General features: G+C 62.5%; 212 protein-coding genes, 1 tRNA gene and 5 pseudogenes (1 of these 218 only partly in view). 99 read left to right on the top strand and 119 right to left on the bottom strand.

All coding sequences use genetic code 11. From position 1 onward, the window contains the following. The 4 genes from DSC91_RS01090 to DSC91_RS01075 all read right to left on the bottom strand — a co-directional run. On the bottom strand, positions 1–301 hold the 5' end (the start) of the coding sequence (locus tag DSC91_RS01090) for an alpha/beta fold hydrolase (protein ID WP_115776431.1). 743 nt of this gene lie to the left of the window's left edge; only the first 301 of its 1044 coding nucleotides appear in the window; it begins with the start codon at positions 299–301; its stop codon lies beyond the left edge, outside the window. A 244-nt stretch (positions 302–545) separates the two neighbouring features. Next, positions 546–1862 (bottom strand): ATP-binding protein, encoded by a 1317-nt coding sequence (locus DSC91_RS01085; protein ID WP_115776430.1) that lies wholly within the window; start codon positions 1860–1862, stop codon positions 546–548. Next, positions 1859–2599: a response regulator gene (locus DSC91_RS01080; RefSeq protein WP_115776429.1), complete on the bottom strand. Its 741-nt coding sequence runs from the start codon at positions 2597–2599 to the stop codon at positions 1859–1861. The genes DSC91_RS01085 and DSC91_RS01080 overlap by 4 nt, the downstream gene beginning before the upstream one ends. 126 nt (positions 2600–2725) lie before the next feature. After that, positions 2726–3097 carry a GFA family protein gene (locus tag DSC91_RS01075; protein WP_115776428.1) on the bottom strand — a complete coding sequence of 124 codons (372 nt, stop codon included), beginning with the start codon at positions 3095–3097 and terminating at the stop codon, positions 2726–2728. Positions 3098–3426: 329 nt separating this feature from the next. On the opposite strand from DSC91_RS01075, the gene DSC91_RS01070 reads away from it, so the two are divergent. Together DSC91_RS01070 and DSC91_RS01065 are read left to right on the top strand one after the other, a co-directional pair. Beyond that, the gene (locus DSC91_RS01070; protein ID WP_115776427.1) at positions 3427–4008 is read left to right on the top strand and encodes a thioredoxin family protein; all 582 of its coding nucleotides are present in this window, start codon (positions 3427–3429) and stop codon (positions 4006–4008) included. A gap of 133 nt (positions 4009–4141) precedes the next feature. Continuing rightward, the gene (locus DSC91_RS01065; RefSeq protein WP_229758308.1) at positions 4142–4456 is read left to right on the top strand and encodes a DUF4148 domain-containing protein; all 315 of its coding nucleotides are present in this window, start codon (positions 4142–4144) and stop codon (positions 4454–4456) included. 308 nt (positions 4457–4764) lie between these two features. Here DSC91_RS01065 and DSC91_RS01055 read toward each other — a convergent pair whose 3' ends face one another. The 3 genes from DSC91_RS01055 to DSC91_RS01045 form a co-directional block, all read right to left on the bottom strand. Further along, positions 4765–5226, bottom strand: a complete 462-nt coding sequence (locus DSC91_RS01055) for a MarR family winged helix-turn-helix transcriptional regulator (protein ID WP_115779632.1) — start codon at positions 5224–5226, stop codon at positions 4765–4767. Between the two features lie 146 nt (positions 5227–5372). Further along, positions 5373–5645, bottom strand: coding sequence for a hypothetical protein (locus DSC91_RS01050; protein ID WP_115776426.1), 273 nt, complete (start codon positions 5643–5645; stop codon positions 5373–5375). Between the two features lie 52 nt (positions 5646–5697). Beyond that, a complete protein-coding gene (locus DSC91_RS01045) occupies positions 5698–6144 on the bottom strand; it encodes an Ohr family peroxiredoxin (RefSeq protein WP_115776425.1) in 447 nt (148 codons plus the stop codon). A 229-nt stretch (positions 6145–6373) separates the two neighbouring features. Between DSC91_RS01045 and DSC91_RS01040 the strand changes: the two genes are divergently transcribed. From DSC91_RS01040 to cuyB, 3 genes are all read left to right on the top strand, one after another. After that, entirely contained in the window at positions 6374–7288 is a 915-nt protein-coding gene (locus DSC91_RS01040; protein ID WP_115776424.1) for a LysR substrate-binding domain-containing protein, read from the top strand. A 181-nt stretch (positions 7289–7469) separates the two neighbouring features. Beyond that, positions 7470–8759, top strand: a complete 1290-nt coding sequence (locus tag DSC91_RS01035; protein WP_115776423.1) for a dicarboxylate/amino acid:cation symporter — start codon at positions 7470–7472, stop codon at positions 8757–8759. Beyond that, positions 8756–10276 carry a cysteate racemase gene (gene cuyB, locus DSC91_RS01030; RefSeq protein WP_115776422.1) on the top strand — a complete coding sequence of 507 codons (1521 nt, stop codon included), beginning with the start codon at positions 8756–8758 and terminating at the stop codon, positions 10274–10276. Before DSC91_RS01035 ends, cuyB begins: the two co-directional genes overlap by 4 nt. On the opposite strand, the gene DSC91_RS01025 is transcribed toward cuyB, so the two are convergent. The 15 genes from DSC91_RS01025 to nac form a co-directional block, all read right to left on the bottom strand. Further along, the gene (locus DSC91_RS01025; protein WP_115779631.1) at positions 10243–10998 is read right to left on the bottom strand and encodes a glucose 1-dehydrogenase; all 756 of its coding nucleotides are present in this window, start codon (positions 10996–10998) and stop codon (positions 10243–10245) included. The genes cuyB and DSC91_RS01025 overlap by 34 nt on opposite strands. Before the next feature lie 19 nt (positions 10999–11017). After that, entirely contained in the window at positions 11018–11557 is a 540-nt protein-coding gene (locus DSC91_RS01020) for a gluconokinase (protein WP_229758309.1), read from the bottom strand. Positions 11558–11697: 140 nt separating this feature from the next. After that, on the bottom strand, positions 11698–12546 hold the full coding sequence (locus tag DSC91_RS01015) for a transporter substrate-binding domain-containing protein (RefSeq protein ID WP_115776420.1): 849 nt from the start codon (positions 12544–12546) through the stop codon (positions 11698–11700). Positions 12547–12649: 103 nt separating this feature from the next. Continuing rightward, positions 12650–13378, bottom strand: a complete 729-nt coding sequence (locus tag DSC91_RS01010; RefSeq protein ID WP_115776419.1) for an amino acid ABC transporter ATP-binding protein — start codon at positions 13376–13378, stop codon at positions 12650–12652. Between the two features lie 27 nt (positions 13379–13405). Continuing rightward, the gene (locus tag DSC91_RS01005; RefSeq protein WP_115776418.1) at positions 13406–14155 is read right to left on the bottom strand and encodes an amino acid ABC transporter permease; all 750 of its coding nucleotides are present in this window, start codon (positions 14153–14155) and stop codon (positions 13406–13408) included. Between the two features lies 1 nt (position 14156). Next, entirely contained in the window at positions 14157–14858 is a 702-nt protein-coding gene (locus DSC91_RS01000; protein WP_115776417.1) for an amino acid ABC transporter permease, read from the bottom strand. A 360-nt stretch (positions 14859–15218) separates the two neighbouring features. Beyond that, complete coding sequence (locus tag DSC91_RS00995; protein WP_115776416.1) at positions 15219–16229, bottom strand: 2-hydroxyacid dehydrogenase; 1011 nt, start codon at positions 16227–16229, stop codon at positions 15219–15221. Between the two features lie 287 nt (positions 16230–16516). Further along, positions 16517–17275, bottom strand: coding sequence for an SDR family oxidoreductase (locus tag DSC91_RS00990; protein ID WP_115776415.1), 759 nt, complete (start codon positions 17273–17275; stop codon positions 16517–16519). Positions 17276–17475: 200 nt separating this feature from the next. After that, entirely contained in the window at positions 17476–18243 is a 768-nt protein-coding gene (locus tag DSC91_RS00985) for a LamB/YcsF family protein (protein WP_115776414.1), read from the bottom strand. Between the two features lie 85 nt (positions 18244–18328). Beyond that, on the bottom strand, positions 18329–18811 hold the full coding sequence (locus DSC91_RS00980) for an acetyl-CoA carboxylase biotin carboxyl carrier protein (protein WP_115776413.1): 483 nt from the start codon (positions 18809–18811) through the stop codon (positions 18329–18331). 5 nt (positions 18812–18816) lie between these two features. Next, complete coding sequence (locus DSC91_RS00975) at positions 18817–19824, bottom strand: 5-oxoprolinase subunit C family protein (protein ID WP_115776412.1); 1008 nt, start codon at positions 19822–19824, stop codon at positions 18817–18819. Then, a complete protein-coding gene (gene pxpB, locus DSC91_RS00970) occupies positions 19821–20492 on the bottom strand; it encodes a 5-oxoprolinase subunit PxpB (RefSeq protein WP_229758324.1) in 672 nt (223 codons plus the stop codon). Before pxpB ends, DSC91_RS00975 begins: the two co-directional genes overlap by 4 nt. A gap of 83 nt (positions 20493–20575) precedes the next feature. Then, positions 20576–21928, bottom strand: coding sequence for an acetyl-CoA carboxylase biotin carboxylase subunit (gene accC / locus DSC91_RS00965; RefSeq protein WP_115776410.1), 1353 nt, complete (start codon positions 21926–21928; stop codon positions 20576–20578). Positions 21929–21934: 6 nt separating this feature from the next. Continuing rightward, a complete protein-coding gene (locus DSC91_RS00960; protein WP_115776409.1) occupies positions 21935–22450 on the bottom strand; it encodes an acetyl-CoA carboxylase biotin carboxyl carrier protein in 516 nt (171 codons plus the stop codon). Positions 22451–22674: 224 nt separating this feature from the next. Continuing rightward, a complete protein-coding gene (gene nac / locus DSC91_RS00955; protein WP_115776408.1) occupies positions 22675–23601 on the bottom strand; it encodes a nitrogen assimilation transcriptional regulator NAC in 927 nt (308 codons plus the stop codon). A 274-nt stretch (positions 23602–23875) separates the two neighbouring features. Between nac and DSC91_RS00950 the strand changes: the two genes are divergently transcribed. The 6 genes from DSC91_RS00950 to DSC91_RS00925 all read left to right on the top strand — a co-directional run bounded on the left by DSC91_RS00950 (position 23876) and on the right by DSC91_RS00925 (position 30562). After that, complete coding sequence (locus tag DSC91_RS00950) at positions 23876–25084, top strand: aspartate transaminase (protein ID WP_115776407.1); 1209 nt, start codon at positions 23876–23878, stop codon at positions 25082–25084. Positions 25085–25206: 122 nt separating this feature from the next. Continuing rightward, positions 25207–26319, top strand: a complete 1113-nt coding sequence (locus tag DSC91_RS00945; RefSeq protein WP_229758310.1) for a porin — start codon at positions 25207–25209, stop codon at positions 26317–26319. 175 nt (positions 26320–26494) lie between these two features. Next, on the top strand, positions 26495–27637 hold the full coding sequence (locus DSC91_RS00940; RefSeq protein ID WP_115776405.1) for a Re/Si-specific NAD(P)(+) transhydrogenase subunit alpha: 1143 nt from the start codon (positions 26495–26497) through the stop codon (positions 27635–27637). A gap of 9 nt (positions 27638–27646) precedes the next feature. Further along, positions 27647–27979: an NAD(P) transhydrogenase subunit alpha part 2 gene (locus DSC91_RS00935; RefSeq protein ID WP_115776404.1), complete on the top strand. Its 333-nt coding sequence runs from the start codon at positions 27647–27649 to the stop codon at positions 27977–27979. Further along, positions 27976–29415, top strand: a complete 1440-nt coding sequence (locus tag DSC91_RS00930; protein WP_115776403.1) for an NAD(P)(+) transhydrogenase (Re/Si-specific) subunit beta — start codon at positions 27976–27978, stop codon at positions 29413–29415. The genes DSC91_RS00935 and DSC91_RS00930 overlap by 4 nt, the downstream gene beginning before the upstream one ends. Before the next feature lie 112 nt (positions 29416–29527). Next, positions 29528–30562, top strand: a complete 1035-nt coding sequence (locus DSC91_RS00925) for an L-idonate 5-dehydrogenase (RefSeq protein WP_115776402.1) — start codon at positions 29528–29530, stop codon at positions 30560–30562. A gap of 154 nt (positions 30563–30716) precedes the next feature. On the opposite strand, the gene DSC91_RS00920 is transcribed toward DSC91_RS00925, so the two are convergent. Further along, positions 30717–31385, bottom strand: a complete 669-nt coding sequence (locus DSC91_RS00920; protein WP_115776401.1) for an RraA family protein — start codon at positions 31383–31385, stop codon at positions 30717–30719. 323 nt (positions 31386–31708) lie between these two features. Here DSC91_RS00920 and DSC91_RS00915 point away from each other — a divergent pair, with 323 nt between their 5' ends. Beyond that, positions 31709–32092, top strand: coding sequence for a hypothetical protein (locus DSC91_RS00915; protein ID WP_115779630.1), 384 nt, complete (start codon positions 31709–31711; stop codon positions 32090–32092). Positions 32093–32216: 124 nt separating this feature from the next. Here the strand turns inward: DSC91_RS00915 and DSC91_RS00910 are convergent, their stop codons facing one another. Further along, complete coding sequence (locus DSC91_RS00910; protein WP_115776400.1) at positions 32217–33152, bottom strand: LysR family transcriptional regulator; 936 nt, start codon at positions 33150–33152, stop codon at positions 32217–32219. 116 nt (positions 33153–33268) lie between these two features. On the opposite strand from DSC91_RS00910, the gene DSC91_RS00905 reads away from it, so the two are divergent. Both DSC91_RS00905 and DSC91_RS00900 read left to right on the top strand, forming a co-directional pair. Continuing rightward, on the top strand, positions 33269–34126 hold the full coding sequence (locus DSC91_RS00905) for an oxidoreductase (RefSeq protein WP_115776399.1): 858 nt from the start codon (positions 33269–33271) through the stop codon (positions 34124–34126). A 244-nt stretch (positions 34127–34370) separates the two neighbouring features. Continuing rightward, complete coding sequence (locus DSC91_RS00900; RefSeq protein WP_115776398.1) at positions 34371–36059, top strand: hypothetical protein; 1689 nt, start codon at positions 34371–34373, stop codon at positions 36057–36059. A 97-nt stretch (positions 36060–36156) separates the two neighbouring features. On the opposite strand, the gene DSC91_RS00895 is transcribed toward DSC91_RS00900, so the two are convergent. Beyond that, a complete protein-coding gene (locus tag DSC91_RS00895) occupies positions 36157–37179 on the bottom strand; it encodes an aldo/keto reductase (RefSeq protein WP_115776397.1) in 1023 nt (340 codons plus the stop codon). A 112-nt stretch (positions 37180–37291) separates the two neighbouring features. On the opposite strand from DSC91_RS00895, the gene DSC91_RS00890 reads away from it, so the two are divergent. After that, positions 37292–38203 (top strand): LysR family transcriptional regulator, encoded by a 912-nt coding sequence (locus DSC91_RS00890; protein WP_115776396.1) that lies wholly within the window; start codon positions 37292–37294, stop codon positions 38201–38203. A gap of 90 nt (positions 38204–38293) precedes the next feature. On the opposite strand, the gene DSC91_RS00885 is transcribed toward DSC91_RS00890, so the two are convergent. After that, positions 38294–38626, bottom strand: coding sequence for a DUF2322 family protein (locus DSC91_RS00885; RefSeq protein ID WP_115776395.1), 333 nt, complete (start codon positions 38624–38626; stop codon positions 38294–38296). 219 nt (positions 38627–38845) lie between these two features. On the opposite strand from DSC91_RS00885, the gene DSC91_RS00880 reads away from it, so the two are divergent. Further along, positions 38846–39307 (top strand): TerB family tellurite resistance protein, encoded by a 462-nt coding sequence (locus DSC91_RS00880; RefSeq protein WP_115776394.1) that lies wholly within the window; start codon positions 38846–38848, stop codon positions 39305–39307. On the opposite strand, the gene DSC91_RS00875 is transcribed toward DSC91_RS00880, so the two are convergent. Further along, positions 39280–40161, bottom strand: a complete 882-nt coding sequence (locus tag DSC91_RS00875; protein WP_115776393.1) for a LysR family transcriptional regulator — start codon at positions 40159–40161, stop codon at positions 39280–39282. The genes DSC91_RS00880 and DSC91_RS00875 overlap by 28 nt on opposite strands. A gap of 120 nt (positions 40162–40281) precedes the next feature. Between DSC91_RS00875 and DSC91_RS00870 the strand changes: the two genes are divergently transcribed. Then, on the top strand, positions 40282–41034 hold the full coding sequence (locus DSC91_RS00870) for a TerC family protein (RefSeq protein WP_115779629.1): 753 nt from the start codon (positions 40282–40284) through the stop codon (positions 41032–41034). A gap of 139 nt (positions 41035–41173) precedes the next feature. Next, positions 41174–41497, top strand: a complete 324-nt coding sequence (locus DSC91_RS00865) for a TFIIB-type zinc ribbon-containing protein (protein ID WP_115776392.1) — start codon at positions 41174–41176, stop codon at positions 41495–41497. Positions 41498–41587: 90 nt separating this feature from the next. Here DSC91_RS00865 and DSC91_RS00860 read toward each other — a convergent pair whose 3' ends face one another. Beyond that, positions 41588–42442 carry a DUF2182 domain-containing protein gene (locus DSC91_RS00860; protein WP_115776391.1) on the bottom strand — a complete coding sequence of 285 codons (855 nt, stop codon included), beginning with the start codon at positions 42440–42442 and terminating at the stop codon, positions 41588–41590. A gap of 8 nt (positions 42443–42450) precedes the next feature. Next, positions 42451–43221: a DUF899 domain-containing protein gene (locus DSC91_RS00855; RefSeq protein ID WP_115776390.1), complete on the bottom strand. Its 771-nt coding sequence runs from the start codon at positions 43219–43221 to the stop codon at positions 42451–42453. A 130-nt stretch (positions 43222–43351) separates the two neighbouring features. On the opposite strand from DSC91_RS00855, the gene DSC91_RS00850 reads away from it, so the two are divergent. Beyond that, on the top strand, positions 43352–44569 hold the full coding sequence (locus tag DSC91_RS00850; RefSeq protein ID WP_115776389.1) for a helix-turn-helix domain-containing protein: 1218 nt from the start codon (positions 43352–43354) through the stop codon (positions 44567–44569). Positions 44570–44582: 13 nt separating this feature from the next. Beyond that, positions 44583–45251, top strand: coding sequence for a Vgb family protein (locus DSC91_RS00845; protein ID WP_115776388.1), 669 nt, complete (start codon positions 44583–44585; stop codon positions 45249–45251). 97 nt (positions 45252–45348) lie between these two features. Here DSC91_RS00845 and DSC91_RS00840 read toward each other — a convergent pair whose 3' ends face one another. Continuing rightward, the gene (locus DSC91_RS00840) at positions 45349–46248 is read right to left on the bottom strand and encodes a LysR family transcriptional regulator (RefSeq protein WP_115776387.1); all 900 of its coding nucleotides are present in this window, start codon (positions 46246–46248) and stop codon (positions 45349–45351) included. A 118-nt stretch (positions 46249–46366) separates the two neighbouring features. Here DSC91_RS00840 and DSC91_RS00835 point away from each other — a divergent pair, with 118 nt between their 5' ends. From DSC91_RS00835 to glnQ, 4 genes are all read left to right on the top strand, one after another. Continuing rightward, the gene (locus DSC91_RS00835) at positions 46367–47350 is read left to right on the top strand and encodes an aldo/keto reductase (RefSeq protein WP_115776386.1); all 984 of its coding nucleotides are present in this window, start codon (positions 46367–46369) and stop codon (positions 47348–47350) included. Positions 47351–47625: 275 nt separating this feature from the next. Then, positions 47626–48378, top strand: coding sequence for a glutamine ABC transporter substrate-binding protein GlnH (gene glnH, locus DSC91_RS00830; protein WP_115776385.1), 753 nt, complete (start codon positions 47626–47628; stop codon positions 48376–48378). A 64-nt stretch (positions 48379–48442) separates the two neighbouring features. Beyond that, entirely contained in the window at positions 48443–49099 is a 657-nt protein-coding gene (glnP, locus tag DSC91_RS00825) for a glutamine ABC transporter permease GlnP (protein ID WP_115776384.1), read from the top strand. Continuing rightward, on the top strand, positions 49096–49824 hold the full coding sequence (glnQ, locus tag DSC91_RS00820) for a glutamine ABC transporter ATP-binding protein GlnQ (RefSeq protein ID WP_162831305.1): 729 nt from the start codon (positions 49096–49098) through the stop codon (positions 49822–49824). Before glnP ends, glnQ begins: the two co-directional genes overlap by 4 nt. A gap of 5 nt (positions 49825–49829) precedes the next feature. Here the strand turns inward: glnQ and DSC91_RS00815 are convergent, their stop codons facing one another. Beyond that, a complete protein-coding gene (locus tag DSC91_RS00815) occupies positions 49830–50219 on the bottom strand; it encodes a hypothetical protein (protein WP_115776383.1) in 390 nt (129 codons plus the stop codon). A 633-nt stretch (positions 50220–50852) separates the two neighbouring features. Here DSC91_RS00815 and oxlT point away from each other — a divergent pair. The 4 genes from oxlT (at position 50853) to DSC91_RS00795 (ending at position 55807) form a co-directional block, all read left to right on the top strand. Beyond that, positions 50853–52184 (top strand): oxalate/formate MFS antiporter, encoded by a 1332-nt coding sequence (gene oxlT, locus DSC91_RS00810; protein WP_115776382.1) that lies wholly within the window; start codon positions 50853–50855, stop codon positions 52182–52184. Positions 52185–52248: 64 nt separating this feature from the next. After that, positions 52249–53991, top strand: a complete 1743-nt coding sequence (gene oxc, locus DSC91_RS00805) for an oxalyl-CoA decarboxylase (RefSeq protein WP_115776381.1) — start codon at positions 52249–52251, stop codon at positions 53989–53991. 25 nt (positions 53992–54016) lie between these two features. Further along, positions 54017–55267: a formyl-CoA transferase gene (frc, locus tag DSC91_RS00800; protein WP_115776380.1), complete on the top strand. Its 1251-nt coding sequence runs from the start codon at positions 54017–54019 to the stop codon at positions 55265–55267. Between the two features lie 108 nt (positions 55268–55375). Next, on the top strand, positions 55376–55807 hold the full coding sequence (locus DSC91_RS00795) for a PAS domain-containing protein (protein ID WP_115776379.1): 432 nt from the start codon (positions 55376–55378) through the stop codon (positions 55805–55807). Positions 55808–55810: 3 nt separating this feature from the next. Here the strand turns inward: DSC91_RS00795 and DSC91_RS00790 are convergent, their stop codons facing one another. Continuing rightward, positions 55811–56425, bottom strand: coding sequence for a TetR/AcrR family transcriptional regulator (locus DSC91_RS00790; protein WP_115776378.1), 615 nt, complete (start codon positions 56423–56425; stop codon positions 55811–55813). Positions 56426–56508: 83 nt separating this feature from the next. Here DSC91_RS00790 and DSC91_RS00785 point away from each other — a divergent pair, with 83 nt between their 5' ends. Next, entirely contained in the window at positions 56509–57642 is a 1134-nt protein-coding gene (locus DSC91_RS00785; RefSeq protein WP_115776377.1) for an MBL fold metallo-hydrolase, read from the top strand. A gap of 39 nt (positions 57643–57681) precedes the next feature. Here DSC91_RS00785 and metE read toward each other — a convergent pair whose 3' ends face one another. Beyond that, the gene (gene metE, locus DSC91_RS00780) at positions 57682–59961 is read right to left on the bottom strand and encodes a 5-methyltetrahydropteroyltriglutamate--homocysteine S-methyltransferase (RefSeq protein WP_115776376.1); all 2280 of its coding nucleotides are present in this window, start codon (positions 59959–59961) and stop codon (positions 57682–57684) included. A gap of 106 nt (positions 59962–60067) precedes the next feature. Between metE and DSC91_RS00775 the strand changes: the two genes are divergently transcribed. Continuing rightward, positions 60068–60982, top strand: coding sequence for a LysR family transcriptional regulator (locus tag DSC91_RS00775; RefSeq protein WP_115776375.1), 915 nt, complete (start codon positions 60068–60070; stop codon positions 60980–60982). A 99-nt stretch (positions 60983–61081) separates the two neighbouring features. Here DSC91_RS00775 and bfr read toward each other — a convergent pair whose 3' ends face one another. From bfr to gcvA (DSC91_RS00760), 3 genes are all read right to left on the bottom strand, one after another. Then, positions 61082–61558 carry a bacterioferritin gene (gene bfr, locus DSC91_RS00770; protein WP_115776374.1) on the bottom strand — a complete coding sequence of 159 codons (477 nt, stop codon included), beginning with the start codon at positions 61556–61558 and terminating at the stop codon, positions 61082–61084. A 249-nt stretch (positions 61559–61807) separates the two neighbouring features. After that, entirely contained in the window at positions 61808–63004 is a 1197-nt protein-coding gene (locus DSC91_RS00765; protein WP_115776373.1) for an aminotransferase class V-fold PLP-dependent enzyme, read from the bottom strand. A 192-nt stretch (positions 63005–63196) separates the two neighbouring features. After that, positions 63197–64117: a transcriptional regulator GcvA gene (gene gcvA / locus DSC91_RS00760; RefSeq protein WP_115776372.1), complete on the bottom strand. Its 921-nt coding sequence runs from the start codon at positions 64115–64117 to the stop codon at positions 63197–63199. Here gcvA (DSC91_RS00760) and DSC91_RS37290 point away from each other — a divergent pair. The 4 genes from DSC91_RS37290 to DSC91_RS00745 all read left to right on the top strand — a co-directional run bounded on the left by DSC91_RS37290 (position 64099) and on the right by DSC91_RS00745 (position 67408). Continuing rightward, complete coding sequence (locus tag DSC91_RS37290) at positions 64099–64299, top strand: hypothetical protein (RefSeq protein WP_162831283.1); 201 nt, start codon at positions 64099–64101, stop codon at positions 64297–64299. The genes gcvA (DSC91_RS00760) and DSC91_RS37290 overlap by 19 nt on opposite strands. A gap of 98 nt (positions 64300–64397) precedes the next feature. Continuing rightward, positions 64398–65120, top strand: a complete 723-nt coding sequence (locus DSC91_RS00755; RefSeq protein WP_115776371.1) for a response regulator — start codon at positions 64398–64400, stop codon at positions 65118–65120. A gap of 285 nt (positions 65121–65405) precedes the next feature. Continuing rightward, positions 65406–66713 carry a TAXI family TRAP transporter solute-binding subunit gene (locus DSC91_RS00750; protein ID WP_229758311.1) on the top strand — a complete coding sequence of 436 codons (1308 nt, stop codon included), beginning with the start codon at positions 65406–65408 and terminating at the stop codon, positions 66711–66713. 182 nt (positions 66714–66895) lie between these two features. Continuing rightward, complete coding sequence (locus DSC91_RS00745) at positions 66896–67408, top strand: DUF3455 domain-containing protein (protein ID WP_115776369.1); 513 nt, start codon at positions 66896–66898, stop codon at positions 67406–67408. 24 nt (positions 67409–67432) lie between these two features. Here DSC91_RS00745 and DSC91_RS00740 read toward each other — a convergent pair whose 3' ends face one another. The 8 genes from DSC91_RS00740 to DSC91_RS00705 all read right to left on the bottom strand — a co-directional run bounded on the left by DSC91_RS00740 (position 67433) and on the right by DSC91_RS00705 (position 77467). Further along, complete coding sequence (locus DSC91_RS00740) at positions 67433–68020, bottom strand: hypothetical protein (protein WP_115776368.1); 588 nt, start codon at positions 68018–68020, stop codon at positions 67433–67435. Between the two features lie 488 nt (positions 68021–68508). Then, a complete protein-coding gene (locus DSC91_RS00735; protein ID WP_115776367.1) occupies positions 68509–69474 on the bottom strand; it encodes a D-2-hydroxyacid dehydrogenase in 966 nt (321 codons plus the stop codon). A gap of 18 nt (positions 69475–69492) precedes the next feature. Next, positions 69493–71562 (bottom strand): transketolase, encoded by a 2070-nt coding sequence (tkt, locus tag DSC91_RS00730; RefSeq protein WP_115776366.1) that lies wholly within the window; start codon positions 71560–71562, stop codon positions 69493–69495. Positions 71563–71683: 121 nt separating this feature from the next. Beyond that, positions 71684–73543, bottom strand: a complete 1860-nt coding sequence (locus DSC91_RS00725; RefSeq protein ID WP_115776365.1) for a TRAP transporter large permease — start codon at positions 73541–73543, stop codon at positions 71684–71686. Positions 73544–73547: 4 nt separating this feature from the next. Beyond that, positions 73548–74591, bottom strand: coding sequence for a TRAP transporter substrate-binding protein (locus DSC91_RS00720; RefSeq protein ID WP_115776364.1), 1044 nt, complete (start codon positions 74589–74591; stop codon positions 73548–73550). 156 nt (positions 74592–74747) lie between these two features. Then, complete coding sequence (locus DSC91_RS00715; protein WP_115776363.1) at positions 74748–75512, bottom strand: SDR family NAD(P)-dependent oxidoreductase; 765 nt, start codon at positions 75510–75512, stop codon at positions 74748–74750. Between the two features lie 114 nt (positions 75513–75626). Then, positions 75627–76625 (bottom strand): transketolase family protein, encoded by a 999-nt coding sequence (locus DSC91_RS00710; RefSeq protein ID WP_115776362.1) that lies wholly within the window; start codon positions 76623–76625, stop codon positions 75627–75629. Next, entirely contained in the window at positions 76622–77467 is an 846-nt protein-coding gene (locus DSC91_RS00705; protein WP_115776361.1) for a transketolase, read from the bottom strand. The genes DSC91_RS00710 and DSC91_RS00705 overlap by 4 nt, the downstream gene beginning before the upstream one ends. Positions 77468–77661: 194 nt before the next feature. Between DSC91_RS00705 and gcvA (DSC91_RS00700) the strand changes: the two genes are divergently transcribed. Further along, positions 77662–78552, top strand: coding sequence for a transcriptional regulator GcvA (gene gcvA, locus DSC91_RS00700; RefSeq protein WP_115779627.1), 891 nt, complete (start codon positions 77662–77664; stop codon positions 78550–78552). Positions 78553–78673: 121 nt separating this feature from the next. On the opposite strand, the gene DSC91_RS00695 is transcribed toward gcvA (DSC91_RS00700), so the two are convergent. Continuing rightward, positions 78674–78985, bottom strand: a complete 312-nt coding sequence (locus tag DSC91_RS00695; RefSeq protein ID WP_115776360.1) for a hypothetical protein — start codon at positions 78983–78985, stop codon at positions 78674–78676. Between the two features lie 116 nt (positions 78986–79101). Then, positions 79102–80793, bottom strand: coding sequence for a purple acid phosphatase family protein (locus DSC91_RS00690; RefSeq protein ID WP_115776359.1), 1692 nt, complete (start codon positions 80791–80793; stop codon positions 79102–79104). A 425-nt stretch (positions 80794–81218) separates the two neighbouring features. Between DSC91_RS00690 and DSC91_RS00685 the strand changes: the two genes are divergently transcribed. From DSC91_RS00685 to DSC91_RS00665, 5 genes are all read left to right on the top strand, one after another. After that, on the top strand, positions 81219–81980 hold the full coding sequence (locus tag DSC91_RS00685; RefSeq protein ID WP_115776358.1) for a DUF3348 domain-containing protein: 762 nt from the start codon (positions 81219–81221) through the stop codon (positions 81978–81980). Between the two features lie 10 nt (positions 81981–81990). Further along, the gene (locus tag DSC91_RS00680; RefSeq protein ID WP_115776357.1) at positions 81991–84345 is read left to right on the top strand and encodes a DUF802 domain-containing protein; all 2355 of its coding nucleotides are present in this window, start codon (positions 81991–81993) and stop codon (positions 84343–84345) included. Then, a complete protein-coding gene (locus tag DSC91_RS00675) occupies positions 84342–84989 on the top strand; it encodes an OmpA family protein (protein ID WP_115776356.1) in 648 nt (215 codons plus the stop codon). The genes DSC91_RS00680 and DSC91_RS00675 overlap by 4 nt, the downstream gene beginning before the upstream one ends. A gap of 1 nt (position 84990) precedes the next feature. Next, positions 84991–85689, top strand: a complete 699-nt coding sequence (locus DSC91_RS00670; RefSeq protein ID WP_229758312.1) for a DUF2894 domain-containing protein — start codon at positions 84991–84993, stop codon at positions 85687–85689. A 150-nt stretch (positions 85690–85839) separates the two neighbouring features. Further along, on the top strand, positions 85840–86115 hold the full coding sequence (locus DSC91_RS00665; RefSeq protein ID WP_115776355.1) for a transposase: 276 nt from the start codon (positions 85840–85842) through the stop codon (positions 86113–86115). 56 nt (positions 86116–86171) lie between these two features. On the opposite strand, the gene DSC91_RS00660 is transcribed toward DSC91_RS00665, so the two are convergent. The 3 genes and pseudogenes from DSC91_RS00660 to DSC91_RS00650 all read right to left on the bottom strand — a co-directional run bounded on the left by DSC91_RS00660 (position 86172) and on the right by DSC91_RS00650 (position 87232). Continuing rightward, entirely contained in the window at positions 86172–86396 is a 225-nt protein-coding gene (locus DSC91_RS00660; RefSeq protein ID WP_115776354.1) for a hypothetical protein, read from the bottom strand. Positions 86397–86512: 116 nt separating this feature from the next. Continuing rightward, a pseudogene (locus DSC91_RS00655) lies at positions 86513–86755 on the bottom strand (alkaline phosphatase family protein); the annotation flags it as partial. A gap of 45 nt (positions 86756–86800) precedes the next feature. Then, positions 86801–87232, bottom strand: coding sequence for a hypothetical protein (locus DSC91_RS00650; RefSeq protein ID WP_115776353.1), 432 nt, complete (start codon positions 87230–87232; stop codon positions 86801–86803). A 322-nt stretch (positions 87233–87554) separates the two neighbouring features. Between DSC91_RS00650 and DSC91_RS00645 the strand changes: the two genes are divergently transcribed. Next, entirely contained in the window at positions 87555–88799 is a 1245-nt protein-coding gene (locus tag DSC91_RS00645) for an acyl-CoA dehydrogenase family protein (RefSeq protein WP_115776352.1), read from the top strand. A gap of 105 nt (positions 88800–88904) precedes the next feature. Here the strand turns inward: DSC91_RS00645 and DSC91_RS00640 are convergent, their stop codons facing one another. The 3 genes from DSC91_RS00640 to DSC91_RS00630 form a co-directional block, all read right to left on the bottom strand. After that, positions 88905–90020: a sigma-54 interaction domain-containing protein gene (locus tag DSC91_RS00640; protein WP_373291923.1), complete on the bottom strand. Its 1116-nt coding sequence runs from the start codon at positions 90018–90020 to the stop codon at positions 88905–88907. After that, a complete protein-coding gene (locus DSC91_RS00635; protein ID WP_208645726.1) occupies positions 90017–91246 on the bottom strand; it encodes an acyl-CoA dehydrogenase family protein in 1230 nt (409 codons plus the stop codon). Before DSC91_RS00635 ends, DSC91_RS00640 begins: the two co-directional genes overlap by 4 nt. Before the next feature lie 112 nt (positions 91247–91358). Then, positions 91359–91580 carry a hypothetical protein gene (locus DSC91_RS00630; RefSeq protein ID WP_115776350.1) on the bottom strand — a complete coding sequence of 74 codons (222 nt, stop codon included), beginning with the start codon at positions 91578–91580 and terminating at the stop codon, positions 91359–91361. Positions 91581–91787: 207 nt separating this feature from the next. On the opposite strand from DSC91_RS00630, the gene msuE reads away from it, so the two are divergent. From msuE to DSC91_RS00590, 8 genes are all read left to right on the top strand, one after another. Further along, positions 91788–92369, top strand: a complete 582-nt coding sequence (gene msuE / locus DSC91_RS00625) for an FMN reductase (protein WP_115776349.1) — start codon at positions 91788–91790, stop codon at positions 92367–92369. A gap of 28 nt (positions 92370–92397) precedes the next feature. Next, positions 92398–93501, top strand: coding sequence for a dimethylsulfone monooxygenase SfnG (gene sfnG, locus DSC91_RS00620; RefSeq protein WP_115776348.1), 1104 nt, complete (start codon positions 92398–92400; stop codon positions 93499–93501). Further along, complete coding sequence (locus DSC91_RS00615; protein ID WP_115776347.1) at positions 93501–94649, top strand: AMP-binding protein; 1149 nt, start codon at positions 93501–93503, stop codon at positions 94647–94649. The genes sfnG and DSC91_RS00615 overlap by 1 nt, the downstream gene beginning before the upstream one ends. An 18-nt stretch (positions 94650–94667) precedes the next feature. Continuing rightward, positions 94668–95447 (top strand): ABC transporter ATP-binding protein, encoded by a 780-nt coding sequence (locus tag DSC91_RS00610; RefSeq protein WP_115776346.1) that lies wholly within the window; start codon positions 94668–94670, stop codon positions 95445–95447. A gap of 13 nt (positions 95448–95460) precedes the next feature. After that, on the top strand, positions 95461–96342 hold the full coding sequence (locus DSC91_RS00605; protein ID WP_115776345.1) for a branched-chain amino acid ABC transporter permease: 882 nt from the start codon (positions 95461–95463) through the stop codon (positions 96340–96342). Between the two features lie 68 nt (positions 96343–96410). Beyond that, positions 96411–97418, top strand: coding sequence for a branched-chain amino acid ABC transporter permease (locus DSC91_RS00600; RefSeq protein WP_167470502.1), 1008 nt, complete (start codon positions 96411–96413; stop codon positions 97416–97418). A 62-nt stretch (positions 97419–97480) separates the two neighbouring features. Continuing rightward, positions 97481–98839, top strand: coding sequence for an ABC transporter substrate-binding protein (locus DSC91_RS00595; RefSeq protein WP_115776343.1), 1359 nt, complete (start codon positions 97481–97483; stop codon positions 98837–98839). Between the two features lie 2 nt (positions 98840–98841). Continuing rightward, positions 98842–99636: an ABC transporter ATP-binding protein gene (locus DSC91_RS00590; protein ID WP_115776342.1), complete on the top strand. Its 795-nt coding sequence runs from the start codon at positions 98842–98844 to the stop codon at positions 99634–99636. A gap of 66 nt (positions 99637–99702) precedes the next feature. Here DSC91_RS00590 and DSC91_RS00585 read toward each other — a convergent pair whose 3' ends face one another. The 11 genes from DSC91_RS00585 to DSC91_RS00535 form a co-directional block, all read right to left on the bottom strand. Beyond that, entirely contained in the window at positions 99703–101637 is a 1935-nt protein-coding gene (locus DSC91_RS00585; RefSeq protein WP_115776341.1) for a putative bifunctional diguanylate cyclase/phosphodiesterase, read from the bottom strand. A 204-nt stretch (positions 101638–101841) separates the two neighbouring features. Further along, positions 101842–102909 (bottom strand): alanine racemase, encoded by a 1068-nt coding sequence (alr, locus tag DSC91_RS00580; protein WP_115776340.1) that lies wholly within the window; start codon positions 102907–102909, stop codon positions 101842–101844. 311 nt (positions 102910–103220) lie between these two features. After that, positions 103221–104252 (bottom strand): 4-hydroxyphenylpyruvate dioxygenase family protein, encoded by a 1032-nt coding sequence (locus DSC91_RS00575; protein ID WP_115776339.1) that lies wholly within the window; start codon positions 104250–104252, stop codon positions 103221–103223. Positions 104253–104404: 152 nt separating this feature from the next. Then, positions 104405–104818 (bottom strand): RidA family protein, encoded by a 414-nt coding sequence (locus tag DSC91_RS00570; RefSeq protein WP_115776338.1) that lies wholly within the window; start codon positions 104816–104818, stop codon positions 104405–104407. Between the two features lie 101 nt (positions 104819–104919). Then, positions 104920–105594: a Crp/Fnr family transcriptional regulator gene (locus tag DSC91_RS00565; protein ID WP_162831304.1), complete on the bottom strand. Its 675-nt coding sequence runs from the start codon at positions 105592–105594 to the stop codon at positions 104920–104922. A 97-nt stretch (positions 105595–105691) separates the two neighbouring features. After that, the gene (locus DSC91_RS00560) at positions 105692–106312 is read right to left on the bottom strand and encodes a nucleoside/nucleotide kinase family protein (protein WP_115779624.1); all 621 of its coding nucleotides are present in this window, start codon (positions 106310–106312) and stop codon (positions 105692–105694) included. A 136-nt stretch (positions 106313–106448) separates the two neighbouring features. After that, positions 106449–107324 (bottom strand): sugar phosphate isomerase/epimerase family protein, encoded by an 876-nt coding sequence (locus DSC91_RS00555; protein ID WP_115776336.1) that lies wholly within the window; start codon positions 107322–107324, stop codon positions 106449–106451. Next, on the bottom strand, positions 107321–108352 hold the full coding sequence (locus DSC91_RS00550; RefSeq protein WP_115776335.1) for an ABC transporter permease: 1032 nt from the start codon (positions 108350–108352) through the stop codon (positions 107321–107323). The genes DSC91_RS00555 and DSC91_RS00550 overlap by 4 nt, the downstream gene beginning before the upstream one ends. Then, the gene (locus tag DSC91_RS00545; protein WP_115776334.1) at positions 108349–109362 is read right to left on the bottom strand and encodes an ABC transporter permease; all 1014 of its coding nucleotides are present in this window, start codon (positions 109360–109362) and stop codon (positions 108349–108351) included. Before DSC91_RS00545 ends, DSC91_RS00550 begins: the two co-directional genes overlap by 4 nt. Further along, positions 109355–110923 (bottom strand): sugar ABC transporter ATP-binding protein, encoded by a 1569-nt coding sequence (locus DSC91_RS00540; RefSeq protein WP_229758314.1) that lies wholly within the window; start codon positions 110921–110923, stop codon positions 109355–109357. Before DSC91_RS00540 ends, DSC91_RS00545 begins: the two co-directional genes overlap by 8 nt. A 115-nt stretch (positions 110924–111038) precedes the next feature. Next, entirely contained in the window at positions 111039–112031 is a 993-nt protein-coding gene (locus DSC91_RS00535; RefSeq protein ID WP_208645725.1) for a substrate-binding domain-containing protein, read from the bottom strand. Positions 112032–112145: 114 nt separating this feature from the next. On the opposite strand from DSC91_RS00535, the gene DSC91_RS00530 reads away from it, so the two are divergent. Continuing rightward, the gene (locus DSC91_RS00530; RefSeq protein WP_229758315.1) at positions 112146–113315 is read left to right on the top strand and encodes a LacI family DNA-binding transcriptional regulator; all 1170 of its coding nucleotides are present in this window, start codon (positions 112146–112148) and stop codon (positions 113313–113315) included. Between the two features lie 138 nt (positions 113316–113453). On the opposite strand, the gene DSC91_RS00525 is transcribed toward DSC91_RS00530, so the two are convergent. The 8 genes and pseudogenes from DSC91_RS00525 to DSC91_RS00490 form a co-directional block, all read right to left on the bottom strand. Next, on the bottom strand, positions 113454–115253 hold the full coding sequence (locus DSC91_RS00525; RefSeq protein WP_115776332.1) for a methyl-accepting chemotaxis protein: 1800 nt from the start codon (positions 115251–115253) through the stop codon (positions 113454–113456). Between the two features lie 431 nt (positions 115254–115684). Continuing rightward, on the bottom strand, positions 115685–116209 hold the full coding sequence (locus tag DSC91_RS38115; RefSeq protein WP_229758316.1) for a hypothetical protein: 525 nt from the start codon (positions 116207–116209) through the stop codon (positions 115685–115687). Between the two features lie 81 nt (positions 116210–116290). Next, positions 116291–116779, bottom strand: a pseudogene (locus DSC91_RS38620) (TniQ family protein); the annotation flags it as partial. Between the two features lie 89 nt (positions 116780–116868). Continuing rightward, positions 116869–118230, bottom strand: coding sequence for a hypothetical protein (locus DSC91_RS00510; protein WP_115776329.1), 1362 nt, complete (start codon positions 118228–118230; stop codon positions 116869–116871). Continuing rightward, positions 118227–120287, bottom strand: a complete 2061-nt coding sequence (locus DSC91_RS00505) for a hypothetical protein (protein WP_115776328.1) — start codon at positions 120285–120287, stop codon at positions 118227–118229. The genes DSC91_RS00510 and DSC91_RS00505 overlap by 4 nt, the downstream gene beginning before the upstream one ends. A 3-nt stretch (positions 120288–120290) precedes the next feature. Beyond that, positions 120291–120959: a PDDEXK family nuclease gene (locus DSC91_RS00500; protein ID WP_115776327.1), complete on the bottom strand. Its 669-nt coding sequence runs from the start codon at positions 120957–120959 to the stop codon at positions 120291–120293. 995 nt (positions 120960–121954) lie between these two features. After that, the gene (locus DSC91_RS00495; RefSeq protein WP_115776326.1) at positions 121955–123286 is read right to left on the bottom strand and encodes a hypothetical protein; all 1332 of its coding nucleotides are present in this window, start codon (positions 123284–123286) and stop codon (positions 121955–121957) included. Between the two features lie 268 nt (positions 123287–123554). Further along, positions 123555–124007 (bottom strand): helix-turn-helix domain-containing protein, encoded by a 453-nt coding sequence (locus DSC91_RS00490; protein ID WP_115776325.1) that lies wholly within the window; start codon positions 124005–124007, stop codon positions 123555–123557. Positions 124008–124176: 169 nt separating this feature from the next. Between DSC91_RS00490 and DSC91_RS00485 the strand changes: the two genes are divergently transcribed. The 3 genes and pseudogenes from DSC91_RS00485 to DSC91_RS00475 all read left to right on the top strand — a co-directional run. After that, positions 124177–124608, top strand: coding sequence for a hypothetical protein (locus DSC91_RS00485; protein WP_115776324.1), 432 nt, complete (start codon positions 124177–124179; stop codon positions 124606–124608). Between the two features lie 635 nt (positions 124609–125243). Next, entirely contained in the window at positions 125244–125507 is a 264-nt protein-coding gene (locus tag DSC91_RS37285; RefSeq protein ID WP_162831303.1) for a hypothetical protein, read from the top strand. 145 nt (positions 125508–125652) lie between these two features. Further along, positions 125653–125916 (top strand): annotated as a pseudogene (locus DSC91_RS00475) (IS66 family transposase); the annotation flags it as partial. Between the two features lie 49 nt (positions 125917–125965). Here DSC91_RS00475 and DSC91_RS00470 read toward each other — a convergent pair. The 6 genes from DSC91_RS00470 to DSC91_RS00445 form a co-directional block, all read right to left on the bottom strand. Further along, a complete protein-coding gene (locus DSC91_RS00470; RefSeq protein ID WP_175172026.1) occupies positions 125966–126958 on the bottom strand; it encodes a hypothetical protein in 993 nt (330 codons plus the stop codon). Between the two features lie 275 nt (positions 126959–127233). Further along, a complete protein-coding gene (locus DSC91_RS00465; protein WP_115776322.1) occupies positions 127234–127671 on the bottom strand; it encodes a hypothetical protein in 438 nt (145 codons plus the stop codon). Further along, positions 127652–128044, bottom strand: coding sequence for a helix-turn-helix domain-containing protein (locus DSC91_RS00460; protein WP_115776321.1), 393 nt, complete (start codon positions 128042–128044; stop codon positions 127652–127654). Before DSC91_RS00460 ends, DSC91_RS00465 begins: the two co-directional genes overlap by 20 nt. 88 nt (positions 128045–128132) lie before the next feature. Continuing rightward, positions 128133–128381, bottom strand: coding sequence for a hypothetical protein (locus tag DSC91_RS00455; RefSeq protein WP_162831302.1), 249 nt, complete (start codon positions 128379–128381; stop codon positions 128133–128135). 64 nt (positions 128382–128445) lie between these two features. After that, entirely contained in the window at positions 128446–128973 is a 528-nt protein-coding gene (locus tag DSC91_RS00450) for an HAD domain-containing protein (protein ID WP_115776319.1), read from the bottom strand. A 63-nt stretch (positions 128974–129036) separates the two neighbouring features. Further along, entirely contained in the window at positions 129037–129351 is a 315-nt protein-coding gene (locus DSC91_RS00445) for a hypothetical protein (protein WP_229758318.1), read from the bottom strand. 550 nt (positions 129352–129901) lie between these two features. Between DSC91_RS00445 and DSC91_RS38615 the strand changes: the two genes are divergently transcribed. Then, positions 129902–130267 (top strand): helix-turn-helix domain-containing protein, encoded by a 366-nt coding sequence (locus DSC91_RS38615; protein ID WP_115776318.1) that lies wholly within the window; start codon positions 129902–129904, stop codon positions 130265–130267. Positions 130268–130665: 398 nt separating this feature from the next. Here DSC91_RS38615 and DSC91_RS00435 read toward each other — a convergent pair whose 3' ends face one another. Beyond that, positions 130666–131790, bottom strand: a complete 1125-nt coding sequence (locus DSC91_RS00435; protein WP_115776317.1) for a branched-chain amino acid ABC transporter substrate-binding protein — start codon at positions 131788–131790, stop codon at positions 130666–130668. 267 nt (positions 131791–132057) lie between these two features. Between DSC91_RS00435 and DSC91_RS00430 the strand changes: the two genes are divergently transcribed. From DSC91_RS00430 to DSC91_RS38465, 5 genes are all read left to right on the top strand, one after another. Further along, positions 132058–133149, top strand: a complete 1092-nt coding sequence (locus DSC91_RS00430) for a GlxA family transcriptional regulator (protein ID WP_115776316.1) — start codon at positions 132058–132060, stop codon at positions 133147–133149. 192 nt (positions 133150–133341) lie between these two features. Next, positions 133342–134589 carry a D-amino acid dehydrogenase gene (locus DSC91_RS00425; protein WP_115776315.1) on the top strand — a complete coding sequence of 416 codons (1248 nt, stop codon included), beginning with the start codon at positions 133342–133344 and terminating at the stop codon, positions 134587–134589. Positions 134590–134648: 59 nt separating this feature from the next. Beyond that, positions 134649–135641 carry an asparaginase gene (locus DSC91_RS00420; RefSeq protein ID WP_115776314.1) on the top strand — a complete coding sequence of 331 codons (993 nt, stop codon included), beginning with the start codon at positions 134649–134651 and terminating at the stop codon, positions 135639–135641. A 48-nt stretch (positions 135642–135689) separates the two neighbouring features. Further along, positions 135690–136241, top strand: a complete 552-nt coding sequence (locus DSC91_RS38470; RefSeq protein ID WP_254597365.1) for a hypothetical protein — start codon at positions 135690–135692, stop codon at positions 136239–136241. 20 nt (positions 136242–136261) lie between these two features. Continuing rightward, on the top strand, positions 136262–136603 hold the full coding sequence (locus DSC91_RS38465; RefSeq protein ID WP_254597364.1) for a hypothetical protein: 342 nt from the start codon (positions 136262–136264) through the stop codon (positions 136601–136603). 132 nt (positions 136604–136735) lie between these two features. Here DSC91_RS38465 and DSC91_RS37280 read toward each other — a convergent pair whose 3' ends face one another. Then, on the bottom strand, positions 136736–136975 hold the full coding sequence (locus DSC91_RS37280) for a hypothetical protein (RefSeq protein WP_162831301.1): 240 nt from the start codon (positions 136973–136975) through the stop codon (positions 136736–136738). Between the two features lie 116 nt (positions 136976–137091). On the opposite strand from DSC91_RS37280, the gene DSC91_RS00410 reads away from it, so the two are divergent. Then, a complete protein-coding gene (locus DSC91_RS00410; RefSeq protein ID WP_115776313.1) occupies positions 137092–137313 on the top strand; it encodes a hypothetical protein in 222 nt (73 codons plus the stop codon). A 414-nt stretch (positions 137314–137727) separates the two neighbouring features. Here DSC91_RS00410 and DSC91_RS00405 read toward each other — a convergent pair whose 3' ends face one another. The 4 genes from DSC91_RS00405 to DSC91_RS38455 all read right to left on the bottom strand — a co-directional run bounded on the left by DSC91_RS00405 (position 137728) and on the right by DSC91_RS38455 (position 141567). After that, positions 137728–137997 (bottom strand): DUF1488 family protein, encoded by a 270-nt coding sequence (locus tag DSC91_RS00405; RefSeq protein ID WP_115776312.1) that lies wholly within the window; start codon positions 137995–137997, stop codon positions 137728–137730. Positions 137998–138465: 468 nt separating this feature from the next. Then, entirely contained in the window at positions 138466–139821 is a 1356-nt protein-coding gene (locus DSC91_RS00400; protein WP_115776311.1) for a transcriptional regulator, read from the bottom strand. Positions 139822–140391: 570 nt separating this feature from the next. Beyond that, positions 140392–141093: an IS3 family transposase gene (locus DSC91_RS38460; RefSeq protein ID WP_268238880.1), complete on the bottom strand. Its 702-nt coding sequence runs from the start codon at positions 141091–141093 to the stop codon at positions 140392–140394. Positions 141094–141264: 171 nt separating this feature from the next. Then, positions 141265–141567, bottom strand: coding sequence for a transposase (locus DSC91_RS38455; RefSeq protein WP_268238881.1), 303 nt, complete (start codon positions 141565–141567; stop codon positions 141265–141267). Between the two features lie 21 nt (positions 141568–141588). Between DSC91_RS38455 and DSC91_RS00390 the strand changes: the two are divergent. Next, a pseudogene (locus tag DSC91_RS00390) lies at positions 141589–141894 on the top strand (tyrosine-type recombinase/integrase); the annotation flags it as partial. A gap of 139 nt (positions 141895–142033) precedes the next feature. Here DSC91_RS00390 and DSC91_RS00385 read toward each other — a convergent pair. Continuing rightward, complete coding sequence (locus DSC91_RS00385) at positions 142034–142783, bottom strand: response regulator transcription factor (protein ID WP_115776310.1); 750 nt, start codon at positions 142781–142783, stop codon at positions 142034–142036. Positions 142784–142959: 176 nt separating this feature from the next. Next, the gene (locus DSC91_RS00380) at positions 142960–144915 is read right to left on the bottom strand and encodes a type III effector protein (protein ID WP_162831300.1); all 1956 of its coding nucleotides are present in this window, start codon (positions 144913–144915) and stop codon (positions 142960–142962) included. Positions 144916–145059: 144 nt separating this feature from the next. Here DSC91_RS00380 and DSC91_RS37275 point away from each other — a divergent pair, with 144 nt between their 5' ends. Together DSC91_RS37275 and DSC91_RS37270 are read left to right on the top strand one after the other, a co-directional pair. Then, positions 145060–145407 (top strand): hypothetical protein, encoded by a 348-nt coding sequence (locus DSC91_RS37275; RefSeq protein ID WP_162831299.1) that lies wholly within the window; start codon positions 145060–145062, stop codon positions 145405–145407. Positions 145408–145652: 245 nt separating this feature from the next. After that, positions 145653–147011, top strand: a complete 1359-nt coding sequence (locus tag DSC91_RS37270) for an RNA polymerase sigma factor (protein ID WP_162831298.1) — start codon at positions 145653–145655, stop codon at positions 147009–147011. 55 nt (positions 147012–147066) lie between these two features. Here the strand turns inward: DSC91_RS37270 and DSC91_RS00365 are convergent, their stop codons facing one another. The 4 genes from DSC91_RS00365 to DSC91_RS00350 form a co-directional block, all read right to left on the bottom strand. Then, complete coding sequence (locus tag DSC91_RS00365; protein ID WP_115776307.1) at positions 147067–148176, bottom strand: hypothetical protein; 1110 nt, start codon at positions 148174–148176, stop codon at positions 147067–147069. 565 nt (positions 148177–148741) lie between these two features. Then, on the bottom strand, positions 148742–149413 hold the full coding sequence (locus DSC91_RS00360) for a zf-HC2 domain-containing protein (protein WP_115776306.1): 672 nt from the start codon (positions 149411–149413) through the stop codon (positions 148742–148744). Next, positions 149410–150003, bottom strand: coding sequence for a sigma-70 family RNA polymerase sigma factor (locus tag DSC91_RS00355; RefSeq protein WP_115107671.1), 594 nt, complete (start codon positions 150001–150003; stop codon positions 149410–149412). Before DSC91_RS00355 ends, DSC91_RS00360 begins: the two co-directional genes overlap by 4 nt. A 106-nt stretch (positions 150004–150109) precedes the next feature. After that, a complete protein-coding gene (locus DSC91_RS00350; RefSeq protein WP_115776305.1) occupies positions 150110–150739 on the bottom strand; it encodes a hypothetical protein in 630 nt (209 codons plus the stop codon). A 198-nt stretch (positions 150740–150937) separates the two neighbouring features. Here DSC91_RS00350 and DSC91_RS00345 point away from each other — a divergent pair, with 198 nt between their 5' ends. Continuing rightward, positions 150938–151891, top strand: a complete 954-nt coding sequence (locus DSC91_RS00345) for an SAM-dependent methyltransferase (protein ID WP_115776304.1) — start codon at positions 150938–150940, stop codon at positions 151889–151891. 81 nt (positions 151892–151972) lie between these two features. On the opposite strand, the gene DSC91_RS00340 is transcribed toward DSC91_RS00345, so the two are convergent. After that, a complete protein-coding gene (locus DSC91_RS00340; RefSeq protein ID WP_162831297.1) occupies positions 151973–153583 on the bottom strand; it encodes an ankyrin repeat domain-containing protein in 1611 nt (536 codons plus the stop codon). 759 nt (positions 153584–154342) lie between these two features. Between DSC91_RS00340 and DSC91_RS00335 the strand changes: the two genes are divergently transcribed. Beyond that, the gene (locus DSC91_RS00335; protein ID WP_162831296.1) at positions 154343–156598 is read left to right on the top strand and encodes a coiled-coil domain-containing protein; all 2256 of its coding nucleotides are present in this window, start codon (positions 154343–154345) and stop codon (positions 156596–156598) included. 277 nt (positions 156599–156875) lie between these two features. Here DSC91_RS00335 and DSC91_RS00330 read toward each other — a convergent pair whose 3' ends face one another. The 3 genes from DSC91_RS00330 to mqo all read right to left on the bottom strand — a co-directional run bounded on the left by DSC91_RS00330 (position 156876) and on the right by mqo (position 159670). Continuing rightward, positions 156876–157301, bottom strand: coding sequence for an amino acid-binding ACT domain-containing protein (locus tag DSC91_RS00330; protein WP_115776301.1), 426 nt, complete (start codon positions 157299–157301; stop codon positions 156876–156878). A 10-nt stretch (positions 157302–157311) separates the two neighbouring features. Next, positions 157312–157605: a cupin domain-containing protein gene (locus tag DSC91_RS38110; protein ID WP_229758320.1), complete on the bottom strand. Its 294-nt coding sequence runs from the start codon at positions 157603–157605 to the stop codon at positions 157312–157314. A 421-nt stretch (positions 157606–158026) separates the two neighbouring features. Continuing rightward, on the bottom strand, positions 158027–159670 hold the full coding sequence (gene mqo, locus DSC91_RS00320; RefSeq protein ID WP_115776300.1) for a malate dehydrogenase (quinone): 1644 nt from the start codon (positions 159668–159670) through the stop codon (positions 158027–158029). Between the two features lie 550 nt (positions 159671–160220). On the opposite strand from mqo, the gene DSC91_RS00310 reads away from it, so the two are divergent. Then, on the top strand, positions 160221–160625 hold the full coding sequence (locus DSC91_RS00310; protein WP_128576460.1) for a hypothetical protein: 405 nt from the start codon (positions 160221–160223) through the stop codon (positions 160623–160625). A gap of 117 nt (positions 160626–160742) precedes the next feature. Here the strand turns inward: DSC91_RS00310 and DSC91_RS00305 are convergent, their stop codons facing one another. Further along, entirely contained in the window at positions 160743–161678 is a 936-nt protein-coding gene (locus tag DSC91_RS00305; protein WP_115776297.1) for an SET domain-containing protein, read from the bottom strand. A 267-nt stretch (positions 161679–161945) separates the two neighbouring features. Here DSC91_RS00305 and DSC91_RS00295 point away from each other — a divergent pair, with 267 nt between their 5' ends. Then, positions 161946–163292, top strand: coding sequence for a hypothetical protein (locus tag DSC91_RS00295; protein ID WP_162831295.1), 1347 nt, complete (start codon positions 161946–161948; stop codon positions 163290–163292). 112 nt (positions 163293–163404) lie between these two features. On the opposite strand, the gene DSC91_RS00290 is transcribed toward DSC91_RS00295, so the two are convergent. Next, entirely contained in the window at positions 163405–165132 is a 1728-nt protein-coding gene (locus tag DSC91_RS00290; protein WP_115776294.1) for an amidohydrolase family protein, read from the bottom strand. A gap of 172 nt (positions 165133–165304) precedes the next feature. Then, positions 165305–168706, bottom strand: coding sequence for a hypothetical protein (locus DSC91_RS00285; protein WP_115776293.1), 3402 nt, complete (start codon positions 168704–168706; stop codon positions 165305–165307). A 273-nt stretch (positions 168707–168979) separates the two neighbouring features. Here DSC91_RS00285 and DSC91_RS00280 point away from each other — a divergent pair, with 273 nt between their 5' ends. The 3 genes from DSC91_RS00280 (at position 168980) to DSC91_RS00270 (ending at position 174413) form a co-directional block, all read left to right on the top strand. After that, a complete protein-coding gene (locus tag DSC91_RS00280; RefSeq protein ID WP_162831294.1) occupies positions 168980–172219 on the top strand; it encodes a hypothetical protein in 3240 nt (1079 codons plus the stop codon). Between the two features lie 294 nt (positions 172220–172513). Next, complete coding sequence (locus tag DSC91_RS00275; protein ID WP_115776291.1) at positions 172514–173272, top strand: hypothetical protein; 759 nt, start codon at positions 172514–172516, stop codon at positions 173270–173272. A 91-nt stretch (positions 173273–173363) separates the two neighbouring features. Beyond that, positions 173364–174413: a hypothetical protein gene (locus DSC91_RS00270; RefSeq protein WP_054036851.1), complete on the top strand. Its 1050-nt coding sequence runs from the start codon at positions 173364–173366 to the stop codon at positions 174411–174413. Positions 174414–174767: 354 nt separating this feature from the next. Here DSC91_RS00270 and sctC read toward each other — a convergent pair whose 3' ends face one another. The 10 genes from sctC to DSC91_RS00220 all read right to left on the bottom strand — a co-directional run bounded on the left by sctC (position 174768) and on the right by DSC91_RS00220 (position 184314). Continuing rightward, positions 174768–176852, bottom strand: a complete 2085-nt coding sequence (gene sctC, locus DSC91_RS00265) for a type III secretion system outer membrane ring subunit SctC (protein WP_115776290.1) — start codon at positions 176850–176852, stop codon at positions 174768–174770. 11 nt (positions 176853–176863) lie between these two features. Then, positions 176864–178312, bottom strand: coding sequence for a helix-turn-helix transcriptional regulator (locus tag DSC91_RS00260; protein WP_054036852.1), 1449 nt, complete (start codon positions 178310–178312; stop codon positions 176864–176866). Positions 178313–178463: 151 nt separating this feature from the next. Then, a complete protein-coding gene (gene sctT, locus DSC91_RS00255) occupies positions 178464–179294 on the bottom strand; it encodes a type III secretion system export apparatus subunit SctT (protein WP_054036854.1) in 831 nt (276 codons plus the stop codon). Between the two features lie 3 nt (positions 179295–179297). Then, positions 179298–179789 (bottom strand): hypothetical protein, encoded by a 492-nt coding sequence (locus DSC91_RS00250; RefSeq protein ID WP_115776289.1) that lies wholly within the window; start codon positions 179787–179789, stop codon positions 179298–179300. Beyond that, positions 179786–181108 carry a FliI/YscN family ATPase gene (locus DSC91_RS00245; protein ID WP_115776288.1) on the bottom strand — a complete coding sequence of 441 codons (1323 nt, stop codon included), beginning with the start codon at positions 181106–181108 and terminating at the stop codon, positions 179786–179788. The genes DSC91_RS00250 and DSC91_RS00245 overlap by 4 nt, the downstream gene beginning before the upstream one ends. Continuing rightward, positions 181105–181911, bottom strand: coding sequence for a type III secretion system stator protein SctL (gene sctL / locus DSC91_RS00240; protein ID WP_115776287.1), 807 nt, complete (start codon positions 181909–181911; stop codon positions 181105–181107). Before sctL ends, DSC91_RS00245 begins: the two co-directional genes overlap by 4 nt. Next, positions 181896–182603 (bottom strand): type III secretion protein HrpB4, encoded by a 708-nt coding sequence (locus DSC91_RS00235; protein ID WP_115776286.1) that lies wholly within the window; start codon positions 182601–182603, stop codon positions 181896–181898. The genes sctL and DSC91_RS00235 overlap by 16 nt, the downstream gene beginning before the upstream one ends. Further along, the gene (gene sctJ, locus DSC91_RS00230; RefSeq protein ID WP_200565769.1) at positions 182600–183370 is read right to left on the bottom strand and encodes a type III secretion system inner membrane ring lipoprotein SctJ; all 771 of its coding nucleotides are present in this window, start codon (positions 183368–183370) and stop codon (positions 182600–182602) included. Before sctJ ends, DSC91_RS00235 begins: the two co-directional genes overlap by 4 nt. Before the next feature lie 28 nt (positions 183371–183398). Next, entirely contained in the window at positions 183399–183830 is a 432-nt protein-coding gene (locus DSC91_RS00225; protein WP_054036868.1) for a hypothetical protein, read from the bottom strand. Positions 183831–183846: 16 nt separating this feature from the next. Beyond that, a complete protein-coding gene (locus tag DSC91_RS00220; RefSeq protein ID WP_115776285.1) occupies positions 183847–184314 on the bottom strand; it encodes an HrpB1 family type III secretion system apparatus protein in 468 nt (155 codons plus the stop codon). A 305-nt stretch (positions 184315–184619) separates the two neighbouring features. Between DSC91_RS00220 and sctU the strand changes: the two genes are divergently transcribed. The 12 genes from sctU to DSC91_RS00165 all read left to right on the top strand — a co-directional run bounded on the left by sctU (position 184620) and on the right by DSC91_RS00165 (position 193791). Further along, positions 184620–185687 (top strand): type III secretion system export apparatus subunit SctU, encoded by a 1068-nt coding sequence (gene sctU / locus DSC91_RS00215; RefSeq protein ID WP_115776284.1) that lies wholly within the window; start codon positions 184620–184622, stop codon positions 185685–185687. An 18-nt stretch (positions 185688–185705) separates the two neighbouring features. Then, complete coding sequence (locus DSC91_RS00210) at positions 185706–187631, top strand: FHIPEP family type III secretion protein (protein WP_208645724.1); 1926 nt, start codon at positions 185706–185708, stop codon at positions 187629–187631. Between the two features lie 14 nt (positions 187632–187645). Continuing rightward, positions 187646–188464, top strand: coding sequence for a type III secretion system protein SctP (gene sctP / locus DSC91_RS00205; RefSeq protein ID WP_115776282.1), 819 nt, complete (start codon positions 187646–187648; stop codon positions 188462–188464). Between the two features lie 13 nt (positions 188465–188477). After that, the gene (sctQ, locus tag DSC91_RS00200; protein WP_115776281.1) at positions 188478–189557 is read left to right on the top strand and encodes a type III secretion system cytoplasmic ring protein SctQ; all 1080 of its coding nucleotides are present in this window, start codon (positions 188478–188480) and stop codon (positions 189555–189557) included. Then, complete coding sequence (gene sctR / locus DSC91_RS00195) at positions 189541–190188, top strand: type III secretion system export apparatus subunit SctR (RefSeq protein ID WP_054036883.1); 648 nt, start codon at positions 189541–189543, stop codon at positions 190186–190188. Before sctQ ends, sctR begins: the two co-directional genes overlap by 17 nt. A 4-nt stretch (positions 190189–190192) precedes the next feature. Next, entirely contained in the window at positions 190193–190453 is a 261-nt protein-coding gene (gene sctS, locus DSC91_RS00190) for a type III secretion system export apparatus subunit SctS (RefSeq protein WP_073431576.1), read from the top strand. Then, positions 190450–191346 carry a hypothetical protein gene (locus tag DSC91_RS00185; protein ID WP_115776280.1) on the top strand — a complete coding sequence of 299 codons (897 nt, stop codon included), beginning with the start codon at positions 190450–190452 and terminating at the stop codon, positions 191344–191346. The genes sctS and DSC91_RS00185 overlap by 4 nt, the downstream gene beginning before the upstream one ends. A gap of 44 nt (positions 191347–191390) precedes the next feature. Further along, positions 191391–192398, top strand: a complete 1008-nt coding sequence (hrpD5, locus tag DSC91_RS00180) for an HrpD5 family protein (protein WP_162831293.1) — start codon at positions 191391–191393, stop codon at positions 192396–192398. Positions 192399–192409: 11 nt separating this feature from the next. Beyond that, positions 192410–192646 carry a hypothetical protein gene (locus tag DSC91_RS00175; protein ID WP_128576472.1) on the top strand — a complete coding sequence of 79 codons (237 nt, stop codon included), beginning with the start codon at positions 192410–192412 and terminating at the stop codon, positions 192644–192646. Positions 192647–192793: 147 nt separating this feature from the next. Continuing rightward, positions 192794–192949 (top strand): hypothetical protein, encoded by a 156-nt coding sequence (locus DSC91_RS37790; protein WP_165848098.1) that lies wholly within the window; start codon positions 192794–192796, stop codon positions 192947–192949. A gap of 137 nt (positions 192950–193086) precedes the next feature. Next, entirely contained in the window at positions 193087–193542 is a 456-nt protein-coding gene (locus DSC91_RS00170; RefSeq protein ID WP_115776278.1) for a CesT family type III secretion system chaperone, read from the top strand. 24 nt (positions 193543–193566) lie between these two features. Then, entirely contained in the window at positions 193567–193791 is a 225-nt protein-coding gene (locus DSC91_RS00165) for a hypothetical protein (RefSeq protein WP_115776277.1), read from the top strand. Positions 193792–193889: 98 nt separating this feature from the next. Here the strand turns inward: DSC91_RS00165 and DSC91_RS00160 are convergent, their stop codons facing one another. Then, positions 193890–194762, bottom strand: a complete 873-nt coding sequence (locus DSC91_RS00160; protein WP_162831292.1) for a response regulator transcription factor — start codon at positions 194760–194762, stop codon at positions 193890–193892. 476 nt (positions 194763–195238) lie between these two features. Further along, a complete protein-coding gene (locus DSC91_RS00155) occupies positions 195239–195553 on the bottom strand; it encodes a hypothetical protein (protein WP_115776275.1) in 315 nt (104 codons plus the stop codon). A 375-nt stretch (positions 195554–195928) separates the two neighbouring features. Between DSC91_RS00155 and DSC91_RS00150 the strand changes: the two genes are divergently transcribed. Both DSC91_RS00150 and DSC91_RS00145 read left to right on the top strand, forming a co-directional pair. Then, the gene (locus DSC91_RS00150; RefSeq protein ID WP_115776274.1) at positions 195929–196423 is read left to right on the top strand and encodes a lytic transglycosylase domain-containing protein; all 495 of its coding nucleotides are present in this window, start codon (positions 195929–195931) and stop codon (positions 196421–196423) included. Between the two features lie 254 nt (positions 196424–196677). Further along, positions 196678–197505 (top strand): spermine/spermidine synthase domain-containing protein, encoded by an 828-nt coding sequence (locus DSC91_RS00145; protein WP_115776273.1) that lies wholly within the window; start codon positions 196678–196680, stop codon positions 197503–197505. On the opposite strand, the gene DSC91_RS00140 is transcribed toward DSC91_RS00145, so the two are convergent. Beyond that, on the bottom strand, positions 197502–198230 hold the full coding sequence (locus DSC91_RS00140) for a response regulator transcription factor (RefSeq protein ID WP_162831291.1): 729 nt from the start codon (positions 198228–198230) through the stop codon (positions 197502–197504). The two genes, DSC91_RS00145 and DSC91_RS00140, sit on opposite strands and share 4 nt — an antisense overlap. Before the next feature lie 581 nt (positions 198231–198811). On the opposite strand from DSC91_RS00140, the gene DSC91_RS00135 reads away from it, so the two are divergent. After that, a complete protein-coding gene (locus DSC91_RS00135; protein WP_162831290.1) occupies positions 198812–199531 on the top strand; it encodes a TorF family putative porin in 720 nt (239 codons plus the stop codon). 66 nt (positions 199532–199597) lie between these two features. Next, positions 199598–200992 (top strand): S8 family peptidase, encoded by a 1395-nt coding sequence (locus DSC91_RS00130; RefSeq protein WP_208645723.1) that lies wholly within the window; start codon positions 199598–199600, stop codon positions 200990–200992. Positions 200993–201385: 393 nt separating this feature from the next. Here the strand turns inward: DSC91_RS00130 and DSC91_RS00120 are convergent, their stop codons facing one another. Continuing rightward, positions 201386–202318, bottom strand: coding sequence for a LysR family transcriptional regulator (locus tag DSC91_RS00120; RefSeq protein WP_115776269.1), 933 nt, complete (start codon positions 202316–202318; stop codon positions 201386–201388). A gap of 359 nt (positions 202319–202677) precedes the next feature. Here DSC91_RS00120 and DSC91_RS00115 point away from each other — a divergent pair, with 359 nt between their 5' ends. The 5 genes and pseudogenes from DSC91_RS00115 to DSC91_RS00095 form a co-directional block, all read left to right on the top strand. Then, positions 202678–203448 (top strand): putative hydro-lyase, encoded by a 771-nt coding sequence (locus tag DSC91_RS00115; protein ID WP_054036910.1) that lies wholly within the window; start codon positions 202678–202680, stop codon positions 203446–203448. A 32-nt stretch (positions 203449–203480) separates the two neighbouring features. Then, the gene (locus tag DSC91_RS00110; RefSeq protein WP_115776268.1) at positions 203481–204788 is read left to right on the top strand and encodes an MFS transporter; all 1308 of its coding nucleotides are present in this window, start codon (positions 203481–203483) and stop codon (positions 204786–204788) included. 31 nt (positions 204789–204819) lie between these two features. Further along, the gene (locus DSC91_RS00105; RefSeq protein ID WP_115776267.1) at positions 204820–208467 is read left to right on the top strand and encodes a hydantoinase B/oxoprolinase family protein; all 3648 of its coding nucleotides are present in this window, start codon (positions 204820–204822) and stop codon (positions 208465–208467) included. 551 nt (positions 208468–209018) lie between these two features. Continuing rightward, positions 209019–210605: a methyl-accepting chemotaxis protein gene (locus tag DSC91_RS00100; protein WP_115776266.1), complete on the top strand. Its 1587-nt coding sequence runs from the start codon at positions 209019–209021 to the stop codon at positions 210603–210605. Positions 210606–211012: 407 nt separating this feature from the next. After that, a pseudogene (locus tag DSC91_RS00095) lies at positions 211013–211432 on the top strand (sensor histidine kinase); the annotation flags it as partial. An 89-nt stretch (positions 211433–211521) separates the two neighbouring features. Here the strand turns inward: DSC91_RS00095 and DSC91_RS38100 are convergent. The 7 genes from DSC91_RS38100 to DSC91_RS00060 form a co-directional block, all read right to left on the bottom strand. Further along, positions 211522–211962: a hypothetical protein gene (locus tag DSC91_RS38100; RefSeq protein ID WP_229758415.1), complete on the bottom strand. Its 441-nt coding sequence runs from the start codon at positions 211960–211962 to the stop codon at positions 211522–211524. A 59-nt stretch (positions 211963–212021) separates the two neighbouring features. Then, positions 212022–213713, bottom strand: a complete 1692-nt coding sequence (locus DSC91_RS00085) for a phage integrase family protein (protein WP_162831289.1) — start codon at positions 213711–213713, stop codon at positions 212022–212024. Positions 213714–213974: 261 nt separating this feature from the next. Further along, positions 213975–214047 (bottom strand) — tRNA-Lys (locus DSC91_RS00080). A gap of 49 nt (positions 214048–214096) precedes the next feature. Then, positions 214097–214660, bottom strand: coding sequence for an Hsp20/alpha crystallin family protein (locus tag DSC91_RS00075; protein ID WP_064269506.1), 564 nt, complete (start codon positions 214658–214660; stop codon positions 214097–214099). Between the two features lie 50 nt (positions 214661–214710). Beyond that, a complete protein-coding gene (locus DSC91_RS00070; protein WP_208645762.1) occupies positions 214711–215046 on the bottom strand; it encodes a DUF6566 family protein in 336 nt (111 codons plus the stop codon). Between the two features lie 26 nt (positions 215047–215072). After that, positions 215073–215480 (bottom strand): Hsp20/alpha crystallin family protein, encoded by a 408-nt coding sequence (locus DSC91_RS00065; protein ID WP_115776263.1) that lies wholly within the window; start codon positions 215478–215480, stop codon positions 215073–215075. A 15-nt stretch (positions 215481–215495) separates the two neighbouring features. Next, the gene (locus tag DSC91_RS00060; RefSeq protein WP_115776261.1) at positions 215496–215936 is read right to left on the bottom strand and encodes an Hsp20/alpha crystallin family protein; all 441 of its coding nucleotides are present in this window, start codon (positions 215934–215936) and stop codon (positions 215496–215498) included. A gap of 249 nt (positions 215937–216185) precedes the next feature. On the opposite strand from DSC91_RS00060, the gene DSC91_RS00055 reads away from it, so the two are divergent. The 8 genes from DSC91_RS00055 to DSC91_RS00015 all read left to right on the top strand — a co-directional run bounded on the left by DSC91_RS00055 (position 216186) and on the right by DSC91_RS00015 (position 223996). Next, the gene (locus DSC91_RS00055) at positions 216186–216569 is read left to right on the top strand and encodes a hypothetical protein (protein ID WP_115776259.1); all 384 of its coding nucleotides are present in this window, start codon (positions 216186–216188) and stop codon (positions 216567–216569) included. 96 nt (positions 216570–216665) lie between these two features. Continuing rightward, positions 216666–217043 (top strand): hypothetical protein, encoded by a 378-nt coding sequence (locus DSC91_RS00050; protein ID WP_115776257.1) that lies wholly within the window; start codon positions 216666–216668, stop codon positions 217041–217043. A 399-nt stretch (positions 217044–217442) separates the two neighbouring features. Then, positions 217443–218588, top strand: a complete 1146-nt coding sequence (locus DSC91_RS00045; RefSeq protein ID WP_115776255.1) for an RNA polymerase subunit sigma-28 — start codon at positions 217443–217445, stop codon at positions 218586–218588. Positions 218589–218918: 330 nt separating this feature from the next. After that, the gene (locus tag DSC91_RS00035) at positions 218919–219221 is read left to right on the top strand and encodes a co-chaperone GroES (RefSeq protein ID WP_115776252.1); all 303 of its coding nucleotides are present in this window, start codon (positions 218919–218921) and stop codon (positions 219219–219221) included. Positions 219222–219287: 66 nt separating this feature from the next. Next, positions 219288–220910, top strand: coding sequence for a chaperonin GroEL (groL, locus tag DSC91_RS00030; RefSeq protein WP_115776250.1), 1623 nt, complete (start codon positions 219288–219290; stop codon positions 220908–220910). Between the two features lie 81 nt (positions 220911–220991). Next, a complete protein-coding gene (gene dnaK / locus DSC91_RS00025; protein ID WP_115776248.1) occupies positions 220992–222926 on the top strand; it encodes a molecular chaperone DnaK in 1935 nt (644 codons plus the stop codon). 123 nt (positions 222927–223049) lie between these two features. Next, positions 223050–223313 carry a hypothetical protein gene (locus DSC91_RS00020; protein WP_115779615.1) on the top strand — a complete coding sequence of 88 codons (264 nt, stop codon included), beginning with the start codon at positions 223050–223052 and terminating at the stop codon, positions 223311–223313. Between the two features lie 158 nt (positions 223314–223471). Beyond that, positions 223472–223996, top strand: a complete 525-nt coding sequence (locus tag DSC91_RS00015) for a hypothetical protein (protein ID WP_115779614.1) — start codon at positions 223472–223474, stop codon at positions 223994–223996. A gap of 298 nt (positions 223997–224294) precedes the next feature. Here the strand turns inward: DSC91_RS00015 and tnpC are convergent, their stop codons facing one another. Further along, the gene (gene tnpC / locus DSC91_RS00010; RefSeq protein WP_115776247.1) at positions 224295–224660 is read right to left on the bottom strand and encodes a Tn3 family transposase post-transcriptional regulator TnpC; all 366 of its coding nucleotides are present in this window, start codon (positions 224658–224660) and stop codon (positions 224295–224297) included. Continuing rightward, a complete protein-coding gene (locus tag DSC91_RS00005) occupies positions 224657–227653 on the bottom strand; it encodes a Tn3 family transposase (RefSeq protein ID WP_115776245.1) in 2997 nt (998 codons plus the stop codon). The genes tnpC and DSC91_RS00005 overlap by 4 nt, the downstream gene beginning before the upstream one ends. Between the last annotated feature and the right edge of the window lie 26 nt (positions 227654–227679).

Below are 227679 nucleotides of genomic sequence, written 5' to 3'. Positions count from 1 at the left end.
CGGCGGCCGCAAGCAACGGCATGACTTCAGCAAAGCTATAGATATCGTAGGGCCAGCCGTGCAGCAGGATCACGACCGGTCCATTCCGCGGACCCGCTTCCACATAACCCATGCTGAGCGTGCCGATGTTGACCTGGCGAATTGTGTCGAACGAAGCAATACGTGTTGCCGTTTTCGTGCTGGATGGCGTGCCGTTCGATTGTGCCCTGGCGAGCCCGCTCAAACCCAACTCCATCAAGCTGATACCAGCAACAGTCGTCCCAAGCAGACGACGACGTCGAGTATTGATCTGATCCGGCATTGCTGATTCTCCTCGAAGATGAGCGACACAAGCGCGAGGCATGTCCCGCTTGCGAAGCCAGACGATCTGGCTTGGAAACATTAAAGCCCGTGGACGTATCTGGCGTGTGTCCGCTCAAAGCGCGAGTGAAACGTTATGTATTTACCGACGGTGCAGATACATTGGGATACAAAGACGCAGGGCGCGAATCGATGCTCATCGAGAAAAAATGCGGCATGGAACGCCACCCGCGAACGATCGGAATCTAGCTGACGCCTTTCAACACAAGCGTGGCTTCAAGGCCGCCTTCGGGCCGGTTATGCAACGAGAGCGTCGCGTCCATCGCCAAGGCGAGTTGCCGTGCAATCGCGAGGCCCAACCCGGTGCCGCCGGTTCCACGATTGCGCGATCCTTCCAGCCGATAGAACGGTTCGAACACCGCTTCCAGCGACTCAGCCGGAATACCCGGCCCGCGATCGAGCACGGAGACCCTCACGTGCCCGCTCTGCGCGGCGACTCTGATCTCGGCCGCCCCGCCGAACTTCAGCGCGTTATCGACGAGATTGCCCACGATCCGGCGCAACGCCTGAGGACGCGTCACCAGTGCCGCGCCGATTCGACCGTGCAGCGAGACGTCCTTGCCGGCATCGGCGTAGTCGAACACGAGGCTATCGAACAGCGCATCCGGATCGATACGCAAGGGCGCCTCGCTGGCGCCGTGCATGGTGCGCGCGTACGTGACGCCTTCCTTGACCATCGTTTCCATTTCCTGCAGGTCCTGCTGCAGCTTGGCACCCTGCGGGCTGTCGTCCATCACGTCGACGCGCAGGCGCATGCGGGTAATCGGCGTTTGCAGGTCGTGCGAAATCGCCGCGAGGATCTGCAGGCGCTCGGTCATGTATAGCCTGATGCGGTCCTGCATGGCGTTGAACGCCCGCGCCGCACGCGCCACTTCGTCCGGTCCGTCTTCGGGCAGGCGCTCCGGCTTCAGGTCGGGGCCAAGAGTATCGGCCGCTCGCGCCAACTGGCTCAGCGGGCGCGTCGCCAGCCGCACCGCCAGCCAGCAGCATGCGGCCAGCACCACCAGTTGCAACACCAGCAGCCACGACAACCACGGCGAGAGCGGCGCGCCCGGCATGGGGCGGTAGTCGATCGTCAGCGGTGTGCCGTCGCTCAATTGAAGATGGACCTGCAGGCGGTCCGGGTCGCCAGGAACGGCGTTGGCCGTGAGCGCATAGCGCTTGCCAATGCCGTCTGCGATAGATTGAGCCACCCTCGCCGAGAGCTCCGCATCCGGCGGTGCGCCGGCGACCCCAGGCCCGAGATTGAAGGTATACGTGCGCCTCGCCAGCCTTGGCAGCCATTCGGCCCGTTCGTTGGCGGGCAAATGATCGAGCAGCGCGACTGAACTGGTGACCTCGCGTTCGATGTAACCCATCATCACGTTCGTCATGGTCTGGTCGCGCTCCGTCATGGTGAGCCAGACCGACAGCGTTTGCACCAGCGCAAGGCTGACAAAGAGAATCAGGGCAAGCCGTGCGAACAAGGTGCGCGGCCAACGCAGCAATGTATTCAGCTTCATGGACTGCCTTCGATCATGGTCACCGCCGCCGAAAACACATAACCCTCGCTGCGCAGCGTCTTGATGTAACGGGGCTCGCGCGCTGTGTCCTGCAGGCGCTGCCGCAAACGGCTGACCAGCAGATCGATCGAGCGGTCGAATGCATCGGCCTGGCGGCCCTGGGTGAGATTGAGCAACTGATCGCGCGTGAGCACGCGCTGCGGATGATCGAGGAACACGCGCAGCAAGCGGTATTCCGCGCCGCTTAAGGCCACCATGGTGCCCTCGGCGTCGAGCAGATGGCGCCCGGTGGTGTCGAGCCGCCAGTCGCCGAAAGCGATCATCGGTGCAGTTTCCGTCACCTGCATGCCGGGCGGCAGCATCCGCGCGCGACGCAACACGGAGCGGATGCGCGCCAGCAGCTCGCGCACCGCAAACGGTTTGGAGAGGTAGTCGTCCGCGCCCATTTCCAGCCCGACGATGCGATCCGTTTCCTCGCTGCGGGCGGTCAGCATCAAGACCGGCACCGCGCGAAACTTGCCCGCCCGCAATTCCCGGCACAGCACCAGACCGTCTTCGCCGGGCATCATCAGATCGAGCACGATCAGATCGGGCGCGCCCTGTTCGAGGACGGTGCGCATCTGCCGGCCGTTGGCGGCCAGCGAAACGCGCATGCCGTTCTTCTCGAGATAGGTGGCGAGCAATTCACGAATGCCACGATCGTCGTCGACGATCAGGACGTGGTCGGTGTTTTCCATCAAGGGATCAATCCTTTCGACGATTGACGCGCACCCGGTTCACGTTGATCAGCGAACAGTGCACGGGATGCGCCAGTTCCGCCGCCAATCCGCCCGCCAGGAACGCGAGAATCGTCATGAGCCGCCTCATGCATCCTCCACGACGGACAGGCTGGCGCCATTGGCCACGCCGGCCTCCAGCGTATACGGATCGACACCCTCCAGGCAACCGATGTTCACCCGCCACAACTGCGGGTTCATGCGCGTCTGGTGGAACGGATAAATGCCGCAATGCTTGCAGAAATAGTGCTTCGCCGTGCGCGTATTGAACTGATAGAGCATCAGCGCTTCCTCGCCCTGCAGAATCTTCAGTTCGCCCGCGGCGAACGGCGGCGTCATCAGCGCACCCCTGCGCCGGCACAGGCTGCAATTGCAGCGTGCAGCAGGCAGGACATCGGTGCGAACTTCAAATTTAACAGTCCCGCAATGACAGGATCCATGCAGCAGTTCGGTACTCATGAGGCTCTCCGCGTTAGCAATGGCTGCTTTATAGCCCAGTACGCGCGACGCTTTGTATCCCAATGTATCTGCGCGTTCCCCTGACACAAAACATTGCACCCGCGCTGCCCCGGCGACACAAGCCAGATACGAACGGGCGTTCCAATGCAGTCATGCCAACCGCCTGAATGCCCGTCATGCCCGCCACCGGCAACGGGTAATCAGTGTGCTGGCGATGCTCACTGCCGTTGCGATCCAGTTGCAATACGACGTCCCGGTGTACGTCCCGGTGTACGTCCTGGTGTACGTCCGGATCGCGGCTCTGTTCCCCTCTCTGAAAGGACGCTGACATGCTCTCCCGACTCAAAACCACCGCTTCCGTCGCCCTGTTCGCCGCAACCGTGGCAGCCGGCGCCGCCGCAATCGCAACGCTCGTTGCCAGTCCCGCGGCCAGCGCAGCCGCCAGCCCTGCTGGAAACCCGTTCGGCAGCAGCACGGCTGCGCCGGAATTCACCGGCATCGATAAATGGCTCAATAGCGATCCGCTGACCATGCAGCAGTTGCGTGGCAAGGTCGTACTGGTCGACTTCTGGACCTACACCTGCATCAACTGCATCCACGTGCTGCCCTACGTCAAGACCTGGAATCAGAAATACAAGGACCAGGGCCTGGCGGTGGTCGGCGTCCACACACCCGAGTATCCGTTCGAGCGCAGCACGGACAACGTCAAGACAGCGATCAAACGCTTCGGCATTACGTTCCCGGTTGCGCAGGACAACAACTATGCGACGTGGCGCGCGTACGACAACCAGTATTGGCCCGCGTTTTATCTGGTCGACAAGAAAGGGCACGTGGCCTACACGCACTTCGGCGAAGGCGACTACGAACAGACCGAAGCGAAGATCAAGGCCTTGCTGGCGGAAAACCCGTGATTCGTATCGCAATGTATCTGGGCGCCGCGGCGATACAGAACATTGCAATAGACCCGGTTTCCCGACACAAGCCAGATACGTCGGCACGTTTTAATACATCAACGCCGGATGCAAGACGCAAGCAACATCGCAGATGACTGACCGAAATACTGCCCTTGCTCCTGACATCGCGGCGCCTTCCTTTTTAATGTATTGGTTCACGGAGAATGACATGAAAACCTCAATGATCGCTTTGGCATTCGCTGCATTCGCTACGGCTGGCTTCGCTCATGCCTCTGAAGCTCCTGCAACGACCGCCGCTCAATCGGCCGTCGCGCAAGTGCAGCAATGGAACCCAAGCCAAACCGGCGCGACGCAGAAGACGCGCGCAGAGGTCCGCCACGAGCTGGTGCAAGCCCAGCGGGATGGACAGCTCGCCCAACTTGGCAGCTTGTATCGCGGCAGCTGATAGCTAAGCGCCGCCGGATTGAATTACGCTTCCAGTGCGGTAAGCAGTGCTGCGGTAAGCAATCCTCTTGGTTAGAAATTCTTCATACGTTCCACAACGCCCACACCGAGCGCGCCCGGCGTGGGCGTATCGCGTTCAACGGCTCGTGAGGACCATCAGGCCCCGAGAAGCTGCACGAAGCACGCCTATAGCGACCTCATCAATTACACCAGGCTCGATAAAGGCGGAAACTTTGCGGCATGGGAGCATGCCGCAATTATTTGCCGAAGAAGTTCGCGCCGGTTTGAGACCGCTGCGCACATAGCGGATCACTCCTCGCTTTGGACCGACTTGATGAGATTGCTGCGCAGCGTCACGATCGCCTTCTGCACTTTTGCGAATTCATCCGGCGCCAGACCGGTCGCCTCGACGAGGTCCATCTTCAAGCCTTTTTCGCGCAGCCGCCGACCGCCTTTCGTGAGGCTGACCCGCACCTGACGCTCGTCTTCGGGATCGCGCTGCCTTTCCAGATAACCCATCGCCTCGAGCTTCTTCAGGATCGGCGTGAGCGTGTTGGATTCGAGAAACAGTTTCTCGCCCAGACTGCTGACGGTCTGGTTGTCTTCCTCCCACAACGCAATGATCGTGATGTATTGCGTATAGGTGAGCCCAAGCTCCTCGAGGATCGGCTTGTAGGCCTTGCCGAACGCCAGGTTCGCGGAATAGACCGCAAAGCACAGGAAGTCGGAGAGCATCGCGTTCGCGGCCGCCGGTTGGTCTGTGGATTTCATCTGCATCCTCTTTGGCTAGAGACTCATGTCTCGCAAGCAAAAATATATCGCATGCGATTGTATCGCAATGCGATGCTCCCCGCGCGTTGGCCCGCGCGCATCGGCAGCGACGATGCGCGCGGGCCAACGCGACGGGGATGCGCGAGCTAGTGACGCGCGTAGAGGTCGTCGCGCAGCGGCACAGCGGCACGGATTCCCGCTTCTGAATGGCCGGAAACCGCGCCGCCATACGCCGCTTGCGAACCAGTCGTGTCGTCGCGCTCAGCGGCGAGGGTTTGCACGCTCTGACCGCGCTGCGACGCCGGAGCGCCAATCGAAGGCTTGTAGAACGGAGCCGGACCATAGCCGCTGGCGAACGCGGGCGCGGCGGCGGAAGCCGAAAGCGCGATGAGCAGGGCAACAACGAGTCGGGTTTTCATGATGGAATTTCGCTAAAAGAGGTTCAGTGAGAGAGGCGTATGTCTTGCCGGATCACGCAGTGACGACGTTGAGGGCGATGTCGATGTTTCCGTGCACAGCCTTCGAGTACGGGCAGATTTGATGGGCCGTGTGCGCGATGGCCTCGGCAACCTCCTGCGCCAGGCCCGGCATGCGGACGGTGAACTGGGCGCCGAGAAACCAGCCGGGACCGGTCTGGCCCACGTCTACCTGAATATCCACGGAATGGTCGGGCGGCAGCGTGACCTTTTTCAGCGAGGCCGCGATCCCAAGCGCGCTGATGTAACAAGCCGACCACGCGCCCGCAAACAGCTGCTCGGCGGTCGGGTGCGGCACGGCGGCTTTGAACTCGTAGTGTTCACCGCCGGGCGCCGACAGCTCGATGTCGACGACGCCATATTCGCCACGCTGCGCGCCAGGGTCGCGGTTCACCGTGGTGTGGGTGTTGCCCGAGAAAATGACTTTTTCGATCTTGGTCATGATGGATTCCTTGATGGAAAGACTGTTGAGAGGATATGCATCGTATGCGCTTCAATCGCATGCGATGCATGGTGAGCGAAAAAATCGGCAATGTCAATCGCATGCGATTTAATCGTGCATGAGTTTTTGATAGGGAAAACCGAAGATCCGCCACTGCCAGCACGGCGCCGTCGTAGAATCACTCACTCGTTTCGAGGCACGCGCCATCGCCGCACACATTGGACCCGATATGGAAATCAAGTGGATTGAGGACTTCATCGCGCTCTCGCAGTATCAGAGCTTCTCGCGGGCGGCGGAATTCCGGAATGTCACCCAGTCCGGGTTCAGCAGGCGCATTCAGTCGCTCGAGCAGTGGGTGGGCGCGGATCTCATCGACCGAAGCAGCTTCCCGCCCACGCTCACGCCTGCCGGACAACTGTTTCGGGAGGCGGCGGTAGACATCCTCGGGAAGCTATTCGATACGCGAGCCATCATTCGCATCGACCAGCGCATGGCGGGCAAAGGCTTGCAGATTGCGGCAGGCCATACGATCGCGCTGAGTTTCCTGCCCGCCTGGTTGAAGGCGCTCACCGAACGTTTCGGGGAAGTACGTGCCCGGGTGATACCCACCAATGTCCACGACTCCATCCTGATGCTCGTGAACGGCAACTGCGAACTGATGTTTGCCTACCATCACCCGGAACTGCCGCTCCATCTCGACCCGATCAGGTACGAGCATCTCACCGTGGGCGTCGATGTACTGATGCCTGTCTGCCGGCCAAACCCACGCGGTGCGCCCCTGTTCCGGTTACCGGGCACGGCGGCGCGGCCATTGCCGCTGATTTCGTACACGGAAACCAGCTATTTCGGCCGCTGCCTCGCACTCCTCCTGAGCCGCGTCGATGCAACCCCGGCATTGCGGCCTCATTACGAGTCCGACATGGCCGAGGTTCTCAAGAAACTGGTCCTGGAAGGCGAAGGCGTCGCCTGGCTGCCCAAAAGCTCGATCGTCGCCGAGCTCGACGCAGGCCAACTCGTCCCAGCCGGCCAGGATGCGTGGCATCTCGAAGTCGAGCTTCGCGTCTACCGGGATGCCTCGAATCACAGCGAGTTTCTGGACACGCTTTGGCGCCACCTTCGCACCGCGTCGGAAGCCGCGAATTAAGGGTTATCCCGCGTTATGCGAATCTCGCATATCCTTATGCAGGACCCGCATCGAGTCTTTTTTGATCATCTCTATCATCCGTCCATACACAGAAACGCCGCTCCGCTAGCGGCGTTTTTGCCTCCTCCCAGCGCACGGTGGTCACGTCAGACCGTTGTGCGCCTTCCTCGGACTGATGGAAATGAAAAACCGCCTAACGTTCTATATTCTGATCGGCATGCTGCTCGGCGTGATCGTCGGTTACGTGTGCCATCGGACCGTAGCCGATGCCGCAGAAGCGAAGACAATCGCCGGCTACTTCTCGATCATTACCGATATCTTCTTGCGTCTCGTGAAGATGATCATCGCGCCGCTCGTGTTCGCCACGCTGGTGTCCGGGCTCGCCGGAATGGAAGGGTCGAGCGAGGTGCGCAGAATCGGACTCAGGTCGGTCGGATGGTTCGTGTGCGCCTCGCTTTTCTCGCTCGGGCTTGGCCTCGTCCTTGCGAATGCGCTGCAACCCGGCGCCGGCTTGCACATGACGCAGACCAGTTCCGATGTCGCCACCGGCCTCAACACCGCGGGTCTGAACTTCAAGGACTTCGTCACGCATGCGTTTCCTTCCAGCATCATCGATGCAATGGCTCGAAACGACATCCTGCAAATCCTCGTCTTTTCCGTGCTGTTCGGTGTGGTCCTGAGCGCCATCAAGTCGGACCCGCGCGTGACACCGTTGATCGCCGGCATCGATGCGCTCGTTCCCGCGATGCTGAAGCTGACCGACTATGTGATGCGGCTCGCTCCGATCGGTGTCTTCGGCGCGCTTGCCTCCGCGATTACGGTGCACGGCCTGGATGTGCTGACCACTTATGGCAAGCTCGTCGGCAGCTTTTACGTCGGTCTCGCCGTGCTGTGGGCCGCTCTTATTCTTGTTGGCCACGTCTTTCTGGGTAAATCGATCTGGAGGCTGCTCAAAGCGGTCCGCGAGCCTGCAATGCTCGCCTTTTCGACTGCCAGCAGTGAGGCCGCCTATCCGCGTCTGACCGAAAAGCTTGAAGGGTTCGGCATCGACAAGAAGGTCGTCGGCTTTACGTTGCCGCTCGGCTATGCGTTCAATCTCGACGGCTCAATGATGTATCAGGCGTTTGCCGCGATCTTTATCGCGCAAGCGTTCGGCATCGACATGCCGCTCAGCGCTCAAGTCACGATGTTGCTGGTGTTGATGCTCAGCAGCAAGGGCATGGCCGGCGTCGCGAGAGGTTCCGTGGTGGTGGTTGCGGCGGTTGCTCCGATGTTTCACCTGCCTCCGTCCGGCGTGGTGCTGATCCTCGCCATCGATCAGATTCTCGATATGGGGCGAACCGCCACGAACGTGATCGGCAATAGCATCGCAACGGCCGTGATTGCGAAGTGGGAGGCTAAACGGATCGCCAAGCCGGACGAAGAAGAGAACAGCGTGGCCTTGGGTCAATTGCAAGGCGAAACGAAATGATCCGCGCAAGCATGCTGAACGGGAAAAAGTTCGGCGTGGTGGGCGGACTGGGTCCACTGGCAAGCGCGGACGTCTTTTTCAAGCTCGTCAAATCGACGCCCGCCTCGAACGATACGGAACACGTCGACGTCATTTTTGAGCAGCACCCCTTTCGAGGCGCGGTCGTTGGCAGCGAAGCGACGACTCAGCGAAAGCTGTACATCTTCGACATGATCAGCAGCTTCGAGAAGCGAGGCGTGACGACCGTCGTACTCCCGTGCTTTCTCAGCCATACGTTCATTGATGAGTTGAAGGCCAACTCGCCCTTGCAGATCGTCGATATGGTCGAAGCCGTCCGCAGCCATGTTCGAAGAAAATTTCCGGCGGCACGACGAATCGGCGTGCTGGCCTCGGACTACACCCGTCGAAAAGGGCTATTTGAAAAGTACTTCGCGGAGCCGGCATTCGAAGTCGTTCATCCCCGCCCGCGCGACGGTGTCGATCTCATCACCGAAGCCGTCTACGGCACGCACGGCATCAAGAGCGGAAACCTGTCTGGCCGGCCCGTCGCGCTTCTGCGCGACGCGTGCGAGGACCTCATCGCGCAAGGTGTTCAACTCATCGTGCCGGGTCTGACGGAAATTGCGCTCGTGGCCGAGGAAATGGGTCCGTTTCGGGTGCCGCTGATCGATTCGAATCTCGCTTATGCGCAGTACGTGATCGCCGGCGAATACGGTTTGCCGGAAGCCATTTTCAAAGTGGGCGTAGTCGGTGGCGTTGGGCCCGCAGCGACGGTGGACTTCATGCAGAAGATCGTACGCAATACGCCGGCGAATCGAGATCAGGACCATATCAGGCTTCTGATTGAACAGAATCCGCAGATTCCCGATCGCACGGAAAACCTGATCGGTGACGGGCCGGACCCGACGATTTCGCTTTACGCGACCTGCAAGAAGCTCGAGTCGGGCGACGCGGATCTCATCGCGATTCCGTGCAATACCGCTCACGCATTTGTCGAACGCATTCAACCGTATCTGGGCATACCGATCGTGAACATGCTGACGGTGACGGTCCGCCATCTCCGCGAAACGTTTCCGCTGTTGCGCTCCGTTGGCGTGCTGGCCACCTCAGGCACGATCGCAAGCGGCGTCTACGAAAAAGCCCTCGAATCACAGGGCTTGCAGCAAATCGTTCCAGCAGCGGCATTGCAGGCTCGGGTGATGGACGCGATCTACGGCCCGGAAGGGGTAAAAGCGGGATTCACCACCGGGCGATGCCTCGATGACATCGCCGCTGCCATTGACGGGCTCATCGCGGAAGGCGTCGAGGTCATCGTCCTGGGATGTACCGAGCTGCCGCTTTTATTGCCGCAAACGAGTTTCGTGGGGACGACCGGCGCACGCGTCAACCTGGTCGATCCAACGGATGTCCTTGCGCAGCAATGCGTGGCTTTGGCGACGGCGGCCGCGGAACGCCCCGCTTCCGGCCGCCTCCGATCGACGCACTACAGCGTGGCCGTCACGCCGCCATCCACGTAAAGAATATGGCCGTTCACGAAGTTCGAAGCGTTGCTCGCCAGAAACACGGCGGCACCGACGAGATCTTCCACGTCGCCCCACCGCCTCGACGGCGTGCGTCCAATCAGCCAGTTGCTGAACGTTTCATCCTTGACGAGCGCTTCGGTCAGCTCCGTCTTGAAGTAACCCGGCCCAAGTCCATTGACCTGAATCCCGTGTTGACCCCAGTCGATTGCCATGCCCTTCGTCAGCATTTTCACCGCGCCTTTGCTCGCGGTGTAGGCCGCGATGTTGGGACGGCCCAACTCGCTTTGCACCGAACAGATGTTGACGATCTTCCCGCGTTTGCGAGCGATCATGTGCCGCGCTACCGCCTGGCCGACCAGGAACACGCTGTCGACATTGGTCTTCATCAGCTCTTCCCATTGAGCATGGGAAAACTGTTCGAGCGGCGCACGGCGTTGCATGCCGGCGTTGTTGACGAGAATATCGATTGCACCGATTTCGCGCTCGATATCGGCGATCGCCGCTTCGACCTCGGTGGCCGACGTCACGTCGAAACTCGCGGCATGGACGGTCGCCCCCTCATCGCGCAACCGGCTGACGGCCTCCGCCAGCTTCGCCTCGTTGCGGCCGTTCAGAACGACTTCGGCGCCGGCGCCGGCCAAGCCCTTGGCGAGCGCATAGCCGATACCGGTACTCGACCCGGTGACCAACGCACGGCGCCCCGACAGATCAAACATCTTCAGATTGTTGTTCAACTCAATTCCTCTTCGACTCGAATTCGTCCGACTTCCATCCAGCACCGTCCGGTGCGCCCAGCCATTGCATGACCTCTCTCAGACTGCCCGCGCTGTCTTGCGAGGCGGAAAGATGGAGCACACCGGCTTCACCAACCGGCGACTCGAGCGTTGCGAATTGATCCTCGACCAATGTCGCCGGAAACTCGTGATCGAGTCGCCCGGAAACCCGTGCAACCGCTTCGGACAAGGCGATGTCGAGAAACACGAATTTCAACCCGGCGACCCGCGCGCGCATGCGTTCGCGATAGCCACGTCTCAACGCGGAACAGGACAGCACGGCCGTTCCATGCACCTCGTTCACCCGATCGGCCAAGCGGTCCAGCCACGGCTCCCGGTCACTATCGCACAATGCGATTCCGCGGCACATCTTGTCGCGGCTTTCCGCAGAGTGAAGCTCGTCCCCTTCGATGAAAACGCCCTCCAGCGCCACAGCCAACTCGCGCGCCAGCGTCGACTTACCCGAGCCCGACACGCCCATCACCACTATCTTATGTGTCACGTTGCAAAATCCAGCCACGTTGTCCCGGCGCGCGATCCACGCGATCCTCGCGGTCCTCGCGATCCACGAAGTCGCGCCGGCCATTCGACAGGCAGCGGCGCGCGAACGAAAGCGCACCGCCGCATCATTCGCTCGCCGCCTCAGGACACCGGCGTGAACTTGAGCTGATCGATCGGTGTGACCTTGTCGGTCCGGGTCAGGCCATAAGGCGTCTTCGGTCCAAGCCACTTGTCGAAGATACTGCTCATCTCGCCGCTCTGCTCCATTGCCGCCAAAGCCTTGTTGACCGCGCCCAGCATGGCCGTCTCGTTCTGACGCAAGCCTACCGCGATCGGCTCGATCAGCATCGGCTCCGACGCAATGGCCACGGCGCCGTCCGTGCCGTCCACCTGCTTCGCGATTTTCGTGGCCGTCATCTGATTGGTGACAAAGCCCTTGACCTTGTTCTGCTCCAGCGCGAGAAACGCCGAGCTGGTATCGTGAAACGTCACCGCCTGGCCGTCCTTGATCGAAAGCGGAATCGACTGTGCGGAGGTCGAGCCGTCGGCCGCGCTGATCTTCTGACCGGCGAAATCGGTCAGCTTCTTGCTCGCGTCGGCTTTCTTCACGACCAGCACTTCCTTGGTGGAGTAGTACGAATCGCTAAAGGCAATCTGCGTGGCGCGGGTTTTGGTGTAGGCCAGGTTGGCGACCACGATGTCGACGCGCCCCAGTTTCAATTGCGGAATCCGCGCCTCGACAGCCAAGGGTTCGAGCTTCGCTTTCACGCCCAACTGTTTCGCCACCGCGTTGCACAGGTCCACGTCCATGCCTTCGAGCTGGCGCGTCTGCGCATTGGGATACGAGAAGGGCTCGACGTTCGAATACACGCCGCAAGTCAACTCGCCGCGACCCTTGATATCGGCCAATTGATCAGCATGTGCCGGAGCAATCGATGCAACCGCACCGCCAACGACCAACATCCCCGCAAAAATCTTCTTTACCTGCATCGTGATGCTCCTGAAGTTTATGTGTAAAGCAATCGACTGCTGATCAAAAGTGGTCAATCTGAATCTGTCGCTGTATCGCGGAAGCAGTACCGCTCTGCCGGTCTCAATGCGTACGAAGATCGGACAGGAATCGCTGCGCCCGTGCGTGTTTTGGGCGCAGGAAGAATTCCTCCGGTTCCGCCGTTTCGAGAATCTTGCCTGCGTCCATGAACCAGACGCGATCGGCGACCTCGCGTGCGAAACCCATTTCATGCGTGACGCACATCATCGTCATGCCGTCCTGCGCGAGGCTCTTCATCACGTTCAGCACTTCGCCGACCATCTCCGGATCGAGTGCGCTGGTGGGCTCGTCGAACAGCATCGCCGGCGGATCCATCGCCAGCGCTCGCGCAATCGCGACGCGCTGCTGCTGACCACCGGACAATTGCGGAGGATAGGCACTGGCCTTGTTCGACAGACCGACACGCGAGAGCAAATCTGCCGCCTTGCGTTCGGCATCCGCGCGCTTGAGGTCATTCACGCGCATCGGCGAAAGCGTGATGTTATCCAGCACCGACAGATGCGGAAACAGGTTGAATTGCTGAAACACGAAGCCGACGCGGCTGCGGTACGCATTCAGCCCCAGCTTCTTGTCATGAATGTTTTGACCGTCGAAAAATATCTGCCCACGGTTGATCTCCTCGAGCCGGTTGACGGTGCGAATCAACGTCGACTTGCCCGATCCGGACGGCCCGCAGACCACCACGACTTCGCCCTTGCGAACTTCGGCGTTCACGTCCACGAGAGCGTGATATTCGCCGTACCACTTGTTGACGCTGGAAAACTTGATCATGCGAAATACCTCGAAGTGATTGAGCGCCTAATTCTCGGTGGGCAGCGGATCGGTCAGCGCAACGGCGCCCGCCTTCTGGGTCTTCGATACGGCACCGGCCCGCTTGCGCGTCACGCGCCGCTCCAGATACTGCGCAAGCTGCGTCAGCGCGTAGCACAGCGCGAAGTAGCTCAAGGCGAGAATCAGGTACACGGGAAACGGCTTGGTCAGCAGCCGGTTGTTGATCTGATCCGCCGCAAAGGAGATTTCCTGGACGTTGATGATGTAACCGAGCGAGGTCTCCTTGATCGTCGATACGAACTGCGTGACCATGCTCGGCACCACGTTGTAAAGCGCCTGCGGCAGGATGACCGCGCGCATGGTCTTCATGTAGCTCATGCCGAGCGCTCGCGAGGCTTCGGCCTGCCCTTTCGGCAGCCCCTCGATCCCCGCACGGATGATTTCGCCGAGATAGGCCGAGTCGTAGATGACGAGCGCGCACAGCATCGTGACGAAGCCTGTCACCGGATAGCCGGTCAGAACGGGCACGAGAAAGTACACCCAGAAGATCACCATCAGGAGCGGGATGCCCCGCACCATGTAGACGAGACCCGTGGCCGGCGCCCGCAGAAAGCGGAAAGGGCTGATGCGGGCGAGAGCAACCAGGATACCCAGGGGAAATGCGATGACGAGCGCTGAGAGCGACAGCAATATCGTCAGCACGATGCCGCCTAGCGGGCCATGCGGATACTGCCCGATGAGCAATAGTGTCCAGTTGTCGCGCAGGATGTCGAACATGTCACTTCACTCCCGGAATGCGGTAGTGCATCGCGATTTTCGCGCCGCCCAGCATGATGACGAGGGAGAGGCCGAGATACACCGCCGTGGCGACGAAATACGACTCGAAAGAGAGGAAGGTTTCGTTTTCGATCTGCCGGGTGACATAGGTCAGCTCCGCCGCGCCGATCGCCATCGCCAGACTCGTGTTCTTGAACAGCAAAACCGCATGATTGACCATCGGCGGAATCGCATTGCGCAACGCTTGCGGAAGCACGACGAAACGCATGCCGTTCAGGAAGTTCAGTCCCAGCGCGCGCGACGCTTCGTACTGACCGTAGGGAATCGCGCGCAATCCGCTGCGGATATCCTCGGAGAGATAGGCCGCGCTGCACAAGCCGATCGCCACGACCGCAAAAATGAACTGGCCGTTGTAGTGGTTCAGCAGCGCCTGCACCGAGTCGGGGAGGATGTTCGAAATGCCGAAGTACCAGAACAGGATCTGGACCAGCATCGGCACGTTGCGGTGGTAGGCCACGAACACCGAGACGAAGGTGGTCGCGAGACGATTGTTGGTCAGGCGAATCAGCGAGAGAAGAATGCCCACGACCAGCGAGAGCATCCACGCCAGCGCCGCCATGGCGAGGGTGAGCTCGACCCCATGGAGAAACAGCGCCCCATAGTCGCCTCGCAGCACCGTCGCCAGGTCAAAATGAAGTTTCATGTTGCACGCCCCAATGATTCGGATCGAAGCGATGATCCCGGTCTGATTCGACCCGCGGCACCATCGTCATCCCCCCGGAAGCCGTCATTGACTTCCGTGTTGAATTGATACTAGCTCGCAAAAAAAGGCTGTTGCAGAGGCCTTTCTTCTGGTGCAATAAGTTTCGGGAATGATGAATCGGGATAGCTTCGGGCAGCGAAACAGGCGTGGTCGTGCATGGTGTTTGTCTCCAGTATGCGGCGCCTCTGTGGGCGCCTCATCATCGGTTGGCGCGCTCCTTGAGCGGAGCGCTCACGCTCGAGAAACAACGGCGAACAACGGTAAAACAACGCCGGCGCAACATGCTGCGCCGGTCATCGTTCAGGCCGTGGCGGTCGGGCGCGTCAGCACCTGCGGGTTCACCGGTGTCGGCGGTTTGCCGGCCGCTGCGCCGTAACCCAGGGCGGCAATCAAATTGTCTGCGCAAAGCGCGGCCATCGCACGCCGCGTGCTGACGGACGCGCTGCCGATATGCGGCGTCAGCACCACGTTCTTTTGCGCGAGAAGCGCCGGGCAAACAACCGGCTCGCCTTCGAATACGTCCAGACCGGCCGCCGCGATGCTGCCTTCGTTGAGCGCCACCGCCAAAGCGGCATCGTCCACCACGCCGCCGCGCGCGATGTTGGTCAGCGTCGCCGACGATTTCATCTGCTTGAGCTCCGCCGCGCCGATCGCGTGGTGCGAGCTGGCCGAGTACGGCACCACGATGATCAGGTGATCCGACTCGCGCAACAGCGTTTCCTTGTCGACATAGCGTGCCTGACAACTCGCCTCGACTTCCGGCGCCAGTTGCGAGCGATTGTGATAGATCACGCGCATGCCGAAGCCGAATGCACCGCGTCGCGCGATGGCCTGCCCGATTCGTCCCATGCCGAGAATGCCGAGCGTCGAACCATGCACGTCGCTGCCGACGAACATGTCGTAGCGCCCTGTTTTGGTCCATTCGCCGGCGCGCAGGAAATGTTCCGACTCGGTGATGCGCCGCGCCGTGGCCATCATCAGCGCGAAGCCGAAGTCGGCGGTGGTATCTGTCAGGACGTCCGGCGTGTTCGTCACCAGCACGCCGCGCGCGGTGCAGGCTTCCACGTCGACGTTGTTGTAGCCCACGCCGATGTTGCATACCGCCTTCAACTGCGGGCAAGCGTCGAGCAAGGTCGCGTCGATCCGGTCGCTACCGGCCGTCATGGCCCCCACCTTGCCTTGCAACCGGGCGATCAGTTCCGGTTGCGTCCAGATCGTGTCGTCCGGGTTGTCGGTCACGTCGAAGTTCGCGCGCAGGCGGTCGACGATGTCCGGAAATGACGCACGGGTAACCAGTACCGATGCACGCATGAAAAACCTCCTTGTTGGACTCGGGTGACGCTCCCGCGCGACTGTCGCGCGAGAGTCGAATGGGTTAGCCGAACGCGCCGACCCGTGGGTCACCGCGGTCGAGATTTCACGAATGCGATGGAATAGTCGCGAAATCACGAAATCGCGGATGGGGGTTGCGCGCAGCCCGGTCCGATCAATCAGCGCGAACCGCAGCGCACGCACTTCCCCTTCGAAGCGCCGGGAAACAGCGCGTTGCGCGCGACCTCGGCCAACGCGCGTTCATGCTTCGAATGACACGCCCGCACTTACTCGTCGTTGCCGGCCGGATCGCGTTTGATCGTCGTCAGCCCGCCCGGCACCTGCAGCGTGGGCAGGATTTCCATATTGCTGATGTTGACCGCGAGCGGCGCGGCGATCGCAAAGGCGATGGCATCGGCAATATCGGACGGCTGCGGCAACTCGAAGCCGTCAATGAACTTCTTGCGCGCCTCTTCGATATCGCCGTGCACGTGGCCAAAAATATCGGTGGCGACACGGCCCGGGCAGATCTCCGTCACGCGCACGCGCCTGCCGGTCGCATCCACTCGCAACTGACGCGACAACGCATGGATGCCGGCCTTCGTCGCGGAGTAAATGGAGTTGCCGTTGAAGTTGTAGATCCCCGCGATCGAGCTGATGTTGACGATATGACCGCGATCGCGGGCAACCATGCCCGGCATGGTGAGCCGCACGATATGCAGAACGGCTTGCAGGTTGACTTCCACCTGAAGGTCGATATCCGCGGCCGCGGCGTCCAGAATCGAGCCTTTGGTCGATACGCCGGCGTTGTTCACGACGATATCGAACTGCACGTCCTGCGTCAGTTTCGTCACGGACGCCAGATTGCACACGTCGATCGCGTGCGGAATGCAACCGGTTCGCTCGGCCAGCTCATTCAGACGATCCGCGTTACGGGCGAGCGCATGCACTTCGAGTCCTTCACGGCAGAAGCGCTCGACGATCGCAGCACCCATCCCGGTCGAAGCGCCCGTCACCAGCGCGGTCTTATAGTCTGAAAACGGCATGAATGACCTCTATCTGTGGTTCTGAACTGTCGCCCTTCGAGGCGTGCGACAAGCCTGTTGTCAATGTATACGCCGGGGAAACGCGGGGCAAAGACGGATTGGCTTTGTGGCGATAAGGCCGGCTTATGGTTCAATAATGCAGGTTGATCGATGCGGGTTGATCGATGCGGGTTGATCGATGCAGCGTGGCCGGCGCGCGCCTAGCGTACGAGCTTCGACACCGGCACGACCCGCCCGCCCGCCGATTCGATCACGTCGCGCACCGTCCGCGCGAGTTCGACAGCGCCGGGCGTATCGCCGTGCAGCAGGATCGATTGGACCTCGACCTTGAGCTTGTTGCCCGTGATCGTCGTGATCGTGCCGGCTTCGAGCAACTCTTTGACACGTGCCAGGACGGCCGCGCGGTCCTTGATGACCGCGCCTGCCAGCTTGCGCGACACGAGCGCGCCCTGATCGTCGTACGCACGGTCGGCGAGAAACGTGTTGGCCGTGCGCATCCCGACGTGATCGGCGGCCCGTTCGATTTCCGTGTTCGTCGACACGCTGATGATCAGGTCGCGATCGAAATCGGCGAGCGCCCGCACCAGCGGCTCGGCCAGCTCATACGATGCCGCGGCCATGTTGCCCAGCGCGCCGTGAAAGCTCATGTGCGTGACGCGATGTCCCGCCGCCTTCGCGATGCCCGCAAGCGCGCCCATCTGATACACCACGTAGTTCGCCAGTTCAAGCGGGTCCGCCTGAATCTGCCGCCGGCCAAAGCCCATCAGGTCGGGAAAGCCGACATGCGCGCCGACGTCGATGTTGCGCGCCAGCGCCATGCGCACCGTCTTGTCCATGATGACCGGGTCGCCCGCGTGATAGCCGCATGCGACGTTGGCGGACGACACGATATCGAGCATCGCTTCGTCCTCCCCCATACGGTACGGACCGAAGCCTTCGCCCAGGTCCGCGTTCAGGTCGATTTCCACAATCCACTCTCCATTCTTTAAGCAGTCTGCGCCGTGCTCTCCGCAACCAACCGCACCGGCTCAGTTTCTATCTATCGATATGCGTCTACGCCGACGGCGAGAGTTCGAGCAAGGGCGTTCCATAACCGACGGTCGTGCCATGCGCGACGCACAACCGCGTGACCACGCCATCCGCCGACGCAACCACGGGTACGCACAACTGCGCGATCTGCAGCAAGCCGACAATGTCACCCGGTTTGACGCGATCGCCCGCGCTGACTAACGGCATGGAACGCGCCGGATGCGCCGACAGAAAGATGCCGGCCGACTTCGCGGTAATGCTCACGGCCTGCGTCTGCGCGATTTCTACTCCTCTCGCGAGTCCCACCGGAACCACCGGAACCACCGGAACCGCAGGCGAAAAAACCTGCGCCGGCGTATCCACCTCTGCAGAGCAAGCCGCCTGCTCCATCGTCAACCGAACCGTCGCCCCGGGCTTGCTGATTTCGATGAACTCGATATCGACTTCCGCCAGCCACGACGTAATCTGCCGAAGCTCGCCGATATCCACTTCAATTTTTTCTGTCATGTGTTTCAGTGTCGGGAAGGGCGAAACAGCGCAACGAGATTGCGCACCTTGACGAGATAGCTGTCCAGTTCTTCCAGTGCAGCGACGGCTTCCGTGTACGTCGTCTGAACAAAGCGAATCTTCGTACCAATGCGCGCCTGCGCGAGCCGCCACAAATCCGCTTCGATCACCGTGCCGATCTTCGGGTAGCCACCCGACGGCTGCGCATCCCGAAGCTGAATGATCGGCTGTCCGCTATGCGGTACCTGGATCACGCCCGGCACGATCCCATGCGAACGCTTTTCAATCGAATGCGTCGCGATCAGTGTCGGACCGGCAAGACGATATCCGTAGCGATCGCTCTGCGGCGTCACTTTCCACCCATCGCGCCAGAACGCGTCGAGCGACTCCGGCTGATAGCAATCGTATTCCGCGGCGGGCAGCACGCGCACCACGGTGTCGCCCGCGTCGGCGACTGGAACCGACAACGGAGCCGGCAGCGAGTACTCGGGCGGCACGGTGCCGAATCCCGCCGCGAGCGCAGGATCTTGCGGCGCGACGCGGTCGGCGAGGCCCACAGCCTTGAGCACATCGCCCTTCTGCAATTGACGACCGTTGAAGCCGCCAAACTGCCCGCGCAATTGCGTACTGCGCGAGCCGAGCACCACCGGTACGTCCACGCCGCCCGCGAGCGACAGGTAGCAGCGCGTGCCGCTGGCCGGCACGCCGATTGTCAGCACCTCGCCCTGTTTCGCCTGCACGGTCCACCACGGCAGCACGGGCCGCTCGCCCAGGCGTGCCGCGCAATCGGCGCCGGTGATGGCAAACGCAACATCTTCAAGGAAGCGGATACGGAAGGGAAACATCGGAATCTCGATGCCGGCCGCGTCGTCCGGGTTACCGAGCAACAGATTGCCGACTGCAAGCGCCAACCGGTCCATCGCGCCGGCCGTACCGACACCGTAACGCAGATAGCCTTCACGCCCCTGGTCCTGCACGGTCGCGAGCGCGGCCGAAGACAAGATCTCGATCATGGAACGATCCTCTCGACGCGAAAACGGATCATGTCGCCGGGTGCAAGCGTGGCCGGGTTGTCGCGCGCCGGGTCGAAGAACGACATCGACGTATGACCGATGGTGTTCCAGCCGCTCGGTCCCGTCGACGCCGAGACGCCGGTCTGCACCCCGCCGATCGACACCGCGCCGCCAGGCAGCCCCAGCACCGGCACCTTGCGCCGCGGCGTGGCGATGCGCGGGTCCATGCCGCCCAGATAGCAGTAACCGGGGTGGCTGCCGAGCGCATAGACCGTGTAGAGCGGCGCGCAGTGCAATTGCACCACCTCGTCGACCGACAAGCCGGTGTGATTCACCACGTCCTGCAGATGCGGCCCGAACTCGCCGCCGTATGCGACCGGCAATTCCACCACCTTCCCTTCGATCTGCAACTCGCCCGCCGCGGCCCACGCGTCGCGCAACGCAGCGCCGAGCGAGTCCGGATCCGCGGGCGGCGTGGAAAACGTCAGCATCAGATTGGTCACGCCCGGCACCGCTTCACGCACGCCCGGCCACGATTCGACCTCGCGGGCAAGCGTCCAGATGCGGCGCTGCGCGTGCAGATCGAGCGCGCCCGGTGCTTCGAACAGCATGGCCGTCGTGCCCAGCATGCTGATGCAAAGCGGCTGCTCCGATTCGTCCTGTTTCATTGCAAGGGCGGTCCTCTGTGAATCCGGACGCAGCCGTTCGACTACGTCCCCGTGCGCAATCGACGCATGCTCGACAGTCAGCGTCATGTCTGTTTCCTCTTTGCGAGCCAACGCTCCAGATGATGAATATCGACGCCGCCGTCGCAGAACCCTTCGTCCTCGAGCATGGCTCGATGCAATGGCACGTTGGTGCGAATGCCTTCGATGCGCATCTCCGAGAGCGCGATGCGCATGCGCGCCAACGCCTCTTCACGCGTTGCGCCGTGCGTGATCACCTTGGCGATCAGCGAATCGTAATACGGCGGCACGACCGCGCCGCCGCTCATATGCGAGTCAACCCGCACGCCGTTGCCACCCGGCAATTCCCAAACGGAAATTTTCCCGGGACAAGGAACGAAGCTGAACGGGTCCTCGGCGTTGATCCGGCATTCCAGCGAATGACCAAGCGTGCGAAGGTCCGACTGACGAAGCGTCAACGCGTGTCCCTGGGCGATCCGGATCTGCTCGCGCACGATGTCGATGCCCGACGTCATTTCCGTTACGGGATGCTCGACCTGCAGCCGCGTATTCATTTCGATGAAGTAGAACTGGCCGTTCTCGAACAGGAATTCGAAGGTGCCCGCGCCGCGGTAATTCGTCTGCCGGCAGGCCTCGACGCAGCGCTCGCCCACTTGCCGGATCAGTTCCGGGTCGATGCCGGGTGCTGGCGCCTCTTCCAGGACCTTCTGATGACGCCGTTGCAGCGAACAGTCGCGCGAACCGAGCCACAGGGCATTGCCATGCGTATCGCACAAGACCTGAATTTCGACGTGACGTGGATGCTCGAGAAACTTCTCGACATAGAGTTCGGGCTTGCCGAAGGCGCGGCGTGCTTCCTCGCGCGTCACGGACACCGCCTCGAGCAACTGCTCGGGGCCCGGCACGACACGCATGCCCCGTCCGCCGCCGCCGCCCGCTGCCTTGACGATCACCGGATAGCCGATCTCGTCCGCGACCCGCAGAATCTCCGTGGGGTCGTCCGGCAGACCGCCGTCCGGCCCCGGCACGCAGGGTACGCCCGCCGCGCGCATGGCCCGTTTGGCGGCGACCTTGTCGCCCATGGTTCGGATGGAGTCGGGTTCGGGGCCGATGAAGGCCATGCCGGCGGCCTCGACCTGTGCGGCAAAATCCGCGTTCTCGGACAGGAAGCCGTAGCCGGGATGAATCGCCTGCGCGCCGCTCACGTGCGCCGCGAACAGGATCGCGGCCCGGTTCAGATAACTCTGGCCAGGCGCGGCGGGACCGATGCACAGTGCCTCGTCGGCGAGCCGCACGTAGCGCGCGTCGGCGTCGGCCTCGGAATGGACAGCGACGGTTTCAAGACCCAGTTCGCGGCAAGCGCGCTGGATTCGAAGCGCGATCTCGCCGCGGTTGGCAATCAATACTTTGTTGAACATGGTCGATCAGCCGATCCGAAACAGCGGCTGCCCGGATTCCACTTCGCTGCCCGGCGCCACCAGAATCTCCAGAACGGCGCCGCTGAGCTCGGACTCGATCGCGTTGAACATCTTCATGGCCTCGATCGTGCAAAGCACCTGCCCTTCCTCGATCGTGTCGCCGGGATTCACGAAGGGCGCCTCGCCGGGTGCCGGTGTCAGATGCACGACGCCGAACATGGGCGCACGAACGAGTTGCGGCTCACTGGCGGTTGCCGGCGCTGCCTGGGGGGTGTCGACGGATTGCGCAGGTTCGGCGAGTGGCGCTTGAGCCCCTCGAACCTCTTGAGCCCCTTGACTCCCTTGCAAACCCGGAGTGGACGTCGCGGCTGCACGTTCACCCCCCGCTCGCGCATCGGCCCGTTTGCCGCGCCGTTTCGCCTTCACAAGCTTGACCCGTTCCTCGCCCTCGATGACTTCGAGCTTGGCTAGCGGAGAGTCCGCCAACAGGTCGATAAGCGCCTTAATCTTCTGGAGATCCATCTTTGAGTCCGTAGCCGGTTGGACGCGCGCCGGTCGGCTGGCGTGCGCGAAGCACCGCTGGGGCTGTACGGCAACCCGATTCGATCTCCGGTTGCCTCGCCCGCGTGACGGCTAGCCTCGTCGCGCCGGCTCACTGCGAACCGGAGCGATCGACGATGGACTCAATGTATCCGGCGCATAAAAATTGCGCCAAGAGGGTTTGGCTTTGTAGCGATAAGGTGCGCTTATGTATCGGCGCCGGACTCGAAGCGCACGTCGAGCGCAAGGTCGCCGGCCAGTTCCAGCAGGATGTCCTTGACGGCCGCGGCGGGCTCGGAAAGCGGCAAATGGTCGGACAGGCAGACCGAAAGCGGAATCTTGATGACGGGTGAAACGATGCGGCATTGCACGACGTCGCCCGCCGCGGCCACGACCCGCGCGGTGGAGTCGGGCAGGATGGTTGCACCGATCCCCGCGCTCACCGCCGCCGACAACGTCGACGCGGATTCGATCTCGGCCACGACCTTGGGGATCATCTGCACGCGTGCAAAACCCTCGTCGACGTACTTGCGCAGATAGTTGTACGGCCGCGGCAGCAGCAAAGGCACGTCGCGCAATTCCGTCACGCCGATCTGCTCCTGCGCGATCCCCATGCTGCGCGGCGCCACGAGAAACAGTTCCTCGTTCATCAGAAGCTGGAACGACAGGCCGTGCACGGGCTTATCGCCATACAGCACGGCCATGTCCATACGGCCGTTCATGATCAGCTCGCTGAGCGTCGTGCCGAAATTCTCGTTGATGTAGAGAAGGATGTCCGGATGCCGGGCACGCACGGTGCGCAGCAGCGGCAACGACAGCGCCGACGCGCCGGTGCCGGGCGCGAGTCCCACCGAGACCTGGCCCGACAGCGTCTGGCCGGCGCTCTTCACGTCGGCCTGAGCCTGCTCGTACTGGCGCAGGATCAGCTGGGCGTGGCGATACAGCGTCGCGCCCGCCTCCGTGGCCGTGACGCCCCGCTTGGTGCGCACGAGCAACTGTTGCTGGAACTCGTCTTCGAGCGTGATCAACTGCTGGCTCAGCGCCGGCTGGGCGATATGAAGCACTTCGGCGGCCTGCGTCAGGCTGCCGATGTCGACGATCTTCACGAAGTACTTCAAACGCCGCAGGTTCACGGTAGTCGCGTCTCAACGTTAAGGGGTTGCAACCATGATAGGGCAAGCGCCGCCCCGCGCACAGTGCTTAAAAAACCCCGCTGACGCGTCTGCAACACCAAAAAGCCTGGCCTGTCAGCGTATTCCCGCATGGACCTCGGCCGGTCGCGCCGGAGGCGCACGCGTAGCGTCGCGTCATAAGTGGATGTTATTGCACCAGCGGAAAGTCATCTTGGCTTGAACTTTTTCGCGCGCTTAAGGTGAAGCCTCGTCAAATGCCGTTGAGGAGTCTAGTGTGAGTGCATCGCGAATTGCCGCCCGCGTCCAGCGAATCAAACCTTCGCCGAGCAGCGCTGCGGCCGATCGTGCCGCGGAACTGCGGCGGCAAGGAAAAACCATCGTCAACCTCGTGGTCGGCGAACCCGATTTCGACACGCCGGCGCACATTCGCCAGGCCGCTTTCGAAGCGATGGAGCGTGGCGAAACGCGTTATACGCAAACGGCGGGCACGCCGGCGCTGCGCGCGGCCATCGCCGCGAAGCTGCAACGCGAGAACGGTCTCTCATACGATCCCAAGCACGTCATCGTGACGTGCGGCGCCAAGCACGCGATCTTCAACGCACTCGCCGTCACCGTTCAGGAAGGCGACGAAGTCCTGATTCCCGCCCCGTACTGGGTGTCCTATCCGGACATGGCGCTCGCCTGCGACGGTGTGCCGGTCGTCGTGCCCTGCACCGAGGAAGACAGCTTCAAGCTCACTCCCGCCACCCTCGAAGCGGCGATCACGCCCCGCACCCGCTGGCTGATCATCAATTCGCCGACCAATCCCACGGGCGCCACGTATAGCGCCGGCGAACTGCGCGCATTGGCGGATGTGCTGCTGCGTCACCCGCAGGTGCTGGTGATGATGGACGACATCTACGAACATATCCGCTTTGAGGGCGAGGCATCGCAGCACCTCTTGTCGATCGAACCCGAACTCGGTTCGCGCACCCTGGTCGTCAACGGCGTGTCCAAGACTTACGCGATGACCGGCTGGCGCATCGGCTACGCCGCCGGCCCCGCCGACCTGATCGCGGCCATGGACACGCTCCAGTCCCAATCCACCAGCAACGCCTGTTCGATCAGCCAGGCCGCGGCGCTCGCGGCGCTGAACGGCGACCAGACATTCGTGCAGCAATCCGTGCGGACCTACAAGGAACGCCGCGACCACGCACTCGAAGCCCTTAACGCGATTCCCGGCATCAGCTGCAAAACGCCGGGCGGCGCTTTCTATCTGTACGTCAATTGTGGCGGCATGATCGGCCGCACCACGCCGCAAGGCAAGCGCATCGAGGGCGACGTGGATGTCGTGCTGTATCTGCTCGAGCACGCCGGCGTCGCGCTGGTTGCCGGATCGGCCTATGGCGTCTCGCCTTTCTTCCGGATGTCGATCGCCACGAGCATCGAGATCATCGACGAAGGCTGCCGGAAGATTGCCGCCGCGGTCGCCGCACTGACCTGAGAGTACAGCGACGACGTGAATACGTCGCGTCGTCGCTTTGCAAAAAAGACATGCCGCGCCAAGAGGACGCGGCAGTCGGTTTGGAGTTTTCCATTTTCGTCAATCTGCAAGGGGATCTACTCGTGAAAAAGCATACTTTAGGCATACTAACCGGATTAGGACTGGCCATCTCTGGGATCGCGCACGCGCAGTCGAGCGTCACCCTCTACGGCATCATCGACGAAGCGGTGCGTTACGACACCCACCAGAACAAATCCGGCGGGAAGCTTTTCACGATGGGTAGCGGCGGCGAGATTCAGGGCAGCCGCTGGGGTCTGCAGGGCACCGAGGATCTCGGTGGCGGATTGTCCGCCATCTTCCAGCTCGAAGGCGGCTTTACGCCGAACACCGGCGTGACGCAGCAATCCACGCCGTCCGGCGCCGCCCGCCTGTTCGGCCGCACCGCCTTGGTGGGCCTGAGCAGCAAGTCCTACGGCACGTTGACGATGGGCCGGCAATACACGCTGGCGCATGAAATGGGATGGACGCACGATATCTATGCGTTCGCCAACTACACCGGCACGGTCGGCTTTCAGGGCGCCGGGCTGACCGGCGGCGGCCGTCTGGACAATTCCGTGCGCTATACCTCGCCGACGCTGGCTGGTTTCACCCTCAAGAGCTCGTATACGTTTGGCGGGGTAGCGGGGAATGTTCACCAGAACTCGTCGCCGGCCGTCAGCCTCTCTTATGACAATGGTCCCTTGAGCGTGGGCGCGGCCTACCAGATCGTGAACGATATCGGTGGCCTGACGCCTGCGACCAGCACCTACGGCAGCACGTACTTCGGCGTGACGATCCCGGACAGCTCGCAAAAGATCTTCACCGCGGGCGCAACGTATAAGTTCGGCGCGGCGAAGGTATTCGGCTCGTATATCTACAGCCACGTCTATCCGGCAGACTATCGCAACGACTCCTTCTCGACCGCGGTCCAGTACTTCATCACGCCGTCACTCGTGCTCGATCTGCCGTTCTACATCGACTTCGTCCATCACGCGGGTCAGGCCGGCACGCGCATCACCACCGGTCCGACGTTCGACTATTTCCTGAGCAAGCGCACCGACGTCTATGTCGGCGTGGACTACAACCACCTCACCGGCGCATGGACGACCCTCGCCGCGGCCTCCGGTTCGAACCAGCCGTTCTATGGCTTCAACTCGCTGTTCGAAGCCACGATCGGTCTGCGTCACAAGTTCTAAATTGCGGCACCGAAGGTCTGTTCGGCGTCTCCTGACGGCGAACAGACCTCTCTGACGACCAAACAGCATCGGGACGCGCAGCCCTGTCCCGATCGTCCATGCACGGTCCCAGCATCAAAAGGCGGGCCCCGATCCGCCAATTCCATTCCGCCCATCCATCCCAGGAGGAACACCCATGAGAATCGGCATCCCTGCCGAAAGCCGCGCCGGCGAGACCCGTGTCGCCGGCACGCCGGAAACAGTCAAAAAACTCACCGCGCAGGGGCATACCGTTCTGGTGCAAAGCACGGCCGGCGAGCGTGCTCATTTTCCCGACAGCGCCTACGCACAGGCCGGCGCAACCCTGGTCGAATCGGCCGAAGCCTTCGCCGCCGATCTCGTCCTCAAAGTACAGACCCCGACAGAAACCGAGCTGCAGCACATGAAGCGCGACGCGATGCTCGTCGGCATGCTCAACCCGTTCGACGTCGATCAGGTCGCCCGAATTCGCGCCGCCGGCCTGTCCGCGTTCGCACTCGAATCGATTCCGCGTACCACGCGCGCACAAAGCATGGACGTGCTGTCGTCGCAAGCCAATATTGCCGGCTACAAGGCCGTGCTTCTGGCGGCGAGCCTGTACCCACGCTTCCTGCCCATGCTGATGACCGCTGCGGGCACCGTCAAGGCGGCACGCGTTCTCATTCTCGGCGCGGGCGTCGCCGGCCTGCAGGCGATTGCCACGGCAAAGCGGCTGGGCGCGGTGATCGAAGCGTCGGACGTGCGCCCCGCCGTCAAGGAGCAAATCGAATCGCTGGGCGCAAAGTTTCTCGACGTCCCGTGTGAAACCGACGAAGAGCGTGACGCCGCCCAGGGTGTGGGCGGCTACGCGCGCCCGATGCCGGCCTCGTGGATCGCACGCCAGAGTGCGCTAGTCCACGAGCGGGCGAAGCTCGCGGATATCGTGATTACGACCGCATTGATTCCGGGGCGCACAGCCCCCACGCTGCTCAACGAAGAGACCGTACGCGAGATGAAACCGGGTTCGGTGATCGTCGATCTGGCCGCGGGCAAAGGTGCAAGCGTGGGCGACAGGCGCGGCGGCAATTGTCCGCTGACCGAAGCGGATGCCGTGGTGCTGCGCCACGGTGTCCACATCGCCGGCTATACGAATCTGCCGGCCATGGTCGCAACGGATGCCTCTTCGCTCTATGCGCGCAACGTGTTCGACTTTCTGAAACTGATCATCGATACGAACGGCAATCCGAAGATCGATACCGGCGACGATATCGTGGCGGCCACCTTGCTGGGGCACGACGCCTCGATGCTGAAAACGGCATAAGGAGACGCAATGGAACTCATCACTCACACCACCACCAATCTCATCACTTTCGTTCTGGCGATTTACGTCGGTTACCACGTTGTGTGGAATGTAACGCCGGCGCTGCATACGCCGCTGATGGCCGTCACCAACGCGATATCCGCCATTGTCATTGTCGGCGCCATGCTGGCGGCAGGACTGACCGTGGGCGGCACCGGCAAAGCGTTCGGCGCATGTGCCGTCGCGCTCGCGGCAGTCAATGTATTCGGCGGCTTCCTCGTGACGCGCCGCATGCTTGAGATGTTCAGGAAAAAAGACGCAAAGAAACCGGCTGCCAACGAAGCCAACGGAGCCTCGCGATGAGCATGAATGTCGTCACCTTGTTATACCTTGTCGCCTCCGTCTGCTTCATTCAGGCGCTCAAAGGGCTATCGAATCCGAAGAGCGCGCGACTCGGCAATGCCTTTGGCATGGTCGGCATGGCGCTCGCGATTCTGACAACGCTCGCGTTGATCGCGAAACAGGCGTCATCGCTCGGCTCGGACCTGATGCTTGGACTGACGGTGCTCGTCGCCGCGCTGATCGTCGGCGGTGCGATCGGCACGATCGTTGCCGCGCGTGTCGAGATGACCAGAATGCCCGAACTGATCGCGGCCATGCACTCGTTGATCGGGCTGGCCGCCGTGTGCATTGCCTACGCGGTGGTCTCCGAGCCGTCCGCTTTCGGACTGGCCGCAGGCGGCGGCGAACTGCCGTACGGCAACCGCATTGAATTGTTCATCGGCACCTTTATCGGCGCGCTTACATTTTCCGGTTCGGTGATCGCGTTCGGCAAGCTGTCGGGCAAGTACAAGTTCCGCCTTTTTCAGGGCACACCGGTCGTGTATCCGGGGCAGCATGCGCTCAATCTTGCGCTCGCGATTGCGATGGTCGGCTTCGGCATCGCGTTCTTCCTGACTCAGTCATGGTTGCCCTTCATCGTTATGACGGCGATCGCGTTCGCGCTGGGCGTGCTGATCATCATCCCGATCGGCGGCGCCGACATGCCGGTCGTCGTCTCGATGCTCAACTCGTATTCGGGCTGGGCCGCCGCGGGCATCGGCTTCTCGCTGAACAACCCCATGCTGATCATTGCCGGATCGCTGGTCGGCTCTTCCGGCGCGATTCTGTCGTACATCATGTGCCGCGCGATGAACCGGTCGTTCTTTAGCGTGCTGCTCGGCGGCTTCGGCGCTGAAGCCGCGACTGAAAGCGGTGCGAAGCGGGAACAACGGCCGGTCAAATCCGGTTCCGCCGACGACGCCGCGTTCCTGCTCGGCAATGCCGAATCCGTGGTGATCGTGCCGGGCTACGGTCTCGCGGTCGCGCGCGCACAGCATGCGCTGAAGGAGTTGACCGATAAGCTCACTCACAAGGGCATCGACGTCCGGTATGCGATCCATCCGGTGGCCGGCCGGATGCCGGGTCATATGAACGTGCTGCTCGCCGAAGCGGAAGTGCCGTACGATCAGGTATTCGAAATGGACGACATCAACGCGGAATTCGGCCAGACCGATGTAGTGCTCGTCCTGGGCGCCAACGACGTCGTCAATCCCGCCGCAAAAACAGACCCCGCGTCGCCGATCGCCGGCATGCCGATTCTGGAGGCTTACAAGGCGCGCACCGTGATCGTCAACAAACGGTCGATGGCGTCCGGCTACGCCGGTCTCGACAATGATCTGTTCTATATGGACAAAACGATGATGGTGTTCTCGGACGCCAAGAAGGTCATCGAGAACATGACCAAGGCGCTCGAGTAAGCATCCATAAGCGGCGACTATCGGCCCAGACAACTTTGATCTTTGTCGATTGGGCCGTGAAACGCTACCGTATAGCGTGCTGATCCCGCATTCACCGTTATAGGGCCTCACCATGCATGCACTTGTCATTCACGCACCACTCGATCTGCGCATCGAGGACGTTCCCACGCCTGAGCCGGAAGCCAATCAGTTGCTCGTACGGGTTCGGGCCGGCGGTATTTGCGGCTCGGATCTGCACTACTTCAATCATGGCGGTTTCGGCACGATCCGCATCAAGGAGCCCATGGTGCTCGGCCATGAGGTTTCAGGCGCGGTCGCGCGCGCGGGATCTGGCGTGACGGATATGCCGGCCGGCACCCGGATCTCCATCAGCCCGAGCCGGCCTTGTGGCCTGTGCCAGTACTGTCAGCAGGGGTTGCAGAATCACTGTCTGGATATGCGCTACTACGGCAGCGCCATGCGCACGCCGCACGTGCAAGGCGCATTCCGGCAGGAGATCGTGATCGACCGTTCGCAGGCGCACGTCGTGGCGGATTCGTTGAGCGATGCCGAAGCCGCGATGGCCGAACCGCTCTCGGTTGCCCTTCACGCCGTTCGGCGCGCGGGTCCGTTGCTCGGCAAGCGGGTGCTCGTGACCGGATGCGGCCCGATCGGCGCGTTGATCGTGGCGGCTGCGCGCAGAGCCGGTGCGGCGATGATCGTGGCAACCGATGTGAACACGCTGCCGCTCGACAGCGCGAAAAAAGTCGGCGCCGACCTTGCGCTCAACATCGCGGAGACGCCGGACGCGCTTCAGCCGTTCGCCGCCGACAAAGGCAGCTTCGACGTGCTGTTCGAGGCGAGCGGCAACGCAGCCGCATTGCGCGGTGCATTCGACGTGCTCAAGCCACGCGGTGTGATCGTCCAGGTCGGCCTCGGTGGCGACATCGCCTTGCCGATCAATGTGATTGTCGCCAAGGAATTCGATTTGCGCGGCGCATTCCGCTTTCACGAAGAATTCGCCGTGGCCGTCGAGCTGCTGAACAAGGGATTGATCGACGTGAAGCCCCTGATTTCCGGCATTTTCCCGTATCAGGATTCGGTCAAGGCGTTCCAGACGGCGGGCGACCGTTCGAAATCGATGAAGGTGCTGGTGAGCTTCGACTGATCGCGCACGTAGGGCGGCGATGACGCGGCAAGCCACGTTATCGCCATGCGCCCGCTAACGAAGCGTGCAGGCCATCAACTTCAACATGAAACAGCCATAAAAAAAGCCGACGTCGCGATGCCGACGTCGGCTTTCGCGCTTCTCTACGCGGTGCTCAGTTATTGCATCGCGCTTCGAGCGCATCGATAAACGCGCGGTTCCAGCGGCCTTCCTTCATCGCCCGCATCGTTTCGGCTTCCGCTTCCAGAACGGCACGCGCCTTTTCAATGACATGCTCGGCATCTTCCTGTGGAATGGCCAGCAAGCCGTCCTGATCGCCGACAACGATATCGCCCGGATTGACCACCATGCCGCCGACCGACACCGGCACATTGATTTCACCCGGACCGTCTTTATACGGCCCCCGGTGCGTGACCCCGCGGGCGTAAACAGGAAAATCCCGATCGCGGATTTCCGCGACATCGCGAATCGCGCCATCCACGACCAGGCCGGCAACGCCAATGCTTGCGGCGTAGAAAGACAGAATGCCGCCGACCACGGCGTTGTTGAGATCGCCGCCCGCGTCCACGACCAGTACGTCGCCGGGACGGCAAAACTCCAGGGCGCGCAGGTAAGTCAGGTTATCGCCGCCGCGCGAGCGCACCGTGACCGCGGTGCCGGCCATCGTCTTCTTGCCGGGCCGTTGATACGGGTGGAGCCCCACGCTGCCGATGTTGCGATGCATGTTGTCGCTGAGCGCGGAGACGGGAATGTCGCGCAATGCGCTAAGAATCGTGTCGGCAGCCTGCGCCGCCGACGGGTTCTTCCTGATGGCTTTGTACATGGTCGATCTTCGCTTCCGGGAGTAAGGGGGAGCGGGCTCGTACAGGTCGGAAACGACCCGGCATGACGCCGCTGTATCACGGCTATAACGGTATATCGCCCCTGCCGATCGCGCCAAGACGGGTTCGTTCTTGCACGATAGGAAACGCTTATGAAACGGAATTGCCGGAGGGGGCGGAGCTGGAATATGCGCTGGAATATGCGCTGGGATATGCGCTGGAATATGCGCAGAGATACGTCGAGGTCGACGCTCGACAATCGGTCACATGCAGCGCAAGCCGACATTGGTTAACATCGCACATTGCCCCTTGGGATTTCACGCCGATGCCCTCTTCCATTCGCAACTCGCTCGTCTGGATCTTCGACGCATTCGAGCGCGATTCAACCTATATTCGCAAACGGATGTTCGGCAGCGACGCCGCCTATATCGACGGCCTGCTGTGTCTGATTGCCGCCGATCGCGACAAGCCGTGGAATGGCTTGCTGGTGTGCACTTCACACGAACGCCACGCCGCGCTCATTGAAGAAGTGCCCGCTTTGCGGCCTCATCCGGTGCTTGGAAAATGGCTCTATGTGCCGCAAGACGATCCGGCATTCGAAACCACCGTCGAAACGATGACGGCGCTCGTGCTCGCCCGCGACCCGCGCGTGGGTGTCGAGCCGAAACCGCGCAAACGGAGCGGCAAATCCACGTTGCCGAAGACATAAGGCGTCGCTGTCAGCCGCCTCGCCGCATGGCGCCCGAACGTCAGCTCACCAACTCGCCAGCTCGTCAACGCGGCAGCACGTTGCCCGTGTTCAGAAGCCTGTCGGCCCAACGAACCTGACGCGCTCAACGTGCGGCACGAAGCTCGGACGGCTCGAGATAGAAATCCCTGTTCCCCGCGAGGCGTTCGACCATGAAGTCGATGAAGGTCCGCACGCGCAGCGGCTGCTCGGTTCGATGGCGATAGTAGATGTAGATAGCCTCGCGCTGGGTGACATGCCTGACGAGCAGCGGAACGAGTTCGCCGCGCCTGATCGGCAGGACCGCCGAAAAGCTGCCGAGTTGACCGATGGCGAGTCCTGCCAGCACGGCTTGAGTCTCCGCGTCCGTGTTGTTGACGCATAAGGTTGTCGCGACGTCGCGATAGACGATCTCGTCACCGATCAGGAATTCCCACGGCGCCTGCTTGCCGGTATTCGCCCGCCGATAGCCGGTGCAGCGGTGCTCGTCGAGCTCGTCGATGGTCCGCGGCGCGCCATGACGCTCGATATAGGCAGGCGACGCACAGACGATCAGTTGGATCGGCAACAGCCGGCGCGCGATCGTGCCGCCCGACGGCGGTGAACCGCCGCGAAAGCCGACGTCGGCGCGATCGCTGACGAGGTCGGTGAAGTGGTCGTCGAACTGCACATCCAGTTGCACGTTCGGATGCAATTCGGCGAATTCCAGGAAATATGGCCATAGCACGGTGCACCAGAATGCGCTTGGCGCGCTCACCCGCAGCGGCCCGGCGATGGCGTCTTTTGACCGCCGCGCGTCGTCGAGTGCCGACGACAGGATGGCCAACGCCGGTCTCACGCTGTCCAGAAGCCCTTGTCCCTCTTCGGTCAGGCTCAGCTTGCGCGTGGTTCGATGGAAAAGCCGAACCCCCAGCTCCCTTTCCAGTTGCATCACCGCGTGGCTCGCGGCCTGCGGCGAGATGCCCTGATCCACGGCGGCCTTACGCAGACTGCCCAGCGCCGCGGCCCGGACGAATATCGTGATTGCGCGAACTTCATTCATGGCCGCTGGAATTAGCAAATAAAAGTTGCTGATGAGTCTACCAATCGGCGTCTAGTTTGTGCCAATCGTCCCTCCTATTATGGGTTCACTTTCACTCGAATCGTAGGAGAAACATCATGGCTAACAACACGAACAACAGCTTCAAGCGCGTCTGGTTCATCACCGGCGCGGCGCGCGGCCTCGGTGCCCTGATCGCCGAGGCGGCTCTCGCTGACGGCAATGCGGTCGTTGCCACCGGCCGCAATGCCGCGGCGATCGCCGAACGTTTCGGTCACTCGCCGGCTCTCCTTCCCGTGGCGCTGGACGTAACCAGCGAAGATCAGGCGAAGGCCGCGGTTCAGGCCGCTGTCGAACGATTCGGCCGGATCGACGTGCTGGTCAACAACGCGGGCTTCGGTTTGCTCGGCGCCATCGAGGAGTCCAGCGATGCCGACGTGCGCCGCATGTACGACACGAACGTTTTCGGGCTGCTGAATATCACGCGCGCCGTGCTGCCGGTGATGCGCGCGCAGCGGGCCGGCCACATCGTCAATATGTCGTCGATCGGCGGCTATCGGTCGGTCGCCGGGTTCGGCGCCTATTGTTCGACCAAGTTCGCCGTCGAAGGCTTGACGGAGGCATTGCACGCCGAACTGAAGCCGCTCGGCATTCACGCAACGGTCGTGGAGCCCGGATACTTCCGGACGGACTTCCTCGACGCATCGTCGCTCGCGGTCGCCGGGAACGTGATCGCCGACTATGACGAGACGTCGGGAAATGTTCGCCGGGTCGCGGTCAGCATGAATCACAATCAGCCGGGCAACCCGGAGAAACTCGCGGCAGCCATGGTCGAATTGGTCGATGCACAAACGCCTCCGCTGCGGCTGCCGCTTGGCACCGACACGCTGAAGGCCATCGCTGAAAAGAATGCCTATGTCGCGCAGGAAACCGAAACCTGGAAGGCGTTGTCGGCATCGACTGACTTTTCTGAATAGAGGCCGACACTATCCGCTTCCCGTCTGTGTTGGGTGTACGTTGGGTACGTTGGGTACGTTGGGTACGTTGGGTACGTTGGGTACGTTGAGTAACGGGAAGCGGGGAAGCGGATAGGCGGATACGCAATGCGGGTTTGCACCGAAGCCGCCGCCACTAATCCTTCATCATGCGTTGTTACGGTAACCGGGTTGTACGTGCTAGTCCGTCTGAAAAGAACTTCCACCTCCCCACCGGAACCTACAGATGAAAACGACTCCCGTCTGCAACGCGACACGCCGCCTGTCATTCCCCCGGCCGGCTTCCACGGTAGCACTGGTGCTCTGCGCCGCGGCCCTCAACGCGCATGCCGAGCAGTCCGATTTTCGCGGTGACAGCCGCTTTGAACCAGGATTACTGGTTGTAAGCCGAAGCGTGTACGACAACCAGTCAAGCAACGTTCAGGTTGGCGCGGTCTTGCCGCCGAATTGCGCGGCCACTCAAGGCGGCTGTAGTGCGGCCACTGGCGCGCCGAACGACGGCACCTATCCGTACGTGTGGAACAACGACGGGTATGACGGCAGCTTCGGCATCACTTCGCGGATCTTTCTCGATCAGTTGACGCCGTCAGGCGAGTGGGTCAGCTCGCTCGAAGTGCCCAACAGTTTGCAGAAAACGCCGCGACATGACCAACTCGTCACCAGCTTCAGCTCCAAATCGGAACTCGGCCTGCACCTTTCGCTCGACGGCCAGTACCTGACCTTCATGGGTTATGTGGCGCCGGTCAATACGTTGGATGTCTCCAATTCGAACACGCCCGGCGTCGTCGACCCCACGAATCCGGTCGGGCAGAGCTTCTATCGGGCAGTCGCCCGCGTCGACCGCGATGGGCACTTCCGCTTCACCGAGACGAACGCCTATAGCGGAAACAACGGACGCTCAGCCATTCTGAACAACCGCAATGGCGAAGATTTCTTCTACACGGCCGGCAACGCGGGTAACGGCGCCAACCCGCAACCGGCCGGCGTGATCGTCGGCGCCGGCGCGCAATTCATCGACGCGACGAAACAGCACGAGGCGCAGCAAGACCCGGGAACACCGACACCGGTCGCAAGCTTTTCCGTCACGGAACTTGGCAAGCCGGCGGACAAGATCGGCAAGGACGATAACTTCCGGGGCATGACCGTCTTCAACAACGTCCTCTATTTTACGAAGGGGAGCGGCAGCAACGGCGTGAACACGGTGTACTTCGTGGATACCACTGGAACAGCCTGCCCGTCCGGCACGGGTGTGCCGGCCGCGAACGCGGCGTTGCCCAGCAAGCCGCTTGCTTACGACGCCGCCACGGTCCAAACCAACGGACTGCCAAACAATATGTGCGTGCTGGCCGGCTTCCCGTCAACGCCCAACAAGACCGCGACGACGCTCTCCTATCCGTTCGGCCTCTGGTTCGCCAACGCGACGACGCTCTATGTCGCGGACGAAGGCGATGGCTACACGGGCGGCGCCGATCTTTACACGCACGCGGCCGCGCAGACTGGCGCGGGTCTGCAGAAGTGGGTGTACAACGCCGGTGCGAAAAAGTGGACGCTCGCCTACACCTTGCAGGCAGGCCTGAACCTCGGGCAGCAATACACGGTGCCCGGGTACCCGACCGGGTCCAATACGGCAACCGGACTGCCATGGGCGCCGGCGACGGATGGGCTGCGCAACCTGACCGGCCGCGTCGAAAACGACGGCACAGTCACGCTCTGGGCAATGACGTCGACCATCAGCGGCAACGGCGACGTGGGCGCCGATCCGAACAAGCTGGTGGCCATTCGCGACCTGCTTGCGAATACGACTGCAGCCGGCGCCACCCGCGAGAAATTCGTCGCATTGCGAAGCGCGGGCTTCGGCGAGGTACTGCGTGGTGTTTCGTTCACGCCGGGTACTGAACAGGACCACCGCTTCTGATCCACCGCTTCTGACGCACTGACAACAGGGTGAGGCCACGCCGCAGGGCATTCAGCGTGGCGTGGCTCACCCGGTTTGCACGAGACCGGATCACGCGTCAGCCCGCGTGGCCGTGACTCCCCTTTTCGCTGTCGAGGTGCGCCATCTGCGCCGCCGCGTAACGCTCACCTGCGGCAGCCCCAATCGGCACTGCCTGTGCAATCGCGGACAGATCTTCCGCGCTGAGCGTTACATCGGCCGCACCGAGTGCTTCGGCAAGACGGTCGCGCCGGCGTGCGCCAACGAGCGGCACGATGTCGCTGCCTTGCGCCGCAACCCACGCAATCGCGATCTGCGCAACCGAGACGCCTTTTGCGTCAGCCACCTTGCGAAGCGCATCCACCAGCGCGAGATTGCGATCGACGTTGTCGCCCTGGAAGCGCGGGCTCATGGCGCGAAAATCGCCTTCCCCCGCGGAGTCCTTGCTCCAGTGGCCGCTGATCAGGCCACGGGACAACACGCCGTACGCCGTCACGCCAATCCCGAGTTCGCGGCACGTCGGCAGAATCTCGTCTTCGATGCCGCGCGAAATCAGCGAATACTCGATCTGCAGATCGCTCACCGGATGCACCGCTGCCGCACGGCGGAGGGTCGTCGCGCCCACTTCGGACAGGCCGACGTACCGCACATAGCCGGCTTTGATCATGTCGGCAATCGCACCGACGGTGTCCTCGATAGGCACGGCGGGATCGAGCCGCGCAGGACGGTAGATGTCGATATGATCGACGCCCAGTCGCTGCAACGTGTAGGCAAGAAAGTTTTTGACCGCCGCGGGACGCGCATCGTTGAGCGACCAGCCGCCTGCCGGGTCGCGCATGGCCCCGAACTTCACGCTGATGATCACCGCGTCGCGGCGCGACGGCGGCGCGCTTTTCAGGGCCTCGCCGATCAGGATTTCGTTGTGGCCAGAGCCGTAGAAGTCGCCGGTATCGAGCAGCGTGACGCCGGCTTCGAGCGCGGCGTGGATCGTCGCGATGCTTTCGGCGCGGTCGGATGGACCGTACATGCCCGACATCCCCATGCAGCCAAGACCGATGGCGGAGCTGTGCGGCCCCGTCTTGCCCAGTTGAAGCTGTTTCATGATGTTCCTCGGTAGGTGCGCCGCAAGAAAGGCGCTTGCCCCGAAGTATCGGCCGATTTTCAGCGTGCGATAATCCACCTCAGTCTGGATGCCCCGTGCGGAATAGCGAACAATGCAGGAGCCTGACCTTTCCGATCTGAAAGCGTTCGTCGCCGTGACACGGGCGCGCGGATTCCGTCATGCCGCACTGACGGGGGGCGTGTCGGCCTCATCGCTCAGCGAAGCGGTTCGAAGGCTCGAACAGCAGCTCGGCGTCCGGCTGCTCAACCGCACAACGCGCAGCGTTACGCCAACGGAAGCAGGGCAGCGTCTCTTCGAGCGGCTCGCGCCGGCATTCGGGGAAATCTCCATCGCCCTGGATGCGGTGAACCTCTTTCGCGAAAGTCCCACTGGCACGCTGAGATTAAACGTTCCGTCGATCGCGGCAAGAGAAATCCTGCCCGCGCTCCTCTCGCGCTTCCTCGCCGCTCATCCTGGCATCACGGTGGACGTCGGCACCAACGACACGTTCATCGATATTCTCGCAGCGGGCTTTGACGCCGGCATCCGTTACGACGAACGCCTCGAACGCGACATGATCGCCGTGCCGATCGGCCCGCGCATTCAACATTTCGTCGCGGCGGCCTCGCCGTCCTATCTCGCGGCCCGTGGCATACCGCAACATCCGGGCGAACTGCTGAACCACGCGTGTATCGGACACCGCTTCGACAGCGGCGTGCTCGCGACATGGGAATTCAAGCGAGGCGACGACGTCGTGCGGATCGAGCCAAACGGACCGATGATCGCCTCCGTGATCGAACTGGAACGAGGCGCGGCCATCGCGGGACTGGGGATCGTCTATTCGTTCGACGAGTTTCTGCGGCCCGCCATAGAGCAAGGCGCGCTCGTACCGGTGCTCGGCGAATGGTGTCAATCCTTCACCGGGCCGTTTCTGTACTACCCGAGCCGGACCCATATGCCGGCTCCGCTCCGAACGTTCGTCGACTTTATTCTTGCCGAGAACGATTCAGGTAGTCATCCGTAGACGAGGGCGTCGAGGTGAACCGGTACGGGTTACAGCGCGGACCGGTGTCATGCGATCCCCACCCTGTCGCGCAGCCGCACGGTAGCGCGCTCAGCCCGCCGCGACGACGTCGATACGCAGCGCTTCCCCACCGGCCGCAATCGCGAGCAGATGGTCGACGTTCGGGTGCGCACCCGGACGGTTGCGCGCGTCGGCCGTGTGCTCGGCGAACACCGCGAGGCCGTGTTCGGCTGCCTTGGCGTCCAGCGTGCCGAAGGCCTGCCGCAGATAGTGATACACCGCCAGCGAGCCCTGCTTGCCTGGTTTGTTCTCGATGCTGGCCACCACGACCCCCTTGCCGTCGAGCAGATCGATACGTTCGATACCGTCGATGGCGGGCAGTTGGGCGAGGTTGTCCTTGAACACGTTGCTCGGTTGAATCACTGAAAACACTCCTTCTATTCGGAAAAATGCGGCGAGCCGTATCTTATCCGATAGGGTGTTTTTCATCGCGCCGAACGACGAGGCCTCACCCAGTTCGTCTCTGACGGTTCGGTTTTTTCGAACCTTCGTTCCCGGATTAGCAGATTTATCCGCTCCATAACCTGACGCAAACTGAGGCTCATCACCACTGCGGACATCGTCCGCGCCAGGAGCCCAAACATGCGAACCTATCCGCGCAACAGTCCTCAAGCCGCCGCACGTATCGTCGCGCTGGCGCTCACATCCGACGGACACGTCAGCAGCTCGGAAGAGCGTGCACTCGAAAGCCTGGATATAGCGGGCCAACTCGGTCTCGCGCCGGAGCAATTTGCGCAGATCGTGCAGGCGCTGTGCGAGGACCAGTCGGTGGCGCACACGCCGTTTGCGCCACCGGTCGGCCAGCTCGGCGCGGCCCTGCTCAACACGTTGCTAGACGAGATCGACGACCCCGCGCTGCGTCGCAAGGTGATGCGCCTGTGTATCGCCGTCGCGATCGCGGACAACTATCTGGCGGATGGCGAAATTGCCTTGCTCGCTGCCGTGTTCAACGCGTGGGGCCCCAAGCCAGACCAGGCTGCAAGCCGGCACATCCCGCTGCCGGACGCGCTGCCCGCTCACGCACGGACGGCGGCCACCACCTGAGAGGCGAGCGCATGATGTTGCCCGCGCCGCGAGCGGATCGCGTGGATCTCTTCGACCACGCCTTCCGCCCGGCCGAGCCAGCGCAGTCCCCGCAGCAGCGCCACGTCCTCCGCGCCCAGTTCCGCGAGCGGAAACACGCCGAGACCGCGCGCGGCGAACACCGCCATCAGCGCGCTGTCTTCGAACTCCCCGACGATCCGCGGCCGGATTCCTGCGGTTTCGAACCACCGGTCGAGCCGCGCGCGCAACGCGCCGTGTCCGGTGGGCAGGAGCACGGGCAGATCGGCCAGGCACTGCGGAAAGCCGGCACGGGCGGACTTGCGGACGATCTCCGCGGGGCCGTACCAGTCTACCGGCGAGCCGACGAGACGCTGGCTCACGACGCGCAGATCCCCATTGTGCGGAGCGGGCTGGCATGCCAGGACGAGATCGAGCCGATGGAGCGCGAGCTCCGACAGCAATTGCGCATGTTCGCCCTCGTGACAGAGCAGCCTGAGCGACGGCGTATCGAGCACCGGCGCGAGCAGCGCGTGTGCGGCGAGCTTTGAGATGCCGTCGGAGAGACCCACGGCGAGCCGCGCAACACGTTCGCCGCCCGCCTCGCGCATCTCGTCGAGCAACGCTTCGCCGATCTGAAAAATCTGCTCGGCACGATTGAAGGCCGTCTCGCCGGCTTCAGTCATCGTGACGCCGCGCCCCGCCGGTTTCAGCAGCTGACGCCCGATCGATTTTTCCAGCTCGCGCACCTGCGCGCTGATCGTCTGAACCGCCATGTCGAGGCGCTCGGCGGCGCGCGCGAAGCCGCCCTCCTTCACGACGATCCAGAAATAGTAGAGATGGCGGTAGTTGAGCATAGCGGCAACATTTCGAAAAAATCGATATATCGCTCAGATTATCACTGATTTATCCGAACCATGAAGACGGCGATGATGACGGCATACCAACGTTACCCGTCTTCATTCGCTCACGAACCCATGGACTCTCTACTCGTACTCGTTGCCGACCCCGCTGCTTGGGCTGCGCTTCTCACGCTGGTCGTGATGGAAATCGTGCTTGGCATCGACAACCTGATCTTTATCTCGATCCTCAGCAACAAGCTGCCGGAAGCACAGCGCGCTCGCGTGCAGCGCATGGGCATCATGCTTGCGCTCGTGCTGCGGCTGGCCCTGCTCGGCACCGTCGCATGGATCGCGCAACTGACCGCGCCCGCCGTGACGCTGTTCGGCCACGCGTTTTCATGGCGCGACCTGATCCTGCTCGGTGGCGGCCTGTTCCTCGTCTGGAAGGCGACGAGCGAAATTCGCCACCACGTCGTCCATGCGGAAGAAGTGCGCGACAAGGCGAGCACGACGGTGCAGTTGACCGCCATGGCGGCGATTGGACAAATCCTCGTGCTCGATATCGTGTTTTCGGTCGACAGCATCATCACGGCGGTCGGGATGACCGAGCACATGCCGATCATGTTCGTTGCCGTGATTGCCGCGGTCACCGTAATGCTGTTCGCCGCCAATCCGTTGTCGCGCTTTATCGATCGCAATCCGACCATCGTCATGCTCGCACTCGGTTTCCTGCTGGTGATCGGCATGACGCTCATCGCGGAAGGCTTTGGTTCGCACGTGCCGAAGGCTTACATCTACGCGGCGATGGCGTTCTCCGCGTTCGTCGAAGCACTGAACATGCTCGTGCGCCGGGCGAATTCGAAGCGTGCCCTTGGCGTGGAGCAATGAGCACCCGTGTTACGCGCCACCCGTGAAAAGAGCAGTTCGACATGTTTGTGCGAGGTCACGCCACCCGATCGTTTTCCCCGCTATCGACGGCGTGCCAGGTTGAACGCTGGAAGTGTTTTTACCCTTGAGGAGCAACGAAATGAAATGTCCCGTTTGCAAGACCACTGACTTGCTGATGACCGAGCGCCGCTCGATCGAAATCGACTACTGCCCGGTCTGCCGAGGCATATGGCTCGATCGCGGCGAACTCGACAAACTGATTGCTCAGGACGCAGGGAGCGACGACACGTCGGCGAGCACCGCAGCACGCACGAGCCGGGACGGCCATCCGGATCGTGACCGTGATCGTGACCGCCATCGCGACCATGCGTACGACAACAACCGCACGTACGACAATCACCGAACGGATTATCGCGGGCACAAGAAGAAGCGCTCGCTTTTCGACATGTTCGATTTCGACTGAACGTGTCCGCGAGTAAGGGAATCAGGCAGCGATCATCACATCAAGGGCGCGTGCTGTTATCAGCCGCGCCCTTTCATTTCCCTCTAAGCCTCATCCCAACCCCACGGCTCGCGCGATCAACAGCACCCCTGCACCGACGACGCCGACCCCAACGATGCGCGCCATCCGCTCGCCACCCGGCGCAAGACGTTCGACGGTAATAGCCGCCTTCACGACCGCCATCACACGCAAATCCATGACGCCGGCTACGAGCAGGACCATCGTCAGGCCGGCACAGCAGTAGCTGCAGTGAAGACCCAGACGCAGGCCGTACCGCCATGCCGTGGCGGCGTCCGCGGGCAATGCGGGCAACCTGGGTAACTTAAGGCAGCGCCCTGGTGTCGCGCGGCAGCAGGCAAGGTGGCGCGCCTTCCACGCAGTGAACTGCAGCGCCCCGGCGCTCAGCACGATCACGCCGACCGCAAGCGGAACGGCGCGCGCCAACGCCGGCATTTCCATCTCGAGCGCCGCCAGCGCGACGCCCAGCGGAAATGCGGCCATGCCCAGCGCGGTCCATACAAAGAAATACCCCACGCCCGCCAGCATCGTCAGCCAGCCCAGGCGCATCTCGCCTGCTGCGCCGACGGCCTCGCGATAGCGCCACAGCATGGGGACGAGAGAGGGCAGCATCATCGCGACCATCATCACGACCCACATGCCGAGGAACGACGCGGCAACAGCGGGCCACGTCTGCCCGCACATCCGCATCCACGCCGCCGACATCGTCCAGCCGCCGGGCATCGGCATCTCGCCCATTGCCGACATGGAGGTGGCGCCCGCGATCGTCAGCGCCGCGCTGACGGCGAAGAGCAGCGCCGAGACGGCGAAGAACGCCCGCTGCGAAACGCGCGCTTCGATCGAGTGTCCCGGCATCTCCCGTCCCCCATTGACGCTGACGTATTCCATGATCCGCCTCAGCGCGTTTCGTACTCGTCATGACGCTTCCACCAGACGCCCGTCTCGTTGCGCCCCCTGGGCTCGCGGTCGAGCCACTGGTACATGCCCCAGATGCCGTCGACGCCCCGCGCATAGGTGGAATACGTGTGATAAACAACGCCGTCCTCGAGGACGAACGCGCTCAAGCCCGGCCTGTCTCGCGTGAACGTCGCCGCGTCGGTTCCGCAAGTGGCCGCGAACTGGGCGACGGGTTCCGGGACGACCTGTGTTTCGTCCATCGCGTGGCCGCCGCGCGCGTAGTTGTATTCGATGCGCCCTTCACGCTGTTGCGCCTCGGTGAACGCAATGTTGAAGTCGAAGTTGAAGTCGCTGCCCGCCGATGACGCCCAGGGGAACGTCCACCCCATCCGGCGCTGATACGCCTGCAGCTTCTCGAGCGGCGCCCGCGACACGGCCGACAGCGTGACGTCGTGATTCGCCAGATGAACGGCGATGCCGTCGAACCCATCGGCGATCGACGAGCACGACGGGCAGCCCGCCTTGTAGTCCGGCCCGAACATGAAGTGGTACACGAGGAGCTGGGAGCGTCCTTCGAACAGGTCTGCCAGCGAGGCGCTTCCCGCCGCGGTTTCGAACCGGTACGCCTTGTCGATTCGCACCCAGGGCAGCGCCTGCCGTTGCTGCGCCAGCGCGTCGCTCTGCCGCGTGAGCGCCTTCTCCGCCTTGAGCAGCTCGAGCCGCGCCGCCAGCCACTGTTCGCGCGTTCCGATCGTATGTGTCGTGCTCATGTTTCCCTCCTTTGAAGTGCTTCGTCGATCGTTCAGTTGTCGATACGACGTATGGGTTGGTGGTCGTGCTAGATTAGTCACGGGCACCCGGACGGTGGGAGTGACAAGTGTGGCGGGATTCGAATCGACCATGGACTCGCTAGTGACGGCTGCGGCGCGGGCGCTCGCCGCCGGCGACCCGCTCGGCGCGCTGAACCGGGTCGCCTTGCGCGACGACGCGCCGGCGCTCGCGCTGCGGGGCATCGCGATGGCGCAGCTCGGCGATCTCGTTCGGGCGAAAGCGCTGGTGCGCAGCGCGGCACGCGCCTTCGGTCCGAAAGAGCCTGTGGCCCGCGCGAGGTGCGTGGTCGCCGAGGCCGAAATCGCGCTCGCCTCGCGCGATCTCACCTGGCCTGCGAAGGCGCTCGACGCCGCGCGGGCGACGCTCGAAGCTCACGGCGACCGGTTGAACGCCGCGCATGCGCGGTATCTCGACGTCCGGCGCCTCCTCCTGATCGGGCGCCTCGACGAGGCCGAGCGCCTGCTCGCCCAACTCGATCCCGCGCCCTTCCCGCCCGCCTTGCGCGCCGCGCACGAGCTGGTCGTCGCGGGGATCGCACTGCGCCGTCTCCAGACCAACGCAGCGCGTGCTGCCCTCGCGGGCGCTGAGCGCGCCGCGCGTCACGCCGGCATCCCGTCGCTGACGGCGGAGGTCGAAAGCGCACGCCTTTTGCTGGACACACCCGCGGCCCGTCTGATTGCACAGGGCGAAGAGCGGCTGCTCCTGCTTGAGGAGGTTGAAGCGCTACTGGCGTCGAAGGCGCTCGTCGTGGACGCGTGCCGTTATGTCGTACGTGAAGCAAACATCGTGGTCCCGCTCGCGAGGCGTCCCGTGTTGTTCTCGCTCGCCCGCGCATTGGCCGAAGCGTGGCCCGACGACGTATCGAGGGACACACTCATCGCACGGGCATTCCGGACGAAGCACGCCGATGAATCGCATCGCGCGCGGCTGCGCGTCGAAATGGGACGGCTGCGCGCGTTGCTTGGGCCGCTGGCCGGCGTGAGCGCGACGAAGCGCGGCTTCGCGCTGGTGCCGCACGGCGCGCGCGAGGTCGTCGTGCTCGCGCGGCCGGTTGAAGAACCGCATGCGATGGTGCTCGCCTTCCTCGCCGACGGCGAGTCGTGGTCGAGCTCGGCGCTCGCAATCGCGTTGGACGCCAGCCAGCGCACCATGCAGCGGGCGCTCGACTCGCTGGCGGCAGCCGGCAAGGTGCAGTCGTTCGGCCGCGGGCGGGCGCGACGCTGGATGACGCCGCCCCTACCCGGATTCACGACGACTTTGTTACTCCCCGCTCCCCTAACCGAGTGATTAGGATCGAAACATGAATAAATCAGCCGCCAAAATCGAGCGTGAATACGGGCCCTTTCCGGGTGTCAACAATGTGGGCGGAGTCACGTACGACGGCCAGCGCGTCTGGATTGCTGCCGGAGACAAGCTGAACGCCTTCGATCCGGCGAGCGGAGAAACGCTGCGCTCGTTCGACGTCGCGGCGCAGGCAGGAACGGCCTTCGACGGCCAGCACCTGTATCAGATCGCCAATGACCTTATCCAGAAGATCGATCCGGATACCGGCCGCGTGCTGGGTACGATCCCGGCGCCCGGCGGTGGCGGCGACTCAGGGCTTGCGTGGGCCGAGGGGACGCTGTGGGTGGGGCGCTATCGCGACCGGAAGATCCATCAGATCGATCCCCAAACCGGGGCGATTCTGCGCACCATCGAGTCCAACCGCTTCGTCACCGGGGTCACCTGGAGCGATGGAGAGCTCTGGCACGGCACCTGGGAAGATGACGCGAGCGAGTTGCGACGCGTCGATCCGGGTACGGGAGAAGTGCTGGAGAGCCTGGAAATGCCGCCCGGCCTGATCGTGTCGGGGCTCGAAGCCGATGGTGGCGATCAGTTCTTCTGCGGCGGCGGAAACAGCGGGAAGGTGCGAGTCGTACGCCGGCCCGCGCGAGGCGCCGAGCGTCCCGTCGAGACTGCGAACGAGTAAGCGCCACGAATGCGTGAGCCGAGTCGTTGAGGCGGGCAGTCATGACGAAACAGAAATCAAAGGCCCCGGACGACAAGCCTGCTGAAGCCCCGCCGGCTTACCCCCTGCTCGCCCAGTCGCGCACCGCTTGCGCGAACAATCTCAGCGCGGTCGGCGGATGGCGGTTTGCGGGGTAATACAAGGACAGGCCGGGAAAGGTCGGACTCCATTCAGGCAGCACATGGATCAGCCGGCCCGACTCCAGGTGCTCCGATACATGATCCTCCGGAACCCAGGCAATGCCGATTCCGGCCAGGGCGGCCTCGATCATCAGGTTGAGATTGCCGAGCGTCATCGGTCCAGCAACATCGATGCTGGCGCTCTTGCCTCGATATTCGAGATCCCACCGGTAAAGCGCGCCGCTATCGAAGCGGAAGCGGATGCAGCGGTGCTGCATCAGATCGTGCGGCGCTTTCGGCGGCACATGATGCGCAAGATAGTCCGGCGAGGCCACCGCGGCGAAACGCATGTCGCCCCCGAACCGGACGGCGATCATATCGCGCGGCACGTCGTTATAGACGCGTATGCCCGCATCGAAACCATCGGCCACGATGTCCACGAGCCGCGTGTCCACGACGAATTCGACGTGAATGTCCGGATACGCCGTCAGGAAGTCAGGCAGCACATGGCGGATCAGCGGCCTCGCCGACGCCTCCGACGCACTGATCCGGATCGAGCCCGACGGCCGGTCGTGTTCCGACGCGACCTGATTCACTGCCTCTTCCAGATCCGCGATGGCGGGCCGCACCCGCCGCAGGAGCTGCTCGCCCGCCTCGGTGAGCGCGACGGATCGCGTCGTGCGGTTCAGCAGCCGCACGGCCAGCCGCGCCTCCAGACCCCGCATCGAATGGCTCAGCGCCGAGGGCGAAACCCCCAATATGCGCGCCGCCGCGCGGAAACTTCGCTGGTCGGCGATGGCGACGAATGCGGTTAGCTCGGACAGCCCGGCGCGCGCCATAGATGAATTTTCCTCAATGCCTTGTGCAATTTTAGCCAGATTGTTGAGCCACGCACAACATCATAAGATCGTTGGCATTCATCGACCACAATCGATCACGCACGAAAGGAGCATGGACATGCAACATCGCAAGCTTGGAAACAGCGGTCTCGACGTATCGGCGATCGGCCTCGGCTGCATGGGTTTGAGCTATGGCTATGGCCCCGCGACCGAAAAGTCCGAAGGTATCAAACTGATCCGGGCCGCTGTCGAACAGGGCGTGACGTTCTTCGACACCGCCGAAGCCTATGGACCGTTCTTTAACGAGGAACTCGTCGGCGAGGCGCTCGCGCCGTTTCGCGATCAGGTGGTGATCGCCACCAAGTTCGGTTTCAAGGACGGCGACGTGAGCCAGGGCCTGGACAGCCGGCCCGAGCGCATTCGCGCGGTCGCCGAAGCCTCGCTGAAGCGTCTGAAAACCGATCGCATCGACCTGTTCTATCAGCACCGCGTCGACCCGAACGTGCCGATCGAAGACGTCGCCGGCGCGGTCAAGGAGCTGATCCAGCAAGGCAAGGTCAAGCACTTCGGTCTCTCCGAAGCGGGCGCGAAGTCGATCCGGCGCGCCCACGCGGTGCAGCCCGTGGCGGCCCTGCAGAGCGAGTATTCGATGTGGTGGCGCGAGCCGGAAGAATCGGTGCTCCCGACGCTTGCGGAACTGGGCATCGGCTTCGTGCCGTTCAGCCCGCTCGGCAAGGGTTTCCTCACCGGCGCGATCGACGCGAACACCGCGTTCGACAAAACCGATTTCCGCAATATCGTGCCGCGCTTCTCGGAAGAAAACCGCAAGGCCAATGCGGGTCTCGTCGAGGTGCTGGGCCGGATCGCCGACGGCAAAGGCGCCACCCGCGCACAGATCGCCCTGGCCTGGTTGCTGGCGCAGAAGCCGTGGATCGTGCCGATTCCGGGCACCACCAAGCTGCATCGGCTGACAGAGAACGTCGGTGCCGCGGCCGTCGAACTGTCGGCTGACGATTCGTCCGCCATCGAAGCCGCCCTCCAAGCGATCAAGGTGGTCGGCGACCGCTACCCGGCCCATCTGCAGCAGCGCGTGGATCGCTAATGCGCCTCGCGCCCGGCATGCCGGGCGCTGCCTGACACGGGGATTTGACGCAACGCCCGGATCGACACGGCAAACAGGAAACAACAAACGTTGTCGATTCAGGGTTTTCATCAACGAAAATAGCTGTTGCCAAACTTTTTGTTGTCGTAGTATCCGTCTTGACAACACATGTTGTCGCATAGACGGGCTGTGCATCGCATGTTGCGACGCCGCCCGGTGTCCGTCAGCCGTCCCTTGACTCTGTCAGGGGCATTGCCCACCACCGCGGAGAAATTATGGGACGTCGCTCCTTCCTCATGTCTATGGTTGCTGTCGCCATGCTCGGCACAACCTTCGCCCACGCCGACACCAAAGAACTCGTTGTCGGCACCGACACCTCGTTCATGCCCTTCGAATTCAAGCAGGGCGACAAGTACGTCGGCTTCGATCTCGACCTGTGGGCGGAGATCGCGAAAGATCAGGGCTGGAAATACAAGATTCAGCCGATGGATTTCAGCGGGCTGATCCCGGCCCTGCAAACGCAGAACATCGACGTCGCGCTCTCGGGCATGACGATCAAGGAAGAACGCAAGAAGGCGATCGATTTCTCCGACCCGTACTATGACAGCGGCCTCGCCGCGATGGTGCAAACCGGCAACACCAGCATCAAATCCATCGACGACCTGAATGGCAAGGTCATCGCCGCCAAAACCGGCACGGCCACCATCGACTGGATCAAGGCGCACCTGAAGCCTAAGGAGATCCGCCAGTTCCCGAACATCGACCAGGCCTATCTCGCGCTGGAGGCGGGCCGCGTGGACGCCGCCATGCACGACACGCCGAATGTGCTCTATTTCGTCAGCACCGCGGGCAAAGGCAAGGTGCAGGTCGCCGGCACGCCGGTCACGGGCGACAAATACGGTATCGGTTTCCCGAAGGGCAGCCCGCTGGTCGCGAAGGTCAATGAAGAGTTGACCAAGATGAAGGCCGACGGCCGCTACGCGACGCTGTACAAGAAGTGGTTCGGTTCGGAGCCGCCCAAGTCGTAATCGTCATCGGCAGGACGCGCAGCGAGGCCCGCTGCGCGAGAGACGACTCAACCAGGAGCGGTGTGTGGAATTCGATTGGTCAGTTATCTGGACTGCACTTCCAGACTTGATGGCCGGCGTGAAATTGACGGTGTTCATCGCGTTCGTGGGACTGGCCGGCGGATTTACCGTCGGCGTCATCGCCGGCATGTTCCGCGCATACGGTCCCCTCGCGCTGAACGTCATCGCGCAGGTCTACATTGAACTCATTCGCGGCACGCCGATTGTGGTTCAGGTGATGTTCCTTTACTTCGCGCTGCCTCTGCTCGCGCACATCAGGATCGACGGGCTTACCGCCGCCATCATCGCGATCACCGTGAACTCGGGTGCGTACCTTGCCGAGGTCGTGCGCGGCGCCTTGCTGTCCATTCCGAAGGGCTTGATGGAAGCCGGCCTCGCAATGGGATTGTCGATGCCGCGCGTGCTGCTGAAAATCGTCGGGCCGCTGGCGTTCCGCCGGCTGATTCCGCCGCTGGGCAATCAGTGCATCGTGAGTCTGAAGGATACGTCGCTGTTCATCGTCATCGGGGTGGGCGAACTGACGCGCCAGGGCCAGGAAATCATTGCCGGAAATTTTCGCGCGGTTGAAATCTGGTCGGCCGTCGCAGTGATCTATCTGGTCCTCACCGGTGTGATGACGCTGTCGTTGCGTCTCGTTGAAAGAAGGATGCGGATACTATGAGCATGGTCGAATTCCAAAGCGTCTCGAAGAGCTTCGGCCACGTGCCCGTGCTCAAGAACATCGATCTTCGTATCGAGAACGGCGAGGTGGTGGTGATCGTCGGACCTTCGGGTTCGGGCAAATCCACCCTGCTGCGTTGCATCAACGCGCTCGAAAAAATCAGCGGCGGCGAATTGCTTGTCGATGGCTTGAGCGTCAAAGGCAATGCGTCGGACATCCGCGGCATTCGCCTCGAAGCCGGCATGGTGTTTCAGCAGTTCAACCTGTTTCCGCAGATGACCGCGCTCGAAAACGTCATGTTCGGCCCCATCGAGGTCCGCGGCGCAACGCGCGCCGAAGCGCGCGATCAGGCGATGGCGCTACTCGACAAGGTCGGTCTCGAATCGCGGGCCAATCACTATCCGTCGGAGTTGTCCGGCGGACAGCAGCAGCGCGTGGCCATCGCCCGTGCGTTGGCGATCAAACCGAAGCTGATGCTGTTCGACGAGCCGACGTCCGCGCTCGATCCCGAACTTCGCCACGAAGTCCTCAAGGTCATGCAAGACCTCGCGATGGAAGGCATGACGATGATCGTGGTGACGCACGAGATCGGCTTCGCGAAGCGGGTGGGCACACGCCTGCTGTTCATGGACAACGGCGGAATCGCGGAAGACGGCGACCCGGCGATGCTCATCGACAATCCGCCCACGCAACGCTTGCGGGACTTCTTGAAACACGTGGCGTAAGCGGTCTACGCCCCCACCAGCGACGGCAGCTCCACCTCGTACGACACGCGCTCGCGCCAGCTGCTCATCTGGGGCTGACGAACCACGGGGGTCGGATGCGGCGCGCTTTCCACGCGCATCGATACGCACGCCGGATAGCGCGCCTTTTTCCTCTCGAGAATGGCCTGGCTCAAGAACCCGACGCTATAGGCTTTCAGCAGGTGCGGATGGTGCGCTTCGATGTACGCGGCAATCTGCGCCTCTTCACCGTCGATCGTGGCGAGCAACGCCAGCGTGCGCACATCCCAACGAAAGCGCAGGCCGAGTTCCTCGAAAGCGCTGTTATAGGCGCACAGTTGCGCCTCTACTTCCGCATCATGCGCGCTGTCGCGAGCGTAGAACTGGGACGTGTTCATGGTCGCCTCCTTCAGGCAAATTGGCATGACCCAGAATAGGCGCGCAGTTAGATAAGCAACAGTTAAAGTTTTTTCGAAAAACTATAGTTTTTTGTTTATACGTCCATTGCTCTGTCGGCAAGATCGACGAAGCCAGGATGACTGAAAGAGTCGCCCTCAATACGCCCCCGTTCGGCCAACTGCGCAACAGCAGCTTCGTGTCGACGCAGATCGTCTCCGCAGTTCGCTCCAAATCCTCGTTGATCGAAATTTCCCCGAACGTAAGCGCGACGGGAGGCTAGCGCCTGTTCTTCCGCTGCACCACGCACCCGCCCGCCGGCACAGCATCGCATTGCTCACGACCGCACGGTCAGACACGGCACGTCTGACCATTCAGCATGCTTAATGCAAACCATAAAATGTTTTAACTATTACTTATCGCTGTTCGCGCGCAGCATCCCTCAGACGCGCTCCACGCGAAACGCCTTTTACCCGGTTGTTGTGAGATCGACGGGCAAGGGTTTCGTCAGTGCAATTCCCTCTGGCCGACCACTGGCGCTTGATTGCCCGCAGACAAATCGGCGATGAAGCGATTCGATCACGTAGGTCCAACGCGCCGCACGAGCGCGACGGAATATACAGGAGACGAAGGACATGGGACATTCCAACGCATCCGGGACAGGCAGTACGCCGTTCCGGCAAAACCGCTGGATACAGCTAGCGATCGGCATCGTATGCATGGGGCTCGTCGCGAATCTGCAGTATGCGTGGACACTGTTTGTCGTACCGATGGACAACGCCCATCACTGGGGCCAGGCAGCAATCCAGACCGCATTCACGGTCTTCATCGTCACCGAAACCTGGCTCGTGCCGATCGAAGGATGGCTCGTCGACAAGTTCGGGCCGCGCCCGGTTGTGATCGGCGGTTCGGTATGCGCGGCGCTCGGCTGGATCATCGACGCGCATGCGAGCAGTCTCGTCGAGCTCTACGTCGCGGCCGTGATCGCCGGAATCGGCGCGGGTTGCGTGTACGGCACCTGCGTCGGCACGGCGCTCAAATGGTTTCCGGACAAACGCGGTCTCGCAGCCGGCTTGACCGCGGCGGGTTTCGGCGCCGGCGCGGCCGTCACCGTGATTCCGATCGCCAACATGATCCAGCGCTCGGGTTACGAGCACACGTTCATGTTCTTCGGCATTTTCCAGGGTGTCTGCATTCTGCTGCTCGCCACCATGCTGGTACGGCCCAATCCACCCGCATTCGCAGTCGCGGCCAAACGCGTGGTCGCCAGCAAGATCGACTACACGCCCGGCGAGATGATCCGCTCGCCGCTCTTCTGGGTGCTGTATCTGATGTTCGTGTTCGTCGCCGCCGGCGGCATTATCGCCACGGCCCAGCTTGGGCCGATCGCGAAGGAATTCGGCTTTGCGAAGCTGCCGGTCAACCTGATGGGCATCACGCTGCCGCTGCTCACGATGACGCTGTCGATCGACAATCTGTGCAACGGCTTCACGCGTCCGTTGTGCGGTTTCCTGTCGGACAGAATCGGCCGCGAAAACACGATGTTCATGATCTTTCTCGGCGAAGGCGTCGCACTGCTGGGGCTCATGCAGTTTGGCCACAACCCCTACGCATTCATGTTCTTCGCCGCCGCCGTGTTCCTGTGCTGGGGCGAAATCTTCTCGATCTTTCCGGCGACCTGTGCGGACACGTTCGGCAGCAAGTATGCCGCGGCCAATGCCGGCACGCTGTATACCGCGAAAGGGACCGCGTCGATGCTGGTGCCGATCGCATCCGTGCTGTCGGCCAACGGCGGGTGGAGCACCGTGTTCATCTCGGCGGCGGTGATCTCGATCGCGGCAGCCGTCTCCGCCAAATTCGTTCTCGCCCCCATGAGAAAGCGCTGGATCGAAAACTCGGGCGCGAGGGCCAGCGTGATCATCGCTGAAGCGCGCCTGCAGCCGTCGTCCGGCGGCTCACCTGAATAAACCACAACGTGAGCGCACAACTCACGAAGCACCCCATAACGTCCCGCGACCAAGGAGAGACATCATGGCAGAAGCCGACCGGCAAACAGCAGGAGACACCCCGCAGCAACAGACAGCCGAGACGACCGACGGATTCCATCTCGTCATCGACGCGCTGAAACTGAACGACATCGACACCATCTTTGGTCTGGTCGGCATCCCGATCACCGACCTCGCGCGGCTCGCGCAGGCGGAAGGAATGCGTTTCATCGGCTTTCGTCATGAGCAGCACGCGGGCAATGCGGCAGCCATTAGCGGTTTCATGACGCAGAAGCCGGGCATCTGCCTGACGGTGTCGGCGCCGGGCTTTCTGAACGGCCTGACGGCGCTCGCCAACGCGACCACCAACTGCTTCCCGATGATCCTGATCAGCGGTTCGAGCGAGCGTGAGATCGTCGACCTGCAGCAGGGCGATTACGAAGAAATGGATCAACTGAATGCCGCCAGGCCGTATGCAAAGGCCGCGTATCGCGTGCTGCATGCGGAAGACATCGGCATCGGCGTGGCGCGTGCGATTCGCGCCGCGGTGTCGGGCCGCCCAGGCGGCGTGTATCTGGACTTGCCGGCCAAGCTGCTCGCGCAAACGCTGGACGCCGTGAAGGCGCAACAGTCGCTGGTCAAGGTGGTCGACGCCGCGCCGCGTCAATTGCCGGCGCCAGACTCGGTCAAGCGTGCGATCGATGTCCTGAAGAGCGCGAAGCGTCCGCTGATCCTGCTCGGCAAGGGCGCGGCCTACGCGCAGGCCGACGCGGAGATTCGCGCGTTCGTCGAACAAAGCGGCATTCCGTATCTGCCGATGTCGATGGCCAAGGGCCTGTTGCCCGATACGCACGAGCAATCGGCGTCGGCGGCACGCTCGTTCGTCCTGCAGGAAGCCGACGCCGTCGTGTTGATCGGCGCGCGTCTGAACTGGCTGCTCTCGCACGGCAAGGGCAAAACGTGGGGTGCGGAGCCGAAGAAGTTCGTCCAGGTCGACATTTCGCCGACCGAAATCGACAGCAACGTCGCGATTGCCGCGCCGGTGATCGGCGATATCGGTTCGTGCGTCGCGGCACTGCGTGCGGGCCTCGATGCGAGCTACGCAAAACCGGGCGCCGAGTGGATCGGCGCAATCGCGGAGCGCAAGAACAAGAACCTCGCCAAGATGGCCGCCACGCTCGACAAGAACCCGTCGCCGATGAATTTCCACAGCGCATTGCGCGCAATCCGCGACGTGCTGAAGACGCGTCCGGACATCAACGTCGTCAACGAAGGCGCGAACACGCTCGACTACGCGCGCAGCATCATCGATATGTACGAGCCGCGCAAACGCTTCGATTCCGGCACGTGGGGAATCATGGGCATCGGCATGGGCTTCGCGATCGGCGCGGCGGTGACGAGCGGCAAACCGGTTGTCGCGATCGAAGGCGACAGCGCGTTCGGCTTCAGCGGCATGGAACTCGAAACCATCTGCCGTTACGACTTGCCGGTTTGCACGATCGTCTTCAACAACAACGGCGTGTATCGCGGCACCGACGTGAACCCGACGGGCGGCAAGGACGTCGCGCCAACCGTGTTCGTGAAGGGCGCGCGCTACGACAGGATGATCGAGGCATTCGGCGGTGTCGGCCACCACGCGACCACCCCGGAAGAACTGACGAAGGCCCTGCTCGAAGCAATCGCATCCGGCAAGCCGACCTTGATCAATGCCGTCATCGACGAAGCGGCGGGCACCGAAAGCGGCCGCCTGACCAATCTGAATCCGCAAAGCGCGGCAATGAAAAAGTGATCCAGCGTAACCACGGAGATAGCAAATGACCAAACCTCTCGAAGGCATCAAGATCATCGACTTCACCCATGTTCAGGCCGGCCCCGCGTGCACCCAGTTGCTCGCCTGGTTCGGCGCCGACGTGATCAAGGTTGAGAGACCGGGTTCGGGCGACGTGACGCGCAACCAGTTGCGCGACATCCCCGACGCCGACGCGCTGTACTTCACGATGCTCAACAGCAACAAGAAGTCGCTGACGTTGGACACGAAAAAGCCCGAAGGCAAGGAAGTACTCGAAAAACTGATTCGCGAATCCGACGTGCTGGTCGAAAATTTCGGCCCGGGCGCGCTGGACCGGATGGGCTTTTCATGGGAACGGCTGAACGAACTCAATCCGAAGATGATCGTCGCTTCGGTGAAGGGCTTCAGCGACGGCCATCACTACGACGACCTGAAGGTCTACGAAAACGTCGCGCAATGCGCGGGCGGCGCGGCATCCACCACCGGCTTCTGGGACGGCCCGCCGACCATCAGCGCGGCGGCGCTCGGCGACAGCAACACCGGCATGCATCTGGCGATCGGCATTCTGACCGCCCTGCTGGGCCGCGACAAAACCGGCAAGGGCCAGAAGGTCGCCGTGTCGATGCAGGACAGCGTGCTGAACCTGTGCCGCGTGAAGCTGCGCGACCAGCAGCGGCTGGAGCGCGTGGGCTATCTCGAGGAGTATCCCCAGTATCCGCACGGCGAATTCAGCGACGTGGTGCCGCGCGGCGGCAATGCGGGCGGTGGGGGTCAACCGGGCTGGGTGCTCAAGTGCAAGGGCTGGGAAACGGATCCGAACGCGTACATCTATTTCACGATCCAGGGTCATGCGTGGGAGCCGATCTGCAAGGCGCTCGGCAAACCAGAATGGATCGACGATCCCGCCTACAAGACCGCTGAAGCACGTCAACCGCATATCTTCGAGATCTTCAACACCATCGAAGCCTGGCTTGCCGACAAGACCAAATTCGAAGCGGTCGACATCTTGCGCAAGTTCGACATTCCGTGCGCGCCGGTGCTGACGATGAAGGAGCTGGCCAACGATCCGTCGCTGCGCGCGAGCGGCACGATCGTCGAGGTGCCGCACAAGAAACGCGGCTCCTATCTCACGGTCGGCAGTCCGATCAAGTTCTCGGACATGAAGCCGGAAGTGACCGCGTCGCCGCTGCTCGGCGAACACACGGAGGAAGTGCTGGCGGGCCTTGGCTACAGCAAGCAGGACATCTTCAATCTGCGCGAAATCAAAGCGGTTTAATAGTGCCTCACCGCAGGCCCTTGTGTAAGCTCGGGCCTGCGAATAGGGCATCCTCGAGGGGTGCCGTATTCGATTCAGGGATCCAGGTTGTTACGTTCGGGGAACGCCATGCAAAGCGCTATCGACTTCGAGCAACTCGTCAACGCAATCGGCGACGCGATCATCATTTCCGATGCCCACGGCAGCATCACGCTGTGGAACCCGGGAGCCGAGCGCATGTTCGGCTTCAAGCCAGGCGAGGCACTGGGAAAGTCGCTGGACCTGATCATTCCGGAACGTTTGCGCGGCCGCCATTGGGACGGCTATCACAAGACCATGGCCACGGGCGAAACCCGTTATGGCAATGACGTGCTGCGTGTTCCCGCCGTGCATAAGGATGGGCGGTCCATGTCGATTGCCTTTACGGTCGCGTTGCTGCATTCGCCGCAGAACGAACTCACCGGCATCGTCGCCGTGATCCGCGACGAAACCAGCCGCTTCCAGGAGGATCGACTGCTGCGCAAGCGACTCGCGGAACTGGAAGCGTCCGCGGGCGCGTGAGCTTCATGCGTAGCGCGCAAGAAACATATCGGCAGCGGATTCCGCGACTTGCCTTTGTTCGTCCGCGCTGAGAGGCGGTTGGCCCATCGTGACCTGCGGCCAGAAAGCGAAGGCTTTCACCAGGCCCTGCAATTGATGCGAAGCGAACACCGGGTCCGGCGTCTTGAGGCGGCCGTCGGCAGCGGCTGCGCGAATCCACACCGTCAGGTCTTCTTCGCGCTCGCCCATGCGCGCCACCATGTCGCGCGCACGCTCCGGCGAATGGATGCCCGCGGCGATCGCAACGCGCGCAAGGGACAGAAACGCCTCGTCGTTCAGCAGGCTCAGCTTCTTTGACAGAAGCTGCAGCAACTGCGCGCGCAACGGATGCACGGCGGAATAAACCGGCGCCTCGCCCGTGTCGCTCGACTCCCACAGCTGCCGCAGGATCTCGGCGAACAGCGCTTCCTTGCTTGGAAAATGGTTGTAAACCGTCCGCTTCGAGACGCTCGCGCGCGCCGCGATACGGTCCATGCTGGTCGCGTCGAAACCGGCCGCGAGAAATTCCTCGATTGCCGCCTCAATCACGGCGGCGCGCTTGCGGTCGGTCAGGCGGAGGGGAGTGTCACGGGTGTTCATCGTTAAATTTTACACCGGGCAGTTTACTTTTCTCGAAAATAAACTACACTCAACAGTCTACTTTCAGTTTCGAGGCTGCTCGCATGACATCGTTCACCGGTTCTATTCGCCGCGCCTTGGGCCTGACGGCAGCGCGGCGCGGGCGTGAATTGTTCGAGACGTCGGCTCAGCACGACGGCGAGCGCTTTCGTAACGTCAAACCGCGCCCTGTCGAGGGAATCGGCAAGACCTTGAGCATCGTCTGGAATATTTTGCTCAACAAGCCGGACGGCACGGTGCCGGCGGGCGCCCTGCCTGTCGACGCGCTGTCGCGCGAACAGCTTGAGGCCGCGCCGGACCGGAGCCTGTATCGCCTCGGGCATTCGACCATGCTGCTCAAGCTGCGGGGACAGTTCTGGCTGACCGACCCGGTCTTCGCCGAACGGGCGTCGCCGTTCAAGCGCTTCGGTCCGAAGCGCTTTCATGCGCCGCCCATCGCGCTCGAAAACTTGCCGCCGCTGCGCGGCGTGATCCTGTCGCACGACCACTACGACCACCTGGACCGTGAGACCGTGCTGGCACTCGCGGCCAGGACGGGCGTGTTTCTGACGCCGCTGGGCGTCGGCGACCGTCTGATCGAGTGGGGTATCGAGGCGTCGAAAGTCTGCCAGTTCGACTGGTGGCAGAGCGCCGAGGTCGACGGCCTCACGTTCACCGCAACCCCGGCGCAGCATTTTTCCGGCCGCAGTCTGTTCGACGGCAACAGCACCTTGTGGGCCTCGTGGGTGATCGTCGATGACGCGCTGCGCGTGTTCTTCAGCGGCGACACGGGCTACTTCGACGGATTCAAGACCATTGGCGAACGGCTGGGCCCGTTCGACGTAACGTTGCTCGAAACCGGCGCCTACGATGCCCAGTGGCCGTACGTCCATATGCAGCCCGACGAAACCGTCCAGGCCCACGTCGATCTGCGTGGCCGCTGGCTGGTGCCCGTTCACAACGGCACGTTCGATCTGGCCATGCATCGCTGGCAGGAACCGTACGAGCGCGTGGCCGGGCTCACTGCCGCACGCGGCATTCCACTTGCGACGCCCCGCATGGGCGAGCGCCTGGACCTGGCCGCGCCGCATCGCGGCGAGAAGTGGTGGCGCGAAGTCGCCGAAACCGAGCATGCGCAAACGCCCGTGACGCAGCGGCGCGGGTTCTTCTGCCGCGATACCCGCCAAGCGAATTCCTGAAGCCGGCGACCTCTCGCGGTGTGATTTCAGCCGGCCTGATCAGATGCCCGCGCGCAACGTCTTCGCTGCCGCAACCATGTTCTTCAACGCGGGGATGACTTCTTCCCACGCGCGGGTCTTCAGGCCGCAGTCGGGGTTCACCCACAGCCGCTCAGCCGGAATCCGCCCGGCCGCCTTGCGCATCAGATTCACGATGTGCTCCTCGCTCGGAATATTCGGCGAGTGGATGTCGTAGACGCCCGGTCCGATTTCGTTCGGATAGTTGAAGTTGTCGAAGGCATCCAGCAATTCCATGTCCGAGCGTGACGTCTCGATCGTGATGACGTCGGCGTCCATCCCGGCGATCGAAGCGATGATGTCGTTGAACTCGGAATAGCACATGTGCGTATGGATCTGCGTCTCGTCCCGCACGCCATTTGCCGTGATACGGAACGCTTCGACCGCCCATTGCAAATAGCCGCTCCACTGCGACTTGCGCAGCGGCAGGCCTTCGCGCAGCGCCGCTTCGTCAATCTGGATCACCCGCACACCGGCTTTCTCCAGGTCCAGCACTTCCTGGCGGATCGCCAACGCCAACTGATAGCAGGAGACCGAGCGCGGCTGGTCGTCACGCACGAACGACCAGTTCAGGATCGTGACCGGGCCGGTCAGCATGCCTTTCATCGGCTTGGCGGTCTGCGATTGCGCATACCTGATCCACTCGACCGTCATCGCCTTCGGCCGGCTGATGTCGCCGAACAGGATGGGCGGCTTCACGCAACGCGAGCCATACGACTGCACCCAGCCGAACTGGCTGAACGCGTAACCGTCGAACTGTTCGCCGAAGTATTCGACCATATCGTTACGCTCCGCTTCGCCATGCACGAGCACGTCGAGACCCAGCGCTTCCTGTTCCCGCACGCTACGCGTAATTTCGCGCTGCATCGCCGTCTTGTAGCCGGCTTCGTCCAGCTCACCGCGCTTGAACCGGCTGCGCGCCTGGCGAATTTCGGCGGTTTGCGGGAATGATCCGATCGTGGTGGTCGGGTAAGCCGGCAGGTTCAGCAGCGCAGACTGCCGGGCGGCACGTTGCGGATAGGCGCTGGCGCGACGTCCCAGCGCGGCATCGATCTTCGCGATCGCGTCCTTGACCGCCGGATTGTGTACACGCGGCGACGTGCGGCGACTCCGGATGGCGGCCTGGTTGTCGGCAAGCGCGGCTTGCACCGACTCACGCCCGTCGTTCAGCGCCTTTGCGATGATCTTCAGTTCATCGAGCTTTTGCAGGGCAAAGGCGAGCCACGAACGGATTTCGCGATCGAGCGTCTGCTCGCTGTTCAGGTCGACCGGAACATGCAGCAACGAACACGACGGCGCAATCCACAGACGAGCCTGCAATCTCCGATGAATCGGCGTCAGCCATTCCAGCACCGCGCTCAGGTCGGTCTTCCAGATGTTGCGGCCATTGATCACGCCGAGCGACAGAATCTTGTCGGCGGGCAGCTGTGCGACGACCTGCTCGATCTCGCTGCGGCCGTTAATCGCGTCGACATGCAGACCTTGAACCGGCAATCCGCAGGCGAGCGCGAGGTTCTCGCGCAGCTCGCCGAAATAGGTCGCCAGCAGCAGCTTCACCCGGGTGGTTCGCAACGCGTCGTACGCGGTGACGAAAGCGTGTTGCCATGCCGGCTCGAGCTCGGTGACCAGCGCCGGCTCATCGACCTGCACCCATTCCACCCCTTGCGCCGCCAGTTGATCGAGCAATGCCGCGTACACAGGCAAGAGGCGCGGCAACAGCGCGAGCTTGTCGGAATCGTCCTTCGCCTTGCCCAGCCATAGATACGTCACGGGCCCGATGATGACCGGCTTGGCTTTGACACCCAGCGCGCGAGCCTGGGCGAGTTGCTCGACGAAGCGTGAGGCATCGAGCGAAAACTCGGTCGACGCACTGAATTCCGGCACGATGTAGTGATAGTTCGTATCGAACCACTTGGTCATCTCGCCGGCCTGCACGCCGCAACTGCAGGCGGAATCATGCGCGGAGCGGCCACGTGCAACGCGAAAGTAAGTGTCGAGCGCATCGCCCTCAAAGCCCCGCACCCGTTCCGGAACATTGCCCAGCATGAAGCTCGTGTCGAGCACCTGGTCATAGAACGAGAAGTCGCCAACCGGAATCCGATCGAGGCCGGACTGGTTCTCCCAGTGACGCTGACGCAGTTGCGCGCCCAGGCTTTTCAGTTCGTCACGCGACGACTGGCCCTTCCAGTAAAGCTCCAGTGCGAACTTCAGTTCGCGCTTTGCGCCGATGCGGGGGAAACCCAGATTGTGTGTCGTAACCATGTTGATGAGCCGCTCCGAAAATGAACGGCTCGATCATAGGGCGAATGACCCATGAAATATAATGGCATTATTTCATTGATCAATTAGTTTCCTTCATGGACTTGCCATGCTCGAACGAACCCATCTGACGATCATTCGGGAAGTGGACCGGCAAGGGTCCCTGACTGCGGCCGCCAACGTGCTGTGCCTGACGCAATCGGCGCTGAGTCACACCGTCAAGAAGATGGAGCAGCAATTGGGCACCGCCGTATGGGACCGCGAGGGCCGAACGCTGCGTCTGACCCAGGCGGGTCAATATCTGCTGGCGCTTGCCAACCGGGTGCTGCCGCAAATGGAACACGCGGAAGAACGGATGAAACAATACGCCGAGGGGCAGCGCGGCACGCTTCGCATCGGTATGGAGTGCCACCCTTGCTATCAGTGGCTGCTCAAGGTGGTCTCGCCGTATCTCGCGCGGTGGCCGGACGTGGATGTCGACGTCAAACAGAAATTCCAGTTTGGCGGCATTGGCGCGCTGTTCGGTTACGACATCGACATTCTGGTCACGCCGGACCCATTGAGAAAACCCGGTTTACGCTTCGAGCCGGTGTTCGACTACGAGCAGGTGCTGGTGGTCGGCCGTGGGCATCGACTGGCGCAGTTGCCCTTTGTTCCGCCCGAGGAACTTGCGGATGAAGTTCTCATTACCTACCCGGTGGAAATCGATCGGCTGGATATCTACAACCAGTTTCTGATGCCGGTCAACGTCATGCCGAAGCGCCACAAGATCATCGAGACAACCGACATCATGTTGCAAATGGTGGCCAGTGGACGGGGCGTTGCCGCGCTGCCTCGCTGGCTGGTGGAAGAGTACGCCGGCAAGGTCGCCATCAGTCCGGTCAGATTGGGCAAGCGTGGCATCGCCAAGCAGATTTTTCTCGGTGTGCGCGAGACAGACGCGGCGATCGATTATCTGAAAGCGTTCGTTGAACTCGCGCGCCAATCGGACTGGAACACGACTCAGGAGCCGCTTGGGCAATGAGCGCGTCCAGAGGAGAATTCGATGCTGATGGGCGGCCGTAGCGCGTGACGACGCAGGGTCGACGGCGCGTTCACGGCGTCGACCTTCGCCCCGGCGAAATCATTCCGGCGACTCCATGGCCGATTGCTGATAGTTCTGAATCCCCACCTTGTCGATCAACGCCAGATTGGTCTCGAGCCAGTCGATATGTTCCTCGGTATCGTCGAGAATATGAGTGAGGATCGCGCGTGAGACGAAATCGCTGACTGTCTCGCAGTAGGCAATGGCTTCCTTGCACGTGGCCTGCGACATCCGCTCGAGCTTGAGATCGCACTCAAGGATTTCCTGCGTTTCCTCGCCGATCAGCAATTTGTGCAGGTCCTGCAAATTCGGTAAACCGTCCAGTACGAAGATGCGCTCGATCAGCAGATCGGCGTGCTTCATCTCGCCGATCGATTCGTCGTACTCGTGCTTGCCGAGACCTTTCAGGCCCCAGTGACCATACATCCTGGCGTGCAGGAAATACTGGTTGATCGCGGTCAGCTCATTCTTCAATTGCGCGTTCAGGTATTCGAGAACCTTGGCATCTCCTTGCATATTCCCTCCCCTATTCGCCACGCCACGCCACGCCACGCCACGAATGACGCGCAGACGTCTCTCAGGCACCTCACTTCGCGTGATGCGGCGTCATGTTGCGCGATGCTGTCTTGTGCGCAGCATCACGCGGCTCATGTGCGGCACCCGTTAGCGCAGCATAGTGCATGACCCGGTCGACGCTACGAATGAGAATTGGTCTCGTTTGAGAGGCAATCGATCGTCGCGTCATGCCGGCGAAAATCGTTCGACTTAGCGTGCCAGGCTTCGTATCCCATCCAGTAACCTGTCGATTTCCGGCTGCGTAGTCAGGTAGCTGACCGACGCTCGCGCGATCTGCGCGAGTCCTCTGGACTGCATATCAAGAGGCGTGTAGGCCACGCCGTTACTGCCGATCGCGATACCCCGATCCGCCAGGCTGCGCTGCACCGACGCGGCCTCCAGGCCCGCTATGTTGAACGCCACCAGCCCCGATTGCTCCCGGCCCTGATCCAGCACGGTCACACCGGGGATCGCAGCGAGTTGCCCGCGCAACGCTTGCGCAATGCCGTCGATCCGCGCGCGAATATTCTCAACGCCGATTTCCAACGCCTCTTCCAACGCGTTAGCCAGCCCGCAATGCAGCGCCAGCGATGCTTCCGCCGACTCGAAACGCACCGCGTCGTCCCGCAAGACGGATTCGCCGTCAGCACCCAGCGGCGCGGATCGCATGTCGACGAATGCCGGCGTCAGGCGGGATAGAAAATCCTCTCGCACATACAACAGGCCGGTGCCTCTCGGACCGCGCAGCGCCTTGCGGCACACGCCGGTCAGAACGTCGCAGCCGATCTCGGCGACGTCGACAGGAAGTTGTCCAACCGCCTGAGCCGCATCGACAAAGTAGGGGATGCCGTGGCGGCGTGCAACCTGCCCGATCGCCGCGGCCGGATTGATCAGTCCGCCGTTCGCCGGTAGCCAGGTCAGCGCGATCAGGCGCACACGGTCGTCGAGCATAGCCTCCAGCGCCTGCGGATCCACGGCGCCGCTGGAATCGGACGGTATGACGTCGATCGTCGCGCCCGCGCGCCGCGCCGACAGGTACATGGCCGCGAGATTCCCGCCCCACTCGTGACGCCCGACCAGGATCCGCTCTCCGGATCGCCACGGTCCTAACGCGGCGAATGCGGTGCCCCACCCCGCCGAGTTGCCGGTGGTCAGGGCGATCTCCGTCGAACGGGCGTTCAGCAGTCGCGCGGCCAGCACGCGAGCGCGCTCGGTCTGCTCACGTCCCGCTACGCCGGCTTCCATCGGCCCCATCGTGGCCTCGCGCCAAAGGTGAGCGCGCATCGCCTCCAGCGTGGCGGACGACGGCAGCGAGGCCCCCGCGTGATTGAAATGCGTGGTGCTTTGAGCACCTGGCGTGCGGGCGCGCAACGCGTCCACGGCAGCGGGCGAGAGAGAAGAAGGCATGGCTGGTCCAGTGGTCCAATGGTTCGATAGCGCGCGTTGGGTTCGCGTGTGGGCGCGTGTCAGGGAGACAGCGGCTCACGTGCGCAGATCGAAGAGGTCATATCCGGTCCCTCCGATCGTACGGGATTTCCGATCCTATGGACTCGACCCGCGCGTGACCAATCAATTTTTACACGCCATGCATGAGCGAAACTAATGCGTGCTGTCCAACGAGTCTTGCGCGGCTGTCTGCGTGATCCACGTGCGGAAAGCGGACGTTGGGCCGCCCAACGTCCCCTTCGGTGTGACGAGCCACCAACCGATGCGAGGATCGTCGAGCACCGCATCGGGCAGCGCCTCGACCAGTGCTTTGCTCGCCAGTTGCCGGGCAATCAGCCGATGGCGGCCCATGGCGATGCCCTGCCCCGCGAGGGCCGCTTCCACAACGATGTTGTAGTCATGCAACTGCACGCGCTGCGCCCGGGTCAGGTCCAGTCCGAAACGGTGCGCCCAGACTTCCCACTCGAACGAATGCTTTGAATACGACGCCAGAAGTGGAAAGCGCAGCAGGTCCTGCGGCTTGCGCGGACGGCTCTTTCCCTCGATGAGCGACGGGATGCAAACCAGCGACAAACGCTCAGGCATGAGTTGCTGCGACCGCACGCCCGGCCAGCCGCCGCGGCCGTAGCGGATCGCCACGTCGACCTCGCCGCCGGACACGTCGGCCAGCGCGATCTCGGGTCGCAGTTGCAGGTCGATCCCGGGATGCGCAGCCGAGAACGCATGCAAGCGCGGCGCCAGCCAGCGCGTGGCAAACGACGCCAATATGCCGACCGTCAGCGTGACCCGCTCGCCGGCGTGGGCGCGAACCTCGCTCGTGCCTGCTCGCAGAAGTTCGAATGCCGCGTGCACCTTGCCGTAGTACGCCCTTCCCTCCGGCGTGAGCTCGATGGCGCGCGTGCGTCGCTCGAACAATGCGACGCCCAGGTCGGATTCCAGCCTCTGGATCTGATGGCTGATGGCGCTTTGGGTCACGAAGAGTTCCTGAGCCGCATGGCTGAAACTCAGACGCCTCGCGGCGGCTTCAAAAGCGCGTAAGGACAGAAGAGGCGGTAATGGGCGAGTGGGATGCATCGGACATGGACGATAGGCGCGCGGAGTTTGCCATGCTACGCCACCTGGCATGGGAAGGCGCCGGCCTGGCGCGCTCGATGGGCGCCACGACCTTAAAAAAAACAGCATTCGGCGACGGATTCCCGCAGGTTGCGCCGTTAAAGAAGCTGGAGCACGACGTTCGCGGATCACGCGCAGCCTGACGGCGCCGAAAGCCGGCGCGGCCAATCCGGCAACCGTGAGGTGGAAGCCAACGTCGTTGCACCCCTGTTTGCCGGTCTATGCGTTCGATTTCCCCACTATGACAACTCAAATACTGGTCGTTGACGACGATGTCGAACTACTCGGGTCGCTGGCCGACTTTCTCGGACGAGAGGGCATGGCGGTCTCCGTTTTGCACGAGGTGAAGTCGCTCGGCGAACACATCGAACGGAACCCGCCCGATCTGATCGTCCTCGACCAGATCATGCAAGGTGTGAATGGCCTCGCGGCGCTGAGCACGCTACGCGCCGCGGGCAACACCGTCCCCGTGATTCTGGCTTCGGGGCCCGACGACATGGACCGGATCGTCGGGCTCGAAATGGGCGCGGACGACTGCATCGGCAAACCCTTCAATCCTCGCGAACTGCTTGCGCGCATGCGCGCCGTGTTGCGGCGACGAACCTTGACCGCGTCGGGCGCCGCGCGCGAAAAACAACAGGTCGTCGGATTCGGCCCATTCACGCTGGATCTTGAGTTGCGCGCGCTCACAATGGAGAACAGCCGGCTCACGCTATCGGCGGGAGAATTCGCGCTGCTTAAGATCTTCGTCGATCACCCCATGCGCACGCTGACTCGTGAGCAATTGCTGGAATTGCTGCACGGCCCGAAAGACGATCATACCGACCGGGGTGTCGATGTCCAGGTGTGGCGCTTGCGCAGGATTCTCGAAGCGGACCCCTCCACGCCGCGGTTCATCCAGACCGTCCGCAGTCATGGTTATGTATTTGTGCCGGACGGCGCGCAATCGTCCTCGACGCACTGAATCGCCGCTCGTCGCGACGATCGCCACCCTGAGCGCGGAGATGGACAAGGCGTTCACGGCGCTGCATTATCCATGCTGGCTGTCTGACACCACTAGCGGCGCGGCAAGGTCAACGCTTCACGCAACGAACTGAGCAACGGCGCCTGCAACGATCGGCAAGGCCGTGAGCTCGATGTTTTCTCTGCGTCGATTGTGCGTGGCAAAGACCTGGCGAACAGCGCCGAATGCGAGAGGCAAACAATGCCCAGGCACAACCCAGCGCTTCACCGCAATGAAAAACGCCCCATGACACCGGGTCGCCGGCGGTTTCTCATCGCCGGCGCGATACTGCTGATAGCCGCGTTGGGTTGGGGCCTATGGGCCATGCTCGAGCCTGCCTTCCGGCACACCATCGTCATCACAACCGGCGCGGACAACGGGATCTATCGCGGCTTTGCAGATCGCTATGCGCCTATCCTGAAGCGTGACGGCATCAAGCTCGATATCCGCGGTTCGTCGGGTTCGAGCGAGAACTATCAGCGGCTGAGAGATCCGGACAACGAATACGAGGTGGGCTTTGTCCAGTCCGGCACCACCAGTCCGAAAGAAACCGACCACCTGCAGACGATCGCCGCTGTCTCCTATGAACCCATCTGGGTGTTCTACCGTGGCGAATCCACCGTCAACCGGCTGGCACAACTGCGTGGCAAGCGGATTTCAATCGGCATTCCCGGTAGCGGCCTGCTGAACGTCTCCCAGGTGTTGCTCGGCTACAGCGGCATCACGCGGGACAATACGACGCTGCTCGAAATGGACGCGGTCAAGTCCTATCAAGCCCTCGAAAACGGTCAACTGGATGCGGCTTTCTTCATCGGCAGGCCCGATGCGCCCATGCAGACAACACTGCTGAACAGCAATCTCAAGCTGATGAGTTTCGTGCAGGCCGATGCGCTGGTGCAGAAATTCCCGTCGCTATCCAAGGTTATTTTTCCGCGCGCCGCGACCAGCATCGTCAACGATCTGCCGCAAACCGACGTCACGCTGCTCGCCGCCACCGCGTTGCTCGTCGCCAAGGACACGCTGCATCCCGCGCTGGTCTACCTGTTGCTGGACGCGGCCAAAACCGTCCACGGCGGCGAAGATTACTTCACGCCGCTTGGCGTGTTTCCCAATCTGAATACCGAGGACTTTCCCGTTTCCGAAGAGAGTGAGCGTTACTTCAAAACGGGGCGCCCGTTCCTGCAGCGCTACCTGCCATTCTGGCTCGCCAGCTTCATCGAACGACGTCTGCTGATCCTGCTCCCCTTCATGGCTTTATTGCTCGGCCTGCTACAGGCGTTGCCGCGCATGGCGGAGGCACGCATAAAAAAACGCCTGGTGGTCTGGTATCGCGAGATCAAGGCGCTCGAAGACGAAATATGGAAAACCAGCCATCCAACGCCGGATCAGATTGCGCAATGGCGGGACGAGATCGAGCACATCGATGCGTACGCCAACCAGATCCAGATGCCGCAGCGTTATTTCCAGGACGTGTATGCACTCAAGCAGGCGATCGCGGTAGTCCGAAACCGGATCTCCCGCGTGGCAGACCAGGCTGCGACGGGCGCAGCATGAGGTTCTGGAGTCGCGCGGGTGACGCACACGCCGATTCCCGGCGCATATAAGATCACGCGTACGATCCCGACTATCCGGTTCAACGGCCGTGCCCGGCGGCCACAACCGCTATGCGCCATGCACCACTCGCCACTCGCCACTCGCCACTCGCCACTCGCCACTCGCCACTCGAGGTGATATCCATGCTCAGGAAAGTTTCGCAAGCAGGCTTCGCAACCGTCGCCGCATCCATGCTGGTTGCGTGTGCCATGCCGTCCGCCAGTCCCTCGAATGCATCCATCGACCCACCCCAGGCCGAGCGCGTGATGACACTCGCTGCGTCCGGCGTACAGAACTATTCGTGCGAATTCGACACACAGCATCGTCTGGGATGGGTGTTCAAGAGCCCACTGGCAACGCTCTACGACGCGAGCGGCCACGCTGCGGTCAAGCACGGCGCGGGGCCTTCATGGGAAGCGGAAGATGGCAGCCGGATCGTCGGCCACGTGCTTGCGCAGCAGCCCAGCGAAACGCGAGCGAGCATTCCCCAGCTATTGCTCGAAACGCATAGCACGTCCGGTAGCGGCGCACTTTCAACCGTGCGGTATGTGCAGCGCGTGCATACCGTCGGCGGGTTGGCGCCGACGGCAGCGTGTTCCACAGAACATGAATCCGGCAGCTCGCCCTATCTCGCGGACTACGTGTTCTACCGGTAGCCGTCCGCGCTTCGCGTTGCGCGCTTATTTCATGTCGGGCTGGTTTGGCGGCGGCAGTGACGGATCGAGTTTCGCGGACTGTCTCACCAGTTGATCCGTCATGGCAGCCGCAACCGGGTTCGACCCGGCACGATACGAGTCATTACGACCGGGTTGAACCGGCGGCGGCAATGCCGGATCGAGTTGCGCGGACTCCTTGACCAGTTGATCCGTGATCGCTGACGCGGCCGGATTCGAGCCATGACGATGCAGACTGTCCCGCCTGCCTTCGGCTCGCGGCACGGGGTCGGTCTTCGGCTCGACGTAACGATGAACCGCGACCGGTTCGCGTGGCTGTGTGTCCACTCGCGGCACTGGCACGACGCCCTGAGCCGGCAAGTCGGACACGGTTACCACTGTCCCGCTCGCGGACTGTTTAGGGTCGGTCGCTGTGTTGGCGGAGAGCGGCGTCGCGCCGACCACGGTTCCCGCGGTCACATGCGTGTCACCCGATTGGCGAGAAGTCGCGGCCCATTCCGCCGAGCCGTTTGTCGCGACGTCAGCGTCGGGCGTCGAGCGCTGGCTTTTTTGTAACAATAAAAAAGCGCCGAACACCAGCTCGAGGAGAAGCACTCCGACTATCAATGATGTACGTACATTCCTCATATTAGCCAACGATTCGTTCAGTCGATGCGATTGGATTGATGACAGCCGTTCGCTCGAAGAGCACGTCAAACGGCGAGTTCGCGGCGTGAGCCTGCGATCGGTTGATGTGGGGATGATTTGCGCGGCCCACACACGTTGATTGTCCAGCGGCAATGGTCGGCGGATTCAATCCACCGAGCGGCGCGGAACACCCCCATATGCTAATGCGAAAAAACAATCTGTGCTGAACGGTCGTGGGGTCCGAACGAAATAGTCGGAAATTCGCGGGCATTCTGTGCGCCCGCGACCACCGGAGACTATAGATCGATACTACGAAACATCCGGTTGGAGAGAAGCCATTTTCTCGTCCGGAGCGGTCAGATTTTTGTCGGCAACGAACTAGTTCTCTTCACGTTCGACGCAAACGCGATTCGTCCGACGATCGGTGCGCATCGTGACGCTGCGTCTCCTGTCGATCAATACGCCCCTTGCACCAGATTGCTCGGCGCATCGTTGACGAAGTTTTCGATGTTGTCCATTAATTGATCGGCAAGACTCTGCTGTGCTTCGTCCGACGCCCATGCAACATGCGGCGTCAGAATGACGTTCTTCCGGCCGGCCGCACGCATCAGCGGATTGTCAGCAAGAGGCGGTTCGCTTGCAGTCACATCGAAACCCGCGCCGCTGATCAAACCTTCGTCGAGCGCCTGCATCAATGCACCTTCGTCGACCAGGCCGCCGCGCGCCGTGTTGATGATCAAAGGCTTCCTTTTCATCGCGCGGAACTCGGGCATGGCCAGCATATTCCGCGTGCTCGGTGTGAGCGGGCTGTGCACGGTGATGATGTCGCTGGTGGCGAGCACCTCGTCCCACGGCGTGTAAAGCGGACCCAGGCCGTCGCGCCCCTTGTGCGCGGCGAACATCGGCTGCATGCCGAAGGCTTTGCCGATTTCCGCGACACGCTGACCGAGCACCCCTTCACCGATGATGCCAAGACGCGCCCCTGCCAGATCGTGAATCGCGTGCGTGAAGAAACAGAACTGCCCGGACTTCTGCCACTCGCCGGCGAGCACGTCATCCCGATAGGCGATCAGATTGCGCCGCAGCGCGAGAATCAGTGCGAAGGTGTGCTCGGGCACGGTGTTGATCGCATAGCCGCGAATATTGCACACGGCAATGCCGAGCCGCTGGCAAGCCGCCTTGTCGACGCAATCGGTGCCCGTGGCGGCGACGGCGACAAGCTTCAGATCGGGCAATTGATCGAGCACGTCTTGCGTCAACGCCACCTTGTTGGTGATCGCGATCGACACACCGGCGAGCCGCTGCAACACCTGCTCAGGCGCGGTGTTTTCATACTCGATCAGCTGATGAGCGAAGCGCGGTTCGCGCAACACGATTTGCGGCGCGAGTGTGGCGCGGTCGAGAAAAGCGATCTTATGCATGCTCATGTCCTTTTTGATTTATAGATGCCGCTTTGCTTCGGCCACGACGTGTTCAGCCGTGATGCCGAAGTGCTCGTACAACGTCTCCGCGGAAGCCGACGCACCGAAGCCCGTCATCCCGACAAAGCCACCGCGTTCGCCCAGATAGCGGTCCCAACCGAAACGCAGTGCCGCCTCGATACCGACGCGCACCGTGTTCGGGCCCAGAACCATGGCGCGATAGTCGGCGCTCTGTTCATCGAAGATTTCCCAACACGGCATCGACACCACGGCGGTCGCGATGCCCTCGTCCTGCAATCGACGGCGCGCCTGCAGGGCCAGCGCGACCTCGGAGCCGGTGGCGAGCAAGGTCACGACACGCGCGCCGCCTTCCGCTTCGGCCAGCACATAGGCACCGCGGCGCGATAGCGGTTCGGCGCTATGCTCGCGGCGCACCAGCGGCAACGCCTGCCTTGCGAAAACCAGCGTGCTCGGACCACGCCGATGCTCGAGCGCGAGCGCCCAGCACTCGGCGGCCTCCACCGCATCCGCGGGACGCAGCACGCGCATATTCGGCATTGCGCGTAACGAGGCGAGTATCTCGACGGGCTGATGCGTCGGCCCGTTTTTGCCGACGCCGATCGAGTCGTGGCTAAACACGTAATGCACCGGCAAGCCCATCAGCGCGGCCATGCGCATCGCCGGACGCTGATAGTCGGAGAACGCCAGATACGTAACGCTAGTCGCGACGATGCCGCCGTGCGCAGCCATGCCGTTGGCCATCGCGCCCATCAGATGTTCGCGCACCCCGCAGTGGACGTACGCGCCGCTGGGGTCGTCGGCGGTGAAGGCGTGCAACTGGCGTTTGTGGCCCGTGGGCGCTTCGAGATCGGCGCAACCCACCATGCGTTCGGGCAGTAGCGGCGCGAACAGATCGCTGATCTCGCCGGACACGGTGATGCCAGGCTGCGGCTCGTCGCGTTCCACAGCACGCTTGCGGTAATCGTCGAGCACGTCGCGCCAGCCTTCCGGCAAGCCGCCCGCCATCACTCGTTCGAACTCGGCGCACTGCGCGTCCGGTAACGCGGCGAGGCGTGCGTGCCACGCGTTGTATTCTTCACTGCTGCGCCGGCCCGCCTCGCGCCATGCGCCCAGCACGTCGGAGGGTACGTGGAACGGGGCATGCGGCCAGCCGAGTTGCGCACGCGCCGCGTCGGCATCCGCCTGAAACAGCTTGCCGCTATGCCCGCCGCGTTGTCCTTGCAAGCGCACGATACCGCGGCCGATGACCGTCTTGCACGCGATCATCGACGGCCGCGGATCGGCGCGCGCAATCGTCAACGCCGCAGAGACCGCTTCGAGATCGTGACCGTCGACTTCGATCACCTGCCAACCGGCGACACGAAATCGCGCGCAGACGTCCTCGCTGATCGAGAGTGCCGTGCTGCCGTCGTCGGTGATCTGGTTGTCATCCCAGCAGAGAATCAGTTTGCCGAGCCGCAGATGGCCGGCCAGCGAGATCATTTCCTGGCCGATGCCTTCCTGCAGACAACCGTCGCCCACGAACGCATACGTGTAGTGATCGACGAGCGCACGGCCGAATTTCGCCGCGAGATACGCCTCGGCGATGGCCATGCCGAACGCGTTGGCAATGCCCTGCCCCAGCGGACCGGTGGTCGCCTCGATGCCATGCGCCGGATCGTATTCGGGATGTCCCGCGCAATGCGAACCGAGTTCGCGGAAGGTCTTGAGCTGATCAATCCCGATTGCCTCATAGCCCGTCAGATAGAGCAGCGAATACAGCAGCAGCGAACCGTGTCCATTGGACAGCACGAAGCGGTCGCGGTCGGGCCAGGCGGGATCGGCAGGGTTGAATTTCAGATGCCGGGTGAACAACGCTGTCGCGATCTCGGCCATGCCGAGCGGCACGCCCTGATGGCCTTCACCCGCACGCAGAATTGAATCGATGGAGAGGAAGCGGATCGCATCGGCCAGCGGCAATCGCGACGCCTGCTGTGGAGATGGCGTTTGCGTCGCTGCGGCAAATAACGATGTCGACGGCGTATTCGAAGCAATCGGTGCGGCAGGCTGAGCTTCAGTGGTGGACATGACAAAAGGCTCCTCTACGCCGCCCCGGCATGCGGGGCGGCGGCAATCAGAATGAATCGAATCGGATCAGGCGGAAGAACGTCGTGTGAGGCCGCACCGCGCAGCCTCATACGTCAGCGGATCAATGCAGGAAGCCTGTCGAAATCCACGGCACCGCCGCGACGATGATCAGCCCGGCCATCAACGCGGCGATGTAGCCAAGAATCGGTTTCATCCCTTCGTCGGGATGAATGCGGCTCACCGCGCAGGCCGAGTAATAGCCCACACCGAAGGGCGGTGCGAACAGGCCGACGCCCATCGACAGGATCACCACCATCGCGTAGTGCACATCGTGAATGCCCATCTGCCGCGCGATCGGGAACATGAGCGGGCCGAACAGCACGATCGCCGGAATGCCTTCGAGCACGCTGCCGAGAATCACGAACACGCAGATGGAGGCGGCCATGAACATCGCCGCGCCGCCCGGCAAACCGCCGAGCGTCTGTGCGAGTTGTCCCGAGAAGCCCGATTGAGTGAGCGCCCACGCCATGCTCGTCGCGGCGCCGATGATCAGCAGAATCGCGCCCGACAAGGTTGCGGTATCGATCAGCATCGGCTTGAGCCGCTTCCACTCGAAGCGGCGATAGATCAGCAAGCCCGCCAGCACGGCATACGCAATGCCGATGGTCGAGACTTCGGTTGCCGTTGCAATCCCTTCGACCACTGCCGCGCGAATCACAAACGGCAAGGCGATCGCAGGAAACGCGATGACGAACTTTCGCAGAATCTCGACGCCCGTCGCACGCTTGACGCCCGACATGTCTTCGCGCCGGTAACGCCACTGCACCACGATGCACAAGGTGATCGCCAGCACGATGCCCGGCAGCATGCCACCCGTGAAAAGCGCGGAGATCGACACGCCCGTCACGGAACCGAGCGTAATCAGCACGAGGCTCGGCGGAATCGTCTCGGTCTGCGCGCCGGTCGCGGCCAGCAGCGCGACCAGATCGCCCGGCTTCGCACCGCGCGCTTTCATCTCGGGAAACAACACGGGCGCGACCGCCGCCATGTCCGCGGCTTTCGAGCCCGAAATGCCCGACACCAGATACATCGCGCCGACCAGCACATAGGACAGCCCGCCGCGCACGTGACCCAGCAGGCTCGCGAGAAACGCGATCATCGCCGCGGCCATGCCGGTCATCTCGATCAACTGGCCGAGAAACACGAAGAGCGGCACCGAGAGCAGGATCAGATGCGACATGCCCTCGTCCATCCGGCCGACCACCACCGGCATCGGCGTATTCGTGGTCAGCGCGAGGTAGCCGAAGGTGGCGAGGCCAAACGAGAAGGCAATCGGCACGCCGCTCAGCACACCGAGCGCGACCAGGCCGACAAAGAAGATCAGCAGGTTGATATTGCCGAGATCGTGAAGCAGCGGTCCAAGCGCCATGAAGAGGCCGACCAGCGCAGCGACCGTTGCGATCGCAGCCAGCGTCAGGCGCCAGTTGCTCATGCGGGCGAGCCGCACCACGGCGACCAGCAGCATCAGCGCCGAACCGACCGGCAACGCGGCCGCGCGCCACGAGTTCGACAACTCGAGTGCCGGCGTGGTGATGAACGACTCGTCCTGCGCGAAGCTGATCGCCGGGCCGATCACCATCGCGAGGAACGCGACCGGCGCGGCGATCGCGACCACGTCGAGAAAGACCCGCACGCCCGGCGGCGCCATGCCGACCAGCGCCGTCATCCGCATATGCTCGCCGCGTCGCAAGGCGATCACGGCGCCGAGCATCGCGAGCCACAGGAACAGCATGGAGGCGAGTTCGTCGGACCACACGAGCGGCGCGTGCAGCAGGTAGCGGCTCGTCACGCCGGCCAGCAACACCACGATTTCCGCGAGCACCAGCAAGGCGGCGGGAATCTCCACCAGATGGCCGAGGGCGGAGTCGAGCGCACAGGCGAACCGATGCTGCCGCTCGTGCGAATAGGAGATCGAGATCATCGCATTACCCCAGTCTTCCGACGGACTTCTCCAGCAGCCCCCACGCCTCGTCGCCGTACTTGGCTTTCCAGTCGTGATAGAAGCTCGTCTTGGCCAAGGCGTCACGGAAAGCCGCGCGGTCGACGTCGATAAACGTGATGCCCTTCGATTTCAGATCGTCGCGCAATGACAGGCTGAGCCTGGCGATATCCGCGCGCTGCAGCATCGCGGCGGTTTCGAATTCACGCGTGACGATCGCGCGGATGTCGGCAGGCAGGCGCTCCCATGCGGCGCGATTGCCGAGAATCCAGTAACCGTCCCACACATGCGACGTGAGGCTGATGTACTTCTGCACTTCGTAGAGCTTGGCCGTCGCGATGATCGGCAGCGGATTTTCCTGACCTTCCACCACGCCGGTTTGCAGCGCCGAATACAGCTCGTTGAAATTGATCGGCGCGGGACCGGCGTCGAGCGCCTTGAACAGCGAGGTGAGCATCGGCGCTTGCGGCACGCGAATCTTGAAGCCTTTCAGATCGGCCGGCGCGCGCAACGCCCGGGTCGACGAACTGATCTGCCGGAAGCCGTTGTCCCACACCTTGCTCACCGACACGAGGCCCGACTTGCCGATCTGCGCGCGGATGTAGTTGCCCAGATCGCCGTCCATCGCCTTCCAGACCGCGTCGTAGTCCTTGAACGCGAAGCCGGTGTTGACGATGCCCGCGGCGGGCGTCAGCGTGGCCAGAATCGACGAGGCCTGGTTGAAGAACTCGACGCCGCCATTGCGCACCTGCGACAGCAGATCGGTGTCGGAGCCCAGCTGATTCTGTGGAAAGAGTTTGATGTCGAGGCGGCCCTTGGTCGCTTCGCGAATGCGATTGATCGCTTCCTGGGCGCGCACGTTGACCGGATGCGTCGGGTCCTGGCCGGTCGCCAGCTTGTATGAAAACTCGGGGGCCGCCATCGCGCTTCGCGAGATGCTCCATAACGGCGCGGCGGCGGAGACGGCCGCGCCGGCCTTCAGAAAAGTGCGGCGGCTGATGCCTTGCGGCGCGTTAGAACGGGTTGTCATGGTGTCTTCCTCCAATCCTGGATCGCGCGTCGTTATGGTTTTCGAATCTGAACCGCGGCGGCTGCACGTGTGGCTCACCGCGGTCGTCTGTCCTCTACTGCCGAATCTCCGGCGCCGCCGGCCTCCTGCCAAACGGCCCGTCCTGCCCGAGCAGGATTAGCCGTGAATCAGCATGCCGCCGTTCACGTCGATCACCGCGCCGGTAATATACGACGACAGGTTCGACGCGAGGAACAGGAAGGCGCCGGCCACATCGTCGGGTACGCCCAGGCGGTTGAGGGGAATGCCGGCGAGAATTTCACCGCGCTTGTCGTCGCTGATCTTGCCCGCGTTGATGTCGGTCTGAATCAGACCCGGCGTCACGCAGTTCACACGGATGCCGTCGTTGCCGAGTTCGCGCGCCATCGCCTTGGCGAGACCCAGCACGCCCGCCTTCGCCGCCGAGTAATGCGGGCCGCCGAGAATGCCGCCGCCGCGCTGCGCCGAGACCGACGACATGCAGCCGATCGAACCGCTCTTCTGCTTCTTCATCTGCGGGACGACCGCTTGCGACAGGTACAACACGCCGCGCAAATTGACGTCGAGGATACGGTCCCAGCTTTCCGGATCGATCTCGAGCAGCTTGACCGCCTGGGTAATGCCGGCGTTGTTAATCAGGATATCGATCGATCCGAAATCGGCGACGGTGCGTTCGACCGCCGCCTGGCAAGCGCCGCGGTCGGTCACATTGCAGGCATAGCCGCGATGCCCGGGTCCGATCGACGCGGCGGCTTCGACCGCGGCGTTTTCGTCGAGATCGAAGATGGCGATGCGTGCGCCGTGCGCGGCGAACATGCGGGCGGTCGCCATGCCGATGCCGCGCGGCGACGCGCCACCGGAAATGACGGCGACCTTGCCGTCGAGCAGACGTGACTCTGACATGATGCGTATCTCCTAAGTATGAAGCTTATGGTTTGCTACGTTGTTTGCTATCGGCGGCTACGTGTGCATGGCGCTGATCGACGCCGCGCGGTTCCGATCGACACCGATGAACCGCTACCGCAGCCAGCCTTTGATCGTGTCGCACATCGCCTCGGTGGAAATGCCGTAGCGGTCGTGCAAGGTGGGCAGCGCGCCGGCGTCGAGAAACGCGTCGGGCAGGCCGATCTGACGGAACGGCGGCGTGACGCCGTTGGTCAGCAGCACGGCGGCCACCGCTTCGCCCAGCCCGCCGATCACCGTATGGTTCTCCGCCACCACCACGAGACGGCCGGAACGGCGCGCTTCGCGCAGCAGCGTGGCGGTATCGAGCGGCTTGATGGTCGGCACGTGCAGCACGCCCACGTCGACCCGATCGGCGGCCAGCGCCTTCGCCGTTTCCAGCGCGCGCATCGTCATGATCCCGGACGAGACGATCAGCACCTCGGCGCCGTCGCGCAGCAGCTTCGCTTTGCCGAGTTCGAACCGATAGTCATATTCGTCGAGCACGACCGGCACGTTGCCGCGCAACAGCCGCGCATACACCGGCCCGCGATGGTCGGCGATCGCCGGTACCATCTGCTCGATGTCGATGGCGTCGCACGGGTCGATCACCGTGAGGTTCGGCATCGCGCGGAACAGGGCGAGGTCTTCCGCCGCCTGGTGGCTCGGACCGTAGCCGGTCGTGAGGCCGGGCAAGGCGCAGACGATCTTGACGTCGAGGTTGTCCTCGGCAATCGCCTGGTGGATGAAGTCGTAGGCACGGCGCGCGGCGAATACGGCGTAGGTGGTGACGAACGGCTGCGCGCCTTCGTGCGCCATGCCGGCCGCCGCGCCCATCAGCAGTTGTTCGGCCATGCCCATCTGGTAATAGCGCTCGGGGTATTCCTTCGCGAACAGATGCAGGTCGGTGTACTTGCCGAGATCGGCAGTCATGCCGACCACGTCGGGCCGGTTGCGCGCCAGTTCGACCAGTGCGTGGCCGAACGGCGCGGAACGCGTGATCTGCCCTTCGCCGGCGATCGAGGCGATCATCGCCGACGTCTTCAAACGCGGTTTCGGTACGGCGGCGCTCATACGTTTCTCCCGGCTTCCAGCGCCTGCAGCGCGAGTTGCCACTCGTGCGCATCGACGCGGATAAAGTGATTTTTCTCGCGCGCTTCGAGGAACGGCACGCCGCAACCCATCCGCGTATCGCAGACGATGATTCGCGGTTGCGCTTCGGGATGCGCGTGGGCCGCATCGAACGCGGCGACGACGGCCGCGAGATCGTTGCCGTCCACGCGTTGCACGAACCAGCCGAACGCCTGGAGTTTCTCGACCAGCGGCTCGAACGCCATGACGCTGGACGACGGGCCGTCGGCCTGCTGGTTGTTGACGTCGACCATCGCGATCAGGTTGTCGAGCTTCCAGTGGGCGGCCGACATCAGGCCCTCCCAGATCGCGCCTTCGTCGAGTTCGCCGTCGGAGAACAGGGTGTAGACGCGGGCATCCGAGCCTTTGCGCTTCAGGCCCAGGCAGCGGCCCACCGCAATCGTCAATCCCTGGCCGAGCGAGCCGCCGGACATCTCCATGCCGGGCGTATAGCTCGCCATGCCGGACATCGGCAAACGACTGTCGTCGCTGCCGTAGGTTTCCAACTCTTCGTCGGCGATGACGCCGGCCTCGATCAGCGCCGCGTACAGCGCGATGGCGTAGTGGCCGTTCGAGAGCAGAAAGCGGTCGCGGCCTTCCCATTCGGGGTCGTCGGCGCGATAGCGCATGGCGCGGAAGTAGGCGACGGCGAGGACATCGGCGATGTCGAGCGCCTGGCCGATATAACCCTGGCCCTGCACTTCGCCCATGCGCAGCGCGTTGCGGCGAATCTGGTAAGCGTGCTCCGCGAGCTTGGCGTACGGCGCGGTTTCGCTAGTGGTCACTGTTTGTCTCCTGTCGATCGGAGTTCGCGCTTTGGCTCGCTACTCCGGTCCCATGCGGCACGGTTGCGCGTAGGTCTCCTGGCAGGGACCGCGGTGATGCCGATCCCAGTGACTCAAGCGTAATCTCGCCCTCACACGCGCTCAAACGAATTAAGATGGGTCAATGGATGAATTCAATTCACCTTGATGCTGCCATGCACAATCGCATTACCTTCAAGTCGATACAGGCATTCGAGGCCGCCGCGCGGCTTTCGTCGTTCGCGCTCGCAGCAGACGAACTGTTTGTCACGCCCTCAGCCGTCAGCCATCAAATCAAGCTGCTGGAAGAGCAATTGAGCATTCGTCTGTTCCATCGGCTGCACCGCACGGTGATCCTGACGGACTATGGGAGGCAATACGCCGAGGAGATCACCGCGGCGTTCGCGCGGATCGACTCGGCCACCCGCGAGATCGGGCGCGCCGCCAAGAGCGACATCCTCACGATCCATTGCACGCCCAGCTTTGCGACGCAATGGCTGATGCCGCGCATCGCGCGCTTCAGTGCCGCGCATCCGGATATCGACGTGCGGTTGAATGCATCGTCAGAGGCGGTGGATCTGATCTCGGAAAAGGTGGATATCGACATCCGCTACGGTCCGAGAAAGCTGCAGCCGGCCGGCACGATGGTGCTCGAACTGCCGCCCGAGACGATCGTGCCGCTGTGCTCGCCCGCGCTCATGGCCGGAGAACATCCGCTGCGCAGCGTCGCGGATCTACCGCACCATGCGCTGATTCATAGCGAGGGGTGTCTGGTCGGGTGGCGGGACTGGATGCGTCTCCACCGCAAGACGCGGCTCGATATCGCACGCGGTCCGCGTTTCGATCGCTCGTTCATGGCGATCAGCGCGGCGGTGGACGGCCTGGGCGTTTGCCTCGAAAGCCTGCTTCTGGCGCAACGCGAACTGGAAACCGGCCGGCTGGTGGCGCCGTTCGGCCTGGAAGGACTCCCTGTGCACGGCTACACGCTGAACCTGCTGAAATCGCGCGCCGAATTGCCGAAGCTGCATAGCTTCCAGCATTGGCTGTTTGCGGAACTTGAGAAGTGACGCGCGTGCCCCTTCGATCCGGTCATGCGCAAACGGCCGGCAGAAGAAGGAAGGCGCGATCTCCCCGCGCCGCCCACTCGGATTGCGTCGCCTCGTGTTCCTGCAACGAGGCGACCGGCCGTTAAGGTTTGCCTTTGAGCGTAAACGGCGCCAGCAACGACCGTACGTCGACCTGCTGCCCCTGGAGCAGAAGCAGCCTGGCGTGGAGCACCATGTTCTCGAGAACAAGCTTGGCGGTGCTCAGCAGATACAACGCATGAATGTCGGAGATCGACATGTTGCCTGCTTCGACCTGGTGGTGGCGCTCGACCAGCGAACTCATGACCAGCCGCCTGAGTTCCTGTTCTCCGAATGGAAGGTCCGCGTAGTCGATCGGGTCGTCGGCTTCCACTTCCCGCAGCAGTTCCACCAGCGTTTCCGTGCTCACGTCCATGTGCAGGCTCCACGTTGTCGTTCAAGACCAGCATAGCCAAACAAAGGCACCAGCCCAGACAGCCTACCGCGTCTGCCTGGGCGAGTCCAGCGTCGAACGTGACGTTAGCGTAGCGCTCACCCCCGCCGTTTCTTCTTCAACTCGATCGTTTCGAACAACTCATAGTTTTGCGTCGGGGTTTGATCCGCGCCCGGGGCGTGATAGTAGTTCATCGTTATCGAGGTCTCGCCCCCCGGATGTCCCGGATCATGGTCGAACACCGCGATACCGTAGCCCGTGCCGGTATCCCGTTGCGCTGACCATATCGCATCTTCGACGGCATCCGCGCTGGCGCGCACGAACGTACCCGCGGCCGTTCCGGCAACCGGACGATTGGGTCGCGTGAAAATACGCGCCTGCGGCAAGCCTGTCCCGGCATCCACACCGTACACATCGAGCGGCGCACTCGTGCCGCCACCGCCGAGAATCAGGTGAATCGTGCCGTGGCTCGTATCGAACGTCGACGCCCCCGACGATACCGCCGACATCACCGGCCGCGGCTGCAACGTATCGACCACGCGCCCCGTGGCGATATCGGTGCCCTTGTTGTGATTGCAGCCGCGCACGGGATAGCTGCGCTCGTAATCATGGTCATGCCCGCACAGCACCAGATCGACCCCGTAGCGGTCGAACAGCGGCAGCCAGGCTTCGCGGATGCCCTTGTCGGAACCGTTGCCGGTCTTCGACGAACTCAGCGCATCCTGATGCATCTGCACGACGATCCAGTCGACTTCGTCGTCTTCGGCCGCCCGGCGCAATGTCTTCTCGAGCCAGCGGGTCTGCTCGCCCTCGCTATAGCCACGCACATAGAGCGACGTGCCCGGCTGGATCGGCGGATTGCCCGTGCTCGCCACCGGCACCAGGGGATTCGGACCCGCGACGAACGCGGCTGCATCCTGATAGACCACGTCGTCCGCATCGAGCGAAATGAAGAGCACCGAACTCACGCGGAAGCTGTACCAGCGCCCCTGGTAGCGCGTGTGATTCTCAGGCAGCGTGTAGCGCGAGAGATACGAGGCAAGGCCTTGCTCGCCGTTGTGGAACTCGAGTTCGTGATTGCCCGGACAGGGCATCCACGGCCGGTTCGACGCCGAGGTCTGGCAGTTGTTGCCGAAGTCGCGCCACACCTCGGGCTGGTGCGCCGGATTCAGATTGGCGTAGCAGAGGTCGCCGTTGAGCAGGTGGAACAGCGGCTGAAATCGCTCGACGGCCTGAACCGCAAAGCGGCTCTGCGGCGACGACAGGATCCAGCCGGTATTGGGCGTCGCGAGATCGCCGTAGCTCGTCCAGCGAAATGGCGCGCGGCCGCGGGGCGCCGTACGGAAGCTCGCGGTAAAGGGCTGGGCCGCGTTGCTGTCGTTGTCGGCGCTCACCTCGTACTCGTAGCTCGTATCGGCCTTCAGGCCACGCAAACGGGCGTGATAAGTGAACACGACCTCGCCGTTGATGCCATCGGTATAGGTGCCTTGAACGCCGTGCACCGTGTCTCGCGCCGCGCCTGGCCCGCCGAAGCGCACCTTCGGGTTGACCGCCGGCGCCGGCGACGCCCACGACACGGTGACCTCGCTCGTCGGATCGTTGCCCCAGGTCAGGTGGATCTGCTCCGGCGTACCGTCGGGTGTGCTGTTCGCGGCCCGTGCCGCCGATGCGAGCGTGCCCGCTGCCGTCGCGAGGCTGGATGCGCCGGCAAACTTCAGAAACCCGCGGCGCGAGACGATGGTCGCGCCCTGATCGGCCGGCGAATCCTTGACGATTTTCTTGTTCGACATGGCTAGTGTTTTTGTATGGGGTGGAAGGTCGCCGACACGGCCGGCCGGCGCACGATGCTACGTGGGCCGTGAGTGCCGTGCCGGACCACGGCGCGACAGAAGTGACAGGGCATCCTAGTCGTGAAGCGATGACAGCCGGATGAAACGGCCGGAGGTGGAAGAGACTGTGCAGCGGCTTTCGGGAGTGGCTGTTCGGCGTCGGCGCGGTACCTCACACCGTCCGTCAGCCGCAATTGCTCTATTGGCTGACGGCGCAAAAGCCGCTTACGCCGTGCACAAAAACCGGCATCGGCGACCAGCATCCAGGCCTCGCGAATGCCCTCTCAGCCGCGCTAAAAGACCGCGCTCAGGCGCCCCACCCATTAAGGGGCTGCATCCCCCACCCCGTCGGCGTGTAAACTGCTGACTTTTTTGACTCTGGTGGTATGGTGCAAGTCCCACAGCGCACAGCTTTCAGTGGCCCGGCGCTCATCCGTTTACTTGCTCGCCTGACGGATGTCGATGTTCCCGAATCCAGCCTGTCGCTTTCGGACCGGCTAAGCCAATGGCTCGGCTGGACCGACGCGATCGCGTTGTCCTCGGCGCTGAGCAACGCTCCGCCTGCCGTCGCCGCCGGCGCACGCGCCTTCAGCGACGCTGAAGAGAGCGAGTGCGCCCGCGTGCGCACGTCGTTGGCGGACGCCATCGTCGAGGATAGCGTGCTTGCCGTCGCGAGGCATCGCGGGTCGACGGCACGGACGCTCCCTCAAGGCGCCCCCATGAACGCGCCGGTCGACTATGCGGTTTTTCGTCAACGCTACCTCTCCATGCAGCAGTCGATGGAGACGGGCATCGGCAACCTGCGCGCTCGCCTGCGGGCCGCGCTGGCCGCCAGAGCGCCCGCCATGGCCCGGCTCGCGGTGGTGGACGCCGTGATGGAGCGAGCGCTCAGCGAGCGTGAGCGGAGTCTGCTGGCCGCCGTGCCCGGCTTGCTCGCGGGGCACTTCGAGCGGTTGCGCCAGGCGGAGCAACAGGCACAGGCCGAGGCTGAAACCGAAGCCTCGGTGGACGCCGCAACCGCCTCACCCACCTCGCCCGGCGCATGGCTGGACACGTTCCGCAAGGATATGCAAAGCGTGTTGCTCGCCGAACTGGATGTTCGTTTACAACCGGTCGAAGGGCTGCTCGCGGCCCTTCGCACCTGCTAACTGGGACACTATGTCCAGATATCTCAATCTCGTTGTTTTTCTGGCAGGTCTGGCCGCGGTGTGCTGGATCGGTGCCGGTTACGTCGGCTCCAACGCGCTGGCATTGGCGGTCACGCTGTTGATCGGCGTTTGCTATCTGACGGGCGCGCTCGAGCTGCGACGCTACAGTCAGGCCACGTCCACGCTGGCGCGTGCGGTCGCGGGCCTGTCCGGGCCGCCGCCCAGCCTGGGCGCCTGGCTCGACCCGTTGCATCCCACCCTGCGCCATGCGGTGCGCCTGCGCGTCGAGGGTGAGCGCGCGGCGTTACCGGGCCCGGCGCTGACGCCGTATCTGGTCGGCCTGCTCGTGTTGCTGGGCATGCTCGGCACGCTCCTCGGCATGGTGGCGACCCTGCGAGGCACCGGCATGGCGCTGGAAAGCGCGACGGACCTGCAGGCTATCCGCGATTCGCTCGGCGCGCCGGTCAAGGGGCTGGGCTTCGCGTTCGGCACGTCGATTGCGGGCGTGGCCACATCCGCGATGCTGGGACTGCTTTCGGCGTTGTGCCGGCGCGAACGGATCGATGCCGCGCAGGCGCTCGACGTGAAGATCGCGACGACCTTGCGCATCTACTCGCAGACGCATCAGCGCGAGGAAAGCTTCAAACTCCTGCAGCGGCAGACGGAGGTCATGCCCGCCCTGGTCGATCGTCTGCAGACGATGATGGCGGCCATCGAGCAACAAAGCCTCGCCTTGCACGAGCGGCAGATCGCCAGCCAGGATGCCTTTCACGGCAAGGCAGAGGCGGCCTACACGCGCCTTGCCGCGTCCGTGGAGCAGTCGTTGAAGGAGAGCGTGGCCGAAAGCACCCGCGCCGCCAGCGCGGCGCTGCAGCCGGTCATGGCCGCCACGATGGCGGGCCTCGCACGCGAGACTGCCGCGATGCACGACACCGTCACGCAGGCCGTGCAGCGGCAACTGGACGGCCTCTCGAACGGATTCGAGACCACCACCACCACCGTCGCGGGCATCTGGAACAAGGCCCTTGAGGGGCAGCAGCGTTCGAACGAGGCGCTCACCGAGCACCTGGGCACGTCGCTGGACCGATTCACCGAGACCTTCGAGCAACGCTCGGCCGGCCTGCTGGAAGGCATCGCGGCACGCCTCGATGCAACGGCGGGCAACGTGTCAGAAGCATGGAGCGAGGCGCTGTCGCGGCAGGAACAGGCCGGGGAGAAGCTGGCGGGCCACCATCAGCAAGCGCTCGCGGCGGCCGCGGCAAGCTTCGAGCAGCACTCGGCATCACTGCTGCGCACAGTCGGTCAGTCGCATACCGACTTGCAGGCGGAACTGGCTTCGCGAGACCAGCAGCGATTGGCGGCCTGGACCGAGACGCTCGGCTCGATGGCCGCTACGTTGAGCAAGGAATGGGAGCAGGCGGGCACGCTCAGCGCGAGCCGGCAGCAGGAAATCTGCGACGTGCTGGCGCAAACCGCGCGCGACCTCTCCGCTCAAACTCAGGCGCACGCGAGCAGCACGATCGCCGAGATCGACCGGCTCGTGCAAGTGGCGGCGCAAGCGCCTAAGGCTGCGGCGGATTTGCAGGCGGAACTGGCCGCGCGAGATCAGCAGCGGCTGGAAGCCTGGACTGCGGCACTCGGTTCGATGGCCGCCACGCTGAGCAAGGAATGGGAGCAGGCCGGCACGCACACAGCAAGCCGGCAGCAGGAAATCTGCGAGACGCTGGCACAAACCGCACGCGACATCTCGGCCCAGACACAAGCCCACGCGAACAGCACGATCGCCGAGATCGGCCAGCTCGTGCAAGCCGCATCGGAAGCGCCGAAGGCCGCGGCGGAAGTCGTCGCCGAATTGCGTCAGAAGCTCTCCGACAGCATGGTCCGCGACACCGCGATGCTGGACGAGCGCAGCCGCTTGCTGGCGACGCTGGAAACCCTGCTCGATGCCGTCAACCATGCGTCCACCGAACAGCGCACGGCCGTCGACGCGCTCGTCGCCACGTCCGCGGATTTGCTGGATCGTGTCGGCACGCGTTTCACCGACAAGGTCGAGCTCGAAACCGGGAAGCTGGGCGCGGTGGCCGCGCAGGTCACCGGCAGCGCCGTCGAAGTGGCGAGCCTCGGCGAAGCATTCGGCGCGGCCGTCCAGCTGTTCGGCGAGTCGAACACCACGCTCGTCGCGCATCTGCAGCGTATCGAAGCCGCGCTCGACAAGTCGCTCGCGCGCAGCGACGAACAGTTGGCCTACTACGTCGCCCAGGCGCGAGAAGTCATCGACCTGAGCATGATGTCGCAGAAGCAGATCGTCGAAGACCTGCAGCACCTCGCGGGCAAGCGGGCGTCGGTCGGAGCTGAAGCGGCATGAGCGAGGAAATCGACGGCGGCGTGGAAACCACGGCGCCTATCTGGCCCGTCTTCGGCGACCTGATGTCGGTGCTGCTGGGTGCGTTCGTGCTGATCCTGGTGGGCGTCATCGGCGTGCAACTGGAGCTCTCGACCCGGCTGGAACAAGAGGTCAAGCAGCGCCAGATGGAAACACAGCGCCGCAAGACCCTGGAGCAGGCATTGGCAGGACCGCTGGCAGCGGGCCGGGTGACGCTGGTCAACGGACGCATCGGCATCAACGGCAGCGTGTTGTTCGCACTGAACTCCGATCAATTGCAGCCCGAAGGCCGGGACGTCCTGAAGAGCCTGGCGGGGCCGTTGTCCGCTTATCTTCGGGCTAATGACGAGATCCTGATGGTGAGCGGCTTCACCGACGACCGCCAGGTGCGGGAGGCTAACCGCCGCTTCGCCGACAACTGGGAGCTATCGGCCGAGCGTGCGCTGACGGTGACCCGTGCGTTGATCAGCGAAGGCGTCCCTGCCGCGTCCGTATTCGCGGCCGCGTTCGGCTCGCAGCAGCCCGTCAGCTCGAATGCCGACGACCAGGGCCGAGCGAAAAACCGGCGCGTGGAAATAGCACCCGTCCCGAGGCCTTCGAGCGCAACGGTGAAGCCCCGTGAGTAGTGTGAGCAACACGAATAGCGGCGCTCGCGACGTGACGAACAGCGCCCGCGCAACGCTCGACGCATGGCGCGAGCGCGGCGCCGATCGTCTGGATCCCATCCGCTTTCATTTCATCGAGGCGCTGGATCGACGCGCAGCCGGTCATAGTGGCGAGGCGCGGCGTCTGCTGGATGAGAGACTGTTCAGCCTGATCGAGGCGTATGCCGGCGATCTTGAGCAAGCTGCTTCACGTGCGGCTGATGCCGATGCCGATGCCGGCAACGACACCACGACCACGGCATCAGCCACCGAACCCGCTCGCGGAACGCTGGCTGGACTGATCGACTACATCGACAGTCATGCGCCGGCAGACGGCGACGGCCCCACAACGCATACCGACACGCCTCGGCCATCCTCCTATCCGGAACTGGAGGTGCTCGATTACTTCAGGCAAACCTGGTCCAAGGTCCGTTCCGAGAAACAGTTGCGGCAATCGCTAAAGAAAGCGCCGGGTAATGCCGGTCCGCTCAACTCGAGCAGTCTCGTGCATCGATCGCTCTCACTGATGCGGGAGCTGTCGCCAGGCTATCTCCAGCAGTTCCTGTCGTACGTCGACGCGTTGTCGTGGATGGAGCAGATGAACGGCGGCAGCGCCCTGCCGGCGAAAGATGCACCTCGCGCCGCGAGCGCGAGGAAGACCACCAAGGGCAAATCCCGTTAGCGTAGGAGCGGCTCAGTCGTGCCCCTCGACCATCACAATCCGGCCAAAACAATCCTCCGGTTTGCACTGTTTTCACATCCGATATCGCGATTTAGAAGGCTGACTCTACCTGGGATAATCAGATTGCACTGGCCGGTTACTATCTGAAAAATGCCCGAATCCCCGCTGTCCGATGAAGATTGGCAACGCATTGCCCACCTGTTCCACCACGACACCACACCGAGAGTCGGCCGACCACGGCGAGATCCGCGCGAGATCGTGAACGCCATCCTGTGGATCGTTCGCAATAACGAAAAGTGGCAACGTCTCCCCGCCAACTTTCCGCCATCGCAAACCTGCTACATCAAATGGCTGGAGTGGCGACGCGCCGGGATGATGTCGAAGGTCTTCGCCGAACTTGGCATGAGCGAGCAGATGGAGTGTTGAGCAACATAAAAAAACGGGCCAGTCCCGTGAAGGACTGGCCCGCTCACCGCACACAATCACGTCTGAGGATTCGTATCGTCTGTGGCCTGAGCATTGTCGGCGTCGTCCTGCTTCTGGTCGTCTTTCTTCTCGACCAGCGACTCCAATGCACCGGCGCCTTCAAAGCCTGCCACCGCTGCAATGCCTTTCGTCAGCAGGCCTGCTTCCGGATCGACTTTTTCCGCTGCTTCAACGGCCGCTACTGCGCCAGCGATCTTGCCTACTTCGTCCAAGAGTCCCATTTCGCCCTCCGCGAGAAAAAGTGAAATGCCATCCTCTCACGAACTTGACGCCTTGTCGCCAAATGTAAAATTGATTTACCAGTTTGCGGCCGACTCGAAATGACAATGAAAGAAATGTCGAATACGTATGCTGAAATCGCCTTCGTCCGATCCGCCTGGCGCGGCTGGAACCACACCGGCTGGCCGTTCGGCAGCGTCACGGGAAAGCGGTCGTTATAACCGCGCACGCCGCTCAGGTGAGCGGGATAGTGATCGAACGAGCGGTTCTCCTGCATGAAGACGACAATGTGCTGCACGTCCTGGATCGTGCCGGTGACCGAACTCGGTTCGATGGCTAACGCCTTGCGAATCGATTCGGGATTTCGATTTATTACATGCGAGTGTCGTGCTGGAAAGCAGATCGACTACGTGTTATCGCTAGCGTTTGGGGGCTGCGGATTATTCGCCGGATTGGTATCGAATCTGGCGACGCTTTTAATGCCATCGTCACCGGCGAGTGCCAGCAGTTCAGCTTCCATCACGCCGGCGATTTCCTTGCCGTATATCTCGTCGCCGTTCACATAGACAGTGAACGATTGCAAGTACTTCGCTTTTTTCTGCGGGTTCTCAATGGTCTGCCGCGTCCATTGATAAAGCGGATAGTTTTCCGGGCCTTGTTGTTCCGCTTCACTCACGTAGTCGGCGAAAGCGTCGAATTGACATTTCAAAGTTGCGTTGTGCTTGCGCAGTACATTGCGAAGCTCAACATGCGAAGCACCCGCCACGTCTATGCGCAGATCGTTTGCAAGTTCGGGTGAGACGGTAATTCTTAACTGGAATTGCCATGTGGGTTCCATATCGACCTCGGTATCGAATCGTCAGCGCGCTCGCGGACATGAAAGAAGGTAGCATGGCCGCGATCCATCGGTGCTTCGAACCGAAGCGCCAATTCTCAATTCGCCACTCGCGTGAGTTGGCAACGTTCCGGCTTCAAGCTGCTGTCAGGCAAGCAGTTCATCAGCACACTGCTCTCAAGCCAGCAGCAAGCAACCCCTGCCCGCCCCATAGATCAGCAAGACGACACGTTCGTATCGATGGCATGGCTCGTGCTTTTCAGTCCGTACGGTCAAGAGCCCAATCGCTCTGCCTCACTCCACCTATCGACTCAAGAGCAGGCGCATGACATCAGAAAACCAGCGTGAAAAATTGCCACTTTCATACGGCACCGACTATGAACAGTTGGCCGCCAGATTCAGACCCATCTTCACCCGGATCGCGGAAGGCGCGCTCGAACGCGAGCGCACGCGTGCGCTGCCCTACGAGCAGATTGCCTGGTTGAAAGAAGCCGGGTTCGGCGCCGTCAGAGTGCCGCGTGAATACGGCGGCGCCGGCGCATCACTTCCGCAACTCGTGCAGTTGCTTATCGAACTGGCCGAGGCCGACTCGAGTTTGCCGCAAGCGCTGCGCGGCCACTTCGCCTTCGTCGAAGACAGGATCAATGCGGCACCCGGCGCCGCACGGGAAAAATGGTTGCAACGCTTCGTGGCAGGCGAAATCGTCGGCAACGCGTGGACCGAAGTCGGCGCGGTGAAGATCGGCGACGTGATCACGCGTGTCTCGCGCAACGACAACCAGTGGGTCGTCAACGGAACAAAGTATTACAGCACGGGCAGTATCTTCGCCGACTGGATCGACGTGTACGCACAGCGCGACGACAACGGCGCCGACGTCATCGCAGCAGTGAGCACGCACCAGCCAGGCGTCAAACAAAGCGACGACTGGGATGGCTTCGGTCAACGCACCACCGGAAGCGGGACGTCTGTATTCGAGAATGCCGTAGTCGAAGAAGAGGACATCATCGACTTCTCCACGCGTTTCAAATACCAGACGGCGTTCTATCAACTCGTGCTGATCGCCGTGATTGCCGGTACGGGACGCGCTGCCTTGCGCGACATCTCGCACGAAGTACGCAAACGCACCCGGGTGTACAGCCACGGCAACGCGCCGCGCGTCAGCGAAGACGCCCAGGTGCAGCAGGTGGTGGGACAAATAGCGGCGCGCGTGTATGCGGCGGAAGCGGCCGCTGTGCGCGCCGCGGAGCCGTCGCAAAGAGCGTACGAAACGCGCTTCGGCGCGGACCGCGATGCTGAACACGCGGCGAACGTGGCCGCCGAAATCGAATCGGCCAAAGCGCAAGTCGCCGTGGCCGGTTTGATTTTGCAGGCGACCACCGACCTGTTCAACGCACTCGGTGCTTCGGGCACCAGCGAAAACAAACTATTGGACCGTCACTGGCGAAACGCTCGCACCGCGGCATCACACAATCCGCTGATCTATAAGGAACGGATCGTGGGGGACTGGGAAATCAACGGCAAAGAGCCGCCCTTTGTCTGGCAGATCGGCAACAGCAGAACTGCAGCGTAGTTCGCTACTCCCGTGGCACGCAGCGACACGTGGACCGGTCTCGTGGGCGGTCCGCTTCGCCGTCTAAAGGCACGCCAAAGAAAGTACTGCATCACGCATATGAGCCTACTTCTGCGCGGAAATCTGCTTCGCCCGGATCAACCGTGCCCGCAACACATTGCGACTAATGCCCAGCAACCTCGCCGCCTGAATCTGATTCCGGTAGCAGAAGTCGAACGCCACGCGCATCACCGTGTCTTCGATCTGTTCGAACAGGTTGCCTTCCGCGTGATCGAACAGATGGCGCAACGCTCCCTCCAGCCCTTCCAACGGTGTGGACGCAACAGGTTCACTGGCCGCTCGTCGCGCGGCATGAACCCCGAACGACGACATCTGCAAATCGCCCTCGCCCAGCGAATCGCTGCGGCACACCAGCAACGCATAGTGGATGACGTTCTCGAGTTCACGGATATTGCCGGGCCAACCATGCTCCAGCAACTTTCGCTCCGCGCGCGGCTCGATGTCGACGGGGCCGTAGCCCAGCCGGTTCCGGTACTCCTCGATGAAATATCGGGCCAGCGGCAATATATCGCCGGGTCGATCGCGCAGCGTCGGCACCGCCAGATGCACGACGTTCAGCCGATAGAACAGATCCTCGCGGAAATGGCCCGCCGCCACGGCGTCCTGCAGATGCACATTGGTGGCCGCCAGCACGCGCACGTCGATGGGAATGCTCCTGCGCGAGCCGAGCCTCACGATCTCGCGTTCCTGCAATACGCGCAGCAGTTTCACCTGCATCGACAGCGGCAGGTCGCCTATCTCGTCCAGAAACAGCGTCCCGCCATTGGCCGCTTCGAACCAGCCGGGTTTGGCGCAGAACGCGCCGGTGAACGCGCCTTTCTCGTGGCCGAACAATTCGCTCTCCACCAGCGACTCGGAGAACGCCCCGCAATTGACCGCTACAAACGGGCCGTCCTTGCGAGCACTCAGATTATGCACATGACGTGCGACCAGCTCCTTGCCCGTCCCGGTCTCGCCGATCACGAGCACGTTGGCGTCGCTCGGCGCCACCATGCGAATGCGTTCGAGCAACGCCAGCGATTGCGGGTCCGAGAAAACCTGTGCGGTCGCGCGAATCGAGGTGGTCAAGGTGCGCTTGTCGGGCATTGTCAGCAAAGGCGGCACTTCCGTTCGCGCGATGGCAGGCCGGTCTGGTAACACGTGATTGAGTGAATAGTTCATGAGTAGAAGCTCGGCGTCGGATATCGTTGCGTCAGCGCCCATTCGCCGATTTCTCGAAGCTTATAGGCGAGCGGATCGTGAAGCGTATGAGTGCGCAAATTCCGCCAGTGACGGTCCAGCCTCAGCGCGCCATGCGTCGCACGCGCGCCGGCCACGTCGAACATACGGGTGCAGATGCTGAACCCGATTTCGGTGGCGGCAACTTTGGCCGTTGCAACCGCCAACGCCACGTCGCCACGTTCGGCGTCAGTCAGTGCATCTGCTCGAGTCCAGGCCGCATCGAAACGATCGGCCGCGCGGTCGGTCAACAGCCGCGCCGCCTCGAGGCCCGCCCAGAACTTGCCGTACTGACCGAGGATATAAGGGTCCGCCGCGGTGGTTTGCACGCCGGACGTATGCCACGGACGCGCCTCATGAAGCGTGTAGTGACGGGCGTCGTTAAACGCGCTTTCGCCTATGCTGAGGTACACATTCGTCAGGATCAGCTGAGCAAGCAAGGGGCGCAGGCACGCAAAAGGCGTCGACAGCGGCCCCGGGTCGGTCAGAATCTCGTGGTTCTCCACCCGCACCTTTTCCAGCGTCACCGTGCCGCTGTCCGTTTGGCGCTGGCCGATGTTGTTCCAATCCTCCGCGACGGAGATGCCCGTGCGCCCGGTCGGGACTGCCGCGATCAGCAACGCTCCGGTATCGGCGTCTCGCGCGGAAGCGATCAGCATTTCGGAATCGAGCGCGCCGGAACAGAAGCTCTTCTGCCCGCTGAATTCCCGCCAATCCGCGTGCGAGTGACTCACGGCCCGTTCATCCAGCGGGTTTAACGCATTGCCCCAGAACCATTGGCGGCGGGCAGTCTGCTCGAACCAGGCGCGCCACTGCGGCGCCGAGCCGAACAGACGCACCGTCGCCAGCATCAGATGGTGGAAGCCGAATACGTGTCCAAGCGAACTGTCGGCGCGGCCGAGCGTGCGGACCACGTCCAGCGTCTGCCGCCAGTTGGCTCCAAGGCCACCATGCACCTCGGGAATGCTCATCGCGAGAAGACCGCTGAGGCGCAACGCGTCCCGCTCCGCTTTCGGCGTTCCACCTCGCGTGTCGCGTTCGGCGGCGGTTAGCGCGAATGCGGTCGCGAGCCGCTGCGCGATCTGCAGGGGCGTTTCGTTGACCGATGCTGTCTGCGCGCTCGGTAGCAGGGAAGCCGGCGCGTCCGGCAGTACGTAGGTCGAATTCATAGGGACAAGGACATTCACGCCGCGACGTGCGGGTGTGGCCCGTCGTCCATCGGCTGACGGGCGTTGAACAGCGTCGATCAAGCTTGCTTCCTGAGGAACATATTCTGACCCGCTACCACGACTTCCGATGCATTTTGTTGTGGTATCCAAAGTCGAATTGCTGCTTACGCAGCAGCATCGATATGGATGCTGCCTCTGCATCAGCACCGCTCTCATGCATCGCCTCCCAGGCAGCAGGCCAGTCGGAATACCAAAAACCTGCGCGCCCACCGCCGACGCCCCGCACTGCTTCTCCAGCAGCAGCGCCGAGGCCATCCTGCTTCGCCAGCTTCATACGTCGGTCTGCAATGGTTCCATGCCACCGCGATATGCGCGGCAGCGTGAGCCGCTAACGGTTATGCCATTTGACTTGACGAGCCGTTGACGTTGCCCCGCACATTCGCCCCCACCCCGTCTTTTCCACGTGGACCCGGATGGCACGGTATTCGCTAAATAAGCCGCAGTCCCGATTAATTCGCTTTCGCCTGAAAGGATCGTTCGAATGAGCAACAGATTGAAAGTGGTCGCCGTCTCCGGTGCGTTGCAACGGCCGTCGCGCACCCTCGTCGTGGTCGAACACCTGCTTGCCGCGCTCGGCAACTCGCTGCCGATCGACACGCATCTCATCGAGCTGGGGCAGATCGCTTCACGACTCGCCGGCGCGGTTCATCGCTCGCAAGTCCCTGCTGACGTGGAAGCGCACATCGAGGCCATTGAATCGGCCGACCTGCTGGTGGTCGCGAGTCCGGTCTATCGCGCTTCGTATACAGGACTCTTCAAGCATCTGTTCGATCTCGTGCATCACGAGGCGCTGTTCGACGTGCCGGTGCTGCTCGCCGCGACGGGCGGCAGCGATCGTCACGCGCTCGTCATCGATCACCAGTTGCGTCCGCTATTCAGTTTTTTTCAGGCTCGCACGCTACCGATTGGCGTGTATGCGTCGGAAGCGGATTTCAGCGGCTATGCGATCTCGAACCCGGCCCTCGAAGAGCGTATTGCATTGGCGGTGACTCGCGCACTTCCATGGCTGCACGCCGGACGGCTTCCCGCTTCCTCCCCGCAAGCCGCAACGCTGGCTGCATAGACCCCCTTACCCAATCACCAGGACCATCATGAGCCAGAATCCCTCACACGACGACGCCGTCAAGTTCGCCTACTGGGTGCCCAACGTCAGCGGCGGTTTGGTCGTCAGCACGATCGAGCAGCGCACGGACTGGAGTCTCGAGTACAACCAGAAGCTCGCGCAAACCGCGGAGAAAGCGGGTTTCGAATACGCGCTGAGCCAGATCCGCTTCACCGCCGGATACGGTGCGGAATATCAGCACGAGTCGGTTTCGTTCAGCCAGGCCCTGTTGCACGCGACCACCAAACTCAAGGTATTGGCGGCGATTCTGCCAGGACCGTGGCACCCTGCGGTTGTCGCCAAACAACTGGCCACGATCGACCATATTTCGAATGGCCGCATTGCTATCAACGTGGTGAGCGGCTGGTTCAAAGGTGAATTCACCGCGCTCGGCGAACCGTGGCTCGAACACGACGAGCGCTATCGCCGCTCGAACGAATTCATTCAGGCGCTCAAGGGCATCTGGACACAGGACAACTTCACCTTCAAGGGCGACTTCTACCGCTTCAACGATTACACGCTCAGTCCCAAACCGGTGCAAAAGCCGCATCCGGAGATTTTCCAGGGCGGCAGTTCACGCGCCGCACGCGACAACGCGGCCAGCGTCTCCGATTGGTACTTCACCAACGGCAATACGCCGGAAAACCTGAAGGCGCAGATCGACGATATTCAGGCCAAGGCGGCTAAAAACAATCACAAGGTGCGCATCGGCGTGAATGCCTTCGTGATCGCCCGCGATACCGAAGAGGAAGCCAAGGCAGTGCTCGCCGACATCATCAAGCATGCCCACGTCGACGCCGTGAACGCCTTCGGCGACGCCGTCAAGCAGGCCGGCAAGGCTTCGCCGGAAGGCGAAGGCAACTGGGCCACGTCGAGCTTCGAAGACCTCGTGCAATACAACGACGGATTCCGCACCAATCTCATCGGCACACCGCAGCAGATCGCTGAGCGCATCGTCGAACTGAAATCGGTCGGGGTGGATCTCGTGCTGACCGGCTTTCTCCATTTCATCGAAGAGGTGGAGTATTTCGGCAAGCGGGTCTTGCCGCTGGTGCGCGAACTCGAACTCAGGCAGCAGGCCAAGGCCGCCTGATGATGACAAACGCACCGCCGTCGACACTGCCGGACTGGCTGCGCCATCAGGCGCAGCACCGGCCGCGCGCCATCGCATTGCGGCACAAGCGGCTAGGCGCATGGCACGCGTTGTCGTGGCAAGACGTCGCCACGGCAGTCGAGCAGTTGGCCGCCGGTCTCGCGCAACACGGCTTTGCGGCGGGCGACGCGCTGCTGCTCGTCAGTCATCCGCGCGAGGAGGCGTTGCTACTGTCGCTGGCCGCGCAGTGGAACGGTGGCGTCGCGATACCGCTCGACCCGCAGCTCGCCGACGAAGCGTTGCGCTCGGTACTCACGCATATCGCCCCGCGCTTCGTGTTCGCCGAAGACGACAGCCAGATCGATCGCCTGCTGACGCATGAAGGATTGTGCGTGATCGACGCCAATCCGCGCAATCTGACGCCGCATCCGCATGGCGCCGTGACCGACTATCGCGCTTTGCGGGTCCACAACCCGAGCGGGTTTGCCTCAACTGCTCGCCCCCATGACGACGCATTCGCCTTCGTGCGCCTCGATGCGGAGGGACAACTCGTCGAACAACGTTTCCCGCATGCGGCGCTGGTGCGTGAAGCACAGCAACTCGTCGCGACCGAGCAACTGAACCAGGACGACGAAGCATTTGCCGCACGCGCATTCGCTGCGGCATCCCAGGCGCGTTACCTCATTGCACCGTGGGTATTGAGCGGCTTTCGCCTGAATTTTCCGGAGTCGCTCGCGACCCGCGACAACGATCGCCGCGAACTCGCACCGACGCTCGTCGCAGGCACTCGCGAAACCTACGCCCGGGTGGCACAGCTCGTCGATGACCGTTTGCCCGGTGCGCGTTCATGGCGACGCCGTCTGATCAGCCGTGCGCAGCGCGGACAGGACGGTGCACTTGCGCGTGCGCTGACCTGGTGGCTCATCGCCCGTCCGTTACGCGAAGTGATCGGATTTTCACGCACGCATGCCGCGCTCGTCATCGGACCGCCGCTCGATGAAAAAACCGCCGCGCTATTCGAAGCATTGCGCGTCGACGTGCGCGCCTGGCCCGATACCGGCGACTGGCGGCGTGTCGAACAAAAACGTCAGACGCCGCCGCAGCAGCGCTATGCAACAGACGGCGCGTCGGAACAACCGGCCTATTGATGCATGACCCAACGTTCAATGACTTCGTTCTCAAACGCGTTGCTCTCACTCGACCATATCTCGCTGTCGTTCAAAGGCGTGAAAGCGATCACCGACATCAGCTTCGCCGTGCGCACAGGTGAAATCTGCGCGCTGATCGGCCCGAACGGCGCCGGCAAAAGCTCGCTGCTCAACGTGATCAACGGCGTCTACCAGCCGCAGCAAGGCAGCGTGCATTTCGACGGCCATGTCTATCGGCGTATGAATCCGTATCACGCGGCGCACAGCGGCATCGCCCGCACGTTTCAGAACATCGCGCTGTTTCGCCGCATGAGCGTGCTGGACAACGTGCTCACCGGCCGCAATCTGCATCGGCGCAGCACGTGGCTTGAACAGACATTGAACATGGGCCGCGCACGCAACGATGAGACGGCGCAACGCCGCTACGCGGAGGTGGTGATCGAAGCGCTCGATCTGCAGCGCTATCGGCATACCACCGTCGGCACCCTGCCGTACGGCGTGCAAAAGCGCGTCGAGCTGGCCCGCGCCCTCGCCGCCGAGCCGCGCCTTTTACTACTCGACGAGCCGATGGCCGGCATGAACGCAGACGAAAAACGCGCGATGGCCGGCTATGTGCGCGACGCCAACACGCAATTCGGCGTGACCGTCGTACTCATCGAGCACGACATCGGCGTGGTGATGGACCTGTCGGATCACGTGGTGGTGCTCGATTACGGCAAGAAGATCGCCGACGGCGCCCCCGCTGACGTGCGCACCAACCCGGACGTGCTGGCCGCGTATCTCGGCACCCGTCATTGAGAGATTGAACACTATGGGATTCTTCCTCGAAGTACTCGTCGGCGGACTGCTGGCGGGCGTGATGTATTCGATGGTCGCGATTGGCTTCGTGCTGATCTACAAAGCGTCCGGCGTGTTCAATTTCGCGCAGGGTTCGATGGTGCTGTTCGGCGCGCTCACGTACGTGAGCCTCGTCGAGCGGCATGTGAATGCCGTGCTTGCATTCGGCATCACGCTGGCTGCCCTGGTGCTGATTGCGTTGCTGATCGGCCGGCTCGTTTTGCGGCCGCTGGTGAACCGGCCACCCATTGTGCTGTTCATGGCGACGCTCGGCTTGAGCTTCATTCTCGAAGGCGCCGCGCAATTATTCTGGGGCGCCCAGGTGCACGGCCTGGATCTCGGCATCGACGACAAACCGCTGAACGTGGCCGGCGTGATGATCAGCCAGTTCGACGTCTTTGCCGCGGCAAGCGCCGGCGTGCTGGTGATCGGCCTGTCGCTTCTGACCCAGCGCACGCGGCTCGGGCTGTCGCTGCGCGCAGTCGCGGACGATCCGCTTGCCGCTCTCGCCATCGGCATACGGCTGCCGCGCGTGTGGGCCATCGTGTGGGCGCTGGCCGGCTTTGTCAGCCTCGTGGCGGGACTCCTGTGGGGCGCACGGCTCGGCGTGCAGTTCTCGCTGTCGCTGGTGGTGCTGAAGGCGCTGCCGGTGCTGATCATCGGCGGATTTTCGTCGATTGGCGGGGCGATTGCCGGCGGCCTGCTGATTGGCGCATCGGAGAAGCTTGCCGAGGTCTATGTGGGCAGCCTGCTCGGCGGCGGCATCGAAAACTGGTTTCCCTATCTGCTCGCCATGCTGTTCCTGCTCGCGCGGCCTGTCGGTCTGTTCGGCGAACCCGCCATTGAACGCGTATGAGGCCGGCTATGTCGTCTTCCCGCCCCACGTTGAATGTGCCGTCCACATTCAAACCGTACCCGCTGCGAATGCCGCTGCTGAAGTTATGGCTCTCGGCGATTCTCGCGTTGATCGCGTTCATCGCCGTACCGCTCCTCGGCAACGACTACTGGCTCAATGCGATTCTGATTCCGTTCCTCGTGTTGTCGCTCGCAGGACTCGGGCTGAACCTGGTCACGGGCTATGCCGGCCAACTCTCGCTCGGCTCCGCGGCGTTCATGTCGGTCGGCGCCTATGCCACCTATAACCTCATGGTGCGGGTGCCAGGCTTGCCGCTCGTCGTCGATCTCCTGCTCGGGGGATTGATCACGGCCGCGGTGGGCGCCGTGTTCGGTTTGCCGAGTCTGCGTATCAAAGGCTTTTACCTGATCGTCTCGACGCTGGCCGCGCAGTTCCTTGTCGAATGGATCTTCACGCGAGTCAGCTGGTTTTCCAACGACGACACCTCGGGCGTACTCAGCGCGCCACGTCTCACGGCGTTCGGCTGGAAAATCGACACGCCGGCCGCGCGCTATCTGCTCGTACTCGGCGTCACCACCGTCCTGTTCATGCTTGCGACTCGCCTCGTGCGCAGTGAACTCGGCCGACGCTGGATGGCCGTGCGCGACATGGACACGGCTGCGCGGGTGATCGGCATCCCGACCGGCCGCACCAAGTTGCTCGCATTCGCGCTGAGTTCATTCGTGATCGGCATTGCGGGCGCGTTGTGGGCATTTGCTTATCTGGGCACGGTCGAGCCGCACGGCTTCGATCTCAATCTGTCGTTTCAGGTGTTGTTCATCATCATCATCGGCGGCATGGGGAGCATCGGCGGGAATTTTCTCGGCGCGGCGTTCATCGTGCTGCTGCCCATTCTTCTCTCGCATGCGGCGGGCGCGCTTGCCAGCGTCGGTATCGAAGCCGGTCAATTGCAGAACCTGCAGAAGATCCTCTTCGGCACGTTGATCATCGTTTTTCTCATCAAGGAACCGGACGGCCTCGCAAGACTGGTTCAGACCGCGCGAAATCGTCTGCGCGACTGGCCGCTGCGCGCGTGACTTCGCTTTTTTCCATCGCTCTTTAAACCACCGCTTATCCATCCATTCAAGGTCTATCCAGCATGAATTTCATCGACTCTTTAAAAAGGCGTGGGACGCTCTCGCGCGTCACCGCCGCTAGCCTGATGCTTGCCCTCACCGCCGCGTTCGCGCCCACCGCGCAGGCTGCGGGTGAAGAATACTTCCCGCTGCAAAGCTATCGCGTCGGACCGTATGCGGCGGGCGGCAGTGGCTTCTTCGGCGGCTTTATCGACTATATGAACCTCATCAACAAGCGCGATGGCGGCGTCAATGGGGTCAAGCTGACGTGGAGCGAATGCGAAACCGAATACGTCGTGGAAAAGGGCGTGGAATGCTATGAGCGGCTCAAGGGTGGTCTGAACGGCGCGCCGGCTGCAGCAACGAATCCGCTCTCGGTCGGGATCGCCTATGCGACGCTCGACCGGTCGACCGTCGACAAGATTCCGCTGGTCACGATCAATCACGGCCGCACGGATTCCACGGACGGCGCGGTGTTTCCGTATGTGTTTCCGCTTCAACTCAACCCGTATAGCGAAGTCTCGGCGATCGTCAATTACATCGGCCAGCAGTCAGGCGGGCTGAATCAGCTCAAGGGCAAGAAGATCGTGGTGCTCTACCACGGGTCTCCTTATGGCCGCGAAACGATTCCCGTGCTTGATGCACTCTCCAAAAAGTATGGTTTCGAACTCACGCAGATCGAAGTTCCGCATCCGGGTAACGAGCAGGGCTCGCAGTGGCTCACCATCCACCGGATCAATCCGGACTGGGTGATTCTGCGCGGCTGGGGCGTGATGAATCCGGTCGCGTTGAAGTCGGCGCAGAAGGTGGGCTTCCCGGCGAATCATATTATCGGGAACATCTGGAGCAATTCGGAGGAGGATGCGCGTCCGGCAGGCGACGCCGCAAAGGGTTTCATTTCGATCACCACGCATCCGTCGGGAACCGACTTTCCGGTACTTCAGGCGATCGATCAATATGTGATCAAACCCGGCAACGGCAATCTGAAAGACCCGGCGCGCTTCGGTACGGTGTACTACAACCTGGGCGTGGTCAACGGCATTCTCAATGTCGAAGCGTTGCGCGTGGCTCAAGCCAGGTATGGCAACAAACCGCTGACGGGCGAACAGGTACGCTGGGGTTTCGAGCATTTGAATCTCGACGATGCGCGTCTGAAGCAGTTGGGCGCGTACGGCCTCGTTCAACCGCTGAAGCTGTCGTGCTCCGATCATGAAGGCGGTGGCGCCGTGCGCTTCCAGCAATGGGACGGCCAGCAATGGAAGGTCATCAGCGGCTGGGTTCAGGCGGATCGCACGCTGTTGCGCCCGATCATCGAGAAGTCGGCGAACGCGTATGCCAGGGAAAAGGGCATTACGCCACGCGATTGCAGCAAGGATCTCTGAACATGAGCGTCGCCCCGATCCTGCAGGTCGAAGACATTGCCGTGACGTATAGCCAGCTCATTCCGGCATTGCGCGGCGTTTCATTGATGGTGCCGTCCGGCGCGATCGTCGCCCTGCTGGGTGGCAATGGCGCGGGCAAAACCACCACGCTCAAGGCCATCTCGAGCCTGATACGTGCGGAAAGGGGCGAACTGACGTCGGGACGCATCGCGTATCGCGGCGACACGATTACCGACGTGGACCCGTGGACGCTCGCTGAACGTGGACTCGTCCAGGTGCTGGAGGGACGGCGTTGCTTTGCGCATTTGTCCGTCGAAGAGAATCTGCGGCTCGGCGCTTTTGTGCGGCGGCCTGCCCGCGCTGATCTGCAGGCGGATCTCGAACGTATCTATGCGACGTTTCCGCGACTCAGGGAACGTCGTCAGGCGCTCGCGGGCTACACGTCCGGTGGAGAACAGCAAATGGTTGCGATCGGCCGCGCGCTGATGGCGCGGCCTTCGCTGGTATTGCTCGACGAACCGTCGATGGGGCTCGCCCCGCAAGTCGTCGAAGAAATCTTCGAGACGGTGGCTACCCTCAATCGCGACGACGGCGTCAGCTTCCTGCTGGCGGAGCAGAATGCGGCGATCGCGCTGCGGTATGCGCAGTCTGGATATGTACTCGAAGGCGGCCGCGTGGTCGCGCATGGGAACGCCGACGCGTTGCTGGAGCTGGATGTGTTGCGCGACGCCTATCTTGGGCATGCCAAAACCGCAACGAACGGCACGCGCAGAGGATCGCGGCACGCTGCCGCGTAACCGGCCGGGCAACGCCGCGGCAATGGATTCCTGGTTCGATTGCTTGCCGCCGCCCGGGAATATCTCTCAAGCCTTATCCGCGGAATGCACTGCAAGCCTTTTTTCGAGGTGTGGGATCTCTTCGCCCCGGACCGGCTTGCCCAGAAGAAAACCTTGAGCATGCGTGCATCCGCAGACGCGCACAAAATTCAGTTGTTCCTGCGTCTCGATGCCTTCCGCCGTGGTCGGCATGCCGATTTCCCGCGCCAACGCCACGATCCCGCGAACCACCGCCGCCGATTCGCGCCGACGCACGGACTCTTTCACGAACGAACTGTCGATCTTGAGCTTGTCGAACGAGAAGCGCACGAGCGTCGACATGGTTGAGAACCCCGTGCCGAAGTCGTCGAGCGCGAGGCCGATTCCCAGCGCGCGAAGCTTTTCGACGTTGTGCCGGGTAACGATATCGTCACTCAACAACACCGTTTCCGTGACTTCGATATTCAGACGCGCCGGCGGCAATCCCGTCTTGCCGAGAATCGCGGCAACCGTCGACGCGAACGACTCCTCCCGCAATTGCACCGGCGAAACATTCACGGCAACGCTCACCGCGTCACGCCACGTGGCGGCTTCCGTGCAGGACTGCAGCAGCGCCCACTCGCCGAGTGCGAGGATGAGACCCGTACGTTCGGCGGTGGGAATAAATGCGGAGGGAGAGAGCTCGCCGCGAGTTGGGTGCGTCCAGCGAAGCAGCGCCTCGCGGCCGGAAATCGTATCGTCGGCGAGATCGACGATCGGCTGGTACTCCATGCGCAAATCCCGGTAAGTCTGCATCGCGCCTTCCAGATCGCTTCGCAGGAGGCTCAAGCTTTCGTCCGATGCGTGCCTGACGGCATCGAAGATAGCGAAGGCGCTTTTGCCGCTGCGTTTGACCGCATACAACGCACGGTCCGCGCAGATCAGCAATTGTGGCCCCGTCTTTGCGTGCTCGGGATAGAGCGAGACACCCACGCTCCCGCCGATATGCACCAACGCCTCGCTGAGAGTGAAAGGACGCGCCAGCGCTTTGACGATACGGTCTGCCAGCAAAGGGACGTCGCGCGTCAACGCCGTGCCGTCGGTAATCGCGACGAACTCGTCGCCGGCCAGGCGTCCGACCAGATCGCCCGCCGGCAGTACTTCACGCAACCGAATCGCGGCCTCCTGAAGGATCTGATCGCCGGCGGCATGGCCCAGGCTGTCATTGATCGCCTTGAAGCCGTCGAGGTCGATCAGTAGAACCGCGAATCGATGATTCAGCCGCAACAAGCCCGCTGCGGTGCGCTCCAGCAGAAGCTCGGTAATGCGCGTGCGGTTGGGCAGGCCAGTGAGACTGTCATGGTGAGCGAGCCGATGACTGCTTTCGCGCGCCAACAGCAGCGCAACGGTGTCGCGATTGCTGCGCAAGGCCACGGTAAAGAAACCCGCCGCGCAGAACGGTGCCTGAAACAGCAGCACGAGCTTGCCGGAGCCGGGAGAAAGCGCCGCCCCCCAGCCCAACAGGCCGAGAATGAAGGAAATCTGGAGAAGCACCAGCCGGGGCGTGCCTGCGTTGCGTCCGGCCAATCCGCCGATCACGCCCACCGCGCAAACGTTTCCGAGTAGAAAAAGTGTCTGATTTCCGCTGGTATTGCACAAAAAAGTGCCAAAGCCGAATAAGACCGCCCAGAGAAGACTCGCAAAGAGAAAGGCGGAAGTAGGCGTCGGCAGGTTGCGGGCACTGCGCCGGCAGCACAGCCAGATCAACGCGAGACGCGTCATCAGCAGCGCGACCACGGCGCTGCCCCACCACGCGTAAAGGGCTCTGGGATAGAGGTAGTAGGCGGTTGCACAGACACTGATTTCGCAAATCGACGCAAATACGATCGATGCGGTTCGCGTGAACAGGTTGGCAAGCAATATTTGCCGATTGTCGGCGCTCAGGTTCTGAGCGGAGGACACCACCCATTTGAAAAACGGAGACCTTGGTTCGCTGAAAGCCATGACCTGCGCATTTTCAATGGTTAGTGGATCGAATCGGATACGCCTCGCGATTATTACGTAAACACAAAGTGTCCGGTACAGCGCGATGCGCTGTCTCATCGGACACCATGACGCCTGTGCAGCAGGCAATGTGACGCCGCTTCCCGGCCGAAGACGCGAGCAACCTTGCGGATTGCTTCACGCTCCGGCGAGACAGGCGGTCATTCAGACGACTTGCACGGGTACCCGTTTTGCCAGGGCGCACATCAGTTCGTACCCGATCGTCCCGCAAGCGTGGGCGACGTCATCGATCCTGACCTGTTCGCCCCACAGCTCGACTGTCGAACCGATCTGCGCATGCGGGCACGGCGTCAAATCGACCGTGAGCATGTCCATCGAAACACGGCCCACCACCTGCGTCATGACGCCGTCGATCGCGATTGGCGTGCCCGTGGACGCGTGCCGCGGGTATCCGTCCGCATACCCGCATGCGACCACACCAATGCGCATGTCACGGTTCGCGGCGAAGGCACGGCCGTAACCTACCGTTTCCTGCGCCGACAACGACTGCACGCCGATCACTTCGCTTCTCAGTGTCATCGAGGCGCGCAAACCCACGTCGCCGACGTGGCGCGACTGACCCGTGGGCGAACCGCCGTACAGCACCACACCTGGCCGCACCCAGTCGCGATGCGCCTGCGGATGCCACAGAACGGCCGCTGAATTCGCGAGGCTTCGTTGGCCCGGTATGTCTTGAGTCGCCGCATCGAAGCGATCCATCTGCCATGCCACGTCGCCCTCGTCGGCATTCGCGAAATGGCTCATCAACGTGATGTCGGCAACGCCAGGAATCGATCGGGCCTGCTCCCACGCGGCGCGGTACGCATCGGGCCGGAATCCGAGACGATTCATCCCGGAGTTCATCTTCAGATGCACGTTGACGCGCTCACGTGTCGGCGACAGGCGCAACAGATCGAGTTGTTCGCGGCAATGTACCGCCATGGAAAGATCGAACTGCTGGGCGATTTGCACGTCACCCGGCTTGAACACGCCTTCCAGAAGAAGGATCGGCTTGGTCCAACCCAACTCGCGCACGCGGACTGCCTCGTCGAGATCGAGCAATGCAATGCCGTCGGCATTCGCGAGGGCCGGGAGAACACGCTCGATTCCGTGTCCGTAGGCATTGGCTTTGACCACGGCCCAGGCCCGTGATCGCGGTGCCCGTTGCTTGACGATGGAGAGGTTGTGGCTGACTGCGGCGGGATGAATCTGTGCAACGATCGGGCGTGGCATAGGAAGCGTTGAGGGTTGGTTTGGAAAGGGAATGGATGCCCGTTGTTAAAGACCCGCGTTGCGGCCTAAGGGCAGCGTTTTCCACCATCGTATCTAGCTCAAGCCAGTTTTTGTTACTGTATTGCTTTGATTTTTGGGTTTATCTATCGGCAGCGTCTCGCGGCTGTGCCGGCGGCATATATACGGCGTCGCTCGCGTAGATTGACGCGATTGCATCGATGTCTTTTTGCGCGATGGCATTCATCCATGCGTTGTATCGCGCAAGGAGGTGGTTCCGGACGTCCTGCTCTGTCATGGCGTTGTTCCCTAAATCAATTGAGCGAGCCGCGCTGCTGCTGGTCCTTCTCCTGCGATTCGAACAGCGCCTTGAAATTGCCTTCGCCAAAGCCGTCTTCGCCCCGGCGTTCGATAATCTCGAAGAAGACCGGTCCAATCTGACGCTTCGTGAAACGTTGAAGCAGAATCTTCCGCGGCCCCTTGCCGTCGACCAGAATGCCTCGTTCCGCCAGTCGGCTGATGTCAAGACCGTGCCCCGGCAGACGCGCCTCGATCCCCCCGTAATAACTCGGGGATGGCGCGGCCATAAACTCGATCCCAGCAGCACTGAGCTTCTGAATCGTGTCTTCAATGTCGGATGTAAGCAGGGCGATGTGCTGAATTCCTTCGCCTCCGTAATCACGAATGAACTCATCGTTCTGATTGAGCACACCCGGCCGGTCGTGCGCCGCGGCTGCTACGGGAATCGACACGTGGCCACACGGACTCACCATGGAGCGGGCGCGCATTCCTGACATGTGACCCTTGACTTCGAGATACTGCTTTTCCACGAACCCGAAGGTGTCGCGATAGAAGTTGGCCCACAAATCGAGGTTCTCGGGGTGAACAATATTCGACGTATGGTCGACCGCGACGATATTGGCGTCGCCTTCGGGTGTGCTTCGAGCTTCGACTGGAAGCGAGAACACCTCGCGGAAGTCGCGGTCAATGAAGTGCACGAGACTGTCCCCAATGCCAAGAATCGTGGGCGTGTCGATGACAAACGCGCCTTCCGTTCCGGCGCAGGCAATACGCGCACCACCGGAGAGCGCCTGTGCCAGCGCGAGCTTCGCATCGTCGACACGGATGCCGATCGCGCGTACCGACGCGCCATGGCGGGACTCGAACGCATTCGGATTTCCATTGACGATGAACGCGGCTGCGCCTTGCGTCATAAGGAACATGCCGCTCGTGGACTGACCGCGCAGGCGGAAACCAAGATGCTCGAAGAGCTCGACGAGCGCCATCGGACGGGATGAGACGAATTCGACGAAGGCGAATCCGTCGGTTTTTACTTGAGTGCTCATGGTACCAGGTAGTATTCCTGACTATATATTACGGACCAGGCTCGAGGCGGTACAATCTCAATCAACAATGAGTCCACGCCCGAGCGGCTTGCGCATCCAGCTGCTTCAACATCTCGGCGTCACGCTACCGTCGACACCGACGAAAGTGCAACCTACTTGCGGGTCGCGGCAATGACCTTGATTTCGACGATAAGCTCGGGGCGAGCCAATGCGGCAATGCCGAGAATGGTCCACGCCGGAAAGTCCGAGCGAATGTATTGCGCCTTCACATCGCGGAACGTGGCGAGTTGCAAGCCGATATCGACGTGATAGGAAACGAGCTCGACGACATCCGTGAAGTCGAGACCCATGTGCTTGAGCACAGCGTCGATGCGCTTGAATGCGACGTCGATCTGTTCCTTCGGGTCTTCCGGAATCGACCCGTCGGCACGCAGGCCGATTTGCCCGGCGATGAACACCAGCCCGTTGGCCGTCACGGCCGGCGAATACTGGAACAGGTCGAAAATGCGATTGCTTCCGAAGGTTGCGTCATCTTCGGGAAGCCGCAGGCGCTCGATTTTGCTCATGGCAGTCCTTCAATCAACTGATGGGGTACGGGGAATCCGATTCCAATCGTGACCACTTTAAGTGACCGACAGACCTGCCGTCTGTATAGCGGGTTACCAAATCAACCGATAAGTTTGGACGAGTCGAGCACCCAGATGCGACGCTGCCGGAGTTCAATCGCGCCGAGCGCCGTCAGCCGCTTCAATGCACGTGTGACGGTAACGCGGGTCGCCCCCGTCATCGCAGCGATTTGCTCGTGCGTCAGAGGGACGGATATCAGCGTGCCGTCCTCCCGCTTCTCGCCATACAGCTCGGCCAGCCGCCCCAATAGCTCTCCGATTCTCATCTCCGGCTTTGGGAGCGCGAGATATTGCATGCGGGACGCCAGAATTCGCTGTTTGAGCGCAACGATACGCATGAGGGAGATGGCGAGTTCCGGACAGGACGGAATGACTTCTTTGATAACCCGGATGTCAAACTCGATCAGCTCCGAATCCTCAGCCGCGATGGCGGTTGCGATTCGCGGAAAGCCGTCCATCGCAGGAGACTCGCCGAACATCGCCCATGGCCCCATCATTTCAAGCATGAACTCGGCGCCGTCACTCTGAAAAATTGCGATCTGGATACGGCCTGACAGCAGAAAGTAAAAGGTAAAGCCGAGCTCGCCCTGACGATAGATCATGCTGCCCTTTTCGACCTTTATCTTCCGGCCGAGATGGGCAGCGCGAATCCACACGCCCGCCGTAGCGTCGTCCATATGCCATGTTTCAGTGGTCGGCGCTGCGCTTTTGCTCAAGCTTGTCTCCATTCATTGGCAGGGTGCCTGAGCGTATTTTCACATGGGAACGGTCGCCAGTCGTGGTCAAGCAAGCGGCCCGCAAACCTCGGGGATATTACGATGACCAATGGAACTGAAGGTCGGCGCGCGCTCGGGTCGAATCAATCAAGGTCGCGTTCACCTCGTCAGTCTGCAGAACCCACTGTCTCGCCGCGCCCTCATTCCGGCCGAAGCGCATGTGGCGACTAACAAGACGTTGCTGTCGAAGCGCCGAATCGACGTTGACGTACCAGACTTCGTCGAGAAGCGGTCGCACACCTTTCCAGTGCCCATGTTCAAGAAGAAGGTAATTCCCTTCGGTGATGACGAGCGGAATATCGGGCGCCACGGGAATCGCACCGGCGATAGGTTCCTCGATTTCCCGGCGAAAGATGGGGGCATAGATTGTTTCATCGTTGCGCTGCTGACGCAGGCGGCTCAGGAGCGCAACATAGCCGGCGCTGTCGAATGTATCTTCCGCACCTTTTCGTGACGCACGCCCGAGCCGCACGAGTTCGGCGTTAGCAAGATGGAACCCGTCCATCGGCACAATGATTGCCTTCCCGGGTAACGCATCGACAATTGCTTGCGCGAGCGTCGACTTGCCGGCTCCCGGCGCGCCGACCAGGCCGAGAATGCGGCGACGTCCGTCGGCAGTCAGTTGGCGTAGACGGTTCAGATACCGGTCCTCGATCATCGACATCATTCAAAATGCTCCAGGAACGTGATGTTCGGCGAGCGCCCTTTTGCCCTCGCCGAAGTCAGATACACATTTCACGCAAAGAATCGCAGGCGGGCTTCGGGACGCTTCCCCGACATTGCCTGACAGGCGCTTAGTGGTGGGCCTTTGCTTTGGCGGCGGCATTGATGCCTCCCGCGATGAACTCGCGGGCATGCGTTGCGAGGTCCATGCCATCGTCCCAAAGATTGCGCCAGATAGCCAATGCGTTGGACAGTTGCTCGTTGACGACGGTCGAAGAGAAACTCTCGAAGGTCACTACGCCCTTGTAGTCAATCATTGCGAGCGCATGAAATAACTGGGCGAACTCGATGGTGCCGGAGCCGAGATACCCGCGATTGCTCTCCCCGATATGCACGTACCCAAGCCGCTTTCCACACTGAAGAATCGGTTGCATGAAATCGGATTCCTCAATGTTCATGTGATAGGTATCGAGGTGAACGACAACGTTAGGCGCATCGACTTCGTCGAGCATGGCCAGCGCTTGGGACGCCGTGTTCAGCAGATTGCTCTCATAGCGATTCACTACCTCGAGCCCCAGCGTCACATTCTTCCTGAGCGCGAAATCCGCAATGCGCTTGATGGAATCGACAGCGTTTTGCCGGCCTTTCTTCGTGACAGGCGCATTGTATTTCGCCATCGCGCCGTAAAGGATTCCGCCGAAGTAGTGCCCTCCAATCGCCGACGTAATGGTGATGGCTTCCTCCAGCAACGCCACGCCGCGAGCAACAGTGGCGGAGTCCTCGCTCGACACGTCCGCATCAAAGGTAAGGCCGCGCGAGCAGCCAACCTCCAGTTCGTGCTCCTGCAACAAATCTCGCGTGAGCGCCAGGTCCATGACCTTCGGGCCATGCAGGGACAATTCCGCGAGGTCGAATCCGGCGGCCTTGGTCGAACTCAAGACCTTGCGGGTCGATTCAGGCGTCAAGTCGCCGGCCCATACCAGTGCGTGCACGCCAAGCTTGTTCATTGTGTCACTCCTTCAGATGCGGTCACGCGCCTGCGGACCAAAGTTTTGGAAATGCCGTTCGCCCATGCCCAACGGAACAGCATCACGGCAAGCAGGAAGACTCCCCACAACGCAGTCGCCAGGTGCTGGTTGGCACCGAGCAAATTGAGACCGGAAGCAATCACCTGGAGAATGACGAGCGCGATCACGACTGGCACGACGCGGCCGAAACCGCCGAATGGGTCGACGCGGCCAAGGAAGCAGGCCAGCACGGAGATCAGCAAAAATGCCTCGCCATGACCGACCCGAACCGAATTGAATTGCGCCGCCATGACCACGCCGGCCACGCCGCACATCAGTCCCGACAGCATGTAGATTCGAGTGACGGCGCGTGTTGTCGCGATACCGGCGTACCGCGTCGCCTCCAGATTCGACCCAATCATGCGGGTGGCGAAACCGAGCCGCGACCGTGTCATGACAACGTGCCAAAGCAATGCGCAGCCGAGAAAAATCAGGAGAGGAATCGGTATGCCGAGGAAAACGCCGTTGCCCATTTCGCGCACGAACGGCGGGAACCCCGAGATGTCGCCGCCGCGTGTGAGGAACTCACCTAACCCACGCAAAAAAATCATCATCGACAAAGACACCAGGATTGGGCTAGCTCCGGTGCGCGCGATGACAGCACCCATCACCCAACCGGCGGTGGAACCGGTGACCAACGCCGCAGCGATGCCGAGGATGACGGCTACAGCGCTCGCGTCCGCGCCGCCGTACGTATGAAGCACCCACGCCATCGCCAACCCCGACATGTTCGCAGTGAACGTCACCGCGAGATTGAAGCCGCCGGAAATCAGGGGCATCAGCATCGCCAGCGTAAAGAAGCCGAGTTCCGGCAACTGGAATGCTATCGAGACGAAGGTGCTCGCCGAGAAGAATCGGTCGGATGCGAAGCTCAGGATCGCGATGACCAGAACGAGAAATCCAAGCAAGCCGGCGACATCCGCCGGCACGAGCGGCACACCCGCACGTTCATATGAAGATGTTTTCATGACGTGGCCTTTACGCTCTGTGACGCGAATCGCGCTCCGACGAGCTTGGCGAAACCGTCGCTCGACAAGGTGATGGCGATAAGGATGATTGCGCCGATAATCATCTTGAACGCATACGGTGAGATACCGAGCAGGTTGAGCCCATTCGCGGTAATGGCGGTCAGCAGGATGCCGAGGATTGCGCCGAGAATCGTGCCGCGCCCGCCGCCCAGGCGCGCTCCACCGAGAACCACGGCGGCGAGTACATCCAGCTCGCGGCCATAGAACGCATTCGGCACGACTTCCTGCACGTAATGCGCTTGCATCAGTCCGGCTATGCCGGCCATCATGCCAAGCCAACCGTAGGCGATGTAGTGCATCGCACCCAGGTTGACCCCAACCCGTCTGGCCGCTTCGGGGTTGTCGCCCATTGCGTAGAGCTGCCGACCGGTTGTCGTCCGTCGCAACAGAAACCACGTGGCTATGACCATGACGACCATCACAACCACCGGCAGTGCGAGATTCGCGTTGCCACTCGCCGTGTGGAGGTTGACGATCGAAAGTCTGTCGGTCCACCAGTCCGGCAGGTCGTAGATGGACACCCCTCCCGTGAGGAACATCAACCCACCGAAGAACACATTGAACGTGGCAATCGTCACGACAATCGAAACGATGCGAAATCTGTAGATAATCGTGGCGTTGATTGAGCCAAGCAGAAACCCTAAAAACGCGGACAGAATGAAGCCGAGCGCCCAGTTGCCACCGCCGAGCCGCATCACTGCCAACGCGGTGAGGTACTGAACCACCGATGCACCGACGGCGAACGAGATATCAATGCCGCCGGCAATCAGAACAACCAGCAGTCCAACTGCGAAAATGATGTTGACGGAACTCTGGTTAATCAGGTCGAACAGGTTTGGGAGAGTAAGGAAGGTCGAGGTTGAAAGGCTAAGGCCAATCACCATGAGCGCGATAACGAGAATCAGCAGCGCCTCGATCGAACCGATTCCGAGTTTGCGAAATTCAGGCATGGACGTCTCGCTCGATTTGTTCCATCGTTGTCGTTCCCGGCACGTACTCTTTAACAATGCGGCCACCGCGCATATGCAGAATTCGGTCGGCGTTGAAGTAGACCTCCGGAATCTCGTCCGATATCAGCAAGATGGCCATACCCTCGGCAGCGAGCTTGTGAATGATGGCGAAGATGCCAGCCCGGGCGCCGACGTCGACGCCGACGGTGGGCGAATCCAGAATCAGGAGCTTCGGGTGGGTTGCCAGCCACTTGGCGAGCACGATGCGCTGCTGGTTGCCACCTGACAGTGTCGAGACCGCATCGTCCGGTTTCCCGATTTTCACCGCCAGTTGCTGAATCCAGTCTTGAATCAGTGCGTTTCGCTTCTTGGCGGCGATGAGATGGGCGCCGTCCAGAAGGTCGTCCAGCACCGCCGCAACCGTGTTGTCGCCAATGGATTGCGGCTGTATCAGTCCGAGTTGGAGCCGGTCTTCAGACACGTAGGCGATACCCGCGCGGATTGCATCGCGATTCGTGCGCAGCGACAGTTCTTTTCCGTCGAGCCGGATGGAACCCGCATTCGGGGAGGTCATTCCGAAAAGCGACAATGCAATTTCAGTTCGACCTGCGCCAAGCCGCCCCGTGACGCCGAGAATCTCGCCGCGTCGCACGTTGAACGACACGTCATGATATTGGCGCGCCCGCGACAAACCCTGCACCGCCAACACGACCGGGGCTTTCGACAGGTCCGTCGTACGCACCTCATAGTCGAACGTGCGGCCCGTCATCAGTTCGGTGAGACGGGTTTGAGTCATGCCCTCGGTCGGAAAGGTGCCGACGTACTGTCCATCGCGAAAAACCGTCACGCGAGTGCAGACGTCGAGCACTTCAGCAAGACGATGACTGACGAACACCACGGCAATGCCATCGGCGGAAAGCCGTCGGACAATTTTCAGCAGCGCTTCGGTTTCGGCATGGCTGAGCGAGGCAGTCGGCTCGTCCATGAAGACGAGACGAGCGTCGCGAACCAGCGCTCTCGCAATCGCCACGACCTGACGCTGGGCAATCGATAGCGAACGAACCGATCGGTCGAGGTCGATCGAAACGCCGAGCCGCTCAAGAATCCGGCGTGCCGCCTCCTTCATCTTTCCATAGCGAACGATACGCGGACGGGAGCCAAGGTTCTGCTCGAAAGCGATGTTTTCCGCGACGGTCATCTCGGGGAAGAGCGCCAGATCCTGCCAGATGACCTGGATACCGAGGTCGCGCGCTCTCGCCGGGTCGAGGCCGTCAATTGACTTGCCGTCCATGAGCATCACTGCGCCAGATTCCGGCTGATAGACGCCACTGATAATCTTGATGATGGTGCTCTTGCCGCAACCGTTCTCGCCCGCAAGGCAGAGCACTTCGCCGGGCATGATGTCGAACTTGACGGCGCGCAGCGCTTTGACGCCGCCAAAGATTTTGGAGATGTTCTCAAGCTTGAGCAGAGGTGTGCGGCCCGCGTCGAACGCGACGGTTGCCGTGTTCACATGACTTCCTGGAGAACTGAAGCTATTGATGGCAGCCGGTTGACTCATGAAAACGCTCCGATAGCACTTGCACATGACCGACTTGCAGCCAGATGTGCCGTACCGTTGACTTCCGGGTGAGCAGCGCCACATCCGCGCTCACCCGTTCGGCAGAAGAATCGCGTCAGAGGCCAGTCTTTGCGAGGTCGTCGACGGTTTTGGCGTTGAGGTCGACCAGCTGGTTCACGATCAGCGTGTGACCGTCGGGGCGCACCACGCCCAGACCTGGGATATTCGTGCCCTCCTTAACCGGCTGGCCCTTTACGAGCATCGTGCCGAGCGTCACGAACACTTCGCCGGCCACTTCCGGATTCCACATGTATCCGCCCGTCAGCACACCGTCATGGACAAGCTTTCGGCCCTGCCCAGGCGAGAACGGCCCGAGAACCAGGACCTTTCCTTTCGCCTGCTGCTCCGCGACGGCGCGCGCTGCCCCAATGGGCCCCTGGCTGCCGAACGCGAGGATGCCTTTCAAGTCAGGATGAGCGCGCATGAGGTCGAGCGCCGTTTTGCGCGAGGCGTCCACATCTTCAGCGACGCCGTAGCGGTCCCCGACAAGGGTCATCCCGGGATAATTGGCTTTGATATAGGCGATTGCCGCATCCGCCCACGCGTTATGCAAAGGCACAGTGAGCGACCCGACGAAAACGGCGTATTCGCCTTTTCCGCCCAGCGCCTCACCGAGGCGTTTCCCGTAGGCTTCGCCAAAGCCCTTGGCCGATGCCAGTTCAAAGTCCCAATCCACGTTCTGCTGCTTCGGAGACTCGTGCGTAATGACTTTGATACCCGCAGCGCGAGCGCGCTGCAAAACGGGTTCGAGCACCTGCGCGTCGTTCGGCACTACGCCGATGACGTCGACGTGTTGCGCAATCAGATCCTCAATGGCCCGGACCTGAAGGGCGGGGTCTGCGCTTGTCGGCCCGACCATAAATGCCTTGACGCCGAGCTGGTCAGCGCGCTTCTTGATTCCCGCTTCCATGGCGTTGAACCAGGGGATGCCGCCAATCTTCACGACCACACCGATTACCGGCTTGTCCGGCGAGGCGGATGCGAAACTCGTCGTCAAGGCGAGCGCGACGGCGCTTGCGGCCAGAGTGCGGATGATGTTCTCGAACATGTCTCCTCCGTTGAACGCCTGACCTTTCCGGCAGACGCCCGATGAGTATTAGAAAAACCCGCTTACAGACTTTGCTAAACTTTGCTGAATCCATTCAGCAACTCGGGTCGGTGTATGCTGAATCTATTCAGCAAGATGGTCGACTCGGAATTACCCTGGTACGGCGCCTTTTACGAAACGGTTACCTTCGCAAGACATGAATGGCGGAAATGCCTCGGAGCAACGTTGATGGCAAGCAGCAATACAGGACGCAAGTCGACGATTTACGACATTGCGGAAAAGACGGGCTCCTCAACGTCAACGGTGAGCATGGTGCTGAACGGCAACTGGGCCCGCTATCGCATCAAGGAGGAGACGGCGAACCGAATCCTCGCGTGCGCCCGTGAGCTTGGGTACAACGTCAACATGAAAGCGCGAGGGCTGCGGCTATCGCGCTCGGGGTTGGTCGGTATGATTCTTCCCCACTATCGAAACCGATTTTTCGCGGGACTCGCAGAGACCTTTGAAGACCAGGCTCGTAGCCGGGGGCTTTGTCCCATCGTGGTGGGAACCCAGCGGGATCCTTCTCTCGAGGTAAGCGTCACTGAAACACTTTTGTCGCAACGGGTTGAATTGTTGTTTATCGCCGGCGTGCGCAATCCAATGCCGCTCAACGAGCGCTGCTCGGCGGCGGGCGTGCCTTGCATCAATCTGGACCTGCCAGGAGATGGCGCGCCGTCGGTCGTTTCCGATAATCGCAGCGGCGCACGAGCGATTACGGACGTGCTGATCGAAAAGTTGCAGGCACGCGGCGCCCTTCCCGACGAGTTGGTTTTGCTGGGCGGTGTGGCTGGCGAGTATGCGACCGAGATGCGTATTGCAGGTTTTCGCGATGCGTTCGAGGCGCGCCAGATAGCGCCTGCAGCAGATGCAATCGAGTGCTGCGGATATAACGCGCTGGCTGCCAAACGCGCGCTCGCCAGTCGCTATGAGAAGCTTGGACGCCTTCCGGCGGGCTTGCTGATGAATTCGATTACCGCGTTTGAAGGCACGGTTCAGTTTACCGCGACGCTGTCGCCCGACGCGTGGAAGTCGACGGTTGTTGGCTGCTTCGACTGGGATCCCTTTGCAGCAAATCTACCCTTTGACGTGACAATGTTGCGGCAGGACGTGCAAAAAATCATTTCCGAAGCATTCACACTGGCCGAAAACTATGACGCGGCGGACCGATCGCTTATTCTCGTGCCGACTGGATTCGGCAATATGTTCGAAGAAGCGGAGCAAACGAATGAGTTCGATCGCTAGACGCGACTCTTCTGCGAGCTTTCACGCGTCTCCAGAAAATACGGTGTCGTGGTTCCGCGCACATACGTCCCGCGTTGCAAACCGTTTCTGAATGTACAGTCCCGCATCAGCCCCCTGCTCAAGGCATGAAAACTCCGTTCAATCGAGCCGGAACTGGGTCACGGCCGTGGCAAGGTTGACCGCTTGCGATTGCAGCGCGGCGGCCGCAGCACTGGATTGCTCCACCAGTGCCGCGTTCTGCTGCACCATTTCGTCCAGCTGCGAAACCGCGCGATTGACCTCCTGAATGCCGCGGGTCTGTTCATTGGCGGCCTGGGTAATTTCGGAAATGATCGTCGTCACGTTCGACACGTTGCTAACGATCTCCGTCATCGTTTCTCCCGCGTGGCGAACCTGACTCGAACCGGAGGCGACGCTCGATACCGTCGACTCGATCAATCCCTTGATCTCCTTGGCAGCTTGCGCGCTGCGCTGCGCGAGGCTGCGCACTTCGCTGGCCACGACCGCGAAGCCGCGGCCCTGTTCGCCGGCGCGAGCTGCTTCGACCGCAGCATTGAGCGCGAGGATATTGGTCTGAAACGCGATGCCGTCGATCACGCCGATGATGTCGGCAATCTTCACCGAGGCATTTTCAATTTTTCCCATCGTCGTGATGACTTCGGAGATCGCGACACCGCCGCGTGAAGCGACGAGCGAGGCGGACACCGCCGTGTCGTCGGCCTGTTTCGCAGCGCTTGCCGACTGGCCGACCGTCGCGGTGATTTCCTCCATCGACGCCGCGGTTTGCTGCAGGCTCGCGGCGGCGGATTCGGTGCGGCCTGACAGATCGACGTTGCCGGCTGCAATTTCGTTGGCGGCAACCCGCACCGATTCGCTGGCATCGCGAATCTGCCGCATCACACCGCTCAGTTTGTCGATGAAGGTGTTGAACGAACGCGCGATCTGTGCGACTTCGTCCTCGCCGATGGCGGGCAGGCGCCGGGTCAGATCGCCTTCACCCGAGGCGATCGCATCCATCGCATCGCGCACCTTCGAGAGACGCTGGAACGACACGGCGGTGACTGCCGCGACGACTGCCGCGCCAATGCCGGCAATCACGATCAGCGCAACGATCGAGATGATCAGCTGCGAACGCATGCCGGCGGTTGCCTCAGCCTTGTCGAGCGCGACGACGGCGAACCAGTCGGTGCCGGCAATCTGCTGCGCGCGCAGCAGCTTGGTACTGCCGCCCACATCGACCTCCAGCGGATGATCCGCCGTGGTCAGGGCGGCGAGCTTGTCGGCGCTCAGAACGGGTACGAGATCGGTGACGGGCTTCAAGGTCAGTTTCGCGTCGGGGTGCGCCACGATCTGGCCGCTGCTGTTCACCAGCATGCCGAAGCTCGACGGCGTCGGATGAATCGCCTTGATGTTGGCAATGACGCTGTCCATGTCGACGGTGCCCGCCACCACGCCCTTCAAGACGCCGTCGCGAACCACCGGTGATACGAACGACACGACCAGATGGCCAGTGGAGATGGACACATACGGCTGCGTCACCGCCGGCTTGCCGGCGGCAACCGCCTGCTTGTACCAGGGGCGAACGGTCGGATCGAAGGTGGGCGGGATGCCGGTCGGGTCCTCGAACTTCGAGGTCTTGTCGGGGTAACCGGCGTAGACATTGGTGAACTTTCCAGCGCTGGCCATCAGCTTGAACACCGGTATCGGGTCGGGCTGCAGCGCGATATCCTGCAACGAGTCAATTATCTGACTATTGGCGGCAACCCATTGCCTGATCCCGGCCACGTGACCGTTTTCGACGGCGGTGAGGCTGTTGTCGATCGAAGCGGTGTTGTATCCGTTGGCCACGACGTAGTTGAGCACTGCATTGGCTGCGAGTGCCACGACAACGATGGCGACGCACAGTGCGACGATTCGCGCGCGAATGGAAGAGAACATAGTGGGCTTTTTTCGGATGTAAGCAGGAATCGGTAGGCGACAGGCCTTGTCCGGGTATACGGCGGGGCGCGGGCACACTTGAGCGGATGGAGATCGGGCGCCTGATTTTCCGGGTTCTGGCCGATGACCGGATCCTGGTTTATCCCGTGCCCGACGATCGCAATCCCATACCGATTCCGGCACTGGAACCCTTCATCGGTCGACTCTCCCGGATCACGTTGATCCTGGAAATGAAAACTGTCAGAACGGCGCCGCATTTACGCTAAATTTTAAGATTCGTCAAAAAGTGTCAAACAGCGACTTGTCGGCCACCTAGATCGATGAATGAAAAACTAAAAGCGTAAACCAGCAATCCTTCATAACATCAGCAGCGAGGCGATTTTACGGCCAGATGCCCCGCGCTGCGTGCGGTGAGACTGCGTTAGTGGCGATCATGCGCGCCTAGATTCTTCCTCCCACAGATCGGCAAGTGCCCGACGATACATCGCATCGTGATCCCAACAAGAGGAGTCTAGGACATGAAGCCTCTCTAAGACGGGATGCTCTTCGAACTCAATCTTGACAATATTCCAGAAAGACTCCCAATTGCCAAACAACCAAACGATCGTGAACAGATGCAGAAACGGATGCATGCGGACGGCTGGCCGCCAACATAACCTCGATACATATGCGCGCGCCCCCTCCTCAGTGCCGGGTAGCGCTGTCAGTTCCCCCAGCACACGAAGCGGCGCCGCGCTCTTCAGAATCAGCGGGATGCAGTCGGTGAGGCGCGGCTTGCCGCTGGTCTCTCGCAAGCCCAGTGCGGTGAGCCGGTCTGAGTAGACTCGTGCAAGTTGCTCAGCTTCAAAGAAAATGTTCGGAGCAAGAGCTGTAAGTCCCAACGCCGCACATGCAAACCGCTCTTGCGACTCGCCACATTCGTCCTCGAAATCGGACGGACGTAGTGTGAGCCTCATCAGGCCATCCTGCCGAGGAAGGCACCAATTGTAATACCCTGTTCTTGTGCCTGCTGCGGACGACATCATGAGCGCACAATGATGGATCGGACAGCGCCACACACCTGGTACCTGGTGCGCATAGTGCCAGTAGGCGACAGTGAATCGCTCGATGTCATCCGTCATACATAGTTCGCATGCCCTGAGGGGATGACAGGTACGAACGTGGTCCAGTAAGATCCCTAAGCTGTACCTCAGTGAGCCGATCCGATGTCCTCGCATGGCGCGCATTGCAACTACAGCCTGCGCCCTGGAATTCAACGGCAGATAGAACGGTAGCAGCGTATGGTCCAGAATCACCTCTTCGGCTCGCCCAAATCTACGGTTCGTTCTCTCCACGAAAACGTCGATGCGTGACGGAAGGTCATGACAAGAACTCAGGTTCGCGTGACCAAACAGTTGACGACAAGTATCAGAACACAGACAGTTGCAAGACACGATGTGATGCCGGCTCGCGAGGCTAAACAGCGTCTCATCCGGTAGCCACGAATCAATGATGAGACTAGCACGCGCACCCTCGAACGAATCCATATCACACTTCGAACCTACTTCAAAAACAGCGCTCCCTCGACAAGACAGTTTGATATCCCGGCAATGGAACGATGAAGCATCGCCCCAGGCTAGCGGGGACCCTTGTCAAACTGCCTGCTTCCCTCAAGCAACAGTTCAGCGGTCACCTTCTGCCTCGGCATGCTCACTACTTTTCCTCGAGGCCTATCCTTGACATGTTCGGCTTGAATCGCATTAAATGCGGCCGCTTCGTTGGGAAGAAGCGATGACTTCAGATAGTCCTCATCGACCTTTCGATTAAAATCCTGCACCGCCCGGCTCGCCACTAAGACACTTTCGGAATTGTCTTCGCCCGAAAATGGACACCACAGATCCTGTCTCAGGCACTTCCGCTGAATCTGCTGCTTTACCAGAATTTCGACATCTTCCCGGCAGGCACTGTACTCCTGGGACAGGTAAGCACGACGGAGCGCATCCTCGTCAACGCGGATCCGGTTTCCTTTGTTACGACTCTCACGGACTGCTGCAACCAGAAGACGTACAACCGATCGTTTAAGTCCAAAGGTGAAACGATGAATGTCTTCCTGCACGTTGTCGACGTCGAAAATAAATACTTCGGGACATAATTTCTTGAACTCGGTAAGTAATCGTATCCAATCCGGCGAAGAGCACGCTTCCGGCCACAAAACAACAGGCCGCTGCAAAAGCCGGTCTCGATCCTCATGACCTCGTTTTCTTAATCGATGCACGAGGCTGTAGTTCGCGATGTACACCAATCGCGGCCCAAGTCCCAGAAGATTCAGGAGCACTGACGTCGCTCTCGCGTTCGCTACACTACCGAGTGTTATGAACTGGAATTCGTCGACCCCAATGAAACATACGCCGTCTCGCCAAGCCTGTCGGCGCGACAGCTTGAGCAAGTCGGACGTCGCAATGCGCCTCGCCCGCGACCAGTCCTGATCAGCCGAACCGCTTTGACTGCCATCGGGCATCGCACACGGCGTCAGCAACCGTTTCAAGTCTGTGCCATCCTTCACAGTCAGAAACCAGCCTGGAATTAACGGGATGTCTCCGTGTCCCGGAATGTCTACGGATGCGGGCGGCCCCAGCAATTTCCGCAATGCAATGAATAGCGCAGACTTTCCCGTGCCGGCCAGTCCGGTGAAACATATCGCGGGAGCAGCATGCCCTCCCCACGGATCTGGCTCGTACAGGCCGTGCGCATACGCTTTTTCAGAGATAAAATGCGAAGTTGCGTGTACAAACGCTATGTCAATGAAAATACGGAGCACTTGACGGGCTTGTTCGCCAGACACGAAAATCTTCTCGAGTCCAACACGAACGACCTCAGCCGCCGGGTCAGCCGCCAACCCTTGCAGTCGCGGTGGCGAAGCGAGCACTTCGACAATAGCGTCGATCGCCTCGTCCGTCCACGATTTTGCAAACCGCGCTGCCCACGGATTAAAGCTCATGCTTGCCTCCGCGTTCCACGCTTCGTATCAAGCAACTCCGCCTCGTGACGGGTAATCCCCGTCGCTCTTTTTGGAGAGCCGGTGCGTCGACACCCGGCGTCCCACGACTGCCCCGTTGTCTCCTCAAACTTCAACCGCGCTTCAACATGCGCGGCTTCGGCACTCTCACGAGTCATTGCTTTCAATGCCTTGCGATCTCGTTCCGCAGCTTCAAGACTGGAAAGCGGAACATTCAGATCGGCACCGTCGATCCGGACCCGTACGCTGGCCTCGAGTTCTATCAGTTTCCCTTTGACCTCTACCCAAAGATAACGCATCGCAAGCGGCAGTATGTATCCTGGTAGCTTGAAACCGGTGCGCTTTGCAACTTCGCTCTGAATGCCGGTTCTCCTGAATTCCGCAGAGTTGTACCAGTGACTCTTAAACCTCACTCCATCGCAGTCCACATCAAGGTCAACCGGCGTACAAAACGCCCTCACGGCCTCTTCTATCGACAATGAATTCCCCGATGTGCGAAGGCGTTTTTGCAAGTACTTCCAATAGTTGTGAGGTGTCGCTGCCAATCCTTCGTTCAAGAAATCCCTGACCGCTTCGTCACTAAGCCGGCCCGATATATCTCTTGTGTGATTGTCCCTACATGCCCGGATAACCTCGCGCTTCATCAACTTGACAATATCGAGGTCACTCTGCTTGAACGTTGGCGCTCCCTCCAGACAAATCGTCTTCGGATGACTCGCTTCCGCAACAGCGTTGGACTGCCCGGAATGCGATGGGATGATAGTTTTTATGGGAAATCTTATCTTCAGATTATCTACCAGGTCTTTGCTTCCACCGGGTCCTCGATCGGAAGTGAAGCTCGGAGGAAGTCCTTCCATGATCCAGTCAAGAATTTCGGGCGGAATGCCGATCAAGCGCGCGTAGTATGACTTGGGGACACACATGCAGAATAGCATCGACCGGTAGGCCTCTCCAGATTCGGCCCCTAACGAAAATCCGATTCCGACAACAGATGACGTCGTTTCGCACACTCCGCGCGCAACGACGAGCGAAGGCATCGGATCATCAGACCGGAATGCCTGCGCCCGGTCTTCCACCCGATAGGCGTCCACCACAACACTCTCGAGCAGATTTGCGTATGGTCGCGTGAAATTTCCCTGGTTATATGCTGCATGTGAACGCACCCGCGGCTGCCCCCAGACCGTGTTTTGAACCAACTCCAGGCTGAACTTCTTCACAACGTTGTATCGAAATTGACCATAACTCGGAAAAGGCTTATTTTCCGGATGATATAGCTGGCGTGTACCTGATTCCGTTCGCCGCACCTTGCACCCAAATTCACCTACCATGGCACGCCGGTGAATTTCGGCCATTGATACACCTAATCCACAATAGTGGAGATAGCTGTCCGTCATCTTTTCTTCGCCGATTTGCGCAGACGACCATCCATACACCGACCCATCAATCAAGGAAGGGCGACCCAATTTCTGGCTCGCATGCGTTTCGTCCCCACGGTCCCACTTTCCTATTCGTTGGGTGGATCTTTTTAAGGCCTCCATTTTTCGTTCGTGCAAGATGTAAGAGAAAAACCACACCTGTAGTCGATGTGGATGTAAACTCCTTTGACTGCGGGCAGCATACTTCGAGAGTTCTTTGAGAGGATCATCAGCCGAAAGGATTTCCTGTTCGTTATCCAAGGCTGATCTGATATAAGAGTATGTTCTCTCAATCTGCTGGAGGTAGGTCTCTTTCTTTCGCTTGTATCGTAGACCTTCCACTTCCTCGAACGATATTCCCTCGTAATCTCGCAGCCATTCCGGAAGCGTATATTGCCTATTTTCTGGCACCAGCGCTGGTGGATCCTGCAGCAGCGCAAGTTCAAAATCGTGCCGGCTTAGTCGCACGAAGCGAACGCGACGCTGCTTTTTCCCCGTTTCAAACCATATCAGCAAGGCGGCGTCGTCAGAGCGTCTTCTTCCTGCAAAGTAATATCGAATCGATTTCGACAGCCCATGAAATCCATTCGGCGCATGTAGCTGGAGTCCAATATGCTGGTTCATCTGCTATCTCCTGAACCAATCGCGATATCGTTCGAATACGTCGCATACTTCCGGGTGCAGAGGTTTGTCTACAAGAAACGGACGAAACAGATCGACGCGTATTTCCCGATTCCAGACGGCTTGCTTCAGGATAGTAAGGGCGACATCGTCTTTAATGCGAAACTTGGCCGCCACATCTCGTACCACCTCATAGCCAACCACCCCACTTCCAACCCCTGCCCGAAACATGGCCGTGATCTCGATGATCATCTCATGAGGCAGCCCCACCACCCTATCCTGCGCTAGGAACAACTCGTAGAGATTGCATCGCAAATCAAAGTCCACGAGTTCCCCAGCTACTTTCTGTGTCCTTATGCCGGCGTCCTGGTAATAGATGTGTTCGATTAATTTGCTGTCTCGTTCGGACAGGTCACGATCATGCGGTCCTGCAGCATGCGCCCGAGGCCTGCCCCGCGGGCGAAAATCCTTCAGTCTGTCCGTCACTGACCAGTTAAGCACATACACACCCGCTTCATCCTCGAGATAAAGCAGCAAGTCACCTATGAAGGGGAATGGCACGACCATCGCCGTCCGCGCTGCATCGCTAGTTCTGACGTAGATTCGAGGATGTTTGGACAGAATCCCCATGCGCGATGCAACGTCGATAGTGCCAAGAAGCGGGTTTAGCTTCATACCGGCCGCGCGCGGATGACCGTACAGGAAATGTTCCCGCGGTTCCGGAAAGAGTATCCGTTGCTCGTGCAGGTCCCAGAGTCGATCGTTGTGTAGTGCAAGAAGGGCTGCAAATCGGTCCGGTCTACCGAAGGTGTGAAAGTCCCGCGACCCAAGTTTCCGGGGAGACAGGATAGAAGCACACTTCCATCCAGGCGCTTCCTGCGGCGTCGCCCAGACGGAAGCCGCGTAATCTGGCCCCCATCGGTCTTCGCACTGCCGGCCACGTATCCTGCGCAGGTGTGTTTCGTTTAACAGCCTGTTTGCCATAATGTCGCGATCTCCATGGTCCTATTTTCAGGACGACAGAAGCCTTGACTTCTCGCGATCGGCGTCACACACTGTGGTTACCAGGCCGCAGGACGTAATAGCTTTTCGCCAGAAATCCGAGGAAAACGCCAATTTTGTGGTTGGCGTTTTTTCGTTTGTGTTCCAAAAAGTGTGCTTGATCAGAAGGACGGTGCACCTCCTTATCGGCTTCCTTAATACTGCCGATGTACCCATCGTTTGCATCGCGCGCCACGAGGCCGGGACGAGGATCCGATTCCTCGGACAACTGAAGTCAGTATGCACCGCGACCGAAAGCATCGCCTCGTCACGAAGACACGATACCGCGATCGATGCGCTTTATCACCAGATTTTGAAGAATGCGATTTGGCTCCCTGAACTCTTCCAGCGGAGCAGCTTAGAAAGCAGAACGAACCCACTGACGTCCTATCTGTCAGGGTTTAGGGAGACGGTCGACTCTGCCAGCATGTGCTCATGCACCGCGTCGACGAGAAGCGGGTATTACGTGCCACCGATTGCTTTTTTGCGGGATTCAGGAACCGACATACACGGGATTGCGGGCAGATTTCCGCGGAATCGATCTATTGGAACGGGTGTAGATTCGGTCACCTGTGGATCAAATATATTTAGAAGCAGTCGATAGATGAGATCGCCTCATCCACAATTTTTCACACCGGCCGCCCACTGATAAATACGTGGCATGATCTTCGCTCCTCTGACGGTCTTCGCAGTTCGAGAAAATCCTTTCTTAAGATCCTTATCGCCTGCATGACATGCCCGCCACATCTTCGCAACAGCGCTTTGACTTCCTCTTTTTCCACTTGTTCCGCGATGCACGCAGCACCGAAACGCTCGCCAGAGCAGAAGCGGATCAGTGCCGCCCATTGATTTGAGGGTTCACGCTCGTTCAGGTTGGGCAAACCAAACGACGCAAGGATTTTTTCCACATCTATCGGTTGAAGATCGAGCCGCCGGGAAAACGCCGCCAACTGGTCGTAGCACTGCGCACATTCTCTGAGGAACTTGCGACTCCATGTATCGATACGTCCGTAAGAAGCCGACGACGGATACTTGTCCTGCGCTTCGGACAAGGAGACATCCTGCATCGCCGCCTCTGCGGTCTCATATAATGCCGCCATCGCGACAATATAAGCTGCGCCGCTGGCGCTCCCTTTCGTCACAGCAGCCACGGCATCGATCTGGTAAAAGAACGAAAAAGGATGCTTCTTTTCCCAGCCAGGCACATGCTCTTGCAGCCAGACTGCCCCAACCTGCCCAGATAGATGGTCGCTGATCAGTGGCCTTGCACCGTAGCCAAAGCCGCCGTCGCGAGTTGGTCGCAATCCCATATCAGCGGCCCGATGCGCGAGTGTGCCGTGGATACTACGCATCGGAAAAGGGTGTGCCCGGTCCAATAGCATCACGGAGATGTCCGAGAACCGCCGCAAGAATCCTCCGTTCGGCAATTCTTCCGCGGCACCCTTTCGCGGCTTCAGCTTGTTTCTAAATAGCCATATGTGCGGCAGGCACATAAAAGGCATGGTGTTGTCAACCGCCGATAACCGGGCGCCGTGTACGACACACCAATCCACCCCGAACAGATGATGGTATCGCCGGTACCACGAAAAGCCGACCTGCTGCAGATCTTCCACAATACAGTGTGTGCAGCAATGCGCGACGGTTCTCCCGAATGACATTCCGGAGTGCTTTGGATGACGCAGCGTTCTTCCTTCACCACCGTAAACTTCGTTACCCCCACTCGCTGCAACTCGAACGTTAGCCAGTATGGAGTGTCTTCGTGCGTAGTCGCGACAATCCATTTCTGAAACTATCGCCTGCTGATTCAAGCGCGACATCCCTGTCGGATCGAATCCGCGCTCGACTACCGCGCCCGTGATCAACCTCATCACCTCGCTTTCATCCCTACACCCATTGACCCACTGAATGCGGCCCCGATGCCCGGCAGCGAGTTCGTTCGGCATCGGGAAGACTGGGATCATTTGCTGTTCCGGTTATGTTTCGGGGACTCCGCCGGGCGACGGAGTGGCTCTTGGGCAGAAGGTCCCCTGCGAAAGGCGGTCATAAGGGCGAGCCCCTCCCCCGGGCCTGTGCCGCACCGCGCTGATCATCGCCTCGGCCGGTCAAGAGTGGACACTCACGTGTCGGAACGGCGCAGAACCTTCGCAATCGCGTTCTGCCGCAGCCGCGGTACAGACCTGGGTGAGCGGAGTTGCTTCCCGTTGCTCCCTTTGTGCCTGCATCTGGACACTAGGCACGGCCCTTCGCCCTGGCGCGGGAAGGTTTCACTTCAACAGTCGATGCCGTCACCCGTGCCCTGGCCCGCGTCGGATGGCGTCGCCTTGCGGGACGCGCTCTGGTCAATTGTTTCTCAACATCAGAAAGGAGATCGCTGGGGGAGCATTGCAACGCGCCCGCGAGTGCAAACAGCATCGTCAACGTCGGCTGGTGCTGACCAAGTTCCAGCATACTGACGTAGTTCCGCCGTATATCGGCCTCGAACGCAAGTTGCTCCTGTGTCAATTCGGCGCGAAGGCGATGTTCACGCAGGACAGCACCGAAGATTTCGGCCAACTCCAAACATTCTCTCCCAGTGAAATGGGAGAACTTTCGCTTTGGCGCTATAATTTGTCTTCCCAGTGAACTGGGAATTAATCTCTTTTTGACTGGCTCAAACCCGCATGTGCAAATTGTTTCGGCCATTTTTGATAGCACAGCGACACCCGCGCCTATTCAAAGGGCGGGCCGCTTATTGAAGCAAGGCGGTCCCATGCAGTTGCATGTGTCTCGTCGCCGAGCCGATCCGGGCGGGCGATACATCTGCCAGGTTTCAGGGGCTGCCGCGCGTAGTGAATTTGAGGTAGCTGCTTATATGTTTCTGATTCGGAATGAAAACCGGCTGCCGCTTCAGTCGACGATGGCCGGCGAAGTTGCAGGCGTATGGATGGCCGCGGAGCAGTGGACATCCGGCGACCTGCTGGTACTGAGAGTGTCGGAGAAGCGTGCGCGTGGGGTCCCCGGCGTGATCTGGACGGACCTCAGGTCCGGAGCGGCGTCGCTGGACAAGTTTCTCGAAGGCAACACCGTGCTGCGCGGGGCCGCGGTAGTGAGTACGCGTCATGGGTGTCCGGTCGAGGACTGGTATCTGGATCCCCTGAGCGAGATCAGGGTTGGTGCAACCGAATTCAACGAGAGCGACCAGGCGTGGCTGGTGGTGACGCAGTTCACGACGTCAGCAGGGCGAAGCTTTTCCGTGCCGCATGGTCTTGCGACGCGCTACGCCCGCGGCAGGCGCGTGTGGTAGGCGTTCGGCAGGACCGCGAGCACGGTGCACCCGCCGCACATTGACAGGTCAAATGGCCGTCATAGAGGAGGCAATCAACGGCGCTGCCGCCGCGGCCGGTCGTCCCAGGTATGGCGGACGCAGGCTACAGCATCCGGACTCCCCATCGGTGCATCACTCGAAGACGGTGACAATCGTCTAGACATCCGCCCGTCGCTGTCAGTCGCCTGACCAGGCAGTGCGTGGCGCGAGCGGTACGGTTCGTGGCGAATCCTGCGTCTTCCCCCGCCCTGTGCGTGATGCCGTCGACTGCCAGGCGTGCACCTTCCCCGCAGCGTGAGGCAGCACCGTTGCTCGTCGGCAAAACTGTGCCGACGAGCGAACGGTGCGAGCTGACGCAGGGCAATGAACCGGTCGGGCTTCAGACGCTTCTGCGTCCGGAGACGGAAACGCGCGTACCCTACATCGGGACAATCATGAGACATCTACGTCAGATCACTGGAGACAGACAACGCCGCAATGAGGCAATACGTAGAGAGATCCTGGCCTCAGGTATATGGCTCACGGCTCAGCAGATTAACGCGCGCCAGAGTGCGCCTCCGGCTGACCGTGACCAACCGGCAAGGGACTGGAAGAAAAGTCGCCGGATTTTCAGCGTGACCTGGGATCACGCGGAATACTTTGCGGGCTATCAGTTCGATGTCACGTGCCAGCCATTGCCGGTCATTCGGGACATTCTTGCGGTGTTTGGCCCTCGATACGAACCTTGGACGATCGCAGCCTGGTTTCATTTTCCGAACGGATGGATTGCAGGCAGGGGCAATCATGAAGGCGAGCCCGTCGCCCCAATGGGCGCACTTGACCGCCCGGATGATGTCCTGCGGGCGGTGCAATTCATGCACGGTGGCTACGTCGCCTGATAGTTCAACTCCGGCGACAGGTTGGAGCGGGCCAGCAAGCGAACACTACCGTGGAAAGCTATCAGCTCGTAAGCGTCGGATTTGTACCGTTCCCCGCCTTGCGTAGAAGATGCAATCATCGGCTGCGACCGACACGAGTGACCGACTGCACGCTATTCGGCCATCGCCGGTCACCAGCGAGCCGCTCGAGCGCACCGGCGCACTCTATCGCATCGAAGAGCCCATTCGTGGCAAGCCGCCTGAAGTACGACCGCGCGTTAGCCGGGACAGGGCTGTGCCGCTGCTCGAAGACATGAAGCGGCGGTTCGAGGCGACGCTTCTTACACTCTCCGCGAAATCGAACACCACCAAAGCGATCCAGTACTCATTGAATCGCTGGCCTGCGCTCGTCTACTATTGCAGTGATGGCTAGGCCGAGATCGACAATCGGATTGCCGAGCGCGCACTGCGCGGTGTAGCTACGGGGCGTTCATTGTGCACCGCCTTCTGAATCCTCGATAAACTATTGGGAGTTGCCCTTCGATGACGCTGCGACACGGGCGAAGCTTCCGGGTGGTCAGCGCGACACCCACCGCCTCGGTATGCAAGTCGCTTGCACGGATTTGCCATGGAGCGTCGGGCATTACTTGCTCGGCGGGCAGAATTCGGTCCTTGATCAGGCGGCGGATCACATGATTGGTGACGCCACGCACTTCCGCTGCCTCGGACATCGTCAACCAGTCACCATCCTTCTCAGCCGATCTATAGGCGTGGATGTCACGCACGTGCCGTACGGATCTAACCCGATGCGCAGTCCAGCTCTTGCCTTGGCCCGTCCGTATTCCCATCCGGTTTAGCGATGCGGCGATATCCTGATCAGACCATCGGGTAACCATGCTGCGGACAACTGCGAGCGCTTCGTCAGATGTGCTGCATCCGTGTTCCCCTGTCTTGGGCTTGCGGATGCGCAACTGTGAATGCTGGCCGCCTTGCCAGTGAATCGTGAGAATAACTTCACGCGTCGTCTCATCCACGTCCGCAACGATATCGACGATCAGCGCCCGAACCGGTTGCTGGCGCATGCGCATGATGACACCTGGAGCATTCCAGGCGACGTCGAGGTCCTCGGCAAGCTTGGCAAAGTCAGGAGCAGGGCTGGCTGGCGATGGTGTGCGCGCCCTCTCCAGACGTGCCTGGCAGGCCTGTACACGACGCAACGCCGCTTCCCAGTTCTTCTCTAACTGCGCGGCAATCAAACGGTTATCGGGGTCGCAGGCGGCGTAGCGTCGCTTTGCCAGCGTGGCTTCGTACTGAGCCTGCTGCAGGTCGAGCTCGATGATGCGACGCTGCTCATTCAGGCTGTCCATATGCATTTGCTCGGCCTGCAAGGCCGCCTCAATCGCCAATGACTCCACGACACGCATCAGTTCTCTCGCGATCGCGGCGTCTATGCGAGAGCCACCGAAGCTCATGCACTTCGGTGGCAGGTCAAAGCGATAGCATCGGTAGACCGGTCGCGGTGTGCGTCCAGTATAGGCTACCGACAAGCGGCGTCCGCAGCGCGCGCATCCAAGCAGACCTGCCAGCGAAGCTCGCCCGACACACGACGCAATTCATTCACGTAGCGTTGCCCTGCCGGCGAAATATCGCGCAGGCAGGACTGTCCGTCCGTCCCGCACTCCAGACATGCGATCCGCACCGCTCACAGGCCCGGACCGCTGGTCCGCGTGTGCGTTGGCCCATGCCATCAGCGTTGACCGCCAAGAAAGTCGAACCAGTCGTGCGCGTAAGCACAGCCGTGATCGGGGATGCCCGAACCGGAGAGCGCCTGGTCGAAGAACGTTCTGGCGGGCTCGGGAATTTCGTCAAGACGCACATAGCGGAAGCCTGCGTCGTTCACGCGAACCGTGACCTCCGGCTGTGCCGGTCGCGGCGGCAACCCGTCGCGGCCCTGATTCAGTGCGGCAGCAAGACAGCGCGCAACGAGGTCCCACACGCTGGCGGCCCATCTCGGATAACTGCGCACGATCGCCCGCTCTCCCACCTCACCGAGTACCGCATCGTCCAGCACCACTGCATAATCGGCGAGCGCTCCGTCACGCACCCGCGCGATATCCGCCGTCGCGACGACACGCTTCCCGCTTTCCCGTCCGCCGGGCAGCAGTTCAACCGTGATCCGCAGCATCCGCCTTTCCTTTCAGTGATTCCAGCAGTTGCCCCGGCGCAAGCAGGAGCGCGCGTTCCCAGGCACGAAGCTGTTGCCCCGTGAGCGCCTTCGGGAACGCTCCCCGCTCCCACTGCGACAGTGTGACGCTGGATACGCCACAGCCTCGCGCCACTTCCGCAGCCGAAGGTCCGAGCGCCTTCCGGAGTTGGGCCGCGTGCGGCCCGATCTGCTCGCAGCGGGCAACGGGAATTCGCATGGGCGGTGCAACCGACCCTGCCGGCGTGCACGCAGGCACATCGCCGGCAATGACAACCGGATCGGGCAACGGCGGCGCGCCGTTCCCGGGACACGGCGGCCCGGCGCGGCGACCGGTCCGTTTGACATTCAGCATCTGTTCGCTCCTGCTTCATATTGAAGCGACCTGGACCACCCGCCCGCTGTCGCGGGCCACCGGCCATCCACGCCGCCTGCCGGATTGTTCATTGCCCACCGTCGTCGTCCGCGTCCGGAGCCGGTCCCACGCAGCCGGCCGGCTGCGACCCAGCGCCCGGCGAGCGCGCGGGCCGACGACGGAGCGGCCCGGCGAGCACGCTCACATGCGCGGGAAACGGCACGGTGGCGGCCTGACGCGCGTCGTCGCGGGTCGCCTGCGCGACACGCCGCAGGCGCGCCCGCAGTGCTTCGGATGGCTCGTCCGGAAACTGCACCGGTCGTCTGCGCCTGCTCATGTCCGTCCCTCACAAAACCGCGCCGGCCGTAACGGTTGCGCGCTGGCCGCGATAAGGCGGATTATCACGGCTGGTCCTCTCCTGACCGGTAGAGCGCCACGAGCCGCGTCTGCACATCCATGAGGACCGCCGGCGCGCTGATGCCCAGCACCGGATCGGTGCGCACCAGATGGCTCCGGCACACCGCCGGCCAGCCTGCGTCGTCATCGTCGAGCGCGAGCCACGCCTCGGGCCGCCGCCGGCACACGTCGCCCCAGACCTGCACACCACGCGGCATGGACCGGTACCACTCCGGATCCATCCGGCGGTGAAAGGTCGCGCCCACCACGCGTCGGCGCAGTTCCGGCGGCAGACGGTGGGCCGCCTTGCGAACGCTGCGGAACACCCGCACCCAGCTCGTGGACAGCACGATGCGCAGCTCAGGGTAAGGTTCGAGGCAGCGCGCGAGCAGCGCCGCGTGTTCGAACAGTGCATGGCCCGGTGGGCTCGCGACATACGGTCCGGTGCGCGGCCGTCGCCAGACGTCCTCCGGATGAAGCACCCCGTCGAAATCGAGATACAGTACACTGCCACCCCGTTGGCGCGGCAGCATGTCCGGCTTCTCAGAGGCCCTGCTCTGCCCCCCGTCCAGATGCGCCTCCACGGCAAGCCATAGTCAGCAACGGGCCGCTGCGGCCGGCGCCTTCGCGCGCCAGAGCCGTCTGCCACGTGCAGGCTTTGCCGCCATGGCGTACGGAACCGATAACGTGCGCCCCGCGGCCGTTGTGAACCGGGTTACCGTCAGCAGCAGCTCGCCTGTCCCGCGATGTTCGTACTCGGTCACCCCGACCCGGATCTCGCTCAGCGGTTCGAGCGTCCACTGGTCGACTTCCCGTGCGAGCCTCGTACTCAGTATGGCCGCGTCGCGCAGGACGACCTCCCCTTCGACGAACTGCTCAAGCGTCGCAGCCGTTTCGGGCAGATCCAGCATCACGATGGTCGGGACGGCCCGCGAGCGCGCCCGCGACACCCTGAGAATCAGGACGTCCCGCGGTAGAAGTTGTTGAACCGCTGACCACACCCCCCTGCCAGGCAACCCGCCGAAAGGCACGTTCAACGCAGGCACACGGTTAATTTCACTCGTCACAAACATACAGCCACTACCTCAAATGCTTTCATTACCAGCGAACTGCCCGGCGGGCACGCGGTCTTCGCTGCAGTCCAGCGGAAAGGAATCCACAGACAGACAACCAACGAACCTCGTTCCGGTTTCTCTAGTCGCGCTCACGCATGCGTGAGAGGGGGCACGCAGATGACCCACGCCTAGCAACGCGGACACCCCAAAACTACACAATTGAGACGACAGAGGACCACCTGTTGCAAGGGCATCTGAGCTCTCGCATGCCAAGCCGGACCGCTTCCGGGCAACATCAGGCGAAAAAATCAACATAATATGTTGCCACCCAACATTTTGTGATGTTACCAGAAGCGGCCGCCAAGTAGACGATTCATGTTGACTTCCAACATGAGGTGATGCCCCTGTGGTGACAATTGATGAAGAAAAATTTGTCCGGAGGCTGGGACGCGCGTTGGCTTTGGCCAGAACCGAAGCTGGTCTGACGCAGGAGCAGGTTGCCGCAGAGTTGGGCGTATTTTCAGAAACCATTAGTCGATTTGAGCGAGGAACCAACTGGCCAACACTGCCTCGTCTAATTGCCCTCGCAAGTCTCTATGCAGTTCCGCTCACGAAACTGATAGGACCGAGTTCCCCAAGGGCGCTCGATGCCGCAAACACCTTGAATGAACATTTGACAAAGCTTGGCGAAGAGGACCTCGTTTGGGTAACTGACGTCGTGGCAGAACTCTGCGAAAGACTGGCCAAACCAGCTGGGCGGCGGAGGCACTAAGCGGAGTAGCCATCCGTGAGCCAATGTTGCATCGTGGTGTCACAGGTGCCCGCTCGGGCGGTCTACCAATTTGCACCGTTAAACGCCCATGGCTATAAAGGGTGCAAAGAGATCAGATGAGTTCGTGAACGTCTAAGACGTTGCTCGCGCAACCATATCCAATCGCTCCCGATGACAAATCGGCCTTATGTCAAGCTTCACATACGGCCGATAGAGAAGCAGGCAGACGCCTCCCTGCCCCTACCGAATCTGCAATTCTTATCAAGAGGCGGTCGCCGTGATAATACCGCGTCATCACGGCCCATCAGGCGTTGGGGCGCCGAGGCCCTAAGTGGCCCATCGAGCACATATTGCGGAAGCCCGTCTTGGCCTTGTTATCGGTCTATGCTGAAGCGCTCTTACTTCTCCACAACGCCCAGTAACGCTTGTTTGCCACCGACATATTTGTACAGCGAGATCACACCGTGCCGCAGATCACCTTTTGAATCGAACTGCGTTTCGCCGAGCACGCCGTGGTAATCGGTCGCCGGCATCGCGGCGAGAATCTTCGCGGGGTCGGTCGACTGCGCCCGCTTCATCGCCGCGACAATCACGCCGACCGCGTCGTACGCAAACGGAGAATTCAAGACCGGCGCGTAGCCGAAGCGTTTCTTGTAGCGCTCGACGAACGCCGGTCCTTCGGCCATTTTGAGCAGCGGCGCACCGGCAATCGAGCAGATCACGTTGTCGGCGGCGTCGCCCGCGAGTTTCGCGAGATCGTCGGCACACAAACCGTCGCCGGCCAGCACTTTCACTGCGATGCCGAGCTGTTTCGCCTGCTTCGCAAACGGGCCTCCGGTGCCGTCGAGACCGCCATACATGATCGCGTCCGGCTTTTCGCCCTTGATCTTCGTGAGAATCGCGCGGAAATCGACGGCCTTATCGGTGCTCGCATCGTGCGACAACACCGTGATGCCATTCGCCCTCGCCTGCTTCTCGAACTCGACCGCAAGCCCTTGGCCGTACGCGGTCGAATCGTCGACGATCGCCACCGTCTTCACTTTCAGCGTTTTCGCCGCGTAGTCGGCGAGCGTTGGTCCCTGTTGCGCGTCGGTGGCAACCACGCGATACGCGGTTTTGAATCCTTGCGACGTATATGCCGGGTTGGTCGCGGACGGCGACACCTGCACGATACCGGCATCGCTGTAAATCTTCGACGCTGGGATGGTGGAGCCGGATTGCATATGACCAACCACCGCGACCACCTTGTCATCTACCAGTTTCTGCGCGATCTGGGTTGCCTGACGCGGATCGCCCGCATCGTCCTGCGCGTCGAATACCAGCGTCACCTTCTGTCCGCCGATCATAAGCCCCGTCTGGTTGAATTCCTCAATCGCAAGGCGCGCACCGTTTTCCGTGTCCTTCCCCAGATACGATGCCGGCCCGGTCACGGGCGCGGCTTCGCCGATTTTCACCATTTCGTCGGCACGGGCGACGCCCACGGCAGTCGCCGCCAAGGTCCCGAGAATACCGACAGTCGCCATGCCGCGACCCAAGGCTGTGCTTTTGCTCATGCTTCACCCGAATAGTAGTAGTGTTAGCGCACGCGACTGCATGCGGCCAGTCTTCCTGCCTTCGCCTGATCGCTCGCATCTAGCAGCGTCGTTCGTCAGCGGTTCCAAATTTAGGCCGCCAGAAAGCGGTGGCATTGAACCGATTTGCCGGAAAATAGAAGAATTGCGTCAGACACTCTTGTGCGAATTCGCGGCGCCTCACCGTATAATCAGCGCGAACCGCCTTCGAGATCGCGCATGCCGACTGCCCGTTCTTCCTCTCCTACGTCTCCTTCTTCTGCACCGACCGCTCATGAACTGGTTGAGCACCTGGACGCACTGCCGCGAACGTCACAGGCCCGCCCGAGCCGCTCCGACGCTGAGTTGAGCGTGGGCATTCTGTTGTGGCCGCGTTTTCCGATGCTGTCGCTCGCCGGGTTGTGCGACGCGCTGCGTCACGCGGCGGATCGTGGCGACCAGAGCCGCCAGTTGCGCTGTCTGTGGACGATCGTCGGCGTTCAGGCCGAAGCGGTCGAAGCGAGTTGTGGCATTCCCGTGCAGGTGCAATCGCCGTTTCCGGATGTCGCGCAATTCGACTACGTGGTCGTGATTGGCGGCCTGCTGCCGTATCTGGATCAGGTCGACCGCCGCTACTGGGACTATCTGCAGCAGGCGGCCAATGCGGGCGTTCCACTGGTCGGCATGTGCACCGGCAGTTTCGTACTGGCCCAGGCCGGTCTGCTTGAAGATCGCGTTGCCTGCGTGCACAGCTTCCATCTTGACGACTACAGGCGCATGTTTCCGACACTGCACGTCGTCACGCACGCCGACTATCTGATCGACGGCAACCGCATCACCTGTGCAGGCGGGATTTCGGTGGTCGAACTCGCCGCGCGCCTGATCAGCCTGCACTGCGGGCCGGATCGTGCGTCGAAGGTTATTCATCAGATGACCGTCAGCCGCCAGGGCGGCTCATCGTTCGTCGAGCGCCGGGCCGCGCTGGGTTATCTGTCGGTCGACGACGCGACCGTGCGTCACGCGGTACTGCTGATGGAAGAGAATCTGGAAGCGCCGCTGAACATCGCGGTCATCGCGAAGATGATCGGCACGAGCGTGCGTCACCTCGAACGCGCGTTCATGACCGAGATGAATTCGTCGCCGAATGAGTTCTATCGCAGGATGCGTCTGCGCTACGCGCGCTGGATGCTCGTCAACACGGCGCGCAAGATCACCGACATCGCGTATGAATGCGGCTTCGCCGATTCGGCGCACTTTATCCGTGTATTCCGCGAAGCGTATGGCGTGACACCCGGCAAGCTGCGCTCCTCACGCACCGCAGCCACCACCTGACCTTTCAGAGGCCGGCGCCGTACCCGCCAGCGTTTCGTCTCACCGGGCGAGGACTTGTCGCGTTTCTTCTACTTTTCGGCAAATCGATGCAATTCGTCTGCACTGGCCCCGTCGTACAGTCGGGTCATCGGGCGAGCCATGCATCGTGCGGCCCCCAACGCAAGGATCACCCAAGAAAGCGAGTGCAGCGGAATGCGGATATTGATCGTCGGCGCGGGCGTCATCGGCCTGTCGAGCGCGTATTACCTGAGCCGCGCGGGCTTCGACGTGACGGTGGTGGACCGGCATGCGGAGGTCGCCAGCGAAACCAGTTTCGGCAACGGCGGGCAGTTGTCATATAGCTACGTCGCGCCTCTCGCCGGCCCTGGCGTTGTTTCTAAACTGCCGCGCTGGCTGACGCAACGCGATTCGCCGGTGCGCTTCCGGCCGAAGCTGAGCGTAGAACAGTGGCGCTGGTGCTTCGAATTCCTGTCCGCATGCACGCGCGAACGCAGCGAATTGACCACGCAAAAGCTGCTGCCCCTATCCTTCCTGAGCCGTACGCTGATGCACGAACTCATCGCCGCCGAGCCCTCGCTCGATTTTGATTTCGTGCGCTCCGGCAAGCTCGTGCTGCATCGTGACGCCAACGCTATGAAGAGCGCAGTGAATTTGTTGGCGTTCCAGCGAACACTCGGTTGCGAACAGCAAGCGCTAAGCGCCGATGCGTGCGTCGAAATCGAGCCAGCCCTTGCGCACGCCAGATCGTTTCTGGCCGGCGGCATTCATACGCCGAGCGAAGACACGGCCGATTGTCGACGCTTCTGCAATGGTCTCGAAGCCGTGCTGCGCGAGCGCGGCGTCCGCTTCCTGATGAATACGTCAATCGACGTTCTTAGGCCCGGTGCAAAAGGCGTCGAGGCCATATGCGACGGAGCGCCGCTCGCTGCAGATCAGATCGTCGTCGCCTCGGGTGCCGGCGCAGCGCGGTTGCTGAAGCCGCTCGGCATTCGCGTGGCGATCTATCCTATCAAGGGCTACAGCCTGACGTTCAATCTTCAGCCGCAAACCGCGGCGCCGCATGTGAGCGTCACCGACTTCGCCGGCAAGGTCGTTTATGCGCGGCTAGGTGAACGGCTGCGGGTCGGGGGCATTGCCGATATCGACGGCTATTCGCTCGCAGCGGCCCCCGCGCGCCTGGCAATGCTGCGCGAAGACACAGCCACGCTCTTTCCCGACGTCGCCCAACTCTCCGCCACGGGTGAATGGACTGGCTTGCGTCCAGCAACGCCGCACGGCCTGCCGATTGTCGGACCGACGCGCTACCCGAATCTGTGGCTCAACGTTGGGCATGGAGCACTCGGCTTTACGCTCGCCATGGGTTCCGCTGCGCTTCTGGCAGATTGCCTCGCGGGCAGCAGCGGCCGCGAACTGAGCGGCGCCTTTGTCCTTTCGCATTGACGTTGCGACGCCAATTCCTTAACGACCGCGTTTCTATTCCCTAACCTGACAGAACCCGCATGACAGCAAAAGCCAATATCGTGGTGATTGGCACAGGCGGCACTATCGCCGGCCAAGGCAAAGCCAGCGTCAACACTGCCTCTTACATTTGCTCGGTGCTTGGTATCGACGAAATTCTCGGCTCGATTCCGCACGCATGCAATCTGGCGAATCTGCGCGCGGAACAACTGCTGCAAACCGGGTCCGAGAATTTCAACAACACACATCTGCTTGCCATCGGCAACCGCGTCGCCGAGCTGCTCGCAAGGAACGATGTTGACGGTGTGGTCATCACCCACGGCACCGATACGATCGAGGAAACCGCGTACTTTCTGCATCTGACGCTCAAGAGTGCTAAGCCGGTGGTGGTAGTCGGTTCAATGCGCCCGCCATCAGCAATGAGTTCCGACGCGGCGCTGAATTTATACGATGCGCTTGCGGTTGCAGCGCATCCGTCGTCTCGAGGACTTGGTACGCTGGTCGTTGCCAACAATGAGATCTACACGGCACGCGATGTCGTCAAAGGCAACAGCTTCAAGCTCGACGCATTCCGTTCGCCATACGGTGCGATGGGGTATGTGATCGAAGGCGCGCCGCGCTATTACCGCCGACCCGCACGCGTTCATACGCTCGACACGCCATGGTCGATCACTACGCTTCGCACACTACCCAAAGTCGACATCGTTTATGCGTATGGCACGCTCGAACCAGGCACGGTCAGCGCGATCGCCGCGAACGCGCGTGGGCTGATCTATGCGGGGACCGGCAACGGCAATGTCGCCAGTCATCTGATCGACCCGCTTCGAGATGCCGTGAGGCGCGGCGTGCATGTGGTTCGCGCTTCGCGCACAGGCAGCGGCATCGTGTTGCACAACGGTGCGCAACCCGACGACGAATACGGCTGGCTTACAGTCGACGACCAGATTCCGCAAAAGGCCCGCATCCTTCTGGCGTTGGCGCTCACGCAAACCAACGACACCGGCGCGTTGCAGGCCGTCTTTGAGCGCTATTAAAGCGCGCCCGGCTTCTTTCTAACCGACCCTCATCCGATCACACCAATCATGCAAGTCATCACTGACGACCACGTGCGCCGCCCCATTACGATGCACGACGCAATTTCCGAACTGCGCACCGCGCTCGTCGAACACGGCGAGGGCCGCGCTTCGGTTCAGCCCCGTGTCAGAACAAAGGGCGAGAATGTATCGATCAGCATGATGGGCGCGATCCTGCCGTTGCGCGGCGTGTGCGGCGCGAAGGTCTATTCGACGCACGGTGGCCGGTTCGATTTTGTCGTTCCGCTCTTTTCGAGCGACGATGGATGCTTGATATCGATTCTTCACGGCGACGCACTAACTGAATTTCGCACCGCAGCGGTGACGCGCATTGCCAGCGACGCACTCGCCCCGTCCGACGCACGCGTGCTCGCGGTGTTCGGTACCGGCCGGCAAGCCAGAGCACATATTCGTGCGCTCGCTGACAATTCCAGCATCGAGCGCGTGCTGATCGTCGGAATCGATCACGTTGCGCAAACGGTTGCTGAAATGCAGGCGCTATTCCCTCGCAAACTGATCGAAGGCTGCCACGCGCAAGCGGCCGCTCAAGCGGCGACGTGATCGTTACTGCGACGCGGAGTGTGACGCCACTCTTCGACGGCGCGTGGGTAAAGGCAGGAACATTCATCGCAGCGATCGGTTCAAGCAAACCCGATGCGCTCGAACTCGACGACGCACTGCTGGCGCGTGCGAGCACGCTTGTCGTCGAGTCGCTGGAGCAGGCCCGCAGCGAAGCCGGCGATCTGCTGATGGCCGCGCCGGGTGTTGTCAATTGGGACAACATTGTCGAACTCGGTGCGCTGCTCGCGAACCATCGGAGCGTGCACCGCGCACGAGGCGACCTAACGATTTTCAAGTCGCTCGGATTCGGCCTCACTGACGTTGCATTAGCCGGGTTGATCATGCGTCGCATGAGCCCCTAAGGGCAGTGACACGCCTTCGAGGATCGTCGCCGTGGCGAACCTCATCCGGAGGCCTCAGGCACCGTTGCCGTGATAACGGGTGTGGACGTCGAGAATTCGTTGCTAATATCTCCGCTGAACTCCATGCAGGCATCAATACGAAAGGTCAGGCTTGCTGCTGTTTTCCGTATGGAAGCCTGGCAGGTGTTCTAAAAAATGAAAAGCGCTTGCCCAAGTGTTATCGGTGTCTTCGCCGAAATGCTTCGCATCGACAGGAGCACCGGACGACGGTGAAAATGATGCAGCTTGCCGAACCCCGCAGGCCCGGGGCAGCGAAGCCGTCGTCTCGTGGTTGATCCCCGCGCCCGGCATTGCCAGCTGCATTGAGACCATCGGGATGATCCTGTTCGCTCGCCCGGCGCTCCGCGTACGTTTTCTCCGGCCTGTACGGCGACACCGTACACAGGCCGGAAACCATACACCGCCCCATCCCACAGGAGGATCTACCAATGACGCGACGCAAACAACCGGCGCTGCGGCCTGTCGAAACATCTGAGCAACTCGGGGCGCGCCTGCGAGCCTTTGCACTCGCAACGCGTGAACAGGCGATGAAGCCGCGTAAGGTCCCCTTTCCCGAGCACGTCATGGTGCTGGCCGGGCCGCTGAGGCGCCGGCAGGACAGACACATCGGGTCTGGCAATGAGCAGACCGGAGAACCCGATGCCGGTTAAACATCGATTCGCCCGTCGCCGGGCCCTGTCCGGCTGCGCGATTGGCCGCAACATCACGTTCTTCCGCGTCAGCTACGGGTCAGGTGACGGCCGTGGTTGCCTGAACGATGACTCCGAGATGGAACGCACGATCAATGGCAACTTCCAGGATATTGCAGTGCTCGAGTGTTTCAAACTTTTCGATGACCGGGACGCCCGGCATCACTGTCGAGGTCTCAGCGCCGCTGCGGCTGCAGGCATAGCGCCAGCGTTGAAGCGTGTACCATTTGGTGACCGCATGGCACAGAGAGCTGGGGGCTTCCCTGCCGTTCGCGGATTTTGCATAAAAGAAATGATCAACATTGGAGCGATCGTGCTTTTTATGTATTTATCACTCGAACATCGCCGCGACCATCATCCTTGGCCAACAGTCGATTACCGGGTCACGAAGTCGTTCACGGTCAGCCGCAGCGGTTCGTCGGGTCGCGCAAGTAACTTTCTTTGTGCGACAGCGACGATGCGGTTGCGGCCGCTTTCGAATGTCTTGAGTGTGCGTGCCGCGTCGGCGTCAGGCGGCAGCCAGAAGTGTTCTTCGAGTGCGTCGCGTGCAACCGCGGCTTCGACCTCGCGCCCGCGGATCGGCAGCATGAAAACCACAACGCGTCCGTCCGGCGAGACGGCGGCCGCGCGATCAAGAACTTCCATGAAGCACCTCGACGATATTATTGGCGGCCTTTGTATTTGTACTGCGCCGCGCAGCAATGAATTTACCAGAAGTTGAAAGCAGGACCATCGTCAATGACACAACGGTTCAACCTCACGAGGTATCCGCTATTGATCGCCACGCGACGTACCTGCCATCAATTTTCTCAGGCGATCACGTGTTGCAGGTGGTTTCGTGTCTTGTGGTGTACGTAGTTGGGACAAATGTTTGGTTGCGTATTCGAAATCAACGTACCTCCTAATGAGGTCGGTCGGAAACCGTGGACGCTAACGTGGTAAGCAGCGAGCTGGTTCAGATAGTCGGGCGGAGAGTGGTGCTGATCCGCACGATTGCCAATGGCTTCGAATGGTCGTATGGCTGGGCTGGACGGTCGCACCGCACAGCGTTTGCGTTTTCCGCTCGATTTCGGCTACGCGAGCAGCGGCCTCACGTCGCCGGCAAGGGTGCGCCTAACCCAGAACGAGTCGCCGGCTGAGCGCCTCGTTGATGGCCGTTCCCAGCGCGGCCGGCGTTGCCCGTTTAAACTGCGGCTGACCTGTCAGGTTCGCGAGCCGGACCGCGTCGGCCAGCAATGGATTGCCGTTGCCAGCACAGCCCGCCGCGGTGAGCTGGAGTTCAACGAGCCGCGCCATAACTTCAAGTGCTTCGCCTGTGCGCATGCCTATATCTGTGAGGAGCGCATGGATCGCTCGCAGACTAGGATGCCCCTTTATATGCACCTTCACCTTCCGGACGCGGCTGGATAGCGACAGATCGGAATCGAGCGCAATAGCGTGCAGTTCGGTAAGCACACTGGCCGACCTTCGTTCCAGGCGCGTCGGTTCGTTGCTCATGATATCGAGTGCGTGATTGACCACTATGGTTCTCTCCGCGTCTTTGGCCGCTGTGGATTTGCGATGATCGATCAGGGCACCGGGAATCCACCTGCCGACGTTCCGGTTTGCCACTTTCTTTTCTGCATCGGCAAATGCTACGGCGACGATGCCCGCCTTGGCTTCCAGCGGCAGGCCGTACGCGGGTGCGTCCAGTGACTGTCCCGAGGCGGACGGACGCCGGTTCGCGGCTTCGAAATGTTCCGCACCGTTCTTGTCGAAACCGTTTAGCCGGTGCTTCACGATGCGCGTCATCAGTTCTGCCTTCGCGTCGCGCAACTTCTGTCGTTCTTCGACGAGCGGCTTCCTCAGAAAAAGCATTTCGCGTGCGCTGGCGACCGCATAACCTGCGACCACCACCGGCAGCGCCGCGCCGTGGGTACCGGCGATCATCAGCGTACTTGCAGCAGAGCCCAGTGTCGAGATGACCGCGTGATACGACCCGTCGTTGCGCCGGTGCGTATCCCGGTGCCTGCCGATGTAGATCAGCGTCAACACGTCGCGCGCATGCCGTACCCGAGGATGGCTATCGTCATGGGCGATCCTGAGCAGCTTCTGTTTATCGTATTGCCATTGTCCGTTGCGGTCGAGTGTCACGAGCAGGTTACCGATGAACGCTGGATCGGCCTCTCGGTAGTGTGCGTCGAGTGCTGGATAGCGCGCGCGTTCGTTGTCGTTGGCCGGTTTTAGCGATGGCCGGCCAGAGCGGCGACCCTGCTGCTGTTGTGCTGACGCTTTCTTGATGGCATCGACTTCAGCTTGCAACATGATCTCGAGTCTTGCACTGTAGCGCTTCGCAAGGGCGCTGCCAGCTGCAGCCGATAAACCAGCTCCTGCCAGATTCAGCAGGTCGTGCGCTAGCGATCCGTCGTACGTGTAGGTCGATCCGGCAGTCGCGTTGCCGGCTGCTTCGATCGCATAGGCGTCGGGCATCCGGTTGAGCGCTAGTGGGGTGAGCCCGGTTTTGTTCAGGCCGAACCAATCGGCCAGTTTGCGGCAGGCATTCCTGCTGAGCGGCGCAGCGACAAGAGGCTTCGACTGGAGCCCGTGGGGCGCGGCGCCAGGCTGAGTTGCCGCGTCACTTTTCAGTGTGTTCAGGCTGCTGTCGCGCGACGATAACGCGCGCGACGGCCAGATCGCGCGGGAATCAGGAGGCGCGCGCGCGATCTGAAGGTTCGGTCGGGCGGCGGGCTAGTGGCGCGAGCGTCTTCATGAGTGTTCGGAGAAAGGGAAGCTAGAGGAATGCTCGAATCTATCCGGAACCCGGTAAAGGCTGCGAATAAATCGCTTCCCGCACTATAAATATCGCGTATCGGCGTAGGCCCCTTCGGCCTACTGGTTGGCGCACTGACAGAAATCTGTCGGATAGAATAGGCCGTACTGATGCTTGGCTTCGAGTTCAACACCCAGTGCCGGTGGCGCCTATACGGGTGCTCTCAGGATTCGGACGTTTTCATACGATAGCCGCAATAAGGTCGGTCGGAACGCGTCGACGCCAACGGGTTAAGCAGCGACCTGATTCAGATAGTATCGCTGCGTGAATGCTGCAGATGACAGGTAATCAAGACGAGCCTGCGTGCGTTGCCGGTTATAGGACGTCTCGATGTATTCGCTGATGGCTCGCCTAGCCTCTTCGCGTGTGGCGAAGCGTCGATGATAGACCAGCTCGCTTTTCAGCCTACCCCAAAACGATTCAATCGGCGCGTTGTCAAAGCAGTTTCCTCGTCGACTCATTGACGCCTGCATACGGAACTGGCCGACGAGCTCCCGATATGTGTGGGCGCAGTACTGGCTGCCGCGGTCCGTGTGGTGAATCAGACCGGCCACCGGGCGCTGCGATGCAACCGCGCGGAACAACGCCTGCATCACCAGATGCTTCGTCATGCGCCCGCTCATGGCGTAGCCGACCAGCTCGCCGCTGAACAGATCGTTCAGGCCGGCGAGGTACAGCCAGCCTTCGTCGGTCGCGATATACGTGATATCGCCACACCAGGCCTGATTTGGCGCGGTTGCGGTGAAATCCTGATTCAACAGGTTCGGTGCCACTGGCAGGTCGTGCTTCGAATTGGTCGTCGCCTTGAACTTGCGTTTCTGCCTGCAACGCAACCCAAGCTTTTTACGCAGCCTTTTTATGCGATGAACGCCGATCTGCACGCCGTGCTCATCGAGGTGTTTCTGCAAGCGTTCGGGCCCGAACACTTTCACACGTGCGCTGATGCGCAGCGAGCACCTCGGCCTCCACTCGCGGTTCCTGCCGTGCCCGCAACGACGGCGACCGCGTGCGCCACGCGTAATAGCCACTCATGGACACTCCCAGCAGCCGGCACATCGGCGGCACGTGATAGTCCTGTCGCATCTGTTCGATCAAGCCGTACTTCACCGCGACTCCCTCGCAAAGTACGTCGCGAATTTTTTTAGTAAATCGCGCTCCATCTTTACTTCGGCCGGCCCCCGCTTGACCCGCCCGAGTTCAGCTTCGATCTCCGTCAACGCCTTTTGATGCTGACCTACACGCTCCAGCTTGCCGGCCTTCGCAGCACGCACCCAGTCTGCCACTGTCTTCATTGATATCGACAGCCGACGCGCAGCCTCCGATACACCAACGCCCTCGGTCATTGCAAGCTTCACCGCCTCTTCACGGAATTCCTTCGTGTAGACGGCTTTGGGGATTCGGTTCATGTATGCCTCCATTCCTGAATTTTACGGAATGCTGGCCTCCACGCTTTCCGGCCGGCCTCAGTTTTCTCAGGCGCAGTGAGTCGCTTGCGTTCGAGCGCCGATTCGAATGGCTCGAATCAAGGACGTGCCAACCGTCTTGAACAGGCATCTGCCCACTGGCTCCGACATAGCGCGGGTTCCCACATGGCCGATCGGCAGGTCGATCTGCGACTGGTCCGCGACAATCTGGGACACGCTTCCCTAACGACGACGAGCCAGTACCTCCATTTCGATGACGATCGGCGCCACCGTGAAACTGAGGAAAAGCGTCGCATCGAATGGCACTGACGCACGCAGGTCATCCACACGCGGTCCGGACGTCGAGTGATCGGAGCGATTCCCTTCATTCGCCTCCGGCCAACTTTGTTGATCGCGAACGGCTGCTCTCGAGAAAATCGAATGCTCCTTGCCGACCCGTTTCCGTCAGTCAGGTCATTGCACTAGTTGTGGCCGTTCTCGAATTATCAACGGTCACTTGCCCGTCGTGCGCACTGCGTGCAGCTTGTAGATGTGCTGCTCGAGCGTACGCGCAGCAATCTGCTCGGCGGCGCCCAGATGCCGCTGCAATCTGCGCACGACTGAAGAATTTGCCGGGGTTCGAGAAGAACAGCCACGCAATCGCGAATTCACGCGCCGTCAGCGGAATTTCGACTCCGTCGATGGTCGCGCGGCCAGGGTTCTTTTGCAGCAGATAGCGGCCGATCTGGATCTCGTGCGTCGTGCTGTTGGAAGCGCTCCGTTGCAATGCAAGGTGCGCGCGAAAACGGACCTGCTCCATGTCGTACCAATTGACGACGTCGGTCGCGCCCGTGTCGATCCAGCGCAACAGGCTAGCCCAGCTCGACTTGTTCGTCAGCACGATCAGCGGCGTGCAGATGTCGGCATTGAAGCTGCGCCATGACAGTATGGCGCTCGTCGCTGTCGACTCGGTCTTCGAGTCGATCAGCACCAGGTCGTAGCGGTTCGCACGCATCGCACGCAACAGGTCGAGCTCACACGAGAACGACTTGACAACGATGCCATCTCCGGCGAGTGATTCTTCAAGATTGCGTCGAAGCATCCGATCGTCAGTCGCGATTGCAAAGAGCAGGTCATTATTCACGGGCGGTTCGCATCCAAATAAGTGACAACCTTTCCGATTACTGGCCGGCACCCCTCCTGCGATGCCGACCGCCATCCCCGAGACAGCTTGTTGTCCTCTCACTCGTGATATGTGGTTCGTCGTATTCCGCGGAGCGCGGGAACGGAGCGCCAAAAGGCCCGTTTCGTTGCGCGAAACGTCGTTGACGGTATCGAGTGAGATCTCTCTGTCTGTTAGTGCATCGGCAGGACGCGACGGATGCACATCGCGTATCAACTCAGTTCGACGCGGCGGGTGAAGCGGTTTATCGCTGCGAGATACAGTTCGGGGTCGGCGTGATAGCCCATGCCCGGAGGGCCGCTCGTCTGCGGAGGCGACCTCTCGGTGTCGCCTTCGGGCGTGAGCCTCGTGGCATCGTAGTCGCTCAACGCGAGCTTGAGCCGCACAAGGCCCGGTGACTTGAAGCCGAGGCCCTTCATGCGGCCCATCAGCCCTTTTCGGGGGTTCGCAGGATAGTCGAGCGTGACCGCGACGCCCCGCGGCTTCGCATAGTCGTATTCGAGCGTGCCCCCCTTTACCGCATGTCGCAACTGCGCGGTGTTGGGCAATTGCGGATCGAGCAGTACGAGCGGCGCCGGCTTCTGCAACCTGACGCGGCTTTGCAGGGCCGCCGTGAAGAGTTGCGCGCTGGCCCCGCCCATCGACGCCCCCGCGATGTGGTCGAATTCGACGCGATAACCTTCGCGCTGCGCGTGCTCGATCTTTTGCGCAATGATTTCCGCCGCGTCGCGCACCGCGCCAAACACCGTGCCAACGCCGCCCGTCCCGCTGACGAGCGCCTGCCTCACGTCGCGCCAGTTCTCCGTTCCGCCGAAGAAGACGCGCAGCTTCACGCAGCGCGTGCCGTCTGCCGCCGTGGATCGCCGCTCCTCGAACTGAAGATGCGAGACGTTCGACGCATGCACGAGCTTCTCCTTCTGTTCAGGAGTGAGCGCCGTGAACAGCCAGGCGTTGCGGATGTTGGCCTCGTTCAAGTGTTCAGAGACCAGTTGGATACGCGGCGGACTCGCCTGCGTGTGCTTTGCGAAGTGCTCGACGAATACCCCCGAACTGTCGCCCGGCCTCATCCCCGCGGCGACCGAGTCGATCGAAAAGCGCTGTGCGTCCTCGCGATACCCGGGTGCTGTGAGCTCGGCCATCAGTTCGGACAGCGCCTTCACGGCCTTGTAGTTGACGGAATCCGGCTGCGATGCGAGGGACTCGGCGCCATCGTCGCCGGTGAAATGCAGCTGCAACAGATGCTGCGTCTCGCCATTCTTGCCTCGCTGCTGTCGCTCGGTCATGAAGCAGCCGGCCCTGCCGGCTACCGCGACGAGATGCTGCAGGCGTTCGGGCGGCAAACCGCGGCCGAATTTCAACTGCGCGATCGAAGCCGCGTCAGGTATGGACGGCCCCTGATAGACCGCGCCGCGCAGTATGCGCCCAAGTGTGGCCGTCTGCATGTTGCGTACGTATTCATCGGCATGCGCGGGCCCAAGCCCGAGTGCTCCGGTGATCAACGAGAGCTGCTCGTCGTCGAGGTTGTAGGCCGACATCAGCACGTTGTCCATGCCGTTGATCTTCGGTCCTGAGGGCAACGCGCGAATGGAGCTCGGCTTTGCTGTGCGCGCCTCGGAAGCAGGTGATGCTCCTGCGGATCGCGGCGCATGCGCGACTTTTGCGGTCGCGCCGGGAGCTGCCGTGCTCGTCGATGTTTCCGCCCGTGTTTTCGGTTGCAAGGACATCTGTGGATCGACGCCACCTTGCGATCGCGTCGACGGCGATCCACGCGATGGCGAGCGCATGCCGACCATGCTGCCGCTGTCGCCCACCGAACGTTCGTGCGTCGCGTTGTGCTGTTGCAGGCGCGCCATGTGCGCAGTCGTCTCCGGCGTGGGGCGTTCGCGGTGCATCAGTTCGCCAAGCGTCGTGCCCGGTGCCACTTCCCGGATTTCTCCGCTCGCGCCCCAGCGTTGCAATTGCTCAACCGGTGCGCGCGACGCACGTCCGTCGCCGACCGCGGCCGGTGAATACGACGGCGATGGCGAACGCGCGCCGAGCGTGAGCAACGCGGAGTCGGTTGAACGAGCGCGCGCACGACGGCCTGTGTCGTTGCGGCGCGTCGAGGTCTCGGGCGTCGGGCCGAGATCGGACATCGAGCGTGCGTCGATCGCTGAACGGGTTTTCATGGCGCCTCCTCTGCGCGGCAGGCGGTTAAGCGAACGGCCGCGCGCGCGGCACGATGCGCCCCGCATCGCTTGAGCACGTATTGAACGCTTGCTCTTGAGCACGCCCGCTGAAGCCCCGCGAAAAGTCGGGTCCATGCGCGAACCATGCACAAGGCCGTGTGCCGCCGCGCGACAGGCTTCGTTCACGCCTTCATTTTTTCCGGCCGTCACACCCGCGTTCATTGTCGCGACGACCATAATCGCGCCGTCCGGCAGGATTCGAAGGAGTTCGTCATGCAGCACGCCATTCATCGTTCGCCGCTCGCCATCACCCACGGCATGGCCATTGCGCTCATCACGCCATCCGCGCGCGCCGATTGCTTCGATGACGCCACCTACCAGCAAGTCACTGCATCGCAAAAAAATAATTGCGCAAAGAATAGTTCGCGTTGCGCGACGAAGCGCAGGTTACCCGCGATCCGGACGCGAATTAAGCGAATCATTCATGGTTGAGTCACATAGTTCCCGATACATGGGACAAGACGCGGCCGCCGGTCCCAACTGCCGCGCGATTCAATAATTTCCGCGCTGTCGGGCAGGTATGCTCATAGCTGGGCAAACGGTTTGAGGCGCGGGCCATGCAACTTTCGTCAGCCCCATGGCTTATCCGATCCGTGCCTCTCTTGCCCGCATGACTTGACTTGCCGCCGTTCTTTCGTTCGGTGCACAAGTCAATGAGAAAGAAGTGAGGAAAGCGAATGGTGGCACATCTTGTCGACGAAACGCGCATTTTCTGGTCGAGTTCATCGGATCGCCCAACGCCCGCGGCAATCAGGCGCCATGGCGCACAGGCGCTAAGGCTCGCGCATCTGATCGAAGACCCGTCGCCGGCGGTCGTGTTTATCGACTGCGCGGATACCGACGCTAGCGTTGAAATAGAAAAGCTGCGGATCGAGAACGGCGATGAACACTATCTGATCCCGGTGCTACGCGAGCTTTCTGCCGGGCAAGTCGTCTCGCTCATCGCGCGCGGCGCCCACGACGCGGTGAACGACGAAGACCTGTTGAACCCGGACGCCATCATCGAACGCGCACGCGCCCAGACGAGGCTGCTTGCGTATGCGCGCGACGGCGTCACCGACTTTTCCACCCTGCAGAATCACACGGACGGCATGGTGTCGCCGGTGTTCTTCAAGGACGCGAATGGCCTGTACACCGGCTGCAACCCGGTCTTCGAACGCTTTCTCGGTATCGACCGCGGCGGCATTCTCGGCAAGACCGTCTATGACGTGGCGCCCTCGGACCTCGCGCTGACCTATCACAAGGCCGACCTCGATCTCGCAGCCGACGGCGGCGTGCAGACGTATGCGGCCGGTGTGCGCAACGGGGCGGGCATCGTACGCATGGTTCGCTTTTACAAGGGCGTCGTCTATGACGAGGACGGACGCATCACCGGCATTGTCGGCGCGATGCACGACATCGGCGATCTGCGTGGACACGAAACCGCGCGCCAGGAGATCGACGAAGTCACCAACCACGTGTCCGCGAATCTCGTCGCGCGTGAGGGCTTCGCTGCCGTCGATCACGACCGGCCCTTGCTCGAGCGCGTGGCGGCGGGCGACGCCTCGGCGCTCGCCCGCCTGTACCGGCTCTACCATCGGCGGCTTGCGCGCTTCCTGACCCGGCTCACGTGGAAGAGCGAGGTGATCGACGAAATCATCAACGACACCTTCATGGTCGTCTGGAAGCGGGCCGGCGACTTCCGGGGCGAGGCCCGCGTCTCGACATGGATCATCGGCATCGCATATCGCTCGGCGCTGCGCGCGTTGCGCGACCAGCGCCGTTCGGAATTCGAACCGCTGGACATCGACCATGCCGATACAATGGCTCAGTACTGGCACGACCATGAATTGTCGGACCTGCTATCGAAGGCGCTCGATCTGCTACCCGTCGAGCAGCGGCTCGTGATGGCGCTCGCCTACGTGCTCGGACATTCGGTCGCAGAGATCGCGGAGATCACCGGCTGCCCGGTGACGACGGTTAAGGCGCGCATGCATCGGGCGCGCTGCAAGCTGCGAGAGACGATGGATATGTTGGGGAACGTCAAGTGCGTTTGAGAGCGCGCTTCAAAGTGCGCCCCTGCCCCGCAATGCTGCTGGGTGACCTCGTCACTCAGCGCCACAGTTTTCGCGGCAGTTGGACCATGCGGCCGAGCATGCCCGTGATACCACTGCGACGCGCGCGATCTGTGGGCGTAGTTGATGTCCCGGGCGTCGCGACTGAAGCCGCGGACGATACCGTCGCGCTCGATTGCTCACGGCGTGACGGCGACCGCGCGAGCGTCGGCTCGTCAGTCACACCTGCATGGCTTTCCTTGCCTTGATCGCTTGCCTCGTCGATATGAAGTTTGCTGGAGTCCTGAAGCACCGCGATTTCTCCGGTGTTCGCCGTAGCTTCGCGTTGCGGTGAGCCGCTCTTTTCTTCCGCGGACGCCAACTTTGTGTCCCGGACATCCGGATGCCAACTCACGCGCGGCCCGGCCTCGCGGCGGGCCGCGCCCGGTTTGCGCAATGCGCTCTTCGGCCCGGCTGGGGCCGATGGCTCTGCTGGCTCCGATGCCTTAGCGCCGGTATTGACGCGACCGCTGTGCAGATCCACTTCGATCAGATCGTCGTCATACTCGGGAGCCGCTGCCGTGTTTTGAGTTTGCGTCTGAGCGAGTGACGCCGGGGCATGCTGAAAGGCGCGCTCTTCATTGAACAACTGAAGTAGCGTCTTCTGCGGCGCGCGCTCTGTGGCCGGCAGAGGCAGTTCGAACAGCCCGTCGTCGTCGGGCTCGATCTCCGGGTTGGTGTGAGAAGACGCTGTCGTGCTCGGCTGCGCTTTGGCGGTTGCGCCGCTCGCGCCCGTCGGCGGCTTGGGCGCGGCCCGCTTCGGCACGACCTTGTTCATCACCACAGCCTGCTCGCGAGTCAGTTTCATCACGCCACCATTCGCACTGGCGCGCGGCGTATCGACTCGCCGACGCTGCTGATTGATCCACTGGACGGCGTTCCCGACAGGATCTTCCTTCGCCGTGACAGTCGCCGAAGCAGCCCCGGGCGAGCGCGTCGCGGGGCGCGAGCCGCCGCCAATCGACCTCAGTTGCGACAGGACTGTGCTCGCCGCACCGGAGAAGTGCGACTTCGACCGTGACCGGCTCGCATCGCCACCGGCACGCTGGGGTGGGTGAGCATCGGCGAGATCGGTTGCAAGGGTGCTGGCTGTGCGCTGTGTACGCATGAAGTGGCTCCACTGGAAAATTCGGCGGGCAAGGAAGAGCCAGCACCTGTCGCTGCGTCGAACCGGACATCGGACGGAAGGCCGCTCACTTGACTAGTGAAATTGCCTGATAAGAGCATGCGCCCTGGATAACGCCCAGCGTGGCCGGCGGGCGAACCGGTTCGTCCACCACCGAAAAGTGGCGTAGCGAGCGACGCGAACACCGAGTCGCGCCAGCCTGCGGTCAACGCAAGTTCGTTGTAGTTGGAACGCGACGCGGACGGCGCCCGGTTGAACGGGTAGTGCGAGAGCATGGCCTGCGCGGTCCAGTCGCCGGAAAGGCGCCAGCCATAGCCCGCGTTGACGACGAACCTCGCGCCCGTGGTCATCGCCCCATCTGATGGAGGCCGCCGACGCGCCCGCAAAGAAGCCGTTACCAGGATACCAGCTCCGCGCAAGGCTCAACGACGGTCAAAGCAATGGCTTTACACAAGCCATCCGGCAAGCTCAGGGCGCGCGGGAACGCACCTAGCTTGCCGATCCTAACCGATGAACCCGAACAGTAAAAAAAATTGACAAGGAATTGTCAGGGACCGCTGGCGCCCTCCCCGACCGGCTCCGCGAAGCGCACGCCGGGCGCGGCGCGCAACACGCCGAGCTGCCTTGCGACGTCGCCCGGAGCAACCGGCACGAGCGGCGCGAGCGAATAGACGCCGTTTTCGCTCGGGCCGCCGACAATCTGCAGATGAAGCGGCACGAGCAGCGCCTGCAGCCGGCCAACCGGCATCGCGGGATCGGCGACAAGGCGGATCGTCGCGCGCGCAGCGCCCGCATTGACCTCGGACAGTGTGTGATAGTTCGCCGGCACGCTATCGGCGCCGCGGCTGAAACCGAGCGTCGCCAGTGCGCCCGTCTCCAGCAGCACGACGGCCGCGAGACCGCACGCGATCGCCGTCATGCGGCCGCGCCAGGGTGCCGACGACAACGTGCCGGTGCGAACGGCCGGCTGCGCCGCTTCGTCAAAACGCTCCCACAGATGATCGAGACCGCGTTCGATGTCGGGGCCGGCGTCCTCGCGCGACGCCATCGCCGCGCACAGCGTGCGTTGCGATGCGAGCTCGGCCTGGCATCGTTCGCAATCACGCACGTGCGCGTCGACCAGCTTGCGTTCGGCGTCGGACGCCCGGCCGTTGACGATCCACGGCAACAGTTCCCATACATGCAGATGAGCGAGTTCGCTCTCGGCTGGATTGCTCATCGAGCGCTCCCATCAATGCCGGCGAGCGCCGGCAGCAGATTGCGCAGCTTGACCCGCGCATGAAACATTCTGGCCTTCACGGTACTGACAGGGCTTTCGGTTATCTCCGCAATCTCTTCGAGCGAATGGCCCATTACGTAGGCCAGCTCCATCACGATGCGCTGCTCCGGGGCGAGCCTGGTCAGCCCCTTGGTCACCCAGTCGGTCGTTTCGTGTTCGGCGAACGGCTCGACGCACGGCCCCTCATAGTCGTGCTGCTGTTCCGCCGGCAAGCCACCCTGGCGCAGTGCCTTCAACGTAACGCGGTACGCAATGCCCATGAGCCACGTCGACACGCGTGATTGGCCGCGAAATTCGCCAGCCTTCTGCCAGACGATCATAAAGGTGTCGTTGATGACTTCCTCGATCACGTCGTCGCGCCGCGTGAAGCGGCCGAGAAAGCGGACCAGTCGCCGGTGATATTCGCGGTAGAGCGTGGCCAGCGCGGACCTGTCCGCCGCCGAGATGCGCTGCAGCAGCGCGACATCCTCCGCGTCGACGCTACGCGCGGCAAGACAGACGTTGCTTGTAACGATCGGTTCCGGTGACATGTCGCTGTGCTCGCATCCGCCAGATTGTGTGGATGACCGTGAGTGTCGCCGCCGCCGCGAAAAGTTGCGAGCGACGCAAAAATAATTGTTCGGGCCCCGCCAGCCGTCAGGCGCGCCGCAGATGCGCCGGGTCCGCACGCCCGCTGGTTTCGTCTTGTGGTGGGCCTACATTACGGTCAGCTTCCGCATGCATATCGCAAGGTGGCACGAAAGCCGCGCCATCGCGTCCGCGCATTTCGAAATACGGCGCACCGGGCGGGTGGGTGTCGACAATCTGAAAGGCGCCTGTGCTGTTGAAAACTATCACATGCGCAATGAGAACGATTTGCACCGAGCCGTCCGCATGGTGAAGCGCCGAGTCGCCGGTGAGCTCCGGCACGCGCCAAGCGCCAAGATCCGCGCGTGCCATGGCCTGGATAATTTCGGCGCGCGCCTCTTCAATAGTCGACGGCGGCGGGCTGATCCTGCCCAGTTCGTGACGCAGGCGATGCAGCCGCTCGCGCGTTTGCGGCGTACGCATCAGCTTGGGGCGGTCCATCGGGCGTTGCCTGCAGTGCGCGGCCGTCGACTTCAATGCTGCGAAGCCGGGAGCCAGCCTCGCCTTGGAATGCGCGGGCATTCGTGCGACGTCTGCATCGCCGATTGTTGACAATGCGAGCTCAGCAAGCGCCTGAACGCTGCTTTCCGCCGATACTTTGGACATGGTGACTTCTTCAGTTCCGATCGGGTGGCGCATACCCTACGCAAAAACGCGAGCCGCCCGGCGTGGGACAGCGAAGTTCTTTCTCCGTTACCGAAGTGTCGGCGTCGATCCGCCGATTGCCATCTTTTCGCGCGGCGAGGTCCGCGGAACTGCGATACAGTGCGAAGCCCCGATGGCAGCCAACGACACTACGGCATGCCGCACATCGAACATCGCTCTAGAGGACCGGTAATGACGAAAACAGATCAAGCCGCAATTGAAGCCAACGCCGATGACCGATTGATTTCTCACGGCGGCAACGCGAAGAGCGGGTATGAAGACCGGCTGCGGACGATCGTCGAGAGATTGCGCGGCGCGGGAGACATACCCGGCGCCACCGTCGCGCAACAGATCGCGCTCGCGAACGAGTTGTCCGGCTTCGAACTCGGCAGGTTTCTGCTCGAGCATCGCGGCTTGAATGCTGACTGGACGCATCGGCTGGTCACGTATCAAGCCGGCGCGACTGCGCCCGCCGCGATGACCGCGCTGGAATCGCGGATTTTCGACACGCTGCCGGCGGTGCTCGCGACACGCGAACGCTTCGGCATTTTCCGTCGTACGCTGCAGGCACTGCTCGCGCCGGGGATGGTGCTCGCATCGGTTCCGTGCGGCGTGATGGGCGAATTGCTACTGCTCGACTACACAGGGCTGGAAGACATCGAACTCGTCGGCGTAGATCTGGATCAGGCCGCGCTGGATCACGCGGCCGCGCTCGCCGATGAACGAGGCCTCTCCGTGCGCGTATCGCTGCATCGCAAGGACGCATGGTCGTTGGGCGTCCATCGCGGCTTCGACGTATTGACGAGCAACGGCCTGAACATCTACGAGCCCGACGACGGCCGTGTCGTCGCGCTCTATCGCTCGTTTTTCGATGCGCTCAAGCCGGACGGAAAGCTCGTCACGAGTTTCCTGACGCCACCGCCCACGCTGTCGCCGGAGTCGCCGTGGGACATGGCGCAGATCGACCGTGAAGTGCTTGCGCTTCAGCATCTGCTCTTCGTGCGCATCATCGAAGCGCAATGGAGCGCGTTCCGCACTCATGCGCAAACCGATAGCCAACTTCGCGAAGCCGGTTTCGTGGATATCGAGTTCATCGACGACCGCGCGCGCATGTTCCCGACGGTGGTCGCGCGCAAGCCGCTATGATACGGCGCGCGTTCAGCGCAACGTGAGTCGTGCCGCGTGGCGGATATGCTGTCCGGCACGACCGCTTCCTGAAATCGACACCTACCGCGCGTGGCTGGACGCAGCGGCGAGCGTCACGCGTTCAGCCGCCTTCAATGCTTCGTAAGTGAGCTTGTATTCCGGCGCGCGACGGGCGGCTTGCGAGTGCTTCAGCGCATCGCGCACGGTCGATCCGTCCGCTGTTTTCAGCAACGGATTCGCCCCACCCGCGAGCAACGCACGAACCACGTCGAGCTTGCCGAGCGTCGCGGCAAGATGCAACGCCGTCGTGCCTGTGTCGGAATGCACGGCGTCGATTTCCGTCACCGACGGCAGCATTGCTTCCACAGTGCGCCGGTCGCCCGAGCGCGCGGCCCAATGCAACGGACGATACCCCGCGCGGTCGGGCGCATTCGCATCGGCCCGCACAGCGATCAAGGTCGCAACGGAACCGGCGCTCGCACTCGCGGCCGCGACGTGCAGTGGCGCGAGCCCGGAGGTGTCCGCCTGATCCGCTGGCACGCCGTGCTCGATCAGCGCGCGAGTCAATTGCGTATCGCCCGCGGCCGCCGCGATATGCAGATGATTCCAGCGATATGTCGGATGCACCCAGCCGGCCTTGAACGTGCCTTGGCTCGCCGCATCGCGCAAGCCTTGAACGAAAGGTCTCGCCGCTGTCCGCGTGCGCATCGCGGTGACGCCCTGCCATTGCGATTCGAGCGCTCCTGGCTCAACCGGAAAATATGCGCCACGCACGGCGGCAAGATTCGCGGCATCGCGCAACTCGCCGACCTGCGCACCGCCCTGCGTGAGCCGCGCGCCGTATTGCGCGCTCGTCAGCGGCGCCTTGCCGGCGGCCGCCTGCGACGCTGGATCGTGACAGTGCGCCTCGATGCTATCGATCAATCCATCGCGGTATTGATTGATCGACTTATGCAAATCGGCCAGTTCGGGCGTGGTCGCCGTGAGATGCGTGACGAGCGGCGTCCAGCTAGCGAGGAACTCGGCTAGCGCCTTGCCGCCGTCGCGCAATTCGCCTCTGATGATCCGCGAGCACGCTGCTTTCAACGCGTCGTCCGAGAGTCCTTCGATCACGACACCGGCGTCGTGCGTCGATGCGCCGTCCGTGTGCGGAATCGGCAGCTCGAGGGTTTCGCGTAACGTTTCGCGAGCGCGCAAGACGACCTCGACGCCTTCGTCGTTTCCATACCCTCGCCCGCTTGCGGACGTGAGCGCGTAGGCGTCCACCTGGCCGAGCCGGTACATGCCGCGGCCAAGCAAAAACAATTGGCCTGCGTCGTATGCGCCACGGCTCGCATGATGCGCCTGACGGGCGGTCTGCACCTGCTGCCACATCAGCAGCGCGCGATCCGCGCATTCGGTCAGACCTTCGCGCATGTGGTCGATGCAAGTCTTGAGGAGCGCGCCATCGCCGGACATCTCCTGGCCGAGCGCCGCCACGTCGTGGTGGAATGCGGCCTTGGCGCTACGAGGCAAGGTTCTGTCGATCCGGCTCGCCCAATTCGACATCACGTTCCGTTCATCGGATGTCAATGGGCGTCCCGGAACCGGTGCGGGATAGTCCGGTCGGGCATCGCTCACGGCGAAGATGATTCCAGGTATCGGCGGGCGCGACAGGCCGTACTCGGCCGCGAGGTCCACTGGTTCCGGCATGGTGGGAGCCGTCGAACTGCCCGCTGCCGTCGCGGGCCTTGGTGCACCCGTTGATGTGGCGGCTATGCGGGCATCTGTGCCTGCGCCACCCGGTCGATGCAGCGAAGCCGGCAGGTTGCCGTGCAACTGGGGACGCTGCCGGGGTTGCTGCTGATGCCGCTGTGCGCGCATGGACGACGGCGTCAGCGCCGCAAACAGTCCCGCAGCGCGGCTGCGCAGCGGTGAACGTCTAAGTGACGGCGCGCCAGACGACGTCGATCCCGATTGACCGTACTCCGCAGCATCGGCTGCGGCACTCGTGAAGGGCGCGGAGGGGCTATCGACACGTTTCATGGCTGTCCTGAGATCGGTTTGGCGTGCCGGTCAGCGATGCAACCGGTCGACAACGCACCACGGCACAAACGCGCAACGCGAGTGACGCTGCGCGCGCATGGACTTGCAGGCGGATCGCGAAAGCGACGTCTCCTGAATACGCGCCAAGTATCGCAAGCGCCGCGCGGCACACGATCGAGAGTCGGCGAAATCCGTATTCCTTCAGCGAACCGGTTCAATGAGCCCGAACGGCAGGCTTGTTTCGCAGCGAGCGGCTGTTCGGCAACACACAGCGCTGTTTCGCCTTCGTCGCCGCCTATTCGCCGCATCTTCGTTGCTTGCGTATTGTCGGCGGCCACAATCGACTCGTCATAGGCTCATACGTCGCGGATTTTTCTGGTTTCCCGCGGCGGCATCGGTGAGCCACCGCCCGACCAAAGGAAACATATGGTTCAGCCGATTCGATCCCCGCAACGACCTCACGACGTGCCGGAGCACGAAGCCGCAACGACCGGAGCAACTGGAGCAACAACCGGCGCGCAACGGGAACGCCGCTTGCGCGCCGGGGCGAACCCGCTCATCGCCAGCTTGCCAGCGCATCCGTCGGCGGCCGAAGGCGCGTCGTCATCGTCTTCGCTCGAAGTGACGCCCGTCGCGCAGCAACGGTCCGAACCCGCGAACCGTGCCATCGCGCTCGGGGCAAGGCAACGCGATATCGATGCGATACTCGCATTCGCCGATGAAATCCGTGAGATCGAGACCCAGTTACTCGCGCTGAAGGCCCCCGCACAATCCGATGCGCCCGATGCGCCCGACGCGCCCGATGCCCCGCCAATCTCGCAAGCCGAAGTGCAGCAGGCCATTGCGCGGCTCGAAGCGCGCAAAGACATCGCGCAGCGCAGCGTCGATACGCTCGGCAAACAGTGCGAACGCGCGCGCGCGGTTGTCGAAAAGCTGAATGCGTCGCTCGAAGAAAAGTCGAGCCGCCTCGAACAATTGCATGAAGCCCGTACCGCCGACGCGCCGGTCGCAAGCATCGCGGCACGTCCGCCGCAAGCCGGCACGAGCCGCGCCGAACTGCGCGTCGCGCACGAACAACGTATCGCCGCATTGGGGCAGCAGGTCCATCTGCTAAAGAGCAGCCGCAGCAACGCGGCGCGCGAAGTGCAAGCCGTGGCGAGCCGCGATACGCTGCGCGCTTTGGGAGACGTCGGCACCTTCGAAATGATCGACCACGTGAGTCCCGAACTCGCGGACAAGGTCACCGAATGGCTGCACGGCCTGCAGCCCGTGCAAGGCCGGCTGTCGCGCCGTCCTCAGGATCCCGAGCGTCAGTTTCAGGAATCTTTCGACACTGCGCTCGATCACATTGTGCAAAGCGGTGCCGCAGAACCGCAAGTCAAGCCGGAAGACGCGTTGCAGGCGTTCATGGCGCTCGTGTTGCATCCCCGGCTCAAGCCGTTGTACCCCGTCGTCGAGCGCTTGCTGGTGGAGGATTTCGCCCGCAGCTTGCGCGTGTCGACGGTTGCACGGCGGCAAGGCAAAACAATGGACCACATGAATGGGTTTCGCCGCTGGCTCGGTGTGACGCCCGCGCAAATCGCCACGCGCGAGGTGCTGCGGGTGTTCAGGAACGCGCAGCATAATCTGCAGGCCGCCGTGCAACGTCAATCGTCCGGAGTGACCTTCGGCGAGGTGCGCCTGATAGGTCCTAACATCGCGCGCGCGGCCGGGCAGGTCGAGACCGTGACCACCGCGCTCACCGCGAATCGCGCGGCGTTTCAGGCCATGATCGAGGCGGTGGAGAAACAGTTCGCGAAGCTCATCGACATCGACGACATCGAAGCACTGGGTCAACATGTGGCGCCGAAACTCGACGCCTACTACAAGGACAGGATTGCCGAAGTGAACGCCGAGCGCACCAGGCTCACGCGCGAGGGCATGCCGAAAGCGAAAACAGGTGAGTCTCTTTCGGTCGGAACAGGCGCAAGCCATGGCGATATCGACCAACTTGAAATTCGCATTGGACGTCTGCAAGGCGAAATACTTCAATACGCGGAGCAGCACAAGAAAGAGTTCGAGCACTACGCGAAGCTCAGCGCGCGTCACATGACCGTATCCGACGAAGTCGAAGACATCGGGCAACAACTGTCGGCTCATCGCCAGACGCTGAAGGATTTGCGTGATGGAAGTAAAAACCAGATGCGGCAGCGTACGGCTCGTGGCAGTCAGAGCGAACCGATCGAAAACCGCCTTCGCGAACTGTGGGACAAAGTCACGCGCGAGCCCGCGCTTTTGCAAGTGATCTCGCGCGGCGCGCTGGAACGCGTGGTCAAGGTGCACGTCGGGCAGACCCCGGAACAGATGCGCACGCGAATGAGCAAGGTGATGCGCACGGGCACCTTCGTTTCGCGTGCCGGTGTGCTGCGCGTGATTGCCGAAGTCGCGCGTCATGAGATCGAACAGCCTCAGTCGGCGCTCGTTGCGCAAGACCGCGACGCATTCGAGCGCATTGCGCAAGGCTATCCGCGCGGGCGCATCGACGCGCTCTGCCATCATGGCCGGACCATAGGCCACGGCGTGCGCAACAGTGCGCGCGGTGTCGAGGAATCGCGTACTGGCACGAGCCAGTACGCGCTCGAATGGATACGCGGCCAGGGCGCGCGTATCAGCCATTTGCATCCGTGGATATCGCCGTATTAAAGCGCGTGACGCGCATCGGATATGCAGAGTCGGCCGCGAGACATGCCAGCGCGTATGCGGTTCGCCGTGGCCGTTGCAGCGCTTCGCGGTTGCCATCTGTGCGGCCAAGGTCGCATTTGAGGGCAACACGATGCCGATGCCGCTCGCGACGGCTACGGTCGCGAGTCAATGATCGGCCTCTGGGCGCGCACAGGCGGTAAGGCGCCGCGAATGCATGATCATTGGCCCCGCTTGATTTATCGACTCGTCTTCACTATGTTGCCCAGATCCAGCCCGTCTAGTGGAGTCCGTCATTGAACAGACTCCACAGCATGTCCTGTTCGATATCCCATGCCCTGTTGACTGCAAGTGATGCCTCGATATCATCAACTACGATGACGACCTGGCTGTGTCGATCGGTGTACAGGACTTCGATATTGATACCAGCGTCGGCCATTCTGCGCATAAAGTGGCTGAACTGTCCTCCTACGGATTGATTGAGTCTCGGGATGACCACATCTCGTTCGGACAATACTTGTATGTTTGCGGCGAGAAGCGCACGACGGGCACTGGATACATCCTTAACAAGGAAATGTCCCACGCCACATCCGTCAACAACAAACACGCCGCCACCTTCAATGCGCACACCTGCTCTGTCAAGAGCGTCGGTCATTTCCGCGAGGGTACCAGGACGGTCCACTAAAGCAATTGCCAGGTTCTTCATGGAAAAGTTCTCAACCGCCCTTCTTCGCCACGAAGCAATCCCTGGCGCCCGGCTTCAGCACTACATATGCACGCCTCCACGGCTGATCGTCGATCAGGCGCCATTTGTGGCCGATGCCGATATTGTCCTCGGCGAGCAGGACGTCTCCGGGTCGCACCACGAATGTTTCGCCCTCGCGGGTAGTGAATTCAAGCGTTCCCGACAGCGTAATCACGTATTGCGACTCCGGGGCAGTGTGCCAACCGTACGAGGCGTGCGCGGCCGTTTCCTTGAAATGGATGGCGACTACATCAGTGCGATCCATCTGGTCTATCGTGCCTTCAAGCACATGCGATGCATTATCGGGCCCAGTGTATAGCTTGAACGCCCGTACCCCAGCATCCACCGAAGTGCCTGCTCCCGTGGTCGCGGCGACAGCACTACGAGCCCCCGAAATGCTCGCACCCGCAGTCAGGGCGACAGCCCCGACACCCAATGCGCGAAGCAGACCGCGCCTGCCTTTCGGTAGGTTCATTGCGCTCGCCTTCATTATCCGTTTCATGATGTTCCTCTCTGGCTGTGATGCTCGCGATGAAACACGACGGGGATACTGCGGCTCGCGCGCCGTTCCCTTCGTGTTCCTTCGTTCCAATGCGGATCGGGACATACCTATCCCGATCGGTTCAGCTATCGCAAGCGCCTCACCGTCCGTACTGCGGCAGGACGCTTGAGAGCGCCCATGGCGCTTATAGCGCCATGTCAGCCGCAGCCTTGCTCGGCCGGGACGCACCCGCTCCCGCGGTCGAACGCGGCGCGACGGTGAGGTCGATCTGCGGCGGCGTCAGCTGCAGCACGTCGCTGGTATAGGTCAATTCCTGATAGACCTTGGCCGGGCTGTCGTTCAGCCTGGTCCCGTAGCTCGGCACGATCTCGCGGATCTTTTCCTGCCAGGCCGGAGTCGCGACCTTGTCCTTGAACACCTTCTCGAGCAGGCTGAGCATGATCGGCGCAGCGGTCGAGGCACCCGGCGACGCGCCCAGCAGACCGGCGATACTGCCATCCTGCGAACTCACGATTTCCGTACCGAGCTTGAGGACGCCGCCCTTCGCACCGTCGCGCTTGATGATCTGGACACGCTGACCGGCTTGCCACAGGCGCCAGTCTTCCTTCTTCGCCTGCGGGAAGTATTCCTTCAGGGCATTGAAGCGATCGTCATCCGACAACATCAGCTGACCGGCCAGGTATTCGACCAACGGAAACTCGTCGATGCCCACATGCACCATCGGCACGACGTTATGCACATTGGTGCTGCTCAGGAGATCGAGGTACGACCCGGTCTTCAGGAATTTGGTCGAGAATGTCGCGAACGGTCCGAACAGAATGATTTTCTTGCCGTCGATGATGCGCGTGTCCAGGTGCGGCACCGACATCGGCGGCGAACCGACGGAAGCCTTGCCGTAAGCCTTGGCCAGGTGCCGGCTCACGATCTCCGGCTTGTCCGTCACCAGGAACGAACCACCGACGGGAAACGCACCGTAGTCTTTGGCTTCCGGGATGCCCGATGCCTGCAGCAGGTGCAGCGCACCACCGCCTGCACCGATGAACACAAACTTCGCGTCCACGTCCTGCCCGGAATCACCGGTCTGGGTCTTCACGTAGGACACTCGCCACGTACCATCGGCATTGCGTTTGATGCTTCGTACTTCACTGGAGAGCGAAAGCGTGAAATTGGGCTGGCTCTGCAGGTATCCGACGAACTGGCGCGTAATCTCGCCGAAGTTCACGTCGGTGCCCACGGGGGACCAGGTCGCCGCGACCTTCTGCGCGGGGTCGCGCCCCTCCATCATCAGCGGAACCCACTGCCTGATCTGGTCGAAATCGTCCGAGTACTTCATACCGCGGAACAACGGGCTCACCTGCAGCGCATCGTAGCGTTTCTTGAGGAAACGGACGTTGTCGTCTCCCCAGACAAAGCTCATGTGCGGAGTCGAATTAATGAACGATCGCGGATTCCTGAGCACATCGTTCCTGACCTGCCAGGCCCAGAACTGGCGCGACACCTGAAAGGCCTCGTTGATTTCGACGGCCTTCGAAATGTCGATCGTGCCGTCCGGCTTCTCGGGCGTGTAGTTGAGTTCGGCCAACGCGGAATGTCCCGTGCCCGCATTGTTCCAGCCATTCGAGCTTTCCTTGGCCACGCCGTCGAGGCGCTCGATCATCATCATCGACCAGTCGGGCTGGAGCTCATGGAGCCATACGCCCAACGTCGAACTCATGATGCCGCCGCCCACCAGCAGGACATCGACCTTTTTCGTCTCGCCGGCTTGCGCGGAAAGCGCGCTCACCGAAAGAACCAACCCCAACAATACCGCTCTTGTCGTCTTGACCACTGTGAACGATCCTTCTCAATATGCACAAAATCTTTGTCGAGGTTTCGAATTGGACGCCTCATGGCCTCATGACCTTATGGCCGTTCTTCGTGCAACAACTCGCCCAGTCGGCGCCCCGATCAGGAACGCGACGGCGTTGCGACCTGATCGGCTGGCACCTGCCTGCAGCCGGTGGTACTGCTCAGGTGCACGGGTGACGGTTTGCTGGTCGCTTCGCCACCACGCATGCGCTTGATGGCGGCCGCAATATCGCCGCGGCGACGAGCCTCGGCATTCTGCGGTGATTGCGTCGACCGGTGCGGCGCGTGTTGGGCTGGCGGGTTCATCAATTCCTCGCCTGTCACGTACGGTGCCGTGATGCTAGGTCGCCAACGCCGTCGAAAGAGCGCAAGAGGCCGAAAACCTGGCCCTCGATGCGAACGTTCATGCTTCACGCGTGCTGCGCGGCTCCGCCAATCGATGTATCGTTACGTCGATTGCCGCGGGTCTCACCGACTGCGATCCGCAGCCTGTCAACCATGATGATGAATTGCTGAATACCCTTCGATACATGAAATCTCTGAAGCGCTCGACCCGTGCAGGCGACCCGCGCGACGTCGACGGCGATGTGCCCCGGCTCGCACTCACTTGTCCGCCGGAACAGTTTGTCGCGCTGCTCGAAAAGCACTTCGGGCAGATTCGCGACTACTGCGCGCAACTCGACCTGTGTCTGTCCGAACGCCGCTATGCGGACGCGCTGACGATCGCTCGCCGGCTGACCGGCACGGCGCAATGCCTCGGAACATCGGGCGACGACATCGCCGCGTTGCGCGAATACGAACACGCGCTCGAACTCGAGCCGACCGACGCCATCGAGCGGGCCGCCGGCAACGCGCAAATCGTCGCCTTCCGCCTGTGCGTCGCCATCAAGGACGCACTCGCTGATCAGTCGGCGAAGCGCGACTGTTCCAATTGACGCATCATTTCCCACACGCAGACTTCGGCGCGTGCGCTCATATCGTCCCAGGCGCCGGAATGGGGCGCTGCGAGCAACAGCAACACGTCCATTGACGAACGCGCATGCCCGCGCCGCTCAGCCCGAACAGAACCCGTTCGCGCGTGCCTGCTGCGCTTGCCGGCGCGCACCACCAAACACGTGCTCGACGATTTCCGGCGAATAGCGATAGTTCCACCTCAGTTCGGCGCCCGGTTCGATCTCGCGTCGGGCAAAGAACGCGCGGATCGAGAAGTGCCGGCCGCAGCGTGACGACGCATCGAACGTCAGCGCCTCCATGTTGTAGCCGTCGTCATCGGCCTGGGCAACCGGCGCGCCTTCGTCGTCGTACGCGAGGGACGTGTTCGCCATCGCCAGAATGTTCTCGCCATCGATAAAAGCGACGGCATTGTCCGAATTCGCGCTCAGCACGAACGATTCCTCCACGCAGGAAAAAAACATCGCCGCGCTCATGAGCCGGCCGCCATAGACGCCGAGACATTCGCCCGCGCGGATCGCCCGCGCCGCGAACGCGCCGCGCTCGCCAATGAGCGTGTGCTCGCGCGCATCGCGCAGGTCAGCGGGGCCGATCGTGCGGCAGTACATGGCGCTTGCATAGGCATCGGCGCGCGCGCGGTCATGCAGACCCGGATCGATATAGCGCTGCACCGCGGCGAGATGCGAGTCTGCTGTCGCATTCGGCCCCTGCTTCGAGCGCAACGCGACGATGTAAACGGGATTCGACAACTCGTCGCGATACGGATAGCGGGCGTCTATTTGCGGCGAGTACGGCAGACGCGGAATCGCGTGATCGTGTTTGAACGCTTCGAAGGCTTCGCGCAGCGACTGCATGGCCTGGTCCGCGGCGAGCGCGTCGTCGGCCAGCAACTCGTCGATTTGCGCCTTCATCGCGGGCACGATATCGAAGATGGCTTCGTGCCGCGCCACCAGTCCCGGCATGCGCCCCGCCTCCGCAATGCGCTCGCGAATCGTGTCGACAAGCGCTTGCGCGCGTGGTTGGATCGTTACAGTCATCTGGCCTCGCTTTGCCGTATCCGGCTGGAATTGCATGTCTGTGGATAGCGCGACGTTAGCCAGGACCGCCCTCGCTCGTGCGGGACGAAGGCGAAACCGGTGCGCCGGCAGCGAAGTCAGCGCGGCGCTTCGTTTGCGGCGCCATGGTGTCGCCGCGCGCGCCTGGCGCGCGGGCCGTGCGGGTCTACGCTCCGATATCCGCGCGAGCCGCAGACCGGCCGCTCATCACATCACGAATGTGCGCATCCGCGGCACAAGGAGCATCCGATGCCCGATCGAATCACTTCCTCGCCCAGCATTTCCACCGTCGATAGACCGGACGCCCAGCCGGCACGGGACCACGCCGCCGGGCGAGGCAATCGGCCTTCGCGCGCCTTGAGCGCCGGCTTGCAGGAAGGGCCGGGAAGCGCGTCTTCGTTGCAGAGGAGAACCCCGGGTGCGCCCGCGCCGCGCACGTTGCGGCGCACGCTGTCGCACAGCGACATCACCGATCGCGTCGCCGCCTTTTCGCGCCGCTTTCAGGAGGACCAGGAAACACCGCCCGCCGCGCGCTTCAGCATCACGCACGCGCGTGATGTGCAGGAGCGGCCAGCGGTTCCACCGCAGGGGGACACGGCGGTGGAGCCCACGGCAACGGCGTCGGCGGCCGGCAGCGCAAGCAATCCGCCGAACGCGACCGGCATCGCAAGCGAGACGAGCGCGACAAGACCGGAGGCCACGGCGACCACGCATGCCGCGCCCGAGCCCGAGCGAACCAGCGCCGGCTCACATGAGCCGCAGGGCGGCCACGGCGCCCCCGCCCATCCGTATGCGGTCCCGTATTTCGTTCCGCATCCGGGACGGAGCTATGCGTCTTACGCGTCCCATGCGTACGCACCCCACATGCAACCATGGGCGGCACCCTGCCACGCGCCCTACTATTCGAACTGGAACTGGACGGCCCAGCACACGCATCCCGCAATGGCATCCGCGTTTTCGCCTCACGGATACGCCGCCTACACGCAACCGCAGCACTGGCAACCGCAGCCAAGCTGGAGCATGCCGTCCTATCACAGCCGGCTAGTCGGCGCGAACAGCCGGTTCGGCTTCACATACGGCTCCGGCGACGGTCCCGTCGGCAAACAGATGCACATCGGTTTTCATTTCAACGGACGCTTTCGCACGCTAAGCTTCGGCCTCTATCCGAGCGCGTCGCGGCCGTTCTTCGTGTCGACGCACAGCGGCCGCATGAACGCGATGCCGCCGCCTGTCTGGCCGTCGGCGGCCCCGTGGCACACGCCGCCCGCGTATCACTATGGGCCCGCCGCGCATGGCTATCATGCGGCTTACGCCGTAAGCGGAGCGGCGGCTCAGGGCCAACCGGCGCAGGTCGCAGATCACCCCGGCAGTGCAAGCCCAGTGCGCCCGTGGCACACGGTCCTCGGTGTGCCGCAGGAGCACGCGACACTTGAGCTCGTGATGCAACGCTACAACCTCAAGAAACGACTGCTGAACCCGACGACTGCCCACGGCAAGGTGGCGCTCCTCGAACTGCAGGCGGCCTATCGGAGCGCACTGGAGACGCTCGCCGCTCGCGGTCCGGAGCAAGCGCCGCCGCGAAGAACGGCAGGCTGAATCTCGCCGCTTCATTCATCGTTGCAGACCGCAAGACGAGAAAAAGCGCCCTTTCGGAGGGCGCTTTTTTCACACACGTTGGCCGGCGCGAGCGCCGGCAGCCAGACAACGCTCAGTGCACCGCGGCGTCCAGCGGGCGCCCGGTGAGATCGACACCCGCGTTCGCATACGCCTCGTCGCGCGCGGCGCGCAAGGCATCCGGGTTGATGTGCGGACCGTCATTGACCCGACCGTCACCGGACGAACGCAAGCCCTTTTCCACGAACTCGCGGGTCAGCACGTGCTGTTCGAAAGCACGCACCTTTGGACGCGCCTCTGTGATCACGCGATCGTAGTTGCCTGTCTTCACCGCGACGCGCGCTTCCGGCGTCAGCTTATCGAGCAGCGGCTTATACATGTTGCCGGTTTCCGCCCACGTGTCCTTGACCTGCGGATTGAGCGCGTCCGAGCCGAACAGGAAACGGTCCGGATACTCGTTGATGAGCGCCGCCCACGCATGCACGGATTCGTGATCCGGCACTTCGGTGCCGTCGGGCTGCGTCTTCATGACGATCTGACGCGCCACGCGCGACCACGAAATGTCGATGTGGATGTGGCTCATCTTCGGATCGGAGAGGATCGTGCGCAGATTGTTCGCGTGGTCGATCGGCTTGCGCACGAAGCGTCCGATACCTCCGCAATGCGCCCAGATCAGCGTGGTCTTGCTGGTCTCCGGCGACGCAAACAGCTTCTTGAGGTCGTTCAGATACTGCGGCTGACCGATGCCATTGGCTCGCTGGTTCGCCGTCGAATCGACGTCGCAATGCAGCACCACCGGCATGCCGATCACGCCGGCCGTCGCCACCAAATGCTTGAATGACTGCACGTTGTTGGTGAGATTCGCCTGCCGCGATCCCTCGTATTGCTGCTGCACCAGTTCCTTGTGGATCGTCACTTCGCCCACGCCGGTAAACATGCCCGGGTGCGTCGCGAGCTTCAGGAGCAGCGCTTGCGGACTCAGCGGTGAACCCAGGTGCAGGCCGGTCACCATCGGATCCAGGCGATCGCGCTCGGCATGAGAGAGCTGCGCGATCTGCATGAACAACGCGGTGTCGGCATCCACCTGCTGGTTCAGCATCAAGTGCGCGCCCTGCGTGATTTCCTTCTCTACGTCCTGCGTCAACTCATGCGGCTGGATGTTGGTGTACTTCTGCTGCACGTAGTACGACTCGGCGGGAATGTTGTTGTGGTTCGGCGCGTGAGTGTGCTCGTCATGGCTGCCGCACGGCATCACGTCGGTCGGAATCGGCGACATCACGCTGCGGTGGATGCCGACCTCGTCCATCATCTTCAACATCTCGCGCGGCACCATACCCTGCTGCACGTAGTTCGTCGGGTGGAAGTGCGAATCAGACATCCAGTCGCCGGTGGCGTTGCGGCTCGCATGCGCATTCTCCAGCGGGTGCTGCGCCATGGTGTCGACGGTGGCGGTCAGCATGGCGGACAGTTCAGGCGTGCCGCGCAGAGCCTGCGAAACCGCGCGCTTCTGCCCCGCTGCGCCAGGCCTTGCGGGAGACACGTCGAAACCTCGCACCGACACGCTGTTGTCGTCGAAAAAGCGGGTGTGAGCGCGCAGCAGCTTGTCCGCACCGGCCCGCACCGGCGGATTGGCGCTCTCGCCACCGCCGGTTGCGGCGCGTTTGGGCGCCGACGGCTGCGGGCTCCCCGTGCCGCCTAGCGACGTTGCGCCGCGCTTGCGTGATGTGCCGCCGCGGCGCGCGGCGGATTCGCCGGTGCCGGACGAGCTGGCCTCCGAGTTGTGATCGGTCGCTGACGTGTGAGCCGAATTGATGCGAGTCATGTCTTTCTCCAAGAGAGTTTCAGGGTGGTGCGCGAAAGCATGCTAGGCGCCACCCGGCGCCCTCCTCCGCGGTTGCAGCGAAACATGGCATCCCCTAACGAAACCCGATGAAACGCCGGCGCAACTTCGACGAAATCGGTGCAGACTCATCGATATCTGGCCCTTCTACACTTCACCCTTTGGAGCGCAGCAGTTCACGCTGCGCGAGCACGCTTGCGGAAGCGACGCCGCCGATCGGCGTAATCACGCCGGGTGTGCTGTGCACACGTCCCGCCACTTCGTTGACCGCGATCCGCTCCGGCAGCCACGACGCGCGCTCGCGCAACATGGCGTCGAGCGGTCGCGACCAGTCCTCGCCCTTGCCGCCCGCGGTTTGCGCGGCGGCATCATGCATGCGTTCGAGCGCGCGATAGACGTCGCCACGCCGCGCGTGTTCCGGCTTCAGGCGGCGCCGCACGAGGAACGTGTGATTGGAGCGCTGATGGCTCTGCAGCATCGCGAGGTCGGCGTTCAGCTTGACGACCGCCGTCGGATAGTCGCAGTTGTGATTATTCCGGTACATCTCGATCCACTCTTCGCGCGAGCTGTTGACCGCCGCGGCGAAGGCGTTGAACGATGCGAACTGCTGATCCGCGTAGCAGCCGCGATTGAGCAGCCGCCCTTCGCGCTCCGGCAGCATCACGCGCGCGGCAACGAGCCGCTCCGGCAACGCGCCGCCGATCCCGAGCGGCGACGCGCCCGGCAGCCCGCCCGTCAGGTCGCCCTTGTGCCAGGCGGGGCCGACACCGACCGTGCCCTGCGTGGAGACGCGCACGCTCGAGGTCACGGTGCGGCGGTCGTAGCGGAGCGAACCGGTTGCCTCGTTGACGGCCGCGTCGTTACGGCTGTTCAGGTCCACGGTCACCGTGCCGTCAAGCCCGAAGGTGCCGCGTGCCTTCGACTGAGGACCGGACACCGACGCGCCCCCCATTGCCTGAATGCCCTGGCGCGATGCCTTTGTCTTACCGTCCTGCCAGCCGATCGAAATATCGGTGCGCTCGCCGATGCGCGCGGCAAGACGCTCGAACAGCGAGGTTTCGGCGCCCTTTTCGCGCACCGGTTCGCGCGCTTCCTCGAACAGAAAGTCGACCATGTCGAGCACGGTTTCGGTGGTGCGCGGATCGTCGTACTTCATCGCGACCCAGTCGAGGTTCTCGTCGGTCAGACGCTCGCGGGCGACGCGGATCATCACGCCGCGCGGCTCGCGCAACTCGCGATCGACCGGCGCGATGCGCAGCGAGCCGCCCAGGCGCAAGCCGCAGAGCCAGTCGAGACGTCTGGCGTAGCCGATGCGGGCGCCCACCTTGAGCTGCGAGCGCTTGCTATGTTCCGTGCCGATGAAGATATCGAATCCGACGTTATTGCGCTGCAGGGTCACGAGGGCGCGGCGGCCGCGGTAATGCCCAAGCGTGAGTTCGCCTCCGAACGGCAAGTGGTGATGCAGACCCTTGGTGGCCGACACCGAAAGACCGCGCGTGCTGAAGCCGTAGCGCGCACCGTCCGCGAAGGCGACCTGGGTCGATTGCTGCAGATCGGTGATCAACTGACGTAGCACGGTTCTGACTTCTTCGCGGCCCAATCGCTCGGGCTTGAGTGGCTTGGCCTCGCCGACTTTCTCGGCGTGAGCGAGCGCGGCTTTCACGTCTTGCCAGCGATGCACCTGAAAGCGCTTCGCGCAGTCGCGCAACGCGCCGAGGTCGAGCAGTGGAGGGGCGTCGTCGCGTTGCGCGGCGTTCGGAACCGGCTCGCGATTTTCCAGCGCGGCCCTGGTTGCCTCGTCCAATTCGAGATCGCCGATGTGCGCCGCGGGTCGCGCGGCAATCGCCTCCAGCGCCGCCGCCGCGGCTTCGCGCGCTCGCGCCTCGGGACCGTCCGGCGCGCCGAGCGCGAGACGCGGGTTGCGCAGCGAGGCGGCCAACGTCGCGCTGGCCGCCTTAAGCGCGTCGGCGTAACGGGTTGCCTCTTTCGTGTACGACGCGAGCGCCGCGCTTGACGTGCCGAGCATCATGCTGCGCAACGCGGACTTCTTCATGCCGAACATGCGCTGAAAAAACCAGTTGGCCTTGTCGAGCCGCAACATCCCCCGCGTCACGAAACGATTCAGCCGGATTTGCGCCTGCTTCAACGGGCTGCCAGGCGCATCGCTACGGAACTCCTGGCGCCACGCGAACAGCGCCGCGGCATCGCGCGGCGTGCTCGAACCCGACAGCGCACGCAGCACGCGTGGAGCGAGGTTGCCTTTGTCGTCAACCGTGGCGTGCGCGGCGGCAAGCGCCGTATCGAGATCGGCTGGCGGCTCTGGCAACGCATGCCACGCTTGCAGCACCGCGAACGCGGCCGCATTGTCGGTGCCCGATGCGCCGCTATGGATGAGCCTCTTCAGTACGTCGAACCCTAGGGGAGTATTCGCGAGCGAGCGGGCAATGCGCCACGCGTCTTCGTGCGCCCGATTGACCGGCGCGTGAGACGAAGTGTGATCTTCCGCATCGGTCGTGCGCACGTTGCCGTGGTCGTGTGTGGTTCCGCCTGCGTCTTCCGACGTGATTTCCTCTGCGGACGTTCCGTCCGCATGGCTCACCCGGACAGGGTCGTGATTCAGCGGTGGCTGCTGTTCCGTCGTCGTGACGGGGGGGCGCGCGGCGTTCGGGTCGAACGCCGCTGCCCGCAGCGCGATGCCTTCAATGCTCACCACTTCCGGTAACGCCTGCAATGCTGCCGCCGCGCGCGCCGGTTCGTTCGAGCCGAGCGCGGAGAGCACGGCGTAGCCGAGCATCAGCGAAGGCGCGAATCGGTGGGTGCTGTCCGTTGCGGACGGACCGGCTTGCTCTATGGCGTCGCCCGTGGCGGCGTGGACGGACTCCGTTGACTGCGCCGCCTGGGCCAGCAATGCGGATAGGGTGGCGACTGGATCGGCAAGCCCGGGTGCGCCGAAGTACTCCCGTACCCAGCTATCCAGCCCTTCCCGATGATCCAGCCAATGCTCGAGTTCGGCCGCATCGCGCGGGGGTCGATTTGCGTGCGCCGCGTCGGCATTTGCCGACTGGTCCGCGCGCTTCGCCGTGAACTTGCCGATCGTCTTGGCCAGCATGCGCTGCGCCTTCACCGCGCGCCGCTGAGCGGAGGCGCTCGTACCGGGCGCCGGGCCCGCCTTGCTCGCGTCGCCCCAGTCGCCGGACGGATCGAGTGGGCGAGCCGGTTTCTGCGGCGCAATCCGCACGGCGTGTGCAGGAAAAGAGCGGCCGAACCTGTTCGCGCGCACGAACGGTATGCGCCACTCGGTTTCCACGAGCGCCCGGCGATCCGTCGGCACCTTGGGTGTCGCGTACGGCGGACGGCTCAATCCCAGTAGGCTTTTGAAACGCTCCCGTGTAGCCGCGAAGCTCGCCTTGGCGCCCGCCCGCGCGCCCGGCGACGACGGTTGCACGCCCGCCCCCGTCGACCCGATGGGACTCGCGGCCGGGGCAACTGTCGTCGACGAGCGTGGCGCTCCCCGCAGCATCGACGTCGCATTCCGCAACATGTTGGTAAGCCGCATTTTTCCTCCTCCGATGCCGTTGATTATCGGGACTGCGCATGACATGAGCGGCCAACCGGCGAAACCTTATCGACCGGAACGAAACCTTCGATCTTCCCCGCGATAGTCCAGTGAGTTCGCCGGCGCGCACCGTGTTTCGCTGCAACGGCAGCCGGGGCGCCGCCTCTCGCGGCTACCCTGTCGATACCCCGGCACGCCCGCTTTCGCGCGCCACTTGGGCTCCGCGCAAGCCGCAGCGGCCTGCTTCCCATGGTCCACTTCATCTCAACGCCCATGACTCCTCCTAAAGTATCCAGTTCGGGCTACACGCACGAGCCCGTGACGACTGGCGACGTCACCGCCGGCACGTCGTCTTCTGCTGCAACGGGGCCGCAAACGACGCGGCCCACGGCAAGCCGCCGCCGCGACGGTTTCTGGTCGAACCTGAAGCGCACGCTCGCGCCGCGGCCGGTGACGGTCTCGAACTCGCTGTTGGGCTCCGTCACGACCGCGCGTCCCACGACCGCACGCGCGAAGATCGGCGTGACAGAAGATCAGCGTCACAAGCCCGATAAAAATGCGACGCCGCCCGCGGCTGTCGCGAGGCACAAGCACAACGTCGCACTGACGCTCGCGGGAACCGATAAGACCGCGCCCGCCGAGCGGGTCGTCAGCGAAGGCGGTGCGGCGGCGGTCGCGGCGCAGCTCTTCAATCGGTCGGGGCTCGGTCCGCAGAAACCCACGACGGATCTCGCGAGCGAACTGGAAACCTGTCTCGGCGCCCCCGAAGGCAGCGACATGGACACCCAGTTGAAGGTAGCGGCCCGTCAGGAAATCGTGCTGCGCCGCATGAACCAGGCGTTCGGTGCCGATGTCGACCGCGCAAGCAAAGCGCTTCAGGACTTGCGCGGCACGGGTCCGCTGCTCGAAGTGAAAGGCGGCGCGTTCGAACTGGCGCACCGGCTCGCGGTATCGTCGCTGGGTTACGGCACGCTGCGTACGTTGAGCGGTGACGTCGGCGCCGACGCGGACCCGGTCAAGCACGCCATGCGCGAAGACGCCACGAAGCTCGCGTTGCGCGCGGCCAACACGTTGATTGCCGCGCTGCCCGAAGGCCACCCGCCGCCGCAGAGCATGGATGAAGTCGTCGGCCTCGCGTTGGCCGCGCTCCCAGAACATCAACGTCCGACCGGCATCACGAACGTGCCGCCGTCGCAGCTCATGAACGGCGATATCAGCGTGCCGGCGAAGGCACTGCTGGCCGCGGTGCAGCTTGCCGATGATCCGACGGCTGAACCCGAGCGGCACCTGAAGTCCGCGTATTTCACGTGGCGCTGCGGCTTCACGCATGAAGGGCCCGGTACGCTGCTCGCGCATGCGCAGAACCGACTCTTCAAGCTGTCGCGCTACGCACGGCGTGCCAGCCAACCGGGCACGCTCGCGAACCTGCGGCGTATGTTCGGCTTCAACAAGTCGCCGATGTCCGCGCTTGCGCTTGGCACCGGCGGCGCGAGCCTGCGCCACCCCGAGGACGATTTGCTCAAGGCGGATGTGATCTGGCAACTGGGCGGCGCGCTCGCGGAGCGCGCGCAAACGCACGGCGACGGGCCGCCCGATTCGCGCATTGCCGACGCCGTGCAAGCCGCGACGCTCGAAGCGTGGTATCAGCGCGTGGCACACAAGGGCTGGCGTGACAAGACCAGCGTGCCGAAGCACATGCGGCATGCGATCGCCGCACGCGCCGCGGCACTGACCGGCGTCAGCGAAACGGAAGTCAAGCTCAGTCCGGAATATGCCGCGCTGAAATCGCGCACCGGCTCGCGGCTCACGACCGCGACGCTGGAAAGCTGGATCGACCGCCTCGAAGCCAGTGAGCCGCGCGACGCAACGCCTCAGCCGACGACGCAACAGGCATCCGAACAGCTGGACGAAACCGATGAAATCACGGCAGTAGAAACGCAGACCGCGCCCGCCGCGTCGCAAGCTGCGCAATTCAAAGCCGCGCTGAAAAACCTGACGACGCTCGAGCGCAACGGCGAGGCAACGCCCGACCGCTCCACGCCGCAGACCGTGCTTGAAAACTTCAGGCGTGTCATCACCGAACCGCGCATGACCTACGACGTGCGCCTGTCAGACGGCGGACAGTTCGGCATCAACACCGGCGTGGCCGAACTGCTCAACTTGCCGGGCGCGAGCAAGCTGCCGTTCGTGCTCGCCGGACCCGACATCAAGTTAATCCACGGCCGCCACGCGATGATCAACGGCGGTTCGTCGGCGAATCACGGGCAACTGTTCATTGGCAGCGATCGACGCTGGGCGTCGCATGCGGGCGCGAGCGCGGCAGGCGGCGTCAATCTGTTCCACAAGAGCTTCCAGGCGATCGGCTCGGCGCAAGTCTTGCCGGCCGTTTTCGACGCGTCGCAGCCGAAGGGCGTGATGGTGCGCGCGCGGCTTCAGCCGACCGGCACGCTGCCGGCCGGGCAGCAGCCCGCGGGCGAGCCCGACCCGTGGCGAGCGAAGATGCTCGGCGTGATCGACGAGGCAACCGCGAGCGGGCCGAACCGCGGTCTGCCGCACGACGCGGGGTCGATGTGGGACGCCATTGCTCACTCGTTCTACAAGGATCCGGACGTGTCGGTGAACTGGCTCGACTCCAAGGCGCAATCGCTTTCGACGACGGTCAACGCATCGACCGGTGTCCGCTACGAACACGATGGATACAAGATCGGCCCGTCGGTGCAGGCGGGCGGCACGAAGACCTGGTTCACGCGCACGCGCCGTCAGGAAACCGGTCCGTTGAAAGCCGAGTTCGCGGGCAGCAGTAGCGCGCGCATGGCGGGTGCATCGGCTACGCTCGTCGCCGGCCTCGCGCCGCAAGGCAATTTCGCCGACGAGACGGGCCACGTGAAATCGGTCGTGCTGCCCAATGTCTCGATTGTCGGCTTCGGCACCACGGTGCTTCAATCGGAGACGGGTTCCACATGGCGCATCGCCGAGGAAGATGGCCACATCGACGCATCGCTCAGCTATCGCGACACCACCTTCACGAGCGTGAAGAAGTTCAAGCGTTACGTCGACAGCCGCCGCGCAACGTGGGACGACACTTACAACAAGCAGCCCGCGGGCGCCGCGCAACCCGAGCCGATCGACGACTACCTCGCGCGAGTGGATCAGGACGCGCTACGCGGCAACCAGCTCTTTGCGGAACGTGTCTGGCTGAAGCCTGAAGCGGCGAGCAAGATCAACATTCTGCGCGAGCTGCGCGACGCGGTGGTACCACCTGGCGCGAAGCCAGGCAAGGGCGACCTCGCGCAGATCAACGAGCGCAATGCGCAGATCGCCACCCTGCTCGAGGCAGACGACAGTTGGGATAACCGCTTCCTGTACTCGCTGGAAACAAACGGCGCGTCGCGCACGCTTGGACCGAGCTTCCTTGCAACGCTGCAGCGCGTCACCGAGGTGTCCCATCCGCGTCAGCTGAGCGTGCTGCGCGCGGAGCGGCCGGTCACGCCGCCGGAGCCCGATCGTTCCTGATCGTTAGTTGTTTGCCGGTTTTTCCGGTTCGCCGGTAAGGGCGGCGCCGCGCGTTTCGCGCGGCGCCGCATCGTCTTCCTGCTTCGTCTGCTCTCTCCCCGCCCCCCTTTCCCGCCGATTCGCCGTCACGCCTGATGTTTCGTTTTACGAAACAACACAATCAAGCCAGTCTCTTACGCTTTGTTACGGGACGATCGCCATGCTGCGACCGTCGCGCGGCCAATCGGATTTCAAATGCGCAGCGTGTTCAAAAGCCGCTGCGCTTCTCTCATCGTTTACTGTAAGAGGCTATTCATGAGCAAGATTACCAATGACTCCGGCAGCAGCGCCATCCAGGCCGATCTGCAGCAACTGGAATCGGACCTGCAAGGCGGCGGCAAGCTCGGCAACAACGATATCGAGAAGCTGCTCGAAATGATCCTCGCGATCATCGAACAGAAGGTGAACGGCAGCTCGCAAGGCGGCAACCCGTCTGCCGGCGGCGGTGGCGGTGGCGGCGATAACTCGACGCAAGGTCCGAACTCGACGCAAGGTGCGTCGACCGACAACAACGTCGATCCGGGCAACGACTCGACCGACGTGCAAAGCCAGATCATGTCGCTGTTGCAGCAGATCCTGCAAATGCTGCAGCAGTCGTCGCAAAGCGGCCAGGGGCTCGACAAGCAGACTGCGAGCATGATCGACGATATTCTCAAGCTGCTGCAACAGATCCAGGGCGCGCAAGGCGGCGGCCAGGCCGGCGGCGGCGGTGCGAACAAGGGTGGCGATCAGACCTCGCAGATTCAGGATCTGCTTTCCGAAGTGATCCAACTGCTGCAACAGCTCCAGGGATCGTCGCAAACCGACGGTTCGAACAACGGCGGCACCGATCCGAACAGCACGAGCGACCCGAGCGACACCAGCACGAACGGCACAGACGGCACGGACGGGTCGAACAACGGCACGACCGGCGCGGCTGATCCGAGCACGCTCACCAACGAACTGCTCAAGCTGCTTTCGCAATTGCTGCCGATGCTCAACAAGGCGATGAACGAGAAAACGTCGACGAATTGAGGCAATTCCACCCACATCGTCGCGCGGCCCTGCTGGCAGACCATCCGATCGGCCCCGCCTTGCGTGGGCCGCGCGCATTGAGGAGCACACCATGAGTATATTTTCGAAAATCAAGCATGCGTTCCAGCATATTGGCCACGACATCGAGAAGGCCGCGAAATCGGTCGCGCACGGCGTCGAGCATGTGGCCCATGTGCTGGAAAAGGATCTCAAGAAGGTGCTGCAGGACACACTGGCAATGACCGAGGCACTCATGCAGGGCAATATGAAGCTTGCCATGCAAGACCTGCTGAAGACGGCCGATGACGTCGGCAAGGCTGCGACGGACGCGGCCACCGCAAGCGCTGAAGCCACGCTCGAAGGTTTGCAGGGATTGCATCTCGGCAAGGGTTTCGACAAGGTATTGAATAGCGTCGAAAAGGGAGTCGAGACGGTCAAGAAAGACGTCAACGAGGGCGTCGACGCCGCTGCCCAGGACCTCGTGTCCTCCGTCGAGGGCGTCGTATCCGGTTCCGTCAACGCGGTGAAGGATCTCGCCCACGGCAATTTCAAGGGCATGATGAACGACCTGACACAGGTCGGGGAGGATGCGCTCGAAGCCGCCGCCGACCTCACGCCCGAGGGCCTGGGGACGACCGTCGCAGCCTCGACGCTCGCCGCGGCGCATATCGGCAGCGAAAAGCTCGACAACACGATCGCAGCCGCGATGCACGGCGGCGTAGGCAAGGTCATCAAGTCGGTCAGCGAGATGGAAGTCGGCCAGGGCGCGCAGAAAGTGGGCGACAAGCTGCTGGGTGGCGGCAGTGCCGGGACCGCAACCACGACGGGCGGCGACGCGGTTGCGCTCATGGCGATGGCCTCCGCCTCTGGCGGCTCCGGCCGGCGCGGCGGGCATCGCGGCGTGGAAGGCTCGCATGAAACCCGTTCAGCGGAAGGTGAAACACCGAAGAACGGCAGCGCCGAAGGGCACAAGCAGGACGGGAAAACCGAAACCAGATCCGACTCCAAGGAGAACCAGGATAACTCCAAGGACAAGGAAAAGGACAAGGATGAAAAGACCCAGCAGGCGGGACCGCCTCCGGGCGTACTCGATACGCTGCTGCTCAGCTATCTTGCGGACAACCAGCGACGCGTTGCCTGAGGACAGCGAGGCTTCAGACTCCGGCGTTCTTGCTCTAGCGGTAACCTTGCAGCAGTAATCGGAATACAGCCCGCACGTGTGCGGGCTGTATTCATTTGGGGGAACCGAAAGACACGTTTGGCGGCACCATGCACGACTGGCGGCGTTACTACTGGTTATGTGGTGCTCCCCAAGGCTTCGGTTAGCGGCTCTTGCCGAGGCTGCCGTTGGTCAGCGCCGGATCGTGATTTTTGCACGATCTGTTCGGAACGAAAGCGGTCAGTGGCGACGATCGTTTTGGCGTGTGCGGTCTTTTCCGCAAAAAAAAAAGCGACTGCGCTGTCGTACACGATTACAGACGCCAAACGCACCGTCTCAAGGCTTGTCGCCCGAAACCGTGCTGACGTTGCCGCCAACGCCGCCCGCGCCGCCCGTTTGCGGCGGCGGCAAACCAACGAGTTGCGCGATACGGGCTACACCCTGCTGCCGCGGAAGATTCATCGCGCCCGAGGGCGGCGGCGGTACAAAGCCCGCACCATCTCCGTTACCGCCAGGCACCGCATCGGCACCACCCGGCGCCCCGCCCGGACTCCCACCTGCAGCCGCCGACAACACGCGCGGCGTCAGCAGAAACAGCCGCTGGAAGCGCTGCCCCTGATGCTTGCGATAGCGGAACAAGTTGCCGATCACCGGTATCTTCGAAAGCAGCGGCACCGCCGTTTCAGTGTGATCGTCCTGATCCACCGAATAGCCCGCGATCAGCAGACTGTCGCCTTCCTTGATGAGCGCCTGCGTGTCGATCGTGCTGTTGCTGACCACCGGCAACTGTCCGACTTGCTGATCGGTCAGCCTGCCGTCCTCGATATGCACGTCCATGCGGATCTGTTCGCCATTTCCTGCGCTCACGATCGAGGGCAGCACGCGCAGCGACACCCCGGCTGACACGCTATACAGATCCGCCGACTGGTAACCCGACACCTGCACATAAAACGTCTGCTTGTTGTCCATGAGCGCCTCGACATTGTCGAGCGTCTCGACCTTCGGACTCGCCGTGATGCGCGCCTGGTCGGTCTGCTGCATCGCGCTGATGCGGGTCAGCAGATAGCGTCCTGCGCCGCCAATCACCGCGGTCAGCACACCGCCAGCCGGCGTCGCCAGCACGCCGGCGGTGGTCGCGTCGAGCGGGTTGCCGAATCCCTGCGGATTGAGCGAACCGGGGTTGCCCGTCTGCGATTGCTGGCCGTTGCCGGTTTCGAAATCGACGTGACCGGAATGCAGCCGCCAATCCACTCCCAGCTCCTGCAACGCGTTATCCGTGATCTCGATGATACTCGCGTCGATTTCGAGAATGCCCGGCTGCGTGTCGAGCGATTCGATGAGCGTGCCGAACGCGGCCATGTTCTCGGCACGGTCGCGCACCAGAATCGAATTGCTGCGCGAATCCGCCTCGATGGTCGGCGCACCGCTCGCGGCGGCACTCTCTCTGGCGCGGCCCGCCGTGGACGACACCGAACCCGTGCCATCGCGCTCGGAGCTAGGCCCCATGCCGGCATCCGCGATATTCCCGACGGGCGGCGCCACCGCGCTATCGCCCGAGCCCGCATACGACTGGCTCCCACCGAGGCCAGGCAGCGTCGGTAACGGCGGCGGGCGCGAGCCGCCTTGCGTTCGGATCGCACCCGTCGTCATGCCGTCGTCCTGCATCTCGCGCACGCTCGGCACCCGGTATGCATCGCGCCTTGCCGGCGGTGCGTCGCCGCTGGCGTCGCCGCCGGGAACACCCTGGCCGTACAGTGTGCGCAGCAATGACGCAACGCCTCGCACGGTCACGCCGCGGCCGTTGATCGTGATGGTCCGATCGGTCGCCCATGCGTAATGCAGCGGAAAGCGTTGCACGACGACCTTCGCGCCGGACACGGATTTGTGATCGATCAGATGCGCCACGTCGGTCACCAGTTCGACGAAGCGCGGCGGTCCGGATACCACCGCCGTGCCGGACACGCTGTCGTAGCGCACCGGGAAACGCGGATCGTCGATCTCCAGGCGTCCGAGCGCGCGCCGCAAGTCTTCGGTGCCGGCGTTGGACAGACCTAGCGTCGCGCTGCGGGCTTCGTTGGCGCCGTAGATGCGCAGCACGGAGCCGTCGTAGTACCACAGCACGCCGAACGACTCCGCCATCTGATCCAGAAAGCGCTGCGGCGCCGCGTTGAAGCGACCGGACACGGTGCCTTCGACATGCGGCGAGATCCACGTCATCACGTGCTGGCTCGCGCCGAAGTCGCGCAGCACGTCCTTGAGGTCTTTATGATCGGCGACGTATTCGAAGCGCGTGCCCTGCCACGCGACACGTTCTGCATGAGCCGGCAACGGCGACGCCAGCGCGCCGGCTGCGACGAGGGCCGCGCACAGCGTGCGCACACGGACAGCCGCGCCGCGGCGGACGGGAACGATAGCTTTCATGGCGGCTCCGCTTAACGATGCATCGTCTCTGACGGCGATTCCTTGAACTCGCGGCGATAACCCTTCGCGAGCGCGGAACGGCTCTTCACGCCCCAGCGGCTTGCCGTATCGAAGATCGAGCCTTGCATGCGCTCGTCGTTCAACAGGTCGTTACGAATGCCTTCGAGCCGCAGCTTGCGGATCAGCCCGCCCGGCGACATTCCGATCGAACGCTTGAAGGCTATTTGAAGCGCGCGCTCGGTGACGTCGATCTGCGAGGCGATTTCGCGGGTATTCAGATCGGCGCGATCGAGATTCTCGATGATGTAGCGATATGCGCGGCGATACTTCGCGGGCAGGCGCGCCGAAACGTCGTCCGCGGGCAGCGCGCGGCTCGCTGGCGATTGAATCGCGCCGAGGCCAGGCGTCTCGCTGCGCAGGCAGCGCAACGCTTCGGATGCATAGCTGGCGTAAAGCTTGAGCGCCTCGGTTGGGTTGCCGCGCCATACCGCGATCTTGGATACGCAATACAGGTAGTCGAAATTGCAGCGACGCGTGCCGATATCCGCTTCGGAGCGGCTGATCTTGGCAAGCACCGAATCGGCGACATCGTCGAGGCCGCCAGCGAGTCCGGCGAGCACGATGTCCAGCTTCGCGAGGAACGCCTGGCCGGCGCCGCGAAAATGCTGCGGCCGGCTGACCGCGTCGAAGAGCGGCGCGGCGGCAATACGCTCGCCGCGCGCCAGCGCCGCGAGCTGTTCCAGATACTCGTGGCGCTGCGCGAGAAGCGCCGGCATCGGCGACATCAGGACCGTTGTCTCGGTGAGCTTGCGCGTCACGTCGGCGCGGTCGCTCGCACTCTGCGCGCGCGTCACGTGCGCAGAGCTCCAGAACGCGTGGTCGCTCAGCGTAGTCGCCGTGCGAATGCGCAACTGGACGTCGAATTCGCGGGCGAGCAGCGCGATCACGAGCCGCCAGCCGGGTTCCTCATGCATGTCGGCCAGTTCGGCGGCTTGCAGGAGCGCGTCGTCCGCATCGCGTTGACGTCCCACCTGATGTTGCACCATGGCCGAGGCGATCAATGCTTCGAGTACTTCGGCGGGACTCGCCGCCTCGTCCTGGACGATCCGCGCAAAACACTTGGCGGTGGCCGCGTAGCGGTCACGCATCATCAATTGCCAGCCGGTGTTGCGGCACGACATGATGCGCAGGCGATCATCGTCGCCAACGATCGTCTTCTGAGCGCGCCGGTACATCTCTTCGGCATCCTGATCGTAGCCGAGTAGAAGCGATGCATCGGCTACCGCGACCAGACGCGCGACGTCCGCGTCATCCAGCTTGTGCGACGGGCGTTCGAGCACGTCGTCGACGAGGCAATAGCCGCGTTCCGATGCGCCGTCGAGCATGGCGGCCGCATACGCCGGCAAACGGTTCTTCTGCGCGAGCCCCGACGACAGCGCGAAATAGATTGTCGAAAACATAATGGTTCCACCTCAGGAGTGACCGATGTGGCGGACCATTCGATCCGCCCTGAGAACCTGTGGTCCCGACAATTCGCCGGGCACGGAAACCATGGTAGAGACATCGTGCTCAACAAAACTCAACAATCCGCAGGGGACTTCACAACAATGTTCAGTGCGCCGGCTTCGACAGCATGCCGTTCGCCAATGCCGCCGACAGACCACCAAGCTGCACATCACCGACAACCTGTGAAGCGAACACCGCGACGAGCGCGATCAGCATCAGCACGCCGATCACGCCGCGCAGCGGTTGACTGAGCGAGCTGGGTTCGAGCTTGTCAGCCGCGCGCGCGACAATGCCGAGGCCGAGATCGACCAGTATCAGCACCAGCATCACCGGCGTGCCGAGCTTGGCGAGCGCCGTCCAGATCGTGTCGGTGCGCTGGATCAGAAACGTCTCCGCCGTATTGGAGAGCGACGGATACAGCACATACGGCGGCCACCATTTGAAGGACTCGAAGAGCGCGCCCAGCACGAACAGCATGCCGCCGCCGATATAGAAGAGCGTCACGACGAGTTGCAGCAGCAGCGTCGAAACCGGCGTGCTCTGATCACCCCGCAGCGGGTTGGTCATCTGCACATTGTTGAAACCCGCGAGGTCGTCGATCAGGGTGCCGAGGGACTGCGCGATCCAGAACACCGGCGCCGCACAATAGCCGAACGCGAAACCGAGAAACGCTTCCTTGCAGGCCAGCACCAGCAGCGCCGCGCTGTTGAGCGAGTCGAACGCCTGCGGAACCTGGCCCGCCGCGACGAACATCGTCAGCACGTACACCACGCCGTTGCGCGCGGTGCCGGGCAACACGGTGTCGCTGGTGGCGGGCAGCAGGATGAACGTCACCATGATGCGAATGCCCGTGAGCATCAGCATGACGATGAAGTTGTGATACGCCTCGAAGAAGCCGAGCAGGGCCTCGGCCCACGCGTGAAAATCATGTGTCATCGGCTACCTCGCGTAACGGCGCGCCAGCAGGTTTTCCGCGGCTTCCTCGTCGGCGGCGAGCTCGACGGCCGTGGCGGCGGCCCGCAGCAAGGTATCGAGCTTGCGGCGACATTCGTCCACCGCGGCTTGCGCGCGTGCGAGCGCCGCCTGCACCTCGGCCACCTTCTGCCGCTGACGATCCAGCGCCGTGCGGCGCTTTTGCTCCGCCGCGCGCGCGGCTTCCAGCGCTTCCTTCAGCGGCGCGCGCCACGCGTCGTGACACAGATAGTCGGACGTCGCGACGCGCGCGTCGCCGTCGAGCAAGGCGACGATGCGCGCTTCGTGCTCCGCGCGCTTTTGCTGCGCCTCGACATGTGCGTGCGCGGCGTCGTCGAACTGGGCCTCGCGCTCGGCGAGCGCCTCGTGTTCCCGTGCCAGATCGGCCTCGATGCGCTCGCAGCGCCGGACCTTGGCGGCGACGATGGTGCGCCACTTGCGAATCACAATCGCCCTCATGACTGTGCGAAGCCGGAGACGAACGCGTGGCTGTCCTCACCTTCGGTCAGTTCCTCGGTGCTCTGGCCGAGGAACGATTCGATGGCCTCGTGCTGGGAGATCGCTTCGTCGGAGAGCGGATCGGCGCCCTGCTGATATTCGCCCATCTGCAGCAGCAGTTCGACCTCATCGTAACGGGCGAGCAGCTTGCGCACGTGCCCCGCGCCGCTGCAATGCCCGGGGCTTGCGACCAGCGTCATCACGCGGCTCAGGCTGTGCAATACGTCGATGGCCGGATAGCGGTTGCGCGCCGCGATCGCACGCGACAGCACGAGGTGTCCGTCGAGAATGCCGCGCACTTCCTCGCTGATCGGATCGTTGCCCTCCTCGTCCTCGGCGAGCACGGTGTAGAAAGCGGTAATCGAGCCTTCCTCCCCCATGCCGGCGCGCTCCAGCAGCCGCGGCAGTTCGGCGAAAGTCGATGGCGGAAAACCGCGCCGCGTCGGCGGCTCGCCCGCCGACAGACCGATCTCCCGCTGGGCGCGCGCGAAGCGCGTCAGCGAGTCCATCATCAGTAGCACGCGCAAGCCGCAATCGCGGAAGTACTCGGCGATCGCGGTGCCCACATAGGCCGCCTTGGCGCGCTCGATCGACGAGCGGTCGGACGTCGCGCACACTACCACGCTGCGGGCCATGCCTGCCTCCCCCAGAATCAGTTCGATGAACTCACGCACCTCGCGGCCGCGCTCGCCGATCAGCACGATCACGTTGACGTCGCACGCCGCGCCGCGCGCAAGCATGCCGAGCAACGTGCTCTTGCCGACACCCGCCGGCGCGAAGATGCCGACGCGCTGGCCTTCGCCCACCGTCATGAGCCCATCGATGACCCGCACGCCGGTATGCAGCGGCGTGTCGACCATGCGTCGCTTCAGCGGGTCGGGCGCGGCGGCCATCACGGGGCGCGGCGCGTCGCAGTGCAACGGCCCAAGGCCGTCGATCGGTTCGCCAAGGCCATCCAGCACGCGTCCGAGCAGCATCTCGCCGACCGGCACCGACAACGGACGCCCGAGCCCGGTAACGCGCGTCGTGCGCGACAAGCCGGCGACGCTGCCGAACGGCGCGAGCAGCGCGAACTGACGCGTGAAACCGACCACTTCCGCGCGTTGCAGCAGCACGCCGCGCGCGTCGCGCAACTCGCATTGCTCGCCGAGCGTGGCGTCGAGCCCGCCAACCTTCAGCAACGTGCCGACGGCCTCGACCACTTTGCCATGACGCGTCGTCCCGTCGGACATGGCGAGCTCCTGGGTCAGCGCGTCGATGAAAGCGGCGACTTCGTTCATTGCGGCGCTCCGGTGGCCTGGTTGTCGAACTGCGGGGCATCGAAATGCTGACCGTCAAGCGGCGGAGCATCGTCGAGCAGTTCGTCGGCGGTGATGTTCACGGCGGCGGCAGTCTGCTGCTCCGTGTCGGTGCGCGTCACACGGCGAATGGCGCTCGCGATCGCGCGCAACTGCATCGGCAGTCCGGCTTCGATCAGGCCGTGGTCCCATTCGCACACGCAACTGCCGGGCTCCGCCGCGGCGTCGCTCACCACCTCGGGATTCACCGGCCAGCGATGCTCGTCGCACACGCGCCGAAACGCGCGCGCCGCTTCATCGATGTCGCATTCGGCGACGCGTACGGTGAGAAAGGATGTGCCCTCGAGGCTGCGCGACAGCCCCACCGCAATCTGCGCAAACAACGCGTCGCGATCGGCTTCGCCAAGCACCCGCGTGACGGTGCGCATGACGATGTCGGCAATCCGCTCGCGCAACGCCACCAGCAGGTCGCGCTCGGACGCCGCGCCGTGCAGCATCGCTTCATGCGCTTCCCGAATCGCGCGACGGCGTCCGGCCTCGTAACCCAGGCGCGCGGCGTTGTCATATTTCGTCTGGGCGGCACGCAGCGTGCGTTCGGCCTCTGCATCGGCCGTGCGCTGTATCTTTTCAGCCTCTCGCCGCGCGCTCGCGAGCAGTTCTTCGGCACGCCGTTCGAAGTGGCCGGACGCGCGATCCAGTTCGATCAACTGCGCCAGTTCCGCTGCTCGCAAAACATCGCTCTCAATGCCGATGCCGCCCTGCTGGGCTCTTAGCCAAATAACCATGTCAGCTCCGGAAACAACGTGCAGGCTGCGTACAGAAACGCTTCGGATTCGTCCTCTGCTTCGGGCCCGGCATCGGACGCCGCCGCTTCGGGTGGACGAGCACGAGCGGCGGGATCGGTCTCCCCGGCGTCATCGTCCAGCGTCAAGCCGATCAGTCTGCGCGCCGGCGCGAGCGGCCAGGCGTCGGCGCGTTCGAACAGCGTGCGTCCGGCGCATACCAGCGCATCTACGGACAGATCAGCGGGAAGCGGCGCATTGGCCGTCGATGCGTTCACACCAAACTGCATGAGTGCGGCCAGCGCATGGTCCCCAAGCGCATCGGCGAGCGCGCGCCGCCGAGCGCCCGACACGATCCGGCGCAGCGTTCCGCGTGACGGATAGATCGCGCGCGCAGCCAGCACCGGACGCAGCGACGCGGCGTCGAGCAACGCAAGCCGGTTCGCGCGCGACGCATAGGCGCTGACCGGCATCGGCGTGCCGAGCCATAAGTCGCGCGCCGCATACCAGGCGTCGCGCGCGCTGCCGGTGAACGGCACGCCCCAACGCCGGCATTGCCGCTCGCTGAACCTGGCCGCAGCGTCGGCAATGCGCGCTTCGTACGAATTCAACCACCGGAGGTGGCGCTGCGGGTCCGGCACGTCGGCGCCGCTCGCCATTACCGCCGCCGATGCCTGTGCGTGACCCACGCTCATGTCGCCGCCCCACCCGCGCGTCCACGCAAGCGCGTGCCCACGCCCTTCAGCCTCGCGCCAAACCGGCGTGCGAGATACGCGAGTGCGGCGACCAGCGCGGCGGCCCCGGCGATTCCACCGGCCCACAACCACTCCTGCGGCACACTCGGTGCAACCGGCGGCGGCGGCTCGGGCGCCGCCGTGCCCGGCACCATCGTCACGCTAACGTTGTCGTAGGTCAGCCCTTCGACTGCATGCACGACCAGGTTCTTCAGATTCGGCGTGAGCGTCGACACATCGGTGCCCGGCAGGTATTTGATGAACACCGCGGCCGACGAGGGCTTGACCGTCGCGGCGAGTGGATCGTTATTCGGCAGCACAATCTGAACGTTCGCATACGCCACCCCGTCGATTCGCGACAGCACCTCGGAGAGTTGCTGCGACACGCCGTAGATAAAGCGCACACGCTCCTCCGTCGGCGTGGAGATCAGTCCGTCCTTCTTGAACATGTCTCCCAGATTCTGGAAGCGCTGATGAGGCAAGCCATGCGCGCGCAGCACGTCCATCGCGCGGGCGAACTGGTCGCTTTCGACCGCCACGCTCCAGGTCTTGCCGCCGTCGTCGCTGTGCTTGGAGACGTCCACTCGCGCGTCGAGCAGCACGGCCAGCATGTCGTTCGCGTCGCTCTCCGACAGTTGCGCGAACAGCTGCTTGCTGCAGCCGGTCATCAACGCCGTCACGCAGCACAGCAGCACGACCGTGCGCGCAAGTTTCAAATAGGAAGCCATTTAGTCTGTCCTGTCGTTCGTACGCCAACTACTGGTTCTTCATCAGCGTCTGTACGGAGCCCTTGGTGCCCTGCGCGACCGCCTCACCGACGTACATCTTGCCGACCATCTCGGACACCTGAAGCTGCATCCTGATCGACTGTGCCGCCACTTCCTGCATGGTCATCGTCGGCACCTCGCCGGCAAAGCGGTCCACTTCGCCACGCAAGTTTGCAACCGCCTGGTCTTGCTGCGTCACGACTTCGGACAACGCCGACGGGCCATGCGTGTGCGAGGCGCTCGGCGGTGCGAGACGCGCGGCGTCGAGCTTGCTGCGAAACAGGTCGACGAGGCTCGAGGCAGGCTCGGGCAGCGCGCCGGAGCCCGACGCGCCGCCGGTCCCGGCACGGCCGATGGCTTCGTCGGGCCGCACTGCGGACGCGGCGTCGAGCGGCGGGATGGGTGGGATCGTTACGTTCATCGCGATGCTCCTTGCACTAGGCGCGCAGATGACGATGCTGCATCAGTTTCTGAAACTCGCCGCGGTCGATCTGCACCTCGGCGGCCGGCGCCGCGGCTGCACTCTGCTTGCCCATCAGCGTCATCACGAGCTCGACGGAATCGGGGTCTTCATTGCGGCTCGCAACCTCGTTGGCGTAGACGCGCCACGCTGGATCGTCGAGCCCGCACAGCGACACCGCGAGCAGCGCCGCCACGTAAGGACCGAACGAGCCGCGCAGCGCCTGCTGCTCGAGCGGGCGCAAGAGGCGCACGGCCTCGGCGAAGTCGCGCCGGCGAATCATCATCCACGCGTCGTAGGCATGCAGTTCGACGAAGTTCGGACGCAGCACGTGGAGCGCGGCGAGCAGCCGCTCCGACTGCTCGATATGGCCATGTTTCGCGCCGAACATCAGCGCCTCGATCAATGCCGACACGAGCCGGTTACTGCATTTCGTCAGGGACATGGAGCACTCCTTTGGTGATCAAAACGCCGTATGTCTGCGCGTCTGCCGAGATGGCGGATGACAACGCTGTGGCCGGCGGTGTGCGAACCGTAACGCGAGGCAGCTCCCGTGAACGCGAGTAACGACGAACTGCGAGCGCGCCGAACGAAAAGCGTGCTTCGTCGACGGGCTGCGCATCGACCCGCTTGCGCCCGGTTCGGCGCCGGACCCATCGCTTCGCAGCGCGCGCGGGCCAAGGCGACGCATGCCCATGACAATCCGCCGCAATCCACTGCAATTAGCCGCAATCCACAGAAGGCTTCGCGATGTCTGACGAGAAGACCGAACAGCCCACCGACAAAAAGCTGCTCGACGCGCGCCGCGACGGCGAGACCGTGAAGAGCACGGACCTCCCGTTCGCAGCGATCCTGCTCGCCGCTGCGGTCGGCTTCGGCGTCGGCGGGCCGCGCATGGCTGAGCAACTGCGCCTCGTATTGCGCAGTGGCCTCGACGTGGCCCACTTGCAGACGCCCGATGCGCCGCTGCACGACCTGCTCGTCGAAGCCGGCCTGCACGCGTTGATGCTGATCTTTCCGATTGCGCTCGGCGCGGCTCTCGTCGGCATCGCCGCGATCGCGGCGCAAGTCGGACTGCAGATTTCGCTCAAGCCGCTCGAACCGAAGTTCGACGCGATCAATCCCGCGTCCGGCCTGAAGCGCATTTTCTCGGTGCGCTCGCTGATCGATCTCACCAAGACTGTCATCAAGGCGGTCGTGATCACGGCGGTGTTGTGGAAAACGCTCGTGCTGCTCGTCCCGCTAATGGTCGGCGTGGTGTACGAGCCGATCGGCAGCATCGACAGCATTGCCTGGAGCACGCTGTGCCGGGTGCTCGGCATCTCGGGCGCGCTCTATCTCGTGATCGGTGCCGCGGACTATGGCGTGCAGCATTGGCTGTTCATTCGCGATCACCGCATGAGCAAGGACGAAGTCAAACGCGAGCACAAGAATTCAGAAGGCGATCCGCACATCAAGAACGAGCGCCGCAAGATCGCACGCGAGGCCGCTTCCTCCGATCGGCAGCAGCCGATCAAGAACGCAAATGTGGTCGTGGTGAACCCGACCCACTACGCAGTCGCGCTGCGCTATGACCCCTCCGAATCCGGCTTGCCGCGCGTGATCGCCAAGGGCGTGGACGCGGAAGCACGCGTGATCCGCGAGGCAGCGACCCGCCACGGCATACCAATCGCACGCAATCCGCCGCTGGCGCGGGCGCTTTACCGCGTGGCGCTCGACGACGCGGTTCCCGAGCCGCTGTTCGACGCGGTCGCCGCGGTGCTCGCCTGGGTGGAAGGCATCGGCGGACGGCGCGGCGGCACCGAGGCAACCCCCTGACATCCGATGGAGAAGACCATGTTGAAGACGCTCCGCCTCAATGAGTTCGGCGGCGAGGTGGCGATCGCATCGCTGATCGTCGCTGTGATCTCGCTGATGATCCTGCCGCTACCGCCGTTTCTGATCGACGCGCTGCTCGGGCTCAACATTACGATCAGCGTCGTGCTGCTGATGGTGACGATGTACATACCGTACGCGACGGCGCTGTATTCGTTTCCGTCGCTGCTGCTGTTCACTACGCTGTTCCGGCTGTCGCTGAACATCGCGTCGACCAAGTCGATCCTGCTGCATGCGGAGGCCGGGCACATCATCGAAAGCTTCGGCGAGCTGGTGGTGGGCGGCAATCTCGTGGTCGGCCTGGTGGTGTTCCTAATCATCGCGACGGTGCAATTCATCGTGATTGCGAAGGGTTCGGAGCGAGTGGCCGAAGTCGGCGCGCGCTTTACGCTCGACGCGATGCCGGGCAAGCAGATGAGCATCGACGCCGACGTGCGCGCCGGCAACATGACCGCCGAAGATGCGCAAAAGCGCCGCGGCATGCTGGCGATCGAAAGCCAGTTGCACGGTGGCATGGACGGCGCGATGAAGTTCGTCAAGGGCGACGCGATCGCGGGCCTCGTCATCACGCTCGTCAACATTCTCGCGGGCATCGTGATCGGTGTGAGCTACCACGGCATGACAGCGGGCGAAGCGGCCAACCGCTTCTCCGTGCTGTCGATCGGCGACGCGATGGTCTCGCAGATTCCCTCGCTGCTGATTTCGGTGGCGGCGGGCATTCTAATCACCCGCGTCGCCGACGAGCACAGCAAGCCGAGTTCGCTCGGCACCGAGATCGTGCGCCAGCTTTCCACCAGTTCGCGAGCGCTGTATAGCGCCGCCGCGCTGCTGGGCGGTTTCGCATTGGTGCCGGGCTTTCCCTCTGCGCTGTTCGTCGTGCTCGCTGTCGCACTGTTCGGCGCCGGCCACGTGCTGCGCAAGCAATTGAAGGACAAAGCGCCGCACGCCGGCCCGGAGCTCCCCTCGCTACGCACCGACGGCCACAAGGGACACCCGCCGACCATCGGCGCGCATCCGCCTTCATTCGCCGCGCCGCTCTCGGTGCGCCTCGCGCCACAACTCGCGGCGAAGCTCGACACGGCGGAACTCAATCGCGCATTCGATGCGGCGCGCCGCGCGCTCGTCAATGAACTGGGCCTGCCGTTCCCGCGCACCGCCGTATGGACGGCGGACGCTGTGCCAGACGCCTCCTATCAGCTACTGCTGCACGACGTGCCGCAGCCGCCGGTCGAACTCGCGCCTGCACGCAGCGGCCGCGAACAGGCGCTTGCCGATGCGGTGGGCGACGCGGTGCGCGAACACGCACATCTGTTTCTCGGCTTGCAGGAAACGCAGTGGATTCTCGAACGCGTCGGCACCGAGTATCCGGGGCTCGTCGCCGAGGTGCAGAAGGTGGTGCCGGTGCTGCGCATCGCCGATGTACTCAAGCGGCTGCTCGAAGAACACGTGCCGATCCGCAACTTGCGGGCGATTCTCGAAAGCCTGGTGAACTGGGGCGCCAAGGAAAAAGACCTGCTGCTGCTCACCGAATACGTGCGCGGCGATCTCGGCCGCTTCATCGGGCATCGGGCGACGGGCGGCACCGGGCAGTTGCCGGCGATCGTGCTGGACGTGGAGGTCGAGCAGACCATCCGTCAATCGATCAAGCAGACGCCCGCCGGCAACTTCCTCACGCTCGAACCGCAACAGATCGAACAGTTGCTCGATGCGCTCGAGGAACTGGTCGGCACAGAGCCGCAGCCCAACCTCGCGATCGTCACGTCGATGGACATTCGCCGTTACTTCCGCCGCATGATCGAGCAGCGGATGAAGTGGCTGCAGGTCTATTCGTTCCAGGAACTGGGCGATGGAGTCGATCTTCAGCCTGTCGGCCGCGTCGCCTTCTGAGCGGAGGCCACGCGATGACACGCATCCGCTCCACGCGCGAAGTCAGCATCACGCCGCCGACTGGGCCGCACACCTCGGGCACGAGCGGCAAAACCGGCGAGAGCGGCGCTGGCGCGCAACGCTTCGAGACCTTATACGAGAGCGCGCGGCAGCAGGCCAGCGAGGCCTGGCGCGATGAACAGCAGGAGCAGGAATCGCCCGGCAAACCCGCGCCTGACGACGATGCGCAGGGCGGCGACGACGACTCCGGCGGCGACGCTCAACACCAGGAAGCAGCCGAGGGCATCAGCGCCACGGATGCGCCTTTGCCCCTGCTGCCCGCCGTGCCTCCGCTGCCGCCGTCGCTTGCGCTGAACGGCGCGTTGCTTGCCCTTCGCGAGAATCGCCGCGCGTCCACTTCCGCGGCGCACGCACAAGGTCCGGCGCGCAAGGCTGGCGTGCGCGGCGCGCAAGGCAAATCTGTGCATGAAGCCACGCAAGACGCGCAGCACGCCGTGGCGGAACCGTCATTCGGCATGCAGATGATCCGCCGCTGTGCGAGGGCGGCGGAGGGCGATCTTCTCGCCGAGCATCTCGCGGAACGCGTGGCCGGATTTTGCACCAACCCCGCCGTCGAACGTGCAGGCCAGTGGGACGTCGCCGTCGAACTTGACCCGGCCATTCTGCCGCGCACCGAGCTGCATTTGAGTCTTTCGGGCTGGGGTTTATCTCTTCGTTTCGATAGCCGGGACGCGCGGGCGCGGCAGCTAATCTGTGACAACAGCAACGAGCTCAGGACCCGCCTCGAAGCACGTCTCGGCGGGCGCGTCGCAGTGGAAGTTACAGTTATCTGAAGGGTTCGAGATCATGTCAATGCCTCATGGCTGCACCAGCATCGGCGATCGGTTGCGCTGCTATACACCGGCGCTCGCCGGCGTGTCGCGCGCGCTGTTCGATGCGCGCGGCGGCCTCGGCGTGAAACCGGCCGCGGCGCAATCCTTGTCCTCTCACCGCACAGCGCGCCTGCGTATCGGCAGCGCGCATGGCGAGCTGTGTGTGTGCGTCGATGTGAGCCGTCACGCCGCGCTCGAGGCGATTGCCCTGGAGCCGGACCCGGACCGTCGCGCGGCGCTCGGCAATCTGTGGCTCGCGGCGCCGCTCGACACGCTTGCCGGTCACGGTGTCGCGCAGCCCTCGGTGCTGGACATTTCGCTCGATGCCGAACAGACCGATAGCCAGAACGCCGCCGGCGCGCTCCACTTTGAATACGGACTGGCGGACAACCCCGCCCACGCGGCGGTGCTGCTCGAAGCCCCCGCGCCTCTCGCGGCCGCGCTGGAGCGCCGCATGACCGGCACGCGCGCGGCTTCGGTCGCGCTGCCCGACGCGCTTGCCGCCATCGCCGTGCCAACCCGCATCCGCTTGCGTACCCGTCGTTGCACGACGGCGCTGCTGGGCTCGCTGCGCGCGGGCGACGTCCTGCTCGGATGGCCGCGCGCAAGCGGCTATGCACAAAGCGCACCGCTCGAACACGCGACCGTGCTATGGGGCGCAGCGAATGGCCGCGCCGCCTGCGCGCAGGCCCGCATCGACGGCCACCACATGATCCTTGAGACGTTCCCTGAGACGATGAACCACGATCCCGATCTTTCCCTTGAGAGTGCTGCCGGGTCCACCGGCGAGACCGCCGCCGCGGAGCGCACCGTCGATCTGAACGAGGTCGAACTTCCCGTGCATATCGAGGTGGTAACCGTCAATCTGCCGCTCGGGCAAATCGCCGCGCTGCGGCCCGGCTACATCCTGACGCTGCCGCTCAAGCTCGCCGATGCGGAAATCCGTCTCGTCGCGCACGGGCAGACGCTCGCGCTCGGCGAACTCGTCGCGGTCGGGGACAACCTCGGCCTCCTCATCCAGCACATTGCGAACTCCGATGAACGGCACACCTGAAATCGCCTCGCTGCTCGTCGCGGCACTCGCGCTGGCCGTCCTGCCATTCGCCGCGATGGTGGTCACGTCCTACACGAAGATCGTGGTCGTGCTCGGGCTGCTGCGCAACGCGCTGGGTCTGCAGCAGGTGCCGCCCACCTCGGTGCTCAACGGCGTCGCCATCATGGTGTCGTGCTTCATCATGGCGCCGGTCGGCATGGAAGCCATGCACCGCGCGCAGCTATCCAGCGATGCAGGCTCGGGCATGCAGGTGATGCCGCTTCTCGACGCCGCGCGCGAACCGTTTCGCGTGTTTCTGAAACGTCATGCGTCGGAGCGCGAGAAGGCCTTCTTCCTGCGCTCGGCCCGCGAAATCTGGCCGCCCGAGCGCGCCGCCGAACTCAAGCAGGACGATCTCATCGTGCTCGCGCCCGCCTTCACGCTGAGCGAACTGACCGCGGCCTTCAAGATGGGCTTCCTGCTGTACCTCGCCTTCATCGTGATCGACCTAGTCATCGCCAACGTGCTGATGGCACTCGGGCTGTCGCAGGTCAATCCGACCAATGTGGCCATTCCGTTCAAGCTGCTGCTGTTCGTTTCGATGGACGGCTGGTCGACGCTGATCCACGGTCTCATCTCCACCTACAGGTAACGCCGTGGAATACGACGCGATCACTCATTTCACCACGCAGGCGCTCACCCTGTGCCTGCTCGTGTCGTTGCCGCCGGTGGCGGTGGCGGCCGTGACCGGCCTGCTCATCGCGTTCCTGCAAGCCGTCACGTCACTGCAGGATTCCAGCATTTCGCAGAGCGTGAAACTGGTGGTCGTCACGGTCGTCATCGTGATCGCCGCGCCATGGGGCGCGGCCGCGATCCAGAACTTCGCGCGCAACCTCGTGCAGGTGATGTTCACATGAGCATTCCACGCATAGGCGGCGGCTACACGCCGCCCGCCGATCTTTCTTCGGATGCCGAATCTGTCGCCCAGCAGCAGGCGGCGCTGGCCGTGCCGCATCACCGTCACGGGCATGCGTTGACGCGTGCCAAGCGCCCGTCGCTGAGGAAACGCCGCAGCGCCGAGAGTCCGGACGCGAACGACCCCGCGGCCGAGAGCGAGGAACTGCTGATGATGCTCGACCAGCATCTGCGACGCAGTCAGACCGACGTGATGCGGGTCGATGCGCGCGAGCCGCGCGGCAATCAGCATGGCTTCGGTCAGGACGAGCATTCCGCCGGCGCGGAGCCGAACGGCAAACGGACAGATTCCGACGACACGCACGATCTGCCTGCGCGCGCGCTGCCGATGCGTTTTGCGCAGCGCACGGCGCGCAACGAGACGGCGCTGTTGAAGCACTCACGCGCGGTCAGTCAAGGATCAGCACGCTCGCCTGGCGATCAGGCCGAGGCCGCGCTGATTGGCGTGCAAACCGCGGCGCGCAAGCAGGAACCGTCCGTTGGGGGCAAAGCGCCCGCGCGTGCCAGCCCGACGTATGCCGTCCTTGCGATCGTCCGCGAATTCCTGCAGATGCCGGATGGCGAGCGCACCTCGCGCACCACGCTCGCTCAGATACGCGACCGGCTCGTGTCGGCATCCACGCGCGCCGGACGCGATATGCAAAACAACCCGCAAAGCAACATTCAAACCGGAGTGAGCGGGGCCGCTCAACGCCCGCTCTCCGCCGCGGAGGAATCGATGAATCTGCTGTTGCCCATCGCGCTGCTCAACCTCGGGCGCAGCCGCACCCGCGCGGGCCGCGCGATGGGCATGTCCGCGCTTGCTGCCCTGATCCGCCGCGGACGCGGATGGTGACGGCGGGCGCCATCCCGTCAATCACAATCGAAGAGGTTTCGTTCATGTCCAAAGAAATTCGCATACTGACCGGCTTCCATGCCGGCGCTCAAATAGAGTTGAGTACAACAACGATGTCGATCGGCGCCAAACCTGATGCGGACATCCTGATCAACGACTGGAGCGAGTGCACTATGCAGTTGGCAATCGATGCGCAAGACAACTTGACGATCGCTGTGCCCGGCGAAGCCGGCATCGCGATGGACGACTTCATGCCGCGACGTTTCGGTGAAGTCGTGCTGTGCGCGGGCCCTGCCGACACGCGCTGGCCGTCCGATTTGCAACTGATGGAGTCGATGCTGGCGGCGCAACCCGAAGGGCGCAAATACGACGGCGAAACGAGCGACGGCGTGTTTCCGGCCGGCCCGCCCTCCACACCGATCATTATGCGTTCGCGCCGTTCGCCATGGGTGCATGCCGGCGTCGCCGCCTTGCTGATCGGGTCGATGGGCGCAGCCGCGGTGGTGTTGCCGGCCGGCAAGACGACGCTGGCCGCCGACCGGCCGCAAGCCCGCGCCACGCTTGCCGATGTGCAACAGGCGCTGGCGCAGCTGCATCAGCCGGATCTGGCGGTCGCCCGGCAGGGCGACGGGTTTCTCGTCACGGGCATCGCGGCGAGCACCGCCGAGGCCAGCAGAACGCGCGCCGCGCTTCAGGCATTGGCAGGCAATCGCCTGAACTGGAGCGTCCGGTCCGGTGACGAGATCGCCGGGTCGCTCGCGGAATCGCTGCATGAAGCCAACCTGCACGTGAGTTATGGCGGTGCGGGCCGCCTCGAGGTAACCGGCAGCGCGCGCCATCCCGCCGAAGTGCGCGAGGTGGTCGAACGGTTTCGCAGCGATATGCAGCCGCTCGTCGCGCGCATCGACGTGGAAGTGACGAGCACCGACGACCTGAAAGTAGCCGGTGACATCGATTCGGCCTTGTCGGCGGACGGCGTGAAATACGTGGAATCGAGCGACGGCACGAAGAACTTCGTGGCCGAGCTGCCCAGCAACACCACCCTTCATTGAGGATGACCAGCATGTACGAAGCGATGACCGACAAACTGATCGACGTACTCGACGACTTGCCGCAGGCAGTGGCGCAGACGCATCGTCACGGTGAAGTGCGGGAAGTGGCAGACGCACTCGATGCGATAGCCAACACCGTCGCCTCGCATTCAACGGAGGCGGCAAGCACGGAAGCTCAGGCAGGACGTGTGGTTGTCGATGGATTTCGCGCCGCGGCGCAGTTGTGCCGCGGCGCAATCGAGCAGTAACACTTGCACCGCGACACACACATGAGGTGTGCCGCGATGCAGGCAAACCGTGCGCAATCCGCAAGGGCCGCACATTTTCCCAGCGTTCCGCATGAAGCGGGACACTTTAGCGCAGTACCACTGTTCAATTCTTTTAGGAGATTCAACATGTCGAGCAAGATCCCGACCGACGCAGGCGCAACTGGCAGCTCCATCGCCGACATCTACAAGGCAATGGCTGAAGAAAACGAAATCAACAAGGCCAACACGACCGCGAAGCTTGCGACGATGGGCCCGAAGGCCGCGAAGGACATCGTAGGCTAAGCGCTCCGGCGCGCCATCCGGCCGCGCATGGTGCGCCGGTTGGGAACCGTCCGCGGTTCCCAACCGGTTTTTTTTTGCTCTGCCGCGTGGGCCATCCACCTACAGACCTGTGTTCGTGAAGCGATTCGGCGATAGCGATGAGTATCGAAAGACGTGATGAACTGATCCGCGAGATTTGCGAACTGCGCGACATGCCTGCGCCGGATGCCGTGCTGGAGCGCGGTGTGCTGGAGATCGACGGCTTCGACGCGGCGATCGACCATTTCGAGGAAGACCCCGACGCGCTGTACATGACGTTCCAGTTCGGCATCGTCACGGCGGGGCGCACGTTGCGCGTGTTTCGCCTGTTGCTGGAGGCGAATCTCGCCGTCTATGCGCAGGACCAGGCGCAACTCGGTTTGGAGGCGGATACCGGCGCGATCGTCCTGATCGCGCGCGTGGCGTTGAGCGAGGAAATCACAGGGCAGTGGATGCTCGAGCTGATCGAGCACTATGTCGAGCACGGGCGCTACTGGCGGGACAACATCTTCGTCGCTCGCGACGACATGTTCGAAAACCTCGCCCGTGGCGACTACGTATGGATCCGCGCATGAACCTTCTTTTTAATGGAGAATGAAATGACGCAAGTCAGCCATAGTCACAGCACGACCAGCAGTCCCTCGACCCACAAGACGGACGACAAGGACACGAAGAACAAGGACAAGAAAGACGACCAGGGAGGCAGCCCGGCCGATCTGGATGCGGCGATCCAGGCCTTCGGCACGCAGGTGATGATGCAGATCTTCCAGGATCAGCAGGAACGCCGGGCTGAGGCGCGCGAGGAGGACGAGGACGCCGCCTGAGCGCGTGAGCGCGGGCCGTTCGCGTCATGCGTCGTGACGCGATGGCCCGCCAGCGCCGGCCGCCTCGACGGGCGGGTCGCCACGCAAGCGGAGGGCTGCTACGCCAGCGTCACGACGAACTGCGCCGATGAATCGCAAGCGCGATCGGACAACGTACCGTCGCCACCGCGCCGCGTAGCGCCCTGCCCCAAACTCACCGGCGGCGTATCGAACCCCGCTCGCGCGTCGGCGTCGAAGCAGGACTGCGCCGCCTGAGCGACATCCAGCTTGTAGCCGAGCGCATACACGGTCTTGAGATTCAACTCGGCGGTGCGCGATAGCTGCAGTTTCTTGCGCAGCTTGTAGATGTGCTGCTCCAGCGTGCGCGCAGCGATCTGCTCCGTCGCACCCCAAACGCCGGCAGCGATCTGCGCGCGGCTAAGAAATTTTCCGGGGTTCGAAAAGAACATCCAGGCGATCGAGAACTCGCGCGCTGTCAGCGGAATCTCGACGCCGTCGATCGTCGCGAGACCGAGATCCCGCTGAAGCACGTAACGGCCGATCTGGATCTGATGCGTGACGGTATCGGAAAAGCGCCGCTGCAACGCCAGATGGACGCGAAAGCGGATCTGCTCGATGTCGAAGCGATTCACGACGTCGGTCGCCCCCGCGTCGATCCAGCGCAACAGTCCCGACCAGCTCGAATGGTGCGTCAGTACGATCACCGGCGTGCACACGTCGGCGTTGCAGTCGCGCCACGACAGCAACGCGCTGGTTGGCGTCGGATCGGTCCTGGCGTCGATCAGCACCAGGTCATAACGGTTCGCACGCATTGCGCGCAGCAAATCGAGTTCACTCGGGAACGGCTCGATGACGACTCCTTCTCCGGTAAAGGTTTCAGAAACAGTCCGTCGAAGCAGCCGGTCGTCGGTTGCAATGGCAAATAACAGGTTATTGTTCACCGCGGTTCGCATCCCCAAAAAGGCATCCACGCTTCTCGATTCCTGCCGTCACCCGTCCAGCGGAGACGGCGGCGTTTCCCCAAAGCACAACTTTTTGTCCCCTCGCCCGTCTGGTCGTCGTGGTTTTAGTCAATGGCTGTAGCGGCGTAATTCAAGACCCATTGCATTGCGCCATCAGCATTGATCGTATCGGGCGAGGTCTCTCTCTCCGTTAGTGCATCGGGAGCGCGCGGTGGATGCGTATTGCGTGGATATTTTCATGCGACGAGCCAGAATCCGGTTCGCGAGGCAAAGCATCTTCCGGCAACTCTCGTGAATTGCGCGCCATTCAACGCCATACAGTCGTGAACCAGCTTGCGCGGCGTCATGCGAAAAAATCACGGCCTGTAGAGCGACTGGAAGCATCGTGTCGCGTTTGCAACAGTTGCCTTACGACACGCGAGCCACGAATCCGCAATGACGGCTGCGCAATGATGGATTCCGCTGCTGATGCGCGGACACGCTTACTATTCCGGATTGCCAATCGAGTCCGTCCTGGAGACGCCGCTGTCCACAAGCAAATGGCGCCGCGTGAGCCAATCGATGTTGTGCCGGCCCGGCTCGCCTGCCGCACGTGGTTGCGGATTCGCGGCGCGTGGCGGCATGGATGTCTTCCCGCCTGCTGCCGCGGCATTTGCCGGACGCTGCGGCAGCAATAGCGCACCGGGCGCGGTCAGGCTACGCGCAACCGGCCTCGGATTGACGCCTGCGGTCGGCGGCGCGGCCGTGTCTGCGCTGGAACGGGTCGCGGGGAAGAAACGCGAAAGGCGGTTGATCGTCATAAACCCTCGCAATGGAGCGTCGTCTGTTGAAGCGGCGTAGTACGGCCCCGCCGCGTAGCCGCACGCTGGCGGTGACGGTTCGGCGGAGGCGCTCGATGCCGTATTGGACGATTCGCAAGGCGCCGCGTCGCAAGCGCCTTGCGAAAAGCTGAACCCTTGCGCGAATGAATGCCATGCGCGGCCTTCATCATCGCTCCTCGCAACGTCCTTTATGGCGGCGCAAATTCTGGGACATACATAGGGCCCGCGCGCCTCGCGCAACATGGTTCGCACGCGACCTCATGTTTTCGCGCCGTCGCTTCGAAATCCAGATGGAGGGCGATCACAATCGCGCCGTTCACCGGTACGCACCAGCACACATTCGAAGAGACCGTCATGCACCACGCCATCCGTCATCGTCCGCCGCTTACGCGCCGCGCGCTGATCGCAATCGCCGTCGACCTTGCGCTCGCGCTCGCCGCGCAGCCCGCATGGGCCGACTGCTTCGACGACGCAGGGGCGTACCAGCGCGTCAATCCAATGGTGCTGCGGGCGATCGCATGGCAGGAGTCGCATAACCGGCCCAACGCGACGCATCTGAACGCAAACGGCTCCCTCGACTACGGCGTCATGCAGATCAACTCCATTCACCTGCGCGACCTGGCGCGCTACCACATCGATCGCGATGCGCTGATGCAGCCGTGCAAGAACGTGTATATCGCGGCCTGGCATTTGCGCGGCAAGATGGACAAATACGGCAACACCTGGGCCGCGATTGGGGCCTACCATTCGGAGACCCCTGCCGAGCGGGACCTATACGCGCGCCACATCGCCGCGATCCTCGCGAGCTGGCATCAACTGCGGCAGCCGGAGCATGTCGCTCAAAAATGATTCCCCCGAACCGGCCGGCGCCGCAGGGCGACTAGCCGAAAAACGCAAGGTGGTGTTAGAAAACGAAAGCGATATCGATCCGCCTGGCGACGAACCGAATAGGTATGTTCCCCCCCCAGCTCGTGGCAGCGCAACCGGTGTAGAAAACGTTCGCCTAACGCCCCCTCGTTTCGGTGCCATGTCAACGCGTCCGATCGTGCTGCTTATGATGAACACCCAAGCAGTGCGCCCCTGACATTTCTATCGCGAACGACATGCTCAAACACGACAACCTGCAAGATGTTGACGCCAGTCACGAAGGACGCTGCCCGCCGCTCACTTTTTCCAAGCGGGACGGGCTGCTGTACATGCACAACGGCGACGAGTGGGATTCGACGTTCGGGTGTATGGTGCTCGATCATCCAACGTTTCTCTGGATGGAGTATGCGCAAAAGATGATGTCGTGGATGCTCTTCGCCGAACGCTTCTATGAAAAGCCGCGCCTCATCGTGCAACTGGGACTGGGCGCCGGAGCGTTGACCCGCTTCTGTCACGCCCGCTTTCCGCTCGCGCGTGTCGAAGTCGTCGACATCAACCCCGCGGTCATCGACGCGTGCCGCGAGATGTTCTGCATGCCGCCCGAGGGCGAGCGCCTCGCTCTCATCGAAGCGGACGCGATGGACTATGTCAGCGCGCAAGAGCACCGGGCATCGATCGACATCTTGCAGGTGGACCTTTATCTAAGCGAACACGATGGGCCGGTGGGGCAAGGCAGCGCATTCTACCGGGCCTGTTTCGACAGCCTCGCGACGGACGGCATGATGACGATCAACATCTTCGGCCCGGACCTGGCGGCGGTGACGCGGCAGAACCTGCAATGGCTGTCCGAGCTATTCGATGCGGTTCTGCGGTTGCCGTGCGAGGACAACAACATTCTCATCTGCTTCAAGCGTGCGCCGGCGATCGATATGCAGCAACTGAAAGTGAAAGCGGCCGCGCTCGAGTCGCTTACTGGAATCCCCGCGTCTTCGTGGGTGTTTTTTCGTCGCGACGGCGAAGCGCTGGATCGCGAGAAGGCCCTGGAACTCGAGGCAGTGGTCTAGGCGAATTGCTCAACGCACGCCAGCGCGTTGCCTGCTTCGCCAATCGACGCAACGCTATCCAGCTTGTAGCCAAGCGCATAAACGGTTTTCAGATTCAGGCCGTTTCCGGGCGACAAACGCAGCTTCTTGCGCAGCTTGTAGATGTGTTGCTCGATGGAGCGCGCGGCCACGTCCTCGCATGAGCCCCACACGCCGCCAGCGATCTGCGCGCGGGTCACGAACTTGCCTGGATTCGAAAAGAACAGCCACGCCATCGTGAATTCGCGCGGCGTGAGCGGAATCTCGACGCCGTCGAGGGTCAGCACGCCGAGATCTCTTCTCAACACATAGCCGCCCAGCGTGACGGTGTCCGCACCCGCCCGATGATTTTCACGCTGAAGCACAACATGCGCGCGCAGACGCACCTGCTCCAGATCGAAGCGATACGCCACGTCCGTGGCGCCCGCGTTGATCCACCCGAGCATGGCGGTCCAGTCCGGAAACGGCGTGAGAACGATCGCGGGCGTGCACGCAGCCGCGTTGCAATGGCGCCACGACAGCAACGAATCGAGCAGTAATGATCCGTTCTTCGCGTCGATCAACACGAGGTCGTACGTGGAGGCGCGCATTGCACGCACGAGCGGCAACTCGCCGTCAAACGATTCGACGGCAATCGAATCACCGGCAAGACAGCCGGCCAGATCGCGGGTCAATATGGGGTCCTCGGTCACTAGAGCGAATCGCATGTCTTCTCCTGGTCGGCCTGATGTCAATGAATCGTTCATACGGACGGGTTGGATCGTTCTCGGTCCCGGTTCCGGTAAGTGCCTCCGGGAGCGAAACCGGATGCGCTGCCGCGCCGGCGGTCCGGCGTCTTGCCCACGCGCCCCGTCGCGTGGCGGGCATGCGCATATCGCTGAACCCTCGCAGCCACGGCGCATCGCGGCGCACGCGTCGGCACACCCCTACAAAGCGGTCAGGATGCACTGACATGAGAATCCGTGCATCCTGACCAGGCTTCTATTGCTCGCGTCGACATGGTTGCGGCGCTCGTATCGTGCATCGTGGCTTGCCGACAAATTTCTTCGGTCGTTCGCAACTCCGCTCACGGTCGACGTCACTTACGGTCATATTTCCAATTTCACTCCGGCAGATCGCGAGCAAATTTGTCCGTTCACGTTTATCGGTTAGGATTGGCACGATCCTGGCAGCGGCGCGGCGCCGCGCCGGGTCGTTCAGATGGCTTGACCACGGTCACAGTCCCCGATCTACCGGAACGTGAACGAACAATATGGAGTTGCAGCGTCCTTCGTCCCCGCGTTGCCGCGTGGCAGCCTGCTTGCCCGGCATGCTTCGATGCTGCACTGCGCTCGTCACGCTTGCAGTTTTATCCGCACCCGCCACTGCCACAAGCGACGACTGGCAGTTCGAGGCGGGCATCACCACCAACAAGGTCACCCGCGGCATGGACATCGGAAACGGGCAGCCGTCGGTCAGTGCGGGGGCCAACTGGTATCCGGGCAACGGCTTCTTTGCGGGCGCGTCCGTGGCGTCACTCCGGTCCGCTCGCAGCCCGACCAACGGCGCGGAAGCCGTCGCCAACGGTGGATACGGTTGGCGATTGGCCGGCGACTGGAGCGCCCAGGCCATGCTTTCGCACTACCAGTTCCTACAGGGATCGCAGTCCTCGCGCCTCAACTACGACGAACTGGTGCTAACCGCCGGCTGGCGCGACTCTGTGTTCGCCTCGGTCGCGCTCTCGCCGGACACCGGCTTTGGGCCGACGCCGATTTCGCGCGCTGTCTCATATGACCTGGTGGGTCGCCTGCCGCTCGTGCACGGGTGGACCGCGACGGCCGGCATCGGCTACTACGATCTGCACTCGGTGATCGACCTTGGGTACGTCTACGGCAACGTCGGGCTGACTTATCAGTTTCGCGCGTGGCAATTTGACGTGTCGTACATCGCGACGAACAATGAAGCCAAGACGAAGCTTGGGCCGGGCGCGAGCAATCGCTGGATCGCCGATGTCATCTGGCATTTCTGAGCGGCGGCGTAACTTTTCACCCGGCAACGCGCACCTACGGCTATTTACATCATGAATCGAGTTGCCATGACGCCCAAGGACCGCTATGTCCCGCATTTTCCGTTCGGCGCGGGTTCGGCAGTGAACCGCGGCGTCAGTGGCACATGGGCCGCCATGGTGCGGCGCGCGTGCCTTTGCTGGCTGTCCCTGTGCGCCGCCTTCGCGGTGTCCGCGTGCGCGCTCGTGCCCGCGACGCCCGACCCCGCTGTCGCGACGCAGCAGATGAAAGCGCGTCCCGAGCGAATGATCGTGCTGGCTGTCGCCAATCCTCCGGAAACGCTCATGCTGCGAGCCGGCTCGACTGCCGCCGGCTACGGCGCTGCTGGCGGCTATTCGCCGGGCGGCAGCGCGCGGGCTCAGGTCGCTGCGCTCGCGCGGCAATACGGCTTGCACGAGGTGTCGGCGTGGCCGATCCCGTCGCTGAAGGTGCATTGCGCGATGCTGGAGATCGCCGACGGCGCGCGGCGCGATGAAGTGCTCGCGCGGCTCGCTGCCGATCCTCGCGTGCGTCTCGCGCAGCCGTTACAGACCTTCGATCTGCTCGGCGAGGCGCCGCATGGCAGCGGCTATACCGACTTGCAGCAGGGTTTTCGCGAGATCGGCGCGGACGCTGCGCAAAAGGTCACACGCGGCGATTCGGTGCGCGTCGCGGTGATCGACACCGGCGTCGACACCACCCACCCCGATCTGCACGGCCGCATTGCCGGGACCCGCAATTTCGTCGACGAGGACTGGCAGCAATTCAATCGCGACCAGCACGGCACCGCGGTCGCGGGCGTCATCGCGGCGGATCGCGCCGGCGGCCCGGACGGCAGCGCCGGCATCGAAGGCGTCGCGCCGCACGCGAAAGTGATCGCGGTCAAGGCCTGCTGGCAAGCGGACAATCGCAGCGGGACTTCGCGGTGCAATTCGTTCACACTCGCCGAAGCGATCCAGTCGGCGCTCGAGGCGCACGCACAGATCATCAACCTGAGTCTGGGCGGGCCGGCGGACCCGCTGCTGAGTCAACTGATCGAACTGTCGGTGAAAAAAGGTGTGATCGTGGTCGGGGCCGTTCTGCCGGACGGCGACCTCAAGGCGTTTCCGGTCGGCGTGAGGAGCGTGATCGCCGTCGATTCGGCTCACGCTGCGGGCAGTGCGCCAGCCGATGCAGGCTCGAACGTGCTGTATGCGCCGGGCCGTGACATCCTGACGCTCACGCCGGGCGGACATTACGACTTCGTGTCGGGCTCGTCGTTCGCGGCGGCGAACGTGACAGGCACCATTGCGTTGCTGCTCGGGTTGCAACCGAATCTCGACGCACATTCGATCGAGGTGCTGCTCGACCAGACAAGCGGCCCGAGCCGGCAGCATGGCCGCGTCATCAATGCGTGCCGCGCGATTGCCGCGCTTCATCACCCGTGCGTCGAGGTGGCCCGTTGAACGGGACCGCCGCAATGCAGCGATGAACTACCCTCGCGCAGGCGCTCTTGACGCAATCGATCCGAGCGCAAACGTTCTGAGCGCAGCTGTTCCTCCCTGCGACGTTCGGCGCGCACATCGTCGTCGTGGGTGCTGACTTGCAGCAAGCTCCTGCGGTCGTCAGCCGTTGCACAAGGTTGCGATAACGCATTCGCAGATGCGAGCCGCAGTGCGCAGGCAACGCCAGCGGTCAGGTTGAATGAACGCGGCAGCAACATTCCGAATCCCCCTCGCGATTGAAAAAAGCCATCCATCGTACTGATGGCCCGTCCGAGCCGCGCCCATAGCGAACCAGGTTGGCGCGAGACGAACCGTTTTTTCACCGCACGAAATCAATCTGCCACGCTGTCTCAGTCAAAGCGCCTCGACCAGATCCTTGCGCCGCGTCTGGCAATACGCCGAGCACGCAAGCTGCGCCGCATTCGCGGCAGCGTGAATCATCGGGCTCGCGTTCACCGGCTTGCAAATCGACACGATGATCGGTGGGGGCACGGGTTTGAGCGGCAACTCGATGAATTCACCACTTTGCAATGTCTCCGCGACGAACAGGCCGGGAATGGCGGCGACGCCATAGCCGTCGCGAACCAGTTGAACGATCGCGGCCACCGAGGGCGAACAGGTGATGCGCGTTTGCCCGGCCGGCATGCCGAGTTGCTGCGCGAGCGCATGAACGATGCTCTCGAGCGCGACTTGCGGCGCCGTGCCGCGCCCGAAGGTCAGAACCGGACGCTCCAGCACGCGCAGCGCGAGCCCTTCGGCGCGCCTGGACAACAAGCCCCGTTTCGCGATCCACCGAACCGGATAACTGGCGATCGCGCTGGAGACAATCTTCGTACTGTCGATGCCCTCGACCCGTATTACGAGGTCGAGCTCGCCGCTCAGCAGACGCCGTTGCAACACCGAACTCGAATCGACGGTCAGGTCCACTTCGAGCCGTGGAAAGCTCGCGTTCAGCTGGGTGACGTAGTGCGCGAGCCAGCTGTGCACTACGGTCTCGATGACGCCCAGGCGCAGCTTGCCGCCAACCACGATTTCCTGGCCCGCGGCCTCCCGCAATGTGCGCGTGGCATTGACGACGTTCTTCGCGGGCCCGAGCAGATTCTGGCCCGACGGTGTCAGCCGGAAGCTCGTTGTCGAGCGGTCGACGAGTTCCGTCTTGAGTTCGTCCTCCAGTGAGCGGATACGCAGCGAGATCGTGGCCGGTGTCGCGTGCAGCACACGCGCCGTCGCCCGAAAGCTTTCGAGCTGGGCAAGCGTCACGAAGGTTTCGAGAAAGCGCGTGTTCATAGGTTATGCCTGAAGACTGGGGCGGATTCCTTCATTGTTTCTGTTCGTAGTATGCCTTAACAAAAAGCTCCATTTATACGAAACGGAGTGCCTTTATGGCCGTTATGCCGAAACGACGCATGGTATTCGCCATGCATGAACGCAGCTTTGCCACGCCCCCCCTGTAAGGCCTGTCGGCAAAGGTTTTCAAGCCACCGACCACGCGCTCCTCCCGATGTGCACCCAACGACCGGCTACGTAAAAACCCGCACAAGACCGTTAAGAAAACCTGAACGCCAGCGGCACGAATAACTCGCTGGCGCAGCTATTTTGTTGGCCCTAATCTGCACGCCATCGCACTCACGAACGGAATCGCCGTCATGCCGCACACCTTTCGCCAGCAAGTTCGCAGCAAGACATTCTCGGGGCCTACGGCCGGCTATTGCGGCGACTTCGCGCAGGCCAACCTCGCCATTCTGCCGAGCGCCTACGCCGAGGATTTCATGCGCTTCTGCCTGCGCAATCCGAAAGCCTGCCCGCTGCTCGGCGTCGGCGAACCGGGACAATTCGATCTGCCGGTGCTGGGTCGCGACCTCGATATCCGCACCGACGTGCCCGGCTACAACGTCTATCGCGACGGCGTGCTGTGCGAGCAGCCTTCCGATATCCGCGAGGTTTGGCGCGACGATCTGGTCGTGTTCGCGATCGGCTGCTCGTTCTCGTTCGAACAGATGCTCGCGCGCGAACGCATTCCGCTGCGCCACGTCGACGAAGGTGTGAACGTGCCGATGTACCGCACCCACATTGCGAACCAGGCGGCGGGACGGTTCGGCGGCCAGCTCGTCGTCTCCATGCGGCCGATGAGCGGCCCCCATGCGATCCGTGCCGTGCAGGTCACGAGCCGGTTTCCCGCGGTGCATGGCGCGCCGGTGCACATCGGCAATCCGGCGGTACTTGGCATCGAAGATCTGTCGAGCCCGGATTTCGGCGATCCGGTATCGATCCATGAACACGAACTGCCGGTTTTCTGGGCCTGCGGCGTGACGCCTCAAAGCGCCATTGAAAGCGCGCGGCTGCCGTTCGCGATCGCGCATCGGCCTGGCCACATGCTGGTCACCGACATCCCCAACGCATCGCTCGCGGTGTTCTGACGCCCGGATTGGCCGCATCACAGGAGAAACACATGAATACGGAAGCGCAATACGCAGGCACGCCCGTCGACGACGCAATGGCGGACACCACCGCGAGCCGCGGCATGTTCGGCTGGTACCGGCACACCAACGCGAGCGAGCGGCGGGCATTCTGGAGCTGCAAGGTCGGCTATGCGCTCGATGCGATGGACACGCAATTCCTTAGCTTCGTGATTCCGACGCTGATCGCCACGTGGAGTCTCAGCAGGGGCGAAGCCGGCCTGATCGGCACGGTCACACTACTGACCTCCGCGCTCGGCGGCTGGGTCGCAGGCATTCTTTCCGACCGCATCGGCCGGGTGAAGACGCTGCAGATCACCATCGTCTGGTTCGCCTTTTTCACGCTGCTCTGCGCGTTCGCGCAGAACTACAGCCAGCTTCTGATCGCGCGCGGTTTGATGGGTTTCGGCTTCGGCGGTGAATGGACCGCGGGCGCGGTGCTGATCGGCGAGGTAATCCGGCCGCGCGATCGCGGCAAGGCGGTCGGCATGGTGCAGGCGGGCTGGGCGATCGGCTGGGCGGCGTCGGCGGGACTCTATACGCTGGTGTTTTCGCTGCTGCCCGGCGATATCGCATGGCGCGCATTGTTCGCGCTCGGCGTGTTGCCCGCGCCGTTCGTGATCTTCATTCGCCGTTTCGTCGAGGAACCGGAAGTTCATCTGCAACAAAAGCAGCGTGACGCCGAAGCCGGCAACACGAGTTCGTTCTTCGAGATCTTCGGCCCCGGCGTCTGGCTGACGACGCTGCGCACCGCGATCCTCGCCACGGGCACGCAAGGCGGCTATTACGCGATCACCACCTGGCTGCCGACGTACCTCAAGACCGAACAGCACCTGAGCGTGGTCGGCACGGGCGGCTATCTCGCGGTCATCATCGCCGGCTCGTATGCGGGCTACCTGTGCGGCGCCTTTCTCAGCGACCGCTTTGGCCGCAAGCTCAATTTCATCGCGTTCTCGATTGCCTCGATGGCGATCGCTCTCGTCTATACCCGCGTGCCGATGAGCAACGCGCTGCTGCTCGTGCTCGGCTTCCCGCTCGGCTTCTTCGCCTCGGGCATCTTCGCCGGGATGGGCGCGTTCATGACCGAACTCTTCCCCACGCGGATTCGCGGCTCGGGCCAGGGCTTCTGCTACAACTTCGGCCGCGCCGTCGGCGCGACCTTCCCGTTTCTGATCGGTTTCGTCGCGCAAAAAATGACGCTCGGCGTCGCGATCGGCACCTTCGCCGCGGCCGCCTACGGCGTCGTGATTCTCGCGGCGCTGACGCTGCCTGAAACGCGCGGCGCGCAACTCGAATCGTGAGCACCCCATCATTCACCGGAGATATCTTCTGATGACACATCAAGCCGACACTCAGCTACCGCGTGATCGCCGCTGGCAATTCTGGATCGACCGCGGAGGCACGTTCACCGACGTCGTCGCGCGCCGCCCCGATGGGCAGATCGTCACGCACAAGGTGCTGTCGGAGAATCCCGAGCGATATCGCGATTCGGCGGTGCAAGGCATTCGCGACCTGCTGGGCGTCGCGGCCCACGAGCCCGTGCCGGCACATCTGATCGATAGCGTACGGATGGGCACGACGGTCGCCACCAACGCACTGCTCGAACGCAAGGGCGCGCCTACCGTGCTCGCGATTACCAGGGGCTTTGCAGACGCGCTGCGGATCGCCTACCAAAGCCGTCCGAAGCTGTTCGTGCGCAACATCGAGTTGCCAACGCTGCTGTACGAGCGCGTGGTGGAAATCGACGAGCGGATCGGCGCGCATGGCGAAGTGGTGCGCGAACTCGATACGAGGCAGGCGCAGGCTGCGTTGCGACAGGCCTACGAAAATGGAATCCGTTCATGCGCAATCGTGCTGATGCACGGTTACCGGTACGCCGAACATGAACGCAGGCTCAAGGAAATCGCGCAGGACATCGGCTATACGCAGATCTCGGTGAGTCATGAAGTCAGCCCGCTGATGAAGCTGGTCTCGCGCGGCGACACGACCGTCGTCGACGCGTATCTCTCGCCGATTCTGCGCCACTACGTTCAGCAAGTCGAAGGCGATCTGGGCGCTGTTCCGTTGCAGTTCATGCAGAGCAATGGCGGCCTCACCGACGCGCATCGCTTCCAGGGCAAGGACGCGATCCTGTCCGGCCCCGCAGGCGGCATCGTGGGAGCGGCGCAGGTGTCGAAGCTCGCGGGCTTCGAATCGATCATCGGCTTCGACATGGGCGGCACATCGACCGATGTGACGCACTACGCGGGCGAGTACGAACGCGAGTTCGCCACGGAAGTGGCGGGCGTTCGCATCCGCGCGCCGATGATGAAAATCCATACCGTTGCGGCTGGCGGCGGGTCGATCTGCAGTTTCGACGGCGCGCGCTTGCGCGTGGGCCCCGAGAGCGCGGCGGCGAATCCCGGTCCAGCGTCGTATCGGCGCGGCGGCCCGCTGACCGTCACCGACTGCAACGTGATGACCGGCAAGATCAGCGCGCAGTGGTTTCCCCACGTGTTTGGACCTGAAGGCAACCTGCCGCTGGATGCCGCCGTCGTACAGCACAAGTTCGTGGAAGTTGCGGCGCAGGTTGAGGATGCGACGGGCTTCGCGCGCTCACCGGCCGAAATCGCCGAGGGCTTTCTGAAGATTGCCGTTGAGAACATGGCGAATGCGATCAAGCAGATCTCAGTGCAGCGCGGCTACGACGTGACGAAGTACACGCTCGCGTGCTTCGGCGGCGCAGGCGGTCAGCATGCGTGCCTCGTCGCGGATGCGCTCGGCATGACGCGTGTGTTCATCCATCCGCTCGCAGGCGTGTTGTCGGCCTACGGCATGGGTCTCGCTGACGTGCGCGCACTGCGCCAACTGGCAGTCGAAACGCGCCTCGACGCGGCATCGCTCGCCGCCTGCGAGGAAACGTTCGCTTCGCTGGGCGCCGCGGCGGAAAGCGAAGTCGCCGAGCAGCGCATCGCAAGGGACCGCATCACGCTGCGCCGCACGCTCCACGTCAAATACGACGGTACCGACACTGCACTGGAGATCGAATTCAGCCGCGACGCGCCGGCCATTGTCGAGACGTTCGAGCGTTTGTACCGCGCCCGTTACGGGTTCCTGATGCCGAACAAGGCGCTGGTGATCGAAGCCGTTGCCGTGGAGGCGATCGGCCAGGCGCACGAGGTCGAGGACGAACATTGGCCCCTCGCCGAGAGTGCTTCCGCGAATCCTGAACCGCTCGCCATGACACATGTGTTTTCAGGCGGCGAGTGGCACGACACACCCGTGTTCGATCGCGATTCGCTGGCGCCCGGCGCGCGTATCGACGGACCAGCCATCGTCAGCGAAAAGACCGGAACGACCGTGATCGAACCGGGCTGGCAAGTCGAGGTCAGCCGGCACAATCACCTGGTGGTCAACCGCACGGGCGCGCTCGTGAACCGTCATGCGATCGGCACCGAAGCCGATCCGGTCTTGCTCGAAGTGTTCAACAACCTGTTCATGTCGATTGCCGAGCAGATGGGTGTGACGCTCGCGAACACGTCGTACTCGGTCAACATCAAGGAACGTCTCGACTTCTCGTGCGCGCTTTTCGACGCGGACGGCAACCTGATCGCCAACGCGCCGCACATGCCGGTCCACCTCGGCTCGATGGGCGAGAGCGTGCAGACCATCATCGAGCGACGTGGGGGCACCATGCAGTCTGGCGATGTCTACGTGCTCAACGCGCCGTATGGCGGCGGCACGCATCTGCCGGACGTGACGGTGGTCATGCCGGTCTTCGTCGAGGAGCACGCGGCGCCGACGTTCTATGTCGCGGCGCGCGGCCATCACGCGGATATCGGCGGCATTTCACCGGGTTCGATGCCACCTGACTCGACGCACGTCGATCAGGAAGGCGTCCTGCTCGATAACGTCCAACTTGTCGCGCAGGGCCGCTTCCTCGAAGACGAAATGCGCGAGTTGCTCGCCTCGGGTCGTTATCCGGTTCGAAACGTCGAACAGAACATTGCCGATTTGCGGGCGCAGATCGCCGCGTGCACGAAGGGCGCGCAGGAACTCGACCGCATGTGCAGGCAGTTTGGCCTCGACGTGGTGCAGGCGTACATGCAGCACGTGCAGGACAACGCCGAGGAGGTCGTGCGGCGCACGCTGTCGGTGCTCAGGGACGGACGCTTCGAATACGAGCTCGACGACGGGGCGAAGATCGTCGTCGCCGTGTCGATCGACCGCGAGGCGCGCTCGGCCGTTATCGACTTCGCCGGCACGAGCGAACAGCAACCGAATAACTACAACGCGCCCTCCGCCATCTGCAAGGCGGCCGTGCTGTACGTATTCCGCACGCTGGTCGACGATGACATTCCGCTCAACGCGGGTTGTCTGAAACCTCTGGACGTTCGCATTCCCGTGGGCTCGATGCTCAACCCGCGCTATCCGGCCGCGGTGGTCGCCGGTAACGTCGAGACGTCACAAGTCGTGACCGATGCGCTCTACGGCGCGCTTGGCGTCATGGCGGGCGCCCAGGGCACGATGAACAACTTCACGTTCGGCAACGATCACTACCAGTACTACGAGACCATCTGCGGTGGCGCCGGAGCCAGTGCGTCGTCGGCGGGTTGCAGCGCGGTGCAAACCCACATGACCAACTCGCGGCTCACCGATCCCGAAGTGCTCGAATGGCGCTTCCCGGTTCGCCTTGATGACTTCCGGGTGCGTCACGGCAGCGGCGGCGATGGGCAATGGCGAGGCGGCGACGGTACCGAACGGCGAGTCCGCTTCCTCGAACCGATGACCGCCGTGATTCTGTCGAACCGACGGCGGGTGGCGCCGTTCGGCATGGCTGGCGGATCGCCGGGCAAGCTCGGCGTCAACTGGGTCGAACGAGCGGGTTCGTCCGCGCAGGAAACCTTCGGCGCGCGTCACCAGGTACAGATGAATGCCGGCGATGTTTTCGTGATTCAGACGCCGGGTGGCGGTGGGTATGGAGTAGCGTCCGAGGTATGAGTTAAGCCGCCGGCCTGGCGGTGTGCCTCGTCATCCGCGGGTACGCGTACCGCGATCGACGTGTCGCTAACGGGCGCGCTATGCACCGGGATCTCGCCGCCCAGCATCAGCGCGCTCTCTCATGCCGACTAGCCCAAACGATTTGGCGCAAAAAACATGCTTGCCCAGATCTATGCTGATCAGCGTGACCTCATTCATGGCGCCCTCCTTCACGTTCGTACCGTACTTCATATCGTAGAACGGTCGCGGGGATCGGGATGGCCATTTCATCATGTCGCGTCTGAGCTAAAGACAGAAGTCGCAGTACGCTGCGACGGCATGCCATGCTTTGCGTCCGATTTCTGTGGAGGCTGTGTGTGGCAAGCCTAGAAATGACTACGATGAGCGTGCGCGAGATGGAACGACTCAAGGTCATCCAGGGGCGTTGTCACAATGCCCTCACGAGCCGTATCTGAAAAGGGTCAATATTTCTTGGCCTTCATTTAATCCACGACATGCCGATAACTCTCTCATGCCGTCGGCCTCGGCCCCAAACGGCCAGCGTGGCGTTAATGAAAGCACTGCAGGGAGTAAAGATATTGAAAAATCTGTCGATCAGATTGCGTTTGCGAATGACGGTCGCCTTTCTTGCGGCGCTTGTAGTGACCTTGGGCGTCGTGGCGCTGATCGGCATGCACGGGGCAGTGCTTGGTCTTCGCTCAGTGTACGGTGACGCACTGGTTGGTGTCCGCCTGCTTGGCGACACCGAGATCCAGATCGGTCGCGCGCGTGCGGTAGTGCTGCGCGCACCGCTTGCCCCGGCGCCTGAGCTGGTTGTCGAGGATCTGGCAAAGGGCCGGCAGTACTGGGCGGCCTCGGATGAGGCATGGCGCACGTATCTGGCGAGGCCCTCCGATGACGAGGCGAAGCATCTCGCTATGACCGTGTCAGACAAACGCAAGATTCTTGAAGAAGCGTTTACGGCGTTTTCGAACACCGTACGCGACACCCGATCCACAGCGTACTACACCGAAGCGACCCGCGTTGGCAAAGCCTATACCGCCTTCGTGAGCGCGAACGACGCACTGAAAGCGCTGCTGAACGCGCGGGGCAAGCAGGCTTACGAAGACGCCGAAACTGGGTATGCCAGACTCACCGCAGTTGCCTATACCTTGATCATATTTGCACTCGCGTCGTCCTTCCTCACGGCATTAGCGTTGACCCGCGCGATCAACCACCCACTCGATGCGGTGCTGAAACATTTCACCGAAATGGCGGAAGGAGATCTTCGCCGCGAGGTGCTGGTCTCTTCGAACGACGAAATGGGGCGGTTGCTGCACGCGCTTGCGGACATGAAGTCGCGCCTCTCTGAGACAGTAGCGACTGTTCGCTCGGGCGGTGAGACAATTACCGTTGCCGTCAGCGAGATCGCATCGGGCAACATGGATCTCTCTGCACGCACAGAGGAGCAGGCTGCGTCGCTTGAAGAGACAGCCGCGAGCATGACCCAGTTGACCGCGACGGTAAAGCAGAACGCTGACAATGCCCGGCAGGCGAACGCACTGGCGACAAGGGCCACGGACATGGCCGATACAGGTAACGACGCAGTTCAGGCGATGGTCGGGACAATTGGAAAGATCAGCAGTAGTTCAAGCAAGATTTCCGAAATCACCGGCGTCATTGAAGGCATTGCGTTCCAGACCAATATTCTGGCACTAAATGCTGCTGTTGAAGCTGCTCGTGCCGGTGAACAGGGACGCGGCTTCGCAGTGGTTGCCAGTGAAGTTCGCAGCCTGGCCCAGCGGTCCGCTACGGCCGCGAAGGAAATCAAGGACCTGATCGGCTCATCCGTAGCCGTGATTCAGGAAGGCTCGAAACAGGCGACAGAAGTTGAGGCCAACATGGGGCAGGTCAAGCAGGCGATCAAGCAGGTTTCCGATATTGTCGGGGAAATCGCCGCCGCTTCTGAAGAGCAAAGCCGTGGTATTGAGCAGGTAAGCCAGGCTGTTGGTCAGATGGACGAAGTGACGCAACAGAACGCTGCGCTCGTCGAACAGGCAGCGGCTGCGGCTCAATCACTTGAAGGCCAGGCCGCGCATCTCAAGAATGCAGTTGCGGTGTTTAAGGTTGCCGTTAGCGAGAATCCACGTGACGCATAGCAATGCCGTAAGGCAAACCTCTCTTGCCTGCCTCCACGATTCTCGCCACGCGTCGGCGTTGTCACATCAAGTTGTTCGCGACGCCTCTGCAACAGGATGTCGAGTCGAGCGCATCGCGCGCACTATCGGCCGGAATGTAGGCGCCGTCACGTTGCAGCACGGCCTGCTTAGACTGGTAGACTGTTGTCGGCAGGTCGGCCACAACTGGCCGGTGCAGGGCGGCCCGCAGGCGGAGCTGGCAAGCTGTCACTAGAGTCAGGTCTGACGTATCGGCGCGGGCACGAGGTGCGGATTGGACGAAACGATATGGCCGTGGGCGAAGCAAGCCACGACGTACTCAGGCACGACGGCGAGTCGCATGTAGGTAAAAGTTCGTTCCTTCACGACGGCCGGGGTCGAACGTGCGCATGAGGATTAGAGGCGTCCCCTTATGGGGGTGGGCGGCCGCAGCGGCGCTTTACTTTGGCGTCGCAGCGGCCGCCGTCGAATTCGTGTGGGACCGCGCGATCGACGTGCTGGCGGAGGTCGGTGCCCATCGGCTCGCCTTATACGCTGCCGATCTGCAAAGCGAGCTGGTGCGGCACGAGATGATACCGGCGATCGTTGCGCGGCAGGAAAGCGTGCGCGCATTGTTGAGCGCCCCGCCCCCGGCCCCCCCGGATCTGCTGCTAACCGTCAATACCTATCTCGAGGCAGTGAATCGCGAAGCCGGCAGCGTCGCCGTGGACGTCATTGACCTGCACGGGTCGGTTATTGCGGCGAGCAACTGGAACCTGCCGGTGAGCTTCATTGGCACCAACGTATCGTATCGGCCGTACTTGGGGGATGAACAAGGTAAGCGCAATTTTCTATCATAAGCCTTGAAGTTATGAAATGCGGTCGGCTTATATTTAGATCGCCATAATTGCCTGGCCGCCTAAATGCCAGGACACCGTCGCAATCCCAGTGCTGCCTCGTCAAGGGCCTGGATCAAGGCGGGTATTGGCGTCCATCGACTGCCTTGTACGGTAAAGCGGGCCGTCGCATCGACAACCTTCGCAGTGCCCTCCTTGTCGTTACGGCCCAGGTTGGATGCCATGAAGACTTCAAACAGCGAGCTACCGCGCTGCTTGATCTGATCGACATTGAGACGGCCCTGCGCATCAAAAGTGACAATCACAAAATCTCGATTGATTACTTGCACGGGCTTGCGGTCCACCAGTTCAATGGTCAGGTTTGCGAGGTGTACACGCTGATCTGCAAACTCCGGCAGGCGATGACTGTCCGGAGCACCGAGCATGTTCCAGTAACGCGTCACTCCGATCTTTCGGATGCCGTCGTCCGGCGTGATCAGAAACGTTCGAATCGCGTAGCCCATTTTTCGTTCGTTCCCAAGCCTGTCTCATTTGGCCGGTTCACGGTCGGTGCGCTTATGCTTCAGGTCTTACGCACCCCGAATGCCTGATCGAACTGCCGTGCTCGCTGTACTTCGTCGCTATGCAGATAGGTCGACGTTGTCGAGATCGACGAATGGCGCAGATTATCGCGCACCATGATCAATTCGGCGCCTCGGGCCAGCGCGTGCGACGCATGCGTGTGGCGCATCCAGTGCGGGCTCGCGCGGCGCAGCTTTTCGGCGATCGCCGGCCGATCATCCTGGATTGCATCGGCCACCAGCACGAAGAACCGTCGCAGCACGCGCCAGAGCCGTCTGGGTTCGATGCCCGCGCCATCTTCCTCAAGGCTCGCGACGAGCGGCGTCGCCGGGCTCCAGCGTGTCGGCGTGACCGGCAGCCCGCGCTGCACGAGATACTGATCCAGCGCGGTCCGAGCGAGCGACGGCAGGGTCACCTTGCCGAGCTTGCCACCTTTGCCGAGTACGTGCAGCCAGTGATCGCCGTGCTCGTCGCGGCGGATGTGGCCGAGCGTCGCGCCGACCAGTTCGCTCGCGCGCAAGCCGGTCGCGTAGCCGAAGTCCAGCAGGAAGCGGAGGCGCTGCGCGGCCGGCACGCTCCAGCTGTACGACCATTCGAGGCCGTCGGCGAGTGCGCGGATCAACAACCACTCGCCCTCGGTGAATCCCCGGGACACGTCCAGTCCCGCACGCTGCGCGTGGCTCTTGATCTTGACGCCGGCGAACGGATTCGCGAGCACGTAGTGCTGCTCGACCAGCCAGCGAAACAACGCCGACAGCACGTTTAGCGCGTACGCTGCCGAGCGGGCGGACAGCGGACCGGTGAACGGCCGCCATTCGATACTGTGCCGCGGCCGTGATGGTCCGACCCAGCGCTCGCGTGGCGTCGGCCGCCGCAGGAAACCGCGATAGGCGATCGCGTCGTCGGTCGTCAACGACGACAGCGCGCGGCCGCGCTCGACGATCGCCCACAGGACTAGGCGTTCGGCCTCTTTTCGGTACGCGCGCTGCGTGGCGGTCGACTCGTGCAGCGACAGCCAGGACTGGATCGCCTCGTAGTCGTTGGGCGCATTCAGCAGGCAGGCGGTTCGCGGCGCGCGGAACTGGCCGCGCGAACCGTCGACCTCATGCGGCACGCGCAGCTGTTCCCACGGCATGATGCCGCCGGACGGTGCTGCGACGATCAATGCCCGTGCGCGTTCGGTCAGGGACGGATGGGCGGCGAAGAACGCCTCGATGCGGCGAGCGCTGGCGACGCCGAGTCCGGCGATCGCGGACCACCAGCGACGCCGCCGCGGAATCCGCACGGTCAGGTCGGCCAGCGTCCGAAGCCCATGTGCATGCAGCGCCTCGACAATGCGCGGCGGCAGCCACAGGTCGACCGCGTCGGTGATCAGTGGCGCGGGCGCCGGTAGATTGCGGAGAACCTCGATCGCGCGGGCCACGCCGTCGGCCGCCGCACGCGTCGGGTAATCGACGAACGCGGCCGCCAGGTCTGCGCGGTGGCGGGCCTGTGCGTACGCGATGAGCTGCCGGCGAATCCGGCCGAGCATGCCACGCGACGACGCTCCGACCGCCCGGCGGTCGCCCAGATAGCGGGCAACGGCGGTCCGCGCGTCCAGGCCGGCGTACCAGCCGCGCAGTGTGGCGAGTTCGGCTTCGCCCGGGAAGTCGGGCCCGTTGTCGTCGACGGGAAGGGTCTCGCGCGTTTTCATGATCAGCAGTTTAGATCAAATTCGACTATGGACTGATAATAGCGGTTATCTGTCCAGAATCGACTGGAAGCTTACCCGTTTCGTTCGCTTGCCGTCACGCGGTCGGCCCACGAAAACAGCACGCCGGGCGCGGGCGTGGCCCTTCCTGACAAGCCCTTGCGGCGCTGTATATCGGTGACGGCATGCTTCTAGCCGATCCCCGCAGCCAATCAGAGGCTCGGAGTACATTTGTCGAGTGGCGTCGGCATATGCAGTTGGATGTGGGCCGTACTGGAGTCGAACCAGTGACCAACGGATTAAAAGTCCGCTGCTCTACCAGCTGAGCTAACGGCCCGGCTCGCCCGATATCCGCCCGCCATCATGGCACTTCTTGCGTGCCTGCCCTAGCCGATATCGATCGTGCGACTCGCGGATCGCGCCGGCTCGGATTTTGGCACGGTCAACGTGAGTACACCGTTGTCAAACTTTGCCAAGGCATGATTGGGGTCGGCGTTTTCCGGCATCGGGATCGTGCGCATGAAGCTTCCATGGGCGCGCTCCAGCCGGTAGCAGCCGTTTTCCTCGCTGCGCACATCCTGCTTTTTCTCGCCGCGCAGCACGATCGCCCCGTCCTCGACGCTCACATTCAGGTCTTCGCGCTCCATTCCGGGCAGTTCGGCGGTCACGCGCAGCACCTGCCCTTCATCGACGACATCGATGCGCGGCTGGAAGCGCGATGAACTGAAGTCGCCAAACCATCGTTCGAGCGCGCCACGGCCTGCAAACGGGTCATGAAAGAACTCCTCCACCGCACGCCACGGTTCGCGTGAGAACAGTCGCGGAATGTCAGGCCACGAGGCTCGCCACTGTTCGCTTGTCGGTGGGCTTTCCGGGCCTTCTGCATCGGACTTGCGGGCAGCTCCGCGAAGGAACTTGAAGGGGTTCCACTTTTTCAGATCGGTATTCATAGCGTCCTCCGATTCAGCTTCAATCTGTTTTGAGCGTGACGGCCAGCGCATCAGGTAGCGAGCGCGCCCTGAGCTTCGATTGCTCCAGGCACCCCGCGATCGATCAGTTTCACCGCGTACTCGACCGCATCGCGCTGCGCTTCGGCCGCGCTCGTCCAGCGTTCGCTGAAGCGCGGCAGATGCCAGTCGGCTAACACCTCGTCGTTCCGGTCGATCCGGACGATCGCGATATAGCCGTCCGGTGCGGACATGCGTGTCAGGATCTGTCGCACGGGAATCGTGCGGATGCGGATCGCATGTCCTTTCCAGGACTCCTGCGTGACATCAGACACCGGCGCCCCCTGTTTCTGGTTCGTGGCGGCGGCAGCGCACGCGCTGCCGCCCATGCTTCTGACCTGCCATTGCTGGCGGGTCAGCTGGTCTTGACTTCGATGCGCCGTGGACGCGCCTCGTCGCGGCGTGGGATCGTCAGCTTCAGCACCCCGTCCTGGAGGTTCGCCTCGATCTTTGACGTATCGAAGTCCGGTGACAGCGTGAACGTCCGGGCGAAGTGCGGTTCGCGGACCTCGGCATGCTGCAGCCGCAGGTTTGCCCGCGTCGGCACCACCGCCTCGGCCTCGATCGAGAGGCTGCTGTCGTGAACTTTGACGTCCAGCTTGTCCTTCGTCACGCCGGGCAGATCAGCCCACAGCGTGACGCCCTGGGGGTCCTCGTATATGTCGACGGCCGGGGTGAGCGTGATCCGGCGCGCGGGCTGTTCAGTGTCGCGACGCGCCACTGCGGATTGGTCGCGTTCAGCCAGTTGGGTCGTGTCAGTCATGATCGCCTCCTCGGATTACTGGACAGTGATAGCGCGCGGCTTGGACGATTCGCGCCTGCCGATGCTGATCGACAGGCAGCCATTTTCGTAGCGCGCCTGAACCTTATCGGGATCGGCGGTCTCCGGCAGCTCGATGACGCGCCGGAAGATGCCGGCAAAGCGCTCCTGCGCATAGGTGCGCGTCTCGCTACCAGTGTCAGGTTGTGTCGATTTGCGTTCGCCGCTGATGGTCAGCAGGCCCTTGTCGACCGATACGTCGAGTTCGGTGGCGTTGATGCCTGGGGCGAAGGCGACAATCTCGATCGACTCGTCGGTCGCACCGATGTTGATCTGAGGAAACGCGCCGAAACGGCCGGCGCGGATGCTGGACGGGAAACCGCCGAAGAGTTGCGCCATCTGCTGCTGCAGGCGGTCAAACTCGCCGAAGAGGTCGGTTCCGAAGTAAAGATCGCTCATGATCGTATCCTCCTTGAGTGCAGCCGGGATGCGAACGGGCCTACGCGCTCCAGTTCGCCTGCCAGACTGCTGACAAACAAATCGAAACACGCAGCGCACGGAATGAAGCGATCCGCGCGGCTGCCTGAGCGAAACTTAAGATAGGAACTCTGCAGAAAATTTCAAGGGGCGTCGGCAGATTTTTGCACTTGAAATTTCGGCGCTGGAACCTATCATCGCAGCGGCTTGGAACTGCATATGGAGGACGTCATGGAATTCGACACGGACTGGCTTACGCTGGGCAGGCATCGTATCCGGCTGCGCTCGACGAAGGGCTTTCCGACCGAGACGATGCGCACCGTGGTGGAGGTCGTCAGGCTCGCGATCGACAACAACATGAGCGCACGGGCGCGACTCGTCGAGGTTGTCTGTCGGCAGGAAAAGACCTACGACGTGCTGGTCGGCACGACGATGGTGGAAGACAAGGTTTGTGCACCGCAACTTGAAGCCGCGGTGGCGGTCGTGCTGGGCCTGTTACCTGACCAGATCAACATCACGGTCACACATGTTACGCAGAAGGAGGTCGATCTGCACTTTGGTGTCTACGAGCGGATGTTGTCAGAGAAGATTGGTGCAGCACCGCCGATCCAATGATCGAGCCTGCGTCCCGCCGTCCTGCAGGCGCCGGCTCTCGTCTCCTGCCGGCGAGTGCGGACGCGGCGGCGTCTGTCGCGGAATGGGAGCATCACCATGAAAATACGATCACGCGGGTTACTCGCCGCGGCCGCCCTGGCCGCGGGCGCCTTCCCTGCAGCAGTGGTCGCTATTGCGCCACTGCCGCGGGCATTGCCAGTCCAGCAGGACATCTGGATCGCCGGTACTATCCAGCGGGGCAACGGGCAGTTCGCGCCGGGAGACTATACGACGATCCGGCTGGATCGCCCGGCCGCTTCACCGTGCAGCGACAAGGTCGTGACCGACATCCTGCTCGGCCAGGCCGGCACCACCGAACACTTGCTGCTGTTGCCGTATCTGAACCAGCGGGTCGCGGTGAGAGGGCGCATCACCTGTCCGGATACCGGAATCCAGTTTGCACCGACGCCGGACTTCGTGTTTCCGATCTACTGACCCGACAGGAGAGCTTCGAAGGCGCATGCACGACCGTGCGCGGTGTCCATTTTCTGCGCCTTCAATCCGCCCGCTCGGGCGGATGTCCTCGCAGTCGCCTGCGACGTCCAGCAATGCATCGCGGCCCTTGATTTTTTCGCCACTGTTTTTATATTTTGTGTTGCCAGCCCGGATAGCGATGAAGGGCAAATGGCGTATGCCCGTGACGTCGGATGACGAGTGTCTGGGAAACACAGCGAGCGGGCAGAGTCAGGGGTGCGAAGCGAAACCTCACCGGATACGGTGAGCCTCGCAGCGCAAGCGTCGGGCCGGTGGTCCCGCCGGCGATCGCGCGCCCGCCCCTGAGGGAGTGACGGCCGCCTCCGATGCGGCGGCCACTGGAAGACGTGCAGGACTGTCATGAAAACGGCGATCAGTTACCGGAACATTTCGGAGCTTGCCCGCCCCGACCTGGAACGATTGGTTGGCAATCTCCTCGGCCGACACCTCCAGCCGCACCTGTCGCACTTCCCCGCCGAACTCGTCCGGTTGCGTGCGACCCTCGAACGAAGCGGCCATCGCAGTCTCTACCGGGCAAGGCTCCGGCTCGGATTGCCGAGTGCCACGCTCGCCTGCTCGGACGAGTCGCCCGAACTCGAAAAAGCCCTCGAACTGTCCTTCGTGGAACTGGAGCGGCAACTCGAGCGCCACAGCGCCCACCTGCGTCACGAGGACAACTGGCGCCGCAAGGAGCGCCGCGCCGGGTTGCGTCGGCTCAAAGGCGCGGCGGCCGGTCCGGTCGCAGCCGGGCTAGCGCTGTTCAGTGAGCTCGTGCGCCCATTGCTGCCGGAGCTCAAGCGCTTCGTGGAGCGCGAACTCGCCTACCTGCAGGCGCGCGGCGACCTCGCACCAGGGGACCCCGCCGTGGATGAGGTCGTCGACGAGACGCTGGCCCGCGCCTGCGAAAGACTCGCGCGGCGTCCACGCAAGCTCGAGCCGAGACAGTGGCTCTACCAGATCGCGCTCGACTTGCTCGCCGAGGACGTGAGCCGCCGGCAGACCGACGAGGGCCGCTGGATCTCCCTGGAAGGCAGACCGCCGGTTCAGTTGCGCGAGCCGCACGAAGACGATGACGAGATCCTGTTCGAATACTGGCAACCCGACGAAGTGCTGCGACTCGAAGACGTGACGCCGGCGGCCGACGGTACGCCCGAAGAGGAATTGAGCGCAAAGGAAACACGTCGACTCGTGGCAGCGCTTATTGCAGACATGCCGACGTCGTGGCGCCAGGCGCTGGTGCTGTGCCGGATGGAAGCCGTGCCCCGAGCCTCCGCCGCTCAGGTGCTCGGCACCAGCGAGCACGAACTCAAGCGCTGGCTCGTGGATGCCGATGCGTTTCTCAAGGCCCGACTCCGCGAGCTGCGATTCACGCCCCAGGACGCAGGCGTGGCCGGAGACTACGTCGTGGCCGGCATGCCGCCACCGGCGTCCCGGCTGACCCGGGAGTTCGATGACGCCACGCGGGGAGATACGCCGCGTAGGGCTCGGCATGGAGGTGAACGATGAAGACCCTCAGGACGCCACACTCGGACCTCGCTGATGCAGATGCGCTGCTCGACGAGGCGCTGCGGGAAACCTTTCTGGCCAGCGACCCCATTGCGTGCACGCCGGCGTCCGAGGCCGGTGCGCCGCGGGCGCGCCGGGCGTCGGGACGTGCAAAAGGTGCGTCTGTTGCCCCCGGCCAGGGGATCTGGTCAACCCGCGGAAGATCGGCGATCAGGCGCTCCGCAGTGAGGTCGGGGGCCGGTTGAGCACCCCGCGCGGAATCGCCATGCAGTCGATTCGGCATACTACCGAATCCCCATAGACAGCATCTGTGACGACACGGAGCCAATCATGAAAATCTGTCCTTTGCATGATCGGGTCGTGGTCAGGCGGCAGGAACAGGAGCGCAGGACCGCAGCAGGCATCGTCATCCCCGATACTGCTGCCGAAAAACCCGACCACGGAGAAGTGATTGTCGTCGGCCCCGGCACGCGGCTCGAGGATGGCCGCCGTTGCGAACCGGACGTCAAGGTGGGCGACCGCGTGCTGTTCGGCAAGTATGCCGGCACCGCCATCAAGGTCGAAGGCGAAGAGCTGCTGGTCATGCGCGAAGCTGACCTACTGGCGGTGGTGACCGCGGATTCCGCTTCATGAGGAGATCGATGGCGGCGCCATCGCACGGTGTTGCATTTTGTCTGACATGTCGGGAGGAACTGGAAAATGGCAGCCAAGGACGTCAAGTTTCACGATCTCGCCCGCCACCGCATTCTGACGGGCGTCAATCTGCTTGCCGACGCGGTCAAGGTCACGCTCGGTCCAAGGGGACGCAACGTCGTGCTCGAGCGATCGTTCGGCGCACCGACGGTCACCAAGGACGGCGTCACCGTGGCGAAGCAGATCGAACTGCGCGACCGGTTCGAGAACATGGGCGCCCAGATGGTCAGGCAGGTCGCCGCGAAGACCTCCGATGTCGCCGGTGATGGCACGACCACCGCCACCGTGCTGGCTCAGGTCATCGTGCGGGAAGGCATGAAGTACGTCGCGGCCGGCCTGAATCCGATGGACCTGAAGCGCGGCATCGACCAGGCCGCGGCGGTCGTCGTCGAGGAGCTCAGGAAGCTCTCGAGAGCCGTGACGACCAGCAAGGAAATCACCCAGGTCGGCGCCATCTCGGCGAATGCCGATGAGGAGATCGGCCGGATCATCGCCGAAGCGATGGAAAAGGTCGGCAAGGATGGCGCGATCACCCTTGAAGAAGGCAAGTCGCTGCAGAGCGAACTGGAGGTAGTCGAAGGCATGCAGTTCGATCGCGGCTGGCTCTCGCCATATTTCATCACCGATCCCGAGAAGCAACTCGCCGTGCTTGAGGAACCGTACATTCTCGTGCATGACCGGAAGATCTCGAGCATCCACGACTTGCTGCCCGTGCTGGAAGCGGTCGCCAAGGTGGGCAAGCCGTTGCTGATCATCGCCGAGGACGTCGAGGGTGAGGCCCTGACCACGCTCGTGGTGAACTCGCTGCGCGGCATCCTCAAGACGGTGGCGGTGAAGGCGCCGGGCTTCGGCGATCGACGCAAGGCGATGCTGGAAGACATCGCGACGCTGACCGGCGGCCTGGTGATTTCGGAGGAAACCGGCAAGCAGCTCGAGAAGGTGGCGCTGGAAGACCTCGGACGGGCCAAGCGGGTGGAGGTCGAGAAGGAGGCCACCACAATCATCGACGGCGCGGGTGACCGCAAGACGATCGATGGACGCATTCAGACGATCCGGCGCCAGATCGAAGAGACGACTAGCGACTTTGACAGGGAGAAGTTGCAGGAGCGCATCGCGAAGCTGTCCGGGGGCGTCGCGGTGATCAAGGTAGGGGCGGCCACCGAAGTCGAAATGAAGGAGAGGAAGGCGCGCGTGGAGGATGCGCTGCACGCCACGCGTGCGGCCGTCGAGGAAGGCATCGTGCCGGGCGGCGGCGTTGCGCTGTTGCGCGCTCGCGCGGCGCTCAAGGAACTACGGGGCGCCAACACCGACCAGGATGCCGGCATCAGGATCGTGCTGCGCGCTCTGGAGGAACCGCTGCGGCAGATCGCGTTGAACGCGGGCGAAGAGCCCTCGGTCGTGCTCAACCGGGTGCTGGAGCAGTCCGGCAACTTCGGCTGGAACGCGGCTACCGATACCTATGGCGACCTGATGGAGATGGGCGTGGTCGATCCAACGAAAGTGACGCGCACGACCCTGCAGAACGCCGCGTCGGTCGCCGGGCTGATCCTCACTACGGACGCGGTGGTGGCGGAGTTGCCGAAGGAAGAGGCCCGGCCCGCCGTGTCACCGCCCGAGATGGAGTATTGACCGGGATGCGCAGTGGGATGACGGCGTAACGGAGCGGGATTCACGGGGCATTCCCCGAACCAGATCGAGCGAGTGAAAACCATGGGCAAGATCATCGGCATCGACCTCGGCACCACGAACTCGTGCGTGGCGCTGATGGAAGGCAGTCAGGTCAAGGTAATCGAAAATTCGGAAGGTGCGCGCACCACGCCGTCGATCGTCGCCTACATGGACGAGGACGAAGTGCTCGTCGGCGCACCGGCGAAGCGCCAGGCCGTGACCAATCCAAAAAACACGCTGTTTGCCGTCAAGCGGTTGATCGGCCGCCGCTACGAAGAGAAGGAAGTGCAGAAGGACATCGGCCTGATGCCTTTCAGAATTTTCAAGGCCGACAACGGCGACGCATGGGTCGAGGCGCAGGACAAGAAGCTTGCCCCGCCGCAGGTATCGGCGGAGGTGCTGCGCAAGATGAAGAAGACCGCCGAGGAATACCTCCGCGAACCTGTCACTGAAGCCGTCATCACGGTGCCCGCCTACTTCAACGACAGCCAGCGGCAGGCCACGAAGGACGCCGGCCGCATCGCCGGCCTTGAAGTAAGGCGGATCATCAACGAGCCGACTGCGGCGGCGCTCGCGTTCGGCCTGGACAAGCAGGAAAACCGTGACCGCAAGATCGCCGTGTTCGACCTCGGCGGCGGCACCTTTGACATCTCCATCATCGAGATCGCCGACGTGCAGGGCGAGAAACAGTTCGAAGTGCTCTCGACCAACGGCGACACGTTCCTTGGCGGCGAGGACTTCGACCAGCGCATCATCGACTACATCATCGGCGAGTTCAAGAAGGAGCAAGGCGTCGACCTGTCGAAGGACGTGCTCGCACTGCAGCGCCTGAAGGAGGCGGCCGAAAAGGCGAAGATCGAACTGTCGTCGACCCAGCAGACCGAAATCAATCTGCCGTATATCACGGCCGACGCGAGCGGACCCAGGCATCTCACGCTGAAGCTCACGCGGGCCAAGCTCGAAGCACTGGTCGAAGATCTGATCGAGCGCACGATGGAGCCATGCCGCATCGCCATCAAGGACGCCGCCGTGGCAGTGGACAAGATCGATGACGTGATTCTGGTGGGCGGGATGACCCGCATGCCCAGGGTGCAGGACAAGGTTCGGGCGTTTTTCGGCCGCGAGCCGCGCAAGGACGTCAATCCTGACGAAGCCGTGGCGGCGGGCGCGGCCATCCAGGGCGCGGTGCTCGCAGGTGAGCGCAAGGACGTGCTGCTGCTTGACGTCACGCCGCTGTCGCTCGGCATCGAAACACAGGGCGGCGTGATGACCAGGATGATCGAGAAGAACACCACCATCCCGACCAAATTCTCGGAGATTTTCTCCACCGCCGACGACAACCAGCCTGCCGTGACGGTCAAGGTCTATCAGGGCGAGCGCGAGATGGTCACGGGCAACAAGCTGCTGGGCGAGTTCAGCCTCGAAGGCATCCCACCATCGCCGCGCGGCGTGCCGCAGATCGAGGTGACGTTCGACATCGACGCGAATGGCATCCTGCACGTGTCGGCCAAAGACAAGGCGACCGGCAAGGAAAGCCGCATCACCATCAAGGCCAATTCAGGTCTGTCCGAGGAGGAAATACAGAAGATGGTGAGGGATGCCGAGGCCCACGCCGCTGAAGATCACCGGATGCGTGAGCTGGTTGACGCGCGTAACCATGGCGATGCCCTGGTGCATAGCACGAAGAAGGCGCTCACCGAGTACGGCGACAAGCTGGAGGCGGGTGAGAAGGAAAAGATCGAAGCCGCGATCAAGGAGCTCGAGGGAGCGCTCAAGGGATCCGACAAGGCCGAGATCGACGCCCGGGTGCATGCGCTCGCCACGGCCTCGCAGAAGCTCGGCGAAAAGCTGTATGCCGACGTGCAGTCGCAGGCAGCCAGTGGCTCAGAAGGCTCGGCCAGTCAGGAGGCCGGTGGCGGAACAAGGGAGGAGGACGTGGTCGATGCCGAGTTCAAGGAGGTGAAGACGAAGCGGTAAGCCGCAGCAATGCCATGCTTCGGCTCGATTCCAGGCTTGGACGAATCGATACACGGACATCTCGTAATAGCCGGTCCGCGCCGTTCGCTGTTGCGGCGGACACGATTTCCATTTTTGGTGAACATGAAGCTGAATTTGACGATTGATTCCACGCCTTTGAGCATTGAGCTTGATGACGTAATCGCCGGGCTGCTGGCGGTGCGGCTGGACGCGCCTTCGGAAGGCGACGCCATGCGCGACGCGATTTCCCGTCATCTGAGCGACGTCGGCGGTCCATGGCTGCTGGATGAGGACCACATGCGCAATCGCATTCTGCGCCGGCTCATTCTGGAAATCGTCGATCCGGCGCTGGTCGTTCGCTATCTGATGATCGAGCAGCCGCAGTAGGTTTTCGTGCGGAACGGAACGTCGAAGGCGGAAGCTGCGCGACGAGGCACGCTGTCGGGAACCCGAAATATATCAATCAGGGCGCAGGCGCGCCAATGTCGTCCAGGATGGCTCGCGCGAGCGGCACAGGTGAGCTGTTTTACTGTAAGGAGGTCGCTATGGAACTTCACATGCATTCGCACCATTTCACTCGCCGTACGCCTGACTGGCGCGCGGCCGTGATCGGCGGCTGTGTCGCTGGCGTGGTTTTCCTGGTGCTCGAGCTCGTAGCCATGTGGGTCACGGGGCAGAGCCCATGGGGACCACCGCAAATGATCGCGGCAATCGCCCTGGGACGTGATGCGCTTGCCCGACCTGCCACGTTTGACCCGGGCATCATGCTGGTGGCGCTCGTCGTCCACTTTGCGCTATCGATCGTCTTCGCGCTCATTCTGGCGGTGATCATGGCGCCGTTCAGCTTTGATTCGAGCATCGGAATGGCCTCGCTGGTGGGGGCTTTATTCGGTGTCGCCGTGTACCTGGTCAACTTCTACGGCATGACCCGGTTGTTTCCGTGGTTCGCAGACGCCCGAGGCTGGATGAGCCTCATTGCCCACATCGTGTTCGGGCTGGTAGCGGCAGACACCTATCTGCGTCTCGAAAGGAGGGAGACAGACGTGAGTGGAACGAAGACCACCAGCTAACAACACGGTCCGTCAGGACCCACGTCGGCATCAGGTACGGCGACGGCGCAGGCGGCACAGCAGCCGCGCCGTCGTCTCCCGTTTCGGCTCACCGGTCACGGCAGGCGGCCGAGCTTCGGCCGCCATCCGGGGTGCCCTTCAGACTTGGCTGATTTTGCCACCTGCATCGGCCTGAAACGACCCAGGAAGTGTGGGCACATTCCGAGAGCCACAGTAAACGCGGCTCTTACATCGCCCGAGGCGCTCAGAGTCATTTGAGTCCCGCGATTACCCCTGCAAGCGTTTCGCCCACACACACTCAATCTTCGCCGAACGCATCGTCCGGGTACAACGCTTCGAGCGGATCAAGAATCGTTCTCACCCGCGTCAGTTCTACGATAAATTCGTCAATCAGGTGCAGTGCATCCAGCACCTGCTCCGGAAAGGAGCCATCGTGTCGCGATGGCACAGACGGTGCGCCGTTCAAGACCGCGTGCGCCATGCTGTGAATTCCCAGCAGATCATCGCGCAGCCCTTCGGGATCGTGCAACTGCGCGCGGAGGCGATCGACGATATCGACGGCGGTCAGCAAGCGGGTTGTGTCGTAGCTCGATTCGAGCCGCTCAAGCGCGGCGGTGTCGACATCGCCGAAACAGGTCGTAGTGATGGCCGGGCGTGCAGTCATGGGCGGGATGCGTAGGTACGGGCTGCATGGCCGAACAGCGGGTCTTTGATCCAGGCCTCCGGCCGACGATCCAGGTGCAGTTTATAGTGGCCGAAGCGCCGGATGTTGTGGGTCGGGTACGGGCTCAGAAACTCGATGTCTTCGGCGCGCACTTTCTCGCCGTTTGCCGCCATCTCGCGCAGCGCTTGCATCATGTCCACCGTGTTTTGCAGGATCACGGCCGACGCGACCAGGTCATTGTAGCGTAGCCGTTTCTGCTGCTCCTCCGGCTCGTTCTCGGCGATCACGTCGCCACCGAACGACAGCCACTTGGAGAAGCCGTTGTACGACTCGATCTTGTTCGTGTTCGCGGTGACCTCCTGCCGCAATTCGAGGCTGCCTATCCACTCGAGCAGAAACACCGTGCGAACGACGTTGCCGAGTTCGCGCGCGGCCAGGTACAGCCGGTTCTTGCGGCTTTCGGAGCCAAGCCGGCGCAGCAGCAGCGGCGACGAGATCGTACCCGCCTGAATCGACAGCGCGACCTGCATCAGCTCCTGCCAGTGCTGCTCGATCAGCACCCAGTCGATGGTCGCCGTGAACAGCTTGTCGATGTGCCTGTACCTGGCCTTGCCGTCCGGCCGGTACAGGACGAGATCCTTCCAGTTTCGGATCCGCGGCATCAGGTTGATGCCGAGCAGGTACGTGAACGCGAAAACGGCAGCCGACTGCCCCTGCGTATCGGCATGGACGGTATCGGCCTTGACCGACAGACCCGCTTTCAGCAGCCCCTCGATCACATAGATCGCTTCCCAGACGCCCGGCGGAATGAAGTGCTGGAACACCGCGATATAGTTGTCGGCGACATGCCGGTACGCGACCGCCCCCATCTTCCGGTAGCGGAAGTGATAGCCGGCCAACAGGTTGTTGTCGTAGAAGTCGTACTGTGTTCCGTCGGCCGCTACCGTCTTGCCATCGCCCCAGTGTTTCGGCAGATCCAGCCGCAGGTACAGTTCGATCAGTTCGCGCTGTGCGGTTTCGAGCTTGTCCAGGCTCATATGCCGACGGTTGACGAACGAGAGCATGTGCGCGGTTACATCCGAGTCGAGATGGCGGGCCGCCTGGGTCGGGCCGAGATTGCAGCCCATCGCGAAAACGGTCAGCAGGTAGCGCTCGGCAGCCTTGCGGATCTGGGGATCGCTCCCGGACAGCGGCCCGAAGTGCCGCGTGAAATGCGTCCAGTGTTCGATGTTCGCGAGGATGTCCAGCATGTTCCGCGTCGGCAGGCGGGCGTTGAGCCGCTCCTGGAGTGCGATCGCGCTCGCCGGAATCTCCTTCGCGACGGTTTTGCGCAGGATCGGTTCGCCATGACGGTCGATTACGACGTGCTCGCGCTTGCGCGGCAGTTCGTCGTCAAGCTTGCGGGCGGCGGCCGTCAGCCATTGACGCAGATGGTGCACGAAGTCACTGCCGGTCGTTGGCATGCCGAGCTTGTCGCAATAGTCTGGCAACTGCTGCTCGCATTGCCGCCACGGCAGCAGGTGGTCGCGATAGTCAGCGTAGGCGTCAGAGCCGGATACGCACAGGTCGCCGACCCGTAGCTCCTCGGCCATGTACGAGAACACGCAGAGCTCGAGGTACCGGCGATTGGTCGGCGCTCCGTCGCCGTGTGAGCGACGCGCGAGCTTGCGCCACCGCGGCGCGGCAAAGCCCAGATCGACGTCGGCCTCGATCCACTCGCGATGCCGCGACTCGTTTTTCAGCACGACGTCGAGTGCATTGAGCAGCGAACGGACCGGGCTGGTCGAATCCCATTCGAGCGTACGGGCGACACGCATCATGACTGAACGGTGGGCCTTGAAGTGCTTCCAGAGCAGCGGCAGATAGTTGCGGCCGCTAAATGCACGGATCGCCGCACAGCTCTCGCGCAGCGGCTCCAGATCACCTTTCGGCGCGAGCAGCTTCCTGACTGCCCTGGCGATGGCCGTCTCGTCGGATTCGTCGGCGAGGATGTCGGCCACGCCATCCAGCAGGACGACGAGGTCCTCGACCTGATCACGCTGCTTGCGCTGGATCACGTCCAGCTCGTCGCTCGCGCGCTTGTGGATGGCGCCCATGCGCCGTACAAACATGTCGGCAAGATCGTCGCGGGCGCGCACGCGCATGCGGTTGAGCAGCGCGACGATCAGTGTGTAGCGCTTCTCGGGCAGTGTGTCGTTCCTGAGCGCCGACGCATCGAGCGCCATCGCCTGATTCGCGAGCGAGCGCAGCTTTGAGGCGGGAATTCCAGCGACGGCCAGTGAAAAATCGCCGAGTTCGTCAAGCCAGGCAATCTGGTCGATCAGCAGGTTCAGATGCTGGCGCGATGGGCGTTTCGCATGACGCTTGATGCGGTTGTAGGCAGTCTGCCGGCTCGACAGGTCGCGTGCGAGCATCCGGTTGAGCGTGAGCTTCTGTGCATCGGTCAGGCGTCGCGTGACGCGCTTGAACAGTCGGGACTGAGCCCGAGCGTGGATCTGTTCGGTCAGCCGGTCCAGCGTCGAGAACGCGGGCAGTTCGACATCGCGTGCGATCAACTCGTCGATCGTCGCGTTGATGATGTCGACCGGCTGGTCCATCGTCAGCGACGCCGTGTGCGCCGCGCGTGTCGCGATCGCGTTCGCGTCGGTGCCGTAATACGGCTTCACGTTCAGCCAGGCGCGTACCGCGGCGTAATGCCGGAACAGCGTCGAGGACGACGCGGTGTCGTAGCCAAATGGCACGGTGTCCGCAATGTTGGCGGCCGCCCGCACATGATCGACGATGGCACCCGGAATCGTGTCGAGCGGCGGGAAATTGTGCAGTTGCTGAAAGACCTTCAGCAGCACGAGCAGGCCCAATCGAGGCCGCTCGCCGCGCGTTGACCGGCGTGCCCACTCGAGTTCGTCGGACAGCGGCGTGTAGCTGGCTTGCAGTTCCCGGGGTGCCAGAACCTCGGGGAAGCGCGGGTACGCGGTGCGTTCGAGGGTAGCCATTGCGGATCATCCGGATCGCAGAGGGC

This window comes from Paraburkholderia caffeinilytica (assembly GCF_003368325.1).
Taxonomy (GTDB): Bacteria; Pseudomonadota; Gammaproteobacteria; order Burkholderiales; family Burkholderiaceae; genus Paraburkholderia; species Paraburkholderia caffeinilytica.
Note: the sequence above shows the minus strand (reverse complement) of the source record. Positions and strands in the feature narration are given on the sequence as shown.

What these genes read in the sequence shown, in the direction of transcription:
- DSC91_RS00745 (WP_115776369.1), top strand. Translation starts at nt 66,896, where the DNA reads ATGCTCAGGAAAGTTTCGCAAGCAGGCTTCGCAACCGTCGCCGCATCC.
- DSC91_RS00035 (WP_115776252.1), top strand. Translation starts at nt 218,919, where the DNA reads ATGAAAATCTGTCCTTTGCATGATCGGGTCGTGGTCAGGCGGCAGGAA.
- DSC91_RS00795 (WP_115776379.1), top strand. Translation starts at nt 55,376, where the DNA reads ATGCAAAGCGCTATCGACTTCGAGCAACTCGTCAACGCAATCGGCGAC.
- DSC91_RS00880 (WP_115776394.1), top strand. Translation starts at nt 38,846, where the DNA reads ATGCGAACCTATCCGCGCAACAGTCCTCAAGCCGCCGCACGTATCGTC.
- DSC91_RS00755 (WP_115776371.1), top strand. Translation starts at nt 64,398, where the DNA reads ATGACAACTCAAATACTGGTCGTTGACGACGATGTCGAACTACTCGGG.
- DSC91_RS00470 (WP_175172026.1), bottom strand. Translation starts at nt 126,958, where the DNA reads ATGAGCTTCGGTGGCTCTCGCATAGACGCCGCGATCGCGAGAGAACTG.
- DSC91_RS00835 (WP_115776386.1), top strand. Translation starts at nt 46,367, where the DNA reads ATGCAACATCGCAAGCTTGGAAACAGCGGTCTCGACGTATCGGCGATC.
- DSC91_RS00650 (WP_115776353.1), bottom strand. Translation starts at nt 87,232, where the DNA reads ATGGAACCCACATGGCAATTCCAGTTAAGAATTACCGTCTCACCCGAA.
- DSC91_RS01085 (WP_115776430.1), bottom strand. Translation starts at nt 1,862, where the DNA reads ATGAAGCTGAATACATTGCTGCGTTGGCCGCGCACCTTGTTCGCACGG.
- groL (WP_115776250.1), top strand. Translation starts at nt 219,288, where the DNA reads ATGGCAGCCAAGGACGTCAAGTTTCACGATCTCGCCCGCCACCGCATT.
- DSC91_RS00610 (WP_115776346.1), top strand. Translation starts at nt 94,668, where the DNA reads ATGACTTCGTTCTCAAACGCGTTGCTCTCACTCGACCATATCTCGCTG.
- DSC91_RS00455 (WP_162831302.1), bottom strand. Translation starts at nt 128,381, where the DNA reads ATGAGCAGGCGCAGACGACCGGTGCAGTTTCCGGACGAGCCATCCGAA.
- DSC91_RS37275 (WP_162831299.1), top strand. Translation starts at nt 145,060, where the DNA reads ATGCACAAGGCCGTGTGCCGCCGCGCGACAGGCTTCGTTCACGCCTTC.
- DSC91_RS01040 (WP_115776424.1), top strand. Translation starts at nt 6,374, where the DNA reads ATGGAAATCAAGTGGATTGAGGACTTCATCGCGCTCTCGCAGTATCAG.
- DSC91_RS00245 (WP_115776288.1), bottom strand. Translation starts at nt 181,108, where the DNA reads ATGAACGAAGTCGCCGCTTTCATCGACGCGCTGACCCAGGAGCTCGCC.
- glnQ (WP_162831305.1), top strand. Translation starts at nt 49,096, where the DNA reads ATGAGCATGGTCGAATTCCAAAGCGTCTCGAAGAGCTTCGGCCACGTG.
- DSC91_RS00715 (WP_115776363.1), bottom strand. Translation starts at nt 75,512, where the DNA reads ATGTCAGAGTCACGTCTGCTCGACGGCAAGGTCGCCGTCATTTCCGGT.
- DSC91_RS00420 (WP_115776314.1), top strand. Translation starts at nt 134,649, where the DNA reads ATGACAGCAAAAGCCAATATCGTGGTGATTGGCACAGGCGGCACTATC.
- DSC91_RS00100 (WP_115776266.1), top strand. Translation starts at nt 209,019, where the DNA reads ATGAAAGCACTGCAGGGAGTAAAGATATTGAAAAATCTGTCGATCAGA.
- DSC91_RS01065 (WP_229758308.1), top strand. Translation starts at nt 4,142, where the DNA reads ATGACTGACCGAAATACTGCCCTTGCTCCTGACATCGCGGCGCCTTCC.
- DSC91_RS00905 (WP_115776399.1), top strand. Translation starts at nt 33,269, where the DNA reads ATGGCTAACAACACGAACAACAGCTTCAAGCGCGTCTGGTTCATCACC.
- DSC91_RS00585 (WP_115776341.1), bottom strand. Translation starts at nt 101,637, where the DNA reads ATGGCTTTCAGCGAACCAAGGTCTCCGTTTTTCAAATGGGTGGTGTCC.
- DSC91_RS00020 (WP_115779615.1), top strand. Translation starts at nt 223,050, where the DNA reads ATGAAGCTGAATTTGACGATTGATTCCACGCCTTTGAGCATTGAGCTT.
- DSC91_RS00865 (WP_115776392.1), top strand. Translation starts at nt 41,174, where the DNA reads ATGAAATGTCCCGTTTGCAAGACCACTGACTTGCTGATGACCGAGCGC.
- DSC91_RS00185 (WP_115776280.1), top strand. Translation starts at nt 190,450, where the DNA reads ATGAGCATTCCACGCATAGGCGGCGGCTACACGCCGCCCGCCGATCTT.
- DSC91_RS01035 (WP_115776423.1), top strand. Translation starts at nt 7,470, where the DNA reads ATGAAAAACCGCCTAACGTTCTATATTCTGATCGGCATGCTGCTCGGC.
- DSC91_RS00305 (WP_115776297.1), bottom strand. Translation starts at nt 161,678, where the DNA reads ATGACTGTAACGATCCAACCACGCGCGCAAGCGCTTGTCGACACGATT.
- DSC91_RS00070 (WP_208645762.1), bottom strand. Translation starts at nt 215,046, where the DNA reads ATGGGCGGCAGCGCGTGCGCTGCCGCCGCCACGAACCAGAAACAGGGG.
- DSC91_RS00915 (WP_115779630.1), top strand. Translation starts at nt 31,709, where the DNA reads ATGCCCTCTTCCATTCGCAACTCGCTCGTCTGGATCTTCGACGCATTC.
- DSC91_RS00540 (WP_229758314.1), bottom strand. Translation starts at nt 110,923, where the DNA reads ATGAGTCAACCGGCTGCCATCAATAGCTTCAGTTCTCCAGGAAGTCAT.
- DSC91_RS01080 (WP_115776429.1), bottom strand. Translation starts at nt 2,599, where the DNA reads ATGGAAAACACCGACCACGTCCTGATCGTCGACGACGATCGTGGCATT.
- sfnG (WP_115776348.1), top strand. Translation starts at nt 92,398, where the DNA reads ATGAGCCAGAATCCCTCACACGACGACGCCGTCAAGTTCGCCTACTGG.
- DSC91_RS00115 (WP_054036910.1), top strand. Translation starts at nt 202,678, where the DNA reads ATGCCGCACACCTTTCGCCAGCAAGTTCGCAGCAAGACATTCTCGGGG.
- DSC91_RS00510 (WP_115776329.1), bottom strand. Translation starts at nt 118,230, where the DNA reads ATGAGCTTTAATCCGTGGGCAGCGCGGTTTGCAAAATCGTGGACGGAC.
- DSC91_RS00735 (WP_115776367.1), bottom strand. Translation starts at nt 69,474, where the DNA reads ATGCATAAGATCGCTTTTCTCGACCGCGCCACACTCGCGCCGCAAATC.
- DSC91_RS00860 (WP_115776391.1), bottom strand. Translation starts at nt 42,442, where the DNA reads ATGGAATACGTCAGCGTCAATGGGGGACGGGAGATGCCGGGACACTCG.
- DSC91_RS00485 (WP_115776324.1), top strand. Translation starts at nt 124,177, where the DNA reads ATGTTTCTGATTCGGAATGAAAACCGGCTGCCGCTTCAGTCGACGATG.
- DSC91_RS00250 (WP_115776289.1), bottom strand. Translation starts at nt 179,789, where the DNA reads ATGAGGGCGATTGTGATTCGCAAGTGGCGCACCATCGTCGCCGCCAAG.
- DSC91_RS00085 (WP_162831289.1), bottom strand. Translation starts at nt 213,713, where the DNA reads ATGAAAACGCGCGAGACCCTTCCCGTCGACGACAACGGGCCCGACTTC.
- DSC91_RS00750 (WP_229758311.1), top strand. Translation starts at nt 65,406, where the DNA reads ATGACACCGGGTCGCCGGCGGTTTCTCATCGCCGGCGCGATACTGCTG.
- DSC91_RS01050 (WP_115776426.1), bottom strand. Translation starts at nt 5,645, where the DNA reads ATGAAAACCCGACTCGTTGTTGCCCTGCTCATCGCGCTTTCGGCTTCC.
- DSC91_RS00645 (WP_115776352.1), top strand. Translation starts at nt 87,555, where the DNA reads ATGACATCAGAAAACCAGCGTGAAAAATTGCCACTTTCATACGGCACC.
- DSC91_RS00400 (WP_115776311.1), bottom strand. Translation starts at nt 139,821, where the DNA reads ATGCCCGACGCCTATGCGATCGAAGCAGCCGGCAACGCGACTGCCGGA.
- DSC91_RS00355 (WP_115107671.1), bottom strand. Translation starts at nt 150,003, where the DNA reads ATGTCACCGGAACCGATCGTTACAAGCAACGTCTGTCTTGCCGCGCGT.
- sctJ (WP_200565769.1), bottom strand. Translation starts at nt 183,370, where the DNA reads ATGGCTTCCTATTTGAAACTTGCGCGCACGGTCGTGCTGCTGTGCTGC.
- DSC91_RS37290 (WP_162831283.1), top strand. Translation starts at nt 64,099, where the DNA reads ATGGGCGAGTGGGATGCATCGGACATGGACGATAGGCGCGCGGAGTTT.
- DSC91_RS00425 (WP_115776315.1), top strand. Translation starts at nt 133,342, where the DNA reads ATGCGGATATTGATCGTCGGCGCGGGCGTCATCGGCCTGTCGAGCGCG.
- sctQ (WP_115776281.1), top strand. Translation starts at nt 188,478, where the DNA reads ATGTCAATGCCTCATGGCTGCACCAGCATCGGCGATCGGTTGCGCTGC.
- DSC91_RS00925 (WP_115776402.1), top strand. Translation starts at nt 29,528, where the DNA reads ATGCATGCACTTGTCATTCACGCACCACTCGATCTGCGCATCGAGGAC.
- tnpC (WP_115776247.1), bottom strand. Translation starts at nt 224,660, where the DNA reads ATGACTGCACGCCCGGCCATCACTACGACCTGTTTCGGCGATGTCGAC.
- DSC91_RS00590 (WP_115776342.1), top strand. Translation starts at nt 98,842, where the DNA reads ATGAGCGTCGCCCCGATCCTGCAGGTCGAAGACATTGCCGTGACGTAT.
- DSC91_RS00930 (WP_115776403.1), top strand. Translation starts at nt 27,976, where the DNA reads ATGAGCATGAATGTCGTCACCTTGTTATACCTTGTCGCCTCCGTCTGC.
- DSC91_RS00365 (WP_115776307.1), bottom strand. Translation starts at nt 148,176, where the DNA reads ATGCGTACACAGCGCACAGCCAGCACCCTTGCAACCGATCTCGCCGAT.
- DSC91_RS00500 (WP_115776327.1), bottom strand. Translation starts at nt 120,959, where the DNA reads ATGAAGCTAAACCCGCTTCTTGGCACTATCGACGTTGCATCGCGCATG.
- DSC91_RS00175 (WP_128576472.1), top strand. Translation starts at nt 192,410, where the DNA reads ATGTACGAAGCGATGACCGACAAACTGATCGACGTACTCGACGACTTG.
- DSC91_RS00285 (WP_115776293.1), bottom strand. Translation starts at nt 168,706, where the DNA reads ATGCGGCTTACCAACATGTTGCGGAATGCGACGTCGATGCTGCGGGGA.
- DSC91_RS00530 (WP_229758315.1), top strand. Translation starts at nt 112,146, where the DNA reads ATGCTGAATCTATTCAGCAAGATGGTCGACTCGGAATTACCCTGGTAC.
- DSC91_RS00060 (WP_115776261.1), bottom strand. Translation starts at nt 215,936, where the DNA reads ATGAGCGATCTTTACTTCGGAACCGACCTCTTCGGCGAGTTTGACCGC.
- DSC91_RS00545 (WP_115776334.1), bottom strand. Translation starts at nt 109,362, where the DNA reads ATGCCTGAATTTCGCAAACTCGGAATCGGTTCGATCGAGGCGCTGCTG.
- DSC91_RS00445 (WP_229758318.1), bottom strand. Translation starts at nt 129,351, where the DNA reads ATGCTGGATCTGCCCGAAACGGCTGCGACGCTTGAGCAGTTCGTCGAA.
- DSC91_RS01015 (WP_115776420.1), bottom strand. Translation starts at nt 12,546, where the DNA reads ATGCAGGTAAAGAAGATTTTTGCGGGGATGTTGGTCGTTGGCGGTGCG.
- tkt (WP_115776366.1), bottom strand. Translation starts at nt 71,562, where the DNA reads ATGTCCACCACTGAAGCTCAGCCTGCCGCACCGATTGCTTCGAATACG.
- DSC91_RS00450 (WP_115776319.1), bottom strand. Translation starts at nt 128,973, where the DNA reads ATGCTGCCGCGCCAACGGGGTGGCAGTGTACTGTATCTCGATTTCGAC.
- DSC91_RS37280 (WP_162831301.1), bottom strand. Translation starts at nt 136,975, where the DNA reads ATGGTCTCAATGCAGCTGGCAATGCCGGGCGCGGGGATCAACCACGAG.
- DSC91_RS37790 (WP_165848098.1), top strand. Translation starts at nt 192,794, where the DNA reads ATGTCGAGCAAGATCCCGACCGACGCAGGCGCAACTGGCAGCTCCATC.
- DSC91_RS00220 (WP_115776285.1), bottom strand. Translation starts at nt 184,314, where the DNA reads ATGTCCCTGACGAAATGCAGTAACCGGCTCGTGTCGGCATTGATCGAG.
- DSC91_RS01070 (WP_115776427.1), top strand. Translation starts at nt 3,427, where the DNA reads ATGCTCTCCCGACTCAAAACCACCGCTTCCGTCGCCCTGTTCGCCGCA.
- DSC91_RS00935 (WP_115776404.1), top strand. Translation starts at nt 27,647, where the DNA reads ATGGAACTCATCACTCACACCACCACCAATCTCATCACTTTCGTTCTG.
- DSC91_RS00340 (WP_162831297.1), bottom strand. Translation starts at nt 153,583, where the DNA reads ATGCCGGAACCAGTGGACCTCGCGGCCGAGTACGGCCTGTCGCGCCCG.
- DSC91_RS00045 (WP_115776255.1), top strand. Translation starts at nt 217,443, where the DNA reads ATGAAAACGGCGATCAGTTACCGGAACATTTCGGAGCTTGCCCGCCCC.
- DSC91_RS00050 (WP_115776257.1), top strand. Translation starts at nt 216,666, where the DNA reads ATGAAAATACGATCACGCGGGTTACTCGCCGCGGCCGCCCTGGCCGCG.
- alr (WP_115776340.1), bottom strand. Translation starts at nt 102,909, where the DNA reads ATGCCACGCCCGATCGTTGCACAGATTCATCCCGCCGCAGTCAGCCAC.
- DSC91_RS00055 (WP_115776259.1), top strand. Translation starts at nt 216,186, where the DNA reads ATGGAATTCGACACGGACTGGCTTACGCTGGGCAGGCATCGTATCCGG.
- DSC91_RS00295 (WP_162831295.1), top strand. Translation starts at nt 161,946, where the DNA reads ATGCCCGATCGAATCACTTCCTCGCCCAGCATTTCCACCGTCGATAGA.
- DSC91_RS00630 (WP_115776350.1), bottom strand. Translation starts at nt 91,580, where the DNA reads ATGAAGCTGGCGAAGCAGGATGGCCTCGGCGCTGCTGCTGGAGAAGCA.
- DSC91_RS00765 (WP_115776373.1), bottom strand. Translation starts at nt 63,004, where the DNA reads ATGCCTTCTTCTCTCTCGCCCGCTGCCGTGGACGCGTTGCGCGCCCGC.
- DSC91_RS00435 (WP_115776317.1), bottom strand. Translation starts at nt 131,790, where the DNA reads ATGGCGACTGTCGGTATTCTCGGGACCTTGGCGGCGACTGCCGTGGGC.
- DSC91_RS00685 (WP_115776358.1), top strand. Translation starts at nt 81,219, where the DNA reads ATGGTGCAAGTCCCACAGCGCACAGCTTTCAGTGGCCCGGCGCTCATC.
- DSC91_RS00895 (WP_115776397.1), bottom strand. Translation starts at nt 37,179, where the DNA reads ATGAAACAGCTTCAACTGGGCAAGACGGGGCCGCACAGCTCCGCCATC.
- DSC91_RS00525 (WP_115776332.1), bottom strand. Translation starts at nt 115,253, where the DNA reads ATGTTCTCTTCCATTCGCGCGCGAATCGTCGCACTGTGCGTCGCCATC.
- DSC91_RS00280 (WP_162831294.1), top strand. Translation starts at nt 168,980, where the DNA reads ATGACTCCTCCTAAAGTATCCAGTTCGGGCTACACGCACGAGCCCGTG.
- DSC91_RS00405 (WP_115776312.1), bottom strand. Translation starts at nt 137,997, where the DNA reads ATGGAAGTTCTTGATCGCGCGGCCGCCGTCTCGCCGGACGGACGCGTT.
- DSC91_RS00465 (WP_115776322.1), bottom strand. Translation starts at nt 127,671, where the DNA reads ATGCTGCGGATCACGGTTGAACTGCTGCCCGGCGGACGGGAAAGCGGG.
- DSC91_RS00790 (WP_115776378.1), bottom strand. Translation starts at nt 56,425, where the DNA reads ATGAACACCCGTGACACTCCCCTCCGCCTGACCGACCGCAAGCGCGCC.
- DSC91_RS00505 (WP_115776328.1), bottom strand. Translation starts at nt 120,287, where the DNA reads ATGAACCAGCATATTGGACTCCAGCTACATGCGCCGAATGGATTTCAT.
- DSC91_RS00840 (WP_115776387.1), bottom strand. Translation starts at nt 46,248, where the DNA reads ATGGCGCGCGCCGGGCTGTCCGAGCTAACCGCATTCGTCGCCATCGCC.
- DSC91_RS00980 (WP_115776413.1), bottom strand. Translation starts at nt 18,811, where the DNA reads ATGACAGAAAAAATTGAAGTGGATATCGGCGAGCTTCGGCAGATTACG.
- DSC91_RS00460 (WP_115776321.1), bottom strand. Translation starts at nt 128,044, where the DNA reads ATGCTGAATGTCAAACGGACCGGTCGCCGCGCCGGGCCGCCGTGTCCC.
- DSC91_RS00360 (WP_115776306.1), bottom strand. Translation starts at nt 149,413, where the DNA reads ATGAGCAATCCAGCCGAGAGCGAACTCGCTCATCTGCATGTATGGGAA.
- DSC91_RS00335 (WP_162831296.1), top strand. Translation starts at nt 154,343, where the DNA reads ATGGTTCAGCCGATTCGATCCCCGCAACGACCTCACGACGTGCCGGAG.
- DSC91_RS00635 (WP_208645726.1), bottom strand. Translation starts at nt 91,246, where the DNA reads ATGAATTCGACCTACGTACTGCCGGACGCGCCGGCTTCCCTGCTACCG.
- oxlT (WP_115776382.1), top strand. Translation starts at nt 50,853, where the DNA reads ATGGGACATTCCAACGCATCCGGGACAGGCAGTACGCCGTTCCGGCAA.
- sctT (WP_054036854.1), bottom strand. Translation starts at nt 179,294, where the DNA reads ATGACACATGATTTTCACGCGTGGGCCGAGGCCCTGCTCGGCTTCTTC.
- DSC91_RS01005 (WP_115776418.1), bottom strand. Translation starts at nt 14,155, where the DNA reads ATGTTCGACATCCTGCGCGACAACTGGACACTATTGCTCATCGGGCAG.
- DSC91_RS00680 (WP_115776357.1), top strand. Translation starts at nt 81,991, where the DNA reads ATGTCCAGATATCTCAATCTCGTTGTTTTTCTGGCAGGTCTGGCCGCG.
- DSC91_RS00130 (WP_208645723.1), top strand. Translation starts at nt 199,598, where the DNA reads ATGACGCCCAAGGACCGCTATGTCCCGCATTTTCCGTTCGGCGCGGGT.
- DSC91_RS00150 (WP_115776274.1), top strand. Translation starts at nt 195,929, where the DNA reads ATGCACCACGCCATCCGTCATCGTCCGCCGCTTACGCGCCGCGCGCTG.
- glnH (WP_115776385.1), top strand. Translation starts at nt 47,626, where the DNA reads ATGGGACGTCGCTCCTTCCTCATGTCTATGGTTGCTGTCGCCATGCTC.
- metE (WP_115776376.1), bottom strand. Translation starts at nt 59,961, where the DNA reads ATGGTTACGACACACAATCTGGGTTTCCCCCGCATCGGCGCAAAGCGC.
- DSC91_RS00615 (WP_115776347.1), top strand. Translation starts at nt 93,501, where the DNA reads ATGATGACAAACGCACCGCCGTCGACACTGCCGGACTGGCTGCGCCAT.
- DSC91_RS01010 (WP_115776419.1), bottom strand. Translation starts at nt 13,378, where the DNA reads ATGATCAAGTTTTCCAGCGTCAACAAGTGGTACGGCGAATATCACGCT.
- DSC91_RS00210 (WP_208645724.1), top strand. Translation starts at nt 185,706, where the DNA reads ATGTTGAAGACGCTCCGCCTCAATGAGTTCGGCGGCGAGGTGGCGATC.
- DSC91_RS00575 (WP_115776339.1), bottom strand. Translation starts at nt 104,252, where the DNA reads ATGAGCACTCAAGTAAAAACCGACGGATTCGCCTTCGTCGAATTCGTC.
- DSC91_RS00145 (WP_115776273.1), top strand. Translation starts at nt 196,678, where the DNA reads ATGCTCAAACACGACAACCTGCAAGATGTTGACGCCAGTCACGAAGGA.
- sctL (WP_115776287.1), bottom strand. Translation starts at nt 181,911, where the DNA reads ATGGTTATTTGGCTAAGAGCCCAGCAGGGCGGCATCGGCATTGAGAGC.
- pxpB (WP_229758324.1), bottom strand. Translation starts at nt 20,492, where the DNA reads ATGAAACAGGACGAATCGGAGCAGCCGCTTTGCATCAGCATGCTGGGC.
- DSC91_RS00005 (WP_115776245.1), bottom strand. Translation starts at nt 227,653, where the DNA reads ATGGCTACCCTCGAACGCACCGCGTACCCGCGCTTCCCCGAGGTTCTG.
- DSC91_RS00600 (WP_167470502.1), top strand. Translation starts at nt 96,411, where the DNA reads ATGCCGCTGCTGAAGTTATGGCTCTCGGCGATTCTCGCGTTGATCGCG.
- DSC91_RS00270 (WP_054036851.1), top strand. Translation starts at nt 173,364, where the DNA reads ATGAGTATATTTTCGAAAATCAAGCATGCGTTCCAGCATATTGGCCAC.
- accC (WP_115776410.1), bottom strand. Translation starts at nt 21,928, where the DNA reads ATGTTCAACAAAGTATTGATTGCCAACCGCGGCGAGATCGCGCTTCGA.
- DSC91_RS00605 (WP_115776345.1), top strand. Translation starts at nt 95,461, where the DNA reads ATGGGATTCTTCCTCGAAGTACTCGTCGGCGGACTGCTGGCGGGCGTG.
- DSC91_RS00850 (WP_115776389.1), top strand. Translation starts at nt 43,352, where the DNA reads ATGGACTCGCTAGTGACGGCTGCGGCGCGGGCGCTCGCCGCCGGCGAC.
- DSC91_RS00725 (WP_115776365.1), bottom strand. Translation starts at nt 73,543, where the DNA reads ATGATCTCGATCTCCTATTCGCACGAGCGGCAGCATCGGTTCGCCTGT.
- DSC91_RS00940 (WP_115776405.1), top strand. Translation starts at nt 26,495, where the DNA reads ATGAGAATCGGCATCCCTGCCGAAAGCCGCGCCGGCGAGACCCGTGTC.
- dnaK (WP_115776248.1), top strand. Translation starts at nt 220,992, where the DNA reads ATGGGCAAGATCATCGGCATCGACCTCGGCACCACGAACTCGTGCGTG.
- DSC91_RS00110 (WP_115776268.1), top strand. Translation starts at nt 203,481, where the DNA reads ATGAATACGGAAGCGCAATACGCAGGCACGCCCGTCGACGACGCAATG.
- DSC91_RS00560 (WP_115779624.1), bottom strand. Translation starts at nt 106,312, where the DNA reads ATGATCGAGGACCGGTATCTGAACCGTCTACGCCAACTGACTGCCGAC.
- DSC91_RS00385 (WP_115776310.1), bottom strand. Translation starts at nt 142,783, where the DNA reads ATGGCGGTCGGCATCGCAGGAGGGGTGCCGGCCAGTAATCGGAAAGGT.
- DSC91_RS00120 (WP_115776269.1), bottom strand. Translation starts at nt 202,318, where the DNA reads ATGAACACGCGCTTTCTCGAAACCTTCGTGACGCTTGCCCAGCTCGAA.
- DSC91_RS01075 (WP_115776428.1), bottom strand. Translation starts at nt 3,097, where the DNA reads ATGAGTACCGAACTGCTGCATGGATCCTGTCATTGCGGGACTGTTAAA.
- DSC91_RS00720 (WP_115776364.1), bottom strand. Translation starts at nt 74,591, where the DNA reads ATGACAACCCGTTCTAACGCGCCGCAAGGCATCAGCCGCCGCACTTTT.
- DSC91_RS00535 (WP_208645725.1), bottom strand. Translation starts at nt 112,031, where the DNA reads ATGTTCGAGAACATCATCCGCACTCTGGCCGCAAGCGCCGTCGCGCTC.
- DSC91_RS00665 (WP_115776355.1), top strand. Translation starts at nt 85,840, where the DNA reads ATGCCCGAATCCCCGCTGTCCGATGAAGATTGGCAACGCATTGCCCAC.
- DSC91_RS00105 (WP_115776267.1), top strand. Translation starts at nt 204,820, where the DNA reads ATGACACATCAAGCCGACACTCAGCTACCGCGTGATCGCCGCTGGCAA.
- DSC91_RS01055 (WP_115779632.1), bottom strand. Translation starts at nt 5,226, where the DNA reads ATGAAATCCACAGACCAACCGGCGGCCGCGAACGCGATGCTCTCCGAC.
- sctR (WP_054036883.1), top strand. Translation starts at nt 189,541, where the DNA reads ATGAACGGCACACCTGAAATCGCCTCGCTGCTCGTCGCGGCACTCGCG.
- DSC91_RS00775 (WP_115776375.1), top strand. Translation starts at nt 60,068, where the DNA reads ATGCTCGAACGAACCCATCTGACGATCATTCGGGAAGTGGACCGGCAA.
- DSC91_RS38115 (WP_229758316.1), bottom strand. Translation starts at nt 116,209, where the DNA reads ATGAGGCTCACACTACGTCCGTCCGATTTCGAGGACGAATGTGGCGAG.
- DSC91_RS01025 (WP_115779631.1), bottom strand. Translation starts at nt 10,998, where the DNA reads ATGTTTGATCTGTCGGGGCGCCGTGCGTTGGTCACCGGGTCGAGTACC.
- DSC91_RS00310 (WP_128576460.1), top strand. Translation starts at nt 160,221, where the DNA reads ATGAAATCTCTGAAGCGCTCGACCCGTGCAGGCGACCCGCGCGACGTC.
- DSC91_RS00695 (WP_115776360.1), bottom strand. Translation starts at nt 78,985, where the DNA reads ATGGACGTGAGCACGGAAACGCTGGTGGAACTGCTGCGGGAAGTGGAA.
- DSC91_RS00815 (WP_115776383.1), bottom strand. Translation starts at nt 50,219, where the DNA reads ATGAACACGTCCCAGTTCTACGCTCGCGACAGCGCGCATGATGCGGAA.
- DSC91_RS00845 (WP_115776388.1), top strand. Translation starts at nt 44,583, where the DNA reads ATGAATAAATCAGCCGCCAAAATCGAGCGTGAATACGGGCCCTTTCCG.
- DSC91_RS38110 (WP_229758320.1), bottom strand. Translation starts at nt 157,605, where the DNA reads ATGGATCGCACTGATGTAGTCGCCATCCATTTCAAGGAAACGGCCGCG.
- oxc (WP_115776381.1), top strand. Translation starts at nt 52,249, where the DNA reads ATGGCAGAAGCCGACCGGCAAACAGCAGGAGACACCCCGCAGCAACAG.
- DSC91_RS00855 (WP_115776390.1), bottom strand. Translation starts at nt 43,221, where the DNA reads ATGAGCACGACACATACGATCGGAACGCGCGAACAGTGGCTGGCGGCG.
- cuyB (WP_115776422.1), top strand. Translation starts at nt 8,756, where the DNA reads ATGATCCGCGCAAGCATGCTGAACGGGAAAAAGTTCGGCGTGGTGGGC.
- DSC91_RS00275 (WP_115776291.1), top strand. Translation starts at nt 172,514, where the DNA reads ATGAGCAAGATTACCAATGACTCCGGCAGCAGCGCCATCCAGGCCGAT.
- DSC91_RS00170 (WP_115776278.1), top strand. Translation starts at nt 193,087, where the DNA reads ATGAGTATCGAAAGACGTGATGAACTGATCCGCGAGATTTGCGAACTG.
- DSC91_RS00165 (WP_115776277.1), top strand. Translation starts at nt 193,567, where the DNA reads ATGACGCAAGTCAGCCATAGTCACAGCACGACCAGCAGTCCCTCGACC.
- sctC (WP_115776290.1), bottom strand. Translation starts at nt 176,852, where the DNA reads ATGAAAGCTATCGTTCCCGTCCGCCGCGGCGCGGCTGTCCGTGTGCGC.
- DSC91_RS00410 (WP_115776313.1), top strand. Translation starts at nt 137,092, where the DNA reads ATGACGCGACGCAAACAACCGGCGCTGCGGCCTGTCGAAACATCTGAG.
- DSC91_RS38470 (WP_254597365.1), top strand. Translation starts at nt 135,690, where the DNA reads ATGCAAGTCATCACTGACGACCACGTGCGCCGCCCCATTACGATGCAC.
- DSC91_RS00875 (WP_115776393.1), bottom strand. Translation starts at nt 40,161, where the DNA reads ATGCTCAACTACCGCCATCTCTACTATTTCTGGATCGTCGTGAAGGAG.
- DSC91_RS38455 (WP_268238881.1), bottom strand. Translation starts at nt 141,567, where the DNA reads ATGAACCGAATCCCCAAAGCCGTCTACACGAAGGAATTCCGTGAAGAG.
- DSC91_RS00380 (WP_162831300.1), bottom strand. Translation starts at nt 144,915, where the DNA reads ATGAAAACCCGTTCAGCGATCGACGCACGCTCGATGTCCGATCTCGGC.
- DSC91_RS00065 (WP_115776263.1), bottom strand. Translation starts at nt 215,480, where the DNA reads ATGACTGACACGACCCAACTGGCTGAACGCGACCAATCCGCAGTGGCG.
- DSC91_RS01045 (WP_115776425.1), bottom strand. Translation starts at nt 6,144, where the DNA reads ATGACCAAGATCGAAAAAGTCATTTTCTCGGGCAACACCCACACCACG.
- DSC91_RS00235 (WP_115776286.1), bottom strand. Translation starts at nt 182,603, where the DNA reads ATGAGCGTGGGTCACGCACAGGCATCGGCGGCGGTAATGGCGAGCGGC.
- DSC91_RS38100 (WP_229758415.1), bottom strand. Translation starts at nt 211,962, where the DNA reads ATGGGCTACGCGATTCGAACGTTTCTGATCACGCCGGACGACGGCATC.
- DSC91_RS00785 (WP_115776377.1), top strand. Translation starts at nt 56,509, where the DNA reads ATGACATCGTTCACCGGTTCTATTCGCCGCGCCTTGGGCCTGACGGCA.
- DSC91_RS00910 (WP_115776400.1), bottom strand. Translation starts at nt 33,152, where the DNA reads ATGAATGAAGTTCGCGCAATCACGATATTCGTCCGGGCCGCGGCGCTG.
- DSC91_RS37270 (WP_162831298.1), top strand. Translation starts at nt 145,653, where the DNA reads ATGGTGGCACATCTTGTCGACGAAACGCGCATTTTCTGGTCGAGTTCA.
- bfr (WP_115776374.1), bottom strand. Translation starts at nt 61,558, where the DNA reads ATGCAAGGAGATGCCAAGGTTCTCGAATACCTGAACGCGCAATTGAAG.
- DSC91_RS00870 (WP_115779629.1), top strand. Translation starts at nt 40,282, where the DNA reads ATGGACTCTCTACTCGTACTCGTTGCCGACCCCGCTGCTTGGGCTGCG.
- gcvA (WP_115779627.1), top strand. Translation starts at nt 77,662, where the DNA reads ATGCACAATCGCATTACCTTCAAGTCGATACAGGCATTCGAGGCCGCC.
- DSC91_RS00890 (WP_115776396.1), top strand. Translation starts at nt 37,292, where the DNA reads ATGCAGGAGCCTGACCTTTCCGATCTGAAAGCGTTCGTCGCCGTGACA.
- DSC91_RS00140 (WP_162831291.1), bottom strand. Translation starts at nt 198,230, where the DNA reads ATGCGATTCGCTCTAGTGACCGAGGACCCCATATTGACCCGCGATCTG.
- DSC91_RS00690 (WP_115776359.1), bottom strand. Translation starts at nt 80,793, where the DNA reads ATGTCGAACAAGAAAATCGTCAAGGATTCGCCGGCCGATCAGGGCGCG.
- DSC91_RS01000 (WP_115776417.1), bottom strand. Translation starts at nt 14,858, where the DNA reads ATGAAACTTCATTTTGACCTGGCGACGGTGCTGCGAGGCGACTATGGG.
- DSC91_RS00015 (WP_115779614.1), top strand. Translation starts at nt 223,472, where the DNA reads ATGGAACTTCACATGCATTCGCACCATTTCACTCGCCGTACGCCTGAC.
- DSC91_RS00920 (WP_115776401.1), bottom strand. Translation starts at nt 31,385, where the DNA reads ATGTACAAAGCCATCAGGAAGAACCCGTCGGCGGCGCAGGCTGCCGAC.
- DSC91_RS00595 (WP_115776343.1), top strand. Translation starts at nt 97,481, where the DNA reads ATGAATTTCATCGACTCTTTAAAAAGGCGTGGGACGCTCTCGCGCGTC.
- DSC91_RS00225 (WP_054036868.1), bottom strand. Translation starts at nt 183,830, where the DNA reads ATGAACGTAACGATCCCACCCATCCCGCCGCTCGACGCCGCGTCCGCA.
- frc (WP_115776380.1), top strand. Translation starts at nt 54,017, where the DNA reads ATGACCAAACCTCTCGAAGGCATCAAGATCATCGACTTCACCCATGTT.
- DSC91_RS00290 (WP_115776294.1), bottom strand. Translation starts at nt 165,132, where the DNA reads ATGACTCGCATCAATTCGGCTCACACGTCAGCGACCGATCACAACTCG.
- DSC91_RS00155 (WP_115776275.1), bottom strand. Translation starts at nt 195,553, where the DNA reads ATGACGATCAACCGCCTTTCGCGTTTCTTCCCCGCGACCCGTTCCAGC.
- DSC91_RS00640 (WP_373291923.1), bottom strand. Translation starts at nt 90,020, where the DNA reads ATGAACTATTCACTCAATCACGTGTTACCAGACCGGCCTGCCATCGCG.
- DSC91_RS00495 (WP_115776326.1), bottom strand. Translation starts at nt 123,286, where the DNA reads ATGATCCCAGTCTTCCCGATGCCGAACGAACTCGCTGCCGGGCATCGG.
- DSC91_RS00710 (WP_115776362.1), bottom strand. Translation starts at nt 76,625, where the DNA reads ATGAGCGCCGCCGTACCGAAACCGCGTTTGAAGACGTCGGCGATGATC.
- DSC91_RS00550 (WP_115776335.1), bottom strand. Translation starts at nt 108,352, where the DNA reads ATGAAAACATCTTCATATGAACGTGCGGGTGTGCCGCTCGTGCCGGCG.
- DSC91_RS00960 (WP_115776409.1), bottom strand. Translation starts at nt 22,450, where the DNA reads ATGGATCTCCAGAAGATTAAGGCGCTTATCGACCTGTTGGCGGACTCT.
- DSC91_RS00675 (WP_115776356.1), top strand. Translation starts at nt 84,342, where the DNA reads ATGAGCGAGGAAATCGACGGCGGCGTGGAAACCACGGCGCCTATCTGG.
- DSC91_RS00345 (WP_115776304.1), top strand. Translation starts at nt 150,938, where the DNA reads ATGACGAAAACAGATCAAGCCGCAATTGAAGCCAACGCCGATGACCGA.
- sctU (WP_115776284.1), top strand. Translation starts at nt 184,620, where the DNA reads ATGTCTGACGAGAAGACCGAACAGCCCACCGACAAAAAGCTGCTCGAC.
- DSC91_RS00995 (WP_115776416.1), bottom strand. Translation starts at nt 16,229, where the DNA reads ATGCGTGCATCGGTACTGGTTACCCGTGCGTCATTTCCGGACATCGTC.
- DSC91_RS00660 (WP_115776354.1), bottom strand. Translation starts at nt 86,396, where the DNA reads ATGGGACTCTTGGACGAAGTAGGCAAGATCGCTGGCGCAGTAGCGGCC.
- DSC91_RS00990 (WP_115776415.1), bottom strand. Translation starts at nt 17,275, where the DNA reads ATGCCGTTTTCAGACTATAAGACCGCGCTGGTGACGGGCGCTTCGACC.
- DSC91_RS00975 (WP_115776412.1), bottom strand. Translation starts at nt 19,824, where the DNA reads ATGATCGAGATCTTGTCTTCGGCCGCGCTCGCGACCGTGCAGGACCAG.
- DSC91_RS00330 (WP_115776301.1), bottom strand. Translation starts at nt 157,301, where the DNA reads ATGAAGAACCTGGCAATTGCTTTAGTGGACCGTCCTGGTACCCTCGCG.
- gcvA (WP_115776372.1), bottom strand. Translation starts at nt 64,117, where the DNA reads ATGCATCCCACTCGCCCATTACCGCCTCTTCTGTCCTTACGCGCTTTT.
- DSC91_RS00430 (WP_115776316.1), top strand. Translation starts at nt 132,058, where the DNA reads ATGCCGACTGCCCGTTCTTCCTCTCCTACGTCTCCTTCTTCTGCACCG.
- DSC91_RS00260 (WP_054036852.1), bottom strand. Translation starts at nt 178,312, where the DNA reads ATGTTTTCGACAATCTATTTCGCGCTGTCGTCGGGGCTCGCGCAGAAG.
- DSC91_RS00075 (WP_064269506.1), bottom strand. Translation starts at nt 214,660, where the DNA reads ATGAATACCGATCTGAAAAAGTGGAACCCCTTCAAGTTCCTTCGCGGA.
- DSC91_RS00350 (WP_115776305.1), bottom strand. Translation starts at nt 150,739, where the DNA reads ATGCGCCACCCGATCGGAACTGAAGAAGTCACCATGTCCAAAGTATCG.
- DSC91_RS00570 (WP_115776338.1), bottom strand. Translation starts at nt 104,818, where the DNA reads ATGAGCAAAATCGAGCGCCTGCGGCTTCCCGAAGATGACGCAACCTTC.
- DSC91_RS00900 (WP_115776398.1), top strand. Translation starts at nt 34,371, where the DNA reads ATGAAAACGACTCCCGTCTGCAACGCGACACGCCGCCTGTCATTCCCC.
- sctP (WP_115776282.1), top strand. Translation starts at nt 187,646, where the DNA reads ATGACACGCATCCGCTCCACGCGCGAAGTCAGCATCACGCCGCCGACT.
- DSC91_RS00490 (WP_115776325.1), bottom strand. Translation starts at nt 124,007, where the DNA reads ATGGCCGAAACAATTTGCACATGCGGGTTTGAGCCAGTCAAAAAGAGA.
- hrpD5 (WP_162831293.1), top strand. Translation starts at nt 191,391, where the DNA reads ATGTCCAAAGAAATTCGCATACTGACCGGCTTCCATGCCGGCGCTCAA.
- DSC91_RS00555 (WP_115776336.1), bottom strand. Translation starts at nt 107,324, where the DNA reads ATGAACAAGCTTGGCGTGCACGCACTGGTATGGGCCGGCGACTTGACG.
- msuE (WP_115776349.1), top strand. Translation starts at nt 91,788, where the DNA reads ATGAGCAACAGATTGAAAGTGGTCGCCGTCTCCGGTGCGTTGCAACGG.